The following is a 230,686-nucleotide window of genomic DNA, read 5'->3' as shown; positions in this document are numbered from 1 at the left end:
GGGTAAAAAGCAATTGTATTACAAAAAATAGAGAATTTTATTGGCTATGCACCTACTAACTTTAGTAGGTGCATAGTGCTTTTTTATGGGTTAGCTTTGTATCAATCAAATAACAGGTCAGACCATGAAAAAAATACTTTTACTTCTCATAACCATAGTTTCTTTTCAGGCTAAAGCACAATTTATTGAAGCAAGTACGGATAGTTTTAAAACTAAAGTACCTGTCAGAATGATGAATATAGGTGAGGGGGCAGGCAAGGTACTAACATCTGATGCTTTGGGCAGAGCAAGCTGGCAAACACCTGCCAGTTTGTGGACAACTGCCGGGATCGGAGGTACAGAAATACGAAATACCAATCCCGGGGGGTTCTGGTCAAGTTATAGTACACTTGTGCCGATCACCGCCGACAATACTTCTAATCCGCCTACTGCACCTGTGGCTGGTGGTGGAACACGGATGATGTGGATACCATCTCGAAGTGCGTTCAGATGTGGTTCTGTGAACGGAAGTGCCTGGGATGCCAATAATATCGGACTGCATTCATTTGCCACAGGCTATAATTCGTGGGCTTCCGGCATTGGAAACGTGGCTATCGGAACCGGGGCAATTTCAGATGGTACATCAAATACGATTGCGATCGGAGAGAACTCTCATGCTTCTGGCAATGGAAATATGGCTTTTGGTATCGGGGCAATTTCAGATGGCACGTCAAACACAATTGCGATCGGAGAAAACGCTCATGCTTCCGGAAACGGCGGTATGGCTTTTGGTGTCGGGGCTTTTGCTGATGGGTCTGTCCGTACTATTGCCATTGGGGAAAACACCCATGCTTATGGCAATAATAGTACAGCTATAGGTACGGGTACAGTTGCTAACTCATATTATTCTGTTGCATTAGGCTATTATAATTCGCCGATTGGCGCGGCCAATGCTACAAGCTGGGTAAGTACTGATCCTTTACTTTATATTGGTAACGGACAGAATGCAGGAAGCCCAAGCAATGCAATGGTGATTCAGAAAAATGGTGTGGTGAATATCAATACAACACCTAATAACTCTACTACCTACAGACTGAGATTAGGTGGGAGTATGTCTGCTACGGGAACGGTGCAGGCTTCTGTATTAAGATCTACTGCTCTTTCAGGGTCTGGAGAACGCCATGTATGTACAGATGAAAGCGGTAATCTGATAGAATGTTCTACTTCACAACTATCGTATTATAATGTATCTGCTTTGGGTTTTCACCCTATCCTTTCTGCAAACACGCCAAGTACGGCATTTCTCCGTATTGTTGAAAAAGCCTTGATTGCATTTGCTAATGATACCAAAAGCGCAGATGCATATGCATTTGCTCCGGTAGAATTACCTGATGGGGCTTATATGGGAAAAATGATTATGCATTATATACAAAATACCGGAGGGAACATGACACTGACTTTTTATAGTGTTGAAAAGCAAACCAATGCGGTAGGGACGGTAGAGGCAAGTATAAGTAGCGCCATGGGAAGTGGGATTCAGGAAAAACAAACCGGATTTGACAAAAATCTCGTAATTGATAATAGTAAATTTTATTATTACCTGAAACTGGAAGCCAGTTCAAACTGGCAGGGAACGAACTTGGCATTAAGAGGTGTGATTTTTTCCTATTCAAAATAATATAACGCCATGAAAACAATCAGAATCAGTAAAAGGGATATCAGCCCGCAAGATATTCTCTACCTTGAATCGCAGGGAAATTACACTATGCTTTACCTGAATGATAATAAAAAAGAATTAAGCTCAAGAACCTTGCAGATTTTTGAAGAAAAACTGAAAGGCTATAATTTTTATCGGGTCAACAGGAGCCATATAGTTAATTTTTCGGCTATAGAATGGTTTGACTCAGGGAGCAAAGAAATCAATATTTTATTAAAAAGCGGTGAACAGTTTTCTATATCAAGAAGACGCAGAAAACTATTCAGTATGATGATTCTGTGAAATGGAATTTGAGTTTATGGAATATTCATAATTGTGCTTTTAATTAAAAACGATCGTGTATTCCTGTTATTCTCTCTATAGGGCCACCTATTTACTATCCTTTTATGCGCTAAACCACATGAAGAAAATGTTTAGAAAATATTTTCAGGTTATATTTTTGTTTATGGTGTATGGCACGGGGTTTTCACAAACTACTTTTTCAGAAGATAGCCTGCACTATTTTTTAGATAACCAGATAATAAAGATTGGCTTTGATAAACGCATGGGAGGGGCTATCAGTTATTTTGCCCGGTTACCTGATGGAGCTAATATGATAAATAACCATGATGCCGGCAGACAGGCAGGTTTTGAAACAAGGATTTATCCAGACCAGCCACCGACATGGCGGCCTTATAGCAATGCCAAGTACCTGACAGAGGTATTCCCTTTTGCGGGTGGGGCTACCCGTGAGTGGAATGGCCTGGTGCAAGGGAGTTTCTATAACAATTATATATCTGATACTGATAATCTGGGAGGATTGCCGGAAGAAGTCAATTTTGATGCAAATACAGGTGTTTTATACATGAAAGCCAAATTATGGGAGTGGGGATTTGTAAAAGATAGCTCGGGGATTTATAAAAAAATAGAAGCGGGTGCCTACAACGAATACTGGATAGCTTTAGAGGGGATTTCTGCACATTTTTCAGTAAAACAGACACGAAACATACCTTATTTTGTGAGTAGCTCTAATATCGGAGTATCATTGAATATATTTATTAATCTCAATTATGCTTATGCCGAAAGATGGCAGACATACAATGAATCTCAACCGTTCACCAATCAATCTGTTGATTATAGAACAAACTTGCCTCCGGGAGCACCAAACTACGAAAATTTCTGGAATATGGCTACTGAAAACTGGGCAGCAATGACTAACCAATATGATTTTGGCATGGGTATCTACACCGACGATAAACGTTTTAGATTTTTGTATGGAGAAAAGCAGTTTAAGAATGAGTGCCCGTTTGGACGGGCAGATTGCCTGGAAGAAGACAGATATTCATTTGGCACATTCTCGTTCAGTACCTATAGTTTTCCTTGTGGAGAACCTTGTACTACCCCTGATAACTCGACTACTTTAAATTTTAGTTTTTTAGCTGGTACAATTACTGAAATACGGCAGTTTGCTTATGAAAAACAAGCTAACCCTTGTGCGCACGCGGTTGTGCTGAGTAGTGTTAATGATGACTTGGCTATTAATACTATAAAAAAATCAAAGTTACTGATAGAGGCAAATAATACTATTTCAGAATCTACGATTATTTATGAAACTGGTAAGTTTATTTTATTGAAACCCGGATTTAAAGTAGAATCAGGTGCATCATTTAGTGCTAAGGTATCGGCAGACCCCTGTAATTGATAATCTTTACATAATTTGCAAAAGGGCTTTTTTCTTCTAACTTTGCTTCAAAAAAAGCCTTTTTTAATCTATGAGTCGCATAAACATTTCTACAGGAGCAAAATGGGAGGATATTGTCGGGTATTCGAGAGCCGTAAAAGTCGGAAATCTGATTGAAGTAACAGGGACTGTTGCTACTGATAATAGCGGAGAACTGGTGGGCAAAAATGATATTTATATTCAAACCAAGTTTATTATCCTGAAAGTAGAGAAGGTACTTGAGCAATTAGGTGCAAGCCTGAAAGACGTGATTCGGACGCGCATTTTTACGACAGATATTTCGAAATGGGAAACCATAGGTAAAGCGCATGGTGAGTTTTTTGGGTCGATCAAACCATGTACTACAATGGTTGAAGTGAGTTCACTTATTGAAAAAGATTACTTGGTTGAAATAGAATTTACGGCAGTTTTGGAAGGTAAATAATCAGACTAAATTATTTTTTATAGCAAAGGCAACAAGACCTGCTGTATTTTTTACGCCTAATTTCTCTATCATTCTTAATCGATGTCCCTCAACTGTGCGGGGGCTTAGAGAGAGAATATCTCCTATTTCTATAGTTGTCAGACCTTCGCATATATGTACGAGGACTTCTTTCTCGCGGTCTGATAAGTCTGTTTTATAATTAAATATCTTGCTTTCCTGTTGTGTTTTTCGGGTCATTTTGCGAACCATCACTTTACTTACAAAATCGCTGAAGTAAATGTCTGTTTCAATTACTTTCCTGATAGCTTTTTCTACTTCTTCCGGGTCATTGTCTTTCAATAAATAACCATTGGCACCAATTTCCATCAGATGCAGAATATATTTATCTTCATCGTGCATAGATAGAATGATTACTTTTACATGAGGGAATTTCTCTCGTATAATTTCAGTAGCTTTTGTGCCGTCTAATTGCGGCATCTGTAAATCCATCAGTACTACATCTACAGGTGTATTTTGTAATTTATGGAGAAATTCTAAACCATTAGTGGCTTCCATCACTACTTCAAAGTCGGAAACTTGTTGAAGAATTGAAATCATGCCCTTTCTGAACAAACTGTGGTCATCAACTACGGCAATTCTTATATTTGACATATCACGAATGATTTTTAAGTAATGGGATTTCTATTTTTGTATTTGTTCCTTGTCCAATACCGGCTTTAATACTAAGAGTACCATTCACCACACTTAACCGGCTTTCAATATTTCTTAAACCCAAACCAGATTTAGGATCTTTCTTTACTGTTTCTAAATCAAACCCCTTACCATTATCAGTAAAAATAAAGCCAATCTTATTGGTTTTTGCCAAGAGTTTCAGGGTGATTTCCTGTGCTTCGGCGTGTTTTAAGGCATTATTTACTAACTCTTGCGCTATTCTATAGATTGTGAGTTCAATTTTTTTGTCAAATCGCTGACTTTCTTCAATACCTTCATGATTAAAAATAAATAAGACTCCCGAAGCTATATGAATCTTCTGAATAAATTCATCAAGGGCAGAAATAAGACCGAAATCCTCTAAGGTAGAGGGAACCAGTTCTTTTGAAATTCTTCTTACCTGACTGATAGATTCGTCTAAAAATTCTTTGGTGGTTTTCCCTTGTTCGGTCAGTTCGGCCGAGGTTTTTATTTTTTTTAAAAGCTGATTAAAGCTCATTTTTGTCATTGAAAGCATCGCACCTACTTCATCATGCAAGTCTTTGGCTATTCTTCGCCGTTCTACCTCCTGCACCTCTAAAGAAGACTCTAATAATTGTCTTTGCATTTCGGCTTTTAACTCTTGCATAGCAACTTTTTGCTCGGCTTGTTTTTGTTTATAATATACTACAAAAAGAATACTAAAAACAATTAGTACCAGAAGACCGGAAGATCCTAAAAATATTAATTGCAAATCACTCATCTTGCTGCGTATTATTCAAAGAGTTACTATACCAGAATGCCAGAGAGATAGTAAAATGAAATAAAATACTAAGCGCAGAGTTAATAATACCCCAGGTCATTTGATTAGTAGTTTTGGCAGCTTTTATTAAAAATAGGTTTACGAATAAATTCCCGCCAAAATAAAATAACAAACCTACGCTCACCCAAAAATAGGGAAATTTCGTAATATTTTCAACTTTTAGATCCTGTAGAAGCTGGTAGAAGTAGGCTAAGACAATGATTAGAACAATAAGGCTTGAAGCAGTATAGGTGTAATTATTGAAAATGCTTGTTCCGATATCAGTAATTGAGCCTGATGGTATTTCTAATAAAGAAATGAAAGTGAAGATACAGCAAACAACAACAATGAATATTTTCCAGTTTCGATGGTGCAGGAGTCGAAAATAGAGAAAAGCAATGATATAAAATCCTAATATAGAATGCCAGTTGTAATAAAATAACGTATGGTAATTGTTCAACCCTGTAAAATACAGGATATCTGAGGTTACGCCAAAAATGTTTCTGATGAGTGTAATCACCACATAAGCAGCAAGTATTCTTAATTCTGTACCCAAATATTTTCTTTTGAGAAGAATTATCGCTACAGGAATAAGAATACTTACTTCTGAAACTGTGGAAAAAAGCATTAATCCATTCATTCGTTTTCCAAGTCCTTATTTATATTTATCCATTTCCAAAAGGTGGTTGTGGCGATCCATTGCCCAACCCATTGCCATCTGGTACATCTTTTAGACCTGTCAGGTCAATTTCAATATCTTTACCGGTTTCGTCTACAGCAACCAAAAACAACCGGGGTCTTAATGATGAGTCGTTTGCGCCTTCAATCGGGCTGCTTGCAATTGTTGATTCGCCTGATTTGCTATCAAAGTTTTCGTGTGCAAGGCCAAAATAGACTCTTATACCAGATAAACCTTTATTCTTTTCTTTTGCTAAAGTGATTAACTGATTGATTTTGTCAATACCAAAAAACTCTCCGGTTCTTACTTCTCCATTTACAAGGAACTTCGAAGCCAGAGAATCCTGCCCTTTGGCTAAGTTTACTTCTGTTTTAAATTTACCAGTAAAATCCTTTACATCTTTCAAAGAAAAAAGGTCTCCGAGTTTGGTTACTCTTTCGCGCAGGAAAGGCCATTGTAGTGCCATAATAGTAAGGTGTTTTAGATTAAGTAATAATAGAAGTTTATGAACCTGTTTTTAACATATTGCCTTTAACTGCAAATGATTATTTTTACCGGAGCAAAAGTCACATATTTTCATCTGTGCGGCTGCTGCTTTAAATAAAAACTTTAAACCGGTTCTGTATTTTGGCAAAACTTCAAAATACAATCGAAATATATAATTAAGTATTTATATATTCATATACCGAATAACTAAAATGCGTAAAAACCCCTGTGGAATTGAGGGAAACTACGCTGACAAAAAAAAGAAAACCTCACTATTGGGTAGAATAGTGAGGTTGTGGAACTGAAACAATCGTACTCAGAAAAAAATTATATTTTTTTCACGTTGACTGCATTCAAACCCTTGCGCCCTTCGACAACTTCGTATTCAACATGATCGTTTTCACGAATCTTTCTGCCGCCGAGACCTGTCACGTGAACGAAGATTTCTTGCCCTGAAGCATCATCAACGATGAAACCAAAGCCTTTAGTCTCGTTGAAGAATTTAACTACACCTGTTTGCATTGAAATTAAAAAAATTATGAGAAAATGAAGAATTGAAATGCAATGTACATAATTTTAATGATAAAACAAGTTTTGAAGAAAATATATTTGGACAAAACTTATATTTAGTTGTACAAAAAAGTACAGGTATAGATTATTTTTTTGTTGTTTTATTGTTAATTAAGAGATTATTATTAGATTCGTTATATTTTTGTAAAAAAAAGAAAATGAATCGCCTAAGATACCTCGTAGAAAACCAGCTTTTTGGCGTTTGCTCTCGTCTGGGAGAAAAACTTAACTTTTCGGCAAGTAGCGTAAGGCTCTATTTTATTTATGCTTCCTTTTTTACTTTTGGCTCTCCTATTATCCTTTATTTAATTCTGGCTTTCTGGATGGAAGTACGGAAGCATTTACGCAGACACAAAAATCCTACTGTGTGGGAGTTTTAATAATTCTCTCTTTCTATATTTTATTCTTCAGATAATATCTGTTTTGTCAGAAGTATTCGGTTGGATATTTTGCTCAAAAAATGTACTTTTGAAAAAATGAAATATCTGAACACTTCTAAACAATCACTATGAAGAAAATCCTCTTTTTCCTGCTTTTTTGTGCATTTTCAGGCTTTGCACAAAATGCCGATTCCTTACAAATCCGAAAAATTTATGATGAGATTCTGACCAATGGAGAATCTTATAAAACGCTGACGTATCTATGCAAAACTATAGGCCCACGTTTAAGTGGCTCGGCAGGGGCTGCTAAAGCAGTGGAGTACACTAAAAAAGTGATGGAAGATTATGGTTTTCAGAAAGTGTTTCTGCAAGATGTGATGGTACCTCATTGGGTAAGAGGAGCAAAGGAAGAAGCTTATATTGAAAATGGAAAAGTGAAAACCAAAGTGCCGGTTGTGGCTTTGGGTGGCTCTGTGGCAACACCGGTTGCCGGGGTTAAGGCAGAAGTAATACAAGTAAAAAACTTTGAAGAGTTAAAAGCGCTGGGAGAGGCCAATATTAAGGGTAAAATAGTTTTGTTTAACCGCCCGATGGATCCAACCAGGATTAATACTTTTGAGGCGTATGCGGGTGCGGTTAACCAAAGAGGTGCAGGTGCATCAGAAGCAGCCAAGTATGGAGCAGTAGGAGCTATTGTGCGCTCAATGACTACTTTACAGGATGATAATCCGCACACGGGGGGGATGCGTTATGCACCGGGAATCCCGATGATTCCGACAGCGGCAATAAGTACCAATGGAGCTAATTTGTTGAGCAGATTGTTGAAGGAAAACCCAAAGCTGAAATTCTATTTCAAGCAGAATTGCCAGACTCTGGCTGATGCGCCTTCACACAATGTAGTAGGAGAGATAAGAGGTACAGAAAAACCTGACGAAATTATTGTGGTAGGTGGTCACCTTGATTCATGGGATTTAGCTGAAGGCGCACAAGATGATGGTTCGGGCTGTGTGCAGGCCATTGAGGTATTACGTGCCATGAATGCTTTGGGTATTAAACCCAAGCGAACAATCAGAGCTGTGATGTTTATGAATGAGGAAAATGGTTTAAGAGGAGGTACGAAATATGCTGATTTAGCTAAGCAAAACGGTGAAAACCATATTGCTGCTATAGAATCTGACAATGGTGGTTTTACGCCAAGAGGTTTCGGTATGGTAGGTACTACTGCTCAAATTGCTAAAGTTGAAGTCTATAAAAATCTATTAGCTCCTTACGGATTAGCAGAAATTGGAAGAGGTAGTGGCGGTGCTGATATTGGCCCGTTAGGAAATCTGGGTACTTTATTAATTGGCTTCAAACCAGATTCTCAACGCTATTTTGATTTTCATCATGCGCAAAATGATAAATTAGATGCTGTTAACGAAAGAGAACTGAAATTAGGCGCTGCATCTATGGCCGCTTTGGTGTACCTGATTGATAAGTATGGTCTGTAAACAGTATTGTATTATACATTTTGCCATAATGGGCACTATAAAAACACTATGTTACACTATATTAAAAGACAAATTGTGTAACATGGTGTACTTAGTAAACATTATAGCTATTAAGTTTAACAACTTGAAATTTGTATAATTTCATAACCTAACAACCACTCTTCCCATCTGTCCGCCTTTCAGTATCTTTCTTATTTCTTTGTCTAAGCCTTTTAAGCCGACAGTCCTGGTAATAGACTGAATGCCCTCTGGTTTCCATTTTTTAGCCAGATTCTTCCACATTTTCTTTCGCCACTCAATATCGCATTCAGAAGAGTCAATCCCAAACATAGATACGCCCCGTAAGATAAACGGGAAAACAGTTGTTGGTAATTCTGGTGATTGCACTAAACCACACAAACTGACAACTCCATTGTATTGCATTGATTTCAGGATAGTAGCGAGTATATTGCCGCCTACTGTATCAACACAGCCAGCATAAATACCCTTTAGCATCGGTTTGCCAGATTGGTCGTTTACAGCTTCACGAGAAACAACTTCTTTGGCACCTAAGTTTAAGAGAAAGGCTTCTCCCTCCGGCTTACCAGTTACACCTACAACGGCAAATCCCAATTTAGCCAGAATCATGACTGCCATTGTTCCGACCCCACCTGTTGCACCTGTCACAATTACTTTTCCTTTGTCAGGTGTCAAGCCAGTTTGTAAGAGTTTATCGATACATAGAGCCGCTGTCAACCCGGCTGTACCAAAAATCATGCTTTCTTTTAGTCGTAATCCTCTTGGTAGTTTCACTACCCATTTAGCCGGAACACGAATATATTGGCCAAATCCACCTGCTGTATTCATGCCCAAATCAAAACCTGTCACAATGACTTGCTCACCTACAGATAACTCATCAGAATTGGATTCTTCAACAATACCTGCTGCATCAATCCCGGGTGTATGCGGATAATTACGTGTAACTCCACGATTGCCACTGGAAGAAAGCGCATCTTTATAATTAAGAGATGAATATTTAACACGTATGAGTACCTCTCCGGCAGGTAAATCATCAGTAGAACGTTCTATAATCTGTCGTGAAAATGTTTTATCTTCATTTTCACTCACATAAAAAGCTTGAAAAGTTGGCATAGTATTCAGTATTGTTTCAGCAAATATGAAAAAAAGTTTATTGTGAAGAGAAAGAAATGATTAATTAAAGTATTTAATAAGAGAATTTGGTGAAATAATGATATTTAATAAGAAAGATAATAACGACTAAAAATCATAGCCTTATGACGTCATTCCTGTTTGAGCGCGATTAAAAATCCGATTATAGTCTATAAAATATTCAAGGGTTTATCAGATTTTTAATTGCGTGAGTTTGAATGATAGGCTGCTTTTTTGGTTACTTTTTTGCAGCCCAAAAAAGTAACAACCCGGGACTAACCAAAATTGGAATTAAATGTGTAATCCATAAGTCTATTCTCACATTAACTTTCGTAGACATTTAATGGAACTTTTACAAAAAACTTTAAATTATAAAGAGAAATCAATTTCACGACATGCCATATACCTCCAATCCAGACTTACCAACTATAAAATTACCATTTGAATGGAACGGAACTCCCATTGATGAAAGAGAAAGGTTTGTGAATTATGAATTTCCTTTCGTTGATTCGTTCAGAGATGTATTAAGATGGCAATTCACCAAAAATCCGCAGAAAACAGAGAAGAAAACAGATAAATGGCGAGCAGAAGTCTTACAAAATCAAGGCTTTCTTGAATCAAAAAAAGATTGTATTGTGTGGTTAGGGCATGCTTCCTTCTTTATTCGACTGGCAGGTATTACTTTGTTGATAGACCCGGTCTTATTCAATGTATCACTCATAAAACGACAATCAGCATTACCTGTTCCGGCAGAGGAATTGCGTAATCTTGATTATATTATGGTTTCGCATGATCATCGAGATCACTGCGATGAAAAGAGCCTACGATTATTAGCCAAAAATAATCCTGATACTACTTATCTGACAAGCTTAGGCGTTGATAAGCTTATAAATACATTTACTCATAGCAACAAAATTCAGGCAGCAGGTTGGTATCAGCAGTATAAAACTAATGATGCCATAAAGGTCTATTATGTGCCTTCAAGGCATTGGGGGAGAAGGTTTTTGAGAGACACCAATCTTCGCTTATGGGGAGGATATGTCATTCAGGGCTCAGGAAAAACGATTTACTTTAGTGGTGATTCAGGCTATGGTGGTCATTTTGAAGATATTGGTGAAATCTTCCCGAATATAGATTATTGTCTCATTGGCGTAGGTGCCTATAAACCGGAGTTCTTTATGGGACAAAGTCATGTTTCGCCGACAAATGCCGTAAAAGCCTTTCATGATATGCATGCCAAAGTAATGATACCGATGCACTATGGCACTTTTGATTTATCTGATGAGCCTATGGGAGACCCTTTGAGAGTTTTAAGAAACTTAGAAGAACAGGGTGAAATTAAAGGCGATTTAAAAGCCCTCAAGGTGGGAGAGGTACTTAAGTGCTAAGCTATTAAGATTCACTTACCTTGTATTGAACCTTATTAGCCTCTAAAAATTTCAGAATTGTTTCTATATGTACACCCATGCCAACATTAATAAACTGATGCTCAGTGATCTCTTTATTATCAATCACTACTTTTGGCGAAAACCCTAAAGCCAAATGAGCTGTTCGGCTTTGAATGGCCCAGATATTCCCGGCAGTATCAAATATAGGCCCACCACTTTGTCCACGAAATCCGGGCGTAGAAGTTTCAACAAATTTCACATCATATTGATTATTTCCGGAATTGGGCTGTAAAACCTCTCTGGTAAAAATCCCATCAATCGGAAAACGTGGGATTGGCAAGGCATTTGGCGCAATCTGAAATGAATTGTTGTTTTCGTTGAACGTAGCCTTTACTTCATGAAAAGGATACCCTAATTTACAAAGGCTTGTTCCTATAGCTAAATTACCCGGTTTTTTGAATACAGGATATTGCGGACAGAATTGATGATTAAAATTAGTTAGTCTACCAATAGCTATATCATTTTCGGTTAGTAGATGTATATTATCAATTCCATGTATATCAGCGCCCCACCAGTAAGAGTACGTTCGTATCCATTTCGGGTTATATTTTACTTTGTCTAATCTTTTCTTTTTATCCTGAGCTGATAGGTATTTGTTATTTTCTATCTCACTTACCTCCAGATTATACTGATTTATCTCTGCCGTATCTCGTTGATGCGCCAGCATTGTATCAAATATATGGGCAGCGGTTATAATCCATCCCTCATTATTTACTATCACAAATGAACCTACACTACATTCTACTGTTCCATCGAAACGTAAAGTTGAAATCAATACAGGTTGAGTATAATTGCTCGCGATTTGATAGGCTTTAGCAAACATCAGATTGGTGTTTAATCTGTAAAATTCAGGTATAAATAAAGCCCTCGAATTTCTCCGAGGGCTTCTTTGTATGTTCTAAGCATCTGATTACATCATGCCGCCCATTCCACCACCGTGGCCATGAGCACCCATGTCTGGAGCTTTTTCTTCAGGAATATCAGAAACTACAGCTTCTGTAGTTAATAATAAACCTGCGATAGAAGCAGCATTTTCTAATGCTAAACGAGTTACTTTAGTAGGGTCGATAATACCCGCAGCCAACATATCTTCATATTTGTCTTCACGAGCATTGTAACCGAATGAACCTTCACCACCTTTAACCGCTTGTACAATTACTGAACCTTCGCCACCAGCATTAGCAACGATTGTACGTAATGGTGCTTCAATAGCAGATCTGATGATAGCGATACCTGTTGTTTCGTCACCATTAGCGCCTTTTAAGCCTTCTAAAGCTGCTTGCGCACGGATTAACGCTACACCACCACCTGATACGATACCTTCTTCAACCGCAGCGCGTGTGGCATGAAGTGCATCATCAACGCGGTCTTTTTTCTCTTTCATTTCTACTTCTGTAGCAGCACCGATATAGATGATCGCTACACCACCTGACAATTTAGCCAGACGTTCTTGTAGTTTCTCACGATCGTAATCAGAAGTTGTTGATTCGATTTGTGCTTTGATCTGATTTACACGACCTGTGATTTGTTCCTGATCACCAGCACCATTTACGATAGTTGTGTTATCTTTATCAATAATGATTTTATCGCAATGTCCTAAGTAAGATAGGTCAGCGTTTTCTAATTTGAATCCACGCTCTTCAGCAATAACAGTACCACCAGTCAAGATAGCGATGTCTTCCAACATAGCTTTACGACGATCACCGAAACCTGGAGCTTTTACTGCACAGATTTTCAATGCACCACGGATTTTGTTTACTACTAATGTAGCAAGTGCCTCTCCGTCAACATCTTCAGAGATGATTAACAACGGACGACCCGTTTGTGCTACACCTTCCAATACTGGAAGTAACTCTTTCATTGAAGAGATTTTTTTCTCCGAGATCAGGATGAAAGGTTTTTCTAATTCAACTTCCATTTTCTCAGGGTTAGTTACGAAGTAAGCCGATAAATAACCACGGTCAAACTGCATACCTTCTACTGTTTTAACTTCAGTTTCAGTACCACGAGCTTCTTCTACTGTGATTACACCTTCTTTACCAACTTTCTCCATTGCATGAGCAATCATCTGACCGATTTCGAAGTCGTTGTTCGCAGAGATAGTTGCAACTTGTTCGATTTCTTTTGAAGTAGAGATAGCTTTTGATTGACCTTTCAATGCTTCAACAACCGCTGAAACAGCTTTGTCGATACCACGTTTCAAATCCATTGGATTTGCACCAGCGGCTACGTTTTTAGCACCGATTGTGTAGATTGACTGCGCCAATACAGTAGCGGTAGTTGTACCGTCACCGGCCTGGTCAGCAGTTTTAGAAGCTACTTCTTTTACCAATTGTGCTCCCATGTTTTCAATCGAATCTTTTAATTCGATTTCTTTTGCTACAGTTACACCATCTTTAGTGATAGCTGGTGAACCGAATTTTTTATCAAGAATTACGTTACGACCTTTTGGTCCTAAAGTTACTTTAACAGCGTTAGCAAGTGTATCTACGCCACGCTTCAATTTTTCTCTTGCTTCTGTATCAAAAATGATTTGCTTTGCCATGTTGTTTTACTAATGATGAATTAGTGAATAAAAATGAGTGAATGATTGAATAGAAATTATATGTAGATAGAGACAGTTCTACAATCCACACTATAACGGCGAACCTTTAGTCTGATAAAATTAAACGATTGCGTAGATGTCTGATTCACGCATGATAAGGTATTCTTTGCCTTCAACGGTAATTTCAGTTCCAGCGTATTTTCCGTAAAGTACGCTATCACCTACTTTTACTAATAGCGGCTCGTCTTTTTTGCCAGGACCTACTGCTACTACGATACCTTTTTGTGGTTTTTCTTTAGCAGTGTCGGGAATGATAATACCGAATGCCGTTTTTTCTTCCGCCGGAGCAGCTTCAATTAATACTCTGTCTGCTAATGGCTTAACGTTTACTGACATAGTTATTTTGATTTTTTATGGTTTTAATAATTGTACAAGTTAAAACCAGACAAAGATGTCTGATATTGAGGTTGCTGACAAGTCAACAAGATTTTTGCCAACGAGCCGCAAAGGTACGGTTTTCTGACAAATTTTCAGTATTAACTGACAAAATTGTTAAAAGTATGACAGGTCATTGAAAAATACTTTTGTAGAGTTGGAATATAGCGACGAAGATTATTTATTAAACATTTTTTGCAAAGCTGCCCAAAGATCTTTTTTTAATTTGGTGTCTGCTGCGATAACACCTAAATCATGAGCTAATAAAAAATCAATACCTGACACTGTTCTGATTTCGTAAGGCACCAACATCAAATCCCAGTTAAGTTTACTAAGCCCAACCCCGAAGCTGATAAATTTGGCCGTAATTTTTTGTTCAATAAAAGATGGGTAATCTATTTGTTGAGTTTTTTGTATTTCTATCAAATCAATTTGCGCTAATGATAAACCAACAGCCCTTAAAATTTTACTTAATAAACCTTTTTCATCCTCAGAAATTACCTCGGAAATTACTAAAACTTTATGGTTAAGTTTCAGAGGAATAGTGACAGGTACTACAGGTTTAGGTGCTTCAGCTACCAGAACAGGGGGTGGGGTGGGTGCAACTTTTGGTGTTGAAAAAACTTCAGGGGTTTCTTCCGCCGAAGAGGTCTCTTTTTTTTCGGCTACAATCTCTTTTTCAGAATCTATTCCAGTCTGTGGATTTTTGTAAAGGGTTTCTTTATTGAAAAGATATTGGGCCAGTATATGATTCATACTCGTTGATCAAATGGAAATATATTATCCCTACGGGATATCGACAGTGGGGAAATTTATTATTCGTACCGGTATATCGTCCCTACAGGACTTAAAAATATCCCGTAGGGATGCTATATAGGTAGAAAAAAATAGCTAAAGTCGCTTTTAAGTCCCGTAGGGATGGTATATTAAAATCTTAGAGTTTATTTACCCATCAAGTACAATGTGTCTGAAAAATTAAGTCTCTTAGATTTCGGTCTAAGAGACTTATAATATTTGGGTATCAAGACACTACAGCCTCTCTTAAAATAACGGCTTCGCGGTCTGGCCCGGTAGAGATGAAACTAATCGGAACGGCTAATTCGGCTTCTAAATAATTGATATAATCTGACAATTCTGCAGGAATTTCATTATAAGTATGGAAGTTCTCCAAAGAGCATTTCCAACCTTTAAACGATTTGTAGATAGGCTCCACTGTAATATCAGTTAAATCAAATGGCATTTGCTCTGTAATTGTGCCATCTGGCAGACGATAGTGGGTACAAACCTTAATTTCGTCAAGGAAATTTAATACATCCACTTTCATCATTATTAATTGTGTAACACCATTGAGCATGATGCTGTATTTCAAAGCAGGTAAATCTAACCAGCCTGTACGGCGCGGGCGGCCAGTGGTTGCACCAAACTCTCTTCCTTCCTGACGAATAGCCTCTCCTAATTCATCGTTCAATTCAGTAGGGAATGGCCCGCTTCCTACTCTTGTACAATAAGCTTTGAAGATACCATATACTTCGCCAATGCTACGGGGCGCAACGCCTAAACCAGAACAAACCCCTGCCGCAGTAGTATTAGAACTCGTTACGAACGGATACGAACCGAAATCTATATCTAATAATGAGCCTTGTGCACCTTCGGCTAATATTTTCTGTCCTTTTTTAAGGGAATCGTTCACAATGTATTCGCTGTCAAGAATGGTAAATTCTTTCAGGAATTCAATGGCTGCAAAAAATTCTCTTTCAGATTCTGAAAGGTCATAAGCGAATTCGTGGAAATCTAAAGTTTGTTTATGTATTGAAACCAGATTACGGTATTTGGTTTCAAAATTAGCAGAAAGAATATCACCTAATCTTAATCCCTGACGAGATACCTTGTCGGAATATGCAGGGCCGATGCCACGTAGTGTAGAACCAATTTTTGAATCACCTTTGGCTTTTTCTAAAGCAGCATCTAATAATCTATGTGTTGGAATAATGATAGCAGTCTTTTTTGAAATAATCAGGTTCTTCTTCAATTCGAGGTTATACTTAGCTAAACCCTCAATTTCTCTACGAAAAACGATAGGATCAAGCACTACACCATTACCTATAATATTTAAACAATCGGCACGGAAAATACCTGAGGGTATCTGATGCAGAACATGTTTGATGCCATCAAATTCAAGTGTGTGGCCGGCATTGGGGCCACCCTGAAAACGAGCAACAACCTGATAATCAGGGGCAAGCACATCAACAATTTTCCCTTTGCCTTCATCGCCCCATTGTAAACCTAAAAGTATATCAATCATTATTGGTTAAAAAGACTATGTCTGTAATTATATATTAGAAAAAATTAAACTTTGTTTTCACATCTTTCTCGTTGACAATTGCCGTAGAATATCAACGAATGGTGCATAACTTTAAACTGGAGCATATCGCCTACCATACTTTGTATATTTTGCACGCGGGGGTCACAGAATTCCATGACTTTATGGCAGTCGACACAAATCAGGTGGTCATGTTGTTTGTAACCATAGGCTTTTTCGTATTGTGCCAGGTTTTTACCGAACTGGTGTTTGGTTACGAGGTCACATTCTACTAATAAATCAAGGGTATTATATACTGTTGCTCTACTGACTTGATATTTTTTGTTTTTCATAGAAATATACAGGTCTTCTACCTCAAAGTGGTCATCACGTGAGTATATTTCTTCCAGGATTGCGTATCTTTCCGGGGTTTTTCGAAGCTGTTTAGCTTCGAGGTAGGCAGTAAAAATACGCTTGGCTGAGTCAAAATTTGATGGATTCGGAACCATATTGTTCGCTATGTTTGACTGTTATTTTGGTGTGAAGTTACAAAGAAAATAGATAAGAACGGAAAAATGTATCAACGAATGATTATTTTTCTCAAAATAGATAAACAAGCACTGGGTATAGTTCAATGCTTGTATAAGTCGGAGGAATATTCGTAAATGATATATTACCAGGTATTTTCCAGGTCTTTTTTTACATAAGTATGATTTCGCTCATCGTATGCACTGGCAGCAGGCTTTTTCAGTTTCAGGACATCTTCTTTTTTGAAAATTTTCATTAAAAGAGCAATAGGAGTAAGAAAAATGAAAAAAATCAGACTCAATAATACGGTAGAGTTAATTCTTCCTAAAACTTCAGCAAATTTTAGCCAGATCCAGGCGATTTTTTCAGCAATAAAATTAGAAAGTACCCCCAATAGGCCCACAACAAGAGCTGCGATTAAAAGCCCTTGTATTTTAAAAATAAAAAATAACACTAATAGCCCTACCACAATTGTCAGGACAATCTCTTTTGTGTTTTGTTGTTTCATTCTTTAAAATAACTTAGAATAAAGTATAAATAAATGGAGCAATAGCTGATCCGCCACCAATCACAATCAAAACTCCAATTAATAATAATACCACAATCATTGGCATAAGCCACCATTTTTTTCTTTCTTTTAAGAAGTTCCAGAGGTCTTGTAAAAAATCCATATCTGTACATATCCCTCCCTTCGGGGGATTGGTTTAAGGTTATAATAGTTTTTAGGGGTGCAAAACTAATCTAATTTATATTCATCTTTCCATGATTCTGATTCAGTCCATTTTGGTTGGAATTTTTTATCAAATATAAAATTTCCAACTACTAAATAGTCCATTTCGGTACGCATAAGGCACTTGTAGGCATCTTCAGGGGTACAAACGATGGGTTCGCCACGAACGTTAAAGCTAGTATTGACGATAACGCCATAGCCTGTTTGCTTTTTGAATTCGTTGATGAGTGTCCAATACCGTGGATTGGTTTCCTGATGGACAGTCTGAATACGGGCAGAGTAATCGATATGTGTAATTGAAGGTAAATCTGAACGTAAAAAGTAGAGTTTTTCCATCATAGGCAATTGCTCGTAATTGTCGGGAAAAACGGTTCTTCTTTTTTTGTTTACTCCGTGTACCAATAGCATATAAGGCGAGGGTGTTTCGCATTCAAAATATTCTTCGACATCTTCTGCCAAAACAGACGGCGCAAAAGGACGGAAGCCCTCTCTGTATTTAATTTTTAAATTCAGTTTTTTTTGCATTTCGGGGTTTCGGGCATCACCTAAAATGCTTCTGCCACCCAAGGCTCTCGGGCCAAATTCCATTCGCCCCTGAAACCAGCCTATTACATTGCCTTCTGACAGAAGTTGGGCAGTTTCTGCCGCTAACTCTTCAAAATTTCCAAAATACTGATAGTTGGCATCGTACTTTTTAGCCATTTGTTTCACTTCAAGATCAGAATACTCTGGCCCTAAATAAGAACCGTGCATTTCGTCTAAAGTATTCGGAGTGGGATTACGCTCCTGGTTAAAATAGATATAGTAAGCAGCCAATGCAGCACCTAATGCACCCCCTGCATCTCCAGCAGCGGGTTGAATATAAATATTTTCAAAAATACTGGTTTTTTGCAGTTTACCGTTTGCTACGCAGTTGAGAGCGACTCCACCTGCCATGCAAAGGTTTTTAGAGCCTGTCAGTCGTTTGGCTTCTTCAGCCATCTTAATCACAACCTCTTCTGTAATTTCCTGAATGGCCAGGGCGAAATCGCAGTGAATTTGTTCTAACAGACTTTCAGATTCACGGCGTTTAAAGCCCAGAAGTTGCTCCCATTTGTCATCAAATACCATTCTTAGCCCGGTTGCATAGTTGAAATATTCCTGATTGAGCCATATTGAACCATCAGGCTTTATTTCGATGAGTTCATTTCTGATGAGGTCAACAAACCGGGCTACCTGCGCAGAGCCATGATTGCCATAAGGAGCCAAGCCCATCAGTTTGTATTCGCCTGAGTTTACTTTAAATCCGCAATAATAGGTAACGGCCGAATATAGCAACCCTAACGAGTGCGGAAAGCGCAACTCTTTCAGGATTGTCATCTGGTTTCCTTTGCCATAACAGATTGAGGCTGTTGCCCATTCGCCAACGCCATCAATAGTCAGTATAGCGGCATCCTGGTAAGGAGAGGGGTAATAGGCACTGGCGGCATGTGAAAGATGGTGCTCTGGAAAAAGTAATTTTGCTTTTCTTTTATTATAATTTCCGATTTTTTCCAATTCTTCATGAAGCATTCTTTTAAGAAACATCTTCTCTTTAAGCCATACCGGAATAGATGTAAGAAACGATTTAAGACCCCTTGGAGAGAAGCCATAGTAGGTCTCTAAGAGACGTTCAAATTTTAATAAGGGCTTATCGTAGAAAACAATGGCATCTACCTTATCTAAGGTCATTCCACTATAATCCAAACAAAATCTTACGGCATTCGCCGGGAATGCCGGGTCATGTTTTATTCTTGTAAATCGTTCTTCCTGGGCTGCTGCGAGAATTTCGCCATTCCTGATAAGAGCTGCTGCAGAATCATGGTAAAATGCAGAAATTCCTAAAATTGTCATGTATAAGTAATTCGGGGATTTTTTTAGTCCTTTTTGTAAATTCGATTACAAATATATAGAATTTATAACCTTTCTGATATTAAATATTAATTAAGAGCGAAAAAATTTATTTAAGGGCAATTTTTTTTCTCTGATTAAAATATGAAGATTAAATTCTGAAAAATGAAGCAACATCTAAAGCGGCTTCTGGAAGACAATTTTACTGACAATAATGAAACCAAAACATCAAAATCTGAGCGTGAGACCAACGCCATTACTTTCTGTAAAGCCAAAATTTATCTGTTGTATAAAAGAAATTGCCGGTTTCTGATTTTTCAATTTGGCATTATAAATATCGACAGAGTGTTGAACCAGTTCGTTAGAAGACTCTATCATACACAAACCTGCTCCTGCAAGGCCAATGCCAATCAGTAATTTAGGAAGACTACGAATCTTATACTGCACTTCATTTCCTTTAACAATTGCCGTGGCATCTTTACCTTTTAAAGCCACTACGGCTAATCCTATTCCGGCAACAGTTACAACAGGGGCTACGGGGTTCATGTAATAGCCCCATTTATATTTTACTTTGGGTTGCCAGGTATCTTTATACAGGCTCAGGATTTTGCCATGCGAAAGTTTAAAGCCATTTCTGTATATTTTTGTAGTAATGAATACTCTTTTTGCAGTAAGGGTATCTAAGGTCTGAGCAGAAGCCGACAAACTAATCAATACAAACATTAACAGGATAGCTAAGGGTTTCATTGAGGAGTGGGTTATTATAGTGTGTTTAGGTTCAGTTTTCTACATCGACACGTGTTACCTGGTGAACGCCCTCTATCTCGCCTAATTGCTTCATCAGTTTTTCTAAATGTCGTGTATCCTGAACATATAGTTTTATATCACCCGTAAATATACCATCATTTGTATCAACTGCCAAAGAACGCATATTAATATGTAATTCGCTTGATATAACTTTGGAGATGTCTTGAATCATTCCCATCCGGTCTATGCCATCTAAGTGTATAGTAGCAACGAAGGCTTTGGCTACTTGTGACGACCACCGCGCTTTAATGACCCTATTCCCATACTGAGATAGTAATTGCTGTGCGTTTGGGCAGGAATTGCGGTGAATTTTAATCCCCTCGTTGACGGTCAGAAAACCAAATACGTCGTCACCTGGTATAGGATTACAGCAACGGGCTAAAGTAAAATCAATTTCCTGTAAATCATCTCCGATAAAGAGAGTGTCGTTACCTTTTACTTTTTTAATTTCTTTTTCAAAACTCTTGGCATCAATAAACGCCTTATTGTCTATTTCGATTCTGGCTTGTTTATTTAAACGTGCTTCTCTGTCAGCCTTAAATTTCTTGATTTCATCGGCATGAATATAGGCTTTACCAAAGGCATAATAGAGGTCGTTATAATCTTTTTTATTGAAATAGGCTCTTAACTGATTAAGTGTTTCGAGGTTATTTTCTAAGCCCAGAACTTTAAACTTTTTAGTTATTATTTCTTTACCATCACTATAATAAACCTTGTTTTCTTCTTTCAGCAGGTCTTTTATACGGGCTTTTGCTTTAGTAGTAGTAACAAACCTGAGCCAGTCTTCTGAAGGTTTCTGGTTTTTGGTAGTTAGAATCTCGACCTGATCGCCGTTTTGTAAGGTATAGCTAATCGGTACTAACTGATTATTCACTTTTCCGGCAGTACATTTCCTGCCTATGTCAGTATGAATCTCAAAGGCGAAATCTAATACAGTAGCTCCTTTTCTTAATACCTTTAAATCGCCTTTAGGCGTAAAAACAAAAACTTCTTCGTTATAGAAATTGCCTCTGAAGTCTTCCAGAAACTCAATAGCCGATTTGTCGCCAGATTGCAGTGTTTCACGTACCTGATTAATCCAGCGGTCGAGCGGCGCATTCATTGAGGTATCATTGCCTTTATACTTAAAGTGTGCTGCATAACCTCTTTCCGAAATTTCGTCCATCCGCTCGGTACGAATCTGAACTTCTACCCATTGACCCGTCTGGCTCATAACAGTTGTATGCAAGGATTCGTATCCGTTGGCTTTAGGAATTGAAATCCAGTCTTTCAATCGGTCAGGATTAGGCTTATACTGATCGGTTACAATAGAATAAACCTGCCAGCAAGCTGATTTTTCTTTTTCTGGCGGAACATTCTGCAGAATTACTCTTATAGCGAATAAATCGAAGATTTCTTCAAAAGGGGTATTCTGTTTTTTTATTTTGTTCCAGATGGAGTATATATGTTTTGGACGACCTTTAATTACAAACTCAATGCCGGTATCCTGTAGTTTTTTTTTGATAGGTTTAATGAAGTTGTCAATGAACCTGTCGCGGGTTGACTTTGTACTTTTGAGTTTTTGAGCAATGTCTTTAAATGTCTCTGGTTCGGTGTACTTAAGATAGAGGTCTTCGAGCTCGGATTTAATTTTATATAGACCTAAACGATGAGCAAGGGGGGCATAGATAAAAATGGTTTCATGGGCAATTTTCAGCTGCGAGTTCCGAGCCATGCTGCCAAGCGTACGCATATTATGGAGTCGGTCGGCCAGTTTTATCAGAATGACACGTACATCTTCTGAAAGCGTAATCAGCATTTTTCGGAAATTTTCGGCTTGTGCAGATGTACCTTGCTCGAAATTGCCTGATATTTTAGTAAGACCATCTATAATCCGGGCTACTTTGGATCCGAATTCCTTTTCTATCTCTTTCAGGGTCATGTCTGTGTCTTCAACTACATCGTGTAAAAGCGCACAGATAATTGAAGTTGCACCCAATCCGATTTCTTCTACGCAAATCTGAGCCACTTCTAATGGGTGATATATATAGGGTTCTCCCGATTTCCGCCGCATATCCTTATGCGCTTCCATCGAAATCGTAAATGCTTTTTTTATTTGTTTGGCATCATCTTCTTTCAGGGTGGGTTTGGCCGCCCGCAGTAATCGACGATACTTTGCTAATATCTCCGCTCTTTCTTTCTCAAGATTTATCATTGGCTCAGGCTGGCGACTGGTTTCCACTTTTTCTGCTATTTCTCCTAACATCCTTTTGTTTTATTGTATTCCTGAAGACTAATATAATTAATTAGCGGGGTAAGCGCAAATAATTCTTAAAGCAATAAATAAATTTCTGTTTTTTCATAGGCTGAGAAAAAGTTTTGAAAAAAAATAAATATTTTTTTAAAAGGAGTTGACATGAACAAAAAAACTAATTACCTTTGCAGCCCGATTCAGTTACAACTGACCGGAAATGAGCGATGCGGGCGTGGCGAAATTGGTAGACGTGCCAGACTTAGGATCTGGTGTCGCAAGGCATGGGGGTTCGAGTCCCTCCGCCCGTACAGACAACCCTCTGAACCTTGCCTGGTCAGGGGGTTTTTTAATAATACCAGTTTTAGCTCTATAAAACTTTTTGGTCGTTCAGCTTTTTACTGCTGAACGTGGCGATTTTATCAAAATAAACCTCATATTCCTACATAATGGAAACAATATTCGACAAGACTTCTGCAACAACCGGCAGACTTAAAGTAAGTGTTACAGAGGCAGACTACAAGCCTGAAGTAGATAAGAAAATTAAGCAATATACAAAAACTGCACAGGTGAAAGGCTTTCGCCCGGGCATGGTTCCTAAAGAATATATCCAAAGATTATACGGTAAAAGCATTTTAGTCGATGAAGTAATTAACCTGGTTTCAAAAAGTACTAACGAATATATTACCAATAATAAATTGCGTGTAGTAGGAGACCCAATGCCAGATAACGAACTTTCGGCAAAAGTAGATTGGGACAACAGCAAAGAGTTTTCTTTTGAATATGATTTAGGATTGGCTTCTGACTTTACAGTAGATTTAAGTTCGATTCCGGCCATTACGAATTACGAGATAGAGCCAACAGAGGAGAGAGTAAACGAAGCCATTGAGGATATCCGTCGTCGTTTTGGAAAAGATACAGAAGCAGAAGAGGTAGAGAAAGAAGACCTGGTTTTTGGAACATTGAAACAAGAGTCATCTGAAACTGAAATCAAAGATGCAACCATCTCGACGGGCCGCGTGCGTGAAGACTCTTTCCATATTTTTAAAGGATTAGAAAAAGGAAGCAGTGTGAATTTTGACATTCAGTCAATTTTTGAAAATGCCAAAGATTTAGGTTTCGCTACAGGTAAAAGTGAGGAAGAAGCGGCTGCTTTAGCAGGGGAGTTTGAATTTACAGTAGAGAAAATCACAAGAGTAGCACCAGCTGATATTGATCAGGAATTTTTTGACAAAGCGATTGGTGCAGGTAAAGTTACTAATGAAGAAGAATTCAGAGAAGAAATCAAGAAGATTGTTAAAGAAAACTACGAGCGTGAAAGTGATTATTTATTAGATTTTGAGGTAGAAAAAACACTTTTAGATAATATTCATATTGAATTACCAGATGCATTTTTAAAAAAATGGTTGTTGAATATCAACGAAGGTAAATTTACAGAAGAAGACATCGAAAAAGATTATGATGCTTTTGCGCGTGGTTTACGCATGGATCTGATCCGTAATGAGGTTGCATCTAACAACGAAATTAAGTTAGAGTATAATGATATTGTTGAAGAAGTAAAAGCAGAAATGCGTAATTATTTCGGTGCGTATTCTTACGAAGGTCTCGAAGACATTATCGATAATATGGCTCGCAAGCAATTGAAAGAAAACAAAGATAATGCTGTTCGTCGTTATACAGACCGTGCATTTGGCAAAAAAGTACGCGAGTTTTTGAAAGGAAATATGACAGTAGAAAAGAAAACTGTTAAGGTTGACGAATTCAATAAAATTGCAGAAGAGGTTTACGCCTAATCTTTTGTAATAAGGCAATTAAAAAGAAATCCTCGTAGCTCAGCTATGAGGATTTCTTTTTAATGAAAGATTTTGAAGGAATCTTAAGAAATTAATACGTTGCCTGTCATTTCTTTTGGTATTTCAACACCCATCAGAGTCAGAATAGTAGGGGCAATGTCGCCTAACTTTCCATCTTTTACCTGATAACGGTCTGTTTTATCTACCACAATACAAGGCACTAAGTTAAGCGAGTGCTGGGTATTAGGGGTTTTGTCGTCATTAATCATATAGTCAGCATTACCGTGGTCGGCAATCACGATTGCCGTATAGCCATTTTCGAGTGCCGTATCTACTACTTGCTCCAGGCATTTATCAACTGCCTCTACGGCCTGCACTACGGCACTGAATACACCTGTATGCCCAACCATGTCAGGATTCGCAAAATTCAGACATACGAAATCAACCTCATGCTTTTGCAATTCAGGAAGGATCGAGTTGTCAATATCGAAAGCCGCCATTTGTGGTTTTAAATCATAAGTAGGCACATCTTTAGGAGATGGGCATAGCAAACGACTTTCGCCGGCAAACGGTTCTTCGCGGCCACCTGAAAAGAAGAAAGTTACGTGAGGGTATTTTTCAGTTTCTGCAATACGAATCTGTTTTTTACCTGCCCGCTCCAAAACTTCGCCTAATGTGTTAGTCAGATTATCTTTCTCATAAATAACGTGTACATCATGGAAAGATTCATCGTAATTGGTCATGGTAAGATAATATAGCTTAAGTGCTTTCATTTCATATTCAGGAAAATCCTGTTGTGTCAATACTTCAGTGATTTCTCTACCACGGTCAGTACGGAAATTGAAACACATGACTACATCACCTTCTTCTATTAAGCCAATAGGGGCGTTGTTCTCAACAATAACAATCGGTTTTAAGAATTCATCAGTTACATTATGGTCATAAGATTGCTGAATGGTATCAGATAGCTGTTCTATTGTGATAGTAGACTCGCCTACACCTTTTACCATAGAATCGTAAGCCATTTTTACACGTTCCCAGCGTTTGTCTCTGTCCATGGCATAATAACGACCCACCACAGTAGCTATTTTTCCGGTTGAATTCCCTAAATGCGCTTGTAAATCAGCTAAAAAACCTTTGCCACTTTTAGGGTCGCAATCACGCCCGTCAGTAAACGCATGAACGAATACATCTGACAGACCGTAACCTGCCGCAGCACTGCAAAGCCCTTTTAAATGCTCGATATGAGAATGCACACCACCATCTGAAGCTAAACCGATGAAGTGCACTTTTTTGTTATTTGCCTTTGCATAGGCAAAAGCATCAACCAAGGCTGGTTCTTTGGCTAATTTGCCTTCTTCTACGGCTATACTTATCTTCTCTAATTCCTGATACACCACGCGTCCGGCTCCTAAGTTCATGTGACCCACTTCTGAATTACCCATTTGTCCGTTTGGTAATCCCACCGCTCGACCACATGCCTCCAGAGTACTATGAGGATATTCTTTTAAGAGCTTTCTGAAATAAGGTACATTAGCGGCATCAATGGCCGAACGCCATTCTTCGCCCGGTTTGGGAATCCCCCAACCATCAAGGATTATTAAAATTACTTTCTTGTTCATAGTGTAGTACCCCCGAAACCTGAATTAAGGTAGTTTATTTGGAAACATTTCATGCGTTGGGGTATAATTACCGCCTGAAAGTCTCATAAATTTCTTTGTTTTTCTTACCCCACAAATTTACTCATTTTTTCTTCAAGTCGGTTAAAATCTTCTTCCCCCTGCTAATAATAGCAGCCGAACCGTCCTGATTTTTCATAAGCATATCTTCTACTATTAATCGTAATTCGTGTTTCAGTTCCGGTATTTTTCTCGCAATATTATAACAGACTGTCATCGAAAAAACTCTGATGGCAATAGCTTCATTGCTATTGATAAACCCAAAACAAATGTCATAAATATCGTCAATGTATTCGTCGGGTACATCTACATACTGCCATACCCTTATAATATTTCTTTTGACAGAATCAGAAGCAAAAGGCTCCTGCAATTTCTGAATAAAATTTCTGAAATATGGAATAATCAGAAACGGATATTCATCGGCACATTCACTTAAAACCCAGCCTGCCTTTTGTGTATTAATATACTGACCCCTCAGAAAGATGTTCATCAGAACAGCAAAGCGATCTGTATCCGCACCAATGTATCCGGCAATTCTGGTTACTTGTGCCTTTGAGAAATCTCTGTTTATTTCGCTTTCAATATCTAAATCCTGAAAATCGGGCATTTTATTATTAATTCAATGAACGATTTAGTGAATGATTAATAAATTGTCTGAACTATGATTTAATGATTATACAGATTTTTAGAGCGGTGACATAATCAGCGATTTATAATAACTAAGAATATATTCTTCTCTTAATCAAGTCAATCAGTTAAATCGCAGTTCAGGATAAAATCACTAAATAGTTTCTTCAACTAATTTATATTTCTCGATCAGACTATTCATAAGGGCCTTACAACTTCTTTGAATGATATGAAAAACCTCTTCGAAATCTAATTCTGAGCCATAATAGGGGTCAGGTACTTCTTTTACACCGGTTACTTTAGGGTCGTAATCACGGAGTAAAAAGAGTTTTTCGGTAGAAGGAGTTGAATGTTTTAATCGATAATACATTTCATACACATCTTTAAAGTTGCTTTCGTCCATTACTACTATATGATTGAAAGCATCTAAATCTGCTGCCTGAATCTCTCTGCCCTTATGAGTTAATGCAATACCGTTATCCAGGGCATTTTTAATAGCCCGATGGTCGGGCAATTGTCCGGCGTGCCAACCCTTGGTTCCAGCCGAATCGCAAGAGATTTTATCTGCTAAATTATGTTTTTGTATGAGGTCGTTAAATACCCCTTCTGCAACCGGAGAGCGGCAAATATTGCCCAGACAAACGAATAATACTTTTACCATGATTATGATTGTGTAAATTTAACTTGCGTAAAGTTAGCTGTTTGTTGTACTCTTTATATCAAAAAAAAGCTATTTTAATTGACATTTAATAAACTTTCTCACCTCCGACAAAAGTATTGGTGACCTTAACGTTACGGAGTTTTTCTTTAGGTTCTTTCATAATATCAGCCTCTAATATCACAAAATCTGCCATTTTGCCGTTTTCAATACTACCGCGTTCTTTTTCTTCAAAATTGGCATAGGCACTCCAGATAGTCATAGCTTTTAAAGCCTGCTCACGTGTTAAGGCATTTTCCATCTGAAAGCCACCATCCGGGAAATTCTGTGCATCTTGACGTGCCACTGCAGAATGAAAACCAAATAATGGATTCACGTATTCAACAGGGAAGTCACTTCCATTGGCAATTACGCCGTTTTGCTTTAGTAAATCCTGAAACGCGTAGGCGGTTTTTACCCGTTCATTGCCCAGACGTTCATCAGCCCAGTACATATCTGAGGTGGCATGGGTTGCCTGAATTGATGGAATAACCGAATATCGGCCGAATTTAGGCACATCTTCTTTTGAAACTACCTGGCAATGCTCTATTCGCCAGCGGCGGGCATTTTTGCCTTTTAATAATTTACCATACAGATTCAGAATCAGGCGATTGGCTGAATCGCCTATACAATGAGTATTTGCCTGAAAATCTGAGTTATAGATGGCTGTCAGGCTTCTTTCCAATTCGGCGGCACTTAGCAATAAAAATCCGGTTTTGGTAGGTTCATCGTTATAAGGTTTCAGAAGACAAGCTCCACGAGACCCCAAAGCACCATCTGCGTAGAGTTTAAATGAACGTACATTGAGGCGATCGGTTTTATAAATTCCTTTCTTGATATAATAGTCCAAATTGCGGATACCTAAAGATACCATCACATAATTGCGTATTTTTAGAGAGCCTGCTTTGTTCAGTTTATCAATCAACTCAATGTCATCCTGATTCAAACCTGCATCAGAAACCGTGGTCAAACCATATTTAAAACATTCTTTCTGTGCAGCTAAAAGCATATTTTGCTTTTCTTTTTCAGTTGAAACAGGTATTACTCTGCGTACCAATCCCATGGCATTATCAACTAAAATACCTGTCAGTTGTCCGTCTATTACTTCTACATCACCACCATTTACTTTACTGGCTGGTGATATTCTGGCTAATTGAATAGCCTTTGAATTAATGATAGCTGCGTGCCCATCAATGCGTGTCAGAAGCACAGGTTTGTCAGGAAATGCTTTATCCAATAATTCTTTGGTTGGAAAAACTTTTACCTCCCAATCATTCTGGTCCCAGCCGCGACCAATAATCCACTGATGATCGGGATGTTCGGCAGCGAATTTTTTTAAACGTTCAATGATTTCCTCATAAGATTTGGTATCAACTAAGTCGCATTGATTCAACATTTGTCCTAAGCCTAAAAAATGGCTATGCGGGTCATAAAACCCCGGATAAACCGGTTTTTTGTTGGCATCAATTTTTTGCTTTGTGTTAAACCTTGCCAGTATATCTTTGGAACTACCCACGCCAATAAATTTACCATCTTTTATGGCAAAGGCTTCGGCGGTATTAAACTGATTATTGACCGTATAAACAACAGCATTATGCACGATGAGGTCGGCTTGTTGTTTCTGTGCTAATAGGGGAGAACACAGACTCAAAGCGACAAATGCACTCAGTAAGAATGTTTTTGAAGTGAATATCATACAATGGTTTCGTTTGTAATACAAAGTATAGAAATGCCAGTCTATTTATCAAATAATAGGCTTAATTTGTTGTTTTTACCAAACTTATTATGCCTTCCTCATTCCTAATCACCCCCAGGTTAAGTAGTTGCAGATACCGATTCAATAAATCGAATAGAGATTCATTCCCCTTAATGCAAGCGTCAAAGTACCAATCCAGTTTTTCGTTTGCAACTTCTTCACAAATTGCCTGGTAGTCTTCTATGGTATAGCCTTTAAAGGGTTTCCCGAATTGTTGCCACATCAATTGCATTACATTATCTAATGAGCGGGTATGAATGGATACTTTTCGGATATGTAAATCTAATATCTGCGCAGCTATGGCTCCTTTATGATAGACCGAGACCTTACGGTCGGGAATGCTGGCGGTATAACCATCTAACCATAAATCCCATGAAGACTCAACAAGTGACTGAGATGCTTTATCTGCATGGTCGAAATGGCGTTTGAAACAAACCTCTAATTCTTTCAGGTATTGGGTTTCGTCAAATACTTCTGAACGACTCAGCATTAAATCTCCGTAGTAGGTGGTTACTCCCTCGGCTACAAAACAGGTCGAAAAGTAATTTTCTCTGGTATAATCGTAAGGGAGTAATTCAATGGGTCTGATCTTACAGATATTCCAGGTATGAAATAATTCATGCGAGGCGAGACCCAACAAATCGATGTATAATTCTTCAAAGTTCTGGCTATCAGGTCCTAATACCTGCATGGTTGAACTCCGATGCTCTACTCCATGATAATAAGCTACTGGTAATATCCATGTCAGGAAATGGTATTCCTTTTCTGGAAATTCACCGAAAATATTGATTTGCTCCTGAGTAAATTTCTTAAAGTCTGATTTAATGCGCTTAAAATCAGGGGTAAAATTACCTTCAAACCATAAGTTGAATTTTACCTTGCCTATCTTGTAAAAATCGTGTTTAAGGGTTGAACTGACAATAAAAGGGCTATCTGCCAAATGATAGAAATCAATAAAATGGAGCAGAGATTCATTTTTTTCTGTCGAAGACCTGATATCATTAATTCCGGCAATTTTTTCGTTCTCTCTTACTTGTAATTCTATCGTGCAGGATTCTTTTATTTTCCCTTCGGCATAGATACATAAGTTGACAGGATTTACATAGAAAGTATGCTCATCTACATAACTGCTTCCGGCATTAATAATTTGCGCATAGTAGTTATAGAGAACTATAATGTTATTTGCTCCGTTGGTTTGAACTTTCCATCGGTCTTTGGTGATTTTTTTTGCTGATAGCTGTTCTCCGGTATTATCAAAAACTTCAAATTGCTGAATATTTCTGGCAAAGTTTTGTAGTTCATAACGCCCCGGACGCCAGGCTGGTAATTGTAATTCAACAGAATCGCCGTTGAGATTATCAATAATACACTCTACATCAATAAAATGAGAGGCTCGGTCTTTGGAATAAATTTTATAGTGCATGAAACAATTTTTTGCCGCTGTGTTGGCTTTCTAAAAATTAATACGTATTTTTGCAGTCCGTTATGAAAAGCACGGATGAGTCAGCATTAAAGGAACAAAAATAAATAAATATAATGAAACGTACATTCCAACCATCAAACAGAAAGCGTCGTAACAAACACGGATTCCGTGAGCGTATGGAAACTGCTAATGGCAGACGCGTATTGGCTGCACGTCGTGCACGTGGCAGATGGAAATTGACTGTTTCTGACGAGAAAAAACATAAATAATCTCGTTTTTAGCAGTTTGATAGTTCAAAGTTTACGATTTGTAAATGCGACATAATCAAGATATTTTAGCCACCTTCCGGTGGCTTTTTTGTTTAGCTTTGTAATAAAAAATGGCTCTGTATTAATAAGAGTAACTCTAAGTGCACATCAATAGTTTTGCAGATTTGTGAAGAAAACTTTCAAGAAAAACGAAAGACTGTGTAGCCTGAAGATAATCGGCAGTTTATTTGACAGAAACAATTCTGCCAATGAGGGCGTTTTTGCCTATCCTGTCCGGGTTGTATGTAAATCATCAGAAGAGACGCACACGCAAGTACTTTTTTCAGTACCTAAACGCCAGTTTAAACATGCGGCCGATAGAAACCTGATTCGCAGGCGTATGAAAGAAGCTTATCGTTTGAATAAAGAATTGCTTAAAAATTCCTACTATATCTCTTTTATTTATGTAGGTAAAGTAATAGAAAACTATGTTGTGATTGAAAAAGGAATCAAAAACTGCCTTAAAAAATTATAAAGAGATATTATTTTTTTCTATTATCTATACTCCATTTCCCCGGCCCGGCAAAGAAGTAAATCATAGCTAATAAGGCAAATAGAAATGGGTACTGGTCTTCGTACCAGAATTTGCCATTGCCTATTTTGAAGCAGATAAAAAGCATTGTTAAAGTAATAACTATTGCCGCAGGGCGTGTCAGAAAACCTATGGCCAACAAAATTCCACCGATTAATTCGCATCCTTTGCCCAGATAGGCAAAGAAAACCGGAAAAGGCATACTTTTAACAGAATCCCATGAGGCGTAATCCTGCATTTTAGCACTTTCGAATATTTCTAAACCATGATACACAAGGAATAACCCGGTAATGATACGAATAATGGCAAATCCGGCGGTATTGGCTTCTTTCATTTTAGAGACGGTTTAAGTTTTGTTTTGTCGTAAAGACAAAAGTAGGATAATTTTTTACTTAAATAATCTCTCACCAATATTTTATAAAGCTTTGAATATGATCTATTTCTTTAGCTTCTCCCGAATCTCCATTAGCTTATCTTCATAAGATGCCCCCACAGAAATTTCATTACCAGCTATCCAGACGGCCTGACGAGTAATTTTCTGAATCTTATTGATGGCAACAACATATGAGCGGTGAATCCGGACAAATTGATTTGCGGGTAAAGAACTCAGTGTTTCGCTGATATTCTGGCGGCTCAATAGCTTTTTGTTTTTCAGTATAAAAGACATGTAGTTACCTTCAGCTTCTATGTACAGAATATCATCAAATAAAACTTTTTCTTCTTCATACCCAGTTTTCAGGAAGATAAAATCAGAAGTATTTTCCTTACCTAATTGGCTGAGCTCCAGAGCCTTGTTGCATGCTTTTGTAAAACGTGCCAGCGAAAAGGGTTTAAGCAAATAATCAATAGCATCAAGCTCAAAACCCTTTACGGCATATTCAGAATAAGCGGTGGTGAATACTACCATTGGTGCTTTCTGGAGGATATTAATAAACTCAATACCCGAAATATCAGGCATTTTTATGTCGAGAAATAATAAATCAACCTTATTTTGCTGCAAATAGGGAATAGCCTCAAAAGCATCAGTAAACGTTGCTTTCAGGTCAAGAAAGGGCACGCGTGAAGCGTGCACTTCTACTACTTCCAGAGCACGGGGTTCATCATCTATGGCAATGGCGGTCAGCATTAGCGTTTTTTTGAAACAAAAATAAGTTTTTTATTAAATTGATTTATATCTTCTTGTCAATAACAAACTATCCAACTGCTTATATAATCCGTTCAAATTGATTGGTCTTACTGCATGGGTGTTAATAATTTCTCCATTTTCATCAACAATAAATTGCCAGGGGTAATAAGGTACCTCGCCTTTATCTTCTTTGACTGTCTGGTTAAAAAGTTTCCAGCTAAATTCTTTGCTTACTAAGTAGTGTTGCCCTTTGGCATGAGCAGACGCCAATTTACGACGCCATAATACATTATTACTTATGTCTCTTAAAGGATAACTGCTTTCGGAGCAGATATAAACAAAGATAATCGGTTTGTCTTTATAACGTGCCTGCAAATGCGGTACATAGTCCCTCAACTCTACAAAGCAAGCACCACAATTAACAGAAGAATGATCGACATATAATAATGAGCCTTTATATTTATCTAATATCTGACTCAATTCATTTACCTCTAATGCCTCTTCAATATGAATCTCTTTATTGAGTTTCGATTCATAATATTTATTGGCAGAAAAAGAACCGATAATGATTACTACAAATATAGTAGAGCAAGTAATCAGAAGAATTTTAGTGATTTTTTTCATAGTTTCACTGTTTATTGGCTAAAATACGTTTTAACATTTCTTTACCACCTTCATTATCAGGATTCATTGCTATTGATTTCTGATACATCATAATTGCTTCTTCACGTTTGCCATTGGCATTTAAGGCTTCGGCGTAACTATCATATACATTAAAACTATTTGGGAATAAGAACGTATTAATCTTAAAGGTTTCTAAGGAATAATGCTTCTTGCTGGCCTGAAACAGCAGATCATACCCAAGCCAGTTCATTTCATTTTCAGATAGATAATAGTTGGTACTATCAGTTTTTAGTTCATTAAATACAGTTACAGCGCGGTCAATTCCTTGTTTCATTAAAGTAGCTCCGTATTGACGGGCGACCGATTTTTTATAGAATATTTTCTGCGGTGTTTTGCCATTCAGAATTTCCAGAGAAGCACGTATTTTGCCATAAAATGCCAATCCTTCCCGTTCTACGTTCTGATACATAATCACCGTTTGATTTTTACTTAGGTTTCTGTAGAAATTAGTTGCCAGACCAAAAAGATGCCCTCCATGACTAACTGCTTTGCCCAGTTCTGGATCTTCATAGATTTCCCAACCTAATCCATATGAGCTTTTACCTAATAGAGACATTTCACCACCAAATGGGTCATAATGAATAGTACCATTATTCAATCGGGTAGGAGTAAAGGCTTCATCCAGACTACTTTGCGAAAGTAGTTTGCCATTATAAAGCGCCTGGTCATAATTAAGCATATCAGTAGTAGTAGTCATAATATTACTATCTCCATAAGTCCCACCGCAGTTATAGGTACAGTATTTAATACCTCCGAATCTGATAGAATCTACACTTTTGTAAGTATCGTCATACCACGTAACCAATCGATGATTCACTACCAAATTGGTTGGAGGTTCAGTAGCACCTATTCGCAAGTAGGTATCAGACATATTAGCAGGCTCGAATATATTTTTCTTCAAATAAGATGCGAATGGCATTTTACTTAATTTTTCAACCAATAGAGCCAAGAGGGCATAATTAGTATTGCAATACTTCCATTTGTCTCCCGGTTCGAAGTAGAGTTTTTGATTCCAGTTTTTCAGAATAGGAATAATCGCCTGATTTCTGATAATACTATCTGCTTTGGCATTAACCACCGATTCATACAATTCTAAATCAGGCAAACCAGAGGTATGAGAAAGCAGATGTTTGATAGTAATGGTTGGAAATGGAAACTCAGGAAAGTATTTAACAAACGTATCTTCTAGTTTAAGTTTCTTCTTTTCTTTTAATTGCAGAATCGCAACCGAAGTAAAGGTTTTGGAGATAGAAGCCAGATTGAAACGGGAATCAACTGTGTTAAGTCTTTTGTTGGCAAAATCAGCATAGCCGAAGCCTTTCTGGTAAGTAATTTTGCCTTTCTCTGCCACTAAGATACCGCCGTTGAAATCTCCGTTTTTAGCTATTTGCGTAAATAGCGAGTCTAGCTTTTGTGTAGCTGTGCTTTGTGCTTGCGTGTTGGCTAAAGCAGTGAAATAGATAATAGTAATAATAAATAGCTTTTTCATAATTGTATATTGTAAAGAGTATCACCAATAAGTAATGGTAAGAGAAACAAAGAAATCCTGTTCGCTTTTCTGAATATCCAGACTGTAACGGTTTCTGTAAATCAAGTCCAGACGCTTTTTTACGTTTTCCAGACCTATACCATTATTGTCTTTTTCGGGGTCTAATTCAGATTTGGCATGTAGCGAATTGTGGACTTTAAAGTATAGCTTGGTATCATCAAATGTGAGTGTGATGTAAATCCATGATGGATTACGGAAACTAATGCCATGTTTAAAAGCATTTTCGATAAATGGATTGAGTAGCATGGGAGCAATAAAAATATCTCTGTCAGACGGCTGAATATTTACTTTGATTTCGATATTATCAGATTCTGCAATGCGCATACGTTGTATCTCAATATAGTTTTGCAGGTATTCTATCTCCTTATTGAGTGGAATCCTATCCTGATTATTTTCATTGAGCATAAAACGCATCATATCACCAAGTTTCTGTATGCCATCGGCTGTCATATCTGCATTTTCTTTCAATGAAACTGAATAGAGTGTATTGAGAGCATTGAACAGAAAATGTGGATTTATCTGCGACCTGAGTGAAGAAAGCTCAGCCGTTTTTTGGGTAAAGAGTGTACGTAATTGCAGTTTTTCTTTGAAAAAAACATTTTTCAAGAAAGCTATAATGGCTGACGCAAAAACAATAATAAAGAATACAATGAAAAATTCTTCGAAATGAAAACCTATTCTTAAAAAGCCATTAGCTGTCCAGTAAACTAATCGAACGGCGTAAAAAATAAGACTACCCATGCCACAAATGGCCAGAAATATGGTAAGGCCTATCGAAAACTCTTTTGAACGCGGATTAGCAATAAAAGGCATTACCCGATTAGTAAAAATCTCCTGCCCCAAGTAGGTAGTTCCTAGAACAATGGCTATAAATACTATATCCCGAAGCTCTCCATTCCAATAACTCACAGGTAGTTGTGCAACCAATGCGAATAGCAGAACAAACAAAGCAACGAAAGTAACTAAGAGATAGTCAAGATATTGGTAATTCTTCTCTGGTTCCTCGTGTAATTTGGTTTTTATGAAATAATAAAATTGCATAATCAATTCATACAAGCCTATAATAGATAGTAAAGCAATGGTATTACTCATTAAACGAGCTTTACGAAACAAAGAATAAACTTTAAAATCAATGATTTGACCTGAATTATCTAACCTGAACCTCCAGTAGAGTTTGAAGAAGTCATAAAAAAAGATACTTGCCAGACTTAAAACAGCCGTCAGAAGCAAATAGGCAAAGAATAAACTTTGTTCTTGTCCTTTTGATTTCCAACGTGGAAAAACCAGATAATGAAAAGTAGCCCAGGCGCAAAAGAAAAAAAATCCTCCTGCTATGGTTGGGAATATAGTATTGAGTATGTGATTGTAAGAACTCAGGCTTTCCCAGATAGTATGAATTGACCTTGGAATTGTATCAGCAGAGGCATTCTGAGTGCTGCGTTCGGCCAGTTCAACATCTCTGTCGAACCGGGCGGCCAATTGAAACAGGCGACGAGTAATATAGACGGTAAATGCCAGAAGGATAAACCAAAACTCGTAGCGCCTGAATTGTTTAAATGATTGCATAGCTTTTTCGTAATTTTTCAACAAAGCTATGGCTCAATCAACTGTGTGAGTAGATAATGTTATGAAAACCCTTAAAAATGTGATGAATTTTTAGAAGCCAATCTTTTTTCGTTTTTCCTGTGGTTCTGCTTGTTGCGTTCCTAATCGAAGTAAATCGCCCAATAAGCGTTGTTGCTCAAATTTTTCACGCCAGTAGTGAGCAGCCAATTGCCATTTTTCTACATCCGCTTTCAGTTTTTCGTTTTCCAGTTGCAATTTCTCTAAAGCAAAATCAACGGGTTGTAGTTCTACACCTAGCCATTCTAATAGATTAGATTTTAGTAAATTGGCTATTTCTGTAGCTCTGGTAATGGTCAATTCGGTTTTATTGCGTTCAATATCGCCATAAGCAGTGGTTGAAACGCCTAACATATCGGCCATATTTTCCTGCGAAAAGCCTTTTTGCAGACGTGCCTGACGAATTTTTTCTCCAATATTTATCGCTTTCATTTCCATAAGTAGTCGTCAAAAATTAATAGGTGTTTCTTGAAAAAGTATAAAAAGCCTTTTAAAATATACTAACGCTTTTCGAATTGTAATCTGTTCAATGAGAAGCGTTTATCTCGTCATAAATATATGATATAGAAAGATCTTATTAAACTGCTTAGATTGTAAAATCAGTTTATCCGATAAAATATCTGAAATTCTGACTACAATTTACTGAAAGAAATGACATCTTTGTATCGAACAAAACGGAAATATAGAAAGTTCTACTGTAGAACTTCACAAGGTTTTTTCGTGTTGAATAATAAATAAACACATATTAAATAGAAGATTGAAAATGCATTTTGGAGAAGAATTCCGTAAGTATGCTGTAAATCATCTCGGTATGAGTGGTTTGGCACTTGATGATTACATGAAACACAATGTCACTAACATGACGCCTAACATCATTGAAGAACGCCCGATGCGTTTCGCTGCGATTGATGTATTCTCACGTCTGATTATGGACAGAATTATTTTCCTGGGTACAGCTGTAGATGATTATGTCGCCAATGTGGTAGTAGCACAGTTGTTATTCCTGGAATCGGTTGATGCGAAAAAAGACGTGTTAATGTATATTAATAGCCCTGGTGGCTCGGTTTATGCCGGTTTAGGTATGTATGATACCATGCAGTATGTGCGCCCGGATGTAGCTACTATCTGTACATCTTTGGCGGCTTCGATGGGAGCGGTATTGTTGGCAGGTGGTGCAGCAGGTAAACGTTCGGCTTTGCCTCATGCACGTGTCATGATTCACCAACCAAGTGGTGGTGCACAAGGACAATCACGCGATATGGAAATCACAGTAAAAGAAATCATCAAACTTCGTAAAGAGTTATATGAAATCCTTGCAAGTCATACCGGAAAAACAGTAGAACAAGTAGAAGCAGATTCAGATCGTGACTATTGGATGAAAGCTGATGAAGCCAAAGAATATGGCTTGATTGATGAAGTTTTAGTACGCGATAAATAAGCTTTAAAACAGGTTTATATCATCATAAAAAAGGGATTTTTCTATGCCGTAAAAAGCATAGAGAAATCCCTTTTTTTGTGGGTGATGTTTATGTTTTTTCAAATGCTCAATATTAGAAAAGTGCAATTTTATTTGTTTGTTTTTTGACTTTCTTGTTATTAAGTCCGGTAAGTGTTTTTTGAATAAAATATTTTAGGAGAACAGGTGAAATCTGATAACTTAATGTAGCAAATGGTTAAGCCTTTTTAAATTTTAAAATTATTTAGTAATAGGGATATAGGTTTTTTTAAGGTTATTTTAAGAAATTTTTATTTTTAAATTGTTGATAATCAGTTGTTTAAATTTTTTTTCAAAAAAAGTTAAAAAAAAATTTGGAAAGTAGAAAATAAAATACGCTATCTTTGCAGCATCAAAAACAAGAAAACAATGTACCGATCAGAAAAACACATAGCACCGATTAATAGCACAGATATGCTATTGTTTGTGAGAGGGAATTGTTGGGCTTTATGTAAATGGAGGTAGAAGTTTTACACCAAAATATACAAAGCCCGACCTTCAAAGAAAGTCGGGCTTTTTTAATGCAAAAGGCCACAAGTTTAATAAATTTCAGAACCAGAATTTTTAAAGCAATATTTTTTTAATGTTCATCAGAAATACATATCAACATCAAAGTATTTCCCTAAGTCCGAAACGATTTGAGATGACCATACTATGCCCGATCGGGGATTTGGGTAGTGCGTCGTTTGTGAATTGGACAGCGGATTTTAGAAATGGGAAATGGCTGAGGTTTAAGTATTTATGCACATAGATTGTTCTGTTTAGAACGCTCCGCATAAAGCCCGACCTCAGCCACAAACGAGGTCGGGCTTTTTGTTTTAGCCCGAATAATTTCAAACAATTCAAATTGAAACGATTATGGGCAAGCATATATCAAAGCTTGAACGTCAGAAAAATTTACAAGAGAAACAGGCGTTTGAGAAACAAATCAAAATAGCGCTCGAAAAAGCAGCTAAAATGAATGAGAGTTTCTTGGCAATTATCAATGAAGCTCTTGACCCGAGTAGAACAGGCAATTATTGGAGTAATGCAAGATTTCGTTTTTTTATGGAATTTCTGGGTTATAACCAGAAGAGAAACAAAAAAGAAGTTTTTAAAAAATGGATTGAAAATTTAGTTTTTCTGACAGAAAAACTGGAGAGCAAAAATCCAAGGTGGTTTAAAGATATTTATTTTTTAGGTGCATTAATTCAGATTGCCAAATACAGAAGCTTATGGATTCGTCCACTTGAAGATTGGAAACCAAAAACTAAAAGTGAGCACGAAAGATTTAAGGAACTCATAGCTTTCTTATTTGCAAAGTACGCTTTTCCTCCTTTTTTGAATTATATATTTTTTTATCAGGAAGATTTTTTCTTTATACGGGATTTTATCTTTCTGGCACAAGGCGGGAGCATCAAACATATCAATTCAACTATTCCACTGAGCCAGAAGATGAAGGTTGAGTTTATGCGAAGCCCGGAGGGATTCAGAGTATTTGAGGCATTCAGACATGCACAAGTATTGGGTTTAGGAGGAGATGAGTTATTAGCTCATCGAATTGCCTACTCCTGGCTAGGCCGAAAAGAAAAGAGAGATGAAACCTTTTGGGAAAAGTTCATACCTATTCTGATTGCAGGGGGAATGTTTAATTATGATAAAATTGGGGAACTCATAGATTATGTTCGTCACGAACTCAATGAAAACAAAACCTACACGCTAAAAGGAAGAACATTGACTTCACTTATGCGCCAGAGTGATTTGTGGCACGAAGGGCTGACTTTCACAAAGGAGCAGAAAATGGAAAAGTTTGCCGTATGGAAACCATTATTTTCAGAGTTGTTCGAGGTGATAGAGGGAGTTGGGGAAAAAGCCAATCAGTACAAAATGGTTGAGCTATTATCTAACAAAGAGTTGATGGACGAAGGTAATAAAATGAATCATTGCGTAGCTACCTATAGCTCTTATTGCTCAAAAGGAAGAACCAGAATAGTTTCGTTGAGAAAATACCAATGCGGATTCGAGATGGAAAGGCTGGCAACCATAGAAGTGAATCTGGCAAGTGGAAGAGTAGTACAAGCCAAGTATCGATTCAATAAACCAATTAGTGAAAAAGCAAAGAGTTTATTAACCCAGTGGGTTGATGCTCAAGGATTTCGGATAGACAAATATTTGTAGATAATATCTAAAGAGTCGAGGACGTATAAATATGATAGTATAGACGATTATAGAGTATAATAACGTAGAATAAACTCACTAAATCAACACAATACGCATGGAGAATTGCAGGAGTGGCTTGATGCTCCTGCTCCATGCAAATAACAAAACGGAGGTAGCCCGAATGGACGAGGAGCTTGTCTTGAAAACAAGTAATACTGAAAAGTAGTATGGGCGGTCGCCGCGCGATTCGATTCCTATTGCCTCTGCAAAATTAAATGAGCGTGTACTCCAATCGGAAGAGAGAGCTGTCTCAGAAACAGTTAGATGTTGGTTCGAATCCAATCATGCTTACTAAATTCAGTATAATATAAGCTGATTTTAATAAATAATTAAGGGAAAATAGTCCGTAAGTGGAAGCGGGGCGGTTTGTAACACCGTTGCTCTGAGCCTTGTGTGTTCGATTCGCACTTTTCCCACCATAAAAGAGATGAAACCAAAAGATGAATCAGGGTAATTGTAATATTGCCGCAATTACCCTGGCTGTGATAGAATGTGCAGCTTGATTCATACATTTTTAGAGAGTAATTCCTGCTGGGCAGGACACTGCCTGCTAAGTAGTTGGTTCATGCGTGAATGAAGTTCGATTCTTCTGCTCTCTGCCAAATGATGATTGAAATATGGGAATAGCCAAGTTGATCAAGGCACTTGTTTGAAACACCAGCCATATAGGCGGCCGCCGCGCGGTTCGATTCCTGTTTTTTCCATCAGTAAATTACCGGATCGTCCAGAAGAAGGATATAACGATACGAACGTTAAGACCAAGGTTCGACTCCTTGTCCGGTAACAGAGTATGAAAAGTTATTAAGTTGAATTGCAATGCTCTTTAGAATATTTCAAATTGTAAATATTTGATTATTAGGTATTTGTATTTGCTTTGAAAAAATATTTTTTACTACGCAAAAAGGCTGCGTAGTGCGTGTGAAACTTTGTAGCATCAAATTGATAATTAAGTTCTTTGATAAGGATAAAAACAAAAAGAAGTGCCGTAGATGAGAGTTACTTCGCCTTCAACGCCGTGTGTCGCCGGTTCAAATCCGGTCTGCCTGACAAGTACGTCATTCAGGCAGTAGCTCAGTCCGGTAGACCAACGTAATAGACTCTTTTCGCTATTTGCCTTCTTTAAAAACTAGGTGTTATGCAGATGGTTATACAACGGTGTTTTGGAAACATCGGTTCGCAAGTTCGAATCTTGCCACCTAGACTATCAAGTGTCGTAGAGGAGTCATACTTCGTTTCGGGGTTGAGATATAGGTAGTTGCCGTGAGGTACAAACCCTATTTGTAAGGTTTTGCAGTAGTCGAAATTTAAGACGCAACCAAGTTCATGAAAGATGAGCCCATAGCAGACTGCTCGCTTGTTACCTTGATTAATCCGCTCGGTTAGGCAAATTGGCTAAGCCGCCACTCTTTCACGGTGGAAATTACGGGTTCGACCCCCGTACCAAGTACATGAAGTCTTAAAATTTAATAGTTAATACAATGAAAAATGATGTTATCAGATATTTCTTGGTAAACTCTGAAGAGACCGGAAGACATATTGTCACTTCTTTCCGAACTGGCAGAAAATATTATATAGAGCCTATCGGCAATGGAAGAATGGCAGATTGGGGAAGCTATAATCCAGGTACTGGTAATATAGAAAACAAGAAAGGAGCAGGAAAGCATACAGGTTCTGTTATGGCCGAAGATTCTGTAATTAAACCGGAAAACGGATTCGTGAATATTCATTTGATTGAAAGCGGAAGTCCGTATTCAATCATTGATGAGATGGATGCAAAATATCCGAGTATAAATTAAAAATAAGCAAGTGTCGTAGATAAGAGTTACTTCGCATTGATAACGCAGAGGTCAAAGGTTCGAGTCCTTTATAGACTTCGGTCTATTAGCTCAGGTGGTTAGAGCACTTAAAAGCCTTTTGTCGCCATTTACCTTGCTTATTTTTAAAATGTTGCGATTAGTGTAGTGGTTTACACAGCGTAATTGTTTACGCGATGGTTTGTGGAGCCGTTAAGATGAGGTCGAATCTCATATCGCAACCAATCAAATGCCAGAAATGGCTTTGATTAATACTTGATTAGGCAAAAATGCTGTGATTATTTGTGACTAACGCCTAAATCAGGTGCAATGAGGTGCCGTAAAAAAGTGTTACTTCGCTTGGTGACCAGAAGAAATTCTGAAAGGTTCGAATCCTTAAAACGCACTTTTTGCTTTTTGCCCTCATTTTTAAGATTACCTCATAGCTCAGTCGGTAGAGCAGCACCCTGTTAAGGTGATGGTCGTTGGTTCGACACCAACTGAGGTAGCATTATATTTTTTCGTTAATGCTGTGATTATACAATCGGATCGTCTAATTGGTCAAGACATCGGGATTTGGCCCCGAAGATTGAGGTTCAAGTCCTTATCTGATTGCTGGATAGTTTATACTATTACTTTGTAACTCAGTTGGTAGAGTACCAGCCTTTTAAGCTGGGAGTCGTCAACGGTCGGCCGCTGCCGTTCGAACCTGACCAGAGTAACATCAGGTGCCGTGGATAAGAGTTACTTCGACTTTAAAACTTTGTTTACTCTTTTCGATAATAGCCCTGAAATTAGTTTGATAGCTCAATGGTAGAGCGGTTTTCTTATACAAAACTGGTCGATAGTTCGATTCTATCTCAGACTACAAGTTTGGTGCATCAAATACTTCCTCTCAGAATGGTTCTGAGATGGCGTTATTCAAACAAAATTTTTTCAACCATGAAATTCAATATTTTGAATCGTGAGAAAAATGTTACTGTCAACCATCAGGGAGCAAAAGCCTATACGCTTACTCCTGCTATGGAACTATATACCAGCATAGTAACCAGTATTCTGTCAGATACTTTTTATGAAAAAGCTGATGACCGACTGGCTCGTATTCAGGCACTCATCCGTAAAAACGATGCCCAATTTGTGGCAAAGCTGGCTGTTTACGCCCGTGAAAAAATGTACCTACGCTCAATGCCATTGGTATTGCTGACAGAGTTGGCGCAGACTCATAAAGGTGATAATCTGGTAAGTCGTACGGTTGGCCGTGTAATTCAGCGTGCTGATGAAATTACCGAATTGCTGGCTTATTACCAGATGGCTAATCAACGGAAAGAAACCAAAAAACTGAACCGTTTGTCAAAACAGATTCAGAAAGGTCTGGCTGAGGCTTTCAATAAATTTGATGAATACCAGTTCAGCAAATACAATCGTACAGGTACAGATGTAAAGCTGCGTGATGCTTTGTTTCTGGTTCACCCAAAGGCAAAAAATGAAGCTCAGCAAGTCATTTTTAACAAAATTGCTAAAGATGAGCTGGCTACTGCTCAAACCTGGGAAGCTACTTTGTCAGCCGTTGGTCAGAATGATTTTGACTCAGAAACTGATAAACTGGAAGCAAAATCACAGGCTTGGGAGCAATTGATTCTTAGTGGAAAACTAGGATATATGGCAATGATGCGTAACCTGCGTAATATTATTGAAGCCAATGTGAGCCAGGAGGCTATCGAGAAAGTATGTGCTACATTGAGCAATGCTCGTGCAGTAGCTAATAGTAAACAATTTCCTTTCCGTTTCTTGTCAGCTTACCGTGAGGTAAAGCATCTGCAAAACGGACGGGTAAGCAATATTCTGACTGCTTTGGAAACTGCTGTGCAGCATTCAGCGAATAATATCCGTGGTTTCGATGCTCGAACGAGAGTAGTAATTGCAGCTGATGTATCAGGTTCAATGCAACGCGTGATTTCACCAAAAAGCACTGTTCAGAACTTTGATATCGGTTTGATGTTGGCCATATTGCTGCAAAACCGTTGTCAGGATGTAGTAACCGGTATGTTTGGAGATACCTGGAAAATCATTAGTGTGCCTAAAAACAATATTCTGGCAAACGTAATGGAATTCCATCGTCGTGAAGGAGAAGTAGGTTACTCAACTAACGGACATCTGGTAATTCAGGATTTGATTAACCGTAAAAAAGTTGTCGACAAAATCATGATTTTTACTGACTGTCAACTATGGAATAGTAATGGCGGAAGCCCGATTGCTCAGGCTTGGGCTGAATACAAAAGAATAGCGCCAAATGCTTGTTTGTATCTGTTTGATCTGGCTGGATACGGAAATACCCCGGTTAACACAGTTAACGAAGGTTCAGTATTTCTGATGGCCGGATGGTCAGATAAAATCTTCGATATTCTGGCAGCTATTGAAGAAGGAAGTAACGCAATTGCTGAAATCAATAAAATTGAAATTTAGTTTAGGGTTAGAATCACTTTCCGGGTCTGGTTTCTGGACCCGGAATTTTCAAAGGAACATTGGTGAAATGGTTATCATGCAATCCTGTCACGGTAGCGGCACGAGTTCGACCGGGGTGGCGTCCCACTCTCGTATGTTTCGAGATAGAAATTTTTAATGGAACATTGGTGAAATGGTTATCATCCTACCCTGTCACGGTAGAGGCACGAGTTCGATTCTCGTATGTTCCGCAATAGAAATCAACATTGAACCTGATGAGGGCTTCGGTATAGCCCCATAGTGTTGGAGCAATAGCTACCAATATGCTGTCAATAAAGTTTCTATTAATTAATCTGTGTGTCATTGGTTCAAGTCCAATCCGCCCGACTAATAGGGCAGTAGCTCAGTTGGTAGAGCAACAGACAAAAATGCAGGTTCGAATCCTGCCAGGCTCGTGAGGGCTTGTCGTGTAATGGTTAACACAATGGACTTCCACTCCATAATTTAGAAAACAATTAAATCAGTCTGAAACTATTCGGGTGTTTTCTCCTTCGCGAAAACACAGTTCAGTCCAGACTTGCAAAGAAGAGGATACCGATAGATAGAGGTGATTGCTTCAATGCTGCACAGCTATATATATTATAAGGTAGCTGTCTCATGGTTACGAGAGACAGACACTTTAGAATTATAGACCAGCCTAAGGCTATAGAACCGATTATCGAAGTCTATCTTAATCTGATTTCCGTTTCAAAGAATCGGGTAATGTAAGACTGATTTTTTAACAAAGTAATTATTAAAATTATCATTATTATGAAAGTAAATGCCAACCAAATAGCGTTAGTTCTGAAAAATAAAGCTTTCAAGCAATTGCTTGAGGAAGGTTCTTATGGGTTTTGGGGAAATGAAGAAATTTATGTTTATGAAAAAGGAACTGCATTTGAAGCCCCAATTGAACTAAATGCACTATTGCAATATACAGAAATAGTGGAAGCTTTAGATGTTATTGAAGTAAACGACAATGAGCTAATGGTTCAGTTTGAAGATAATCGTTTCAAAACCGTATTTACTCCTGGTAAGTACGCTTTTTGGAAAGGTTTTATAAACTATACTTATATGGCTATTGATTTGAGTAAAATCGAGATTACCGAGGCTTTTAGTCTTCAGTTAATCAGCACTAAATTATTGCCATATGTAAGGAGCTATACTGTTGAGGCTTACGAAAAAGGCGTCTTGATTGTAGATGGTAAATTTGCGCGTATTTTAGAAGGGGGTACTTATTACTGGTGGAAAAATTCGATTACTATTCAGGTAGCCAAAGCTGATATGCGTCAATTGCAACTGGAGATTTCAGGACAGGAAATTCTGACTAAAGACAAAGCAAATTTGCGTTTGAATGCCTTTGTGCAATATCGTATCATCGATATTGTGAAAGCTATGTATGAGAACAAAGACTACGAAAAACAAGTATATGTTGTATTACAATTAGCTTTGCGGGAATATATTGGGGGTTTAACTTTAGACGAATTGCTGGATAAAAAAGATAGCATTACTGATTTCGTATTGAAAAATACTGCCGACAAATTGGTAGGTTTGGGTATCGAAATCAAAGGTTGTGGTATTCGTGATATTATCCTGCCCGGAGATATGAAAGATATTATAAATCAGGTATTAATGGCTGAGAAAAAAGCCCAGGCCAATATCATTATGCGTAGAGAAGAAACGGCCTCTATGCGTAGCTTGTTGAACACTGCCAAATTGATGGAAGAAAACGAAACCTTATGGAAACTGAAAGAGATGGAATATGTAGAGAAAATTGCAGATAAAATCGGAGATATTTCAGTTTCAGGCAATGGACAGATTCTCGACCAATTGAAGCAGATATTCTTGAAAAATTAAAAATAGGGTAGGGGTCGAAAATTTTTACCCACTACATAAAATCATTAAATGGAAACAACAATTTTATTAGAAGAAATACTGGCGTTAGGGAATATACCCGAAAATCTGCAAGGCAGTTTTCTGAGAATAGCTAACGGATTGCATCAAAAGGCTGAATATCCTAAAGAAAAGGTATTGTGCCTATTTGCGCAGATGTTGGCTAGTCCCAAGAAATTTGCCTATTCAAAAAATAAGGTAACCAACCTGGCAAAAGAGATTTTTGACTTAGAAAAGCAAGGAACGAAAGTTGAACTTTCAGAAGAGGGGAGAAGCTATCTGCCTGCTGAATCTCTTGTATTTGAAATGGAGGAAAAAGAAAGGCAAAAAACTATTGCTTTTGATTTGCGGACTTCGGCTTTGCCCTATCAGATTTACGGTGCTGAACATATTGAGGAGGGGGCTTTGAAACAAATGGAAACGGCTCTTAGCCTGCCCGTTGCTGTGGCGGGCGCTTTAATGCCAGATGCCCACCAAGGCTATGGATTGCCTATTGGAGGCGTGTTGGCTACCACCAATAATACGGTTATCCCGTATGCTGTAGGAGTAGATATTGCCTGCCGAATGTGTTTGTCAGTTTTTGATATTCCGAGTGATTTCTTCAATCGCCAGCCTCATTTACTGAAACGTGCGCTCGTAGATAATACCAGGTTTGGTGTAGGTGGAGAAACGGCTCACAAGTTTGATGAAGCCGTAATGGATAAGACAGAATGGACAGCTACAAAAATCATCCGTGATTTGAAGGATAAGGCCTACCGTCAGTTGGGTACATCAGGTACTGGCAACCATTTTGTAGAGTGGGGGATAGTAGAAGTATTTGAAGATGATGACTTATTGGCTGTGCCTAAAGGAGAATATCTGGCACTTTTATCGCATTCAGGTTCAAGAGGTTTTGGTGGGGCTATCGCCAACTATTACTCTAAGGTAGCTATGAAGAAAACTAAACTGCCAAAAGATGCAGCTCATCTGGCATGGTTAGATATGAATACCCAGGAAGGGCAGGAGTATTGGATTGCCATGAATCTGGCAGGAGACTATGCGTCAGCCAATCACCATGAAATTCATAAAAAGATAGCCAGAATGTTGGGTGAACAACCAATCAAAATAGTTGAAAATCACCACAATTTTGCCTGGAAAGAGGCACTGGCTGATGGTACAGAGATAATAGTACATAGAAAGGGAGCTACTCCGGCAAGTCGAAATGACTTAGGAATTATTCCAGGCTCAATGACAGACCCTGGCTTTGTTGTACGCGGTAAAGGTGTAATTGAGGCATTAAACTCGGCGTCTCATGGTGCTGGACGCTTAATGTCAAGAACCAAAGCATTGAGTTCTATTACCCATAATGCTATGAAGAAGGTATTAGAGGATAAAGGAGTACAATTAATAGGCGGAGATTTAGATGAAGCACCTATGGTTTATAAAAATATCGAAACCGTCATTGCTTCACAAACCGATCTGGTAGATGTATTAGCTAAGTTTACTCCAAAAATTGTAAGAATGGCAGATGCCAATCGCAGAGAAAGACGGGAAGATTAATTTCTTCTCGTTTTTTATTTAATATCTTTCATTATCTCAATCAATTCTGCAATCATCATGGCTGTGGCACCCCAAACAATTTGTTCCTGAATAATAAAACCAGGCGTTTCAAATTTGTATCCTCTGGCCTCTACAAATCGGTTTTGTACGGTATCTGGATTTATAAAGTCAGATAGCGGCACTTCCAGAATATCTTCCACTTCACGCTCATCAGGATAAAAATCAGGTTTATAATTGATATATCCCATTACCGGCTGACAAAGTAGATTTGAGGGGTTGATATATAATTCGGTTAGATTACCAATAATTTTCACATCGGATGCCTTGATTCCTATTTCTTCCTGTGCTTCTCTTAAGGCAGTTGCCTGAATATTTTTATCTTTGAGTTCTGCCCTGCCACCCGGGAAGGCCATTTGTCCACCGTGTACACCATCATATTGCGGTCGTAGAATAAGCGGTAAATAGATGACTTCGCCTTTCGGATAAAACAAAAGCAATACACCACTTCGGCGGGTACTTTCATTAGGTTCACCCTTCAACCTCATTCGGTTGGGCGACATCTTTTTTACGATTTCTTCATGTCCTGGAAGTGGATAATTGGCCAATCGGTGGGAAAGCTTACTAATGAAGTCAGCGAAATTCACGATGTTAAAAAGACGTTAGGTTAATATTTAGTTTTTGCAATTTAAGCAAAAAACTTTATTTAAGCACCGTAAAGTTTAGCCAATTGCTCAGCACATCTCTCGCCATCCATCGCAGCCGACACTATCCCACCTGCAAAACCAGCCCCTTCTCCACAAGGAAAAAGCCCTTTTATCTGTAAATGTTCAAGGGTTTCTTTGTCACGTGGAATTCTGACAGGTGATGATGTCCGGCTCTCGATGCCAATCAATTGTGCTTCATTAGTTACATAGCCTTTTATCATTTTACCAAATTGCTTAAATCCATCTTGTAGTGGACGCGCAATAATGTCGGGTAAAACTTCTGCCATATCTAAAGAAGACAGCCCCGGTTGATAAGAGGTAGAATTTAGAGAAGAGGATATTTTTCCGTTCAAAAAATCAACCAGTCTTTGGGCAGGTGCTAATTGGCAATGCTGAATCGGGGTATCTTCCAGAAGGTTTTTCTCCTGATTAATCTTGGCAAACTGACGGCTTTTTACTGCAAATTGAAATGCTTTTTGCTCCACTTCTTTTTGTAGTTCTAATCCTGCCAAAGCCCCCAGTTTTTTATTTTTCTGCCAGTCTGCCTCATTGATAGCCACTACAATTCCAGAATTGGCATATTTAGAATCCCGACGGTTAGGTGACATACCATTAACCACCAGTTCACCCTCATCGGTCGCCGCCGGAACAATGAATCCACCCGGACACATACAAAAACTGAATACCCCACGCTGTACATTTTTATAGTTGGTTTGTGCTACCAGACTATAAGCAGCCGCTGGCAATATGCCTCTTTCAGGGCGATGATATTGATGTTGGTCTATTAATGATTGTGGATGCTCTATTCGCACTCCCATGGCAAATGGCTTGGCTTCAATCAGGATATTTTTCTTGAACAATAATTCAAAAATGTCTCTGGCCGAATGCCCTGTGGCTAATATCACAGCTATTCCCTCGAAATGCTGTCCGTCATGCGTATCTACGCCTTTAATCTGATTATTGACGATAGTTAAATCAGTAACCTTGGTGTTAAAAAGAATTTCCCCACCTGCATTTAGAATACTTTCTCTTAAGTCGGCTACTACCTTAGGCAACTTATTGGTACCGATATGTGGGTGGACATCTACCAAAATTTGAGAAGTTGCGCCATGTGCTACCAGAATTTCTAAAATCCTTCGGACATCACCTCGTTTTTTTGACCGGGTATAGAGTTTGCCATCCGAATAAGTGCCAGCTCCGCCCTCTCCAAAGCAATAGTTAGAGTCAGGATTAACTAAATGGTCTTTATTGATAGCAGATAAATCTCTCCTTCGTGCCTGTACATCTTTGCCACGTTCAAGTATAATAGGCTTTATGCCTAACTCTATTAGCCGCAAAGCTGCAAACAATCCAGCAGGGCCTGCACCAACAACAATAGCCTGTTTATTTTTGCTGACATTGGGGTAGTTTTTCTGAAACTCCATTACAGGTAGAGGCTTTTCTCCAATGTAAAGTTCTACTTCGAGATTGACTTTTACCTGTCGGTTTCGGGCATCAATAGACTGGCGGAGTTTTTGGATATAAACTTTTTCGGTAGTATCAGGTAAAGAAGATTGTTTGAGAAGGAACTGGCGTAAAGCTGTATCATCAAGAGCCACCTCAGGCTCTAATACAAGCGTAAATAATTGTCGCATTGGTGAAAGGTGTTTATCCTTTAATATAGAGAGTATGTAAATCTTTTTGCCAAAATTAGGGTTTTACAAATGAAATGGCAAATTTGGGTTTATATTTGCAGAAGGATTAACCTATAGAGCTTATAGAATTAAGCTCTGATGACCGGATATTTTAATGGGATATTTTAGAGATATAAGACATGGGATAAAAACAACGGTGAAAGGCATGAGCCTGACGTTGCGACATTTCTGGAATGCACGTGAAAGCAGAAGTCCCATTTCCATACAGAACCCTGATTATTTTGATCAGGATACAGGAATTGTTACCCTTCAGTTTCCGCACGAATCTATGTTGGTGCCAGATAATGGTCGTTACCAGTTAGATTGTGAGATAGACGATTGTATTGTATGTGATAAATGTGCCAAGATTTGCCCTGTTGATTGCATTGATATTGAACCGATTAAGTCTTCTGAAATCATCAGTTATGCTTCTGATGGCTCACCTATCCGGTTATATGCCGCCAGGTTTGATATTGATATGGCCAAGTGTTGTTTCTGTGGATTATGTACTACGGTTTGTCCGACAGAATGCCTGACTATGACTAACGAATATGATTTCAGCGTAGTAGATATTACACAAATGAATTTTGAGTTTTCTAACCTGTCTCCACAACAGGCAGATGAGAAACGGAAATTGTATGAGCAGTTTGTGGCAGAAAAAGAAGCCTTGAAAGCAGCACCAAAAGAGAAAACTCCGACAGAATCTACAACAGAAACGGATAGACCTAAACCTGCATTTAAACCAAACTTCAGACCGATAGCAAAGCCCTCAGTCGTAGGATCAGAAGGCGTAAAAGAAGCAGAAGAAGCACCAAAGCCTAAGCCTGTTTTCAGACCCGTAATGAAAACAGTAAAGAAAGAGGATGATGAAACACCTAAAACAGAGGAGAAAGCAGCAGATGAAATACCAAAGGCAAAACCTGTATTTAAGCCTGTCATGAAAGTAACCCCAAAACCTGTTGAGGATGCTGCACCTGAAAAGGTAAAAGAAGAAAAAATAGAGGAGGCAGTCCCCAAACAAAGAATCTCATTCAAACCTGTGTTTAAAACAACAAAACCGGTTGAGAGTGTTTCGCCGGAAGAGACAAAAGAGGGCAAGGCAGAAGAAGAAACTCCAAAGCCAAGAGCCTCATTCAAACCTGTGTTTAAACCGACACAGAAACCTATAGAAAATGTTGCACCGGAAGAAGTGAAGCAAGAAAAAGTGGAAGAAGAAAATCCAAAACCAAAGGCTGTTTTTAAACCAACAATGAAAATTCAACCTAAAAAACCAGAATAGTGAATATCGAAGATTTATTGAAAAATATCGACCAACAATTAGTATTGCAAATTGCATTTTTCACATTTGCCTCTATTACTATTGGTGGGGCAGGTTTTCTGCTATTCACGAGAAATGTGCTGTATGCAGCCTTTAGCTTATTGATTACGCTTTTGGGTGTAGCAGGATTATATGTTTTTGCCGGAGCAGATTTTCTGGCAGTAAGCCAGATTATGATTTATGTGGGAGGGATTCTGATTCTGATGATTTTCGGGATTATGTTGACTAATAAGAAAAAAGAGCAACAGAAGTCAGATCAGTTGAATAAAATTCTGGTTAGTCATCATAATCGTTTTTGGGTAACTATTGTGGCAGGGCTACTATTTTTAGGGTTTCTGAAAATTATTTTTACGGCTAATTTCCAGTTAGTCGGTAAAGAAATGCATCAAGGAACCACTGTGCAGAAAATAGGGGTTGAGTTAATGACTAATTATGTTTTTGCTTTTGAAATTATTGGCTTATTATTGTTGGCTGCTTTAATAGGAGCTGCTTATGTAGCAAAGAAGGAGAAGATTTAGGAGATGTCTTGAACTTTGATTTATCTGATTTGTGTGATTTACCTGATTCTAATTATAAAATCGCAATAAAAGTATATAATTAATCAATTTGAATTCATCCGAGAAATCACAAAAATCAGGTAAATCATAGTTCAGACAATATTTACCAATTCAAAATTCATTATTCACCATCGTAAATGATATACATTCAAAATTATCTCATTATTGGGGCTTTGTTGTTTTCTATTGGTCTGGCGGTGGCTGTTACAAAGCGCAATGCCATTTTAGTGTTAATGGGGGTTGAATTGATGCTTAATGCTGTAAATCTGAACCTGATTGCGTTCAGCCAGTACGACCCTAATCGTTTGCAAGGACAAATGTTTGCTTTGTTTGTGATGGTAATTGCAGCGGCTGAAATAACGGTAGCATTGGCAATAATCATGAAAATATATGACTATTTTAAGAATGTTGACCTCGAGTCGGCTAATGAATTAAAAAAGTAAAAAAGTATTTGACAAATAGCAGTAGACTTGCTACCTTTGCAGTCCCAAATCGGGAATATGGCTGCGTAGCTCAACTGAATAGAGCGTCTCACTACGGATGAGAAGGTTTGGGGTTTGAATCCCTACGCGGTCACCAAAAGTATAAAAACCCTTCAAATAGTGCTATTTGAAGGGTTTTTTGTTTGAAATAGTCAGCAAACTATTAGCAACTATAAGAATCATCATGCTCACAGTTTTGCTAATTGTAATTTAATTTAACTGGTTCTGTTTTTAAATTGGAATAAAGTAGCTACGCTCTACAATATTTATTTCTGCTTATCTGCCATTCGATTGTTTTCTCCAGACCTTTGTCGAGAGTCCATTGTGGTCTGTAACCAAACTTCATGATTTTGTTGATACAAGGCACTCTTTTTTTTACGTCTTCATAATTTCCGAATGAAGTATAAGGTATGAAAGCGATTTGAGGAAAGCTGTTGAGCCCTTTCATCTGGTACCAGATTTTCTTCGCCAGACTAATAATAGAAATTTCTTCTTCCGGATTGCCGGCAATATTAAAGATTTCGTTTTGCGCACGTGGATCTTTCAGACAGTGAAATATCCCTTCAATGGTATCGTCTATATAGGTAAATGTTCTGGTTTGTAATCCATCACCATGAATTTCAAGAGGTTTACCTTCGAGGATATTCTGAATAAAAACAGCTTGTGGCCCTCCCCACCATGTTGTATTCTGATTTGGGCCATAAGAACCGAAGAGGCGAAAGATGGTAAACTGCAAATTAAAATCTTGATGGTTTGCCATAATCAATTGCTCTCCATAAATTTTTGAAAGGGCATATGCCCATCGTTTTATGGTTGGCGGACCAAGTACAATATTCGATTCTTCATGATAAGGGGTATCAGGGTTTTTTCCATAGATATCAGAGGTAGAAGCGTATAGCAATCGCTGGTTGTCTTTTTTGCATTTGTCGATAATGAATGAAAGAATTCTTGAATTATCCTGTAGCGTTTTACTAGCACTACTATAACGCGGGATTTTCTGAGAGGCCAGATGAATGATAACATCACCCTTGAGCTGCTCGTAGACTGATTCATGTAAAAGATCGCCTTCTATAAAGCTGAAGTTTTTGTGTTTCAGGAGAAACCTTAAATTCTCATGTTTTCCATAACTGAAATTATCTATGCCAACAACACTATATCCTTCATTGAGTAAACGTGCGGCAAGATTGGAGCCTATAAATCCAGCGGCTCCGGTGATGATTATTTGCATTTCGAATAACGTGGTTAAAGCGTGGTTAGTGCCTTTTTTAGTTTCACCTTACAATATACGTATTAGTGCTGATATGACCTTATCCGGATAAAGGATTTTCTACCAGATCTTCAAAATATAAATTTAGACAGATGAAGAGGTTTGTATATTAGTTGGTCATGATAAATAATGAAATGAAAGCAATGAATTACTCAAAACGACGGTTCAGAGTTTGAGTGGAGCGGGTTTTTAGTAGCTGGTCTGTTGGAAAAACCATAAAGAATCAGAGTGTATAATGAAGTTCTTAGATATATCATCAATAATTTATGGCAAGTGGCAGGAATAATCAAAGATAATTTGAGGAAGAAGAAAGTAATGTTCAAAACAAGGTATCTCAGTATAAATTGTTTCTAAGTATTCATTATATCTCTTGCAAACCCCTTATTTCCTCCTTAAATTGCTATCCAGGATGTTTTTTCGTTATAAGCAGGCACGTTATTTTGGGTAAATTGGTAGAGTTCCGGTTCACAACTAAATGATCGTGTGTTATGAAAGAATTTATCGTAAAAAGAAAAACTGTATTAAACGCAACTCCTGCCCAAGTCTGGGATGCCTTGACTAATCCTGAAAAAACCAGAAAATATTTTTTTCACTGTAAAGTTTTTTCTGATTGGGAGGTAGGGAGCAATATTACCTTTGTAGGGCGCATATTTCTGATAAAAAAGATAGAAATGAAAGGAATAATATTAGAAATTATTCCTGGAAAACTATTAAAATATAGCCTGGATAATACCCATTCAAAAGAAAGTACTTCAAGTTTTTCGGTTGTAACAGATACACTGAGCTTTGAAGACAGTAAAACCACTCTTACTATTACCGACGACGTAGGACAGGGAGAAGGAGCCGAAGAAAGATATAAAAAATCACAAAAAGGCTGGACAAGAATCATTAAAGGCTTGCGGGATTTATTCAATAGCAAGCACTAAGTAAGCGAGCATAAGAGTACATAAAGGAGAGACCAAAACAAAATTCTATATTCAGCCAAATACATAATCTGACAAATGGTGCCTGTGTTATTCTATCATGGATATTATCGACTCCGGTTATGACCTCTCAACACAAAACTCTATTCAAACCTGTCTATGAAATATTTTATTTTTCTTTTTTGTCTGGTACATTGGGCTTATGCCCAAAAAGGACCGTTAAAATTCCGTCGTCAGCAAATAGCCGCAGAGTCTTTTGAGACCGCAGGTGTGTTTGATGTGGATAAAGACGGGAATCCTGATATTGTTTCAGGGGCTTACTGGTATAAAGGTCCGAACTTCGTTGACCGATTTTATATTGGTGAGGTAAAACGTCATGGTGAGTATTGGGATGATTTTGCAACTTTGCCGATGGACGTAAACGATGACGGAAAAATTGATTTTATAAGCGGAGGTTGGTGGGGTAATAACGTAAGATGGTATGAAAATCCGGGAAATACCAATCCATGGAAAGAGCATATTGTTGGGGATGGGATTAAAAATGTAGAAGGAGTAAGGCTATTTGACATAGATAGCGATGGAGAAGACGAAATAGTACCTAATAATCTGGGGCACCCATTAGTTTATTATAAGGCTAAAAAAGATCCCTCAGGCAAAAAAACGGGAGAATTTGATAAAATTCAGGTATTTGAAAAGCATGGTCATGGTTTAGGCTTCGGAGATATAAATGGAGATGGGCGCGGTGATTTTGTTATCTCTAATGGTTGGCTGGAAGCTCCTGTGGACAGAAAAAACGGTAAATGGACATTACACGAAGAATTTAAATTGGGCGATATGGGCCTACCAGCTATTGTAGCCGATGTAAATAAAGATGGTAAAAATGATTTGATAGTAGGGCAGGGGCATGGCTATGGGCTTGACTGGTATGAACAACAGGCGAATGGCATCTGGAAAAAACACCCGATTGACCCTTTTAATTCTCAATTTCATGAGCTAAAATGGGTGGATTTAGATGGTGACGGACAGCCTGAATTAGTAACTGGCAAAAGATACCGCGCACATGATAGCAAAGACCCGGGGGCACATGATGCCATAGGTTTATATTATTATCAATGGAATGGAGAGTCGTTTACAAAGCAGGTAATTGCTTTCGGGCCGTTAGGTATAGGTAAAGGCACAGGTAATTATTTCTCAATAGCTGATGTAGATAAATCAGGTACTCCAGACATTATTGTAGGAGGTAAAGATGGCCTGGCTGTATTTTTTAATGAAGGAAGGGTTGAGCACTAATGCTTAACCCTTTTTACTGATAGAAGTGATAAATTATGGTTCGAAAATTAACCTTTCGTCTTTTTCAACTACCGGAATTTCTCTCACAAATTCATCATAACCTTCTTCATTTTCATGGTTGCTATAAGCACCATAGGCATCTATAGTATAACCTATGTGCCCGTCTTTAGATTCAATAATATAAAGAATTGATGATTCTGATGGGCTCGATTCTCCCTCAAAACGATAAGTTTTAATAATTTTCAGGTCTTCCGGTTCGTAGAAACTCTCAGAGTCAGCAATACAAAAACCCTTGTCTGTCCATCGGAATTCTTTATCAACTCCTTTTTTTCTTAGTTTCTCAAGGATGCTAACCATTGTGGTCATCTCAGTACTTTTGTCGGAATATTCTTTTTTCGGTGTTTCCATAGCTGTCATATTTTATGTTTATAACTATACAATTACTATTCCCTCTACGGTTAGAACTAAAATAGCTTCAGGAGGTCAGAAAATGTGATATAAAATACACAGCAGATGAAGAAGTGTAGAAAATTTTACCAAACCGAACCAAATAGTTTAAGGAAGTGTATTTTATTCAGATGTTGTTTGTCAATCTGACATTTCGATTTATTAGATTCATGCGTGTTACATATCTGAAACTAATCGCTACGGTATTTTTCTGGGGATCTAACTTTGCAGCCGGAAAAATAGCCGTGCAGTCATTCGGGCCTTATTCAACTGCCTTTTTAAGATTTACGGTTGGGGCATCTTTGTTGATGCTCATGCTTTATAAGCAGGAACAGAAACTCCCGAAAATCAGTGTAAATCAATTGAAGTGGGCAGCTATATCGGGTCTATTAGGGGTTGTGTTATATAATATAAGCTTTTTTATTGGCATTCAGTACATGCCTACGGTCAGGGCTTCGCTGATCGTGGCTTTTTCGCCAATTACGATTACTTTAGGAAGTGCCATTTTCTTTGGCGAGAAGGTAACCGTACTTAAATGGTTAGGAATAATTATCTCAATCACCGGAGCGATGCTGGTCATTGTAAGAGGTGATTTCAGTAACCTGTTGGCACAAAGTACATGGGGTATAGGAGAGTGGTTCATTCTAGGAGCAGTCTTATCCTGGACTGCCTATACTCTGACCGCCAAATTGGCATTAAAAGCCATGCCTGCTCTTACTTTAAGTGCTTTTTCTGCTTTGATAGGTTGCGTAATACTTTTTGTTCCGGCATTACAGCATCAACTGTTTGAGCGTATGTCTGCTGCTCCCTGGCAGGCTTATGTAGCTATCATCTATATGGGCGCTGCCGCAACTGCCTTAGGATTCATCTGGTATTATGAGGCCGTCCGGCTGATAGGTGTCACAAAATCAGCTATTATTGGTAATCTTACCCCTGTTTTTGCTGTGTTGATTGCCGTAAGTTTTTTGGGAGAAAAACTCACAATACCAACAATTACTGGAGGGGTTTTAGTTCTTTTAGGTATATTGCTTACAAGTCGGAAATAAATTGTTCTATTTTGTCGGAAGTACCAATATCACCCATAATGGGTGAGGTATTGGTAAAAATTTAAGCAATAAATTAGCACTTTAATTACTCTAAACTAAATTGTTGAGTGCTTTCAGCTTTTGTCGCTGTAAAATCTTTGATGGTCTAATCTCTCAGGGGATACTGCCAGAATCGGCTTTTTTCCTTATTTTAGTGACAAACACGCAATCAACCTTCATTTATCAGACTATGCTCAGAAAACTCTTATGCCTTTGCACAGCAATAGTGACTTTTGGTGCTACTGCTCAACCCGGCCGATCTTCTAAATGGACGAAAGATGGCAATGGCTATTATTCAGCCGAACAACAACAAATCGTGAAGTTTGACCTTACTACCCAACTGGCCAATGTAATAGTAAGTAAGGATTTATTAACCCCTAAAGGAAGTACCAGACCATTAGAAGTTAAAGACTTTAATTTTAGTGATGATCAGAAAAAACTTTTGATTTTTACTAATACCAGGCGTGTATGGCGCTATGAAACCAGAGGTGATTACTGGGTATTGGATTTGACTACCAAAGAGTTGAAGAAATTGGGTGCTTCTTTGCCTGAATCATCACTGATGTTTGCCAAGATTTCGCCCGACGGCAAGAAAGCGGCTTATGTAAGCAAAAATAATATATATGTTGAAGATTTAGCAGTAGGAAAACCGAAGATTCTGACCTCAACCAATGGCACAAAGAAACTTATTAATGGTACTTTTGATTGGGTATATGAAGAAGAATTTGGCTGTAGAGACGGTTTCCGCTGGAGTCCTGATAGTAAAACGATTGCTTACTGGCAGATAGATGCCAATACCATCAGAGATTTTTATATGATTAACAATACCGACTCTACCTACTCGTTTATAGTGCCTGTTGAATATCCCAAAGTAGGAGAAGCACCATCAGCTTGTAAAGTAGGTGTGGTAGATGTGGCTACTGCTAAAACTATCTGGATGAAAGTGCCGGGTGATAGCCGTCAGAACTATATTCCTCGAATGGAGTGGGCTGGTAATTCTAATGAACTGATTCTGCAACAACTAAACCGTAAACAGAATCATAGTAAACTAATGTATGCTAATACCAGAACAGGTGCAGTTAATACAATTTATGAAGAGACTGATGAAGCATGGGTAGATATACGGTCTCGATGGACGGATGATAACCCAGCCGGATGGGAATGGTTGAGTGGGGGTAAAGAATTTGTCTGGGTTAGTGAAAAAGACGGCTGGAGACATTTATTCCGAGTATCGAGAGACGGGAAAAGTGAAACATTGATTACTAAAGGAAACTATGATGTGATAGCACCGGAGCAGATAGACGAAGCAACAGGTTATGTCTATTTTACGGCTTCGCCAACAAATGCAACGCAGAAGTACCTTTACCGTACCAGATTAGATGGCACAGGCGAAGCCGAAAGAGTATCACCAGCGATTGAAGAAGGAACACACGAATATCAGATTTCGCCTAATGGTAAGTATGCGTATCATAATTTTTCTAATTACTATACGATTCCGGCTACAGAATGGGTATCCTTACCCGGACATCAGTCTTTAAATCCAAAAGATGATATAAGCAAAAAAATAGACCCGGAAAAAAAGAAAAACTCCAATATTGAGTTTTTTAAAGTAACAACTGAAGATGGCGTGGAAATGGACGGTTGGATGGCTAAACCTAAGAATTTTGACCCTGCTAAGAAATATCCGATAGTATTTACGGTGTATAGTGAACCAGCCGGACAAACAGTAGTAGATCGGTTTGGAGTCGGAAGAAATAGTTTGTATAGAGGTAATATGGCTGAAGACGGTTACATTTATCTTTCGTTAGATAACCGGGGAACGCCTGCGCCAAAAGGAAGAGCATGGAGGAAATCGATCTACCGTAAAATCGGGTTAATTAATACGAGAGATCAGGCAATGGCAGCTAAGAAAATTCTGCAATGGCCTTATGTGGATTCCGAGCGTGTGGCCGTACATGGCTGGAGTGGCGGGGGGTCTTGTACCTTAAATCTGATGTTCCAGTATCCGGAAATTTATAAAACAGGCATTGCTGTAGCAGCGGTAGGTAACCAGTTGGAGTATGATAATATATATCAGGAACGCTACATGGGCTTGCCACAAGAAAACAAAGAAGATTTTCTGAAAGGCTCACCAATTACTTACGCCAAGAATCTGAAAGGAAATTTGCTATATATTCATGGTACTGGCGATGATAACGTGCATTATCAGAATGCAGAACTATTATTAAATGAACTGATTAAACATAATCGTCAGTTCCAGTTTATGCCTTATCCGAACCGCTCGCATGGGATTTATGAAGGCGAAGGAACAAGAATGCACCTCAATACTTTATTTACCAATTATCTGAAACAATACTGCCCTCCCGGAGCGAAATAAAATCATCAACAAACTATCTTCATTATAAAATTCAATTAACGTATAAACCCAGACGCACCGCGCCTGGGTTTATACGTTTTATAGTAATTTATCTAAAATCAATCAGAAATGGCTATAATAATTGATATTTATTCGTAAATTTAGCTCTATCCGCAATCTCTCTGCACAAAAACTATACTGAAACTACTTTTTTTAAAATTAACCTAAAACACTATGCCAACAAATACATCAAAAATCCGCTTTGATAATTCGGGTTACTACTTTTTTGTCCTGGTAATTTTAGTAATACTGGGTTTCTGGCCTTCGTATTTTTCAGGATTTTTTAACGGTAATAACTCCTATTCATTTTATTTCCATTTTCATGCCTTTATGATGTCTGTCTGGATTATGATGTTAATCATTCAGCCTCTATTAATAAGAAAGAAAAAACTTGGGATTCATAGAATGATAGGCAAACTTTCTTATGCAGTTATGCCTCTATTATTTATATCTGTTTTATTGTTAGTGCATAGTCGTATCAAAGGCTCGGAAAGAGACGATATGGGGCTTTCTTTATTTGTGCCGTTTAAGGACCTGTTAATTTTAGCAATAACCTATAGTATTGCGATAAAAAACAAACGTGATTATCAGATACATGCAAGAGCTATGGTTGCTACGGGCATTGTTTTTATTGAGCCGGCATTAGCAAGATTTATGGGCCATTCAGTTTTTAAAAATAATGGTGCTTTGGCATATTTTGCCACAATCGGAATCATTTATGCGATACTTATCGCCTTAATGATTATTGAAAGGAAACAAAAAAAAGCAAGATGGATATTCCCGCTTGTACTTGTGATGTATATTATTGTTCATTCTATATTGATTTTCAGTATAAACATTCCGTTTTTAAATGAATTTGCCAAATGGTTTGCAAGCCTGCCATTGACTTAATATTATCACTTTACACCGAGTAGGCGCAGGGTTTTTAACGACGGATTGAATAATTCAGACATTTATTTAACGAATGAGTATGACAACCGCTAAGAAGAATCGTATTGAATCAGTTGATTTGTTAAAAGGTTTAGTAATGGTAATTATGGCCATTGACCATACAAGAGATTATTTCCATCAATCACCAGATTTGCTTGATTTAACAGACCCCGCCCGCACGACAATCCCCATTTATATTACCAGATGGATTACCCATTTCTGTGCACCAACTTTTAGTTTTTTAGCCGGTATCTCAGCCTTTATGGTTAGCAGAAAGAAATCTGAAAATGAATTGTCAATATTTCTTATCACAAGGGGTTTGTGGTTGGTTTTTATTGAACTGACAATTATCAGTTTTGCCTGGTATCTTGATATTCAGTTCAGAAACTTTGACCTTGCTGTTATCTGGTGTTTGGGAATTAGTATGATTTTTCTTGCGGCGATTATTCATCTACCCCGAAATCTCATCTTAATTTTATCCTGCGTATTAATTTTTGGGCATAATACGCTTGATACTGTTCATTTTAAGGATAATTTATTATGGAGTATCTTACATGAATTTGGTAATTTTAAATTATCAGATACCCGGCAACTAAATGTCTTTTATCCGATTATACCCTGGATAGGCGTAATGGCACTCGGTTATTATTTTGGTAGCTTCTATACCCAGTCGTTTAGTGCCGCCAAAAGAAGAAAACTATTTAACAGGATTGGCATAGCATCAATTCTATTATTTGTGATAATGAGATGGATAAATATTTATGGAGATACTTTGGTGTGGAAGAAATACGATACTATTCCACAAACAATTATGTCGTTTATGAACATTACCAAATACCCTCCATCACTTTTATATTTATTAGTTACTTTAAGTGTGGCATTAATAGTTTTAGCCAATACAGAAAAGCTGTCAGGAAAGGTAGTTGATTTCTTCACAACATTCGGTCGAGTTCCATTTTTTTATTACATCCTGCATTTGTATGCGATACGTGTTTTCGGAATGATTTTCGCGGAACTAAGTGGCTATGACTGGCAAATAATGATACAAACCACACCGGAGTTTGATTTAAAGGGTTTTGGATACAATCTTGGAACCGTCTATTTAATCTGGGCAGGAATTATCTTATTACTTTATCCGCTTTGTAAAAAATTTGATTCCTATAAGCAAAGTCATAAAGAGAAATGGTGGCTGAGTTATCTGTAAAATCCTGAATCCCGCTAAGAGCGTTAGATAATTTTAATATCTATATTTTGTACCTTGTAAGTCAAAAATAAGAATTTCTTTTCCGTCTGGCTTTTTGAGAATAATTTTATCACGCTCGGCCGGATTTACCCTTTGAATAATTTGCGACTCTTTCGGTAAATAGAAATTTGTTAATTGTGCATCAACTACTGAATATATTGGCGCACCTTGCGCACCCGGCATGGAGTCTTTGTAAGAGCAATAAATAACGGTATCTCCTTTTGTGTATAAGTTCTGGATTTTCTCAGCAGCCAAAGTATAGGGGTTTTTCTGACGAGGCTCAGGAAAATTCATAAAATAGCGTGGTGGGTTATCCTGCCAGATACTACTGATGATTCCGACAATTAAATAGAGTTGTAAAGACAGAAGCAAGAAAAGTACATACTTGACCTTTGATTGCATCTGCCAGATATGTCTGATTAACAGGGTCATCAGAATAATTCCGAATGCATAAGAATAACCAATGTATCGGGGGATAATTCTGAATGTGTTGCCATCCTGTAAGGAGAAAATAATCAGAAATACGAAAGGCATAATGACTAATAAAAGCAGAAAAATGACGAGTGGATTATCAGGTTTTTTAAAGTTCTTCACAACATAATTCAACAAAATGCCAATCAGGACAACGTTTAGTGAAAGTACGAGAAATTGAAATTTTGCTGTGGAATAAAGTAGAAGAGAGAGCGCTATTAAAACAGTTATAGCAGCTATTTTCCATCTATCTGACGAAATCCGTTTAAAGCAAATCAATCCTATAATTGGGCTTGCAATAGCAATGAGTGTATTCTTAAAACCTGATAAATGCAGATAAAGCCCTTCGCTGCTGATAAAAGCTGATGAAATTACGTGTCTTAATTGTTTGAATATATTAGGCAGAGTTGCCACCGATAGATACTCATCAGGAGAAGTTTGAGCCAGATAATTATAAACTTTTACACTATTCTGCACATAATCAAACAGCCATTGCCCACCAGCTGATTTTAACCAGGTTATTATACCTGCTACCGGAATCATCATTGCTAAACTCAGGCCTATCCATACCCTTAATTGTCTTACATACAGCAATACATATAAACCATGAATCACGAAAAGCGGGAACGTGGATATATGACAAAGCTCACAGGCAAGAGCTGATAGTCCATAACACAAATAGTATAGTGTAGTTTTTTGCTTGTTTTTCTCTCTTTGAATAATCAATAAAAGTAAGTGAGTAGCCAGCAATGCAAAGAAAAAAAGCATTGCATAATTACGCGCTACTTGCGAGTAATTGATATAAAAAGGAGAAATCGCAGACAGAAAAGTTGCCAGAAGTGCCAGCTTCTCTGATTGAAAATGTGTTTTGACAAAGACAAAAATCAGAAAAATAGTCAACAAATTAAATAGTAAAGAGAGTATTCTGAGGTTGGCATCATCAAGGCCAAAAATCTTTGACCAGTAATGAAGTGTGTAAGTATATAGTGAACCGTTTCCGGTATCTAAACGGGCAATAGAATCAAAGAAATCATGAATGTTTTTCTCTGACCAGAATTCCTGAGGTGTGAAATATGGGCTATCTGGTTTTCGGACAGAATTTCTTTGATTATTGCCCTCATAACTCACAAACTGGCTTACAAACAAAGAATACTTTTCGTCTCCGGCAAGTCCGTGTGCACCTATATTATAGAAACGTAAAAAAAAAGCAAGCACTAAAATACTTGCTAATAAAATATAAGTAGATAATTTGCCAAGACTTGCCATAAGAAATTAGTAAGATCAGAGATTTGCCTTGCAAATGGTTTTTAAATCAAGAATTGTTTGCGTCGGATTCTCTGAATTGAATACAAAGCTGCCAGCCACTAAGGCATCAGCACCGGCTGCTACTAATGCTCTTGCATTGCTGGTAGTTACACCGCCATCTATCTCAATCATAGTAGAAAGACCTCTGTCATCTATCATTTTTTTTAGCTTTTCTACTTTTTTGTAAGTATGCTCAATAAATTTCTGACCTCCAAAACCCGGATTAACTGACATAATCAGAACTAAATCAATATCATGCAGAATATCTTCAAGTACATTTACTGGTGTATGCGGATTAAGCGCTACTCCGGCTTTGCATCCTAAATCTCTTATTTGCTGTAAATTACGATGCAAGTGTGGGCAGGCCTCATAATGTATCGTAATGATTTCGGCACCTAATTTTTTGAATGTCTCTACATATCTTTCGGGTTGAACAATCATCAGATGTACATCTAATGGCTTGGTTGCATGGCGCTGAATAGCTTGTAGCACAGGCATTCCAAAAGAAATGTTGGGTACAAATACACCATCCATAATATCAATATGAAACCAGTCCGCTGCTGAATTATTCAGCATTTCCGAATCTCTTTGTAAATTGGCAAAATCGGCCGCCAAAACAGAAGGAGCAATAATCGTATTTTTCATGCCGCAAAGGTAGGAGATTTTCATTAAAAAAATGCCTTAATCGGAGAAGACAATTTGCCTGGGGAATATAACATTTGTGAAACCATCGTTGTTTTTTATGAGAAAGGTCATTAATTTTTTTAATTTAGAAGCCGAAAAATCCTTAATTTTGCCAAAAAAACTTCATCTCATGGAACAAGCACTGCTTGACGAAATACCGTCATTAGATTTAGCAGATTTTACGTCAGGCGACCCTGAGCGTAAAGCTAAATTTGTACAAGAAATAGGTAAGGCCTTTAATAATATTGGTTTTGTGGCTATTAAAAATCATGGCCTTTCTGAAGAGTTGAGAGGAAAGCTTTATGAAACCGTACAAAAGTTTTTCTATCAGCCTGATGAATTGAAAAAAAAATATGAGTTTCCTGAACTCGCAGGGCAAAGAGGATATGTAGGGAAAGGCAAGGAAACAGCTAAAGGCCATAGCCGCCCTGACCTGAAAGAGTTTTACCATATAGGGCAACCTGAAGCCGAAGGAGATATGTACACAAATGTATTTCCGGCAGAAGTGCCTCAGTTTGAGAAATATACCACCGAAGTTTACCGAACCTTTGAAAATACCGGCAAAACATTGTTAAGAGCTATTGCTCTTTATTTAGGTTTGTCTGAAGATTATTTTGAAGCAAAGGTAAAAGGGGGAGATAGTATCTTGCGCGCTTTGCATTATTTCCCGATAGAGAATCCTGATGCTTTACCTGAAGGAGCAGTACGTGCGGCAGCTCACGGAGATATTAATCTGATTACTTTGCTAATGGGGGCATCGGCAGAAGGCCTGGAAGTATTACGTTTAGATGGCAAGTGGATTCCGGTAACGGCCTTACCTGACCAGATTATTATTAACGTTGGTGATATGCTCGACCGACTGACTAATCATAAGTTGAAATCTACAATACATAGAGTGGTGAATCCCCCCCGAGAGAAAATGAAAACTTCCCGCTTCTCTATCCCTTTCTTTATGCATGCCCGCCCTGAGACTGATTTGACTTGTCTCAATAGTTGTATTGATGCAAACAACCCTCGACGCTACGAAAATATGACAGCAGGTGAATTTCTGGATGAACGGTTAAGAGAGTTAGGGTTGAAAAAATAACAGTTCATAATCAAAAAAATGGGTGTAGCACAGAAAATCTGGTTTTTCTGTGCTATATTTAGTTTCTTTACTCACACAAAAACTATCGTGTAGATTTGATGCGAAAAACCCGCCAGATTCGATACATCATTTTTTTAAAAGATGTCATGATTCTTGCGCTGACCTGCTTCGGCGGGCCGCAAGTGCACCTGACAATGTTTCTGGACAGGTTTGTAAAGAAAAGAAATTATTTGACTGAGGCTGAATTATTAGAATTGCAAGCGCTTTGTCAGATTCTGCCCGGGCCTACCTCTACTCAAACCATTACTGCATTGGGATTTCGTCTGGGAGGTGCAAATCTTGCTTATATCACCCTTCTTATCTGGATATTACCAGGAGCACTACTAATGACCCTCGCAGCTTTAGGCATTACCTATATTGAAAAAGGTCAGTTGGCAAATCTTACCCGATTTATCAAACCTATGGGGGTGGCATTTATTATGTTTGCGGCATTTTCGATAGGAATGAAAGTTATAAAAACCTATGTGAGTGTCTTTTTGATGATACTGGCAGCCATTGCAGGATACTTTTTTCCGTCGCCTTATATCACACCTATCTGGATTCTGTTAGGAGGGCTGGCTACCGCATTGAAGTTTGGTGAACAGGAAAAAATGCAGAAAGAACCGATCCGGATAGAGTGGGGGAATTTCTTTTTGTGGTTAAGTGTATTACTATTTTCGGCGGGGTTGGGTGCTCTTACGCATTCTTTGCCTATTCGTTTGTTTGAGAATTTTTATCGGAACGGAAGCCTGACCTTTGGTGGGGGGCATATCCTGAAGCCATTGCTCTATAACGAGTTTGTAAAGTTTAAACATTATTTATCTGCCGACGAATTTCTGTCAGGCCTGGCAATTGTAGAACTGGCTCCAGGGCCTGTTTTTTCTATATCGTCGTTTGTAGGTACACTTTCTATGCGTGATTGGGGTATCAGTGGTGAACTATTGGGAAGCCTCGTAGCTACGATAGGTATTTTTCTGCCCGGTACTTTTCTGATATTCTTTGTTATCCGTTTCTGGGACCAGCTGAAAAAATACCGAGGTATAAGGGCTTCTCTTGAAGGCATAAATGCCGCCAGTACTGGCCTTACGGCTGCGGCGGCATTCTCTCTCTTTCAACCTATGTATGTGGATTTAGTATCGGTTATGACTATTGTCCTGACGTTTATTTTACTTCAAACACGTTTAGTGCCTGTTTACTTAATTATACTTGGTGGATTATTAATGGGCTGGGCAAGTGCCTGATCGTGGTTGTGAAAGCCCGAATATCTTTTATATAAGTTTATTTATTTAATTGCAAAGCGTGCTGTTACAGCTACATCATCCAGCCAAAGCCCCTGATAGCCTATGAGATTGATGGCCGGTTTCCAGTCGACACTCAAATTGAGCGGTATCTCTCTGAAGGTATATTCTAAACCTAAAATGCCATCTGCACCCAGAACGGTATAAGAGCCAGGACCATCAAACCAGGGGTTACCATACCTCGGTCCGTCTCTCCATACACCTATATGCCCTCCTATTCCATAATACCAGCGCCAGCCGGCGGTTTTGAATGCCGGAGCGTGAATTTCATATAAGCCTGTAATATTAATGCCTCTCCAACGAGTATAGACAATTCCTTCTACTGATTTTTTCTGAGTCATATTATATTTTAAACTCAAACCATAACCATAGTTCAATCTTACTCCAACGCCTACTTTATAAGGGTGTTGAGCAGAGGCAGTTAACACCCGAAAGACTATAAAACCTGTCAATAAAATTATTCTGCGCATTTATTCTGTAAAATTCAAAAAATAGTGATTTAGAAAAGTTCTCGTATATAAACGTTAAAATCCTGTTCCAAGCAATAATCAGGTAAAAATCCTCCTTTTTAACGTTCTGGTTTGTAGAAATTCTGTTTAATCATGAGGAATAAAATCTACACTTGTTTTAAACAAATTATCACAATGCTATTGGTATAAAGTTTTTATGGTAGGGTTGGGCTAACCCTGTCAGAAACTTAAAAAAGTTATATATACGTGAACAGTGAATTATGAACATACTTGTACCTTTCAAATTAATTTTTTCAATTATTTTTTCACTAATTCCTGATTTTTATGAAAGTTTCAAGAATGTTTTTTAGTGCAATGTTTATTGGTGCATTAGGATTTTTTCAATTGTCTTGTGATGATTCTACAAACGACCCTGATCCTGATTCAGTCAATGGCACATTAAAAGTTAGTATTACTGATGCTCCTATTGATGCGCCTGATGTTAAAGGTGCTTTCGTGACAGTAACAGAAATCAAGGTAGATGGCAAAACATTTGAAGGCTTTAAGGGTCCTAAAACGATTAATCTTTTGGAACTGCAAAATGGTAACTCGTTGAGTCTGGGAGAAGGTAATTTCAATACCGGGACTTTTAATAAATTAACGTTGGTATTAGATTATGAAAAAGACCAGTCTGGTGCAGCGCCCGGGTGTTATATACAGAAGACAGATAACACCAAACAAAAGTTACAATTAACAGGTAGTACACAAAATTCAATTGATCTTACTACCAAAGAATTTATGGTTACGGAAGGCTCAGCTACCGATATAATTCTTGACTTTGATTTGCGGAAAGCAATTAAGAGTGAGACTTCTGGTAACCAAACTACTTATTCGTTTGTCAGTTATAATGAACTACAATCATCGATTCGGATGGTTGAACGTACTTCTGCAGGCAATATAGCAGGTAAAATAGATAACTATAATGCGACAACAATGGGCAATGTAGTAGTATATGTCTATAAGAAAGGTACTTTTAGCCAGACAACCGAAACACAAGGGCAAGGAGAAAGCAAGATTCAATTTAAAAATGCGATTACGAGTACTAAAGTAGACGCAAATGGTAATTTTAAAGCGGCATTCTTGGATCAGGGCGATTATGAAGTACATTGTGCTTCTTATAATAAACCATCTGGTGGGTTATTCGGACTGGTTGCTTTATTGAATCTGACAAGTAAAAACAATATTGATTTATCAAATATTGCAGTCAAATCAAGCACAGATGTTAATCTGTCTATCACAGCCAGTACTGTATTAGGTTTGTAACCCAGTTTATTCTTATATATATAAAATAGCCATGAAAAAGAAAATGTGTTGTATCTGTTCGGAATAGAAAACACATTTAATTATGAAGTTGAATTGTTTAACTCACACAATGGGCCGCTTATAGCGGCCTTTCGTGATTAACATTCTGTCAACCCAACAATTAATTGAATCTTTGCGAGCTGATGATTGACTAATTGATTGGTCAGATTGCAGGTACTAATAAGATACAATTCTGGTTGAATCAACACCTTACAACGTAGATTCTTGGTATTTCCCCTGATCGCTGACGTTGATTATACAGATAGCAGTTTTTGTATCTGGTTGTTATTAACGAGATTAGGCGTTTTTGGGAAGAAAAGATGGAATCTGGCTCCTTTACCCAATTCACCTTCGGCAAAAATAAAGCCATTATGATTGCCCATTACCCGCTTGCAAATAGCTAACCCTATGCCTGTACCTTCGTAATCCTGCCGCCCATGCAAGCGCTGGAAAATAACAAAAATCTTTTCGGCATATGTGCGTTCAAAGCCGATGCCATTATCCTGAAAGCAGAGATGATAAAAAGTACTTTCTTCACGTATGCCTTCAATAAAAAAAATGTCTTTACCCGCCATTTCTTCTGAAGTAATTTCAATAACCGGAGCAACTCCCTTTTTTGAAAATTTGATAGAGTTACTTAAAAGGTTATGGAAGAGTTGTTTCAATTGAAAAGAAAAACCCATGATAAAGGGCAGGTTTTCTGTAATAATCCTGGCTTGTTTCTCTTCAATAGCAACCGAAATATCACTTTGAACTTCTTCTAATATCTCATTCAGATCAATCACCTCAAACTCCTGATTCCTGTGGTTAACTGTACGGGAAAAAGTCAGTAAATCATCAATTAATAACTGCATACGCTCGGCTGATTTCTCAATTTTATCAAGAGATTCCTGTCCATCCTGATTAAGTACCTGATAGTGCTTTTTCAGTAGAATTCCGCTAAAAGCTCTGATTTTTCTTAACGGTTCTTTCAGATCGTGTGAGGCAACATAAGCAAATTGTTCTAATTCTGAATTGGATCTTTGAAGTTTATCAAGGTTATTTTCCAGCGCTTTTTGAAACTTGATACGTTTGCGGAGCTCGTAGATAAGAAAGCCAAATGAAGCCAGCAAGAGCAAAGCTGAAGAGGCAGAGAGAGCTATGATGTACGCGGGGAGGTTCTTATCGTTGGTTATTTTCAATGCATACTTATTATTCAGAATCTGTTTTTCGGTTAGCTGAAAAAGATTCATTGTATTTCGTATCTCATCCATTTTATTCTTATCCTCTCTCAGATTATCAGGACTGATAGGTTCTTTGGCTCTTGCCAGTTTTATATTGGCATCGGTAATTTTTATTTTATCGGCAATCAGTTTTTTAAGGTGCGTAAGTCTTGAGGTCTGTGTATGATTATGTTCTACCAGATCTTCGAGGTCATTAATGATTTTACCAACAACCCTGTAAGCATCGTAATACGGATTCAGAAAAACGTTACGTTGTGTAAGCAGGTAGCCTCGTTGCCCCGCTTCCATATCTTTCATTTTGGAGATTAACTCTTCCCCTTTCATCATCACCTGATAATTACGTTCTATATCCTCCATATATGCCAGGGTCTGATGCACTTTCACATACGAGATAATAGTAAGTATCAGCAAGAGGATAATACATGAGATAAACGAAAGCGTTACATATCTAAACGGTTTACGCATAAATTACAATAAGTTTATGTAGCAATGTAACGTTAGTCTTAGCTTTAAAAACGAAAACAGGAGAACTTTATTCAATCAAAGGTAAAAATTCTCAGCCTGATTTTCAGATAAATTTCCACAAAGTTAAGTCGTTTATAATCAGATTACTGTCAAAAAGTGAAAGCTTTGAGGAATAATTTCCCCAGTGTATTTGACAAATATAGTTAAAAACTAATAAAAGGCCTGTGGTATGCTTATTTTCCTTTAAACATCAAAAAATGCTTAGAATAGCTTTACACACAAACACATAAATATTATGTCAGAATTAACAGATTCAAGAAAAAGAGCTTTTACTGGGATATTGGTAGGAGCTTTGGCAGTAGCCACCGCCTTTGGCATATATCAGGCATATCGTTCGAGCGAAATATCAGACGAGAGAGATAGATTTACTGTACAGTCAGATTCGTTGATGACGGTAAAGAATAATCTCGAAGAAGAAATAAATGGGTTGACAAAAGATCTGAATGATGAACGCGATGAAAATGCAGAATTGGTAAACAAGACCGAATATATTAATGGTTTACTTGCAGAAAAGGAAAAAGTAGTATCAAAATTGAACAGAGAAACAGCCAATCTGAGAAAACAAGGTAAATCGAAAGATGAGCAATTGACGATTCTGAATAATCAGATTATTGCTTTAAATGATGTTAAAGTATTGATGGAAAGAAATTTATCAGATTTACAGGCTAATAATGCCAATTTAATTTCTGAAAATACGGAATGGAAAGCAAAGTATGATGAGTTGAGAACACAAAGCGACGAACTGAATACACGAATTGCTTCACTAAACAAAAAAGTAGATGACATTATATACGATTCACCAGCAGATAATTTCAGAGTAGAAGCACTTAAGCCAAATTCTAAGGTAACAGCTAAGGCAAAGAAAGCTCATACACTAAAAGTTTCTTTTGTAGTACCAGAAATGGTAAAAACAAGTACTGAAAGTATGCAGACATTGTATCTGACAATTCTGGACGATAAGAATGTACCTGTTAAAGGTGCTGAGAAAGAAGTTAGTATTATGAAAGGAGAAAAGTTAATGCCTATTGCTGTACATGCCACACAAACAGTTGATTTTTCAAAAAATCCACAAAACACAACTTTTATGTTTGATGTGAAAGAGAAGTTGGCACCGGGTACTTATAAAGCATCGGTTTACTCAAATAACGATTATTTAGGAACCGTAGAGTTTAAAGTGAGAAATAGCTTCTTGTTTTTCTAAAATTATTGCATTGTATGAAGGGGGTAGCTCGTAAGAACTACCCCCTTTTGTTTTTAACGCTGTGTTAGAGTAGATCTGCGATAATTATCATTTTTTACAACTACTATCTCTGTGCCTTGATTGACAACCGATGTGATTTTTAAGTCCGCTTTTATTTCTTCACTTCGTATTTTCATATTTAATAGGCCAAAAGTTTCATAAAAGGGGTTGGCAGATGTATCAAAACCGATTCCATTATCGGCGATTAACAATTTTAGAGAATTGGCCGATGATTCAAATGTCAAATGGATTTTATCTGCCTGCGCATGCTTAAGTATATTCTGGATTGATTCCTGAAAGATTCTGAACAGGTTAAGAGCCTCGATTGCATTTAAGTCTTTATCATCACCAAGAAATGTTGCCTGATAAATTATATGTTCTTGTTCAGAAAATATTTTTAGCAAGTATTGTTGCATACGTGCATAAAGCATTGATGCCCTGATAATAGTCGTGTTAGTAGCCCAAATAGTATCTCTCAGGCTTTGAACTGCCTCTCTCACATTTGCATTTATTGCTTCCAGTTTTTCAGAGGTCAAACAATTTTTCTCTACCAGAAAACAGGCATTATCAAGATTGGTAGAGACAATTGTTAATTGTGAGCCTAAACTATCGTGCAAATCTTTGGCAATTCGCTGCCTTTCCTGTTCACGCGTTTTGAGTTCAATCTGTGCGTGTTGAAGTGAAAGACCTTTTACATCTGCCTCGTGTTTTATTTTCTGAATATACCATATAGCAACCGATGCTGACATAACGATGATCAGAGCAATAGAGATCCCGAAAATCAGGTTTTGCTTGCGGGCTATCTCTAATTGTGTGTGAGCCAGAAGCTTTTCCTTTTCAGCAGTTTTATATCTTATATCAAACTTTGCCAGTTGTGCAGAGCTTTCGGCATTATAAAGAGAATCTCGCATGCTGATAATCAGCTTCTGGTAGCGGTCTCCATTGGCGAGGTCTTTTTGGAGGTAATATAATCTTTCAAAAGCATAGTAAGCTTTTATTATTTCAGGGTTACTATTCAGTTTTTTTGCAACCTGATTGCTTTCTATCAGATAACTTTCGGCAACATAATATTCTTCCAGATCTGTATAGAGCATTCCCAGATACCGGGCAATGGTGCAGATATTCCACGAGTAGTTATTTTGTTTAGCGATTTTATAAGCTTCAAGTAGTGGTTCCTTGGCTTTTTTGAGTTGATTAAGTCTGCGATACAGATTAGCAGCTGAAGCTAAATAAAGAGAATAGCTATTTAAGTCGCCTTGTTTTTTGAAGTATTTGGCCGATTCAAAGTATTTCCTTTGTGCTAATGCGTAATTTCTTATGGCAATATAATTGTTAGCAAAAGCGGCATTCAGATGTGCTAAAGCTTTAGTATCTTTTAATTTCAGTGCTAAAGTATAAGCTTTTTCAAATTGTTTGTTTGATACATCGTAGTTGCCAATGTGATGATAAAGCCAGCCCATATCTTCGAGTACTCCCAACTCACCATTGAAGTCTGACAATTCCCTGTTTGTTTCAAGTGCCTGTGTGAAGTAATTTTTGGCTTCAGCGTATTTCTGAACACTCAAAAGTTTTTTACCAAGTAAAACCAACATTATTGCTTTAGCCTTAAGTTTCTGTAATTGTTGATAGGCAGAAGCGGCACTATTGGCAAAATAAATAGAGGAGTCAGTTTTTTTAAGTTCAAAATAACTAAAAGCCAGTGCTTCATGGGCCATTGCCTTACCTTCCGACCAATTTGATTCTTGTGCTAATCCTGCGGCTTTATGCCCATAGCTGACAGAAGCAGGCAGGTTGTAAGCTCTGACTATTTCTGAAAATTTTATATATAGTTTTATTTTTTCTGAATCAGATTTTGCCTCTTTCAGAAGTGTATTAAGGCTGTCTGATTGTTGCTTCTGAGCAAAAGTACCTGAATTTAAGTGTATATAGAAAAATAATATGATAAGTAGTCTTGATTTCATATCCATTTATTTTTTTGCGCCAGTTGTACAACCTCTAATTTGGAGTGTACCTGTAATTTCAGATAAATGTTTTCGATATGTTTACGCGTTGTCTTTGTAGATATAAACAATTTTAGGGCAATCTGACTATAAGTAAGCCCGCTTGCAATGTTTTCTATTACCTCAATTTCTCTTTTGGTTAAATTAAAAGTTGCAGGCGATTCTGTATTTTGAATATATGTATCATTTACCTGCTGTTTTCTTAGAATTTCAAGGGTTTTAGCAGCTATAGCAGGCGACATAGGTGCTCCTCCTTCCATTAATTCTTCAATTGAGGCTAATATTTTAGAAGGCCGTTCTTCTTTGAGCAAGTATCCGGTGGCTCCGGCCTTGATAGCCTCAAATATTTTGTCTTCACGGTCTGATACGGTAAGCATCATAATTTTCTGGTCTGGAAACCGGGTTTTTATCTCACGGGTTGTTTCGATGCCGTCCATCAGAGGCATTTCTATGTCCATCAAAAGTACATCAGGTGTATGCTCATTAAGTTTTCTGAGTGCATCCCTTCCGCTGATAGCCGTGAAGTCAATGTGCAGTTCTTCGTAGATGGATAGATTTCTGCTGATATTTTTCAGAAGTGTAGGGTTATCATCAACAATACCTATTTTAATTATTTTCATACTAATCTGCTTTATAATATAGATCGGTAAAATAAGCATTACAAGCACATCAGTTCAATAGGGCAAATGCCCTATAATTCAGCACACGAAAATAGGGCATTTGCCCTATTGACCATTAGGATTGTTGCTGACAATTTTGCAATAAAAATAACAGGATTCTTTAAATAACTAAGCTGATGCTACCAGAAAGTTTGCAATTGCTCAAAACTGTGTCGATTAGTGCTCGTGAAATAATATTCATTGAATCAGATATTAACTATTCGGTTTTTCATTTGAATAACGGAAAATGCTTTACCATAGCCAAGACACTGAAAAAGATTCAGGATATAACACAAAACCACGATTTCGTAAGGATAAATCGCAGGTATCTTGTGAATCTTGCCTATGTTGAAAGAGAGGCATGGAACAGCAATGCTAATTATGTAAGTCTCATCAATGGTATGTCGTTATATTATTCGCGTCGAAGACTGACTCATTCCAGAGAAAAAATAATGTCTTATCTTTTATTTTAATACTTATGAAAACAAAATTTTTACTCGGCACTTTATTTTTTATCCAGTTAAATGTCATAGCTGCCATTGTTCCGGTAGTGAACGGAGATAACCTTCAGACTAAAATAAATAATGCTGTTGCCGGAGATGTGCTTATGGTTGGTGCTGGGAATTATGGCAACATATCTGTCAATAAAGCCCTCAGCTTTATCGGAACAGGGTATTTTCTGCCTGGCGGTGGCCCTGGGGTTGGTCCGGCTGTAATTAACGGGACTGTTGAGTTCACAGACGGGTCTTCAAACAGTATCATGACAGGTTTTCAGATTCAGCAGAATGTGTACATCGGGGCTTCTAATGTTACTTTTTCACGTAATTTTTTTAATGCGTCCGGGTCTGTTTTATATCTGGGCCAGAATATCGGGAATTATAAAGCTGTTCAGAATGTGTCTGTTAAGCAATGTTATATTTTAGCAAGTAGCATCCAGATTAATGGGTCAAACAGTTATCAGAACAGCAATTATTTGTTTAAAAATAATATTATTGAAGCAGACTTTTATTTGAATCATGGAGCAGAATCATCGGGAGCATTTATTAACAATACCTTCGCGGCCAGCCTGACAACTTCTAACGGAGATGATTTTAATATGGGAGGGGGTGCTTATCTTAATCTGTCTTTTTATAACAATATTTTTGGGATAAGTCTTCTTACGAGCGGCTCATATTTACTAAATGGAGTTAATGTGCCTCAAAACTTCAAGTATAATGTTTTAAAAGGGAATGGTACACCCGAACAAAACGCTCCTGTCACGAATCTGATTAATCAGGATAATACTACTTTTTTTGCCGGATACCCGGGTAATAGCGCAGGACTGACGACAGATGCCCGAAATATACTTGGTACTTCTTCTCCGGCACGGGATTTTGGCAGATTAGCTCCTTTTAGTAATGATTCGCCAGTAACTGATGCCGGGGCTTTTGGCGGAGATGAACCATACGTGTTGTCTGGAATACCCACAGGGCCTTATGTGTACGAGGTAAGTGTACCACCCGTTGCTGCCAACAATAGCACTATACAGATAAAATTAAAAGCCAAAACCAACAATTAATGTGAACACCATGCACAAATTATTATTTTCAGTATTTGCCTGTTTTTTAAGTATATCTGTTTTTTCGCAAAGCAGGCTTATCAGAGGCGAATTTTACTGGGATACTGACCCCGGATTTGGGCAGGGGCTTGCATTAGCTGATTTGGATTCTCTTCAGAGCATTGATTCAACTCTATTAATTAACGTAGTTGATTTAAGCCCGGGTAACCATGTGCTATATGTAAGATTTAAGGATGATGAAAACAACTGGTCTCAGTCGTATGCGCAAAATGTAATGATTGCTCCTGAAAATTATAACCCCGGAGAAGAACCGAAGGATGTACGTAAACTGGAATATTATTGGGATAACGGTACTCCGGCCCAGTTATCTGTTAATGGCGTAACTGACTACGAATTTACAAATGAGATTCCTACTAATGAATTAGGTTCTGGGAATCATCTACTGAATTACCGTGTAAAAGATGCCTATGGCTTCTGGTCAGTCTGGCAAAGCAAAAGCGTGTTCATTGATGCAGAAGCACCAGGGATAAACATTGCTAAAATAGAATATTTTATTGGATCTGACCCAGGATTGGATATGGCTACTTCAGTATCATTTACTCCGGTTAGTTCGGCTGACGTAAGCGCCGGGTTTGAAGCTCTGACAGCAGGGTTGCCACAGGGGCAAAATATTATTACAATAAGAGCAAAAGATGCTGAGGGTAATTGGTCTGCATTTTATAGAGCGTCTTTCGATAATGACGACTCTTATACACTTAATGCAGGGACTATTTCTCCAGCTTCTTTTTGTGCTGGTGCAGGTATTTCAGTTCCATTTACAAAAACAGGTGAGTTTGATCCCGATAAAAATAAATTTAAACTTCAATTGAGTGATGCAAGCGGCAATAACTTTACGGATCTCAGCACCACAGTAAATGGTAATAACCTACAAGCTAATCTACCTGAAATCATCAATGAAGGTAATGGGTACAAAGTACGAGTTGTAAGCACACTACCTTATATGAAATCGGTGTCGTCTACTACACTTACTATCAAGACAGAACCCACGGGCTTTATGAGTGGCTCACAGACCATTACTTTTGGGAGTAGTACTACTATATACGTTAATATTTCGGGTTCGCTCCCCGCTACGGCTGTGGTAGCAGGCCAAACCTATACTATTAATAGCACGCCTCACCCAATAAATGTAAGTCCTACTGTAACAACACATTACCCCATAACATCAATTAATAATGGCTGTGGGACAGGAAGCATAGTAGGTGGCCCGGTAGTGATAACTGTACCTTGCCCAATTAATATTACTCATGGTACAGGGACACTCCCATCAAATATCTATCAGGCATCTAATACTATCGTAAGTCAGAAAAAAGCAATCAATACTGACCTAAGCTATACCGCCGGTAAAAGTATTATACTTTCCGCAGGGTTTGAGGCAAGTGGAAGTAAGGTATTCAGGGCACAGATTGGAAGTTGTTTTTAGCTTTACATAAAATCAACAGAATTTCTTTCAAAAATTTTATCTGCTGATTGAGAGAGAAGAGTTTATATAAGGACAAGTTTTATGAAACAGGTAATGAAATGGTTCCTATTTCTTTAGGGTATTTCAAAGATAAATTGCTTGATAAAGATTGAAAATTGCATCGTTTCAAGTTAAAATCCTATGAGGGATGCTAATTTAAGTTGAGCATAGGTAAGGGGGTAGCTCAATAGAACTATCCCCCTTTTGCTTTTATTTAGTTTATTGAGGTTTGTGTAAGAATACGTTTAAATATTTATTCCCAGACAACGGTTTCTTTTTTATTGTACCACGGTTCTAATCGGGAGGCAAATTCTTTTTCAATATTTCCCCTTTTTATCTTCATGGTGGGGGTTAGTTTATTATTATCTACTGTCCAGGGGTCTTTCATTATCACTATTCTTTGTACCTTTTCGTAAGGCTTCAGGGTTGGATTCAGCCCTTTTAGCGTAGCTTCCAGACTTTCGCTGACCTTTTGTTTTTCAGTAGCTTTAGCAAAATCAGATAATACTACCAGGGCAATGGGCTGAGGTAAATTATTACCTGCCACGCATATCTGTTCAATGAAATTATTATTGGCAAAGCCTACCTCTATCTGTACCGGAGCCACGTATTCACCTTTTGAAGTTTTATACATTTCTTTTACTCTTCCTGTTATTTTCAGGTAGCCATCTTCATCTAATTCGCCCACATCGCCTGTGTGTATCCAGCCGTCCGAATCAATCGTTTCGGCTGTCATTTGCGGTTCTTTATAATAGCCCGTCATATTCCAATCGGAGCGGGTACATATTTCATGCGTATCGGGCATCAGTTTTATTTCCATGCCAGGATATACCTTTCCTACTGTGCCATCTTTGATTTTTTCGCGCGGCATCATACTTACGGCTCCAAGGTTTTCAGTCATTCCATAAGCTTCCTGAATGACGATACCTAAGTTTCTGAACCATTCTATTAATGGGGGAGGCATAGGAGCAGCGGCTGTCAGAATAATAGCTGTATCATTTAGCCCTAATCCTTTGCGGATTTTCGCTTTAATGAGTTTATTGATAACAGGTATTTTCAGCAGAAAATCTAATTTGTTTTGCGGTATTTTGGACAGGATACCTAACTGGAATTTTGTCCAGATACGAGGAACAGCTAAAAAGTGGGTAGGGCGTGCCACTGCAAGGTTTTTGGCAAAACTTTCTAATGTTTCAGCGAAATAGACAGTTGCTCCGGCTACGGTAGCGGCAGCTTCTATCACATTTCTTTCTGCAATATGGCATAAGGGCAGATACGAAAAGAAACGAGCATCAGGATAATCTAATCTGGTGTGTTCACGGGTGCTATATACACCAGAGGCTACTGCCTTAAAGGTCAGCATCACGCCTTTAGGATTTCCGGTAGTGCCGGAAGTATAAATAATACTGAATAAATCATCCATCTTCGGAAGATAATCTTCCTCCTGAGGATTGTAGTTATTCATTATCTCTTCCCATTGCACATGATTCGATTGCGGATTATAAGTAGGGAAGGAGATACGCGTAACACCCGAAGGAATCCCTTTTTCAATACCCTGAACATCATCTAATTTACCCACAAAAATCACCTGAGAGCCGCTATGTACCATTACCTGATTAAGTTGCACGGCGGTGAGTGTGGCATAGAAAGGAACAGATACATGGCCGGACATCAGGATACCAAAATCAGCAATGAGCCATTCGGCACAGTTTTTTGAAACCAAAGCAATATTACTTTTGGGAGGTAGATTCAGTGATTTGAGATAGGTTGCTATTTTTCGGGCCTGCTGTCCTACTTCTTGCCATGAAAAATCTTTGTAAGTATCTCCGAATGGTTGGCGGAGATAGATTTTATCAGGTTGATTTTTTTCTCGATAGTAAAAATACTCCAATAAAGTTTTATCGGGAGAAAGTTTCATAAGAGTGCTGGCATTAACAGGTATGGTTGATAGCTTAGGCACTATAAAAATAGTATAAAAAGATGAAGAAATTAAATAATACTAAGAATTTACGAAAATTTTTATTTTTTGGATTAGATATGAAGATTTTGAGAACTCCTGAAAATAAAAACAGCATGAAATAATTGACTATTTCATGCTGTTTTAAGCAATTATGGTAATAAATCCCTATATATTTTCCAGGATACGTTCCATAGAAACCTGATAGCCTATTTTTTCTTTCAATTCGCTGATGGCTACTCTTTCCTGCTCCATTGTATCACGATGACGGATAGTAACCGTATCATCTTCCATTGTCTGGTAATCAACCGCAATACAATAAGGAGTACCAATCAAATCCTGACGAGTATAACGTTTACCAATGGCACCACCATCATCATAAACTGTTCTGAATGAAGATTTTAACGATTGTGCAATAGCTTCACCTTTTTCTGCCAAACCATCTTTTTTAACTAATGGCAATACGGCAGCTTTGATAGGAGCTAATGCAGGGTGTAATTTCAGGTAAGTACGTTCTTTTTCGTTTTCTCCTTCGCCAACCGTTTCTCTTGTAAAGGCATTGCAAAAGGTGGCTAAGAAAAGTCGGTCGGCACCTACTGAGGTTTCAACTACATAAGGAATATAATTACCAAAAGGCTTACCGTTTTCATCCAGGTCGGCATCAAAGTATTGTTGTTTTTTCTTCGATAACTCCTGATGATTACGCAAGTCAAAATCTGTTCTTGAGTGAATACCCTCAATTTCACGGAATCCAAACGGGAACTCAAATTCAATATCAACCGCAGCATTGGCATAGTGTGCTAATTTTTCGTGGTCGTGGAATTTCAATTTCGCTATTGGTAAACCTACTGCCTGATGGAACTTCAAACGGGTTTCTTTCCATTGTTTATACCATTCCATTTCTGTTCCGGGGCGTACAAAAAACTGCATTTCCATTTGCTCAAACTCGCGCATACGGAAAGTGAACTGGCGTGCTACAATCTCATTTCTGAATGCCTTTCCAATCTGTGCAATACCGAAAGGTACTTTCATCCGTCCGCTTTTCTGTACATTCAGGAAGTTGACAAAGATTCCTTGCGCTGTTTCAGGGCGAAGATAGATTAAACTTGAATCTTCTGCTACCGAACCTACCTGAGTTGAGAACATGAGGTTAAACTGACGCACTTCAGTCCAGTTAGCAGTTTTAGAAATAGGACAAACAATATTTTCGGCAATAATCAATTCACGTACGCCCGCTAAATCCTCTGCACCCAATAACCTGCCCGTTTCAGCCAATAAAGCCTTTGCTTTTTCGGTTTGTCCGGCAGCTTCATATTCCTCTGCTTTACCTTCTAACAACTGGTCGGCACGATAGCGTTTTTTGCTGTCTTTATTATCAATCATAGGGTCGTTGAAACCATCAACGTGGCCTGACGCCTTCCAGGTTAGCGGGTGCATAAAAATAGCAGCGTCAATCCCTACAATATTATCGTGCAATTGTGTCATGGCTTTCCACCAGGCTGTTTTCAGATTATTTTTAAGTTCTACACCGTTTTGTCCGTAGTCATAAACTGCCTGAAGCCCGTCATAGATTTCAGAGGATGGAAACACAAATCCATATTCTTTGGCATGAGAAATAATATCTTGCAGTGAATTTGTTAATGCTGGTTTGCTCATTTAATTATTTTAAATAGATTTATAGCCTGATATTGATAATCTCACAAAATTAACTAAAACCTCGCAATTTCATGAGCTATCTTGTTATTTTTGAGTAATTTGTATGTGACAGCTATTTTATGAAACGAATTCAGAAATTTATACGTGATTCTCTAAGCATGACTTCTCACGAAGCCAAGGGAGTCGTATCTGCTTTTGGTATCATCATTGGAGTACTCTTGTTCATGTGGGGATCAGACTATTTTTTTAGCCGGAAACCACAGAATCTGGTAATTTCTTCACCGAAAATGTTGGATAGCCTCACAGTTGCAGTAGATAATCAGACAAAGGAGTATAGCAAGAATCGTCAGTTTAAATCAGATTATGCGGGTAATAAAACAAAATCTTATAAGCTATTTAATTTTGACCCAAATACTGCCACTGTTGCACAATTAGAAGAATTAGGATTACCCAGATTTATTGCCGAGCGAATTGAAAAGTACAGAAGCAAAGGAGGAAAGTTCAGAAAGAAAGAGGATTTAGCCAAAATCTATGGGCTTTACCCCGAAACCTATGAGCGATTAGAGCCCTATATTAGCTTACCATCTTTGGAAGATGAATCTACCAATACTCCACAGGCTGAAATTATAGCCCAACCCATTGTCGCTGAAAAACCTACTGTGATTGCTCCTAAGAAAACAGAAACTCTTACCAGATTTGACCTGAATACAGCCGATACTACGCAACTGAAACTGATAAGAGGTATAGGCTCTGGTTATGCCAAGCGAATTGTGAAGTTCAGAGATATTTTAGGTGGATTTGCGAATGCAGACCAGGTGAGAGAAACCTATGGTTTACCTACTGAAACAGCAGACGAATTGTTGAAGTATGGTTTTGTGGATGGAAACATCAGAAAACTGAAAGTGAACCAGTTATCTCTTGCAGATTTAAGACACCCTTACCTGAAATTTGCTCAGGCAAGGGCAATTATTGCCTATCGTGAACAACACGGTAGATTTAAGACAATAGATGATTTGAGACAGATTAAAATATTAGATGAGGCTACTATTCAGAGGATAGAACCTTATCTGGAATTTTAAAAGAGAAGAGGGGCATTTGCCCCTCCGATTATCTGCTGTTTTTACACATTCTTACAGTATCTTCAAATTTGTTTACAATTGCCTTTACTATGCTTTCGTCGTCGGTATGGAGCGTAAAATTAGTTTTGCTGTCGCTGTCATTATCCTTTAGATTGAACGAGCCACTCAGTGCATTATCATTGCCAAAACCTAATTTCATTTTTAGCCTGTCAGCAGGCACAATCATTTTCAATTCATAATTGTTGTCTTTTCTGGCATAAGAAACTCTTTGCACATCTTTCAAAAGCCACGAGATACTCATGCCAAAATCCACATCTGAATCTCTTGAATCAATGTTCATGTTCATCTGGCATCCTTTGAATCTGAAAGTAGGAACACTTTCCTTGCCATTTACATTCAGATTTTTGCCTTTCTCTTCTTTCACTAATTTGTCTAAATGAACACTCAACCATTGTGTGTTTGATTCCAGACTTTGTGCAATAACTAAATTTGAGCAGAGTAACAAAAGAGCGAGTGATAATAATTGAAGCTTTTTCATAATTTCAGAGAAGATTAATATTGTTAGTTTTTCAGTAGATGCAGATATAGATAAGAGGGTTGCGTAAAAACAAAAAAAGTCCTCAAGAAGCGAGGACTTTTTTTCAGATAAGCGATATTCTTTTTTTACATAAATCTGAAATTATAAGATAATGAGACAATTGGGGCCCCAAAAACCACCAATTTATAAGCTGATACTGCGGTTCCCTGAGTGCGGATAAATACAGAATAAGCGTTTTTCTTACCATATAGATTAAATACCGTAAATGTCCAGTTGCCTTTAAAACGTTTATCTTTCATGCTTGGCTGATAGATATTCCAGGCAAAATCAAGGCGGTGATAGTCTGGTAGACGAGCATTATTACGTACACCATAATATGGATAGCTTGTACCCTGATAGATGATGAATCCTTCAGGCATCGTAAAAGGACGACCAGTGCTATAAGAGAAGTTAAACGAAAAGTCGTGGTGTTTGCCCTGATTAATAATGACAGAAGCATTGAAAGAATGTGGTCGGTCATAGTTGGCCGGATACCATTTGCCGAAATTTATCTGCTCGCCAAAGCTATTTCCTTCCGATACTAAGTTCAGTGAGCGTGAATAGGTATAGTTTACCCAGCCGGTCATTTCTCCCTTCTTCTTCGAGAACATCACTTCTAAACCATACGAACGGTTCTTGCCTTGCAATAACTGCATTTCTGGATGAGAGTCTAATAAGAAATCTGCGCCGGGTTTATAATCAATGATATTATTGGTTGTTCGATAATACCCTTCAACTGAAAGCTCATATACATTACCCGGTAAATTATGGAATATTCCTGCTGCCATCAATGAACTTACTTGCGGACGAATGTGGCTATCAGATGTTTTCCAGCGAGAGGTAGGCAAGGGGGTTGTGGTATTAGTTACAACCTGCATATACTGCCGCATAATATTATATCCTACCTTGATAGAGGTTTTATCGCTGATCGAATATTTCAAACCTACTCTTGGCTCAAAACCGCCATATGACTGAATAATTTTGTTTTTGGCGTAAAATACAGTATCACGTACCGACAAAGCGTCTTTAGGCTCTCCCGGAGCATATATCTGTACATCGGCAGGCCCTAAAGCATAAAATTGTGAGTAACGCACGCCAATCGAAAAGGTTGTTTTAGGCGAAAGCGTAATTTCATCTTCTGCATGGATACCCGTTTCTAAAGAGTATTCATCCGGGGTTTTCAATGCCAATACACTTCGACTGGTGCCTGGTTGTAATTCTCCGGGTGCAACTTTGTATTTAGTAGCACTAATACCGACCTCTATATTATGTTTATTTAAAGAGTAATTGAGGTTAGTCTTTGCCTGTTTATAGTCTATGTCAGATAATAACACAACCTTATTGTCTGTATTAAGTTCTGGCAATAAAGTTTTTGGGATATAATAAGCCGAAACAACTGTGGTTTGGAGGTTTAGTTTTGGCGATATAGCATAAAACCAACGGGCTGAAAAACTTCTGCTACGGTAATCGTATTGGGTTGAAGTAGCATTGATATTACCGATTCCGCCTAATAATTCTGTCTGGAAAAAATCTTTACTATAATAGCCCGAAGCTGTGATGGTATTTTTGCTGTTTAAACGCCAGAACACTTTCCCGACCAGATCGGCAAAATTTGCCTTGATACCATCTAATTTATTAGAAGCGAGTGGCAACAGGAAGTCATTATAAGAAGCTCTGCCTGAAATCATAATACCTAATTTATCTTTGATAACAGGCACATCCAATGTTAGACGGTTGGAAACCAGGCTAATCCCACCATTCATTTTGAATTTATCCAAAGAAGGTTGTGATAATGTTACATCCATTACCGCGGCTGCCCTACCGCCAAAGCGAGCAGGGGTATTGCCTTTGTAAACCTCAACTCCAGATGCAGCTTCAGAGGGAAAAGCCGTGAACAAACCAAACATATGGGTAGGGTTGAAGATTGGAATATCATCTAATAAAAGCAGATTCTGGTCGGTTGTACCTCCTCTGATATTTACGCCGTTCGAGGCTTCTCCTACACTGGTTACGCCCGGAAGCATCTGTAAACCTCTCAGAATATCAACTTCACCGACTGCTGCGGGAAGCTTGCGGAGCGTTTTGATATTTAACTGATTTACCCCTAATAGCGGGCGTTGAACATTGGCCTCTACTCCCTTGCTTGAGACAATCACCTCTTCCAATTCATTTTCTAATCGCCCTAAAGCGTATTTACGTGTCATATCAGACAAGATTCTGAAACCATCTCTTACAGGGCGGTATCCCACAAATTTTATGGTAACGGCGTGCTCGCCAGAAGGGATGTTTATATCAAAAAAACCATTTTCATCGGTAACAGCCCCGAATTTGCCAAAATCGACATTAATTGAGGCTTTTACTAAAGGCTTGCCATCAACAGTATCTCTTACATAGCCGCTGAACCGATAATATACCTGTGCCTGAGCAACTATGCTGAATAGCAGAAGTAAACTTATTACGTAAAATTTCTTCATCGTTCTGATTATATCAATTGATGGTAAATGTTTATTAATTAATATTTTTTATTTAACTCTTCTGATTCTGTCAATCCAGCCGTCTGGTTTAATTTTTGTCCGGGTTGGGCCTTCAATGCATGGTACAAGCGGAGGTCTTTCCGGTTGTGCCTCATCTGTTGGCTCCGGTATAATAAAATGGTCTAATAAGCCAACAGGAAAAGCTTTGTCTTTGGCATTTTCGCGGCTTATCCAGTACCTCATTTTTTTTATACTCGTAACCATAAACAAACCAGCCACAGGTTCATTTGCGTTATTGATATTCTTTACATTACCAAGAATACCAGATGGAGGTGTATCTACCAGATTTCCGTTGTTCTGTACCTGATCAGCTATCAGTTTAAAATAGCGATAGGCATCAGGTGAAACAGATTGCTGTTGTATCTCTATCAGGCTTCCTCCTTCCTGATAATAGGGTATTTTAGCTACCAATTTCCCTGTAATGACATTGCCATTGGTATAGATGTCACTAAATACATTTAATTCTGTACTGAAAAACAGATCCCAGCAATCGCCATTACAGAAATAATCAAACCATATATTTTCAAACCCGGCTTCTTTTCTACAGCCCCGGGGGTCTCTTGATGTCCCTGTATCAAAATACCGGCCATTTAAGCAGGTTATACATACCTCTTGTAGTTCCCAGAGTTTCCAGGTCCACATATAATTGTTTTTCTGATTGGCCGGGTCAGGAGTATCAATATATATATAATGAGCCGGGTCATAATAAGCACCTCGTGGTATTCCTTTAATTAAAAATTCGTCATAAATTTTAACTATATCAGAAACACCAATCATAGTTTCGACCCCTGACTGATATTGAGAACCATCTACTCTCTGAATAAACAGTTGATAGGTACTACCTATTTTGGTACGAAAAGAACCGGGAAGCGCATATATACCGTTTTCCTGCTCACTAAGAACAATTTTCTCTTTTTTATCTACCAGTATCTCAACTTTGGCGTTTAAAACAGGCAATACATAATTATTCCCTTCAGACGAATTAGATTCTGATAATTTAATTTTCTGAGGCTCGTCAATGTCTGTAAGCGTGGCCTCAACTGTGAAAATAACCTTGTTGCCATTAAAAGACAGAGGGAATGGCTCTATACAGGAGCAAACCCACAGGATAATTGAGAGAGAAATAACACTTTTAATTCTGGTCATTTCTGAAGTTTTTTCTTGTTTATTTTCACTAATTTACCCAACCATCAGGTTTGAAGCGTGTACGAACTCTGCTTTCTTCACAAGGAGCTAAAGGAGGGCGTCTTGGGTCTCCGGCCGAAGGCTCAAAATTAATAGCATGGTCTAACAATCCTAAAGGTGTAGCCAATCCACTTGCATTTTCTCTGCCTAACCAATATTTATTCGTGCGTACGCTTGTTACCATAAAGAAGCCTGCTACGGGTTCATCCGGCTTATTAACATTTTTTACATTTCCTATAATCGCTGCCGGTGGTGTATCTACCAGGCTACCATTATTTTGTACCTGGTTAGCTAATAGTTTCATATATTGATAAGCTGAAGGCGAAATAGATTGTTGTTTAATTTCAAGCAAAGCACCACTGGCCGAATAATACGGTATTTTTCCTATAAGTCTGCCTAAGATAGATTGTCCGTTTGAAAATACGTCACTATAAACATTCAGATCAGTATTATAAAAAATCTGCCAGCAGGTTTCACTACAACCATAATCATAGGTTACTTCTGAGTAAGCAGCCTCCATTCTGCATCTGGCAGGAACAGGAGTAGTAAAATATCGGCCACCTACACAACTTATACAAACTCCTTGTCTTTCCCAGAGCTTCCAGGTCCACATATAGTTATTTTTTTCACTGGCGGGATCATTTGTATCTAAATATACATAATTAGCAGGTCTATTTCCTAAACTGGTTTCAATTCCGTCAATTCTGAACTCATCATATACCCGGGTAATATCAGAAACTACACTCTGGCGTTCTTCCGTAGATTCATATTGGGTTCCGTCTTCTTTCTTAAAAACCAATTTATATTTTTCTCCTACTCTTGTATGAAAAGAAATAGGTAGTATATAAACCCCTCCGGTTGTTTCAGTCAGCGGTACCCGTTCAGTATTATTGATTACAATCTCCACTTTAGCTTTTGTAACAGGTAGTGCATAGACTACATTACTACTACTAAAAGACTCCGAAATTTTAACTGTCTGCTCATCTGCTAAATCGGTAATGGTGGCATCAATGGTTAGTATTTTCTGTTCTTGCTGCACTCCTAATTCGTAAGGTTCAACACAAGCATAAAATAATATACAGATACACAACAGGAGTAAGAAACTTTTGCTTTTAAGCATTTTATTAATTTTAATTGGTTTAATCAATTAATCAATCCAGGCTTCCGGCCTTACATTTGTCCGGTACTTACCGGGTATGCATGGAGCCATAGGCGGTCTTGGTGGTTCGGGTGGTTCGGAGTTAGGTTCATAATAAATCTGGTGTCCGATGATACCTGTCGGAACAGCCTTAGTTGCTCTGGCATTCTCACGGCTTAACCAGTATCTGATTGTCCGTACACCAGAGACCATGAAAAATCCGGCAATTTCTTCTTCAGGTTTTACTACATTTTTAATATTACCAATTACTGCCGCCGGAGGGGTATCCACTAAACTTCCTGTATTCTGCGCCTGGTCTACTAAAAGTCTTAAGTACCTGTAGGCTTCTGCACTAACAGACTGCTGTTTGATTTCAAGTAAAGCACCTTCTTTTGAATAATAAGGTATTTTAGCTATTAATCTGCCTATAATGGGTTTTCCGTTACTAAATACGTCACTGAATACATTAATAGTTGTATTATAAAATATTTCCCAGCATTTGCTATCGCAGGCGTAATCAAAGTAGGGAACATCTTTATATTTTTCTTCAATGAGGCACTTTCCTGCGGGAAGTGGGTCGGTATAAAATCTGCTACCGAAGCAAGATTTACAGATAATCTGTTTTTCCCATAGCCGCCATGTCCATACATAATTGTTTTTTTCATTGGCAGGGTCTGTTGTATCTAAATAAATATATGATGCAGGATCATAACCTATTTGTGTTTCCTGCCCTTGCATACGGAATTCGTCATAAACCCTGTCAATTTCAGGTACGCTGGTCATTACTTCTTCTCCTGATTGGTACTTTGTTCCGTCTGCTTTTTCAAAAACAAGCTGATAACTATTGCCTACTTTTACTCTGAACGAACCCGGAAGTGCATAAATACCAGGTGTTTTTTCTATCAATAATACCCTTTCTGTTTTATTAACTAATACTTCAACTTTGGCTTGCCTTACAGGAAAAGAGTAAACAACGCTATTCCGGTTTTCAGACTCCGTAATACTGAAGGTTTGCTCCTCTGCCGTATCAGTAATAGTAGCATCCACAGTCAGTATTTTTTTACCTTGTGGAAAAGTTATCTCAAAAGGTTCAATGCAAGAGCATATCCACAAACCTATTATTATAATGAACCACTTTGTTTTTGTACTCATTAGTCAGATGGAAATTTTATCTATAGTTGTATGATTCAATTTACCCAACCTTCCGGTTTGCTTGGTGTACGGCCAGACCCTTTAATACATGGATATGTCTGGGAATTTGGTGCTGTTAGAGGCATACGACCGTAAAGCCCTATCGGAGAAGCTTTGCCATAACCATTTTGACGATCTAACCAATATTTCTGTTTTACAGTGCTTGCTACCGAAAATACCCCTGATACTGGCTCGGTAGGGTCATTAATGTTTCTTATATTCCCTACAATGGCCGCAGGAGGGGTGTCAACCAGTGTACCACTATTTTGCGATTGCTCACTTACAAGTTTAAAATAACGATATACCCGTTCGGATACCGCCTGTTGGCTGATTTCAAGAAGTGCACCATTAGTTGAGTAAAAAGGTACTTTGCCAATCAATTTGCCATAAGTAGTTTTACCATTAGAATAGACATCGCTGAAAACATTGAAGTCTTTACTATAAAATATTTCCCAACACTCGCTATTACAGGGGAAGTCATAATACAACGTATAGCAATAGTACTGCCTTTCCCACAGTTTCCAGGTCCACATATAATAATCCTTTTCATCAGGATTATCCCTGAAATCTAAATAAATATAGTTGGCGGGTATATCTCTCGAGGGGATTTTTCCCAATTCATCTTTTATGCCTCTTACTTCAAATTCATCAAAAATCCGGTCAATTACAGGAACCTGTGTAGTTTTTTCTTCACTCGACTCATAAGTAGTGCCATCAGGTTTCTTAATTCTCAGTTTATAAGTAGTACCGGGGTGTATCCGGAAACCAAAAGGAAAAACATAATCACCACCGCCTTTTTCAGTAGAACTGATTATTTCAGAACCATTTACTACAAGCTCAACTTTCAGATTTAATGTCGGAACATTATAGGTGTCTTTTTTAAAATTGTAAGTTTCATGAATATTTATTACTTGTTCAGTATCTATGTCTGTCAAATTGCCTTCAACTACCAGATGTTTCGTTGTGCTGGACAGATTCAGCTCAAACGGTGTTACACAAGCACCTGTTAAAAGCACAAGGGTAATAACCGATATTTTTGAGAATAGAGACATAATAGAATAGACACAGACTAAATAAATTGTAATACTGACAAATATAAATATTCAAAGACAGATTAGAAATTAATAATGTGCCAAGGGGGTATTTAATAGATGAAACGCCTGATTATGGCGTTGAAAAACGGATTTTGTATATTTTGGTTTAAAAATCTATCTGGAAACTCAGGACAGGCACAAAGCCATTTCCTATCTGGCGAGGTTCTAAACGATTTTCGATACTGTTATACTGTACACTTGTTACGTTAATTTTATTTGTAGCGTTCTGAACGTCTAACGATACTACAGTAGCGTATTTGCGTCGATTGGTGCGGTATGAAATTCTGCCATCAATCCGGAAATAGGCCGGAGCCTGCAATGAGTAATCAGCTCCCTTTAACATAATATACGTTTTTTCCTGGGCAGATGCTGTCTGATCAAGTGGTGTATATCTGAATCCACCATTGTAGATAGATCTTGCTCCGACCTGAAAAACAGAACCGTTTTTAAATATAAATTCACGGCCAAAGGTGAGTGCTGTGCTGAATTTATCGTTGAATGCTGAATTATACCACTTGCCATCTACAGTCTGATACCTCGCATCGAAAAGAGATCCCGTAATCACTAAATAGTATTTCTTTGAGAAGAATCGCTCGACGGATAAATCAATACCGTAGTTTCTGCCCCTACCTTTGCTTATGACGGTAAATTCAGGAAAATTATCGGCGTAATTGAGCATCCAGTAAGCAGAGCCCGAGGCAGGCTCTACCGGAATTTTGTTTAATAGCTGATAGTAAGCCTCTGCCGAGAATTTCCAGAGACCCGGTGTTACATAATTATAGCTAAGAATAAAATGATTTGACTTCGGAAATGATAAATTCTTATTAGGTTTCGATTCGCTGACTACACCTGCTACCGTATCCTTTCGGGTGTAAAAATAGGCACTCATAGGAAGTAACTGGCTGTACAGACCATAAGCAAAACTAAAAGTATGGGCATTGGGTGAACGATACTGGATTGACAGGCGGGGTTCAAAAGAAGAGGTATTGTTCAGAAAGAGGTGCATCAGATGAAACCCGGCATTCAGGGTCAGACCTTTGCCTAAATTCTGTACTAACTGCGCATAAGCCTGTGCGGTTTGAGTACTGCCGCTACCGTTTACAGAAACCTGCCTGCCTGCATTTAACTGGTTGATATCGCTCACAGATTTACGGGCAACAGTCTCTTTAAAAAAATCGAAATCAATATAATTCAGAATAGCCCCCGTTTTCAGACGGGTTTTATTGCTGAATTTGTAATTATAAGCTATAGAACCCGCCAGACGAAACTCTTTATAGGCTTGTGTATCATACCTGAATCGCTCATCTTTTAAGCTAAGTGTATCAGAGAAACGTTTAATAGAACTGCCAATTACGGATACAACATATTTGAGGGAAGATTTTTCGTTGATATTGCTGGTATGAGTCAGCCCCATAGCACCCATATTGGCAGGCCTGACTCTGTCTTCCCAATTGTCAGCTTTACCTGATATACGTTCTTCGGGATTTTCGACCGGGAAATAATGCTCTGTGCTTAGCCCCCCTAAACCAAAAAGGGTGGTGGTTTTCTTGCCATCTTTGCTATGGAAAGCGATATTAAAAGATAAATCCTGAAACAAGTTAGACACTCGTTCGCCCACCAGATAAAAGCCCATCTGGCTCAATAAACCTAAAGTAGAGTAGCGATAATTGACCAAATAAGACGAACGCCCTTTGGCAATGGGGCCTTCGGTTGAGAAATCAAGGCCCAGTAAGCCAATTTTGGTTCTGTATTCTCTTTTTTGCTGGTTGCCTTCTCTGAACCGGATATCAAATGCACCGGCAATGGCATTGCCGTATTCGGCAGGCATACCGCCTGTGAAAAAATCAGAGCGGCTTAATAATTGCGCACTGAAAACTGTAATACCACCACCACCTGACCCCGGTTGTGCAAAGTGATTGGGATTCGGTATATCAATGCCTTCTAATCGCCATAGAATACCAAAAGGAGAATTACCTCGCACTACAATCTTATTTTCGTTTTCATCTCTGCCTGCTTTTACTCCAGGATAAGCCAGTGCCATACGACCGGGGTCATTGACCGATGCCGGAATACGTTCGGTTTCTTCGACAGTAAAAGACCTGGCACTTACAAAAGCCAGATCGTTGACAGGGCGGCTTGTATTCTGTGAAGCCGTTATTTTCACTTCCTGCAAATCGCCTGTTGCTTCGCTCAACTCAACGGTCAGCACTACTTCTTTGGCAGAGTTGAGGATAAATTCTTCACTGGAATAAGTTTCATACCCGACCGAACTGCATTTGACAGAACGCCGCCCAATAGAAACATTTGCAATAGAAAAAAGACCTGAGGCATCAGTAATAGCTCCTTGAGTTGTACCTGTAACCTGAACAGATGCGCCGATAATGGGTTGACGGGTAATGCGGTCAATCACGCTGCCTCTTACAACCTGAGTTTTGTTTTGTGCAAAGAGTATGGATAAACAGAATAGTGTTAAAATTGCAGTAAAACTAAATTTCATCGGGTAATAGATAGGTTTTAAACAAATATATTCAAATAAAATGAATTAGTAGAAATGTGCATAGAATTGTATAAAAATGTTCAGGCAACTCATGTTTTTTTGTTGAGGAGGCTTATCTTTAGGTTTCTAAACCAAGCTGTCTTCATCATGAAAAGAATTTTATTCATTGTCTTTTATTTCTTTGCCATTTCACCTGTTTTTTCTCAAGTGCCTATTCCCCGTATTTTGTCTGAGCGGGAGCGTGCGACCGTGATTGATGAAATACTGGAAGATAGAATGACAAATCTTTTACCCCAACTGATGCGGAAAGAGGGGGTGGATATGTGGGTGCTGATTTCGAGAGAATACAACGAAGACCCTGTGATGAAAACTATGCTGCCTGCAGTCTGGCTCTCGGCAAGGAGGCGGACAATGATGGTATTTTTTGATAAAGGAGCAAAAGAGGGTGTCGAGAGACTGGCTATTGCACGCTATGATGTAGGTAATTTACTGAAAGGAGAATGGGATTTAAACACGAATCCTGATCAGTGGGACGCGCTGGTAAAAGTAATCAGAGAAAAGAATCCTAAAAAAATTGGCCTGAACTTCTCGAAGTATTATGCACATGCCGATGGCCTGACTTATACAGAGCAGAAAGAATTGATGGAGAAATTGCCTGCTGAATTTCAAGGCAGAATAGTTTCAGCATCTAATCTGGCAGTCAACTGGCTTGAGACTCGTACCGAACGGGAAATGATTATTTATCAGCAGATATGTCGTATTTCGCATGATATTATTCAGGAAGCTTTTTCTGATAAAGTGATTCAGCCGGGTATTACTACTACTGACGATGTAGTATGGTGGATGCGTCAGAGAGTAACAGACTTAGGGTTAGATACATGGTTTCATCCGACGGTGGATATTCAACGCTTTGACCCTGAGAATTTTGACCATCTGCGTACTTTTTCGAAACGACCACAAAAACAGGTGATTATGCCGGGCGATTTACTTCACTGTGATTTTGGTATTACCTATCTGCGCCTGAATACAGACCAGCAGCAACACGCTTATATTCTGAAACCGGCTGAAACAGACATACCTGAGTATCTGAAAAAAGCATTTAAACAGGGTAACCAGTTACAAAACAATCTGACTGATAATTTCAAGGCTGGGTTGACGGGTAATGAAATTCTGGCAAAAGCTCTGGAGCAATCGAAAAAAGATGGTTTGCGAGGTACTATTTATACACACCCTATCGGGAATCATGGTCATGCTGCCGGGCCAACTATTGGTATGTGGGATAACCAGGGGAAGACCATCGGCAGTGGTGATTATCCACTGAACTTTAATACGGCGTATTCGATAGAGTTAAATGTATCTGTTGATTTGGCAGAGTGGAAAAAGCCCATCAGAATTATGTTGGAAGAAGACGGTTTTTTTGATGAAAAAGGCTTTCGGTATATAGATGGCCGTCAGACAGAAATTATTCCGATTCCGAGAATTTTAACCCATGCAAAGTAGAAACCTGAAAAAAATTGGTAAAGATAATTACAATCTTTACCAATTGAATCAATATAAATCCCAAAGCTAAAAGATGCCTGATAAATACTATTGACAGAGCGTTATCTTAACCGGAACTCAACTTTACCAATAAACAATTTGTCTGTGTAAAGTTCTGCCACATAGACGCCCGTTTTCAATTTCTCATCTAATTTGTATTTTAAAGTAACCCTTTGCGGATTTCTTGTAAAATCTACGGCTTTTGTCAGATGAGCCGTAACCGGATTCATCACTCCTTTTATTTCAACATTCACCTGTCTGGCTTTTGAATCTTTTAAGGGTTTTTGTGTAATATCTTTTATACTTAAATATACTATTTCATCGGCTCCGCCTTTTGCTCCTTCCGGCAAATCAAACATAATAGCTACTTCTCTTGCCCTGCGGCCTTTTACTATCAGCTTTTCTTTCCGGTTCATGACATCTACACGAAATGCATTAGCTCCTAAAAGCGAAGCAGAGGATTCTTCCTCTTTCGGCAGGAAAGTATTAACATTTTTAGTATTATTTAATCTTCTTAAATCTTCGTTTTCTTGCGTAAGCCGAGTATTATCAGCCCTTAAACGAGCGTTTTCCTGTCTGATGCCGGCCAGTTCATTGCTCAGAGACTCTTTCAGGCTTTTCAACTCATTTACCTGTTTTCGTAAGACACTCAACGACTGATTGTCTTTTTGCAGGCGATTCAGCACCTTGTCTTTTTCGGCTAATTTCTCATTGATGCTCGTAAGCGAAGCAGAAAGGCTTTGATTCTGAGCTGTAGCTGCTTCTAATTGTGAGGATATACCTTCTAAATCTTTTTGAAGATTGTCTCTTACTACTTTCAGAGAATCGGTACGTTTGGTCAATACTTCATTCTCTTTTTTGAGTGTTCCTCCAATTCTCCATTGGTAGCCGCCCCATAACAAAGATAACAAAAGTAAAATACTGATAGCAGCCGCATAGGTGCGGGTCTGGTGTTCTGTGGGTTGTTGGTTCATTAAAATAGATAGTTTAGGAAAGCTGTAAAACTTATAGTAAGCAAAGTTAGTTTCGATTTGGTATTTTAAAAAGAAATATACGTAGTAAGGTAAAAAATTAAGAATATTTTAATGAATCAGTGATTTATTCGGCTAATATGAATTTTTGTGTAATAAAATACTGCTTCTGTTGATTTGTTTGGTTATTTTCTGGAGATTAATTATTACTATTAGCGATATATGTCAGGACTCTCTAAAGGTGTTGGACCATAATACAATTTTAAACCATAAATCTTTTCTGACCTTGAAATGTACCTTAATTCTTGCTTAGAAATAAATTAAAAAAAGATAAATGGTTAAAATCAGTGGTTTTAGATTTGTATCTTTGAGTAAACGTATATCCTGAATTGATGATTGATTATAGCATAAAACTCTTTTAATCAATAGAGTCTCGGGGCTATATAGGCTAAAAACTGGATAATTTTTAAAGATTGTGAATGGAAATGTCGGCAAAAAAAATTTTAGTAATTGAAGACGATCAAAGAATTGCTCAGTTACTGACACGCGGATTAACAAATAAAGGGTTTGAAATAGAAGTAGCTTATAATGGCACTTTAGGGCTAAGAAGAGCAGAGTCTATCGACTTTGATCTGATTATCTTAGATATTAACCTGCCTGAAATGAATGGCTTTGAAGTATGCAAAAGTATCAGGTCTTTTAAACCAAATTTGCCGATACTGATGCTCACAGCTATGAGCGAAATAGAGGATAAGATAGAGGGGTTTGAATCAGGTGCAGACGACTATATAGTAAAACCGTTTGATTTCAGGGAATTATATCATAGAGTATTAGTAGCATTAAGACACAATAACCCTGAGCCAGAGAGCCTGGGAAATATTGTCAGAATTGCCGATTTAGAGATTTTTCTTGATAGCAAATTAGTAAAAAGGGCAGGGCAGGAGATACGCCTGACAGCTCGTGAGTATGACTTTCTGCTATTTCTGGTAAGAAATCAGGGCAGGATTATTTCTAAACCTGAAATTGCCACCAACGTATGGGATATTCATTTTGATACAGGTACTAATGTAATAGAAGTATATATCAATATTCTACGCCGGAAAATAGATAAAGGCTTTGAACCTAAGCTGATTCATACCCGCCCGGGTTTAGGTTATATGATCAGAGAAAGTGCATGAAAATCCAGACCAAAATAGCGATTCAGTTTTCGATAATTGTTGCGAGTTTATTGTCGTTGTTTTCATGGATTATCTATCAGCAATCGGCTATGTATAGAGAGGAGGAGTTTATGGAACGCCTTAAAAACAAGGCACTCACTACGGCTTCTTTTTTTATTAAGGTAGATGAAATAGATAATGCTTTATTAAAAATTATTGATAAGAACACGCTTACAGCTCTGCATGATGAGAAAGTCCTGATCTTTTCTGACAAAAATGAGCTATTATATAGCAGTATCGATGAAATAGTAATTAACTACGATGCAGCGCTATTAGACAGGGTCCGGGAAGCTAAATATTTAGAGTTTCCAAGCGGCGAAAATGAATCTTTAGGCCTGGTTTATAATTTAGATCACCAAAACTTTGTAGTATTAGCCTCTGCATTTGATAAATTCGGAAAAAGTAAGCTAAAGAACCTGAGAAAGACTCTTATTTTAGGCCTAATAGTAGGCATTCTGATTACTATCTTATTAGGCGTCTTCTTTGCCGGAGGGGCATTAAAGCCAGTTAATCTTTTTATCAGTAAAATAAGTACTATTACAGCTAATAACCTCAGACAACGGATTGAAGGCCACGAAAGTAAAAATGAGATAGGCTTACTGGCAGCGGCTTTTAACAAAATGTTAGCTCGTTTAGAGCAGTCGTTTGAGCTGCAAAAGAGTTTTGTTTCTCATGCCTCACACGAACTGCGTACACCTCTGGCCGCTTTAAAGTCAGAAGTAGAGATTAGCCTTGAGGAAAATCTTTCCATTGAACAACATAAAGGCATTTTACAGAATATCCGTCAGGATATTAATCGTCTGATAAATCTTTCAAACGATTTATTACAGATTGTGCGCCCGTTTAAATCTCCGCTAATCAATTTTGGAGAGGTCCGAATTGATGATATTATTTTTCAGGCACAAGATGAACTGGGGTTAAGTAAACCAGAGTATAGAGTTACTGTAAAATACGCGCAGGAACCGGAAGATGAAAGTTCTATTATCGTTTTCGGGAATGAAGCTTTACTGAAAACGACTTTCATTAATTTAATAGACAATGCCTGTAAGTATTCACCTATGCAACAGGCAGAAGTGATTATTGACTTTAATAAAACATATACTATTGTTACTATTAAAGACGAAGGAATAGGAATCCCCAAAGATGATTTAGCGACAATTTTCGAGCCTTTCTTTCGCTCAAAAAATGCCCTTAATATATCGGGCTTTGGTATTGGGTTGTCGGTTTGTAATAAAATTATAGAGTTACATAAAGGTAAAATAAGTATTCAGAGCGAACTGAGCAAAGGCACAAAAGTAACTGTGCAATTACCCAATGCAGATAATGATCAGACAAATTTTTAATCTACTCTTGCATATTTAACCCGTATTTAATGCAGGCTTATAATGGTTTTAATCAGGATAGCTGAGATTTGTATCAGAAAGTTCGCCAGAGTCAGGTGAATAATCCTTACAATTTTAAATTATTAAAAACATGAAAAAGTCAGTTTTATTAGCAGCCTTAGCTGTTGCTATGCTTTTCGCCCCTGTTACCTTTGCCAAAGGAGGCAAAAAACAACAAAATTCCAAAGAGAAAACCGCTAAAGTAGAAAAAAAAGAAGCTAAAAACGAGCAAAAAGTAGCAGACAACTCAAAGAAGCATCATCATAAGAAACTAAAAAAAGCTGCCTGACCGCTTCCTGAAACGCAACCCCCGGGCTACTGAGAAAGTAGCCCTTATTTTTATATTTTAATTCCCTCGCTTTCAAATCGTTTTTTTATCTCTAATAATAAGTCAGATTTCATGGAAAAGGCTTTGGCTGAAGATCTACACCACACACTTAGCCTTAAGGTAATCCAGGAGTCGGCTAAATCAATAACCTGTACCAGAACCGGAGTTATCTTTGGCAGTATTTCGTCTTTTTCCTCTATTACTGAAGCATCGTAGAAATCCGGATGAGCAATGGCAATTTCTTTGAGTAAGTTCATTGCTCGGTCAATGTCTGTTGTAACAATTTTTATATCAATCTGATTACAGACCTTATCATCGATTATGGTTGAGTTAATTATATAGTCTCTTGTGATTACTGAATTGGGTACAATGATGTGTCGGTTTTCTGCATTATTGATGACAGTAAACTGTAAGGTTATATCTTCTACAATACCATGTCGCCCATTAGGTAATTGAATAGAATCGCCGATACGAAAGGGTTTATAAATAACAATAAAGATACCACTTACAATATTGCCGAAAGTCTGTTGCGTAGCCAGACCTATTACGACTGATAAAATACCTGCACTTGCCCAAAGGGTAGTAGCCAGCTTTTCTAAGCCCGGAATAAGATGAATAACCAAGATAATTGCTACTGCAAAAATAACAAAGCTTATGGCATTTTTGAGGAAACTGAAGGTTGTTGGGTTGATCCGGATATTACGAGAGGTGGTTCGTGCATATCGATTCAATGCTTTACGGGCCAACTGCGAAAGTACTAAAGCTGCGATAAGAATAAGAATGATACTTACCGAATGAAAAAAATCAAGAAAGACGCCTTTTATCATATTTGTGGATATTGCTACTAATGCAAAATTAAATTAATAGACACTGAAAAACTAATGGAGATATGATAAGCTAACTATTCTTTGTTGTAAAATGTTTAATTGCGTTATATTTGTTAAAATATAACGCTCTATTCAACGCTCATGGAATCTTCTCTCTATATTTTACTCTTTCTATTGGCTATTGTTGCATTTCTTTATTCATCAGTAGGGCATGGTGGCGCAAGCGGATATCTCGCAGTAATGGCATTAATGGGTGTAGCCCCCGCTATGATGAAATCGTCAGCCTTGGTCATGAATCTGGCAGTATCTTTATTTTCATTTATAGGGTTTTACAGGGCAGGACATTTCAAAATGAATCTCTTTATGCCTTTCGCCCTGGCAAGTATTCCTATGGCTTATTTAGGAGGCACTATGACACTCCCCGATAGCATCTATAAAAAAATATTAGCTGTTTGTATCTTGATTTCTATTGCCCGCTTACTCTATCAGTTCCGCACAGAAGAAACACCCAACCGCCCTGTACCATTATGGGCAGCCCTGGTGGCAGGGGCTTCTATTGGTTTACTGTCAGGCATGATAGGCATTGGCGGAGGGATTATCTTGAGCCCCTTAATGTTGCTGATGCGCTGGGCAAAACTCAAAGAAACGGCGGCCGTATCAGCACTATTTATCTTCGTAAACTCACTTTCAGGCTTATACGGGCAATTATCAAAAGGAGGGATACACCTTACACCCGATTTACAATGGGCAGTTGGGGCAACCATTATCGGAGGTTTATTAGGCTCTTATTTCGGTAGCCAACGTTTTAATATTCCAACACTTCGTTATTTATTAGCCTTCGGGCTAACTGTTGCCTGTTTCAAGTTGTTTCTTACCTGAAAATGCAATGATAAATTGCCAATTAGTAATTTGGCAGATGATTTGCGAATAAAAGTGCAGCTAAAAATTAGCCAGAAAACTACTGGAGATATTATTATCTTTTCTAAGGAATACTATCTTTGCTTCTGAATATATCTCATCTTGAGATTATTTACTGTTCCTCAACCCTTTCAACTCGCTTTATGAAAAGAATAATCATACTTCTTTTGATATGCTCTAAGGCTATACATGCCCAGCAAAACAATCTTAAACTCTGGTATAAACAACCTGCCAATACTACCTGGACAAACGCTTTGCCTTTGGGTAATGGTCGGGTAGGAGCAATGGTCTATGGCAATGTAACACACGAAACCCTGCAACTCAACGAGGCTTCTTTCTGGTCGGGTGGACCGAGCAGAAATGATAATCCCGAGGCTTTAGCTAATTTGCCTGCCATACGTCAGTTGATTTTTGAAGGTAAAAGCCAGGAGGCACAGGATATGGCGCAAAAACATATTATTGCCAAAAAGAATAATGGACAGATGTTTTTACCTGTCGGCAATATCCGGTTAGATTTCCCGGATCATGAAGATTATACGAATTACCGGAGAGAATTGGATATTGAACAGGCTATTCAGACTACTACTTATCAGGCTAATGATGTAAAATATACCCGAACAACCTTTATTTCTATTCCTGACCAGGTAATGGTGATTCGCCTGAATGCTAATAAGCCAAAGAGCTTGTCTTTTACTTTATCAATGAACAGTTCTTTTAAAACGGCAGCTATGACCTTAAGAAATCAATTATCGCTTTCGGGGCTTGGCAAAGATCATGAGAGTGTAAAAGGTAAAGTACGTTTTAGAACTATCGCAAAGATATTACCGAATGATGGGCGAACTACCAGAAATGATACAAGTATTACAATCACCAATGCATCGGCAGTAACGTTATTAGTGTCTATTGCGACTAATTTTGTGAATTATCATGATATTAGTGCCGATGAAAACAAAAAAGCAGAAGCTTATATAGCCAAAGCAGAAAAAATGCCTTACGGCACTCTATTTAATAATCATATAAAAGAATATCAGCGATTTTTTAATAGGGTAAAATTAGATTTAGGTACAAGCGAAGCCGCAAAACTGCCTACTGATGAACGCCTGAAAGCCTTTGCACAAGGCAATGACCCGAGTTTTGTATCTCTATACTTCCAGTTTGGTCGCTATTTACTTATTTCTTCTTCTCGTCCGGGTGGACAACCTGCCAATTTACAGGGAATCTGGAATAATCGGGTAAACCCACCCTGGGATAGTAAATATACTATTAACATTAATACAGAGATGAATTACTGGCCTGCTGAACTTACTCATCTGCCCGAAATGCACGAGCCATTGTTTGATATGGTCAGGGAGTTGTCAGAAACAGGTGGTCAGACTGCCCGAACAATGTATAATGCCAATGGCTGGGTGGCGCATCATAATACAGACTTATGGCGTATCAATGGTGCAGTAGATGGAGCATTCTGGGGTATGTGGCCGATGGGTGGGGCATGGTTAAGCCAGCATTTATGGCAACATTATCTATATAGTGGTGATAAAACCTTTTTACAAAAATATTACCCGGTTCTGAAAGGCATTGCTACGTTTTATCATGATTTCCTGATTCCTGAACCCTCACATCAATGGTTGGTAGTAGTGCCGAGTACTTCGCCTGAAAATTCACCTGCTGGTAGACCAAAATCTTCTATTACAGCAGGAGCTACAATGGATAATCAGTTGGTATTTGATGTGTTTTCTAATGCTATCAATGCTGCTAAGGTGCTGAAAACAGATGTTGACTTTATGAATCAGATAAAAGCCAGATTGCAACAATTACCACCTATGCAGATAGGGCAACACAATCAGCTACAGGAATGGCTCGAAGACCTGGACGATCCGAAAGACCAGCACCGCCATATATCCCATTTATATGGTCTTTTTCCTTCCAATCAGGTTTCACCTTATCAGCATCCCGATTTATTTGCAGCGGCCCGTACTTCTTTAATTTATAGAGGTGATGTTTCAACGGGCTGGTCGATGGGGTGGAAAGTGAACTGGTGGGCAAGGCTTTTAGACGGTAATCGTGCCTATAAACTCATTACCGACCAGTTATCACCTGCCGAAGTACCGGGCAGACAAGGAGGTGGTACTTACGATAATTTATTCGATGCACACCCACCATTCCAGATTGATGGGAACTTTGGTTGCACCGCCGGAATTGCTGAAATGTTGATGCAAAGCCATGATGGCGCCATTCAACTATTACCTGCTTTACCAGATAGATGGAGCGAAGGCAGCGTAAGTGGTTTAAAAGCCAGAGGCGGTTTTGAAATTGTAAAAATGACCTGGAGAAATAGCAAAATAACAGAACTAATCATTAAGTCTACCATAGGAGGGAACTGCCGCTTGCGTGTAAGCCATGCTTTAAAAACGAATCAGCCTATGAAAAAAGCTAATGGCAAAAATACAAATCCATTTTTCCAGATAGCAGCTATTAAAGAGCCGTTGGTATCTCCTAAAGCCAACGTTGATGCGAGTTTTATTAAAGAAACGATTGTGTATGATTTGCCTACACAGGCCGGGAAAACGTATGTTTTGCAGGCGGGGAAGTGATGAACTTTTTACTGAATTTGGAAACTTAATGCCATCCGCAATATTTGTGGAGAGCAATTTTTTCTATAATTCTGGATTACATGAATTATATCACGAAGATGTTTAAACTCACAATTAAATAGGTGAATTCTTATTATGATTGAACCCTCGAAATTTATGAAAGCCAAATATAGGAGGTATGCACTAATCATTACATTGATTTGCTGCTTCGGACTGGCTCATTCACAATCTGAAGGAACGGCAGCTAAAAATATTGACTTCCAGCTATTGAAGTTTAAACCTTCTATTGGAGACAGCATAACTTACGAGTACGGTTTTCTGAAAGTTCCTGAAAACCGGAAAGTCACCGGCACTCATGACATCAAGCTCGCTGTATTGAGGTTGAAAGCCAAAAAACCGACCACGAACTTCCCAATCCTGTTTTTGTCAGGCGGACCCGGCCAGTCTGGAATCAGTTACATTCAGGAAGAATATTTTCAGGTGCTTATTTTTAACCTTCAGGAAGATCATGACATTATTCTGCTGGATCAGCGCGGTTCAGGCAGATCCACACCGGGTCTGGGATTTCTGTTACCGGATGCGGATAACAAAAATATTTTTCTGGATGAAAAAAGGTCTATAAAACTTCATAACGAGGCAGCTGCTATTGGGCTCGCTGATTTCAAAAAAAAAGGAATCGATATTAAAGGATATAATACTATTCAAAGTGCCGAAGACCTGAATGACCTTCGGATTGCATTGAAGACCGAGAAATTCAACTTACTTGCTTATAGTTATGGTACTCATCTTGCACTCGCTATAGCGCGTGAACATTCTTCCTCCATCGACCAGATGATTTTGGTAGGAACATCAGGGCCAAATCACATGCACCACCTGCCATTTACCTATGACAAACAGTTAAATCGCATCTCTGCTTTGGCGGCACAGGATTCTGTAATCAATGGCAACGTACCTGACATGATGGAACTTTTGAAAAGTCAGCTAAAAAAACTTGCAGCACATCCTGTTGTCATTCCGGTAAAAGACCAGAAGTTAAAAAAGGTCATACACATACCTGTCGGGAAATTTGGCCTTCAACTGATTCTGAGACTGGATGCTGGCGACAGTAATGACTTTATTTACTTTCCGGCCATGTTATATGGGATGGAGCATGGTGACTACCGAATACTCCAGCGATATGTTGAAAGGCGTTTCAATCAGTTTAACGGAAGATACGGTTCAGGAATATCTGCTATGCGTCAGGCATCAGGAGCAACACCCAAGAGATATGCCCAAATCAGGAATCAGGGAAAAACTGCGATTCTGGGAAACAGCATGAATACCCCGGACATTTATGGCGGCTGGCAAGACATTGATCTTGGAGAAACGTTCCGTTCCCCTTTCAAGTGTGACCTGTCGACATTATTCATAAGTGGTACACTCGATAGCAACACGCCGGTTTCTAATGTGGAAGAATTGCTTCCGTGGTTTTCAAAAGCCAGGCAACTAAACGTAGAAAATGCGGCTCATGAAGACATGCTAACCAGCGCCGAGCTTCAACAGGAAATCATCCGGTTTTTCAGAAAAACAGAACCTGGCAGAACATCTATCTCCCTTCCCAGGCCTCGTTTCGTTCCGTTCTTCTAACGTCAGGAAGTTTCTGGCTTATGTTTCTATAGCTAAATACGGATAGGACTTTTAAATATTCATTAAGATTCATATAGGGTTAAAAAGGGAATAAATAATGTATCAGCAGTGATATGGATAGCAAACCTGTTTAAACTTGTTTCTTTTGACTACGAATGGCTATTTTACTGGGTAGCAACCGCTCATATTTCGCATGAAACAAAAAGTTTAAACAGGTCCATATTTATGGGATATATGAAGCTACTAAACCAAAAAGTGTAATTTGTCGCAACCATAGGTTTGATTTCCTCAGAAACCTCCCCAGACACTTTGAAAACACAATCCAAAATCGGAAATTTACCTGATTACAATTCACAAATAGCCGTCGCATAACAACTATTGCCATGACCGAAGAAAAACAGAAAGTGAATACAGGGTTAGAGGAACAAGAAAAGGTTACCAATATGGTGGGAACCTTTTTGAACGAGGACATCGAAGGTTTTCAGAAAATCAGCGTAGCAACCACGCAACCGAACCCATAAAAGGTTACCAATATGGTGGGAACCTTTTTAACGGCAATGATAGTTTGCGGACAACCAGTTAATAGATATTATTCGGAAAATCCTCCTATATATTCTCAAAAAAATACTTTTTAATGTCTATATGACACTTATTCTTTGGTTTTTGATTACCTTTGTTACTCATACAAAATATTAGTTATTCTAATGAAAAGACAGTTTAATCCTATCCTTTTAATGCTACTCTTATTTGTTAGTGTAAGTTCGTTTGCACAGCAAAGAAGAATATTGGTTTTTTCTTTAACAAAGGGTTTTCACCATAATTCTATTAAAGAAGGTAATCAGTTTTTTATAGAATTGGGCAGAAAACAAGCCATTGGTGTTGATACCACCACTGATGCTTCAAAATTTAATGAAGCCAATCTGAAAAATTATGCCGCTGTTGTATTTTTAAGCACTACCGGAGATGTGCTGAATCCGGCACAACAGGCTGATTTTGAGCGGTATATTCAGGCAGGGGGTGGTTATGTGGGTATCCATGCAGCCTCTGATACAGAATATAACTGGCCCTGGTACAACGATCTGATGGGCGGATATTTTGCCAGCCACCCGGGTGGAAGAGTATCAAATGTGCAAAAAGGTAAAATGATTACACTTGATAAAACATTCCCTGCTTCGGCGCATTTTCCTGATACTTTTGAAAAAACCGATGAGTTTTATGATTTCAAGTCTTTGAAAAAAGACATCTTGAAATTTATAGTAAGAGTTGATGAAAGCAGCTATGAAATGGGTAAAATGGGAGATTTTCACCCAATGGCATGGTATCATGAATTTGATGGGGGTAAGGCTTTTTATACAAACTATGGCCATACGCCTGAGACTTTCAGTGAGCCATTAATAATGGAGCATTACTGGCAGGGGTTGAAATGGGCAATGGCTACTAAACTGGATTATTCTAAAGCCCGTTCGGTACGTGCACCAGAAGAAAATCGTTTTGAGCGTATTACCCTGGCAAGTAATTTAAATGAACCAACAGAATTAACAGTCTTACCAAATGGTAAGGTACTTTTTGTGGAGCGTAAAGGAGCTTTAAAAGTCTGGAATCCGACTACTAAAAAAGTGAAAGTAGCCGGACAAATGCCTGTTTATACTAAATTTGAATATGGTTTGATGGGTATCGGGGCTGACCCGAATTATGAGAAAAATCACTGGATTTACCTGTACTATACACCAGACGAAACCCGTGAAGTAACGAAAGATAATTTTCTGGCAAGATTTGAGTATGACGATAAGAAAGATACGATTGTAATGTCGTCAGAAAAGGTATTGTTGCGTGTATATGTAAAACGTGACGAATGTTGTCATACAGGCGGTTCAATCGACTGGGATGGTAAAGGCAATCTTTTCCTTTCAACAGGCGATGATACCAACCCGTTTGCTTCTGATGGCTATGCACCAATCGACTTTCAACCGGGTCGTGAAGGCTGGGATGCGCTTCGCTCATCTGGTAATACCAACGATTTACGTGGAAAAGTATTAAGAATCAAACCACAGGATAACGGCACTTATACCATCCCAGAAGGTAACCTATATCCGGCAGGAACAGAGAAAACCCGTCCGGAAATCTATACGATGGGTCATAGAAACCCCTACAGAATTTCAGTTGATAAACGCAATGGCTACTTATACTGGGGTGATGTAGGCCCTGATGCTGGTAAAGGCAACCCTAATCGTGGCCCGGAGGGTATAGTAGAGTTTAATCAGGCACGCAAACCGGGCTTTTTCGGCTGGCCCATCTTCACAGGTGATAACTTTGCCTATAACCATTACGATTTTGCCAGGAAAGAATCAGGTGAGAAATATGACCCGGCAAAACCTATCAATGACTCTCCTAATAATACAGGTCTAAGAGAATTGATGCCTGCTACCAAAGCATGGATTTACTACGGCTATGGCCCATCAAAACTATATCCTGAATTTGGTAAAGGAGGTTGCAATCCAATGGCAGGTCCGGTCTATTATTCAGAAGATTATACTAATAATCCTAAGCGTTTCCCAAGTTATTTTGATGGTAAATTCTTTGCCTATGAGTGGATGCGTGACTGGATTTATCTGATAAGTATGGATAAAGAAGGCAATTATCAGGGAATGGAGCGCTTTATGCCAAGCACCAAATTTGCTCACCCTATGGATATGGCTTTTTCTAAAGACGGTCGCTTGTTTGTGTTAGATTATGGAATGAACTGGTTTGCGCAAAACGAAGATGCTACTTTATCAGTAATTGAATATAATGCAGGCAATAGAAAACCTGTGATTACGATGGCAGCTGATAAAAAAGCAGGGGCGGCTCCATTGGCAGTAGCTTTCTCGTCTGCCGGAACTTTAGATTATGATAAAGATGCATTGAAATACTCTTGGAATTTTGGTAAAGGTTTACCTGTAAGCACACAGGCGAATCCGAAGTTTACTTTTACCAAACCGGGTGAATATAATGTAGTACTGACGGTAACAGATGCAGCCGGAAATAAATCGTCACAGACGAGTATTATTAAAGTAGGAAATGCAGAGCCTACTGTAAATATATCCGTGAAAGGTAATAAAACCTTCTTCTTTGATAACGATAAAATTAATTACGACGTAAAAGTAACTGATAAAGAAGATGGTACATTAAGCAAAGGTATTGACCCTGAAGATGTAGTAGTAAATATCAACTATTTAGAAGGGTATGATAAAACCATGCTGGAGCAGGGGCATAAAGAAAATATGAACTTTGCCGCAGGTAAACGTCTGATTGATTTAAGTGACTGTAAGGCTTGCCATGCAATTGATAAAAAATCTATTGGGCCTGCTTATATGGATGTAGCGAAGAAATACCGACGTGGTCAAACGGCCATCAACCAGTTAGCTGAGAAGGTAATCAAAGGTGGGGGTGGTGTATGGGGCGAACAAGCGATGGCTGCTCACCCGCAGATACCTATGTCAGAAGCAAGAGACATGGTTGATTACATTCTTTCTTTGAACGATACCCGCAAGGCTTCGCAGCCTGTTACAGGTGCTTATGATGCTGCAGCGCATAAAGGTAAAAAAGAAGGAGCTTACATTATTCAGGCTACTTATACTGACAAAGGTGGAAAAGTAATCGGCCCACTGACTACTACCCAATCTTTGGCTTTGCGTAGCCCTAAATTAAAAGCAGCTACCTATGACGAATCGAAAGGCGCTGCGAAGTTTAATGTGGAGCAATTGGGTGGCGAAGTAGTAGTAGCTTCTGAAAATGACAGTTATATCGCTTTCAAAAACATTGACCTGACAGGCATTAAAACCATTATTATTGGTGCATTCTCGCAAAAAGGGCAGACAGTAGGAGGTAGCCTGGAAGTAAGATTAGGCTCACCAACCGGAACAGTAGTAGGCACAGGCGACATACAGGAATCAAGTATGGCTCCATTGAAAATCAAGGTTGATATTGCAGGAGAACAAAATATCTATTTTGTGTTTAAAAACCCTAAACCGGAAGGTAAACCGCTATTTGCAGTAAATACTATTGAGTTTGTGGATTAATTGATGTTGGAGAAATAATAAAAAGGTACTTATGGCTAAGCTATAAGTACCTTTTTATTATTTAAGTAAAAGTATGTCTGAAACAAACTTTTAAAATCTAAGTCTGAGTACCAATCTTCTGTTTAATATCCTCAATCCCTTTGGTAATACCATGCATCTGCTGAAAAAGGTTTTCTAAAGAATATTCATCAGCCGCATACTCTTTCGTACTGATAAAGCACCTGAACTCCCATAATTCGAGAATATTTTCAAAGGGCATTTCATAAGGACTATAAATCTTATTGTCAGAAACTAATAGTAAGGTATTTTCTTCTGTTTTTGTGTAAACCCGCTTATAAACAATGCCTGTGGTTGAAACCACAATGTATGTCCGGCCGCTTTTTATATCAGCTATTTCTTCTATAAACTTCCCTATAATAATAGCTCCGTCGGGAATCGGTAGCATGGAGTCTCCGGTAAGTGGAAAACCTCTGTGTGTACCAATGCCAATAAACGGCAAAGACGCCTTCGGAAGCGTCTCTATAAATTCAGGGTCTGCGTAGCCACTTAAATATCCGGCCGAAGCTTTTACGGGTACTACCTCAATGCTTTCAACCTTCCCATCATCTTTAATCAGAACAGGGAATAGCAAGCGGTTTTCGCCTATTTTCATTAAACCTTTCAAATCAACCTTACTTAAATCTGATTTCACTAAGGCATCTAAAGCAATATGAAAATAAGAGGAGATGGCTGACAACGTATCGATAGGAATCGCTCTTGTACCTTGCTCATAATTGGCATAGCGGGTACTCGGAATAGCAAGTGCCTCGGCCAATTGCTCCTGCGTTAATCCCCTTCCAAGTCTTAATGACTTAATGTTCCGAGCTATTTTTACCTGATTTAATAATTGATTTTCCATTAACTACACAATTTGTTGAGACAATACTACACAAAATGTACATACATTTATTGCAGAATCCCAAAAAATATTTATCCACATCTTTGCACTTATGGAAAAAGCCATAGTTCACTATGACCTCGATTCCTTTTTCGTTTCTGTCGAACGATTGAAAAACTCATCACTTATTGGTAAGCCTGTTGTTGTAGGTGGCTCAAGCGAGCGAGGTGTAGTTGCTTCGGCCAGTTATGAAGCCCGCAAGTTTGGCATACACTCTGCCATGTCGTCGCAACTGGCCAAACGCTTATGTCCTGATGCCATTTTTGTGAAAGGAGATCATGAATCATACACAAAATACTCTAATGCAGTTACCGAAATTATAAGCGAATCAGTGCCTGTACTGGAAAAAGCCAGTATTGATGAGTTCTATTGCGATTTTACAGGTATGGAGAAGTTCTTCGGTTGTTATAAATGGGCCAAAGAAATTAAAACAAGGATTTCTAAGGAAACTCACCTTGACATCACCTTTGGTCTTAGTACCAGCAAGACAGTCAGCAAAGTAGCTACCAATGAAGCCAAGCCTAACGGGAAGTTACAAGTACTGACAGGCTGTGAAAGGTCGTTTTTAAACCCGTTATCCATTAATAAATTACCTATGATTGGCGATACTACTGCCAAGACACTGCGTACAATGGGAATACAAAATATTGGCACTTTAGCTGCCATGCCAATGAAATTATTAGAGGCGGTATTTGGTAAGCACGGCAAGTTATTTTGGGAGCGGGCTAATGGTATTGATGATACACCTATTGTACCTTACCATGATCAGAAATCTTTCTCAAAGGAAATGACTTTCGATAAAGATACTACTGATACAGTTAAGCTCAAATCAATATTAGTCTTTATGGTAGAAAGCCTGACTTTTGATTTACGACAACAGGTAAAATGTGCAGGGACTATTACTGTCAAAATCCGGTACTCGAATTTTGATACTTATACCAGACAAACTCATGTCTTTTATACCTCCGATGATCAGATAATTATAGAAAAAGTAATGGATTTGTTTGATAATCTGTATGATAAACGATTACTAATCAGGTTGATAGGGGTGCGTCTGAGCAAACTGGTGCAGGGATATTCTCAAATAAACCTGTTTGATAATTCGTCCCGACTTGCCTCTCTACATCAGGCTATGGATAAAGTAAAGCTTAAACATGGTGAGAAGATAGTAGGAAGAGCTAATGGTATGCAAGTAAGTAAGCCGCCTCTCAATAAAACGAAAAGTTTAGCATTGACTCAATAATTATCAATATCCAAATCTATACTATAATGTATCTAAACTGCCATAGTTACTTTAGTCTCAATTATGGAGCACTTAGTGTAAAAGACCTGGTTGCCAAAGCCAAGGCTGCCGGATCCAAGAGGCTTGCCCTTACCGATATTAATAATGTTTCGGGCATATTTGACTTTATAAAGGAATGTGAAAAGGTTGATATAATACCCATTGTTGGTGTGGAATTCAGGAATGGCGATGATTTGAAGTACATTGCATTGGCAAAAAACCAGAAGGGATTATGTGAAATCAATAAGTTTTTATCTGAATATCTGGAATCAGAAAAGCCATTCCCGCAAAAAGCGCCGCCTTTTAAGAATAGTTTTACTATCTATCCGATTACCTGTTTTGAATCAAACCCAACTCTTGATGAACACGAATATATAGGGGTACATTTCTGGGAATTAACTAAACTTTTTAAATATCAGAAGCATGCCGCTTTTCAAAAGATTCTTGCTATGCACTCCGTTACTTTTCATGATAAACTTACTTATAACCTACACCGTTTGCTGAGGGCCATCGGTAAAAATGTATTATTAAGTAAATTACCGAAGAGTGTAGAGGCTTATCCTGATGAGTTATTTATAGATATGCTCACTCTTGGTGAGAAATTTAGTAATTATCCCCTTTTCTTAAGAAATACAGCCTCGCTTATGATTGCCTGTAATTTTAAGTTTGATTTTAAGGCAGATAAAAATAAGAGAGTATATACTCATAGCAAGGAGGGGGATGCTGAGTTTCTTCGTAAGCTTACACTTGATGGCGCAGTTAAAAGATACGACATATCTAATACGAAAGTTCTTGAACGGATAGACAAAGAACTGAAAATCATAAAAGAATTTAATTTTGAAGCGTACTTCCTTATGACCTGGGATGTGATCAATTATGCGAAAAACAAAGGATACTTTCATGTAGGCAGGGGGTCTGGGGCAAATTCAATAGTGGCTTATTGTATGGGTATTACAGATGTTGATCCGATTGAGTTAAACCTCTTTTTCGAAAGATTTATAAACCCACAAAGAACTTCACCCCCTGATTTTGACATAGATTTCAGTTGGGATGAGCGTAATGAAATTATTGAATATTTTTTTGCCAGATATGGAAAAGAATATGTTTGCCTACTGGCTACCTACAATACTTTTCAGCGTAATTCGGCCATACGAGAGCTTGCGAAAGTTTTTGGCTTACCTAAAGCAGAAGTAGATACTTATCTGAGATACCCCGACAAGGCACAGGAGAATGAATATATGAGGTATATTCTGAAATATGCTCCCTTGATGGACGATTTTCCTCAGAACTTGTCAATACACGCGGGTGGGATTCTTGTTTCAGATGAACTTTTATACAATTATACGGCTTTGCAACCTATGCCTAAAGGATTCCCTATATGCCAGTGGGATATGTATATAGCTGAAGAAATAGGCTTTTCGAAGTTTGACATATTGTCTCAGCGAGGTTTAGGTCATATAAAAATGGCAGTTGATATAGTACGCGAAAACCATAATATTAATATTGATATTCATCAGGTAGAAAAGTTTAAAGAAGATGAAAGTGTAAGAAAAAAGCTACAAAGCAATGAAACTATGGGGTGTTTTTATATAGAATCTCCGGCTATGCGGCAATTGATGTGGAAACTCAGGTGCGACAACTACCTGACGCTGGTGGCGGCAAGTTCTATCATACGACCCGGAGTAGCAAGTAGCGGTATGATGAAAGCCTATATAGAACGTCATCATAATCCATATAATATTGACTACCTGCATCCAAAAATGAAAGAATTACTAGAGGATACTTATGGGGTAATGATTTATCAGGAAGATGTGATAAAGGTGGCTCATGAATTTGCCGGTATGACTCTGGGAGAGTCTGATATGCTCAGACGTGCTATGTCAGGCAAATATAGGGCAAGGATAGAGTTTGAAAAAATAGTAGATAAATGGTTTATCAATTGTAAAGCAAAAGGGTATAGCGATGAGCTGGCAAAAGAAGTCTGGCGACAGGTAGAAAGTTTTGCAGGATATAGTTTTTCGAAGGCACATTCAGCATCCTATGCCGTTGAAAGTTACCAGAGTCTTTTTTTGAAAACCTACTTCCCTTTGGAGTTCATTACAGCAGTTATCAATAATTTTGGGGGATTCTACCGGACTGAATTTTATATTCATGAAGCCAAGCGTTCAGGAGGAATGATTGAAGCACCGGATATAAATGAGAGTCAGTTCCTTACCAGCATTAAGGGAAAAACTATCTGGCTTGGTTGGGTGCATGTAAAGAGCCTTGAAGTGAAAATTGTGGAAAGAATAATGAATGAAAGGCAGCGAAATGGTCGATTTTTGTCATTTTCTGATTTTGCTCATCGTATTGAGATAGGACTTGATCAACTCATTATTCTGATCAGACTGGGGACATTCAGAAACTTTGGAGTGTCGAAAAAGGAATTGTTATGGGAGGCGCATTTATTATTGCATAATAATTTTAAACCTTCAGTTTACAAGGAAGCTTTGTTTGAATACCTTGAACCTGAAACAAACCTGCCAGCTTTATCATTCGACCCACTGGAAGATATCTATGATGAAATAGAATTTCTGGAGTTTACCATCGGGTCTCCATTTGATTTATGTGGAGAACCATTAGAAAGTACACTTACTTCAGATAACCTGCATGAGATGTTTGACAAGAATATAAATTTGTATGGCTATCTGGTAACCTGGAAATCTATCAGAACAAAGAATGGACAATTGATGGGTTTTGGCTATTTCTATGATTTATCAGGCCAGTTTTTCGATACTGTCCATTTTCCTTACTCTTTAGAAAAGTATCCATTGAGGGGGGCGGGGATATACTATCTGAGTGGCAAAGTGGTTGAAGACTTCGGGTTTTACTCAATAAACATTGAATCTATGAGAAAGGTTGAATATAAACCTGATCCTCGTAGTGTATCGGAGCCTATTTCTGATGCTTCATTAGCATTTGTGATAAATGATTAAATACACTATTTGCTGACTCCCGGCTTGGAAACAGAACTATTAGTATTGTTTTTTGATATTTGTTGAAATAAGCTGGTTTTTTGTATAGTTGTGTGGCTAAAAGCAATGACTTAATTATATATGATCAGCAAAAGTTTTATTCAGCCTGTAAAAAATCTTTTGCTCTTTGTTTATTATAGAGTGAAAGAGAAGCCTTATTTAGCTACAAAACGTCGCCAGCCTATATAAATGAGAGCAAAAAGTATCATAAAAATACCTAATAAATATTGAAAAGGCAGATACGAGAAAATAACAATATGGATTTTCTCTAAGAGCCACATGAGAAACATAGTGGCAAAGAGCATGAACCATAGGCCAGAAATCTTATCAAAACCCGGAATGAGTGCGAGATCGACGTTTCTGCGTATGAGGAATATAGTAATGAGCATTACAACTATAGGCAAAATCTGCATATACACATCTGTCTGCATGATGTCGCCTTTTTGAAACAGAAAGAAATAAATATTGAGTGCTACGGCAAAAATACCTGGTACGCTAACAAGATAAATCAGAGTGGCATAGAGATATTTCCAGGGCGGAAGGTGTCCTTCACCTTTACCTAAAAAGCCAGCTACAATGGCTGCTACAGGAATAATCAGGAAATAGAAGAGTAAGAAACCCGGGTTATCGCCAATTCGCTGAAAAAGTTGTTGTAAAGTCATTGCTGTTTCTATTTTGGGCAAATGTAAAAGATTTTTCAAGAAAAAGAATAATCCTATCTGAGAACCAGACAAAATTCCTGATTATTATACAATATCGTTAATGAATAATAATATCAGTCAAATATGAAAGTGCCAAACTTCTCATAATCATGGAAATTGGTTCTTGTCAGTTGCCATGACCACGCCGAACTCTTCTTGTCATAATCTATCCGGTACATATTAGCTCTCCATTGCGTGTTCTTTTTAGGAGGAACATTGTTCAGGGGTTTCAGTAAGGTATAAGGAATAAAAAATTCGGCATTCCATCCTACTATCATCTTATTTTTAGTTTCAATATAAGCAGCGTGGCGGGTTTTTCTGTCACCTTCGTAATGCCAGGGGCGCCAACCTAAAAATGTTCCTTTCGTATTAGGCACCAGAATAGGTAATTCATAATTATAAGGTGATAACTCATATTCAAAATAGATAGGCATACTTTCGTCTGTCCATAGAAATACTTCTACTACGTCTTCTAAATACAAGTTTGAAAAATCTTCTTTCAGAGTTGAAGTAATTAATGAGTCCTGACAATGAAACAGGAAGTAAATGCCTGTGTCCGAATACAGTACTTTTGTATCGGTTGTATAAGCCTTTCCTGCATTTCTTGTTTGTGGCAAGGAAACCCAGTCTGTTTTAGCCCAATTAGGATTAGTACCCTTGCCATCAATATCAAAATCAGGTGTTTTCAGAACCGTCAATTTGCCATTATCAGAACCCTGTTGTGCTTTGCAACAGATACTTATGCTTAATAGAAGTAATAGCGAAAGAAGAGAATAGAATTTATTCATGCGTATATATGTTTTTTGTATGTTGAATAGATTGTAAACCATGCGAAAATATTATATTTTTAGCAGTAATTTAAACAAATTCAACCCTTTAAACAAACAACTATGTTAAGACGTATATTTTTACTGGCCTTTCTGCTGGTAAGTGCCATGGCTTATAGCCAAACACAGAAACCCCTGAGAATTATTATGATTGGTGCCCACCCTGACGACTGCGATTTGGATGCAGGCGGAATTGGAATATTATTTTCAAAAATGGGACATGCCGTTAAATTTGTGGCAGTAACCAATGGAGATGCCGGACACCAAAGTGAAGGTGGGGGTATGTTAGCCAAAAGAAGATTTGCCGAAGCCAAAGAAGCAGGCAAAAGATTTGGTGTTGAATATGATGTATTAGATAATCATGATGGAGAGTTACTACCTAACCTGAATGTGAGATTACAGCTTATCCGTAAAATCAGAGAATGGGGTGCAGATATAGTCATTGCCCCAAGACCAAACGATTATCACCCTGACCATAGATATACAGGTATATTAGTGCAAGACGCGGCCTATATGGTAGGCGTACCTAATGTAGCAGCAGATACACCACCATTAAAAAAGAACCCTGTTTTTTTGTATTTTCATGACAATTTCCAAAGACCAAATCCTTTCAGGCCTGATGTGGTAGTAGATATTTCGGCTGTGTATGAACAAAAAATATATGCACTTGATGCCCATGTTTCGCAAGTATATGAATGGTTACCTTGGATTGGCGGCTATCTTGACCAGGTGCCTAAGACTGATGCAGAAAAAAAGGTGTGGTTGGCTAAAACCAGAGCAGTCCCTATCTCAGCAGAAGCAAGAATTTCACTGGAAAAATGGTATGGTAAAAATTATGCAGCTAATGTAAAACATGCCGAGTTTTTCGAAATATGTGAGTATGGCTCAAGACCTACCGATGAGGATATAAGAAGATTGTTTCCGATGCTAAAATTTACTAACTAGGTTATTATAAAAATGCCCCTTTCCGAAGGGCATTTTTATTTGTAATATTAATTCTCCGGCGTACCTGCGGGTTGTTGCGCACGGCTTGCGGTTGTCCGGTAGCTGCTGTTCATGATTTGTTCTACATATTCTTTACGTTTAATATCACGTTTAATATACTTCTCTATTAATAAAGCTGCAATAGGAGCTGCAGCTCTTGCACCCCAGATACCATTCTCTACTACTACAGCAATGGCAATCTTAGGATTGACACGTGGAGCAAAGGCTATGAAAAGAGAGTGGTCACCACCTTTTTTGTTTTGTGAAGTACCTGTTTTACCACATACTTCAATACCTTCCAGACGAGCTACACGGCCTGTACCGTGTTCAACCACATCATACATACCATCAACTACAGGCTCAAAATAGCTGGCTTCAATATCGGTTTTATGTACTTTAACTAAATCTGGTTTTACACCGCCTTTTGTTTTGCCTACACCTTTCACCAGGTGGGGAGTAATCCAATAACCACGATTAGCCAAAGCAGCGCAAAGATTAGCTAATTTCAATACATTGACCCCTAATTCTCCTTCACCAATACTTAGTGAGTAAATATTAGAAAATTTCCACTGGTTTTTTCCATATACTTTATCATAACGCTCTACACTTGGTAAAAGTCCAGCTTTTTCACCTGGTAAATCAATACCCAGTTTTATTCCAAAACCAAACTTTTCCATCATGGTATGCCATACTGCGAGCCCATCTCGTGCTGACATGAAAGGGTTAGAAATATCATTGTTTCCAATTATCTTCTTAAATACATTGAAGAAATAAGGGTTGCAGGAGTTCTGAATGGCATTATGCAAGTTGGCTGTATGAAAAGCTGAGTGCCCGTGGCAAGCCATAGGAGAAGGGAAGCCTGTAAATGAGGTAGTAGGCGTAATGACACCCAACTCCAAAGCAACGGCAGATTGTACTAATTTGAAAGTAGAGCCGGGACGATAAAAAGAGTTAGTTACCCGATTAAGCAGGGGCTTGTCAGGGTTTAAAGATAATTCTCTGAACTTAGCAGAAAAAAGCCTGCCTGAAAGCTCATTAGGGTCATAGGTTGGATACGAGCCCAAGGTCAGAATTTCACCTGTATTAGGTTCTATAGCTACTACTCCACCTACTTTATTCTGAAAAAGACTATCGGCCAATTGTTGTACCTCTACATCGATGGTTGAATAAAGGTTTTTGCCAATTACAGCCAAAGTATCAAACTGTCCATTCCCATATGAACCCTTGTCTTCACCTTTTACATTTACCATAGTAAACCTGATGCCTCTTTGTCCGCGCAAGTCCATTTCATACTCTTTTTCAAGACCTGTCAAACCGACATAATCACCTTTTCTATAATATTTTACCTCTCCCTGCTCATCATACTGTTTTTTGGATAACTCACCAATATAGCCGAGTGCATTGGCCATTGTATGGGCAGGATAAGTACGGAAAAAAGATTGCTCAAAATGAAAACCCGAAAAATTAACCATTGCATCTGCAACTTTGGCATAATCTTCTTTCGATAATTGTCTCAAAAATAAAGATGCCCGATTGACAGAATATTCTTTAGCTATGCGCATGGTACTATCAAAATATTGACGAGTAATACCAAATAATCGGCAGAAAGTAAGCGTATCAAGGGGTTTTACTTTTCGAGGAGTTACATACATATCATAAACCTCTACGTTTGCTACCAATAATTTGCTGTTCCGATCATATATTTGTCCACGAAGTGGAATCTGTACATCTCTCCTGATAGCATTGGTAGAACCTAAAGAGCGATATTTTTCATCAATTACTTGCAGATATAGCAACCTCACGGCATAAATCATGAGTATTGTAAAGAAGAAAAAAAGAATAGTTTGTTTACGATTTTCCAACATCCTGTATTAGCATTAGTTAAAGCACAACACGAATTTAACTAAGTTTTAGCTAAATTTCTTGTATTAACTATAAGAATATTTTTAAACCACTGGTAAATCGTTTATATACAGCATTGTAGGGTTATTTGGGTATAAACCAACAATGAACCATCAAAAGATGCAAAACTACGGTAAATAGATATAGGTAAAAGATTAACCTGTAAAGGCAAAAAACAGAAGAGCAGAGAGAAATAGTGGGCAGCAGCGAGAGACAAAATTATTCTGAAATTAAAAAGTGTTGTGTGGATTTGCTATTTCTCTACGGCAACTCTTCTAAGGATATCTGGGGATTCAATCATAAGTTATTGTTTATTTTACTGGGATTAAATTTAAAGAGGTAGGTTTCTGATAGCCCATCTTGGCAATCGTCGACTTTACCTTTTTCATGGCTTGTTTTTTATTAGAGGCTGGGAGGAAATCGTGCATCTTAAAGTCGATTCCTTCAGCCATATATTCGTAAATTCTCATACTTAAAAATTTAGCGGTTTGCATTTTAGGTTTGTTTTAAATGTTAATTATCAGGAAAAGTTTTGGGAAGTAGTTTGAACCAGATTAACCCAGTTCAAACTACTTTTTTAATAATCAAACAGCAGCTTTCGAGTCCCTTACTATCGATATAGCTTACAACTTCATGTTTGACTTAATCGTCTGTACATCGTGTTGAATACTCTGAACACTTTGTAAGACAGAAAAAAGTAAATCAGTCGGTTGTTTGTCGGTAGGATTGATGCTACAGACAAACTCCCATATTTCAAAAATTTCTTCAAAGGGTAGTTTATATGGCATATAATAAGTATTGTCAGAATGGAGCATTAAATGCCTGTCTTTCATATTAAACTTGAGTATTCTTTTATAAACAAGCCCATCGTTCTGGGTGAGTATAACATAGGTTTTACCGTCTTTTATCTCAGAGAGATTTTCCAGGTATTTCCCTATTACAAATGCTCCTTTTTCCAATGGAGGCATTGAGTCTCCGATAATCGGAAAGCCCCTATATTTTCCGTTGGCTATATACGGCAAAGAAATACGAGGTAAAGCTTGAATAAACTCAGTATTATTGTAACCTGTCAGATACCCCGCTGATGCTTTTACAGGCACTAACTCAATCATATCATTGCCTTGTTTATCTACCATTATCGGAAACAATACTCGTTTACCGCCTATTTCAAGCAGACTTTTCAGGTCTGTTACCTGTGTGAGGTCTACGGTTACCAAAGTATCAATCGACACTTCAAAAAACTTTGCTATGGCGGTTAATCCCTCAATGGTAGGAGATGATTTCCCTTCTTCCCATGAACCTAATGTGGTTCTTGGGACACTTAATGCCTCTGCTAAAGCTCCCTGGCTCAATTCTTTTAATTTTCTCAAATGAGCAATATTAAAAGCAAGTAAGGTTTTAGTTGTACTATTTTTCATTGTGCCGATGTTTTCGGATTGTTATGCCGAAATATTCGGCAATTATAAAAATAAACTTGTAGTATACCAAATTTTTTGGAAATTATTTTTGTTTTTTTATAGTAACTTAATATTGAGGAGATTATCAGCCTGTTTAAGGCTTTAAAAGAGCATCATAAATAAAGAGAGTGGAAGCTTTGTCATCATCGGGTACAAAATAAGCTCTGATTTTTTCGGCAATGGATTCTATCCAGAATGGATTGCTCGTCATGGGTAATCCTGTAGGAGACCATAAACGGATAGGAACCTGATGAATAGGGCGATAGTCTTTTAAACTGATGAGGTCGAAACCGCCCAGACGGATAGTCTGATTATTATTGCTATATCGTTGCAGACCAGAGCATAGCACCAGGTCTTTCCCTAAATAATGGCAATCCTGATAATCAATATAAAATGATGGATTGATAATAAGTAATTCTTCAGGAGAGGCAGAGTTATTACTGACCTGACCTTTATTATTGAGTTTCCACTGGTAAAAATTTCTTGAACCCCAGCTAATACCAAAAAGCGTGTTGGCTTCAGTATTATGTACAATGCCGCCTATGTGGTCTTTAAAATGCAAGACCTCCGTCGATTGTAAAGTTTTGGGGTCAACTTTTTAAATAATAGCCTCACTGTTGGGACGGTACTCTGCTACCGGAATCCATATATGTTTGCCATCATAATCAATGCCACTAGGATGATACATGGTCCCTTCACCTAAGGTAGTTTGTGCTAAGAGATTGCCAGTAGAATCTATCTTAAAGAGATGTCCGATACCTTCACCTGTTTCTCCATTTCTTGGTGGCCTGATTACTTCGACAGAACTCATATAGAAAAACTCGCCGACTTTGACCATGCCTTGTGGGTGATAAGTAGGAAACTGAAGTGGAATAGCTGCCACCTGTTGCCATTGAGTATCATACCTAAGTTTCTTTATTTTATCGATAAGTGTTTGGGCTTGGGTAAGCGAATGAGAAAGCAGGAGGATAAGAAATAATAGGTAGCGTATAGTCATAAGAATAGATAAATGATATTAACAGAAATATAAAAGGGGAAATAGAATTTCCCCTAATGTGTATCATTAAATTATTGTGTATTATTTGTTAAAATAATGCTAATTGTCCATCGGTATCATCTGCAACTTCATGTTGGATTTCAGCCTGTGCTTCTGCTGTTACCGTTATTAGTTCTTGTTTTAATTCTACCTCTTCAGGTTTGGGATCAAGCATTTTTACTTCAACTATATCATAAACATTGAGTTTTTGGCCTATGGCTTTCCAACCTCTTACTTCCACAAACTCGTCGACATTAATGGCCTGCGTTTCGACAGGGGCTTTTTTTTCTGCTTTAGTTTTAAGAGATATACGTGGATACTTGTCAGTACTGACAGCTAATAAACGAGAGTTTTTAGTATCGGTAATAAACAAGAATTTCTTGTCTATAGTAGTTGTTTCGATTTTGAAACGCTTAATATAATAGATTTTATGTTCTCCTTCATAATACAAGCAGGAGATAATCCTGTCAGGGGATAATTTCACCACTTTTGAGATTTCTCTTGGCTCATAACGGTTTGTCAATTCAAAATTAGTCAGTTCATATTGACCATCTTTATAGAGCACCAATATTCTATCCTCTGAATCGAAATTGCCCAAATATAACCCATGCTCATCTCTGTTCAATTTACCAATAACGGCGTCGAACCAGATATCTACTCCACCTAAAGTGGATTTTCCGGCTGATTTGAGAACTACTTTCCTAATCGGGAACTTAGTGATGAGATTGCCCATCGAACTTCTGTTCTTGATAGCCAATGTAGCGAAATCCCAATCCAGTTGTTTTTTCTTAGCAGTTGAATTGGCCGTCAGGTTAACAAAAACCGTTTCTGCCTCACCATTGTCATTCGCTGTAAAATATAATACCTTAGATTTTGAATTTCCCATTGTTAAGTCATACTCCTTATCACGGGTGATACCTGTTACAAAGAAACGTTTGGCATAAGAAGAACCTGATTTACCGTCTGAATAAACAACATTATAAATTTTACGCTCGTCATTTTTGCGGAACACTGAGCAATAGATGATGTCTTTACCGACGAAGACCTTTTCCTGAATTTTGGTGATAACATACTTTCCATCTCGTTTAAAGGCAATAATATCATCAATATCAGAGCAGTCCATTACGTATTCGTCTTTTTTCAGTCCATAACCTATGAAACCTCCTTCTTTGTCAACATACAATTTTTGGTTATTAGCTGCTACTACAGTTGCCTGTACTGCGCCAAATTGTCTGATTTCGGTTTTACGCTCACGGCCTTTGCTGTATTTTTTCAGCAGGTCTTTAAAAAAGCTAATTGTGTAGCGTACAAGGTTTAGCAGATTATCTTCTACTTCAGCTAATTCCTGCTCTAAACGGCGCATCAATTCATCAGCCTTGAAAGAGTCATATTTAGAAATACGTTTAATTTTAATTTCGCACAAGCGTAATATATCTTCTTCAATAATCTCTCTGTAAAAATCTTTTTTGAAAGGCTCTAAGCCTTTGTCGATGGTCTGAATTACTGCTTCAAAAGTTTCGCACTCTTCGATATCACGGTAGATACGGTTTTCGATGAAGATTTTTTCCAATGAACTATACAACAATTTCTCTTTTAACTCATGCTTTTTGATTTCTAGCTCTCGTTTCAGCAAGTGCATGGTTTGATTTGTAGATTGACGGAGGATTTCGCTGATAGAAACGAAATGCGGCTTTTCGTCTATAATCACACAGGCATTCGGAGAGACAGATACTTCACACTCTGTGAAAGCATAAAGGGCATCAATCGTAATGTCAGGAGAAGTGTTAGGGGCTAAATGCACAATAATAGATACCTCTTTAGCTGTATTATCTTCTACCTTCTTAATTTTTATCTTACCACCATCATTGGCTTTAATGATTGACTCAATCAAACTGGTAGTAGTAGTACCAAACGGAATTTCTTTAATAATAAGCGTCTTTTTATCGGCTTCTACTATTCGGGCTCTCACTTTTACTTTGCCACCTCTCGCACCATCATTATAGGTAGTGACATCAATCATCCCACCAGTCAGGAAATCAGGGAATAACTGAAAGTTTTCTTTTTTCAGAAAAGCGATAGAGGCCTCACATACTTCAATAAAATTGTGCGGTAATATTTTAGTTGAAAGACCAACTGCAATACCTTCAACACCTTGTACCAATAGTAAAGGGAATTTTGCGGGAAGATTAATCGGCTCACGTTTACGTCCGTCATAGGACATCTGCCATTCGGTAGTATCCTCGTTAAACAGGACATCATTGGCAAATTTCGATAATCGTACCTCAATATAGCGAGGGGCAGCAGCACCGTCTCCGGTTCTAATATCCCCCCAATTTCCTTGAGTATCTAATAAAAGATTTTTTTGACCCATAGAAACAATGGCGTCTCCAATAGAAGCATCACCGTGCGGGTGAAACTGCATGGTAGATCCGATAACGTTGGCTACTTTGTTGAAGCGGCCATCGTCCATTTCTTTGAGGGCGTGCATGACACGTCGCTGTACAGGTTTCAAACCATCTTCGATGGCTGGTACAGCGCGCTCTAAAATTACATAAGATGCGTAGTCGAGAAACCAGTTCTCAAACATATCATCAATAACTTCTTTTTGTTGAAGCGGATCGTACTTAGGGTTTTGGTCACTCATGGGAGTCAATACAAGAAAGCATTAATTTATAGCAAATATAACAAAAAAACAGTAAATATCAGCCTATAACACGCAAAAAAGGACTTACAATTCGTAAATCCTTTTCTGTTTTTTAAAAAATAATGGCTTGTTTTCAGGCAGCATCAAAATTTGCGCTCACCTTATCCCAGTTTACTACATTCCAGAATGCTTTAATATAATCTGCACGTTTGTTCTGGTATTTGAGGTAATACGCATGTTCCCAAACGTCGATAGCCAGAATAGGAGTTCCTTTCTCAGGAGTTACGTCCATTAAAGGATTATCTTGATTTGGTGTTGAGGTAATCTTCAGTTTTTTATCAGGCCCGACAATTAACCATGCCCAGCCTGAACCAAAACGAGTGGTAGCTGCTTTGGTAAATTCTTCTTTCATTTTTTCTAAACTTCCGAAAGTGCTGTTGATAGCTGTAGCTAATTTCCCACTTGGCATACCACCGCCTTTAGGACTCATAATTTGCCAGAAAAATGTATGATTCCAGTGACCACCACCATTATTTCTTATTGCAACAGGGTGTTTGCTTATATTTTTTATTAATTCTTCTAAAGGTACTTTTTCCATATTTGTGCCGGCAATAGCTTTATTCAGGTTGTCTACATATCCTTTGTGATGACGGTCATGGTGAATTTCCATCGTCATTTTGTCGATATGTGGTTCGAGCGCATCATTCGCATAAGGAAGAGGTGCTAATGTGTACATGCCTTCGAAGCTTACAGGTTTTGCAAAAACATCACCCATTTTTAATAAAAAAGAGCTTCCGACAAAAGCTTTGATGAAATCTTTTCTGTTCATGGTTTATGCAGGGGATTTATGATAAAAAGCTATCAGTTAGATTGAAATTTAACAAGGGCAAATATAAAAACTTATATTTTATAAACTTCATTAAAAAACGTTTCTAATTTAAACAAATCTAAATGGCCGTTTGTTCGAACACCACTGCATAAATCCAAACCATATGGTTGTACGTTTTCGATAGCTGCTCTTACATTTTCTGCTTTTAAGCCACCAGCCAAAAACACCGGAATCCTTGATTGCTCAACGATTTTCCGGCTTAAGGCCCAGTTGTGTACACGTCCGGTTCCGCCTAATTCTTTTACTGCAAGCATAGGGTTACCGGAGTCTAATAAGAGCGCATCTACCAGTTCAGCGCAAGCTAAGGCTTCATCAATGCTTCTTTCATCAACTACATGGATTACCTGTACAATTTTAATAGATGGTATTATGCTCCTGAAATCAGAATAATTACCGGAAGCAATAGCATCAACAATCTGAATCACGTTACTACCAACTGCTTTCTGATGCTCAATAATTGCCTTGGTATCAGTACGGCTGGTCAATAGAAAGGAAGCAATAGGGGGTGGGATAGTAGCCACAATCTCACGAATTAATTCATCAGCAATAGGGCCTGGACCACTTGGCATTTGAGCAACTAATCCTAATGCTGATGCTCCAAAACTAATGGCATCTTGTGCTTCCTGAATGCTACTGATACAACATATTTTAATACGTGGAATATTTTTCAATTTGGGAAAAATATAAGATTTATCTTGGTATGTCATGGATTTCTTAAAATAGAATGCTAAACAAAAGCACTACTCATAGGCTATACGGCTTAGAATACTTCTGCCGAGGGTTACTTCATCTGTATATTCCAAGTCTCCGCCAATCGGGATGCCTCTCGCAATGGTGCTGATTTTAACGGGAAACATTTTTAGTTTCTTTTGCAGATAAAAAGCTGTAGTATCTCCTTCCATTGTTGGGCTTAAAGCAAGGATTATTTCCTGTATTTTTTCGTTTTCATCAACTTGTTCAATTCGCTTGAGCAGGGAATCAATGTTCAGGTCATTTGGCCCAATACCCATTAATGGAGAAATGATTCCACCTAAAACGTGATATAAGCCCTTGTATTGAGATGTGTTTTCAATAGCTAAAACATCTCGTGTATCTTCTACTACACAGATAATGTTCTGATCCCTGCGAGGCGAACTGCATATCTGGCAAAGCTCTTCATCGGAGATATTATGGCATTTCCTGCAATAGGTTGTATGGGTTCGCATGGCTATCAGCGCATCAGCTAATAGCTGTGTCTGGGTTTCTTCTCTTTTCAGTAAATATAAAACCAGTCTCAAGGCAGATTTTTTTCCGATACCAGGGAGCTTTGAGATTTCAACGACAGCGTCTTCTATTAATTTAGAGGGGAAGTTCAACGTTATTCAGGCCTTTTAGTGTAATTGATTTATATTGTAATGGATTTAATACATTTTATAACTTAATAAAATGCTTTATTTCAGCATAATTTCTGCTGATATTTTTCTTCTGCAAATTTCGGTTCTCATAGGAGCCAGTTCTTCAAAATCTCCTGATTTTACACCACATTGCCCTTTGTAATGGATAATAAGTGTACATTGTTCTGCTTGCTCTGGAGAATGCTGACAAACCTCAATTAAAGTCTCAATCACGTGTTCGAAAGTATTAATATCGTCATTATAAACAACCAGTTCCCACAATTTAATACTTGCAATATCTTCGATTACTTCCTCTATGACTTCAATTTCAGGATTCGGTAATGTTGTCATTTTTATACTTTTACTAATTTAATAATAAACAATTTTTGGTGATTAATGATACATATTATAACGAAAACAATAGGCTTTAATGATACGTATTTCGTCTATTTTTATGCTAAGATAATTCATTTTTCGCAAAGAGTCATTTTGTTATGGAGAAAAAAGTTTTGATATTTGACCCAAATTGAAACAAACTATAAACCCAAGAATCAATGAGTTCTTCGCTTGCCTTGACCATACTTGTTGTTTACTTTTTAGTACTAATTGCCATTTCTGTTTATACTGCCAGAGGAGCTGATACTAATACTTTTTTTACTGCCAACCGCCAGTCTCCATGGTATTTAGTGGCGTTTGGTATGATAGGAACATCGATTTCGGGTGTAACGTTCGTTTCGGTACCCGGTGCTGTCGGGAAAATCCAGTTTTCTTATTTTCAGGTTGTGTTGGGTTATGCAGTAGGTTATTGGGTAATTGCTACGATTCTAATGCCTATGTATTACAAACTGAACCTGATTTCTATTTATGGGTATCTTGAGAAACGCTTTGGTTTCTGGGCGTATAAAACTGGCTCGGCCTTCTTCTTACTATCGCGTACTATTGGGTCTGCAGTAAGAATGTACGTAGCTGTGCAGGTATTGCAATTAGCTATCTTTGAAGATTTAGGTGTACCTTTTGAGCTAACTGTGCTGATTGCCATGGCACTTATTTTTGTCTATACTTTTAAAGGTGGTGTGAAAACCATTATTATTACCGATACCTTACAGACTTTCTTTTTATTAACCGCACTTTTGATGACTATTTATCTGATTGCCAAGCAGCTAAACCTAACCGCAGGAGAGGTGCTAACAACGGTTACCGAAAGCCCTTATTCAAAGATTTTTGTTTGGGAATGGGCCGACAAACATCATTTTCTGAAGGATTTTTTATCAGGTGCGTTTATTGCCATGACTATGACAGGACTTGACCAAGATTTAATGCAGAAGAACCTCACCTGCAAAAGTATCGGGGAGGCTCAAAAGAATATGTTCTGGTTTTATGCTGTGCTTGTTTTTGTTAATCTGCTTTTTCTGAGTTTAGGGGTATTGTTGTATGTGTATTCGGAGCAAGTGGGATTCCCGATTCCTATCAAAACTGATGATTTGTACCCGTCTTTAGCATTGGGTAATCATTTTGGTACTCTGGCTGCGGTTACTTTCTTATTAGGTATTACGGCGGCTACTTATGCAAGTTCAGATTCGGCTCTTACAGCTCTTACAACTTCTTTCTGCGTAGATTTTCTCAAGTTTGAAAACCGCTCTGAAAAGGAGAGACAAAAGCTAAAACATTGGACACATATTGGTTTTACAGGGGTGTTTTTTATTGTCATTATCATTTTCAAAGCAATGAATAGCCAGGAAGTAATTTCGGCAGTATTTAATATTGCTGGCTATACCTATGGACCTTTACTGGGTTTATTTGCTTTTGGTTTGTATCTGAAACGTCCTGTTACTGATAAATATATTCCGATTGTTTGTATTGTTTCTCCAATCTTAACCTACCTTATTGAAGAAATAAGTCTAAGTTTCTTTTCATTTGAATTTGGTTTCTCAAAACTGATGCTCAATGGTTTTATTACTTTTGCTGGCTTATGGATATTTTCAGGAAATCAACGGCAAGGAATAAAGGAGAATGCTTTAGTTTAAATTTAGGCTAAGAAAAAAGAGCGAGATAATTTAATCATCTCTCGCTCTTTTGCATATTGATTGTAATTCAATGTGAGAATCAATGCTTAGAGACTGAAATGGTCTTTTCGTGTTTATGTTTGAACAATATGGCAAACAACAAAGCTACGATCAACGAATAAGCTGCAAATGTCAGCCAGATACCTTCCCACTGTTTAGTTCCATCGGCAATAGTGAAATATTTCTGAATAATGAATCCACTGATTAAGCTTCCTGAAACTGCACCAAAACCATTCACCATCATCATAAATAAGCCTTGTGCGCTTGCCCGTATTTTAGGGCTTGTATATGTTTCGATGAATAAAGAGCCTGAAATATTAAAGAAATCGAATGCCATTCCGTACACGATACAAGACAGGATAATCATCCACAACCCACTTCCCGGGTTACCATATGCAAAAAGGCCAAAACGTAATACCCAGGCAATCATACTAAAGAGCATTACCTGCTTAATACCAAATCTCTTTAAAAAGAAAGGAATTGCTAAAATGAATAATGTTTCTGAAATCTGAGAGATAGACATGATGATAGCAGGGAACTTTACAGCGATTGAATCTTTGTATGCGTTTACTGTAGCAAAGTCGTGCAGGAAAGTATCACCATAAGCATTGGTTAATTGCAGAGAAGCACCTAAGAACATGGAAAAAATGAAAAATAAAGCAATTTTACTATCTTTAAAAAGAAGAAAAGCGTTTAAACCTAATAGTTCGGCAAAGGTCTTTTTATCTGTTTGCGCTGCTAACGGAGGGCAATTGGGCAAGGTAAATGAATAAATAGCCAATACTACAGCAGCTCCAGCAGATATATAAAACTGATTAGCAGAAGTTTCATTGCCTGTCAGGCTAATTACCCAAAGGGCTATGACAAAACCAACGGTACCCCAAACCCTGATAGGTGGGAAGTCATTGACGATATCGGTTTGTGAATTATTCAATATTGTATAAGCAATAGAATTGGCAAGCGCAATGGTTGGCATATAAAAGATAACTACTAATAGAATCACCCAGAAGAAATCGCTTGGGTTGTTGACTTGCGGGATATAGCATAAGGCTGCCGCGCCTAATAAATGCAAAATTGCATATAATTTTTCGGCGCTCACCCATTTATCAGCGATGATTCCTGTCAGTGTAGGCATAAATAATGAAGCGATACCCATGGTAGAAAAAATTGCCCCAAATTCTGCTCCTGACCAGCCTTTATTCTGAAACCAATAGGCACCTATTGTAAGTAACCAACAAGCCCAGATAAAGAACTGGAGAAAATTCATAATGATAAGCCTGAACCTGATACTCATTGTAAAATTGTTTTTAGTTTTCTGTTAATTTTTTTATTAGAAATAAGATTGGTCTAAAGCGGCAATTGTAAAATGATTACAATTATTTTTGAATGAGCAATGCAAATCTTATTTGTTCGGGATAATTGCTGAAAATGTAGTTTGCAATAAAAACCGATACCAACCGTTTTGTAAAGAGTAATATTGATAGCCGAAAGATCCGATTTAAAATGACCAAAGTTCTGATAATTTCTGTAGAGCGTTCCATATAGAGTTTAGGTATATTATTAAATTTTAATTCAGTTTATTGACGATTTGTACCTAAGGTTTCTTATTTTGTGTTTATTTTTAAAAGTTCAGCCGTGAATTAAACAAATTTTCTTGAATTGAACACATTTTGGTATGTTTTTATCTTACTTTAAATGAAAGTTATTCCTAATTAATCAGTGAAATATTTCCTACCCATTATATTTGTTTTGCTATTTTTCAATAATAGCCAGGGGCAACTTATGTATCGTACGAGATACAAGTCAGCAATCATGGTTGAGAGTTTTGCAACGAGTCCTATTCTATCTATCAATTATGAATATTTACCTGTTAGGTGGAGAACAAGCTTTATGAGCCTCAGGGGAGGTGTTGGCTTCCTTCCGGGTGGTGGTGCAGGTAATTTTGATATAGACAATGGAGCAGGAGCCTCGTTTCCTGTAACAGCTACCTACAATTTTCTTTTTAATAATCTGCGTAAACGTATTTTTAACAGAGTGTATGTGAAATGCAAGTCTGCACCGTCAAAAATTGCTTCTGAATTTTTTGGTGAAACAGGCCTTGGTTATACTTTTGGAGCTTATCCGAATGGGGAAGTCAGGCATTATAGCTACTTTATTCTGGGTGTAAGGCAACAAGTGATTTTTGATATTCCACCTCATCCAAGAGTAATCTTTCTTAAAGCGAATGTTACACCTGCTTACGCTGCGGGTAAATTTGAATTGCGTGGCGGTATAGGCTTAGGTATTTCTATTAAATAAAAGAGAGGATTAATATATATTAATCCTCGTGTTGTTTTACACACCTTCCGTTTCTTCTGCAGTTTTGGTGTTATCTTCTGCGTGTCGGTCAATCAATTTGTTAATTGGGTCAATGCCTGCTTTTTTAGGCTGTTCTTTTACTATGATCGTAAATGTATTATTCTTTTTTCTGACCTGATGTTTTTTCAGATATAAGAGTTTATCATTGCCATTTTTATCTGTACCATATATACCTACATCAATCCAGTCGTTAATGGGAATCGGAACTTCGTTTCCTGTGCTATCGGCTCTGAATTTTTCGTTTGTGGTGGTTATTTTAACTTCAAAGGTTTTATTCTTTAAAGGTGTATATTGTACTTTCTCAACTTTATTCTCAAATAAGGTAATGGTTTCAAACATATCAGTAATGATATTTTTGAGTGAATCTGGCGTTTGTGCTTTAAAATATTTCAACAAGTCGTTGCTGGTTGGGTACCGTTTGTTTTTTGAGTCTGGTCCTGGGTATTGCCAGTCTGCCAGAAAATTCCTTAAAGCGAGATTAACCTTTTCTTCGCCGATATAGTCTTGTAAAGCAAACATAATAACCGAACCTTTACGGTAGTGAATATACCCTTGTGATTCAACCATATTCAATGGTTGTTCTTTTTTGAGCTCGGTAGCACGGCCCTGAAGATACCTGTTTAACTCATATTTCAGGAATTTCTGCATCAGCTCCGGTGCAACAGCATGTTTCATTACCATTAAGGCAGAATACTGCGCTTGTGTTTCTGAGAGCATAGCATTGCCTTTTACATTCGCTTCTGCTACCTGATGCCCCCACCATTGATGGCCTAACTCATGGGCTGTTACGTAGAAAGGCATATCTATATCTTTTTTGGGGTCGGATACTTTCTGGATAAAACCTATTCCCTCTGAAAACGGGACTGTATTGGCAAAGGATTGTGCAAAATCTGAATATCGGGGAAACTCCATGATTCGCATCTGGCGATACTGATAGGGACTGAAATTCTTAGAAAAATACTCAAAGGAGGCTTTCATAGAAGCCATCATTTTATCTAAATTATATTCATGGCCTTTATTATAGTATATTTCTAAATTAACGTCTTTCCACTTGTCTTTTTTAACTTCATATTTAGCCGAAACTATTGAATAAAAATTACACATAGGCACATCCATTTTATAGTGGAAATATTTGCGGTCTTTTTCATTCCATGTTTTTTGCAGATAGCCGGGGGCAATGGCAGTCTGGTCTTTATCGGTGCCAATTATCATTTCAAAACGGATATAGTCTGCATCATCGCCAAATAAACTCTGCGATAAACCAACCGGATTATTCTGTTCCATCATGCGTTCTTTCTCAGGTAGTTTTTTCTTACGACGGGTATCATCATTATTAATTTCGTAGTTTTCATTATAACCAATGGTAGGAAAATAAAGATTATTAAAGAAAGTACCATTGTAGACTACATCTGTATTGCCTCCACCTGCTACAAATCCTCTTGTTTCAAATCGGGTTTTGAACGACATCTTAACCGAATCGCCAGGCAATAAAGGTTTGTTGAGTGTGTAAATTGTATAGCCGTATTTGCTGTAGGTTTTATTTTCTTTAGCACCAGTATCAAATTTGAGATAATCAAGTTTCATACGATGTTCCATATCATTCTGAATATGCACATCAGCCATAGGTTTATCTGTCTTGTTTTTTAGCCAGAAATAGCCTTCGGCTGTAAAATCACGATTTTGCGGATAAATCTCAACCTTTAAATTAACATCAATGATTTTTGGTTGCGGAAAATGATCGAATTTCTTGAGTGCTTTTTCGTATGCTACCTGTTTGTCTTCCCCTTCTTCACGGGTTTCATACACGTTAATGCGATTTGTATTATAAAATACGTAACATCCTGTTGCTACAAACGTAATAAAAGAGAAAATGCCGATTGTAAGAACCGGACGTGTAAGGCGGAGCTTTCCTACTTTTAACCGCATTTTCATAACGGACTCTGAGCCTCGAACTGAGAAAACTACAGCAAGGATAAACAGAAAACCTACAAAAGCAAACCAATAGAGTTTAAGCCATGAGAATCTTGTAATGAAATGCCCATATTTATTCATGTCTGAATAATCACGAAGACTACCGCTACCAAAAGAGAATAGCGGGTGCTGAATACCAGACGCTCCTAAGAAAAAGGTTACCAGAAAGAACACAAACATCATGGCAAAGCCTACAAATTTATTATTACCTATTACCTGTACAAAGAAAGATAATAAGGTGTATAGAACAAGGAAGGTAAGTGTATTGGTGAAAAGAGCCTTGAAATATAAGGAGATTTCAAAATTGAAATAACCGTGACTTGCCTGAATAATAATGCCAGATAGTATAAGGATAAGTAATAAACCTATATAAATAATTAGCAAACCGAGGAACTTTGCAAGAAGATTGACCCAATCGGGGACAGGTGTTGCATCTATTATGAGGTGCATATGGGTTACACGCTCTTTCCAGATAATTTCGCCTGAATAAAATACAACAATAATGAGAAAATACAGGTCGAAGTTATTCAGCAAGCCAATTACATTGGCGGTAATAGGGTAGGAGCTTGTCCCATACATTTCATCAAAATAAAACGAACTGATAGTTAAGTCGGCCAGCCCCACAAAGATAATTGCCAGGAAAGGAATTTCTCTTATAATCATTTTTGTATAGAAGATAGCTTCTTTCCAAAGTTGTTTCAGATTGGTGGTGAATCCGCTGAATTGATGGACAAATGGAATATGAACTGTTTCAGGAAGAATGGCTGTATTGTCTTCCTTGAGTGCTTTTTTCTTAAATAAACTATTGCGTACTACATTATAGCTAAACGAAAAATAAGTGATAATAAGAATAAGCAAGGCTACGCTACACCAAATGACCCGATTCCATAGCATAAGACCTTCTAACGGCACTAATAAGGTGTTTTTTTGTGCAGGTGTCCAATATTCAGTATAAATCTGAAAAGTGCGATAGCAGAATGGGTCAAGCAAAGCAGCTACAGTTTTGTTTTCAATATCACTTAAAATAGTGTTGGTGATCTGATACAAAACAAATAAGATTATTCCCTGCGTATAAATTACAATAGTTGAACGACTCAATGCTCCGGCCGAAAAGAAAATTACCCCCTGTATGAATATGTTAGTAATGCCCCAGAAAATGAATGGTTGCAAATAGGACCAGGTATTAAAGGGAAGCATCTTTTTCCCTTCCCATGAAGGATCCCAAGGTAAATATTCACCAATAGCAAAGCCTAACATAAGGGCAAGCCAGATGGCCGAGTAAATCATAACCATCACGATAAATGAACCCAGAAAACGGCCAATCAGGTAATCGAATTTAGATACTGTGGTACTAAACATCAGCGACTCCATTTTATGCTCGAAATCTCTCAATACTGCCACACCCATAATAGCCGAGCAGATGAAAGTCATAAAAAAGGTCATGATGATGATAATAGTTGTTAAAAAGAATGGTGAGTTCTCTTTAATCTGGCCTCCGGCTACTCCTTCAAAGCTCACATATTTAGAAGTAGCGGCAGTAAAACAAAGGATAAATAAGATTCCGAAGTAAATATAGGTTGCAGGTCGGTTTTTTCTGTATGAAAACTCAAACCTTAGTATTTCTCTTAGCATAGTAGTAGAAAGGATAAGGTTTAAGCAAATATTTTTGAAAAGTACACATCTTCTAAATCGCCTTCAACAGCCTCAAAAGTGCCATCAGGATTACTCTCGGCTAATACATGAATAACCGGGTTTCCGGCGATCAGTTTTTCAGAAATTACTTTGAAACTCTTTTTATAGTCACTTAATTCGGCTTTACTGATACGTTTCTCCCATATTTTTTCTGATATGGCTGCCAGGGCTTCGTCTGGACTTCCCTTAAAAAGTACTTCGCCTTTATTAAAAATGGCCATATCAGAGCAGAGTTCTTTTACATCGTCTACAATGTGGGTTGAAAGAATTACAACTGTATTTTCGCCTAATTCTGATAATAGATTCAGGAAACGGTTGCGTTCGGCAGGGTCGAGTCCGGCTGTTGGTTCATCTACAATAATCAGCTTAGGATTAGCTAATAGTGCCTGGGCAATACCAAAGCGTTGTTTCATGCCGCCTGAGTAACCACCCAAGTTCTTTTTGCGGGCTCCCCAAAGGTTAGTTTTGTGCAATAATGCTTCTACTACCGACTTGCGTTCGGCAGCATTGGTAATGCCTTTTAATACGGCCAGATGATTCAATAAAGTAATAGCATCGACTTTAGGATATACACCGAATTCCTGTGGTAAGTATCCTAAAGTTTTACGCACCTCTTCTTTCTGAGTCAGAACATTGATACTCCCCAGGCTAATTGAACCACTATCAGGCTCCTGCAAGGTAGCGATGGTTCGCATGAGTGAAGATTTTCCGGCACCATTAGGGCCTAATAATCCGAACATTCCCTGATTGATGGTAAGATTGACATCCTTCAAGGCGTGCACGCCATTGGAATATGTTTTGTTTAGATTTGAAATAGTGAGTTGCATACTGGAGCTAAGTGTTTAGATAGAGGATATTATAAACCTTAATAATACGCATAAATTGATAAATTCGGTAAATAATTATGATAAAAGGGTATTAGCAGGGTGAACTTGTCTGGCGTTTTAAATGTAAACATACTCTAACTATCCCTGTCCTCATTCAAAAAGGTTCCCACCATATTGGTAACCTTTTCTGAACTGGTAACCTTTTCCGATTCTGCTTGCAACTCTTTCTTTTATCTTCCGCCATTTTAATGGTTGTTGTGCGGACGGATAGTTGTGAATTGTAACGCAAGCCCGGGTGTCTCTGACCAGATGTTTCCGACTGGAAGTCCTGCCTGTGTGTCCCCAACTGAGTGTTCCCTAAATTTCAGGTTTTAGATATTGCTTTCAAAGTGTTCAGATAGATTTTTGGTGAAATCGAACTGTTTAGGGGAGAGATTGAAAAAATCGTCTCTGTAAAATATCTTGCTTTAAAATAGAATTACATCAATCTATTTCATGACTGGCCATTTTTAAAATGTAATCGATTTGCTACTCAGGAGTTTACTTATTAACTACCTCTTTAGCAAATTTCAGGTATTGTTCCCAGTCGTAGGCATTCATATCATGCTTACCTGTGCGATAGTGATAGCGGATATAGCTTCCGGCAGGTTGATTAAGTGCCGGGTGAGTGTCAGTACCTAAGCCTTTTTTACCATATAGTGCAAATACAGGCTCAGCATTTTTTAAAGAAAGGAATTGGCCGTTAGGGTCAGCCCACTGGTCGCCTTCGGCACTTGTTACGTAGACCGGCCTGGGAGCAATAAGCCCAAATAACTGATGCTGGTCGAATGGTAATGAAGCTATATTATTACTGTAAGTTTTGTATTTGCCTGAAAACCAATGTGGGAATTTATCATTAATAATTTCATGTGTTTCACCATACCAGCGTCTTTTCAAAGCCGCGCCACCTTCGCCTGATTCATTAGAGATAAATGCGGCAAATCTTTGGTCTTGTGCCGCTGCCCAGAAAGCTGCTTTGCCTAATCTTGAATGACCGATAACGATGGCTTTTTTGCTGTTTAGATCGGCATCGGTTTCTAAATAATCCAGCATCCGGCTCAATTGCCATGCCCATGCACCCATCGCACTCCATTTTTGGTCGTCGGTCATACCAATAGCACTTCTTAACCCTGATTTCCAGCCTTCTGGGTGGTCGGGTTCTATATCGCCATAATAGGCCGTAGCCATTGCAAAGCCTTTGTCAATAATCATTTCAGCAGGCCAGCTTTCTACTATCGCTTTTCCTCTTGAGGCTTCCAATGCACGATTATTATTTACTCTTTCAGGATTTTTCTGAAAATCAACCATCCAGTTTTGGGTAAGTAATACATAGGGGTCAATGCCAATCGAATGATTTCCTTCAAAATTCAAACCAACGAAAACGGGTGGTCTGGTTACATTTTTTGGGATATAAAGCAGGATATTGATTCCGCTTAATTGAGGATATTCATCAAAAGTAATTAATACCTGTTTGCGGATGGCTTTTCCATTTAAAGCATCATTTTTGGTTTCGAGTATCTTATAATGGTGTTTGGCAGAAATATTTGGAGTTACACCATAGACATTCTCTGCAAATAACTGAAGCAATGCCGGACGATTGGCCTCCCATTGTTTGATGGTAGTAATTTTTTTACCATCAACTCCTGTTAAAATATCAGGCAGGGTGTAGGGAGGTATTTTAGCCTCATCGTAATTAACGTTCTGAGCAAACATACTTTGTGAGATAAGGGATAGAATAATGATGAGTTTTTTCATAGGGATATAAAAAATAAGGCATATTTCAAGTGGAAATATGCCTTTAAGTACTAATTTTTCAAATCTTCTACTTCTTCAATAGTTTTAGGGATTGGTTTTCCTAATGTGTGTTGTCCATTGGCAGTTATCAGGCAATTATCTTCAATTCGCACTCCTCCGAAATCTTTATAAGACTCTAATTTGTCATAATTGATAAAATCAGCGAATTTTTTTTCAGATTTCCATTTGTCAATTAATTCAGGTATAAAATAGAGCCCTGGTTCAACTGTAATTACATATCCTTCTTCTAATTCTTTGGCCATTCTGAGCGATTTTAAACCTAATTGCGTACTTCTTTCTAATCCTTCGCGATAACCAACGTAGTTTTCTCCTAAATCTTCCATATCATGTACATCTAAACCAATGGCATGTCCAAGGCCGTGAGGCATAAATAGCCCTTGCAAACCCTCGTTCAGCATTTCTTCGATATCCCCTTTTATGAAGCCTAAATCGGTTAAACCTTCTAATAATATTCTATTGGCAATTAGATGCACTTCTTTGTACTGAATGTTAGGTTTGAGGGCATCTATAGCGGCAAGTTGCATTTTAAGTACTAAGTTGTAAATCTCTTTTTGCCTTTCGGTAAACTTCTTACTGACCGGAATAGTACGGGTAATATCACCAGCATAGAACATACTGTTTTCTGCACCTGAATCATTCAAAGCTAATTTTCCTTCTACCATGATATTGCCATGATAGTGATTATGCAAAGTTTGTCCGTTTATGCTAAATATGATAGGGTAAGCTAATTCGCCACCAAATTCAAGGGCTTTCCCATGAATGATTGCGGCTATTTCATACTCTTTTCGTCCTGCTTTGGTTTCCCGCATGGCAGCGATGTGCATTTCACGACATATATTGACTGCCTCTTCCATTTGCACAATTTCCTCAGCAGATTTATAGGCGCGTTGTGCGATAATGGATTTAATGAGGTCAACAGAAGCTCTTTCTTTGAGTTTATTAACAGGTATATTCAGCCATTCACATAATTTGAATTTGTTTTCGTAGCGGTATGGTGGGGTGAAATGTACTTTTTTTGATTTAGTTAATTTATCAGCTAATTTTGAATAGGGTTCGGTACGATAAACTCCCACTTTACGGGCCTGGTCGGCCAATGTAGGTTGTGGCCCTACCCAAATTATATCATCCATTGAGAACTCATCTCCAAATATAATCTCCTCGCCTGAATCTACATCTATTATGGCTGCCAGGTTGGAAAGGCTTATTCCGAAGTAGTATAAAAAGTTACTATCCTGACGGTAGCGGTAGGTATTATCATGGTAATTCATAGGGGCTTCTTCGTTGCCCATGATTAAAATCAATCCATTGCCAACGCTACGTTTCAGGGCGTTACGTCTTTCGATATAGGTTTGAGTAGAGAACATTTTTTATTGATTTTTAAAACACGAAATAAACGAAATTACAGGAATTATTATAAAATTTGAAGCCAATATTTTGGGGTTTTCAGGTTTTAGTTCTCCTATTTTAGTGCTTTCTGCTTCTTTGTGTTTTCGGATCGGGTAAAATTTTACCCGATTTGCTTAGTTGTTTAATATTGTAAATTATTGCTAATCAGTTAGTTATGTATTTTTTGAGTTTGGTTTGATTTTTGTGTTATTTTTTTCAAAATATTTTGAAAATTCAAAAATGTTATTTTACTTTGAGCCAATTACGCTTACGTGCATATCTATAAAATTTAAAAAAAATGTCTACTATGGAGTTAAAAGAAGCAAAAGATAAGTTTATCCATACGTGGGGTACGCTTGCCACCCAGTGGGGTATTAACCGCACGATGGCACAGATACACTCGCTACTTTTGCTTTCAGCTAAGTCTATGAATGCAGACGAAATTATGTCTGAATTACAAATTTCACGAGGGAATGTAAATATGAACTTACGGGATTTGATGGATTGGGGGCTAATTTATAAGCAGCTTCTTCCTGGTGAACGGAAGGAGTATTTCATAGCTGAAAAGGATGTCTGGAAAGTTGCCAAGCAGATTGCTAAAGAGCGACGACGCCGAGAAATCGGACCTTTGATTGATGCAATGGCAGATTTAAAAGAGGGAATAAAACCGGATACTGCTGAGAAAGAAGAGTTTCTAAAGATTGTGAATGATATTAGTACAGTAACGGTATTTGCGGATTCTACTCTTACCTCATTATTGAAAGCAGATGAAAACTGGCTGATAAGCAGTTTCGTCAAGGTGTTTAATAGATAATTTTAATGCTCTCCGGAGCCATGTTTTTTTGGAGTTTTGATGTTAAGCAGTAATCATCTCAGAGATAGATAATTACTGCTTTTTATGTTTTACTGATTATTCTACTGTTACTGATTTGGCAAGGTTGCGTGGCTGGTCAACATTTCGGCCTCTCAAGACCGCTATGTAGTATGAGATTAACTGCAATGGGATAGAAGTGATGAGCGGGAGCAACAGATCGTTGGTTCTTGGTACTTCTATTACGAAGTCAACCATTTTAGGAATAAGTGTATCACCTTCTGTTATAATGGCTATTACACGGCCCTTACGCGCTTTTACCTCCTGTATATTGGAAACAATCTTTTCGTATGAATTGTCTTTTGTAGCAATAAATACGACAGGCATATCCTCGTCGATCAAGGCAATAGGTCCGTGTTTCATCTCTGCTGCCGGATATCCTTCGGCATGGATATAAGAAATTTCTTTCAGTTTCAAGGCTCCTTCTAAGGCAACAGGGAAGTTTAGGCCACGACCTAAGAAAATAAAGTTAGAGGCAAAGGTAAATAGTTTGGAAATGTCTTTGATTTTCTCGGCACTTTTCAGAATTTTTTCTACTTTAGCAGGAATAGCATCCAGGCCAAAAAGGAGTTCACGGTATAAATCCTGGCTGATAGTACCTTTTTTATGGGCAGTTGCTATGGCAATCAGACTTAGTACAGTAACCTGTGCAGTAAATGCTTTAGTACTGGCTACTCCTATTTCAGGACCAGCATGCGTATAAACGCCGGCATGAGTAATGCGGGCAATAGAAGAGCCTACAACATTACAAACTCCCAGGATAATAGCTCCTTTTGATTTGGCTAATTCTAAGGCTGCCATTGTGTCGGCAGTCTCTCCTGACTGAGAAATGGCAATGACGATATCGCCTTCTTTGATAATCGGGTTTCTGTAACGGAACTCAGAAGCGTATTCAACTTCTACATTGACACGGGCTAATTCTTCCAAGAGGTATTCTCCAACCAAACCTGCGTGCCAGGATGTTCCACAGGCTACTATTACGATTCTATCTGTTTTAGCTATTTTATCAAGATAATCTCTCAAACCACCTAAGAGCAGACTGGCATTTTCGAGATTGATACGCCCTCTCATTGAATCTGCAATTGAACGGGGTTGCTCAAAGATTTCCTTAAGCATGAAGTGGTCGTACCCGCCTTTCTCAATCGCTTCCAGTTCGAGTTCAACTGTTTCTACATAAGGGGCAATATCTTCATTGGCTAAGTTTTTAATTATCAATTCGTTGTCTTTTACAATGGCAATTTCATAATCATCAAGGTACACTACTTCTTTAGTATATTCAATGATTGGGGTGGCGTCAGAAGCAAAGAAAAATTCATTTTCTCCGACTCCAATTACTAATGGACTACCTTTGCGGGCTGCTATCAGCTGTGCCGGATTTTCTTCATCAATGATAACAATTGCATAAGCACCTACAATTTCATGAAGAGCAATTCTTACTGCTTCTTCAAGATTGCAGTACATGTTAGTCTGTATATCTTCAATAAACTTAATGAGTACTTCAGTGTCTGTGGCACTATCGAAAGTATAGCCTTTATTGATTAAGCTCTGCTTGATTGACGCATAGTTTTCAATAATGCCATTATGAATAATTGCTAATTTTCTGCTGGTTGAGTAATGTGGGTGAGCATTAATATCGTTTGGCTCGCCATGAGTAGCCCAGCGCGTGTGGCCGATACCTACCTGTGCTAATAGTTCTTTGCCTTTCAATTCATTTTCTAAATCAGAGACTTTGCCTTTTTTCTTGTAGACTTTTAGTCCATGACCGTTTAACAGGGCAATACCTGCGCTGTCATAACCACGGTATTCTAATCTTTTGAGTCCTTTGATAATGAGAGGGGCAGCTTCGCGATGCCCTACGTAAGCGACGATTCCGCACATAGTTTTGAAATGTTTTAAGTAGAATGTTAGTTTTCTATGAATAAAGAAGTTTTTAATTAAAAAAGTCCAATTTTTGAACTCATAATTATTCAAATTTATGAAAAAAATACAACAAACAAACAAAAAAGAGGAGATTTAGGTCTCCTCTTTTGATGAAAAATGTATATAATATTATCTTACGATTGTATTATTTTATCTCTTACCGGAGTAATATACATTTAGTTTGATATTTTTGAAAACGGCTCTTGATAAATTGTTATTGTAAACGAGAATGGTAGTTGCACCAGTAGAGGTGGTACTCAGGATACTTGGAATAATGGCGAAACCATCGGTGGTTTTTCGTTTGTTCAGAATATCCTGAATATATGAAGTAAAGTTGAATTTATAATTATTGTTAGTGGAGTTGTAGTCGGCTACGTATTGTATGCCGGAGGCTACATCAAGCGCAACAAAGTCTTCAATTCCATTTGTTTTTTTCAATCGATTATCGGTGCCTATTTCAACTAATGCTACCTGAATAGGTGGGGTGAAATTACCGGTAATCTGATCTAAATCTGGTTCCAAAATTAATTCAGCTTTATTGATTGCCACATTGCTGCTACCGGTTTTCAGTAAGTTTTCCAGTGTCGGGAATGTCATTTTAGTAGTAATGCCGACCCCTGTCTGCATATAAGTTTTATTGCCGGTAGCTGATGAAGGGATTGAGGTTAACTGTTTAAGGTCCTGAAGAGTTGTTCCTTGTCTATTACCCTTGATCTGGCTGAAACGACCACCAAGAAATGACAACGGAAGTCCTTTTGCAACTGTGTCGCCTGGTGCATGGTAGAAAACTACCGGATAGCTGGTTCCGACGGTAAGGGAAATGCCATAAGCCGTTTCTGCATTTTGGTTAACTGTAAAAGCAAATCCTTTTACAGCGGCAGTGAATTTATCTATATCCCTTGACTCGTCTTTATTAGCAATAGCAAAAAGTTCCTGCCCAAGGGCGTCGGGCATTTTGAATTTAATCAAACTATCGGTTGTGCTTACGGTGGCGCGCTTAAAATCTTTATATGTAAGCACCTGGCTTGCCAAAGGTGTAGGATTATACGCTAATACTTCGTCGTTGAGATATTTTTTGTTCTTCACAAAGTTTTCTGTCAAACGATGGATATTCAATGTAACAGGTTTGGTAGAATCTCCGTAAGAGAAGCCATTATGCACTACATAGACATACATAGAGTCATATACGGCAGTAAGAGAATCTGTAGAAGAGACTGCAAAAGGATAGTAAGTTCCTGAAGAACCATCGTAGGGCAGGGTTATCTCTGTAAATATTGTGGCTGATACATCACCAAAAACAGGGTCTTTATAATGCCCTACAACTGCGCCTGTTTGTTCGGAAGTTACGATAGAATCAAGCATAACAGTTGCACGGGTTACAGTAAGGGTGTCTGTAAAGGTGGTGGAAAACTGACCGCCGTTTGAGGGAGCGTCAACGGCAATGTTAATAGGGTCTTCACACGAGAAAAAGAATGCGGAAAGTAGCATGATGGCTACATTCCGCATTTTATGTGTGAAATTCCGGCTATTTTTATGGAACGAGTTCTGTGTAAAGATTAAAGTACGTTTCTGTAACGTCGTCGTCTTCAATACCTGCTTCAATTTTGTTAGCTTTAATTTCATTCAATAATGTACTTAATTTTTCGTTCATGTCCTCGTTAGCTTTTACTACCGAGTCGGCATATTGGCAACCTATTTTAATGAATCCTTCAAAATCTGCAGAGCGTAAGTGTGACAGAGCTTCGTCTGAAACGTCCATCGCTTTTGCTTTTTCTAAAATATCCTCGTCGAACTTATGCTCAAAAGCGTTGTTATAAATAGTAAATACTGATTTTGTATCTTTGAAAACGGGGTCGTTTTTATAAGTTGTTTTGAGATACAGTGGAATTAGAGCCGTCATCCAATCAGTGCAATGTACGATGTCAGGAGCCCAACCAAGTTTCTTCACAGTTTCCAGAACTCCCTTACAGAAAAAGATTGTTCTCTCATCATTGTCGTCGTAGAAACTTCCCTCTTTATCTAAGAAAACGTATTTCCGGTTGAAATAGTCTTCATTATCTAAAAAATAAACTTGCAATTTTGCACTCGGAATTGATGCCACTTTGATGATCAAAGGTTTTTCATCTTCTCCGACTGAAATATTGATTCCTGAAAGTCTTACCACTTCGTGGAGGCGGTTTTTACGCTCATTAATTGAGCCAAAACGGGGAATCAGGATTCGGATTTCCATGCCTTTTTCTTGCATGGCTTGCGGAAGTTTACGAAGAAATTCTGCTACTTCTGAAACTTGTAGGAAGGGATTTATTTCACTTGCAACGTACAGAATACGAAGTTTACGCATATCGATAAAAATAATTTATTGGGAGTGTCTTCCAAAAAAGTATGCAAAGATACGAAAAAAACTAATAATTTGTACTAAAATCTTTAGAAAACAAATCATTAAGCCCAATAAATTTTCAAAAGGTTCCGATTGCTAAAGGTAAAATAGCTTTTTCTACAAGTTTTGAGTCTATTCAGAAAATCTCAAAACTACTTCAAATTTTTTAGTGGCTAAAATCTATTTGATAGACTTTTGGCCACATTTTTCCGGTAACATAAACTTTATTATTTGTTGAGTCGAAAGCAATACCATTCATTTCCAAAGATTTCGGATATTGTGTCAGGGCATCAGTTGCTAAAGCTCTGAGGTCTATTTTTGCCATTACATTTCCGGTTACCGGGTCAATCTTTATAATCTCGTTTGTCTGCCAGATATTTGCATAAATAAAGCCTTTGATATACTCTAATTCATTTATCTGTTCTTTTGCATAACCATTTTCTCTTACGGGGAGTGTTTTTATGACAGCTAATGTATTGGGGTCTAAATAAGTAAGGTTATAGGTGCCATCGCTCATTATTAAATATTTGCCATCTGAAGTAAGCCCCCAGCCTTCATTATTACTGAAAGTGAAATCCTTTAATTTTTTGAAACTTTTTAAATCATATACAAAGCCTGTTTTTGATTTCCAGGTTAACTGATATATTTTATCATTCAGAATGGTGATACCTTCGCCAAAATATTTTGACTTATCAATTGTGACCTTTGTATTTAATTTCCCTGTATTTAAATCAAGAATACCGATAGCCGATGATGTTTCTGATAATTCATCTGGAGAACCAGTACTTTCATATAGCTGATTGTTATGAACTAAAAAGCCCTCGGTAAAGGCGGTTGTATCATGCGGGAAAGTATTAACCAGTTTAAACGGAATTAAGGGAACGCTTGCAACTTCTTTTGTGGTGTCACTGGATTTTTCAGTGTTATTACAAGAAAAAAGGATAATAGCCAGTATATAGGTTCCGAATAGTCTCTTATTCATGATCGGGATTAAGGAATCTTTCCGCAAATCTAAAAAAACTATTTTAACCCTATACTATACTCTGGCTATTATCCCTTTGCTTTTTAACGATTATTAACAAAATGCTGTTTATACCAGTCAACCGATAGCTGCAAATCTTCTCTGGTAAGATGATGCCCTGTTGACAGATTATAATTAGCTACATCAAACCCTATATCTTTCAGAATACTCACATATTTTACTGTATCTGCCTGCTTTACGGTCGGGTCAACCATGCCATTACTCATAAACACAGGCGTATGATTTGTGTTTTTTACTTCGGTTTCAATATTCTTAAAAGGCTGCATGGGTCTGTAAAGAATAGCCCCTGCCAGAAAATCAGGATACAAAACCAATGTACTACCTGCAATATTAGCTCCATTTGAGTAGCCTAATGCAATGATCTTCGTGCTATCAAACCCCTCGGTTTCAGTTAATCCTTTGATGAAATCAACCATTTCGTGGGTACGAAAAGTTAAATCCTTTTCATCAAAGATGCCCATACCCGAACGCCTGAAGAAACGAGGCATGCCATTCTCTGATACATTCCCTCTCAGACTCAGAATATTGAGGTCTTCGCCAAATTCTTTGGCAATAGGGAGTAGGTCTCTTTCATCACCGCCGGTTCCATGCAGGAGCAAAAGGGTATTTGCTCCTGCATTTTTGGCTGGCTGATAAATATATTTTAATTCTTGAAAATCCATTTTACATTCCTCCTTTATAAATCAATCCAATTTTACTAAGTGTTCTTCTATCTGTTTTCTACGAGGCTCATACTGTGCAGGTAGTTTCAGATTTGTACCTAATTCTTCTAAAGGTTCATCGACAGTGAAGCCCGGATTGTCAGTAGCAATTTCAAATAAAACCCCACCTGGTTCTCTGAAGTAGAGTGAGTGGAAATAATTGCGGTCTATCTGTGGTGTAATATGAAAACCTAATTTTTCGATTTTATCATGAAACTCCATCTGTGTAGCATCATCTTTTACTCTGAATGCAATATGATGCACCGTACCACCAGCCCCTACACCTCTGGCCTCATTTGGCAATTCAACCAGATCAATAATATTGGCAGTAGCTACGGCATCTGTTGCATAGCGGTAACGATTAGCTTCTTGGCCTATCAGTCTATAACCAAACACTTCTGTTAACACCAATGCCGTAGGCTTAATGTCATTAAGTGTGAGAGTAGTATTATAAAAACCTCTGGTGGCAACCTCAGCTTTTACCTCTTCGGTTTCATAAGGCTTTCTGGTATCAGGTGTTTTAGGTACAATCAATTCCAGTTTCAAACCGTCAGGGTCGAGGAAAGTCAGATATTTTTCGCCGAACCTTTCAGATGGCTTGTTATAGATTACATTGTATTTTTTGAAACGCTCCACCCAGAAATCCAGACTTCCTTCGGGCACTGCATAACCAATTTCGGTGGCCATACCTGCGCCACGTTTACCTTGTCTTACGGCATTTCCCCATGGAAAGAATGTAAGAATAGTACCCGGATTACCTTCTTCATCACCAAAATAGAAGTGGTAAGTCTGTGGGTCATCAAAGTTTACGGTTCTTTTGATGAAACGTAAGCCTAATACTTTTGTATAAAAATTGAAATTGCGTTTGGCATCACCTGCGATGGCTGTAATGTGGTGAATACCTAAGATTTTATTTTCCATTGTCATAGTTATTTTAAGTGCAAAAATGCTTTGTTTCAAATCTAAACACCTTTGTTGTTGATTTGATGATACAAAGTTGCACCCTTGAAAATTCAAAAACATTGAACTATGACAAGAAATGAAGAATTTAAGAATATAAGTTGAGAAAAATTTCGAATTTATTATTTCTTCGCCAGTTTGGTTCTGACCTTACTCAAAAACTCAGGCGAAAAACCCAGATAAGAGGCGATATAGTGTTGTGCTACTCTTTGCGGAATAGTGGGGTAGCGCTCTATGAAATCAAGGTATTTTTCTACTGCCGTAGTAGCAATAGTCTGAAAGAGGCGCTCCTGCAAACGGGTAAGATTGCGTTGTACCATCAATCTGAACATTCGTTCAAATTTAGGAACTTGCCTCAAGAGTTTTTCTTTTGTTTCAGGTGATAGGAGGAAGAGCTCACAATCTTCTAATGTTTCAATAAACATCCGGCTTGGCTTTTGTTCATGAAAACTGGCAATATCACTTACCCACCAGTTTTCAATGGCAAACTGCAAAGTTACTTCCGCGCCTTTGTGGTCTATATAATAGGTACGGATACACCCTTTTCTAATAAATGCTTCAAACTTGCATATTTCACCCTCTTGCAATAGAAATGTTTTCTTCGCAACCGTTTTATGTTGAAGGATGGAGTTAAAGAACTTTACTTCCTCAACATCACAAAGCGTGTATCGGTTTATATAGGCATTAATCTCTTCAAACATGTATTTGAGATGCTATAGAAGATAGAAGTTTTATTCAATAATCTTATATAATTCTTTGGCTTTGGCACGAGAGAGTGCATTGAAATGCCACCACTCACTGTCTATACGCATATAACCTGCTTGCTGCATAGCATTGCGCAATACTAATCTGTTAGCAATCTGTTCTTTGGTTAGTTTTCCTTCTTTTAGCATCTGGTCTTCGTAAATAGGGTAGGCCAGATCACCGAAATAATCATATTTTGTACCCATATCCAAAGGCTTCTGAGTAGCTGTATCATAAACAGTCAAATCAACCGCTGAACCAAAATTATGAATTGAACCCTCTTCTGGATTAGCCACAAAATCAGCCCTTTTAACTGGTGGAACTGTATCAAGTAATGCCCAGAATTTCCGTTGAATAGCCAACGGGCGGGAGCTATCATAAACCAGCAATCGATAATCAGGGTATTTGCTTTGCAAGATTTTGCTGGCTTTGGCAAGCATTTCAGCAGGCTTCTGCTGCATATAAGCACGTGTCAAATCTCCATATACATCTGTATGAACAAAATTATCAGTTGTTGAATATTTCAATTCCACCATGATAGTTGAGTCAATAGTCTGTAAATTCACCAGACCCTGGTCTATCATTCTTTGTTCTAATTCAGGAATTTTATAATCGTCTATCTTTACTACAGTATCCTTTATTATCTGGCTTGAATCGACCTTAATGCTGTCTGCGGTTTCGGTTTTGTTTTGAGTAGTACAACTTGCAATGAAAAGTACAATAGTAAAGATTCCTAAAATTAGCTTTAGTTTTGCCATAGAAATAGTTTGTTATGTGTAAATTGGCGTTTTAAACAGAAAACCTATTATATAAATAAGGTTTGTTAATATCTTACTGGCAAATCTAACCCTAAAATCTCAAATTTATGGCATTAAACTACATTTGGGTAGCATTTTTTCTTATTGCATTTGTTATTGCGCTAATCAAACTCATTTTTACAGGCGACACCGAGATATTTAAACTGATAGTGGACGGGATGTTTAAATCTGCTGAATCTGCTGTAATGGATATAGCCTTGCCATTAGCCGGGGTAATGACTTTTTTTCTGGGTATTCTGAAAGTAGGAGAGGAGGCAGGGGTTATCAGAAGATTGGCTAAAATCATTGCACCGTTTTTTAGTAAACTGTTTCCTGAAGTTCCAAAAGATCACCCAGCCAACGGGCAAATGATTATGAATTTTTCGGCCAATATGTTGGGTTTAGATAATGCCGCTACCCCATTTGGTTTGAAGGCTATGCAAAGTTTGCAGGAACTGAACCCCAATAAAGATACTGCCACCAATGCCCAGATAATGTTTATGGTACTGCACAGTGCAGGCCCCGTGCTGATACCTTTAAGTATAATGGCACAAAGAGCCATCTACAATGCCGCCGACCCATCGGATATTTTTATCCCCGCGCTCATATCTGTTTATGTAGCTACTCTTACCGGAATGTTGTTTGTTGGTATAAAGCAACGTATTAATTTCTTTGATAGAACCTTGTTATCCTGGTTATTAGGTGTTACAGCATTCATCGGGTTTGTAATCTGGTATTTTGCCCGATTGTCAAAAGAAGAAATTGAGACTACTTCTAAAGTTGTGAGTAATATGATTTTATTCATTTTCATTGTAGGTTTTGTTGGAGGGGCAATGTATAAGAAAGTAGATATATTTTCGGCTTTTATAGATGGAGCGAAGAGTGGATTTGAAACATCTGTAAAAGTTATGCCCTATCTGGTAGGTATGTTAGTGGCTATCAGCGTTTTTAGGAATTGCGGTGCTTTAACTTATATTGTAGATGGCATGAAATGGGTAATTGGGCTTACAGGTATCAATACCGATTTTACTGATGCTTTGCCAACAGCGTTGATGCACCCTTTGAGTGGTAGCGGCTCAAGAGCCATGATGATTGATGCCATGAAAACCTATGGTGCCGATTCTTTCGTTGGTCGTTTGTCATGTGTATTTCAGGCTTGTTCGGATACCATTCTTTATATACTGGCCTTGTATTTTGGTTCTGTCAGTATCAAGCATACTCGTTATACTTTGGTTGCAGGGTTATTGGCTGATCTGGCAGGAGTAGTTGCAGCGATTGTTGTTTCTTATATATTCTTCCATTAATGATATGAAGTCGCCAGCCATGATAAGGTTAACCCAATCCTATTGTCTGGTACGCAAACTCTTATGTGTTTTTGTCTTGAGCCTGGTTAGTTCTACAATTACGGCTCAGGATACAACTGGGGTTCTCAGAATAATCTATAATGGGAACTGGCAAAAACAGTATATGCCTTTGGGGCTGATGTATCTTCAGGATAAAAGCCATGCACTTACTTTAGAGAAAATATTAGAGTTTCCCAGGAACTTTGCCTTTAAAAAGGCTAATGGTAATGCCCCCACTTTCTGGGCCAAAGGCAATCCTTACTGGTTTAAATTCAGGCTGAAGAATGCTACCAATATTAATCAGACCTTTGTTGTGGAATTACCCACACCGCTTTATGATGAGGGACGATTTTATGCCGTTGAAGACAATAAAATATTAAATGTGCAGTACCTCTCATGGGATACTCCTCAATTAGACAGGCCTGTCAAACACAGAAATTTTATTTTCCCTATTGCACTAAAGGCGAACCAGGAGATTACCTGCTATCTCAAGCTCCGCAAAGAAGTAGGGTCTATCTGGGTACCAATAACAGTTTGGGAGCGGAATGCCTTTGATTATTACTATTATTCGGCTGACTATCATACATGGGGATTCGTGATTGGTATATTATTATTTGTTGTTTTCTTTTCCTTTCTTCTGCTATTTGCGTTTAAAGATATGCTCTATTTTTTTTATGGGGTTTATGTATTAATGGCGATAGGATTTATTTGCACTACACAAGGATATTTTATCCGGTTTTATGTTGATGGGTCGTTTGGAGTAACAGGAAACCGATTGCGGTATGTCTGCTCGCTTTTGTTTCTGATCTCAGGTCTACTATTTATAAGAAAATACCTTCGCTGGGACTTACTGAAAACTTCGTTTTTCAATTATATGACATGGATATTAATTGGGGTGCTGATTTTTATGCTTCTGTTTTTATATCTTGATCACCTTTCTTTAAAAGATACCCTCTTTCAGAACAATAGCTCACTTATTAGTGGTATTTTGAGTGTGGTGTTCTGGTTTCCGACACTATATGTGATTTTTGGGGCTATTTATTGTATTGTGATTCAGCACTTTGCCAAAGAAGCATTTTATTTTCTTTTAGCAAACCTTCCTATTGCCACTATTGTCTTTCATTCAGCATTGGGCAATTACGAAGTTATTAATGGTACACGCCTTGTAGAGATAGAATATTTTGCGGGTGCGTTTATTATAGAAATAGTAGTATTAATGGTATTATTAGCGTATCGGTTAAAGGCCATGCAAGATACAGCAGAAAGACTTTTCTTAGAAAAAACGCAGGCTCAACAACAACGAACTGAAGCGATACTTGAAGCTGAAGACAGAGAAAGAGTCAGAATAGCACGTGATTTACACGATGGAATCGGGCAAATGCTTGCGGCAGCCCGAATGGCCTTAGGAAATTTTTTAGCCAAGAAGAAAGATGAAAACGAGCATATACAAAACTCTTTGGATTTATTGGAAGAGAGCATCAAAGAAATAAGGGAAATATCTCATAATATGATGCCCGGAGCATTAACTAAATTAGGTTTATCGACAGCTCTAAAACAATTTGTTAACAAAATCAATGCTTTGGGTGTTTTACAAATAGAATTACAAATTATTGGTATTAAAGAAAGACTGAATGAAAAAACTGAGACAATGCTCTATCGGGTTGTGCAGGAAATTCTGAGTAATATTATACGGCATTCTGAAGCATCAAAGGTAAGTATTGAATTAGTAAAGCACGAGAGCGAACTGGTTTTGGTGGTGGAAGACAATGGGAAAGGGTTTGATACGAAAGATGCGAAGAACCATGGGATTGGAATTAAAAATGTAGCTACAAGAGTGGAATATTTGAACGGAAGTGTTAATTTTGATTCTGCAATCGGGAGAGGAACAAGTGTAATTGTTGAAATCCCCTTGATTAACGCTAAATGACTGCCGCCAAACTCAAAATCCTTATTGTTGACGATCATCAGATATTGATAGATGGTATTGAAGCCATGCTTCAGGACGTCGATAATTTTGAGGTAGTCGGTAAATTATTAGACGGCAAACTGGCCTTGTCATATTTAACGCATAATCCGGTTGATATTTTGTTGACAGATTTGTATATGCCTAAAATGACAGGTATAGAGCTTACACAAAAGGTTAAGAAGGATTTTCCGGATGTGAAAGTATTAGCGCTGTCGGTTTCTTATGATGTATCGATCGTGCATGATCTGATGGATGCCGGTATATCAGGGTTTATACTGAAAACAATAGGTAGAGGAGAATTAATTGAGGCGATTAATGAAGTTTCTAAAGGAAATGTTTATTTCAGCAGAGAAGTATCAAATGAGATTTTGAGAAGTCTTGCTAACCGAAACGATCTGGAGGAGGAAACCTATCGGCTGACAGACAGAGAGATTGAGATACTGAAACTGATAGCCCAGGAATTTTCTAATGCCGATATTGCCAAGCAATTGTATATTTCGGAAAGAACGGTAGAAACACACAGGAAAAATATCTATCGCAAAACCAATACAAAAACCATAGTTGGTTTAATTAAATACGCTGTAGAAAGAAAACTTATTTAACCTACTCCGTACTAGTACGGATAACATTTATAAAAAATACCCTGAAATGGGTATTGGCTGGAAACGTTGGCTTAGCGATATTTGCATTGTAAACACGCACTTGTTATAGCCATGAATATACACTTCTGAAGACTACCTTAACTTAACAAATAAATAATACTTGCGTTCCAACCTTTTTGAGGAAATTAGTGTCATTTTATGAAAAGTAAAGGAGTATGAAGAAGATTTTTTACGAATATTTTGATGAAATTGTTGTCGTGATGATTTTTATTGCTATTATTGCAGTAAATGCGTGTAAAGCGTAAGGCAATGTGCCATAAAATCACCGGCCCGTTCGCTGAAGCCAACGGCTCGATGATTTTAATAATCAACAGCAGTTTGACGAGAGCAAAAGCAAGAGTCATCTGATTCTTGCTTTTCTTATTTCATCAGGATTCGTATGGGTAGTGCTTCTTGTTTTAATTGCTTTTCCCGCTTATCCACCATAAACCATCTATTTTTTTACAGCCTGGTAGACTCTCACGTAGTCTACCTCCATTCGTTGAGGGAAAATGCTGTCATCAATTCCTTTTTGTCCTCCCCAGCCTCCACCAATGGCGATGTTTAATATCATGTGGAATTTCTTATCAAAAGGCCATTCTTCCCAACCATAATTACTTTGTTTAGGAAAAGTAAAATATTTGTTGCCGTCTATCTCAATACTGATTGCATCGGGTGTCCACTCACAGGCATAAATATGAAAGCTATCAGATACGCCTTGTACAACTACATTGTTTCCTTTATTGGTTTTAATTGTATGGTTAAATGCCTTCGTATGAATATTCCCATGCACACGATCCTGATCAAAGCCTACGTGTTCAATAATGTCAATCTCACCGTTATCAGGCCAGTAATTCGCTCCATACGATTTCTCTGTAGCCAACATCCACGCTGCAGGCCATGTACCTCTTCCTTTCGGAAGTTTGGCTTTAAATTCAAACCTACCATATAAAAAGTCTCCTTTGTTTTTTGTAACCAATCTTGCCGAAGTATAATCGTTGTTTTCCATTTTTTCTTTTCTGGCTTCAATAATCAACAGACCGTTTTCAACACGGGCATTTTTGGCATCATTGGTATAAAATTGTTTTTCCTGATTTCCCCAGCCGTGGCCACCAATATCATAGCCCCATTTGGTCGGGTCAGGTAAGCCTGTGTAGTTAAATTCATCGGCCCAAACAGGTTTTGATTCGTCAATTACATACTTTGGAGGGTTTAAGTTTATAGCGTCATTGTGAATTTTCTGACAAGAGATGTACAATGCCAGAACGGACAGGCAGAAACTGAATGCAAATAATTTTTTCATAAGGAAGAATAGATTAAAAAGGTGATTTTATACATTTGTATAATTTCAACCCCTAATATTTTAAATACTTTCCAAAAGTATGGAAAATTCAAACTCTCGCCGTAATGCTATGAAAAAAATTGTTGGAGGAGCCGCTACTGTAGCCGTAGCCGGAGTAGTTGCTTCCCGGATTGATGCCGCTGATCTTGGAATGGGTGCTGACTTAAAAGGGAAAATCAATCATTCTGTCTGTAAATGGTGTTACGATTCTATCCCTCTTGATGATCTATGCAAGTCAGCCAAAACTATAGGTCTGGAATCTATCGAATTGCTGAAACCTGAAGAATTTGCAACTGTTAAAAAGTATGGATTAACCTGTGCCATGGTTTCGAGTACATCCGAAGATTGGGGAATTGTGAAAGGCTGGAACAAAAAAGAACACCATGATGGCCTTGAAAAATGGCATCAATATTTGATAGATGAAACAGCCAAAGCAGGGTTTACCAATCTAATTTGTTTTTCGGGCAATCGGGATAAGGATATAGATGATGAACAGGGCATGAAAAACTGCGCTGAGGGTTTGAAAAGAATTTTATCCTATGCTGAAAGTAAGAAAGTAGTGCTGGTAATGGAGCTATTAAATAGCAAAGTTGATCATAAAGATTATATGTGCGACCACACTAACTGGGGAGTAGAATTATGCAAAATGATTGATGCAGACAATTTCAAATTACTCTACGATATTTACCACATGCAGATTATGGAAGGCGATGTAATCAGAACCATTAAAGAAAATCAGAAATACATTGCGCATTATCACACAGGTGGAGTGCCAGGTAGACATGAGATAGACAAAACGCAAGAATTATATTATCCGGCCATTATGGAGGCAATTGTCGACACTGGTTTTAAGGGTTTTGTTGCACAAGAATTTATTCCTGCACGTACAGATAAAATAGCTTCATTGAAGCAGGGGGTGGAGATTTGTGATGTGTAAAGTTTTACTAAATCATTATGCTTATAACTTTAAAAGCTATTTGCAGTTTTTTTCTGCTGATTCTAATGTTTTTGCTGATTCATTTAAGTATAAGACTTTATTATAAGCCTGATTTTGTCATAAGTAATAATCATGCTTATAATCAGGATATTATTCAGCAATTGAACTTTCTGAAAAAAGAAATTCATAGCGGGAAAGCCGAAGAGTTGCAACAAATTTTTCCAGAGGGTTTTGTATTTTTTAATGTAATTTACGGCCTGACCTGGTGTGAGTTTATTAATAAAACTGAAATAAATTCACCTTTAATAGAAGAAGGTTTTACTGAAATTGATTGGGCAATAAAACAGGTAAATTCGCAGAAAGGGAAAGAAGCTTTCAATAAAAATTTAACTTTAGAATATGGTGCATTTTATCAAGGCTGGACAACACTGCTTTTAGGGAAAAAGCTATCATTAGTTAATCAAAATCAGAGAAGAACAATAGACATAGAAAGTTTTCAGTTAAAATGTGAAAAAATTGCTAATGCTTATAGTACAAATGAATTTTCTTATCTAAGCTCATATAGCTCAGGTACTTGGCAGGCTGACAATATAATATGTTTAGCCACATTGGCCTTATATGATAAATTGTTCGCTCCAAAATATCAGAAGGTAATAAGAAAATGTATGAACTATGTGGAGTCTGATTTAGATGCAAATACAGGGTTAATTCCTCATTCAGTAGATGAAAAATCACCAAGAGGCTCGTCACAAAGCTTGATAAATGTTTTTTTACCTGAAATTGATTCAATCTTAGCTAGGCAAGTATATATAAAATATAAAAAACATTTTCTTGACCGTCGTTTAGGATTGGTCGCTATTAGAGAATTTCCTAAAGGACACGCAGGCGTTAGTGATATTGATTCTGGCCCTGTTATTTGGAATGTTGGCGGTGTAGCTTCTATTGTTGGTATTAAAGCAATGGCCGTTCATAAAGATTTCCGCATTGCGAGAAGCCTGCGTAATAATATTGAAGGCTTAGGGTTTCCAATAATCATAAACCAACAAAAGAAATATTTCTTTGGCACTTTCCCGATGGCCGATGCCTTTATTGCATGGGCAAATGTAATGCAAATAGACGAGCAACAGACTTTGTCAGAAACTAATAACAGAGCCACATTTATATTAATTACTTTTAGCATTAACGCTATAGTAGTTTCACTATTATACTTATTCTGGATTAGAAAAATGAACTGATTAAACCTTATACACCCTATGAAACTCTGGTTAAAAATTACCTTAGGAGTACTGCTGCTGATAATCATATTCGTTCTTAGAACGCTTTGGAATTCTGGTCTTTTTACGAAAATAGAACCGCATTTTGAAGGCAAAGTAACCGAAATCAAGGGTTTTAATGGAGCAGAAGATATAACAATAGATAAATCAACAGGTTTGGCACTGGTTTCTTCCAGTAAGTTTACTGAAAACGCACCTGATGGCGCTATTTTCCTATTAAATCTTAAAGAAGAAACCCCAACCCCTGTTAAACTAACCGATAATCTGCCTTTTACAGATTTCCACCCACACGGCATTAGTTTATATCAATCACCTGAGGGACAAAAACTGCTTTTTGTAGTTAATCATCATCTGAATTTAGATACTTCAATCGAGATATTTCAATTTACCGATAGTTCACTTGTTCATAAAGAAACCATTAAAAATGATTTGTTCATCAGTCCGAATGATATAGTCGGGGTAGGGGAAAGACAGTTTTATCTGACCAACGACCACGATGAAAAGAAATCGTCTTGGCGCTCTAAGAAAGATTTATTACAGATACCAATGGGGAATGTTTGCTATTTTGACGGGAATAAAGCAAATATAGTTGCAGATGGCTTTTTATATGCAAATGGGATTAATGTAAGTCAGGACGGGAAGAAATTATTTGTGGCAGCTACTACCGGAAAAAGAATCAAAATTTTTGACAGAGACATTACCTCAGGTAAATTAACAGAAAATAGTGAAATAGTTGTTAATGGGGCAGATAATATAGAATTAGATGAATCAGGTGATTTATGGGTAGGGTGCCATCCAAAATTACTGGCTTTTTTAGCGCATTCCAAAGACCATTCAAAATTATCACCATCAGAGGTAGTTAAAATCTCTTTTGAAAATGAAAAACCAACCGTTGAAAGCATTTATCTGAACGATGGAAGCCCACTTTCAGGTTCAAGTGTGAGTGCAGTGTGGCGAAATAAAATGCTTATTGGGAGTGTTTTCGGTGACAAGGTTTTGCTGTGTTCGTGGAGAAAATAACAAAGAAAATATGAAACTAAATCGTCAGCTTTTTAGAATACATAGTTGGTTCGGGCTGATTAATGGCTTTTTTTTGATTTTATTAGGATTAAGCGGTTCTGCCCTCGTATTCAAAAAAGAAATTGATGATTGGGCAAACAAAGAACTACTCACCGTTCAGCAGCAGCAAAAAAGACTTCCGCTTGATTATTTTTATGAAGATATTGCCAAACGCTATCCCGCAATTGATGGCATAGCCTGGATAAATCCTGACGATGCACCAGATAAAGCCTTTAATTTCAGGCTATATCTCAACGATGCCCGTATTACCAGTTACGATTTAGGGCTCATTACCTATGACCCGTTTACAGGTAGAATTTTAAGAGAAGGCGAATTGCAAAACCTCACACCAAGTGCCATTGAATGGATTTATCAGTATCATTTCAGTATTCAGGTGGGTGTGCCCGGTGCTGCTTTTGTGGGACTTTTGGGGCTATGTATTATTATTTCCATTATTACCGGATTTATTATCTATAAGAAACATATTATTCAGGTATTAACCTTCCGAATAAAAATTAATCGTAAAAGCTGGCGAACTATTACTTCTGATTTGCACCGGATTGTAGGTGTATGGGCATTATTCTTCAATATAATCATTGCTTTTACCGGATTCTGGCTGAATCTGTTTGCCTTTGAACCGAAAGTATGGGCCAATGAAATGATTCCGACTAAACCTAATACATTGGCAAAACATTCATTAGATTCCTTGTTTAAACAGGCATTAATAGAAATGCCCGATTTAACACCGCAATACGTGTATTTGCCAACGCAACCTAATAAAAAGTTTTTTGTAAGAGGGGCGGTAAAAGGAGAAGCGGCTATATGGGCTGGCAATAACTCTATTCAATTTAACCCACAGACAGGAGAGTTGATCAGTGTAAACCTTATTGCTGACGAAAATCTGTGGAATAAAATTGAAGCTACTTTTTATTCTCTACATATTGGTAGTTATGGGGGGGGACTCATCAGAGTAATCTATGTTTTTGTTGGGCTTACACCAGGATTTCTGTCTATTACAGGATTTTTGCTTTGGCGACGACGTAGAAAAAGACACAAAATGGCAATTCATATAAAAAAATAAGTGTTCGTAAAATATCTTTTACGAACACTAAGATTAACAAAAGATTTAATACAAGACGCTTCTTAATAAATCAACGCTTTTCTTAACTCCGGTGAATGGGTCTTCATTACCTTCAAATTCTATTGAGACGTAACCCTGATAGTTTACTTTTTTCAGAATATCGGCTATTCGTTTGTAGTCCAGATCAAGAGAGTACCATACACCACCACCATAGTAGGTTTTAGCCTGAACGAAACTGGTTTGTGGGGCAATTTTTTCTAATTTATCGTAAGGATTTTCAAGAAAATTACCAGTATCCATTAAAAGGCTTAACCAAGGCGAGTCAATAGCATTTTTAATACGAAGCATCCCTTCGGGTGTTGAACCCAATCCCCAATGGTTTTCAAGGGCTAATAGTACACCACATTCTTCGGCTTTCTTCAAACATTGTTGAATGCTGTCGATACACCATTTGAAGGCTTCATCTTCGGTATAACCTTCAATGGCAGGCTCAATCCCTCTTTTTGCCATAAAATCATCAAAAGATTTTATTGTTCCCCAACGGCCTGTGTTTAAGCGCATACAGGGTATTCCCATTTTATAAGCTAATTCAATGCAGTGGTTAGTATGGTCGATATGTTTTTTCAGTTCTGCTTTATCAGGGTTAACAAAGCCCTGATGAATTGAAAGGCAGGTCATGGCAATGCCATTCACAAATGCGTGTTTCTTTAGTTTTTGCAAATAAGCGTTATCTTCGCCTGCCATCTGTCGATGCAATACATCAATACCTTCCAAACCTAATTTGGCCGCTTCATCAATTACTTTCTCTATCGGAAATTTCTCTCCCTTAAAGTGCCAGTAAGAATAGCTGGATACACTCAATTTTATTTTACCAGCTACTGTAGCTGAGGGAGTTGGTTGTGCCTGAGTTAAAACAGGTGCACATACGGCGGCACTGCCTAAAGCTGCATTCTTAAGAAACGAACGTCGGGTTGAATCCATGGTTGTTATAAACGAAATCAGGTTATGTTTAATAGACTAAAAATACTGCATTACCAAAAAGGAGTTTGCCACTATACCAGAATCCTCTGAAAATAGGATCATCAGCCATATATACAATTTTCCCTCTACCGATGTTATGTACACCAAAAATCAAAGTGTTCTTCATTTTATCTTTGGCTTTTTCACCTACAAATCCTGTTACATAATTATTGTCTTTGAGATAACCAACATTCCAGCCTTCTTTCATGTATTCAAAATTGTAAGGGTCGCGCGCCAACAAATAATAACTTCCGTCTGTCCCATAGCCTAACGGATGAGTTTTGTCTACTTCAACTTTGTAAATAGCCCCGACTACCTGCTCTGAAATGCTTTCACGTTCTCTTGAACCGTAGGTTTTTAGCTCCGGTTTATCAGTAGCCGAATTATCTTTTTTACGTTTTAATCCAAAACCATCTTTATCAGCAAAGTAGCCGGTTGCTCCTTCCATTGCTATTACTTTTCCGCCCCCCTGAATCCATTTTTTCAGTGCATCGCCATTGCCAAAAATTCTGTCATATGTTCCATCAGCTAAAATCAACACATCTATTTGGTCGAGCGGGACACGTCCGAAAGTAGAACCTTCAATCACAGTAACAGGATAATTTATCTGTTGTTCAAAGAAGTGCCACACTTCTCCAAAAGCGGTAGGAGAGATACCATCGCCTGAAATGACTGCTACACGAGGGTTTTTCAGCACATTAACAGAATTTGAACCAAAGTCGTTACCCGAAGTAACCATGCCAGAATTAGATGCTAACAGATTAATGTTAAAAGTTTTAGCTGCCGATTGGACAATTCTGTCAAACTCATCACCCAATCTTAAATTGTTGGTTCGTGTAATAATGATAGAACCTACTTCAAATTTTCTTCCGCCTGTTTCAAACGGGTTTTCGTTGAAACGCACTTTAATACCTTTTGCTAAAATCTGTGATAAGAATTTTACATCCTCAAATGAGCTATAAGTGGCTATATAAGCATAAGGTTTGCCCTCAACTGTTAACGCAGGAGTTGTGTTGGTTGACTGAGGATTACCTACTGATAGTTTTTCTTTGGTTGCAAAAGCTTTTAAGCCATAAGCGTAAGGCAAGCCCCAAGCTGTTATATCATAAGTGAGTGAGTCTTCTAAAACTGTTTTAGGTTCAAATAGAATTTTAACAAAAGTGCCTTTGGGCTGATAAGTACTAATCACGAGGTCGTTCGCTTCAACTTTAAAATTCTCGTCTTTCAGACTCTGATAGCCAAAACCCGATGCCGAAGATTCTTTAGTTGCATAGCCATATTTGATTTGCAATTTGTCTAAAAGCCCGGTTAGAGCTTTCACTTTTGCTTCATTTCCATTGCTTTTCAAGACAAATGATTTATAGGTACCGACCGGACTGGTTTTGTTTCGGTCAAAGAATTTAACAAATTCTTCTACAGTTTTATCAGCTCTTGAAGAAATTGCTTCTAATGTTGCCATACTGGCTGAAAAATGGTGGGAGATACGATAGGAAAGTGTCAGAGTATCACCGTCTTCTTTGGCTATAGCAATACCGGCACGTCCGCCACCACCTTGCTCGTAGGTCATGCCAATAGCTCCATTATATGAGGGGTAAGTATCGCCATAACTCGGATAAAGCAGATCATAGTTTTCTTTTGAGAAATATAGCCAATAGTTTTTATCAAAATATTTTTTGTTGTATTCGCCGATGGTTTGTTGAAATTCTCTTTGCCATACGGTTAAATCTTCATGATAAGGACGGGCAGAAGGCGGAAAATAGTAAGGAGTGTTAACACCCATTTCGTGAAAATCGGCATGTAGATGTGGCATCCATTGGTTATAGATTTTCAGGCGCTGCATCGAAATCTCTTGTGTTTGCCACGCCCAGTCACGATTGGGGTCAAATAGATAATGATTAAAACGTCCGCCTGGCCAAGGTTCGTTATGCTCGGCAGCAAAAGGCGTGGCGTTAAATCCCTGATTCGCTACTCTGTTATACCATTGTGCATATCTGTCGCGCCCGTCAGGGTTAATGCAAGGGTCAATTAATACGACAGTATTTTTTAAGATACTCTGTGTTGTAGTATTATTTTTATTGACTAATTCATACAATACCTGCATTACAGCTTCTGAACTAACTGCTTCGTTTCCGTGCACATTATAACTCAACCATGCAATGGCAGGTACTTTTGTAGTTGGTTTACCATCTAATAACCCAATACTTTTCAGGTTTGAAGTGCGTATTTCATCTAATTTTGATAAATTTTCAGGTGTTGCTATAGCCACTAAAACCAGAGGGCGGCCTTCAAAAGTAGTACCATAATCAAAAACCCTTACCTGAGCCGGATTCTGAGTAGCCACATACCGGGCGTAGTCGACAATACGGTGGTGAAAGCTGAATTTTGTTCCTAATTTATAGCCAAGAAATTCGTCGGGAGTTTTGGTGGTTTGAGCATTTGCCCAGAGTATATTGATGAAGAATAAAGTAAATAAGCGGATTTTTTTCATACGTACTTTTGGATAGGTTTTAATAATTCTCAAATATAATGTTTTTCGGTTTGAAAATGATTGTGAAAAAAGATTTTGAAAATTTTTGACTTTTTTTTTGAGCAGGTATTGCATTGTAAAATAAAAGCTGTACTTTTGCACCACAATTCGGAAACGCAGACGATAAATGGAACCAGCCGGCCCTATCGTCTAGCGGTTAGGACAAGTCCCTTTCACGGATTAAACAGGGGTTCGATTCCCCTTAGGGTCACAGAATCGCTGCGGAGCAGAATTGGAAAAGCCTGATAATCAGCCGATTGTCAGGCTTTTGTTTTGTTGATTCAATAATTTACCAAGAAGTTCAAAAATTTGAAACTGTAGATTTCTAAAAAACTTTTCTTAGGTGAAAAATTGCTCAACAGTTTTTAAAAATGAGATTTCAATAAAAATTTTTAAAAAAATAATATGGCCAATTTTAAATGCCTTTTAGGTTTTTTTGCTTATTCAAGTGGGTTATAAATTGTGGCCTAAAAATGAAAGCAAAAATAAAATTATCTTGAAATGCGTTTGTTTTTTGGATTTAACGTGAAAAATCCGGATTAAAAAATCATGAATTTTCGGCCAATTTTAATGATTTCTTATGAAGAAATAGTACTTTTCTGCCTTATATTAGTACTGAATATTAAAAAACATGGTTACGTATAATATTTAATTTTTTATTAATTCATAATTTTCGAAATTTGCATTTGCGAAAATTTTAAACCCTAAACACAAAGTAGATTAGTGTATGAGAACCCCATCTAAATTTCTATTTTTTATTGCAGCAGCTATTTTTATGTCGTCGTGTGTGGCGAAAAAAAAATATGCGGGTCTTCAACAACAATTTGAAAAGTCACAAGCTGATTTAGTAAAATGTGGAGATCAGGTACAGGATTTCAAAGATCGTTTGGCTAAAGCTGAGCAAGAAAGAGAGAGCCTACGTACAGCTACTACCAGTGATATTCAGCAACGTGATGCACAAATCAAAGATTTAAGAGATCAGATTAGTGATTTGAAAAGCCTTCGTGACAAACAAATGGAGCAAGTAGGTAACCTGACAGTTCTGTCGAAAGCTGCTAACGATAACATTGACAAAACTCTGGCACAATTAGAAAAGAAAGATAAATATATACATCTTATACAAGCTGCCAGAACAAAAACCGACTCTATCAATTTAGCTTTGGCTGTGAACTTAACACGAGTATTAAGTGCAGGTATTGAAGAAAAAGATGTAGAGATTAAGGTTGATAAAACTGTTGTAATGGTTAATATCTCTGATAAAATGTTGTTTTCAAGTGGAAGTTTCAAACTTTCGAGCAGGGCTAATGAGGTATTGGGTAAAATTGCACAAATTATTCAATCTCGTCCTGATTTGGAGGTAATGATTGAAGGTTACACTGATAATGTTTCTATCAATACTGAGTGTTTGTCAGACAACTGGGATTTGAGCGTAAAAAGAGCAACCTCAGTTGTAAGAGCATTGCAAGGGACTTTCAAAGTTGATCCAAACAGATTGATTGCAGCAGGTAGAGGAGAATATAACGTTCTGACAAGCAATGATACACCGGAGGGACGTGCTACAAACCGTCGTACTCGTATCATCTTAATGCCTAAGCTTGATCAATTCTACGATTTGTTGAATCCTGACAAATGAGAATGAAATAAATTTCTTGGATAAATAAAATCGCCACTCCGGATTACCGGAGTGGCGATTTTATTTATAAAATTTATGAATATTAACGCATATTCTTCAGATGTGTATAGGTTACTCCAATTACGATTGCTGGAATCAGAATTGAAAATAATGACCACATCCCCATGCTGACAAGGACAATCTGATTTATTACATTGAAGCCAATATATAAGTAAACACCCCATTTTTTCATTGCCCAAATGCCATATGCACCTGCATAACTTGCAATTATACTGAAAACTAAGTATGGAGGGTACCATGCCCCTATAGATTTGCTACTACTAAAAAATATAAGTGGGATTGATAAAGAAGCCCATACAAATGCTGCAGTACAAGCAAATGTAATGGCAGGAGGTCTGTTTGTTTCTGCTGGTTGATTCATTGTTCTTTAATTATTTTTTCTCAATGCCTTAAATTCCGAACCCTCTTTCCATTGCGGCCAGGTAGTTTCAAAGGCTAATTTTTTCCCTATCTGAAATAATAAAATAGTGTCTTCCAGGCCTCCTTCCAATTTCCATGTAGAAGCATCATATTGGTCGGTAGTTTGATGGTAGAAATTATCATTATATAATTCTTGTTGTTTTTGCCCATATTCTTTGCCTTGTGGAATGGCATCTATTCCTCCTCCAATTGTCAAGGCCGGAATACCTACTTTAGCAAAACTAAAATGATCTGAGCGAAAATAGTGACCTGCCTCAGGATGTGCTTCCGGTGCTATATATCTTCCTTTTTTATCCAATTCTTTTTTCAGATAATCTTCTAATTCAGATTGGCCTTCTCCACCAGGAATAGAAACATCTTTTGTGGGGCTAAAATTATTAATAACATCTATATTCAGATTAGCTACCGTTTTATTAGCAGGATAAACCGGATTTTGTGCATAATAAGCAGAACCTAAGAGCCCTTGTTCTTCTCCGGTTACAAACAAGAAGACAATACTGCGTTCGGGTTTATTTTTCATGGTTTTAAATGCCCGTGCTACTTCGAGGATTGCAGCAGTGCCACTGGCATTGTCTAAAGCCCCATTATAAATGGAATCTCCTTTGGCGTCTGGTTTTCCGATACCGAAGTGATCCCAGTGTGCAGTATAGATAATATATTCATCCGGGCGTTTGGTGCCTGTTATTTTGCCAATTACATTTTTTGATTCATTGAATACTGCTTTTACTTTCATTGAAGTAGAAACCTTCAGATTCAATAAAACTGGTTTGAAACCTTTTTGATTTGCCTTGGCTAAAAGTGTTTCCCCATCTGGAATTGTATTTAATAACCGTTTAGCTGCTGGCTCTGTCAGCCAACCTTCAACCGCGCAGCGGTATTCTTTACCTCTTGTGTCTAAATGTTGTTGAGATTTGCCCCAGGAATTTTGCACGACATTAAATCCATAAGAAGCAGCTGCTTCGTTGTGCACTATTAAACAGGCTTTTGCTCCTTGCCGGGCTGCTTCTTCAAATTTATAAGTCCACCGACCATAATAGGTCATTTCTTTTCCCTTGAAGAGAGTACTGTCAATTAAACTGAATCCGGGATCGTTAACCAATACTACTACTACTTTGCCTTTTACATCAAGCCCCGCATAATCGTTCCAGTTGTATTCAGGTGCGACTATTCCGAAACCTGCAAAGATTACTTCTTCACTATTTAATGAAACAATCGAATCTGTATTTTCTGTCCAGATCACATAGTCATCCATATTTTTTAAAGTGAAATTACCTCTGGCTGATTCTACTTTCATAGAAGGGTCACAGGTCGGGGTAATTTCTACCATAGGTACTTTCTGAAAATACTCATTTCCATTGCCTGGTTCAACACCCAAACTTCTGAGTGTATTGGTAAGGTATTCAACTGTTTTAGTTTCACCAACCGTGAAAGGACGGCGACCCTGGAATTGGTCTGATGCTAAAGTGATGATATGTTGTGCAAGGCTATCTTTATTAAATGAACTAAGGCCATCTTGTTCGTCAAATGAACTGTCAGAATGGGTACAAGCGGTAAGGATTGTGGCTGTTAAGATAATTAAAGCCGAAGGTATGATCTTTTGCATTGATTGAATGAGGTTGAAATAGTAAGCAGTTATAATGAGTAAGATATTTTGGCGGTCTGAATGATATTAAGTAAGCATGCTCAAATATACTATAAAATATTATACAATAACTAAGAAGGAATTAATCTAAACCATCATATAAGTGCATCAGTGTTTTGAGATTTTCAACAATTACTTCTATGGGAATATCTTCATTTGGATTAATGATTATACTCTGGTATTGATCTTTTAATCTTACGCCTTCGATTGGTTTCTGTAAACATTTGTCTTCAATAAACCCAATCTGTACTTTCTTTTTGGTAACCCATAAATATGCTAACTTCTTTTCTTTGTAGTAAAAGAAGGGAATCTGGTATTTTCGTTGGTGAGTGATTAATGGATATAAATCCATGATAATAACTCTCAGTGCTAATAAGCAGCTTTGAATAGGCTCGTTTTGTTTCAGATAATAGTTTTCAAGGTCTGAAGGCATAGGGTTAAAATGCTTTTATAAAGAGTTAACAACTATTCTATTACATTCAGTTGCCTGAGTATATTTTTTGTGATGTCTTTCCGGCATTGTCCGAATTCAGGATTGATAGTGCTACGTTTTTTGGTAATCCGGGTAGCAAAAAAATATGTATTATCGTTTCGTTCTATATAACCAACCCACCAACCAATATCCTGACTCGATACTCTTGTCCAACCTGTTTTTGATCTAATACTATAAGCGTAAGTTTTTTCAGTAATCATGACTTTTTTCAGAATCTCCATATTTTTTTTTGAGAAAGGTAATTTTTCTTCATATACTTTTATCAGAAATTCAATCTGATTTATAGGAGATATAGCAAAGTTGCCGAAATTCCAGAAGTCGGCGTCATTTTGTGAGAGGTTTCCGTTGCCATACTGGCATATTTTCAGATAATGCTTATATTTCTCTTTTCCAATCTTTTTGGCCAACTCAATAAACACCCAACCGGCAGATACCTCGAAGGCTTCCTTTACAGACATATCTTTGTAAATGTCGGGGCGATAGCCATATAAAGTCGTATCGGTTTTACCAACCCATTTCACTATCTCGTTTTCATCTTTGATCACCTGAGTTTCTAAGGCAATCAACAAGTTAATAATTTTGAACGTGGATGCAGGTAAGGTCTCGATGCGGGCATCGTTGCTGTTACTGAATACCCATTTTTTATTTTTATAATCATAGACAGAAGTACTACCCTCTATATTACAATCTTTAAATGGTGTTGTAAAATCAATTTGTGCGAAAGTTTGAAACGAATTGAGCAATGTGATTAATAGAAAAGTGGCTTTCATCGGATATATTTAATTATTAAATGGAAGTAGAGATAATTTATTTTAGCAGTTATAAGGCAAAGATAAGCAATCGTTGGAGTAAAATGCCTTTGCTTAGATTAATGCTTTTAATTAAGTTTGTACACCAGTTAGGGGGATTATCCAACCAACACTCGTATGAAAAAATTACTTTCACTTGCACTTATCAGCCTTTTATTTGCCTGTAAGGAAGATAGACCTGCCCCTGAAAATTTAATAGTTGGAAAATGGAAACTTATCTCGTATTGTAAACGCAATGGAACTAATGCCTGCACCAATATAACTATGCCGGACAATAAATGTGTTTATGTAGAGTTTTCAAAGAAAGGCAGCTTTGAAGAAACCTACAAGGGCACAATTCCTGTCGAGTATGCTTTCCTTGGTTGTGGTGGGGGTGGTTATATCATGGAAAATGATGATATACGAATTCAGGCCTCGTGCATGTCTTCTTCAAATGGCGCATTAATAACAGTCAAATTATTAACTGAAAGGCAATTAGTGCTAATACCATTTGAAACTGGGGACTATGTATTTGAAAGGGAGTTGATTCTTAATACATAATTCACATACACTTGCTTAAGTAGCAGCTTGGTTTGGCTATATTTGCGGTCAAAAATCACAATAATTGGTTATTGTCTTATGAAAAAAATCTTAGTTTTGGTTTTTATATTATTTTATGGTATTGGTATTCAAGCACAAACTACCAGAAAAGCAGTATTTATTATTGTAGACGGTATTCCCAATGATGTCATTGAGAAAGTAAGTAAGCCATACCTTGATTCAATTGCTAAAATAGGGGGGTATGCCCGCGCGTATGTTGGGGGAGAGAAAAGTGGGTACTCTCAAACACCTACCATTTCGGCAGTCGGGTATAATAGCTTGCTGACTGGTACATGGGTAAATAAGCATAATGTTTGGGGCAATGATATTAAAGCGCCTAATTATCATTACTGGACGATTTTTCGTTTTTTAAAAGAGCAGTATCCTAAAAAGAAAACCGCGGTATTTTCTACGTGGTTAGATAATCGTACAAAACTGGTTGGTGATGATTTGCCTCAGACCGGCAATATCATGACCAACTACCATTTAGATGGACTGGAATTAGATACTGTCAATTATCCACACACCAAGGGAAGCAGGCATATAAATATGATTGACGAAAAAATAGCTACCGAAGCCGCTAATTCAATAAAGGTTGATGCGCCTGATCTGACGTGGGTATATCTGGAATTTACTGACGATATGGGGCATACCCACGGCGATAGTCCGGAGTTTTATTCGGCCATTGAACAGATGGACAAGCAGGTAGGGCGTGTATGGCAGGCTATTCGGTATCGGGAGAGGAACTTTAAGGAGGAGTGGGTGATTTATATTACAACAGATCATGGGCGAGATGCCAAGACAGGTAAAAATCATGGTGGGCAATCGGATAGAGAGCGAGCTACCTGGATGGTTACCAATGCTAAAAATCTGAATCCCTATTTCAGGAATTACCAACCGGGAATTGTAGATATTATGCCTTCAATTGCCTCGTTTATAGGCATAACTTTTCCTCGTGAAAGACAATTCGAAATAGACGGAGCACCATTGACAGGAAAAGTTTCGGCAGTTCAACCAGCAGCTCAATTCAAAGATGGGAAAATAGATTTAACGTGGAAAGCAATAGATAAAAAGGGACAGGCTAAAATCTGGCTGAGTACGACGAATTATTTTCAGACTGGAAAAACAGACAATTATATTTTAGTTAAGAAAGTACCTGTTGATGCCGAAAAGGCTACTATTGATGTAAGCCCTTATACTTCGTCTTTTTACAAAATCGTTTTAGAAATGCCTCATAATACTCTTAATCGTTGGGTGGTATTAGATAAAAAATAATGGATTAATCCTAAAAATGCAGTTTCATACCCTCATGAGTAGCCTTGAAGCCTAACTTTTCATAAAAATGTAAGGCTTCAGGTCGGCTTTTATCTGTGGTGAGTTGTAAGATATGTGCTTTTCTTGCCTTAGCGCGCGCAATAGCCCACTCAAACATCTGTTGGCCAAGTCCGCCGCCCCTCAAATCTTCTCGTATTCTTACTGCTTCTATCTGTGCTCTGATGCCTCCCTGATAGGTGAGGTACTGTATAAAACTTAGTTGCAAAGTGCCGATAACTTCACCATCGTATTCAACTACAATCAATTCCTGATTGGGGTCGGTATTTATATTTTCAAAGGCCGAATAATATTGCGCAGGCAATGGGTTTCTATAATCTTCTCTTAATTTACCTAATTTATCATTAGCCAGCATCTTTACAATGAAAGGAATATCGGCCTTTGTTGCTTTTCGGAATATCATTTGTAGCTTATTTCCTGGTTATTTTGGCTTCTGCCAGTTCAATTTTTTTATCTATTAATAAATAAGATTGAACCTTATTCTTATTAAAATCAATTATCTGGCTCACACCAATCCCATCAGCCTCTGCCCATGTCACAAATACACTATTCCCCTCGAGTTCTTTTTGATAATAGCGGTCAGTTTCCTGCTTGCCTTTTTCTTCTCCGAAGACACATTCCCAGCGCAAGGTAGTATCAGTCAGGCATTTTACTTCATACCGGGCGTCACCGTAATCATATACATAGGTTTCTCCAATCTGTAATTTCCCGGCTTTTATCAGTGGAATTTCTTCACCTTTACCTATACAAGAAGATATAAAAGTAGTAGAAAGAATTAATAGCAGTAGTTTATTCATATTTATAAGATTTATTTCTAAGGTGGTTCAACAGTATTAATTTTATTACTTCTTTGATAATAATTAAGACTATCAGAGTATGCTATATATTTGTTTGCACTTTAAGAAACTGTTTGAGTTAATCTTATTGAACTAAAAAAGTTGCTTTTTGACCAATCCTGCGGTGAAAAAATCCTCATGTAGCTCTGCTAAACTCCGGTTTTTACACCTTGTCCTGTCACAAAAGTCATCCTTTTTTATTTTCAAAATTTAACTCAAACAGTTTCTAAGTATGAAGTGTAGTGTTTATTAAATAAGACAAGTATTCTATCTTTTGGGAATTACAGCAGTTGCTTCGATTTCTATCATCACATCTTCCCGATACAATTTACTCACTTCAACAAGGGTACTTGCAGGAGGAGCTTTGCTATTTACAAATTGATCTCTTACCTCCCTTACAACTTGTATTTTGCTTATGTCTTTTATAAAAATGGTAATCTTAGCAAGATGATTAATATTGCCACCTGCCTCTTCAATAATGTTTTTAATATTGGTGAAAACCTGTTCGGTTTGTTTAGTGAAATTATCTCTACCCACAAGATTTCCTTGTACATCGAGTGGAACTTGTCCTGAAATGAGCAACATAATAGAATTACCCATATCTATCTGAGCTGTTTGAGAATAGCCTTTTGGAATAATAACGGAACCCGGGTTAACAAACTTCAGAGAATTTTGAGAGAACGTACTGAACGTGGAGAAAAGTAAAAAAAACAGTAGAGTGAATTTCATTTGTTGTTAATTTGGAATAACCCAAAATTAACAACAAATTTTTTGATTTGAATATTTATAGTGTACAATCTGCGTAAATTACAAATAAGTATAAACTCCTTGTGAGTATTGATGTTTAAAGCGTTCAAAAGCCTCTTTTTCAAGGCGTTCCTGATGGTCTGGATGAGCTATTTTTATAAGTTCTTTTGCTCTTTCAACCAGGTTTTTTCCAAAGAGATAGGCTATGCCATATTCGGTAACTACATAATGGACATTGGCACGGGTAGTAACTACGCCAGCACCTTCTTTCAGATGAGTTACAATCTTTGACTCTCCGTTTTTTGTACTTGAAGGTAGAGCTATAATAGGCTTGCCACCTTCTGACAGGGCTGCTCCCCGGATAAAATCCATTTGCCCGCCTACACCTGAATACATACGATAGCCAATGCTATCTGCACAAATCTGACCAGTAATATCAATTTCAATAGCGCTATTGATGGCTGTTACCTTAGGGTTTTGGCGGATAATTGAAGTATCGTTTACGTAATCGACAGGTAGCATGGTAATGAGCGGATTATCGTCTACAAAATCGTATAATTTCTTGCTGCCATATAAAAAGGTGGAAACAATTTTACCCCGATGTTTTTTCTTGAATCTTCCAGTAATTACGCCTTTTTCTACTAAAGGAATTACTCCATCGGAGAACATTTCTGTATGGATTCCTAAATCTTTATGGTTTCCAAGAACAGATAAAACCGCATTCGGGATATTCCCGATACCCATCTGTAAGGTAGCGCCGTCCTCTACCAGTGAGGCGACATGATTGCCTATTTTCTGCTCTATTCCAGTGGGATTTCCCCATAAGACCTCGTGCAAAGGTGCGTCAAAAGGTACAAGATAATTAATTTTGCTGCTATGAAGCTGACTATCTCCTAAAGTACGTGGCACGAATTTATTAACCTGTGCAATCACAATATCGGCTGAATCAAGTGCAGATAGGGTTGCATCAACGGAGGTTCCTAAAGAACAGAAACCATTTTTATCTGGTGGTGAGACGGAGATTAAAGCTACATTGAGTTGAATAATTTTTTGTTTGAAAAGACGTGGGATTTCTGACAGAAATACAGGAATGTAACTTCCGCGGCCTTCTTCGATTGCTTTTCTTACATTTGCTCCTATAAAAAAAGCATTTGTATGAAAAATGCCTTCATAATCCGGGTGAGTGTAAGGCGCATCTCCCTCTGTATGCAAATGATATAATTCGACATTTTGCAGTTCGCCAGAACGTTTTACTAAATTATCCAATAAATGCTGTGGAGCAGCGGCTACACTATGCACATAAATTTTATCGCCTGACTTAATTACTTTCAGTGCTTCTTCTGCTGAAACAATTGGCATCTTAGGTATAGAATGATTCGTGATACAAAATTCTCTAATAAAAGTACACCAGAATATGATATTTATCAGTCAAATTTCTGCTTCTCATCGTATCTATAACAACCCAAAAATCACTCTAACAGTTTATTCAATGAATAACATATAAGATTATTAAACAGATATTTTTCGTCATTGGTCTTTAAATCTCCTGTTCTTAGTTCATATACATAACCTGCTTTCATCTCAGCTAATTCAATAGAAACTTTTTTTCGATCAGGTGAAAGTTTAACAGATTTTACAGGTATATCCTGTACATCAAATTGTTTAGAGCCATAAGCCTGATGGTATTCATAGTAAAAACGTTTGAATTTATAATTGGCCATATCTTTGGCGGCGTCTTCATTAAGTGGGAGTGTGAAAGTTAAATCAAACCCTGTTCTGGTCAGATTCATCGCCATTATATCCAGATGTGTTTTACCTTTCCAGGCTATTTTCTGGATACCTCTTGACCCTGCCCAACCGTGATCGTTTTGTCCTACCCATAGACTACCGTCTGGAGCGAAAACCAAACGGTTGTTACCAATCCGCATTTTTGAACCAAAATTCATTGGAATGCAAGCTCCCTGCAACGCTCCTCCCACCTCTTCCATTAGTATTCTCATTACATATTTATGATCCATATCTCCTACAAGCATCTGTCCGGCAAAAGGACCAAATTTTCCGTTGGTGTTATCCCAGATTGGTTGGGTTGGAGAATTAGCAAAGTATCCATGCGGAAACTGGATTGATTCTTTAGTGCGCATACTATCCAATTTTGATACTGGTAATTTGATAGGCACCACCCTTGGGAAATCTTCTTTCCAGATTAAACCTGCGGGATGTCCGTAGAATTTCCCTTCTTCTACATGGAATAATTTACTTGTACCTAACCAATCGCCCTGATTATCTGAAACAAATAAGCGACCTTGGGCATCAAAGCCTAAACTATTCGGAGAACGGAAGCCCACAGCGTAGGGGTGGAGTTTACCATCTTTGGTTAACTTCATAATCCAACCTCTGTAGGGTACACAGGAATACATACGCCCCGGGCGAGAAAGTGAATCGTATTTTCCTCTGATTTCTTTTCTAATACCGGCACCATTAGAAGCTAAATTAAGTGCTATGAATAAATTCCCCTGTTTATCAGCCACAGGGCCAAAAGCAAATTCATGGTAATTGCCGGATAAACCAAAATCATCTGTTACAGTCTCATAGTCGTCTGCTATGCCATCTCCGTCTGTATCTCTGATACGAGTTAATTCGGGGCGTTGCATTATCAGAATTTCTCTATTATTAACTACCAAGATACCTAATGGGTCGTGCATACCTTCAGCAAATAGTTTCCATTTTTTGGTTTTCAGATTATAGGTCATAATTTCCCCTCTATGAAAACAGGCAATGAACCGACCATCAGGCATGAAGCCTATTGCGCCTGTTTCAGCAATTAATCCTTCAGGTAGAGGGATGTTTTCGACCGTATAATAATCTGCCGCAGAATCTTTAGGAAAATAATTCTTTGCATAACTAATCTGTATGAAAAGAAGGCCAATGAGTAGAGTTGCAATATATCGAATGGTTTTCATTTTATTTCTTCATGGTTAGGGTTAGCTTCTGTGTACCAGCAGGAATGGTCAATACACCATCATTAAATTTGCCCACCGAACTTTTATAGGTAATTCCATCATCGGTTTTGATTATAAATAAAAGTGGTTGGGTATTATTCCTGAAAGTAAAAGTCCGGCTTAAACCTGTATCGCCGGGGAGGAGAGTGAGCGTTTCTTTTACTTCAATATTATTTAGCAAATATCGGAATGTAGGAATACGATTAGTGAGATGATACCCCTTAAAATGCACCTCTGGCGTGATATCAATTTTTCCTATTCTGAATGGGAACCCGGTATTATCATGCCAGTAAATATCACCAACTATCTTAGTAAGTTTACTGCCATTACCTTTCCATTGCTCGCTATTATCTACAAAACCGCCTGACCAGGCATATCTTAAATAACATTTGCCTGCATCAAAGCAATAAGACTCAGTTTCGTTTAAGGCAACTGCAATAGCTGCCGGACTACAATCGGGCATGAAAGTACGATAATGCAGAGGATATTTGAGTGGATAAGGATGAGGTGACTGGGAGGCCATGTGATGCCCTGAATGATTGGCGGTTGCTCCGGTTTTTTGTCTTTGGGTTTCTGGCACATTCAGGTCTTTTTCGAGTGGTGGTAATGGTTTTGTGGTTACATACATTGCACCATACATAATATATCCATGCCCCGGATACGTACAAACATAAGGGTATGTACCTTCTTTATCAACTAAAAATGTGATGCTTTCCATTCGTCCGGGTTCAAGAATTCTGGTATGAGCAATGACTAATGGAGAGTTAGGGATATAATCCATTTTAGCTCCCTTTTCAGCTAATTTAAGGGCCTCGTCAACTACCTTTATACGTGAATTTGGTTGAGTGACTACTAAATTATGTGCCATGTCGTCATGATTATCTAAAGTAATTGTTACCCGTGTATTAGGCCTGACGGCAAAACGAGGTAGATCAAACTGTAAACCTCCTAAAACCTTGATAACAATTGTGGTATCTTGCTGGGCGGACAAGGGGAAGTAGACAGAACATAGTAATAAAATTAAGCATGCCAGTCGATGCCTAAGAAAAAGAAAGGGTTTCAACATGTTAAATCAATAGGGTGAATGAGTATCCAAAAATAGGGAGTAATCATTAAATTTTCTTATATTTACCTGTCTTAAATTTGTACTATTCTTACCAAAATTCTATGAAAATACGCTACCAGGTTCTTTTTGGCTTATTTCTGCTTTCCATCATTACCTATCTTGACAGAGTCTGCATGAATGTTGTGAGTAAGTATGTAAAGGCCGATTTAAACTTAAATAATGAATCTTTTGGCTACATTTTAGGTGCGTTTTCGCTTGCTTATGCACTTTTTGAACTACCAACCGGGATTTTAGGTGATAGAATAGGCCCCCGGAAAGTACTAACGAGGGTGGTTTTATGGTGGTCAGGTTTTACAGCACTGACCGGAACTGCTTTTAGTTATTTATATTTATTGATTGTCCGTTTTTTGTTTGGAGCAGGTGAAGCAGGTGCTTATCCTAATGCGTCTATTGTTATTTCTCGGTGGTTTCCGTCAGTTGAAGTAGGTAGAGCACAATCGGTTATCTGGGCTGCAGGACGGTTAGGTGGCGCATTAACGCCGCTTTTAGTTATTCCTTTGGTACATGCTGCTGGTTGGCGTACGGCCTTTTTTATATTGGGGGTTGTAGGAGCTATCTGGGCAATAACATGGTATTTCTGGTTTCGCGATAAACCAGCCGATATGGCAGGAATAAGTCAGAAAGAGGTGGAAGAAATAGAAATGAACCGAAAAAAGGTAGTATCTGACCACCATGTTGACTGGCGGATTGTGATTAAGAATCCTAATGTCTGGGTTTTGATGCTTATGTGCCACCTTTTTTTTTATGCTTCTTATTTCTTTACAAACTGGTCGTCAACCTATTTTCAGGAAGGCAGGCACATGACCGAAGAACAATCAAAGAACTTTATTTCTTTATCTTATTTCTTGGGAGCAATCGGATGCCTTGTTGGTGGATTTGCCAGTGATTTATTAACCAAGCGTTATGGCTTAAAATTAGGCAGGCGTATTGTTGGCGTTTTAGGCTTGGGGAGTTCGAGTATTTGTTTTTTAGCATCAGGGCTAACGGTAGATAATGAGACAGCAGGTTATTTACTATCTCTTTGTGTTTTATTAAAAGACTTTACCTTACCAGTGGCTTTTGCTGTATGTGTAGACATAGGCAAACAGTATTCGGGGACAGTAGCTGGAGCTATGAATTTTGCTGGTCAATTAGGTGGTTTTTTCATAACTATCATTTTTGGTATCATCGTAAATCAGACAGGTAATTTTAACTACCCTTTGTTTGTAATAGCGGGTTGTCTGATAGTGGCTTCTATGTTATGGTTTCTGATTGACCCTACCAAAAATTTAGTAGTAGAAAAGGAAGTTTAAAAATCACCATATTCTTTTTCGAGAATAGACTGGATTTCAGAAATATCGTTTTTACTGGTTAGGTCCAGCAAAACTTCGGCAATCGGAATAGTAAATATACTCTTTTGTACTTCCTTTGCCCAAAGTTTTACAGTAACAGGTATTTCCTTTTCATTTCTAATCGGATGCAATGGTGTTTTTTCTAAGAAGGGCAAAAGTTCTTTTGCAGTAAAGGCAAAGATATTCCAGCTGATTCCGATTTGAGACATAGAGCTAACAATCTCTTCCCATTCTGTATCACTGGGTTTTTCTAATAAATCTACCAAGAAACCCTCTTTATCTTTTTTTATGATGGCACAGTTGCGTACACGCTCTACTGTATATAGCCCAGTGTCCCAATCAAGCATAGCGTTTGGATGAGAGTCTTCTGATAGTAATCTGAATGCCTTAGAAGGGTATAAATTATCACCATTGCAGACAATAAAACGACTTTCTTTCCAGGCAGGAAACTGAGCCAATGCCTGTTGGATGGCATCACTTGTGCCTAAGGGTTTTTCACGGTTTTCTGGAATATATTGTTTTGCAAATCTTATATCCAGTCCCCAGGTATTCTGGTTTGCCATTAGATTTTGATAATAAGTCTGCGTAATATTATCTTTTGGATTTAAGATTAATATTACCTCTTTTATGCCAGCTTTTGAAGCATTATATAGAACGTAGTCCATGAAAGGGCGGCCATTTTTACCTAATCCTATCATACATTTAGGTAAGGTATTGGCCTGTTCGATAAGCCGTGAATCAAGAGAAGTATCGGTATCTAAAGCCTTTTTCATGCGGGACGACATACCCCCGGCTAAAATAAGAAGTTTCATGAAGGATTATATTGCTATTCAATTGTTGGCAATATAATAATAATAATGGAACCATGTCCAACTTCTGATTCAATTGAAATTTTTCCACGATGAATTTCAATAATTCTTTTGGTAAGCGGTAATCCGATTCCATGCCCTGATATTTCGTGTGTATTTACAGAACGATAAAAAGGTTTAAATATATGCTCGAGGTCTTCTTCGGGAATTCCGGTACCGTGGTCAATAAAGCGTACTTCCACTTCTTTTTTTCTGGTATGGATTAGTACCTGGCAAAGAGGGGCTGCGCTATATTTACAGGCGTTTTCCATGATATTCATAAAAGCCATTTTCAATAGAGCACCATTACCCAATACGGTAATATCTTCTGATTCGGGTACTTCTTCAAAAGCGACGCTTATTTCATAATGAGGTTTTTTCTGGATAAGTTGCCCTCTTGCCTGCCATAGCAGGTCATCAACCCTCACCTGTCTCAAATCTACCAAATGTGCATCTGCATTTGCTCTGACTAATTCTAACAGTTCGTTGACCAGTTTAATCATGTCCTGTACTTCTGCCTTTACAGATTCTAAGGCTTGCCGATACTCGTCATTTGTTCTTTCTTTCATAAGAGCCACTTCGGCTTGTCCCTGCATAATAGTCAGGGGAGTTCGAAGTTCATGCGTTACATAAGAAACAAAATTTCTCTGCTGTGTGTAGGCAAATTCCAGTCTATCGAGCAAATCGTTAAATGTACGGGCCATTTGTCCTACTTCATCATGTAAATTAGCCTCTGGTAACCGCTGATTAGAGTCATGAGCCGTAATCTGTTCCATACGGTCGGCAATCTGGCCTATGGGTTTTACGTCACGTTTTACAAAAAAGCGCATCATCAGGATAATTACAATAATTGCAATGAATGTACCGACGATTAATAAATCTCTTAATCTCTCTTGCTTGGCATAGCCAAAATCGTCTATCGCTTCAGTTGACAGAATTACTTTCTGGTGGGTTTCGGGAATCTCATAAAGAAACAGAATACGGTCAATGTCAAGACTGTCGATGGCTACTTCTTTTTTTTTGAGTACCCGTTTGAGCAGATTAGGAGGTAGTTGATTTTCGGCAGAAGAGACATAAATAGCCTTACCAGTCGTATCATAAATGCCAGTAGCTTCGCCTGTCATGGTAAGCTCGGAGTTAGATTTTCCGATTCGCTCAAGAAGCTCTGGTGTCAAGAAGGTACTGTCTGCCAACAAGCGTTCGCGCGAAATGGCATTCTGTTTCAGAATTTTGAGAAACTCTTTCTGCCGGAAATCTGCATAAAAATTATAGATTACAAGTGAAAATGCCCCAAATAGAATGGAAACTATCAATGAAGCACGAAGCGGTTGTCTATCTACAATTTTCATTATAAGCCCTTAGTCTTCTTTCAGTATATAACCCATTCCTACTACCGTATGAATCAGTTTAGTTGTGAAATCTTTATCAATTTTTTTGCGCAAGAAATTAATATATACATCTATTGTGTTGGTTCCGGTATCAAAATGTATATCCCATACTTTTTCGGCAATATCAACACGCGATACTACACGTCCTCTATTGCGCATGAGGTATTCAAGTAAAGCAAACTCACGGGCAGTTAAATCAATAGTATGTTGTCCTCTTCTGGCTACTTTTTCGTTCAGGTCAAGCTCAAGATCGGCTACCTTCAGTATATTTTGTTGAGGCAACATATCATTTGAGCGACGTTGCAAAGCTCGTAAGCGAACTAACAATTCTCTGAATTCAAAAGGTTTTACCAGATAATCATCTGCCCCAGCACCGAATCCAACTAATTTATCGTTGATACTTCCCATAGCTGTCAGCATAAGAATAGGGGTGCCTAACTGCTCCTGTCGAAGTTGTTGAGCTAAATCGAAACCATTTATTTTAGGTAAGTTTACATCAAGGACTAAAACATCGTATGGATTACTCAATGCCATATTTTTGCCGATTTGTCCATCATAAGCAATATCTACATTACACGCATTTTCTTCTAATCCTTTTTTAACAAACTCGGCTAATTTTGGCTCATCTTCGACTACTAATACTCTCATATCATTTGGCATAGTTATATTGAATTTTAAGTTAATTAATTAATCTGATAAAATAAAATTTTGATAATACCCTTGCCAGACATTTGCTTAGTATTACACTATCAAAATTGAGAATGCCACATGAAGATAACTTTAATATGAAATTAAAAAAGAGTTAAAAGCTGTTTTGCAGATAGAAATTCGTTTCAATACAGATTTTTAAAAGGTAATAATCAACTTGATCATTAAAAGAAAAAAAAGCTGGGTCAAACTGCCCAGCCTTTGTCCTATTGAATCCACACAACTTTTATGAAAAAACTATATTACGTTCTTAATAATATCGAATCTGAAAATATTATCTAATGGCAAGATGATTAATCCGGACGACTTATCTGATACAAAATTAGAAGAAGGTATTAAAATTGTTATTAATAGAAGGTTAAAAAGGGATTAAAATAAAAAGGTATAAAAAAAAAGGACTGGAGTAAATGACTCCAGCCTTTCCCGCTACTAAATCCACACAACTTTTATCTTTAATATTTTTATTCTTATTTAGGAGTGCTTAAAAAAATAAGCATTTATCTGAAATTCTGCTGATCTTTCACATTTCTTTCGCAATGATTTCAGTTTCAAATATAAAAACGAAATTAATAACTAAACAAGTATTTTTTTAATTATTTATTTTTGATACGACAAATGTAAAAAAAACTCTGGTAAAAAAACAAGAAATTTTATAATTTTCTTGAAATATATTCGTTACGCCGATTCAAACCATCTATTCATAAGTCAAATTTAATACAAATTTTATATTGTGCAAAATTTATGCTTCAAAGAATTTATAGACGAACGGTGAAAATATAGCTACCAAATTTTTTCAGTCTTTTTTGTTAGTCAGCATAAATCAAATGAGTGATATAGATTTAGCTGAAAAAAAAATATAAGCATAATGAAATAAAATCATGTAATTGTTAAATTTCAATATAATCCTTTTGCCTGGATATATTAAACTTAGATTTATTGAGTTTATTGTCTTATTCTAAAAAAATATTACATCTCTGTTATGGTTGAGCCGGAGGAATGACTTGAGTTCGTTTTTTCCTGAAAACCCATCGGTAAATATCCTTGAATAATTCAGGCTGAAGTTCTGCCCCGAAGCTATAATAAAAACCATCATAGTTTTCCTGAATATTTTTAGATATGAGTGCATATCTATAACCACCTTGCACCGATAGACCAACCCATCGGGTAGCTTTCCATTTGGCGTACAGGCCTGACTGAACGGGAAGAAAAAAATCTTGTCTTTTCCAGATTTTTATTTCAGTTAATAAATCTGTTCCTTGGTTTTTTGTTGCACCTACCCCCACTTCAACTGGCATGCTCACACGCCAACGTCTTGTTTCTATAAAATTCTTCCAATACATCAGGCTAAAAAAATACAAGTCTGTTTTGGTGTAATAATCAATATTAACCAATTTGGAGTTATTTCTGCGGAAGTCCAGTAACTTTAAATAAGAATTGAAGTTCAGCCAATAATAACCCACTGTAATCTGGTTTCGTTTTTTACCGAACACGATGCCTGTATTGATTCCCCAGATATTGACCCTTTGATTTTTTACGAAAGACCTTCGTGCGTCCCAGTTAAGAACAAATCCAAGCCCTCTTTTAGGAGCATCAGGTGGTTTTAACAAAATGGAGTCTGACAATAAATGGGTACTTTGTGCTTGTGAGAAGGAGTATAAGAAGAAATTCAGAAATATCGAAACTCCTAAGCAACAACAGACAGCATTTAATCTTTTGAAAAGAGGCTTGACAAGCATTGGCTAATCATGAATGATAAGATAATGGATTTCTACTTTATAACGAGAAAATTATCTTATTGTTTAGCTTTTTTCTTGGCATCTTCTTTCTTATCTGAATAAATCTTGAATTGTTCAGGAGTAAATATCTTTTCTAATTCTTTATTTTGTTTTTCTTCTAATGCTGCCATTTTAGCTTTGGCGTCATTAATTTGTTGCGGAGTAGGGCGTTCGGCACCAAAATCTTTTTTGATACGATCGTATAAATCTTTACGTTGGTAGGCGTAGTCTTCATTTAAAGATGAAACTAAAATTTCTTGTTCATCAGTCAGTTTAAGTTTTTTTACCATCCAGCGTGTTTCTTCTTTGGCGAGCTCATCAGGGTCTAAAGGGCCTTTTGGTTTTGGATTATCAAACTCGCTTCCGTATCTGTTTAAACCACCGCCCAAACCGCCACCGTAACCACGACCATATCCTGGATAATATTGTGCTTGTGCATATAAAACAGATAAGCACAAAAAGCATATAAGACTGAGGGTAAACTTCAGAGTTTTTTGAGCATTAAGCATAGGTAATTTTTTTTTGTTGATACAAAATTAAACTTTTTTGATGAATCTCAATGGTTAAGCATTCATTTTGTGCTGAATAACTCCTTTATAACTTTCTACAAAATATGTTTCTTGTGCAACCAAATTATTATTCGGCTCGTCATTGTTACATACTACACCTATTATGATTGTTACATGAAATGCTCTCATTTTAACAGCATAATCGATTGCATGAATACTAAACTAATCTTTTCAATAATTTGCCCGTTCTGTTTTTTTTATAAAGCAGCTTTTACGCAACAGTTACTAAAACCTTTAGCGCTCAATTCAATTTATGTAGAAGCTTTAGGTATGGGAGGTTATGGTTCTATTAACTACGAACGCTTCATTTACCAGCAGAAGAAATTACACATTGGTGTCAGATTGGGGGTTGGTACTTACCGATTAAGAGATTTTGAAACAAACCTGAACCCTGATATAACCATTCCGTTTGCATTGAATGCTTATTACGGCAAAACCCATCATGCTGAAGTAGGTATTGGCCAAACTTTTACGAGTATTGTTGGGGCAAGTACAGTGGATTTTAGGGTTAATCGACAAAATAGTCTTAGCTCTAATTTTACTGTTGGGTATCGTTATCAGAAAAGTAATGGGGGTATGATGGTTCGTGTTAATTATAGTCCGATTGTTTCTATAAACCAATCATTCAAACATTGGTATGGGTTGTCTGTGGGATACAGCTTTTAGGTCTGAATTAAGATATATGAATTTATATGAACAGAATCCTCCGGCTTTTCTTAATACTTGTTATGACTTCTTGTGAAAAAGAGGAAATTATTTTTGAGATTGATAATCTTAACCGTGATATGATTACGGTCTTAGGGCATGGGGGAATGGGTATTGCATCAACGTATCCGATGAATTCTTTTGAGTCTATAGCCAATTGTATTAATCTTGGTACAGACGGAAGTGAGATAGATATCCAGATGACAAATGATGGGGTATTAGTTGCCTTTCATGACAATGATTTATCGACCAAGACAGATTTAACAGGTATTGTGAACTCGCTGACCTGGCAGCAGATCAGGAACGGACAGTATAATGAATCTCCATATATGACTTATGCTATTGTTTCATTGGAGCAGTTATTTTCAAATATCCCTGATGTATCAAGTTATCGTTTTACTTTTGATTGCAAGCTTTATAGAGAAACAACTGATAATGCTGCTTATTATGATCAGTTTGCTGAGGCCATTATTGCAATAGTTGAAAAATACGACTTACAAAGAAAGATTTGTATTGAGTCAGCTGATGAAGAATTTCTTAAAGTTTTACAGACCAAACGAAGCCGGTATAAGTTGTTTATTTATCCCAAGAATTTTGAGGAGGGTCTGATTACCGCAAAAAAATTAGGACTTTATGGTATTACCATTTCTACCAATCAGATTTCTGCAGAAGAGGTAGAAATTGCACACAATGCAGGTTTAAGGATAACGGTATGGGACGCGCATAGTGAGCAGGAGAACTATGAGGCAGTACAAAAGAATCCTGACTTTATTCAGACAGACGATGTAAAATATCTGGTCGATTTACTGAGTGCCACACTGGAGGAAACCCGTGCCAGAAATGCAGCAAGGTTGGATTCTATAAAAAACAAAAGAAATTTACCTTTTGATTCTACATCACAAGCAAAAAACAGATACCTGTTAATTAGTTTTACGTTCAATAAATTCTTTGAATGCCTTCCGGTAAGTGTCGCTGATGGGAAGGAAGGTTTTAGCAGGGGCACCGGTTTGATAGGTAATTGGTATAATCTGTACTTTTTCTTTATCAATAGCCTCAATAGCATCGAAGGAGACAATATAAGAGTTATGGATACGAATAAACTGGCTCGATGGTAGTTGGTTTTCAAAGGATTTAAGTGTTTGTAGCGGAACAATTCGCCTGTCTTTTGTATAAATGATAATATAATCTTTTAACCCTTCTACATAGATGATGTCTTCTAATTTAATTTTTACTTGTTTGGTACGGTCTTTTACAAATATAAATGATCTGGCAAGAATGTGTTCCTGATTCCCGGCAAGTTTAATAGTCATCAATCTGCTTTGAGCTTTTTCTATTGCTTGTAAGAACCTCTCAAAAGTAACAGGTTTCAGAAGATAATCCATTACATCTAATTCATAACCTTCAAGAGCATATTCAGGGTAAGCTGTGGTAAGAATAATGAGGGGTTTTACAGGTAAAATTTTTAAAAGACTGATACCCGTCAGTTCCGGCATCTGAATATCAGAAATGAGTAAGTCAATAGAGTTCTGGTGTAAAAAGTCTAATGCCTCTAATGGATTAGAGAATGACTCTGCTAATTCAATATAAGGAACTTTTTGTATATACTGTTCTAATAAAGTACGTGCCAAGGGTTCATCCTCAACAATAATACACTTTATGTTCATCACAAATCTATCTTTAACTGAATACTATGTTTACTATCTTTATTTTCTACTTTTAATGCGTATCCATCAGGATAACTTAATTCGAGACGCCGTTTCAAGTTTTGTAATCCTATGCCTGAACTTTCTTTCATTGGCCCGTTCATTGAATTACGCATACTATTTTCGACGGTGTAGATACAATTGTTGCCATCGATATGCAATAAAACTTTTACCCATGAGTTAGGATCATTACCGTTTACTCCATGTTTAAAGGCATTTTCGAGAAAAGTAATTAAAATCAAAGGTACTATCATAACCTGACTTGTTTTACCTTTTACCTCAAAATCTATAGGTATCTGATGATTTAACCGGAGCTTTTCAAGACTTATATAATTTTCTATGTATTCAATTTCTTTGTCTAAAGGTACTTTTGAGTGATTTGAGTCGTAGAGCATATAGCGCATCATTTTGGATAGCTTGGCAATTACTTCGGTAGTATTTGGCGAATTGGTAAAGGCTAACGAATATAAATTATTGAGCGTGTTGAATAAAAAATGTGGATTGATCTGAGCTTTCAGAAAGCGTAATTCAGCCATTAGTTTTTCGTTTTCTACCTCCTTTTTCTTACCCTCTAATTCAAACCAGTCTTCAACAAATTTGAGCATTCCGACAAAAATAACGATGAATATGGCACTTATGAAGCTTTTGATAAAGAATTTGGTACTATAAACTACTTCGATCCTGCGAAGGTCACCACTATCAACATATATCTGTCTTTTTATATAAATCAAAAAAATATGAAGTAAAAAAAAGGGAATGATAAATTCCAAGAGGTACCGCCAGATATTTTTGTGTCTGAGGAAACGAGGTAGAAAGTAAAAGTAATTCATATAACTGGCAGCCGCTATTACCATTACATGTGCAAAAGCATCTGCCAACAGACGGCTGTAACTACTTTCATCACCATTCTGAAAGCTGATCTGATAAAAGAAAAACGAAAAATAGGCACACCAAAAGGCAAGATGAACAACTAATATCCGATGCCGTTGTACGAAAGCTTGAATTACCATATGAGGAAAAAATGATAACGAAATAAGCATTTATTGTTTAATAATCAAATGTTATGATTTATCAGAGTTGGTAGTTTTATACTGTTTATGGTGTTTTACCGACTTATTGTCGAAAAAAATCGACTGTTTTATAATAATTGTGCTTACTTGTCGAGAAAATATGCCAAATGGTATAATAGCTGTTTGAACATACATTATTTGTTATTTGTTTTGAATAAAGTTCGGGCTTGAAAGTTGCATTTAATGAAGATTAAATACTTATTAAATGTAATAAATGGTGAAACCCAAACCTGTTGATATGCGTCTGTAATAAAAAAACTGAATAGAAACCATCGGTATTTACGGACTTCAGCTACAAGACATTAAATGTCTTTTTCTTATAATATTGAGACTATAAAGATTTTAAATATAAAATTAGGTTAATAAAAAGGCTTGTTGCTTTGCGACAAGCTTCTTTTTTGTAAATTTGACAAGCAAGAACTGCGGCTAAAAATAAAATTTCTTATAAAGACTGCTTACTGAAAAGCCTCAACATATTCGCTAATTACAAGTATAATAAGTTCAAAATTTAAAGCATACGTTTATGAATCAAGAAATTATTAATTTGTTTGACGAGTACACTCACAAACCTTTGAGTCGTGACGAATTTATGAAACGTCTGGCAAGACTTACGGGAAGCACTGCTGCTGCTCTGGCAGTATTACCTCTTTTAGAAGTTAACTATGCTTATGCGGCAACGGTAAATGAAGATGATGATGATTTAATGATTGAAAGTATTACTTATGCAGGTGATGATACTACTATGAGAGGGTATCTTGTCAAACCTAAAAAAACAGCAGGAAAACTCGGATCGGTAATAGTAATTCATGAAAACAGAGGTTTAAATCCGCATATAAAAGATGTGGCGCGGCGTGTTGCTAAAGCAGGTTATTTAGCTTTAGCTATTGATGCACTATCACCTTTTGGCGGTACGCCCACCAATGAAGATGAGGCAAGAGGTTTGTTTGCTAAATTAGATGCACAAAAGAACGTTAATAATTTTCTGAAAGGTTTGGATTATGTACGAGCAAGACCTGAAAGCAATGGAAAAACAGGTTGTGTTGGTTTTTGCTGGGGCGGGGGATTAGCTAATCAACTGGCGGTTAATTCGCCTGAATTAAATGCAGCGGTAGCTTACTATGGCCGTCAGGCTGATGTGGCTGATGTACCTAAAATAAAGGCAAAGCTGCAATTGCATTATGGTGGATTAGATGAAAGAGTAAATGCGGGAATACCTGCGTATGAGACAGCATTAAAAGCTGCCGGAACGAGATATGAGTTATACGTATATGAAGGGGCAAATCATGCTTTTAATAATGATACTGCACCTACACGCTATAGCCCGGAAGCGGCGAAATTAGCCTGGGAGCGTACACTGAGATTGTTTAAGGAGACGTTATCATAATAGCTAAAATCAGCTAAAATATCATAGAATCTTTAATGAAGATTCACGAATCAGCAGTTCGGGGGGAAGTATAATTTTTTCAAATTTTATTTCCCCTTCTTTTTCTATATTCTGGGTGTTCAGAAAAAGCTGGGCTGCTTCTCTACCAATTTCAAAGCTTGGCTGAGAAATAGTGGTAAGTGAGGGTGTTATATAAGCTGATGAGGGATCGTTATCAAAACCAACGACTGCAATATCTCCGGGCACACTTAATCCTTCAGATCGGATAACAGAAATAGCTCCGATTGCCACCCGGTCGTTTACAGCGAAAATACCATCAGGCCGATTGGGATTATCTAATAAAGTTTTTGTCGGGAAAATAGCTCTGTCTGAAAGAAAACCTGCGGTTTGAATCAGGTCTTCATCTATTGGAATATTGTAGTTTTTAAGGGCGTCAATATATCCTTCCAGTCGTTTTTCTGCTACTGAGGTCCCATTAGGGCCTTTAAGGTGGGCAATTCTTTTGCAACCCATCTTAATCAAATGTTCTACAGCAATATATGCTCCTTTATAATCATCAACAACTACCCGACTTGATTTAAAACCCTCGTAGTCACGATCAATAAAAATAAGGCTTTTGTTTGCATTAATAATCTGATCAAAATGCCCATAAAAACCTAAATTGTATGTTTCCTGACTTACTGAAAGAAAAATGGCATCAACACGGCTGGCCAATAATTGTTCTACATTCTGGGCTTCAATTTCATGACTCTCCTGAGAAATAAATATACTGATAGAATAGCCCAAGGGTTGTAGAACAGATTGGAGACCTTCAATGACTGATGCTTCAAGATTGCTGTATTTGAGTGAAGGAACTACGACTCCTAATGAATAGGTTTTTTTATTTAGCAGGCTCAACGAAACCTGATTTCGTTGATAATTCATTTTTTTTGCGTATTCCTGAATAGTTTTACGGGTCTCAATATTGATAGCATCGTGATCATTCAATGCCCTCGAGACTGTCGAGGGCGAGCATTTGAATTTTCTTGCAATGTCTTTAATGGTAATTTGAGACTGTCCACTCATATACCGAGGTTCTTTTTTATATAATTTCTTGCTATTATGGCATATTCTAAAGGATTGGCCTTAGCAGGGTCTTGCTCAGCTTCTACTATTGCCCAGCCTTTATAGTTATTCTCCTGCAATATAGAGAATAAAGCCGGAAAATTAATACAACCCTCCACATCTCCCGGCACAGTGAATACGCCATTCTTAACAGCGGTCAGGAAACTCCATTTCTCTTCATGTACTTTTTTTAATACTTTGGGTCGAATATCTTTTAAATGCACATGCCCTACACGACTGATATACTTTTTCAGGGCTGTAATAGGGTCTTCACCTGCAAAGTAAAAATGGCCGCAATCGTAATTCAAAAATACATAATCAGGGTGGGTATTATCTAAAAATTTATCGGTTTCTTCAATAGTCTGGATAATTGTCCCCATGTGATGATGGAAAGATAATTTAAAACCTCTGTCAGATGCGATCCTGCCTAATTCATTCATATTTTCACCGTATTTCTTCCAGTCGGCAGCCGAATGCAACATTCCTTTACCCTCAAAAACCGGGATTGGTTTACCCTGACAGCTATTACCTGTTTCTCCACCACCTACAATGGTGCAACCCATTGCCCCTAAAAAATCGAGCAACTTATTAAATTCTATGACATTTTCCTGTAAGGATTTAGTAGTCAATTCGTAGCTGAACCATTGGTTAGCAATCTGGAGGTTTCTCAGATTTAGTGCTTTCTTAAGTACCTCAGTATCGCGAGGATATTTATTACCTACCTCACAGCCCTCAAAGCCTGCAAGTGCCATTTCGCTGATACATTGCTCAAAAGTATTTTCTGCACCTAATTCCGGTAAATCATCGTTTGTCCAGTTGATAGGGGCTACACCTAATCTGATATTTTGAGTGCTCATATTTATAATATGTTAGTACGTTGTATGTCTTTATAGAATTATAGATAAATCTTCTGAGTCTTTTTATTCTCTTTATAAGTTTCATAAGCTTTTTGTACGCCATCAGATTCTGAAACTTCTGCTATCGGTACTTCCCACCACGCATTATAGCCCTTCACTGTGCGATACAGACTGGTTTCTATATAAATTACCGTCGTTCTGTTTTGCTTTTTCGATTCAGCTAAAGCGTTTTCCAAAGAGGTTCTGTCAGTTGCTTTGATAACCACCGCACCTAAGCTCTCTGCGTTTTTAGCTAAATCTACTGGCAGGAAATCGCCGGAAAGTTGTCCTGAGTTTTCATCACGATACACATATCTTGTTCCGAAACGCTCACTACCAATGCTTTGCGACAAGCCTCCGATGCTGGCAAATCCATTATTGTTTAAGAGTAGGATAGTAAACCGATAACCTTCCTGAATAGCAGTGATGATTTCGTGGTTATTCATCAGATAACCGCCATCGCCGCAAATGATATATACTTCACGAGAGGTATCTGCCATTTTTGCACCTAAACCTGCGGCAATTTCATAACCCATGGTAGAGTATCCATATTCCAAATGGAAGTTCTTAGGATCGGTTGCACGCCAGAGTTTATGTAAATCTCCCGGGGCTGAACCAGACGCATTGATCATAATGTCTCGGTCGTCCATGAAACTATTCAAAGTACCGATGACGATGGCCTGGTCGATAGGAGGGACCGTCCCATTACCTTCAGCATAAATCTGGGTTACTTCATCATCCCAGGCCTTATTCATTTGTTTGATTCTTGCTCTGTAATCAGCAGAAACTTCAAAATCTCCCAATAGTTCAGCCAATTCTTCTAAAGTTGCTTTAGCATCCCCTACCAATGGCAAGGCCGCATGCTTGAAAGCATCAAAATCAGAAATATTAATGTTGATGAATTTGACCTCAGGATTCTGGAAAATAGACTTGGATGCAGTAGTAAAGTCGCTGTAACGGGTACCAATCCCAATCACCACATCTGCTTCATTGGCAATTTCAATAGCATATTTAGTTCCTGTTGCTCCTAAGCCTCCTAAAGAGTAAGGGGCATCATACCTTATAGCTCCTTTTCCGGCAAAGGTTTCGCCTACGGGAATACCGGTTTTATTAGCAAACTGATGCAATACTTCATTGGCATCACTATAAGTAGCCCCACCACCTGCGACAATTACAGGAGATTTTGCATTACTGATGAGTTCAGCCGCTTTTTTCAAAGCATTCGCGTCCGGGCGTGGGCGAGCTACATTCCATACTCTTTTCCTGAATAATTCTTCTGGATAATCATAAGCAAAGGTCTGTACATCCTGGGGCATTGAAAGCGTAACTGTACCCATTTCAGCTTGTGAGGTAAGCACTCGCATTACTTCGGGTAAAGAGTAAATCAACTGTTCTGGACGGCTGATTCTATCCCAGTATTTGGATACAGGTTTAAAACAGTCGTTTACGGATATATCTTGTGTAACACTACTTTCTAATTGTTGTAAAACAGGATTTGGCTCTCGGGTAGCAAAAATATCACCAGGCAAGAGTAGAACAGGTAAACGATTAATGGTGGCCAATGCTGCTCCGGTAATCATATTAGTTGCGCCGGGTCCTATTGATGAAGTACAGACCATTGCGCCTAAACGGTTTTTTACTTTGGCATAGGCAACAGCTGTATGTACCATTGATTGTTCATTACGGCATTGGTAATACCGGAAATCAGGATTTTGTTGTAATGCCTGACCCAGACCAGCCACATTGCCATGACCAAAAATACCAAAGCAACCTCCGAAATAAGGCTGTTCAATCCCATCTCTTTCGATGAACTGATTTTTTAAGAATTTTATAGTTGCCTGTGCAACAGTAAGTTTTATTGTCTTAGCCATGAGAATCACGAATTAATGAATAAGTGAATTAGGGATTAGTTTTAAGCATTTTATTTCATCAACTAATTCCAAAATCGATTCCTTTGCCAGTTGTGCCGAAGTCGTCAAATTTATTAAGCATGAATTTTACGTACTCTTCCATCAGCACTTTGCCCGGTGTTGTAGGAGCAAATTGCTCAGGGGTATCTCTGAAAAATTCCCGTACTACTCTTGTCCAGAGTAAACGGGTATCAGTAGCTATATTAATTTTGCATACACCTAAACTGATTGCTTTCTGGATTTCAGCCATTGCCACCCCTTGCGCATCGTCTTTTAATGCCCCTCCGGCATTATTAATCCTACGAATTTCCTCAGGATTGACTGAAGAACCTCCATGGAGTACTAATGGAAATTCGGGTAAACGCTGCTGAATTTCCTCTAATATATGAAACTGAATCCCTTGCTTTCCTTTGAATTTATATGCTCCATGACTGGTTCCGACGGCAATTGCCAGGCAGTCGCAATCGGTGGCCTTGACAAATCTTTCTACATCTTTTGGATTAGTATAAGATGATTTTCCGGCTTCGATTACTATATCATCTTCAATACCTGCCAACACACCCAATTCAGCTTCTACACTTATTCCCTTCGCATGGGCTCTGTCTACTACTGCTTTAGTGCGAGCTACATTTGTATCAAAATCATCATGCGAAGCATCAATCATTACTGAGGTATAGCTTCCGCTATCAATCGCATCATAGATATGTTCTTCTACGCCATGATCTACGTGTACGGCATATACCACTTTTGGATAAATCTTAGCTGCGGCTTCAATCATGGCAATGAGCATTTTGGGGTGCGCATAATCACGGGCAAAAGGGGTGGTCTGTACAATAAATGGAGCATTGGCTTTTTGCGCAGCTTCAAAGAGGCCATGGACTTCTTCCATATAAAATACATTTACGGCAGGAATTCCATATTTGCCATAGCACTTTTTAAATATTTCTTTGGTTGTTAAAAGCATTTTGAAAATTTTGTGGTGCGAACCGAGCAACGGTTGGGTCTCGGTCGCAGTAAATGGATATTACTAATTTAAGGTTAATTTAAATACTCTTACCAGAAAGCCGTGTATAAAGCTACTAAAATACCACAGATAAGGGTGCTATAAATAATAAATCCGGTAGTGAAATTGGGTTTTGGTATGCCTATATCCATACCTTTGGTATTGTCTGTGTTTTTAGAAGTCAGACTTATTGCTACCATAATAGCCACAAGAATCAAGAATATAATACCCATACGGTCAAGGAAAGGAACATCTTCATACCAGATTTTTCCGCCCAAAGATAATGGAATAGTCAACAATGCAGCGATTAAGGCAGCTGTACCTGTAGTACGTTTCCAGAATAAGCCTAAAAAGAAAATAGCAAATACACCCGGCGTAATAAAACTTGAGTATTCCTGTACGAACTGATAGGCCTGGTCAAGCACACGTAGTTGTGGGGCAATCAAGGCGGCAATACCCATAGCCACCCAAACAGCGATGCGACCTACTCTTACCAGATGTTTGTCTGAGGCATCGGGCCTGATATAAATTTTGTAAATATCTAATGAGAATATCGTAGATATACTATTCGCTTTACCTGCTAATGAAGCCACAATAGCGGCAGTTAAAGCGGCAAAAGCTATTCCTTTTAAACCTGATGGGAGTAAATTTAGCAGAACCGGGTAAGCATGGTCTGGTTTCACCACTCCAGTGGCATCTAACATTTCTTTCTGAAAAACGCCGTTCTGGTATAGTACAAATGCTGCGATACCGGGAATAACTACAATTAGTGGAATTAATAATTTTAAGAACGCTGCAAAGACAATCCCTTGACGGGCTGTTTTTAAATCAGCTCCTAATGTGCGTTGTACAATGTATTGATTACAACCCCAATAGTTCAGGTTATTGATCCACATAGCACCTATAATTACTGTCAAGCCTGGAAGGTCTTTGTAATAAGGGCTTGTTTTAGGGAGAATCATATGGAAGTGAGAATCAGTTTGCTGTTTTAGTGTACCAAAAGCACTTAAAATATTGGGTTTATCAAAGTGTTTTGCCACTAAATCCATCGCTAAATAAGTAGTTATAAGCCCACCGAGAACCAAAACTATTACCTGAATCACATCTGTATAGCCTATTACCTTCATGCCACCAATTGTAATAATAATGGCAAAAACTGCCAAGGCTATAATTGAAAGATTAAAGTCTACTCCCGCAGTTACCTCCAAAGCTAAAGCCCCCAAATACAGAATAGAAGTCAGATTTACAAAAACATAAAGCAAAAGCCAGAAAACCGCCATCGTTGTTGCAACCACAGGATTATAACGCTGACGAAGAAATTGAGGCATAGTATAAATCTTGTTTCTGAGATATACTGGCAGAAAAAAAACTGCAACTACTAAAAGTGTAGCAGCCGACATCCATTCATATGAAGAGATAGCTAAACCAATGGCAAAGCCTGAGCCAGACATACCGATAAAGTGCTCTGCCGATATGTTAGAGGCAATCAATGAGGCACCAATTGCCCAGAAGGTAAGAGAACCCTCTGCCAGGAAATAGCCATTGGCAGTATTGTTGTCTGCATTCTTTTTCTTAAATACCCAGTATCCATAGCCAAGTATGAGCACAAAGTACAGAAAAAATACTATATAGTCGAGCGTGTGTAAACCTGGTGTTTCCATTCGAATAATACTCTGGTTATAGGGTTGAATAGCTGTATTTCAGGCACTCTGTGACATTTATGCCATTAGAGCATTGAGTATTTCTTCTACTCTGATGGGTTTTTCTTCCTGACAAGATTGTTTAGCGGCAATGGCGATTGCTGTAGCCATCAGTCCATCATGTGCACCTACAGGTACGTTTTCGCCCGATAATATACATGAAACAAAGACGTTGATTTCGTTTACATAAGACTCGGCGTATCTTTCTAAAAAGAAATTGAGTGGCAATGATAAATGCCCACCTTTTTCATTATAATATTCGTGTGTATCAGGGGTATTGTTCTTTGTTTGGGTCATACCTCCTGAACCGAAAACTTCAATGCGCTGGTCATAACCATATACGGCTTTACGGCTATTGTCAATTACTCCGATTGCCCCATTGGCAAAAGTAAGTGTAGTGATAGCTGTATCAATGTCACCTTCGTCTCCAATACGGGAATCGACTAATACTTTACCTTTGGCATAAACCTCTACTACGTCACTATTCATTACATAGCGTGCCATATCAAAATCATGAATAGCCATATCCATAAAAAGGCCGCCAGATGATTTTACATATTCTATTTGCGGAGGATTCGGGTCACGGCTGGTAATTTTAAGGATGTGAGGGTCACCTACTAATCCACCATGAACCATCTCTTTTACTTTCAGAAAGTTGGCATCAAAACGACGGTTAAAACCTAACATTAACTGCACATTGGCTAACTCGACAGCTTCTTTAGCAGCTAATATCTGCTCAATATTTAAATCAAGGGGCTTTTCACAGAAAATATGTTTGCCATGTTGGGCAGCCAAAATCGTATATGGTACGTGCGATGGAGTAGGGGTACAGATAATCACGGCATCAACGTCAGGGTTTGTCAATACCGATTCGGGACTTGTAGAAACGTTTTCTACGCCGTGTCTTCTGGCAAAATCCAGTAGATTTTCAGATATGTCAGCCGCAGCAACAACTTCTGCATTTTTTATTCGGGTAGCTATATTAGCAAGGTGTATCTGCCCGATCCGGCCAAGCCCGACAATACCGATTTTTAAAGTATTTTTCATTCAATTTTATATAGGTAAGTGTACGAATAGTTCTGTTTTATTAGTAGATTCATCAGAATTTGCGTGTCCATTCTTTCAGCCAGCGTTCAATTACCACTTTGGTTTGTGTAAAGAACTCAACAGAGTGCATACCCTGCCCATGTAAGTCGCCAAAGAAGCTGTCTTTCCAACCAGAGAAAGGGAATTGAGCCATAGGGGCAGCTACCCCGATATTAATACCGATATTTCCGGCATCGGCATCATGTCTGAATTTCCTGGCATTGGCACCGCTACTGGTAAAGATACAGGCGGCGTTGCCATATTTGCCACTATTGATAAACTCAATGGCTTCATCTACATCGTTCAGGTGCATTAAAGACATGACAGGTCCGAAAATTTCTGTTTGCGCCACATGACTGCTCAATGGAACATCTTCTAAAATGGTTGGTAAGATAAAGTTACCGTTTTCATAGCCTGATACTTTCGCATTGCTACCATCAACCAGCAATTTTCCTCCTTCTTTCACTCCTTGTTGAATCAATTGTTCAACTCTATTTTTGCTTTCAGCAGTTATTACCGGACCCATCAGGCTTTTTTCATCTAATCCAAAGCCTGTTGTGCGGCCTTTGGCTGCTTCAACCAGGCTTTCGGTAATTTGTTTATGGTCTCCAACAGTGATAATTGTTGAGGCTGCCAGACAACGTTGGCCTGCACAACCATATACACTATCCGTTATAATCTGGGTAGTCATTTCTATGTCAGCATCCGGTAACACCAATACCGGATTTTTCGCACCACCTTGCGCCTGTACTCTTTTGCCATATAAAGCACCTTGCGAATACACATAGCGAGCTACATTACTCGACCCTACAAAACTGATGGCACGGATAACCGGGTGTTGTAAAATACCATCAACTACTTCCTTTGTACCATGTACCAGGTTGATTACACCATTTGGCAAATCCAGTTTTTCCATCAGTTCCACTACCTTGGTCATGGTAAGTGGCACTTTTTCTGATGGTTTAATGATATAAGTATTTCCACAAGCAATGGCGTAAGGCAAAAACCAAAACGGAATCATTCCCGGAAAGTTAAATGGAGCAATACAGGCACACACGCCTACAGGCTGGCGAATCATAAATTCATCTACTCCTCTGGCAATATCTTCCGAGAAGGTTCCCTGCATCATAGTTGGGATACCACAGGCGTTTTCAACATTTTCAATGGCACGTTGCATTTCTGCTTTTGCTTCACCAAAAGTTTTACCACTTTCTAAAACGATGGTTCTCGAAATGTCGTCAATATTATCTTCTAAGAGTATTTTTAGTTTAAAAAGGTATTGTACCCTGCGGTGGGCCGGAATGTTTCTCCATTCAGGAAATGCTCTGGCAGCAGCTTCGGCTGCTTTTTGTACATCCTGTACTGAACCCTGTGGTACTTGCGCTATCACCTCCTGATTGGCAGGGTTTTTCACATCTAACATTCCTTCTGAGTAGCTACTTACCCAATGTCCGTCTATATAGTTATTTAATTTTACCATTTATTTTAAAAGAATTTTTCTGAATAATTATAGTCCTCCTTTGCTATTGGCAAAAGCTATCGCTTCTTCAAGTGTTGCCATAAAATTGGCACAACCATGTTTGGTTACCATAATTGCCCCCGTAGCATTGGCCATTCTTACAGCCTTGTACAGATCCCAGCCTTGCAGATAACCGTACATAAATCCGGCGGCAAATGAGTCCCCGGCACCTAATACATTAATTACTTCTACCGGAAAACCGGGTACTTTTATCTCGTCTTCACCTTGCCGGAAAATTGAAGCACCATCAGCCCCACGCTTCACAATCAGGTTTTTTACGCCTTTATTTAAAATCTCCTGAATTGCATTGTCAATATTGCCTCTGATTTCAGGCGCGGATATTTGCTGATGCTTGATTTCTAATTGTTTGGGATCAGTCATAAAAGCAGCAAGAATTTCCTCTTCTGTACCCAGGACAAAATCCATGTAAGGAAGCGCGGCTCTGATGGTTACCCCAAAAGCTAAGGGATCAAACCATTGGTCAGCACGGAAGTCGATGTCGAGTGCCGTTACGGCTCTATGCTTTTTAGCTTCTTCAATGGCATAAAACATAGCTGTACGGCTGGGATCTTTACTAAATGCCGTACCTGAAAACATAACCGCGCGATATTGTGAAATATCAGCCTGACGTATATGTTCGAGATTGATCTGAATATCGGCGCAATTATCACGGTAATAGACTAAAGGAAACCTGTCAGGTGGTTCAATTCCTAAAATAACTGCTGAACTACGAGCAGTATTGATGGTTGGGATTGATGAAGTATTGATTCCTTCTTTATCTAAAAAATTAAGAATGAATTTCCCTACCTGATCGTTGCCAACGGCTGTTAAAAAGGCTGTATTCAAGCCTAAACGTTTACAACCAACGGCAATATTCAGAGGAGAGCCACCCACAAAAGCACCAAAGGAGGTAATATCAACAAAAGGTGAACCTATATCATTAGAATATAAATCAATAGATGAACGTCCTATTGTCAGAATATCGTATTTTTTAGTTTTTTCTTGCATGTAAATCAGTTATACGTTCATGTCGGCTGTTACCAATGGTAATCTGGGGTCTTGTGTTTTCCAGGTACCATAAATCCATTCATGGTCGGGGTCATTAGTAGCTGTGAGAACCTGGTCGCTTCCGGCTAAAAAATTAAGATAGTATGCGTGATACCCATGACAGGCAGCAACCGGATGATAACCTTCAGGAACCAAAACTGCCTCATTATTGCGTGCTCGAATGATTTCATCTAAACTTCTATCATAGGTATATACCTGTTGAATGGCATAAGCCTGCGGAGACTGGAACTTGTAAAAATAGATTTCTTCTAATTCGGCTTCAATGAGTTTCCCGTCCTGATCCACAATCCTTTCATCATGTTTATGCGCCGGAAAAGAACTCCAGTTACCGGATGGAGTATAGACCTCTACACAAACAATTTTATGACAAGGCGAACCGGGTTGTATAAGACTGTTTATCTGGCGGTTAGCATTATCGCCCCCTCTAAATTCTATTGCACACTCATCGGGCTGTTTCAGATATGGCTGAAAATCCTGATCGGTAACTACCCAGGAATAGGCAATATCGAGCGTATCGCTGGTTGCAATAAGTGTGAATTTAGTATTACGGGGTAAATAAAGGGTATGAGCAATGCCGCTGAAAACATCTTTGCGTCCGTTGGTTACCTCCCAGGAACCTTTGTCTGAATCTACTTTGAAATTCCCCCCTAAAATCACTATCGCCATCTCATGATCCGTTGTGTCATACTCCCATATTTCACCGTTTTGCATGAGCCTTGCACCAAAATTCAGGTATTTCCAGCCAACTTCATCGGCTGTGAAGTTTTGATAAATTGGGTTTTGTTGTGGCTTAACTAATAGATTCTGGTCTTTCATACAAAGGTGGTACAGCTAAAAAGCAGAATTTAGGTTATTCTTTATTTATAACTTGTATAGACAAGTTAGGGCAAAATTAGGTTTTCTGTCTGGTATAGACAAGTTTTAAAATGGCAATAATTGTATATTAGACAAATAATAGTTACAATAGTATTATATAAAGACTAAATATAAAAATATTTATTTTTGCAAACGTTTCAAATCGTCGTGCAAACGTTTTAAATTGTTTCAGTAAAAATAAGATATTCTGACAGGGGTTTTCGGGATCAAGATTTTGACAGATTCGGTAATTATGGAGGAATTTTTAAAATCTGCTTAATATTAAAGAATGCCGAGTAATTTTAGGAGTATGTCGACTTGCCTGAAAGTATTTTGCCATGTATGCCCATCTTTGTTGAACTTAATTAAGTTAATATTTTGTTAAACCCTGAAAAATACTTGTAGGTAAATAATATGTACCTACATTTGTTTCTTAATCAATTCACTATTATTAATTAAAATTACAAAGACTAATGAAAAAAGCAGTTGTTTTGGTATTTAGCCTATTGGCGTCAGTTAGTTCGTTTGCTCAGACTTGGTCAGTTGACAAAGCACACGCTAAAGTAAACTTTACAGTAACACACTTGATGTTATCAGAAGTAGATGGTACTTTCAGAAGTTTTGATGCGAAACTTACTTCGTCTAAAGAAGATTTCTCTGATGCAGTTTTTGAATTCACAATTGATGCAAAAAGTGTAAACACCAATCAAGAAAACAGAGATGCTCACTTAAACAGAGCTGATATGTTTGATACAGAAAAATATCCGACTATCACTTACAAAAGTACTGCCATCAAACCTGTAGGTCCTAAAAAATTCCAATTAACTGGCGATCTGACAATTAAAGGCGTAACAAAACCTGTTACAGTAGACCTTACGTTAGTTGGTACCGGACAAAACCGTCAGGGCAAAAAATTAGCTGGTTTCAAAGCATCGGGTACTATCAAACGTACTGACTTTGGTGTTGGTGCTATGCCTGCAGCAGTAGTAAGCGAAGAGGTAGAGTTAAGAGCTAGTGGTGAATTTGTAGCCAACTGATTTTAAATAAATTGTTAAAAAGAGACTTCCTGTTAGCAGCAAGTCTCTTTTTTGTTACATTTACTTTCAGAAATTGTCTAAGTTAAATTTTAAACATCTATTACTTATGAAAAAAACATCTTTACTACTAAGCTTACTGACCCTGTTTGTCTTCAGCTTTTTGAATGCCAGCGCGCTTGACAAAGAGCAAATGGTAAAGGAGTGGGAGAGAGCCAAAGCCTACACTAAATTATATCTGGAGACAATGCCAGACGACGGCTATGATTTTAAACCATCTCCTGATATACGTTCTTTTGCGCAACAGTTGCTACATCTGGCAGATGCGAATTATAACTTTGCTGCTTTGGCAAGTGGTATAAAAAGCCCGGTTGAAAGAGGAGCTTCTGAAAAATCGGAAGACAAATCAAAAGCGGCAACAACCAAAATGGTATTAGATAGCTACGATTTTGTCATTAATGCCTTAAAAGGTATGACCGACGAGCAAATGAAAGAAATGGTGAAATTTGGGAATAGAGGGGATATGAGCAAAGAAATGGTTTTTGCCAAAGCCTTTGAACACCAAACTCACCACCGAGGGCAAACCACGATTTATATTCGAATGAAAGGTATAAAACCACCGAATGAAATGTTATTCTGAGCAAAATACAGCCCGTCTGAAGATTTCTTCGAACGGGTTTTTTATTTTAGCAAATACCTTGAATAAATATAAAAAAGACCGAACAAAAGTATTTCTTTTGACGTTTTATTATTAGAAAAATCCAAAATTGCTTCGGCTACAAATACTATGGAACCTAATATTCCTGATACTTCCCAAAAGCGCATCGTGATTGTTGGTGCGGGTTTTGGAGGTCTGGCACTTGCACAGAAACTTGCTAATCGAGATGTTCAGATTGTACTGATTGATAAGAATAATTACCACCAGTTTCAGCCGCTTTTTTATCAGGTAGCTATGGCTGGACTTGAACCCAGTTCAATCTCTTTTCCTCTTCGTAAAATATTTCAGCGAAAGAAAAACGTGCATATCCGTATTACTAATGTTACAAAGGTATTGCCTGAAAAAAATGTAATACAAACTGATCTGGGAGAGATAAAATACGATTATCTGGTATTAGCTATGGGAGCAGGTACAAATTTCTTTGGCATGAAAAATATGATTGATAATGCTATACCGATGAAATCGGTTTCTGAAGCTATTTACTTGAGGAATAGAGTATTACAGAATTTTGAAGATGCTTTGACGGCTGAAGATACTGAAACCCGTGAAGGCCTGATGAATATTGTTGTGGTAGGTGGAGGACCAACTGGAGTTGAGGTTTCGGGGACATTGGCGGAAATGAAGAAAATCATTTTGCCAAAAGATTACCCGGAGCTTGACTTTAATATGATGAAGATTTATTTGTTTGAGTCTTCACCAGAAGTATTAGAGGTAATGTCAGATGAAGCCTCGGCTAAAGGAAAAGAATACCTCGAGCGTTTAGGTGTGATTGTAAAAAATGGCGTAAGAATTACTGATTTTGATGGTAAATATGCCTTTACGAGCACCAATGAAAAGATACGAACCAATAATGTTGTATGGGCAGCGGGGATTAAAGGCAATACAATTGAAGGGTTTGCACCTGAAATTTTTGGAAGAGGTGCCCGTATGAAAGTAAACGAGTTTAATCAGGTGGAGGGTTTCAGGAATATTTTTGCAGTGGGGGATATTGCTATCATGAGCGGAGATGAGAAGTTTCCGAACGGACACCCACAAATGGCACAACCGGCTATTCAGCAAGGGAAGCTATTAGCAAAGAATATTATTAAAATAATGAGGGGTGAATCGCCAGAGGGATTTAAGTATAATGATTTAGGCTCAATGGCAACCGTCGGAAGGAACCTGGCAGTAGTAGATTTACCTTTCTGGAAGTTCCAGGGGGCTTTTGCCTGGTATGTCTGGATGTTTGTTCACTTAATGTCGATTTTAGGTATTAAAAATAAACTAATGGTATTTATTAACTGGCTATGGAGCTATGTAACTTACGATCAATCTCTGAGGCTGATTATCAGACCTAAGACGAAGGTTAGTAATTCTTAAATGAATATTCAGAAAGAGAGAGAAGGGTACTTTTCTCTCTTTTGCTTTTTTGCATAATCATGAGGCATATTTATATTTTTAGTGGCTTAGGTGTGGATGAAAGGGTATTCAGATACTTGGATTTTACTGGATTTGATATAACTTTCATTAAATGGATAAAACCTGAGGCAAATGAGAATATTGCAGATTATGCAAAAAGATTGACTACACAGATAAAAACTGAAAATCCTATTTTAATTGGTCTGTCATTAGGAGGAATGATGGCAATGGAAATAGCCAAGTATATGAATATTGAAAAAATTATCCTGCTTGCGTCTGCCAAAACCTGTAAAGAGATCCCTTTCTATTATCGCTGGGCTGGTTATTTAAAATTACACAAGATTTTACCTGCTAAATTGCTGAAGCGCTATACTTTTATGAGCGATTGGTTTTTTGGAACAGAAGAGAATGAACACAAAGCAATGCTTTCTGAAATCCTAAAAGACCTTGATGAAGTTTTTTTGAGATGGGCAATTGATAAAATTGTCTATTGGAAAAATCAAACTATATACCCAAATATTATTCATATTCACGGTGATAATGACCATATTCTACCCTTGAGTTTCGTTAACGCTGATATTGTCATAAAAGGAGGAGGTCATTTTATGACTGTAACTCAAGCAAAAGAACTTACTGCAATACTTAAGGAAAATCTTTCTTAAGGTATTAGTGACAAAACTACTGTCTTTTTATAAGAAATTATGAAAATTATCAGATATTCTATAAATTCAGAAGTTTTTCAACCTTATATAAAATAATTAACCTATTCAACCGATACTCATGAAGAAAATACTACTTCTCCTTTGTTTCAGTATTTACGCGTTTGCCCAGAAAAACTCTTCTCTTCCACGAAGTACACCCGAAGCGGAAGGGGTTTCAAGCGAGGGTATCAATCAGTTTTTAGAAGCTGCTTCCAAAAGCAAGCATGAGTTTCATAGTTTCATGATTGTGCGTCATGGCAAAGTAGTAGCAGAGTGCTGGTGGAACCCTTATCGGGCAGATTTAAAACATACGATGTACTCTTGCAGCAAAAGCTTTACTGCTACGGCCGTAGGATTTGCAGTTTCTGAGAAAAAGCTTACCGTGAATGATAAAGTTATTTCTTTCTTTCCTGATGATTTACCAGCAAAGGTTAGCCCAAATCTTGCAGAACTTAAAGTAAAAGATTTGTTAAGTATGAGTGCCGGACAAGTACCAGACCCCACAGGGCCTGTGGCAATGAGCGATAACTGGGTAAAAACCTTTTTAAGTACGCCAATTGTTAATGAACCTGGGACTAAATTTTTATATAATTCAGTAGCAACGTATATGCTGTCGGCAATTGTTACTAAAGTAACCGGTGAAAAGATTGTAGATTATCTGAAACCAAGATTATTTGACCCACTTGGCATTGAAGGTATTGATTGGGAGGTTAGTCCACAGGGAATAAATACAGGTGGATGGGGTTTAAGGGTAAAAACCGAAGATATGGCAAAATTTGGTCAGTTATTCTTACAAAAAGGGATGTGGAAAGGCAAACAGATTTTACCTGCTTCATGGGTAGAAGAAGCTTCAACCATGAAAATCATGCAAGACCCAAGTGCACCGCAGGCTAAGAAAGATTCGAGTGATTGGCTACAAGGGTATTGCTACCAGATGTGGCGTTGCCGGAACAATGCTTACAGAGGTGATGGTGCTAACGGACAGTTTATTATTGTAATGCCCGACCAAGACGCTGTCGTATTATTAACTGCCGAAGCGCCGGATATGCAATCTGAAATTAATCTGGTCTGGAAATATATTTTACCAGCGTTTAAACCAAAGAAATTACCTTCTAACCCGAAAGCATTAGCGAATCTCAGAGAAAAAACCAGTCAGTTAGCCTTATCAATTCCACAAAAAAATGCAAGTTCTTCTTTAGAAGCAAAGATTTCGGGGAGAACTTTTGGAGTAATTGCTAAAGACAGATCACTCGAAAGTATCAGTCTTGATTTTAAAAATAATGTTTGTTATTTAAGTTTAAAAACAGATTCAATTACCCATCGTATCCCATTCGGCAAGGGTAAGTGGGAATATAGCGAAACAACTAAATTCGGGCCTTATTTAGTTGCAAGAGCTAAGGCTAACCGGAATAACCTGCCTCCTTTTAAAGTAGCAGGTAGCTACACATGGAACGACGATAATAATTTAGAATTAACTCTCCGATATATTGAAAGCCCGCATACTGAGACTATCAAATGTACCTTTGATGGGGACAAAGTGGCTATTGAGTTTGCCAATATTTTCAGTAAATCAAGCAAAAAAGGAGTTTTGAGAAAAAATCTGGCTAATCCTCCTAAGCTGATTGTCAGGGGCGATGATATGGGCTTTTCTCACTCGGGTAATGATGCTTTAATAAAATGTTACAACGAAGGAATTGAAACTTCTATAGAAGTAATTGTTCCTTCGCCCTGGTTCCCTGAGGCGGTTAAATTATTAGAACAAAACAAAACAGTTGATGTTGGGTTACATTTTGCTATAACAGCTGAATGGGATAATATTAAATGGCGTCCGCTGACTGATGCTCCAAGTTTAAGAAACAAAGACGGTTATTTTTATCCGATGCTCTTTCACAACAATAATTATCTGCAACAGGCCGTAATGGATAATGCCTGGAAGGTAGCAGATGTCGAAAAAGAATTGAGAGCTCAGATAGAAATGGCTTTAAAATATATTCCAAGACTAAGCCATATCTCCGGGCATATGGGAAGTACGGGGTTTACGCCAGAAGTAAAAGAAATGACAAAAAGAGTAGCTAAAGAATACAATCTGGCTATGATTGACACTGATTCTGGAATTAATTACACCGGGTTTGATTTCAGAAATAAAACTACTGAAGAGCGTATTGAAGCATTTATTACTCTGTTGGATAAACTGGAAGAAGGGAAAACATATGTGTATGTTGAGCACCCGGGGCTTGATAATGACGAACTAAGGGCTATTTACCATATCGGTTATGAAGATGTAGCCAAAGGCCGTCAAGATGTAACTAATATCTTTACAAGTGAAAAAGTGAAAGAAGCCATTGAACGGAAAGGTATTCAACTGGTGAGTTATAAAGATGCGATTAAAGCTATGAAGAAATAGCTTTTTAAGTTATTAAATATTTTTGGTGCTTAGAGACAGGGCAATGCTCTGTCTCTACCTTTTTTGAAGAGATTAAATTACTTTTAAATTAAAAGTCTTACTTAGTTTTCTCAAATATTAAGTATATTGTTCACTTAAAACCTTATCAACAATACTACTTTTGAAGCATGAAAAAACTCGTATTACCTGTTGCTTGTATTGTCTCGTTAGGTCTGGGTGCTTTTATCACTAAAGTTATTGAAAATCCTCCTATAACTATCGAAGTGATTAATCAGGCTGAAAAGATTTTAGGATTAGATTTTACTGATGCAGAAGCGGACTCGATGATTAACGATTTGAATGATAATCGGAAAGATTATGAGAGTATCAGAAAAATTCGGTTGGACAATAGTGTTGCTCCGGCTTTATACTTTAACCCATTACCAGTAGGTTTTGAATTTGAAAAAGTGTACCTGCCATTCAAGGCCTCGCAGATTGGGGCAATCAGTGTGCCTGCTAATCGTGATGATTTAGCTTATTATTCGGTGCGAGAGTTAGCCGAGTTAATCCGTGCAAAAAAGATTTCTTCTGTCGAACTCACCAGGTTTTTTATTGAAAGATTGAAAAAGTATGACGGAAAGTTGCATTATGCAATTACCATTACTGAAGACCTTGCTATGAAACAGGCTGCCAGAGCTGATAGCGAAATAAAGGCAGGGAAATACAAAGGCTTGCTTCATGGTATTCCTTATGGCGCGAAGGATTTATTGGCTGTAAAAGGTTATAAGACTACCTGGGGTTCGGTACCCTATAAAGATCAGGTGATTGATAAGGATGCAATAGTGATACAAAGATTAGAAAAAGCAGGGGCTGTGCTTTGTGCTAAACTGACTTTAGGAGAATTAGCTATGGGAGATGTATGGTTTGGCGGCAAGACGTTGAATCCCTGGGATTTGAATAGGGGTTCAAGTGGTTCATCAGCAGGTTCAGCTTCATCAGTTGCAGCAGGGTTATTGCCTTTTGCTATTGGAAGCGAAACCCTTGGTTCGATTGTCTCTCCCTCAACAGAATGTGGTACTACAGGCTTACGTCCTACTTACGGTAGAGTTCCTCGTACCGGGGCTATGACTTTAAGTTGGAGTATGGATAAATTAGGGCCAATTTGCAGAACGGTAGAAGACTGTGCCATTGTATTTAATGCTATTCAAGGGGTAGACGGCGAGGATTTTACCTGTATTCAGGCACCATTCAATTATGATGGTACCAAAGGCTTAAAAGGCATCAAAATTGCTTATCTGAAAGGCGATTTTGAACGTAAATACCCAACCAAAAGTATGGATTCAATGAGTTTGGTTATTCTTCAGAAATTAGGAGCAGAATTAATTCCTATGGAATTACCTGATTTACCTTCAAATGATATAAGCTTTTTGCTTGGAGTAGAAGCTGCCGCTGCCTTTGACGAATTGACAAGGTCTGGTAAAGATGATTTAATGGTGCGTCAGAATAAAAATGCCTGGCCTAATGCTTTTCGTTCAGCAAGATTTATTCCTGCCGTAGAATATATTCAGGCGAATCGTCATCGTACTTTGCTAATTCAGGAAATGGAGCGTCGTTTAAAGGGTATAGACGTGTATCTGTCACCATCTTTTGGGAGAAACCTGACTTTGACTAATCTTACTGGCCATCCTTGTGTGGTTTTACCTAATGGGTTCAGAACCGAAGGAAGGCCAACCAGCATTACATTTATGGGGAAACTATTTGGAGAGGCTAAACTACTACAAGTAGCCAAAGCCTATCAGGATGCGACAGATTTTCACAAAAAGCATCCAAAACTTTAAATTATTTTATCCGTCGTCTCCAACTAAATAAGTATATACATCCCATTACCATACAGATTATCAGGAGGTTTGAGATATTTTTAACTACTTCCTGATAATTTGTCTGAATAGTTGAAGTATCTAACTTATCAATGCCAGCAAATATATCTTCTGAAGTACCAGACTCTTTATCGGCTATGGCTTTGCCCAGGATTTTTATCTTTATTTTTGATTTGAGCGTATCGTAAGATTCAGTTTTAGTATTAAAATATATCCAATAAAAATATTTGCTCAAGGCTTGCTGACCCGAATCTTTAGGAACTACCCGATAACGAAATTCCTTTTCCTGAATAGTGAAATCGTTATTATGTATTTCCTTTACTTCTGGGGGGTAAAAATCGAAGAAGCTATCGTTGGAAGGAGATGAAACACTAACAGTAGAAAAATTACCCTGACCTACTATCCTGAAGCTGTAGTTGAAGCTTTTGCCAGTATTAATTTTTCTGGTTTCAATCTGCTCAACCAAATTAAAATTACCTGCTACTACTTTATCTTTTAGCGGATGTTCGGGTAAGTTCAGTACTTTGACCGTGAAAGGCTTATTTGTGAAACTAATTGATTCCTTTTCAGCATTATTTTTTTTACTTTGATCCATTCTCAGCTCCACAGCAGGAATTTTCACCGGTTGATTATTCAGCGGGAAATAAATGGCTTCGAAAAACTTATAGGTTAAATACTTTTTGCCATTTATTGTACGGTGACCTTCTACAATTTTTGTAATATTGATTCGTTCTTCTAAGCAATCCGGTGATTTTATTTTTTTTGCAATTAGATCAACCTGAGCATTGAGATCATCAGGGAATCCCATTTGCATGGTATTGGTTTCTGCAATATAAAATGCGAGTGATACTCTGAATCCTTCTCCTACGTAAACTGTACTTTTATCAACATTCAAAGCCAGAAAGGCATTATCTTTTATATTCTCTAAACTAATTACCTCATTATTTTCTTCTTCCGCTTCATCTTTGGGGGGGGTTACCACTATAGTTGTTGATTCAGATTCGTATATCTTTCCATTGACAGTTAATTCAAAAGGGGGGATCCGAAAAGAGCCTTCCTTAATAGGGGTATAGTTTTGCGTAATAGTGTGAGACTGACCTTTAGCGTGTATTATTTTTCTATCTGCTTTGGTAAAGCCCTGTATTTCGGGAAAAATACTTACATTTGATTTATCGTTGCCCGTAATTATTACGCTAATCACTAAATTCTCGTCAATCAGGAGATTCTTTTTCCCGAATCCTATTATTACTTCTTCCTGTGCCTGAGCAAAAAAGCAACTTGAAAAAAAGAAAATGATTGAAAGAAATATGTATATTCGTTGGTTCATCGTACAAAAATAGATACTATTCTGAATGATTAATATGATTCTCTTTATTTTTAAGAAAAAACGTTTTCCTCTTATTTTAATTTTATCGATAACTACTGTAAAAGCCCAATGGATTAAACAAGAAGCCGGAACTGATGCTTCTTTTCGTTCTATTAGTGCAGTAAGTAGTAAAGTAGTATGGGCTGGTGGAACCAAAGGAACTATACTTAAAACAACTGATGGCGGGCAAAAATGGCAGGTGTTGAAAATAGAGGGGGCAGAAACTTTAGATTTTAGAGACATATATGGTGCAAGTGCAAAAATAGCCTATGCCATGAGCGCAGGTGATGCAGATAAAGGGGCTGCCAGAATATATAAAACTAAGGATGGAGGGAAATCTTGGAAGATCATTTTTCAGACTACTGAAAAAGGAGCATTTTTTGACTCTTTTGATTTCTGGAATGAAAAAGAAGGGATTTTAATTGGAGACCCGATTGATGATAAACCTTATATTTTGCGAACTTCAGACGGTGAAACATGGATTAGAATAGCTAAAGAAAAGCTCCCCACAATTAAACAAGGAGAGGCTTCTTTTGCCGCGAGTGGTACTTGCGTAAATGCACGAAATGAAAATCTGGCCTGGATTAATACACAAAGCAGGGTATTTTATACAACTGATAAAGGTGAAAGCTGGCAAGTAGTAGAAACGCCTTTCAAGCAAGGAGAGACCTCTGGTATTTTTGGTCTGCACTTTTATACGGATAAAGATGGTATTGCTACCGGAGGTGATTATAAAGAAGATAAAAAAGTAGTGGATAATGTAGCTATCACCCATGATGGCGGAAAAACCTGGACTTTAACGGAGCGAGCAAACCCGGATGGATTGAAAGAATCGGGTTGGGTATTGACAGATAAGAGCCTATTGGTAGTGGGTACCTCTGGAACAGGTATATCGGCAGATATGGGTAAAACATGGAACGCCGTCGATACTGAGGCTTTCCATGCTATATCCTGTTATAAAAATGACTGCTGGGCTATTGGTGCAAAAGGTAATCTGGCCAAATGGAAAAAATGAAACCATTCTGAAATTAAAAACTATTTATGTCTTTCATCTAATTTCAGTTGTATATAGTAAGACACCAGCAAACCCAGACCGCCAAAGAATAAAATCAATGCAGGATACAAGGCCTCTGAATCTTTGTTTGTTACATTCTGGAATATATTAGCTATAAATATTCCTAAACCAACACCCATAAATAAGCAACCCCAACGCAAAGCAGAGGCTGGGTTTACTCGCATACTACCTTTTTGTGGTGGGGTAAGACCTTTTTCAATCATGGCCATTCGTTCTTCATTTTCAAATTTTCTTAAAATAGCCAGCAGACCTGAAATACAAACAATTGCGGTTACTGGAACAACTAAAGCTACTGCAGGAGACATAATGTATTTATTTTTAAATGTGAAACAATATTTTGGCATAGGATGCAGATATTTTATTTGAGGTTACAAGCCATTTAAAAAAATATTTTCTCTAATAGAGTGTAACGTTTTTTAGAAAGCTGCATCAAATGGGATAGTGAACGACGAACAAAAAGATATTACCCTACTTAAGCGTATTCAGGCAGGTGATAGGTTAGCTTACAAAGAGTTAATTAATCGCTACAAAGACTATGCGTTTACTGTTGCATTTCGTATCTTAAATAGCCGGGAAGATGCAGAAGAAATAGCACAAGACGCTTTTCTACAAGTATATAGGAATGTTAATACTTTTAACTTTGAAGCTAAATTTACCACATGGTTTTATAGGATAGTTTTTAATGCGGCTTTGATGCAGAAACGAAAAAATCGTATCTTTACAGAAGATATTGATACGTCGACACAGGCATCGATAGTAAGTAATATGAGTGATTCGAGCGAAGAAATCAGAAGAAATGAACGCCAGAATGCTATCAGACTGGCAATGCAACGGCTTCAGGGAGATGATGTTTTACTAATAACTTTGTTTTATCTGAAGGAGCAGTCTTTAGAAGAGATTGCGGCCATTACTCAAATCAGCGCAGAAACTGCCAAGGTAAAGATTCATAGGGCGAGAAAACGGCTGGCAGAAGAAATGAAAAAACACTGGAAAGAAGAAGTAAGAAGTTTAATATAAAAAAGCGGGCAGGTGCAGAGCGTAAAATTAAACAAAAGAATTATGCTGACAGACGAACAAATATTTGATATTCTTGATGGAGTTGCTGATGCAGAAGTTTTGCAACAGCATATTCATCTTTTGGCTGATTCAGTAAGCTATCAGCAATATTTTAATGAATTAGCAACTATTCACTTTGAGTTGGCAGAAATGCCATTGGAAAAGCCATCACTCAATTTTACGGCTAATGTATTAGAGATGCTATCGAATGAAGAGCCAGCATTTGTATTGGCTAAGAAAAAAGCATGGAGTGCAAAATGGACGTATGGGTTCATTGGAACAATGCTTGTAGTATTATTAACTACCATCCTTGTTGCAATATTCTATCAACCAACAGTTGTAATAACTGTAGAGCAGCCTAATGAAGTTTTAGAGTTTATTAACGGTTTTATGACAAGTTATTTTACTCAAATTGCGATTTTATTAAATCTGATAATATTATTGGTACTTTTTGATAGAAAGGTATTGCAACCCTATTTCAAACATCGCAGAATTACTTTAGGTTAATTCCATCAGAAAGCTAAAACCGTGTTTTTTAAAACCTAAGGACTCATAAAATCTGTGTGCCTGTTCCCGTCGGAGGTTGCTTGAAAGACTCATTTTATAGCAACCTTTTTCTTTGGCATATTCAAGGGCATATTTCATCATTTCTTTTCCGATTCCTTTTCCTTGCAGGCCCGGCAATACGCCTACATCTTCAACTACTGCCGATGGGGTGCCCATATGTGCCATGTTTTCCATTACTAATAGGGCAAAAGTGCCAACAGCCACATTGTCAATTTCAGCAAGAAAAACATGATAATCTGGATAAAGGCTTTGCTGAATAAAAATCTTTTGTGCTTTTTCTACTGAAAGCACTCCATTATTGTCTAAAGCTGCTGCATAGATGCCAAGAATGGTAGGCACGTCGGCTATTGTGGCCAGACGGATGGTCAAATTCATGCGATTAAGGAAACGTTTAATTGAAAACAAAAGTTAATAGAACAAAAGAATAATTCAAAATTGGAGACGAGAAAAAATAAAAAGGGAGATTCGCATTTGCCACCGTTGAAAACAGAAGATTATTATATGGAGGGTGATTTAATGGTTTTTACCGATATATATCACAAAAAAAGGGGATATTGTTGCAAGAGTGGGTGCCGGCATTGTCCTTATGGATTCAAAAAAAAATGACTGATACTTTTTTATTTCCAAAAAAATTACGAATTTTGCACTCCCGTTTAGGAATTATCTTTTTTTCATAGAAAATATTAAATAAGACAATGGCAAAGGTTTGTCAAATCACTGGTAAAAGAACGCAAGTCGGTAACAACGTATCGCACGCTAATAATAAAACAAAGCGTAAGTTTTTCCCAAATCTTAAAACCAAGAAATTTTTCCTTGAGTCAGAAGGTGTATGGGTTTCATTGAAAGTTTCTACTTCTGCTCTTCGTACAATCAACAAAAAAGGCTTAGAGGCTACTTTAGTTGATGCTGCTCGCAAAGGTACATTGGCGTTGTAAGATATAATCTGGTTCACAGATTGAAAAGCATGGCTCGGAGAGTCATGCTTTTTTTAGTTTTATTTTGTACCTTGTCTTTGTAAATCATTTTTTATTATCTACATGCTTAAATTATTTGAGGAATCTACGGCTTATATACAATCGCAGACAGGAGATTTCAGACCACAGTTCGGAATTATTTTAGGAACAGGTTTAGGAAAGCTTACAGATGAAATGGAGGTGGATTTCACGCTTAATTATAGTGATATACCTCATTTTCCGATAGCAACGGTTGAATTTCATAAGGGGAAATTGTTTTTCGGCACACTCAATGGTAAAAAAGTGGTGTGTATGCAAGGCAGGTTTCATTACTATGAAGGTTATTCCATGCAACAGGTTACTTTTCCGGTGCGGGTAATGAAAATGTTGGGCATTGAAAGATTATTTGTTTCTAACGCTGCCGGAGGACTAAACCCTACCTACAAGGAGAGTGATTTAATGATTATTGAAGACCATATTTCATTGTTCTTACCTGAAAACCCATTGGTAGGAGAGAATATGATGGGCGACCGTTTTCCTGATATGAGTGAGCCCTACGAAATGGAAATGGTAGAAAGAGCCTTGTTAATAGCTACACAAAACGGCTTAGAAGGACTTCATAAAGGTGTGTACGTGAGCGTGGCAGGACCGAACCTTGAAACTAAAGCTGAATATAGATTGCTACGAATGTTGGGTGCTGATGCAGTTGGAATGAGTACTGTCCCGGAGGTTATTGTAGCAAGACAAATGGATATTCCTGTTTTTGGTATTTCTGTGATTACTGATATGGGGATTCCTGAGTTATTGCAAAAAGCAGAGCTTAGCAGAATTCTTGAAGCTGCTTATCGGGCTGAACCTACAATGACTTTTATCATAAAAGAATTAATAGGGAGTTTATAAGATATAAATAAGAAAGAGTATAAACACAATTTATACTCTTTCTTATTTATATCTTAAATTATATTTCAAGCAAAAATCAGATTCTTCATATAAGCTGCATCTGTTTCTGCTGCTTTTAATGGAGTTGTTCCGTCAAAACGTTCCTGCTCAACAATAAAATAGTCTACTCCATTCTGTTTAGCTACATTTAATAATCTTGGAAAATCAATTTTGCCTGTGCCTAAAGTAGTTGAGAATGAGAAAAGAGGATCTTTTACTTTTTCTTTTTCTGTTATTTCAGCAACTTTCACATCGGAATATATATCTTTTACGTGTACGAGGCGGAAACGGTTTTTGTATTTAGTAAGCCATTCTTCCGGATTTTCACCTGCAGCTACTACCCAATATAGGTCTGCTTCAAAATCAACTAATTTAGGGTCAGTACCTTCTAAAAGGATAGTTTCAGGCATTGAACCATCTGCGAATTTCTTGAACTCAAAATTATGATTGTGGTAAGCAACTCTTATTCCTGCTTTATTAGCAATCTCTCCCTGGCGATTCAATCCTTCTGCGGCTCTTTTCCATTCATCAGCTTTAGTCAAACTACCTAAAAAAGGATTGATTAAGTATTTCATACCTATACTTGCTGCATCATCAACTAATTTTTTGAATTCGCTTTCAGTTTCTTTTTTCATGGTATAATCAGGGTTGCAGTGGGTACTTATCAGATTACTACCAATATCGTCCATTAGTGTTTTAAATTCTTTGGCTGTCATTCCCCAGAAAACGCCTTTATCGCCCTGAAAACTCTCTATTTGTTTATAGCCGTAGCTTGCCAGTGCTTTCAACACGCCTTTCGGGTCTTTAATAAGGTCTTCTTTTACGGTCCAGAGTTGAATTCCAAATTCTTTTACTGAGGGTTCGGCTACCATTGATGAAGTAGCAGTTGAATCGGCACTTTTTTCTTCTGTTTTTGACGAGGGAGTACATGACCATAATTGATTGGCTAATAAAGGAGTAGCTGCCAACAGGCCTGTGTTACGTAAAAAATTTCGACGGTTCAGTTTCATAGTACTTATAATCATGTTAAGGGGTTAGAAACAAAGGCTACTTGGATTTTAAGGAAGGTAAATGTAAATATAAAATCGTAAAAACGTTTTCTTTAAATGCTATATTTTCTTCTTTTGTCAAAGAATAAGAATTTAACAATAGAATATGTACGCAAAAGTATTTTTACAGGCAGGTAAAGAACAGGTAGTTAAACGGCTACATCCATGGGTATTTTCAGGGGCAATTGCTAAAACAGAAGGACAACCTGATGATGGAGATATAGTAGAAGTATGTGATAAAAAAGGTAATTATTTAGCTACCGGGCATTTTTATAAAGGGAGTATTACCATAAAAATTTTCTCGTATGAGCAGGTTACTGTTGATGAAGATTTCTGGTATAAAAAGCTAAATAATGCTTATGAGCTAAGAAAAAATATACATCTCGATGCTCATACGACCTGTTATCGGTTAGTACATGGTGAGGGTGATGGTTTTCCGGGGTTGATTTTAGATTATTACCAGCAGGTGATTGTTTTTCAGGCACATACGATTGGTATGTGGCGTGAAAAGGAAAAAATAGTCAATGCACTAAAAAGGGTGTATGAAAATGGTTTGGTAGCGATCTATGATAAAAGTGCAGAAACGTTGCCCGATGAGTTTTCAAAAACCGTAAGCAATACATATCTATTTTCTGAGGGAGACACTGACTATATTTTACCTCATTCGGTACTGGAAAACGGTCATAAATTTTTGATTGATTGGGTAACCGGACAAAAAACAGGTTTCTTTCTTGATCAAAGAGATAATCGGACATTATTAGCAAAATATGCCAGAAATAAGAGGGTACTTAATGCTTTTTGTTATTCAGGCGGCTTTTCTATTTATGCTTTGCAAGCCGGAGCTGAATGGGTACATTCTGTAGATGTTTCGAAAAAAGCGATTGAATTAGTGAATCAGAATGTAGTAGCCAATTTTGGTGAAGTTGATAATCATAAAGCCTATGTCGAAGATGTAATGGGCTTTTTGAAACAAAATGACCAGATTTATGATTTAATCGTGCTCGACCCTCCAGCTTATGCTAAAAGCATCGCCAAACGTCATCAGGCCGTACAAGGGTACAAAAGATTAAATATAGAAGGTATCAAACGCTTAGCTAAAGGAGGGATTCTTTTTACGTTCTCATGCTCGCAGGTGGTTGATAGAGAGCTTTTTTATAATACTATTGTTTCTGCTGCTTTGGAAGTGGGAAGACAAGTAAGAGTATTACATCAGCTCACACAAGGGGCAGATCACCCCGTGAATCTTTTTCATCCTGAAGGAAGTTATCTGAAGGGATTGGTGTTATTTGTAGAATAGGGATTGGGATAATGTTTGCTTACGGTAAATCCTGTAAGCAAACATTATATGTATGTTGATCTGAAAAATTCTGAAAGATCATTAACGGCCGAAATCGTCTTGAACTCTAACAATATCCTCTTCATTAGATGGATTTTCGGGGTCGGTATGCTGCCAGATTTCTGCAATGATACCCCACTGGTCAAGACCGATTAAACGGTGTCTTTCGCCTTGTTTCAGGTTAATAATCGTTCCTAAAGGTAAGGTTTGTATATCGTTTTCCTGATCTGTATCGCTTGTAACTACGCCTGCAATGCCACCAACCACTTTCCAGATTTCAGCCCTGCGAAAATGATATTGCCATGAAAGACGTTTATCAGGAGCAACTATCAGGATTTTTGGACTTAGTTTTTGCCCAACGCCAAAATCGTTGATAGTTAAATGTGGGAAGTATGTTTGGATAAATTTAGGTGCCTGCGACTCATCTAATACAAAGAAACCACCCCATGGACGGCTCTGATCCTGATTGGCAATAGTGAAGCCTAAATCGGTAATTACTTTTTCTACCTCTTTAAAAACAATGTTTTTTTCTGTATCTGCCGAAAAATTCATGAGATGAAAAGATTAATGGATATATTTAAGAATTAGTTTTGCAGGCAAAATTAAGTATTGTTAGAAAACTATTAGCTACATGATTGAAAAAATCATGAGAAGCCATGATGCAAGTTGAAAAAATAGATACATTTACAGGGCACAGAGACTGTGTATATGCTTTAGAGAAATCAGGAGAAAACCACCGTTTTTTTTCGGCTGCGGGAGACGGCTACGTAGTAAGGTGGAATCTGCAAAAACCTGATGTAGGGGAATTAATTGCGAAGGTGAAAAACTCAGTTTATGCGTTAGCTTATGTACCAAAGCACAATCATTTATGGATAGTTCAAAATCAGGAAGGTATTCATATCATCGACCTTAATACCAAGCTGGAAATCGGTTCACTAAAGTTAGCTCCAACGTTATATTTCGATATTCAATTATACGATAACCATGCTTTCGTTGCAGGTGGTAATGGCGTTATATCGGTAATTGATATTGAATCACTTAGTTTTCGTAAACATATTAAAGCATCGGATTCAAGTGTGAGATGCCTGGCAATCAACCCCATTGAAAGAGAATTAGCCGCAGGATATAGTGATAATACGATTAAAATATTTGATTTAAAGACATTTGAGTTAAAGAAAGTAATTGCGGCACATAGTAACTCTGTATTTACCATCAGATATTCACCTGAGTTTACTTTATTGCTATCGGGGAGCAGAGATGCCCGACTAAAAATATGGAATGTGGATCAAAGTTATACTTTGGAGGAAGAGATAGTTGCGCATACTTTTGCTATTAATCATTTATCGTTTAGTCCTGACGGTCAGCGATTTGTTACCTGCAGTATGGACAAGTCAATAAAGGTGTGGGATGCTGAAACAATGAAGTTGTTAAAGGTAATTGACCGTGCCAGACACGCCGGGCATGGTACCTCTGTAAACAGGGTTTTATGGTCAGATTATGAAAAACAAATTGTTTCATGTAGTGATGACCGTACGATTTCAGTTTGGAAATTACTTGAATAATACCCTTAAGTAAAAAATATATAATCAAAATCTTAACAAAATAGTTATAGTAATAGCGTTATAATATATTAGCAAATTAAACCTGTTTTAATTACTGACTTTCCTTGCAAAATCGAAGAAAATAATCTGAATCAAGAGTACCGATAGTTTTTTTATTAATTTTGCCTTAATATTTCCATAAAACATTGACAAAATGAAAATTACACCGCTCGAAATACGCCAACATGAATTTGAAAAAACTTTCAGAGGCTACAACATCGAAGAAGTTGATAATTTTTTAGCAAATCTCTCGCAGGAGTGGGAACGCATACTTAACGAAAGCAAGATGCTCAGAATGCAACTTGAAATGGCTGAAAAAGAAGCAAGTAAGCTTAGAGAGATTGAAATGACCTTATTTAAGACACTTAAAACAGCAGAAGATACCAGTACCATGATTACTGAACAGGCTAATCAACAAGCCGATAAGCATATTCAGGAGTCTAAGCTAAAAAGTGATGAAATACTTCAGGAAGCTCGTGCTAAAGCCGAAGAAATATTGCGTGATGCCCATACCAAAGCGAAATATATAAAAGATGAAGTTTTGGGAGAGGTAAAGGCACTGGAGAGAGATTTTAAGGCAATGGATCACTACAAGACTAATCTGCTGGTACAGATGCGCAGCCTTTCTAATGCTACTTTAGAACATGTGCAACGATTTGAAGACAAATTCGACAAAGAAGGTATTAATAAAAAAATTCTGGAAGCCTCTAATATACTATCAGGTGGTATAGAGATACCAGATTTAAGGGAAGATGAGCCAGAGGTGCCTGAAACGGAAGCAATTGTTGAGGAACTGATTGAAAGTGAAGAAATGTCTGTGGAGGAGTTACCTGAAACAATATCAGAAGACGGCATGGAAGAATCTTCAGAGGAGATTACTGGTGACGAGACTGAAGAGAGAGTTGAAGAAACTTTGCCTGAAATTGAACAGGAAGACCAAAAAAAGGAAGATGTTGCTTTTCAATCATCTGCGAATGATATTATAGAAGACGGCCCAACTGAAGAGTTTGCGGAAACAGAGGAGCCAAATCATAATTTGATACAGGACATTCAAACTCCTATTGTTCAAAAAACTTCAGCTACAGAATCTTCTAAAGTTGATGAATTAGACCTTATTGAAGGAATAGGTCCAAAAATTGCAATGTTATTGTATGATGCAGGCATATTTACTTTCAAAGATCTGGCTACTACTCCCGTTTTCAAAATTCGTGAAATACTGGAAAATGCCGGCCCTCATTATGCTATGCACGACCCAAGTACATGGGTAGAGCAAGCTTTACTTGCAGCAGAGGGACGTTTTGAGGAATTAGAAGAAATGAAAGGCCGTTTGGTTGGGGGTAGAATAGTAGAAGATGTAGAAGAGAAAGGTATTGATAGCAATGTAGCTTTTTTTGATACTATCGGTGCAACGAAAGAAGAAGAGAGCGATGTCAAGACTGAGGAGCATGAAATTCCTGTTAGTAAAGCTGAAGATTTAAAGGAAGAGCCTAAACCCATAGTTGACAATAATATTGAGTCTATTACAGAAGAAATGCTTGAGAAAGTTAATAAAGTAAAAGCAGCTATTCGCAAGGCTATGGTTGAGAAATCAGATAGTCAGGCAAAAGACAGTACTCCATTGCCAACGGTGAATGACGTAATTGGCAAAAGTAATGACAATGGCAGCGGAGGCTCATTCTTTGATAATATCTGATTTGTATAATTCAAGTTTACCATCATCAGAATTAGTAACTGACTAAATATAATTTATGGGAATAATCTCTCTTGAAGGCTTAGAATTTTTTGCTTATCATGGCTATTATGATGAAGAGCAAAAAATGGGTAATAAATATTCGATTGATATTGCTATCACGGCCGATTTGAATCGTGCCGCACAGGAAGACAGATTAAGTTTGACAGTAAATTATGAAGCGGTTTATACTATAATAGCCGATGTAATGAAAATCAAACACAGGCTATTAGAACATATTGCCTATAAAATTATTGAAGCTGTTAAGGAGCAATTCCCGGAAATTCAGCAAATTACTGTAAATGTTTCCAAGTTTAATCCACCAATAGGGGGTGTTTGCGAACGCTCAAAAATATCTATTACTACACCTTTCAGCCTTCCTCCGGTAGAAGAAGGCTGAAAGATTAGCTGATTAATTAACTTGTGGTGAACTATATCTTGTGGGTTTCCACTGATTATTCTTAGCATTAACATCAGGTAATTTTCCATCAGGATCTATTACGACGGATTCGATTGTAGAGGTAGATGGGTATTTAAAACTCCAGGAATTGCCTCGTTGCCATATTTCGACAGGTAAATCTACTCTTTTAGTTGTGCCATTGGCTTCTTTTATTTCAACAACTGCCGGCATTGGCATTTTCTCTAAATTTTCAATCGTAATTACAGCTCCTTTAGTGGCATCCTGCTGAATATAGCTGACGTCTTTCACACCCTGGTCAATTTTCCAGTCATTTACGTACCAACCTTTCCAGAACCAGCCTAAATCTTCACCAGCAGCATCTTCCATGGTTCTGAAAAAATCTAAAGGTGTAGGGTGCTTAAACGCCCACCGGTTTACATATTCTTTAAAAGCATAATCGAATCGCTTCTCACCTAATATCAATTCTCTTAACATTGTAAGTCCAAAACCGGGTTTTACATAAGCCGCCAATCCTAAGTTATTGCTTTGTACTACATCAGGGATATTCATGATAGGATCCCGGTCGTAGAAATATGGAGCATACTGACGAGCATTTTCAGGCTGATAATACTCCCCATTATTGAAGTTTTTAGTGGAAAGTGTATTTATAAAGGTATTAAAACCTTCGTCCATCCAGCCATACTTTCTTTCATTTGTACCTACGATCATCGGAAACCAGTTATGGCCAAATTCGTGATCGGTTACTCCCCAAAGACTTTCATTCTTGTCTCTGTAGCTACAAAAAACTATACCCGGGTATTCCATACCTGCCACAACACCGGCTACATTGGTGGCAGATGGATATGAATATTCATAAATATATTTAGAATAAAACTCAATACAACCTTTTACGTATTCGGTAGAACGGTTCCAGCTATCATCAGTTGCACTTTCGATTGGATATACCGATTGGGCAATAGAAGTTTTACCACTTGGCAAATTGATTTTGGCTGCATCCCAAACAAAAGACTTTGATGATGCCCATGCTACATCTCTTGCTTGCTTACATTTAAACTTCCAGGTTAAAGTGCCACTGTTTCTTGGTCTTGACTTTGGGTCTGTTACCTCTTCTTTACTTCTGATAACAACCGTCTTGTCGCTTTTTTTAGCCTCGTTAAATCTCCTGATTTGCTCCGTTGTTAAGACTTCGTTTGGATTAATCAATTCACCTGACCCTGCCACAATATGATCCCAGGGTACAGTTATATTATATTCAAAATCACCATATTCTAAATAAAACTCTCCAGCACCCAGATATGGCAGGGTATTCCAGCCCTCAACATCATCATAAACGGCCATTCTTGGATACCATTGAGCCATTTCGTAGATAGTTCCGTTTTCGGTGTCCTGCTTTCCCATTCTATCTGATCCGTAACGAGGAACTTTAAACGAATAACTTATTTTAATTTTCAATTCTTCACCATTTGCTAATGGTTCTGATAAACGTATCTGCATACGGGTATCATCAATCAAGTGTTCTGCATATACAGAGCGTGTCGAAGACTTTTTACCTACAATAACTTTTTTTTCAGCACTTACAAACTGTACTGTATAGCCACCTTCAAAACCTGTATTTCCAAAGCGACCACCCACTATTGCAGTTGTTTTTCCTCCACGGGAATTATCATTAAACTGATTCTGGTCTAATTGGAGCCAAACAAAGGGAATTTTGTCAGGGCTATTATTTTTATAGGTAATTTCTACATCTCCGGTGAGTGTATTGGTGGTTTCGTTAAGTGCGGCATTTATTTTATAATCTGCTTTATTCTGCCAGTACATTGGCCCGGGTGCACCTGTGCCACTTCTGTAGGCAGTACCAGGCATAAAATTAAACAGAGGATTAAATGCATCTCTGTGGTCGTATTTAGACGCAGCAGGTGTTTGTGCCTGTATAAGGTGTGTTGCAGCTAAAAGGCCAACAATAAGTATCTTGCGAATTTGCATGTTTGAAATGAAGATAATATTTGTTTAAAAATTATTAAATAATGCTCAATTAACGGTAAAATTAATGTTTTCGTTTAATGAGAAAGGTTAAAATTCATAAATGTTTGTTGAACAAAGTCTCAATATGACAGTTTTTGTGTAATATTGGCAATCAAAATCAACCCCCTTTAATACTTATGAATAATATAAAAACGCAATCCAAATTATTTTTGGCAGGAATTCTGTTAATGTATGCAAGTATTGCCTGCCAGTCTAAAAAGAGTGAAGATACAATGGAAACAACAAAAGCATCTATTACGAAACAAGCATGGGGTAAATTGCCTGACGGACAAGAAGTAAGCCTTTATACTTTAACAAATGCAAAGGGCATGGAAGTGAAAATAAGTGATTATGGTGGATTGATTACGCACTGGACAGCACCTGATAAAGAGGGTAAATATGAAGACATAGTATTAGGATATGATTCACTTTCGGGATATTTAAAGGCAAGCCCCTTTTTTGGTGCGTTGGTAGGGAGATATGGTAATAGAATTGCCGATGCAAAATTTACTTTAGACGGTAAAACGTATAATCTTTTAAAAAATAATGGACCTAATCACTTACATGGTGGTAAAATAGGGTTTGATAAAGTAATATGGAAGACTGAAGAACTAACTGATGGGAGAATCGGATTGAAGTTGAATCATGTGAGTAAAGATGGTGACGAGGGTTATCCTGGGAATCTGAACGTTGAAATAACGTATGTTTTGACTGATGATAATGCTCTTGAAATAAATTATAATGCTACTACAGATAAAGCTACTGTTATAAACCTGACGCAACATTCTTATTTCAATTTGACAGGTGGTAAAACTGACCATTTGGAACATGAGGTGATGATAAATGCGGATCATTTTTTGCCAGTTGACAAAACATTAATACCAACAGGCGAGTTAAAAGCAGTAAAAGGTACAGTTTTTGATTTTACAACACCTAAAGCAATTGGCATGGGAATTAATGATACTACTGATATTCAGATAAAACTTGGAGGTGGATATGACCACTGCTGGGTGCTGAATCAGCCTAAGAAAGATTCGTTGATTCTGGCGGCAACGGCCTATGAACCAGCTTCTGGCCGCTTAATGGAGGTATCAACTACTGAACCTGGAGTACAGTTTTACACCGGTAACTTTTTAGACGGATCCATTACAGGGAAAAATGGAGTAGTATATAAGAAGCGTTCGGGATTCTGTTTTGAAACAGAGCATTTTCCGGATTCACCGAATCAGACCAAATTTCCAACTGTAGTATTACGCCCCGGGGAAACGTATAAGACTACTACGATATATAAGTTTTCGAGCAAATAAAAATTTAATAAAAGCCTGTTTAAAACGTTCGATGCAAAAAAAAATATAGAAAACCATCAGGAGCTAATAACATTATCTGTTAGTTTTTGTTTTTAAATTAAATAATTACCATTTTTGCGGGAAAGAGTCTCGTAATCATTCTCTAAAGCACCTAATAGAGACCTAAAACTCACAAAACCTAATAGATAGAAATAGTTTTTTCCTAAAGAATGTGTTTCTGTCACTTTAATTTAAATAAATTATTTTTGTATCCGATTGGATTAGAAATTTATTCAGACACTTTAAAAATCTAAAAAAATGAAAGCTTCTTCATTTAGAATTCTCACACTTGTGGTATTATTACCGTTGTTGGGGTATGCCCAGCAGAATCCAGCGCCCAGTCAACCACAGAACCCTTGTAACACATTACCCTATAAAGTATTCCAGGGTAATTCTGATGCAAAACGTGTTGTGTTGAACAGACTTGGCACCAGCCCACAATTCGGAGAAATTCCTAAACATACGGCACAATCTGCTTATAGCCACCTGAAGAGGGTTTATCAGAGGAATCAGAGGGGTATTAAAAAAGAGATGGATGATTTATTGATTGCTTTAGGCTATACAGGATTTAACGACCCTTCGTTTACTGTCAGCAGCATCACTCCAGAAATTCTTCCTAAAGGAGCAACTGGCTGGATGGGGGCTTATGCCAGAGGTCACAAGTATGTTTGGTCTGAGTTAGGAAGAGATTTTGAAACTTTCAAAATAAAAGCAAAATCAGGTGATTGTTATATTTATATTATGAAAAAATGCGGTAACGCTTTTCATATTCCTTCTTATTTTCCTTATTTGCCACCAACTCCTCCAGTACCTCCTACTGTTTGTGTTGAGCAGCAAGTTACGATTAGCGCAAAGGGTGAAATTTCAAGTGGCGATGTAATGAATGCCAGCAAAACAATGGAAATTGTGGCTGTAAACGGAACTAAAGGTCTTTGCTTAGGATCTTATCCTGTGGCTTCTCGTGCTACCTATGATTTTAATGTAAAAGGTGAAATGTCTTATTCAAAAACAATCCCTGTTTGCGTTGATCAAGGTGCGGCACTTCCTGCAGCCATGAATCTTACTTTACCGTTGAATCTGGATTATAAAATCACCAAATCGGAAGTAATGGTGGGTGAAGGAGATAAAATTTATCTGAATGTAGATGAAAAACAATTCAAAGCCTTAGGAAAAGCATATAAAGATTGTCCTGTTACTGCAAGTGCGGCAACTACAACTACCCAAGCGATTGAGAAAAAGGTTTTATCTGAAAGCCCGTCTGATGTTACAATCGGAACAGCAGGTGCAACCAAGTGTGCTGATCAAAAAATCAATTTCATGGGTAGAACCGAAATACAGGATGGTAGCATTAAAAGTGCAAGCCCAAGCGTAACAGTAATAGGCGTATATAAAAAAGCTGGCAAGTTGGCCAAAGGCGAAATGCCAGAAAAATACCTATGTTTAGGTTCGTTCTCGGTACCGGTTAAATCAAGCTACGAAGTGGTTACTTCTGGTTTAAGTAATGTTTCTAAAATATTTAAGGTATGTGATGCAAATGGCAACCCACTTCCAGAGCAAAACGTAAATATTCCGGTAACATTGAATTATAACTTTACAAAACAAGATGTAATGGTTGGTGATTACAATAAATTATATGTAAGTATAGATGAAAGCCAATACAAAAAACTTGCTAAATCTTATAACCGTTGTTGCAAAGATGGAAAAGAAGGTTCTTGCGTAGAAAAATAAGAAATCGTAGTTTTCTCACATAAAAAATACCCTGCAGGTTTTGTTGCAGGGTATTTTTGTTTAAAGTCGAATAGGACAATAAAGCAATATAAAAATTACCAACCAATATACCCGATTGGGGTAACTCCATTCAACCTTAAATAACAGATGGCCTGTCCACGATGATGTATAATGTGGTTTTCTAAGGCATATAATAGTCTCCATACAGGGATTTTGTCTCCTGCATAGCCCTCAATCTGTGCAAATTTATCCGGTTTAGTTTCCATTACAGTCTTTTCAACCCAAGCATAAAAACCTTTCAGTTCAGCCTCTAATTCCGTTTTTGAAAGTTTCGCCCAATAACCATTCTGCTTTTCTTTTTCATCGTATGGATTAGGGAGGTTTAATCTACCACAAATTTGAGCCGTTGTAAAAGTAATGCAATGCACAAACTGGGTTCTGAACGAAAAAGACTCTGGTGTATATTTATATTCAAATTTCTCTTCCGGCATCTGATTAAAGATTTTCAGCGTGTAATCTAATGAACTTTTCCAGGCAGTGCTAAACTCATTTTTAAACCCTAACAGGTCTTTTTTATCATCAGTTTTTGCTAAAACTGGTAAGCCTATCAATGTTCCGAACAAAGATTTTAAGGCATTTTTGCGTGATATTTTCATAATATTTATACGTTAAAGCCAGGGGCTAACAAGTGTTTATATTCTTCATAATGTTTTCGCACGTATGTGGCCATAAAAGGGCATAAAGGCATTAATTTCAAACCATTTTCTTCGGCATATTGTAAAGCATTTTTAGCCAGTAAACTACCCAACCCTTTGCCTTCCAATTCTTTTGGTACTTCGGTATGTGTAATAATTATTTCATTCTGTCTTTTAATGTATTCCTGATAAGCCATATTTTCTCCGATATTAATGAGAAAGAGATGATCATCGGGTTGATGTTTTACGGTAGGAGAATTTGTCATAGTATGAATTTTAAAGCCATTGGTGAATAGAAACCGTATAAATTTACTTATTTTCCTGAAAATAAAACGGTTTTTCCTGTTGGTATCGAAATAATTTAAGCAACAGTGGGTTTTCAAAGAATTATTTACTGAAATTTAACGATTTTCAAATGAAAACGATTCATTTGGATTTTACAACGGCTTAATAGCGATTTTGGGGCATTCAATCTTAAATAATTTTTATTGTTAACATTAAAAACCTTATTTACCATTACTTTAAAGGGGATATAAAAGAAATTTAAATGAACGCCATTATTATAGAAGATGAAAAACTTGTAGCACGTGAACTCGTTGCCAGTATAGCTGAGATTGATTCCGGATTAAATCTGATTGAGATTCTGAGCAGTGTAAAAACATCAATGCGTTGGTTTGCAGAGAACCCCGAACCAGACCTCGTTTTTGCTGATATTCAGTTATCTGATGGTGTAAGTTTCGATATTTTTGATAAATTTAAACTTACCTGCCCAATTATTTTTACAACAGCCTATAACGAATATGCGATCAGAGCCTTTAAGGTTAACGGAATTGATTACTTGTTAAAGCCCGTAGAATTAGATGAATTGCAAAGAGCTATAGACAAAGCAAAAAATATTGTAAAGAGCAAATCGAAAGTAGCGCTTGACCTGACAAAGTTAGTTGAGGCATTTGGGAGCTCAAGTAGTAATCGAAATGCTTATAAAGAACATTTTTTAGGAAATCTACGCAATAGTTTAGTACCAGTTAAGACTAAAGAGATAGCCTTTTTTAACCGGGAAACAATTAATTTTTTTGTGACTAAAGCAGGAGAAAAGTATATACTTGATATAGATACTTTAGACGATGTTGAAGTGTTGCTTGACCCCAATATATTCTACCGTGCTAACAGGCAAATAATTATTAACATTGATGCTATTCAAAGTGTGAAAAGCCTTACCAATGGTAAACTTGTACTTAAACTAAAATCCCCTAACCATGCCTTTGAAATTGATATAAGCCGCGATAAGGCTCCGGTATTCAGACGTTGGTTAGAAAAATAATTATTCATGTTTCAACAGGTATTCCATACATTATTATTGTCGTTATTTCTTTGTGCAGTGTCTTATGCTCAAAAGAAAGTCTCGTTTGTTTTTTCGCACTTAAATGAATCTACAGGACTGCCAAATAACTCAATCTTCTGCTCTTTACAAGACAAAGATGGTTTTATATGGCTTGGTACTGCTGATGGACTTCTCAGATTTGACGGAAGCCACTTTAATGTCTTTAAAAGTAATTATAAAACGAATAATTCGCTGTCACATAATTCGGTTACTGATTTATTTGAAGATAAAGATGGTAAAATCTGGATATCAACAACTTATGGTGTTTGTTATTTTGATAAAAAGAAGTTAGCGTTTGTAAGTTTTTTAGAGGATAGTGTATCAAAATTTGGTCGATGTACTTCTATTATGTGCGATGACTGGGGCAATGTGTGGTTTGCTGGAGAAAACTTTATTTGCTCGTATTCAAAAAAAACAAAGAAATTTATCCGATATAATCATGATCCAAGTATTGTTGGTTCTGTTTCTTCTCCTGAGGCTTTTCTCTCATCAATCGCCAATGATCCTGTTAATGGTGGAATTTGGATATCTACTTTTAAAGGATTGAATTATTTTGATATCAGAAAGAAGCGATTTTTTAATTATCTCAATAACCCTGATAAAATTCCGATATTTGATGATGAATTAAAAGGAATAATAAAAGTTATAGAGGGTAAATTATACTATTATGACCAAGGTCTTAAATCGTTTATAATATATAACCTTAAAGCAAAGCAGATAGAAAGGACCATCTCTTGTGTAGCATGGAAAGAAACAAGTACATTGTTATCATTTTTAATTGATAAGAATAGGAATATTTGGTTGAGTTTTTTTGAGAGTTCGTATTATATTGATTCAACAGGCATACCAAAAGAAATAGAATATGATGACAATAAAAATACCTCAATAGGAGGGAAGTATGCTTCTACTATCTGGCAGACTGAAGATGGTACTATTTGGATGGGAACAGCAACAAATGGAATTTCATATACGAACCCGGATAAAATTTTTTATCAGGTTCATAGCATTCCTGATATTGATAAGTTAACTCATGATAGAAAGACCTATGAAAGTATTAATTCATTTGCAGAAGCAGAAGATAAAACTTGGTGGATGGGTACATGGACAAGCAGGTTAATTCATTTTAATCCTCAAAAAAAAACAACTGAAATATTCTCTGTACCTATTCCTAAAGTTGCTAACCGCCTAAAATACATACATAGTGTGCTCGACTCTAAAGATATTGTGTATGTTGCGGCTCAAGAGGGAGTTTTCATGTTTAATAAGATAGCCAGAAAGTTTTCTACTTTAACTTTACCACCAAAAATAGATCTGAAGAGGGTGGGTACAATGGCTATCCTGCTAAAAGATGATTTTCTTTGGATACGGACGGATACTTCTGCTGTTTTTTCTTACCAGATAAGTCAAAAAAAATGGCGGGAATATTATTTGCCCCATAGTGTTAAGAAAGGGTTTTTTACAACAAGATTTTTTTTAGAAACAGACCTCAAAGGAGATTTATGGACAAATATATATCCAGAAGGATTAGCCAGATTTTCAGAAAAAAAAGAAGCATTTATCTTAGAAGATATATCTAATCATCAGCCATTTGAAGAATGGTTTTATCAGTTTAAAACAGATTCTTCAAATAACTTCTGGATTCCAAGTTTAGGGTTTGGCTTAATAAAATATGACAAGCGTAAGAAACAATATGAGAATTGGCGAGAAGCCGACGGTTTGGTTTCTGATTACTGTGCAGCTGTTTGCCCGGATGAATTTGGTAAAATCTGGATAGGAAGCCTGAATAAGTTCTCAATATTTGACCCTCATACTAACCAATTTCAGAATTTCCGACTTCCATATAATGATACAGAAGCTGACTATCGAAATTATATGTTCCGGTTAAAAAATAAACATATTCTTACGGTTCTGAAAAACTATCTTGTAGAGTTTATGCCTGAAAAAGTAGCCAGCGCAATACCTAAAAGTCCGGCCTTAATCAGCAGTTTGCAAACACCAGATAGCACATTCCTGATTAATTCTGAAATTAGAGAAATTACCCTTAATGCAACACAAAACAATTTTAGCATTTGTTACTCGGTATTAACTCCTTATCATGAGCAATATAAATACTACTATAAGTTAGAAGGATATGATGAGAACTGGGTAGCAGCAGATAGTAAAACAACAGCTAACTACACTAAAATACCTGGAGGTAAATATGAGTTTAAGGTAAAAACTGTGATGAATAATAAATTTATAGAGAGTAAAATGCTTATTATTGAGGTAGATACTTTTTTTTATAAAACACAATGGTTTTTATATCTGGTATTATCACTGATAGGAGGTTTAAGTTTTGCCTTTTATCGGTATAATGTACAAAAAACTGCTGAAGTGCATCATTTGCAAATACAAACAGCACGGCTACAGAAAGATAAAACAGAAATACAATATCAAAATCTGATTAATCATCTGAATCCTCATTTCTTGTTTAATAGTCTTACATCATTAAATAGTCTGATAACTATAAATCCGAAACAGGCCTCGAAGTTTTTAAAGCGGCTTTCGTTGATTTATAGGTATATATTGCAGAATAAAGAAAAAGAATTAGTAAGTCTTGATGAAGAAATAGCCTTTGTACAAAATTATATCGATTTACAGAAGTCAAGATTTGAAGAAGGATTGCAGGTGTCTATTCAGATTCCAGAGGAATATTCTATGCTTCGGATAGTTCCGGTAACGCTTCAAAATCTATTAGAAAATGCTATCAAACATAATATCATTGAGGATGAAATCCCATTAGTGATTTTTATTTATGGAAAAGATGACTATCTGATTGTTGAGAATAACCTTCAGAAAAAGCATTATGTTGAGACCTCCAACAAGCAAGGATTAACGAGTCTTCAGACACTTTATTATTATTTATCAAACCGTAAACTGGAAATTATTGAAACAAATGAAAAATTTATTGTGAGAATACCACTTCTTTAGTCTTTATCAGAAGGTGGGTGGCATAGATATTTTATACTAAATATGAGAATTGTATGAATATTTTCTTAATTTGGTAGAGATTTTGCTTTTAAATGAGTAGAGTCTATTGTAATCGCCATGAAAACTCACTTTCCAATGAATCCATCGTTTACCCTGCGTTTTTTGAGTGGAGGCAAATCGAAGTACATTCGCCCCGAAGAGATAATATTTCTCGAAAGTAAAATAAACTATACGATTCTGTATCTAACTAATGGAAGAACCCTGCTAAGTGCAAGGAATTTACAGGTTTACGAAAATAAACTTGTGGGATTTTCGAACTTTTTCAGAATTCACCGAGGTGTTATTATTAATATGTTGCATATCGAAAAAATAAAGCTGGAAAAATTTACAGGCTCAGTTTATCTAAATTCTGGTGAAGAGTTATGTATTTCAAGAAGAAGAATTAAAGATTTTGAAGCTAAATATAAGCAGATTTAATCAGAGAGATCAAATTACATCATGAAACGGTGAGATGAAAACTTTTTATCTCACCGTTTTTTTTAAGTTGTTCATAATAAGTGTATTAGTGTGATGATGAATGAGGTTCTTCTCTATGTATTACTGGGGTATTTGCTCCACTTTTTTTTAGTTTCTGTAAATCTTATAGAAATTTTCAAAATTTTCTTAAATCCCTTAATTGGAAAAAAGATACTCAATTTGAGGAATAAGTTTCCCATATATAAGCCAAAAATTGATAAGATTTGATGATGGCATAAATAAACATTTTTTAATTAAAAAAAATGTAAGTAGAAATTAAACCCCAAAATAAACAATTTAAGGATTGGCATAGCTTTTTTTTGATCATGGTGTGTAAACTAAATCCTTTTTTTTATCATGAAAACAAAAAGCATTTTATTGAGTTCTGCCATTTTTATAGGGTTAGGAATGGTATCTTGTAATTCAAATTCATCTGAGGATTCGAAAGATTCTACAGAACAAGTAAACAACGAGGCAATTGAAGCCACTGCACCTACAGACTCTGTAGCAAAAGCTCAAAAAGATGATGCAGAGATGGTGGTAGATTTGGCAAGTGGGGGGATGTTTGAAGTTGAATTGGCAAAAGTAGCGGTGCAAAAGGCTACATCAAAAGATGTTAAATCGTTTGCTCAGATGATGATTGATGATCACACCAAAGCAAATACTGAACTTAAAAATATTGCAGAGGGCAAAAATATTGTTTTGCCAACTACGTTGAGTAATGATCATCAGAAAACTTTAAATGATGTCTCGGAGAAGAATGGAAAAGACTTTGATAGAAAATATATGGATCTTATGGTAGAAGACCATAAAAAAGATATTAGTAAGTTTGAGAAACTGGCTGATAAAGGCAATGATGGTGATTTAAGAACATTTGCCTCGAAGACGCTTCCTACCTTAAATCATCATAGAGAAGAAGCTGAAAGAATTGAGAAAATGACAGACAAAATGTAAAATGAGAATTTGCACATTCTCTTAAATAGTTATGATTATGCCTTGGACAAAATCAGATTATCCGCCCTCCATGAAGAATCTTTCTGCTCCTGTCAGAAATAAAGCGGTAGAAATTGCCAATGCTTTATTGGAAGATGGTCGAGAAGAGGGTTCAGCTATAGCAATTGCCACTTCAAAAGCAGAAGAATGGGCAAAAAACAGAGGTAAGAAAGTTAAGAAAGGAGATTCTTGACTAAAATAAGAAGGAGCTCATAAGTCTGGCTTATGAGCTCCTTCTTATTTAATATGAAAGAAGATCAGGTCTTCAGTTTTTTCTTCTTAGCCGCAGGGAATAATACATTATTCAGAATGAGGCGATAACCAGCTGAATTAGGATGAAGGTTTAAATCAGTTGGCTCTTCACCCACATAGTGCTGATAATCTTCGGGGTCGTGCCCTCCATAGAAGGTCCAGAAACCTTTGCCTGCTGTTCCATGAATATATCTGGCTTCGCCTAAAGAACGATTCTCGGCCATTGTAATTACCTCGGGTTTAATATACTGTTTTTTGAAGGCGGTTGTTTGCCCCATAAATCCTTTAATAAGGTTTGCGTGATTCTGGGTAAGCATGGTTGGGATTGGATCCCACTTGGCTGAAAACTGGAATAATGAGAAATAATCGTTGTTTTCATTAACACCCCGTTCTTCCTGCTGATTGTCAATTGTTGAAAACTCCATTTCATACGGATTCAGATAGAGTCTGAAATTCTGAAAAGCGAAGCAGTTTTCAAAATTCAGTTTTTTATCCGCATTTGGGTCTGCACCGTCTCCGTCATAAGGAGATTCAACAATATCTACTCCATCTGCTGCCAAGGCAATATCAAATGTATCAGTTGCATTACACATGGCAAACATATAGCCTCCACCAAAAACAAAATCACGTATTTTTTTTGATACTGCCAGTTTTAAATCTGAAGTTTTTGAGAAATTGAATTTTCTGGCAATCGTCTCGGCCTCCTGTTTTTGTTCCTGATACCATGCCTGACCCCGCATACGTAGAAATTTGCCGAATTGCCCGGTAAAATCTTCATGGTGCAGATGTAGCCAATCATATTCTGGTAATTTATTTTCTAATACCTCTTCGTCAAATATTTTGTCATAAGGAATTTCGGCATAGGTTAAAACCAGCGTTACAGCATCATCCCACGGCTGGGTTGTTTTTGGAGAATAAACTGCTATTTTTGGAGCTTTATTTAACTTAACAGCATCCATGTTGGCATCAGGAGAAGCAATTTGCGCTAAAATAGATTGAGACTCTGCATCTGAAATAGTTTCGTAGCTCACACCTCGGATCACACATTCATTGATATAACTTTGAGAAGCATCAAATAAAAAGCTTCCTCCTCTGTAGTTTAGCAGCCATTCAACTTCTGTTCCGTGCTCTTTCAGCAGCCAGAATGCAATGCCGTAAGCCTTCAAGTGGTTTTTTTGGCTTTCGTCCATAGGTATCAGGATTTTATTCGCAAAGACCTGTGACACAAACGAAAGTGAAAGGGTTAATAAAATTAGTATTTTCTTCATACTCAAAACCAAATTAATTTAAGATATTACAGCAATCTTTATACCAACTAACGAAAAAAAGGTGGTCTTATTGGATATCTGCTGTTCTTTGTAGATTAGCTACCAGGCAATTTAATTTTTTTTTTTGAATGATTGTCCGAAACTGAAAATTTGATTCGTCTTCAGTAAAAAAATTAATTTAATCATTTTTTAAAATTAAAGAATCATGGAAAAATTTATGCTTATCTTCCGTAATGAAATGCAAGTTGAATCAATGTATGAGAATTTTTCACCAGAAGACATGCAAGCCGAATTGCAGAAATGGAATACCTGGATAGGCGGAATAGCAGCACAAGGCAAACTTATTGCTACAGATGCGCTTTATCCGACCGGAAAAACTGTGAAGGGGTTAAATCATGTAGTAACTGATGGCCCATACACAGAGGCAAAAGAAATTGTTAGTGGATTTATGCTTTTAAAAGCAGATTCGATTGAGGAGGCGATAGAACTTTCAAAAGGATGCCCTATGTATGATTATGACAGCATTGTAGAGGTAAGGCCTATTCAGAATTTTGAATAATATTGACAGAGAAAAACAAATACGAGCAAGTCAATCAGTTAGTTAGTCATCTTTTTCGCCATGAGGCAGGAAAGATGACTTCTGTTTTGGCACGTATGTTCGGCTTTGACCGTATTGAAATTGCTGAAGATATTGTGCAGGATACGCTTCTTAAGGCTTTGAGTGAGTGGAGGAATCAGGTTCCGGATAATCCGGCTGCCTGGCTTTACAGAGTGGCAAAGAATCAGGCTCTTGACATTTTAAGAAGACAAAAGTTATATGGCGAAATAAGTCAGGAGTTAGGTTATTTGGGTGAACAGGCAGAGAATAGCATAGGTAAAGTTTTTCTGAGCGATGAGATCGAAGACAGTCAGCTAAGAATGCTGTTTGCCTGCTGTCATCCAGCTATAGCTTCGGAGTCACAGATTACTCTGAGCCTAAAAATTTTAGGTGGTTTAAGTGCTGCTGAAATTGCAAGGGCTTTTCTGACAACCGAAGAAACAATCAATAAACGGCTTTATCGAGCGAAAGAAAAGATTAGAAATGAGCATATAGTGCTGGAGGTTCCTCAGGCAAAAGAACTGACAGGTCGTCTTGAAGCAGTATTAAAGATCATTTATCTAATTTTTAATGAGGGGTATAGCTCTTCACACCCCGACCAGCTTATCAGGCATGAGCTATGCGAAGATGCCATTCGTATCTGTTTGCTGTTAACTCGAAATTCCCTGACCAATTTACCCAAAACAAATGCGCTTTTAGCTTTAATGTGTTTTCAGATAGCGCGTTTTCCTGCAAGGCTTGATGATAAAGGAGCCATTGTTTTACTCAAAAATCAGAATCGTAGGTTATGGGATAGTTTCATGATTTCACGAGCATATCAGTTTTTCAGAAATTCATCGACAGGGAATGAAATCAGTGAATATCATATTGAAGCTGCTATTGCTTCATATCATGCCTCGGCAGAAAGTTTTGAGAAAACCAATTGGGAAGTAATTTTAAGGTTGTATAACATATTGGCAGGTATAAAACCAACACCTTTTGTATATCTTAACAGAGCCATTGTAAAAGGTTATGTACATGGTGCAAAATCGGCATTAGAAGACCTGTTAAAATTAGAAAGCCTGAGTAAGAATTATGTATATCAGACAGCTAAAGGAGATTTATATGTTGAATTGAAGGAGTATAACTTAGCTAAACAATGCTATGAGGAGGCTTTGAATTTAGTTACTTCAGAGCCTGAGAGGAGGTTAATTGAAAAGAAACTTGTCTGGTCCTAAAAATACGATACAAGATTTATTAATATTAAAGGTACACTTTAAGCAGTAGTAATCAATTGGTTACTACTGCTTTTGCTTTATAAGATTTTATGTTTAATTGATTTTGATTG

General features: G+C 37.6%; 198 protein-coding genes, 13 tRNA genes and 2 pseudogenes (1 of these 213 cut by a window edge). 101 read left to right on the top strand and 112 right to left on the bottom strand.

Features of this window, described 5'->3' with window-relative positions; genetic code table 11:
• The 5 genes from H1R81_RS19565 to H1R81_RS19545 all read left to right on the top strand — a co-directional run.
• Window positions 1–31: the 3' end of a hypothetical protein gene (locus tag H1R81_RS19565; protein WP_181842428.1), read on the top strand. Its footprint begins 725 nt before the window's first position; the window shows 31 of its 756 coding nt (coding positions 726–756); the start codon falls outside the window, past its left edge; it ends in the stop codon at window positions 29–31.
• A 93-nt stretch (window positions 32–124) separates the two neighbouring features.
• Window positions 125–1,657 carry a hypothetical protein gene (locus H1R81_RS19560; RefSeq protein ID WP_181842427.1) on the top strand — a complete coding sequence of 511 codons (1,533 nt, stop codon included), beginning with the start codon at window positions 125–127 and terminating at the stop codon, window positions 1,655–1,657.
• A gap of 9 nt (window positions 1,658–1,666) precedes the next feature.
• Window positions 1,667–1,978 (top strand): LytTR family DNA-binding domain-containing protein, encoded by a 312-nt coding sequence (locus H1R81_RS19555; protein ID WP_181842426.1) that lies wholly within the window; start codon window positions 1,667–1,669, stop codon window positions 1,976–1,978.
• A gap of 118 nt (window positions 1,979–2,096) precedes the next feature.
• Window positions 2,097–3,377, top strand: a complete 1,281-nt coding sequence (locus H1R81_RS19550; RefSeq protein WP_181842425.1) for a 3-coathanger stack domain-containing protein — start codon at window positions 2,097–2,099, stop codon at window positions 3,375–3,377.
• Window positions 3,378–3,447: 70 nt separating this feature from the next.
• Entirely contained in the window at window positions 3,448–3,840 is a 393-nt protein-coding gene (locus H1R81_RS19545) for a RidA family protein (protein ID WP_181842424.1), read from the top strand.
• On the opposite strand, the gene H1R81_RS19540 is transcribed toward H1R81_RS19545, so the two are convergent.
• From H1R81_RS19540 to H1R81_RS19520, 5 genes are all read right to left on the bottom strand, one after another.
• A complete protein-coding gene (locus tag H1R81_RS19540) occupies window positions 3,841–4,491 on the bottom strand; it encodes a response regulator transcription factor (RefSeq protein WP_181842423.1) in 651 nt (216 codons plus the stop codon). It lies immediately after the preceding gene.
• 1 nt (window position 4,492) lies between these two features.
• Entirely contained in the window at window positions 4,493–5,293 is an 801-nt protein-coding gene (locus H1R81_RS19535; protein WP_181842422.1) for a sensor histidine kinase, read from the bottom strand.
• Window positions 5,286–5,960 (bottom strand): hypothetical protein, encoded by a 675-nt coding sequence (locus tag H1R81_RS19530; RefSeq protein ID WP_181842421.1) that lies wholly within the window; start codon window positions 5,958–5,960, stop codon window positions 5,286–5,288. Before H1R81_RS19530 ends, H1R81_RS19535 begins: the two co-directional genes overlap by 8 nt.
• A gap of 37 nt (window positions 5,961–5,997) precedes the next feature.
• Window positions 5,998–6,477: a hypothetical protein gene (locus tag H1R81_RS19525; protein WP_181842420.1), complete on the bottom strand. Its 480-nt coding sequence runs from the start codon at window positions 6,475–6,477 to the stop codon at window positions 5,998–6,000.
• 347 nt (window positions 6,478–6,824) lie between these two features.
• Entirely contained in the window at window positions 6,825–7,019 is a 195-nt protein-coding gene (locus tag H1R81_RS19520; RefSeq protein ID WP_130019762.1) for a cold-shock protein, read from the bottom strand.
• 206 nt (window positions 7,020–7,225) lie between these two features.
• Between H1R81_RS19520 and H1R81_RS19515 the strand changes: the two genes are divergently transcribed.
• Both H1R81_RS19515 and H1R81_RS19510 read left to right on the top strand, forming a co-directional pair.
• Window positions 7,226–7,447, top strand: coding sequence for a PspC domain-containing protein (locus H1R81_RS19515; RefSeq protein WP_181842419.1), 222 nt, complete (start codon window positions 7,226–7,228; stop codon window positions 7,445–7,447).
• A gap of 128 nt (window positions 7,448–7,575) precedes the next feature.
• Window positions 7,576–8,937, top strand: a complete 1,362-nt coding sequence (locus H1R81_RS19510) for a M20/M25/M40 family metallo-hydrolase (protein ID WP_181842418.1) — start codon at window positions 7,576–7,578, stop codon at window positions 8,935–8,937.
• Between the two features lie 141 nt (window positions 8,938–9,078).
• On the opposite strand, the gene H1R81_RS19505 is transcribed toward H1R81_RS19510, so the two are convergent.
• On the bottom strand, window positions 9,079–10,068 hold the full coding sequence (locus H1R81_RS19505; RefSeq protein ID WP_181842417.1) for a YhdH/YhfP family quinone oxidoreductase: 990 nt from the start codon (window positions 10,066–10,068) through the stop codon (window positions 9,079–9,081).
• Window positions 10,069–10,481: 413 nt separating this feature from the next.
• On the opposite strand from H1R81_RS19505, the gene H1R81_RS19500 reads away from it, so the two are divergent.
• On the top strand, window positions 10,482–11,474 hold the full coding sequence (locus tag H1R81_RS19500; protein ID WP_181842416.1) for an MBL fold metallo-hydrolase: 993 nt from the start codon (window positions 10,482–10,484) through the stop codon (window positions 11,472–11,474).
• Window positions 11,475–11,478: 4 nt separating this feature from the next.
• Here H1R81_RS19500 and H1R81_RS19495 read toward each other — a convergent pair whose 3' ends face one another.
• The 11 genes from H1R81_RS19495 to H1R81_RS19445 all read right to left on the bottom strand — a co-directional run bounded on the left by H1R81_RS19495 (window position 11,479) and on the right by H1R81_RS19445 (window position 22,992).
• Complete coding sequence (locus tag H1R81_RS19495; RefSeq protein ID WP_181842415.1) at window positions 11,479–12,357, bottom strand: serine protease; 879 nt, start codon at window positions 12,355–12,357, stop codon at window positions 11,479–11,481.
• An 87-nt stretch (window positions 12,358–12,444) separates the two neighbouring features.
• Window positions 12,445–14,079 carry a chaperonin GroEL gene (gene groL / locus H1R81_RS19490; protein WP_181842414.1) on the bottom strand — a complete coding sequence of 545 codons (1,635 nt, stop codon included), beginning with the start codon at window positions 14,077–14,079 and terminating at the stop codon, window positions 12,445–12,447.
• A 120-nt stretch (window positions 14,080–14,199) separates the two neighbouring features.
• A complete protein-coding gene (gene groES, locus H1R81_RS19485; RefSeq protein WP_101725194.1) occupies window positions 14,200–14,475 on the bottom strand; it encodes a co-chaperone GroES in 276 nt (91 codons plus the stop codon).
• Window positions 14,476–14,691: 216 nt separating this feature from the next.
• Window positions 14,692–15,270, bottom strand: coding sequence for a DNA polymerase III subunit psi (locus H1R81_RS19480; RefSeq protein ID WP_181842413.1), 579 nt, complete (start codon window positions 15,268–15,270; stop codon window positions 14,692–14,694).
• A gap of 265 nt (window positions 15,271–15,535) precedes the next feature.
• On the bottom strand, window positions 15,536–16,816 hold the full coding sequence (locus H1R81_RS19475) for an adenylosuccinate synthase (protein WP_181842412.1): 1,281 nt from the start codon (window positions 16,814–16,816) through the stop codon (window positions 15,536–15,538).
• A 44-nt stretch (window positions 16,817–16,860) separates the two neighbouring features.
• Window positions 16,861–17,322, bottom strand: coding sequence for a Fur family transcriptional regulator (locus H1R81_RS19470; protein WP_181842411.1), 462 nt, complete (start codon window positions 17,320–17,322; stop codon window positions 16,861–16,863).
• Window positions 17,323–17,486: 164 nt separating this feature from the next.
• Window positions 17,487–17,849: a hypothetical protein gene (locus H1R81_RS19465; protein ID WP_181842410.1), complete on the bottom strand. Its 363-nt coding sequence runs from the start codon at window positions 17,847–17,849 to the stop codon at window positions 17,487–17,489.
• Window positions 17,850–17,862: 13 nt separating this feature from the next.
• Window positions 17,863–18,012, bottom strand: a complete 150-nt coding sequence (locus H1R81_RS19460; protein WP_165372095.1) for a DUF5989 family protein — start codon at window positions 18,010–18,012, stop codon at window positions 17,863–17,865.
• Window positions 18,013–18,077: 65 nt separating this feature from the next.
• Window positions 18,078–19,943: a carbamoyltransferase gene (locus H1R81_RS19455; RefSeq protein WP_181842409.1), complete on the bottom strand. Its 1,866-nt coding sequence runs from the start codon at window positions 19,941–19,943 to the stop codon at window positions 18,078–18,080.
• A gap of 225 nt (window positions 19,944–20,168) precedes the next feature.
• Entirely contained in the window at window positions 20,169–20,687 is a 519-nt protein-coding gene (locus H1R81_RS19450) for a hypothetical protein (RefSeq protein WP_181842408.1), read from the bottom strand.
• 31 nt (window positions 20,688–20,718) lie between these two features.
• The gene (locus H1R81_RS19445; RefSeq protein ID WP_181842407.1) at window positions 20,719–22,992 is read right to left on the bottom strand and encodes a bifunctional (p)ppGpp synthetase/guanosine-3',5'-bis(diphosphate) 3'-pyrophosphohydrolase; all 2,274 of its coding nucleotides are present in this window, start codon (window positions 22,990–22,992) and stop codon (window positions 20,719–20,721) included.
• A 214-nt stretch (window positions 22,993–23,206) separates the two neighbouring features.
• On the opposite strand from H1R81_RS19445, the gene H1R81_RS19440 reads away from it, so the two are divergent.
• Window positions 23,207–23,288: transfer RNA gene (locus H1R81_RS19440), tRNA-Leu, on the top strand.
• Window positions 23,289–23,426: 138 nt separating this feature from the next.
• Window positions 23,427–24,770: a trigger factor gene (locus H1R81_RS19435; protein WP_181842406.1), complete on the top strand. Its 1,344-nt coding sequence runs from the start codon at window positions 23,427–23,429 to the stop codon at window positions 24,768–24,770.
• Window positions 24,771–24,853: 83 nt separating this feature from the next.
• Here H1R81_RS19435 and gpmI read toward each other — a convergent pair whose 3' ends face one another.
• The 5 genes from gpmI to H1R81_RS19410 all read right to left on the bottom strand — a co-directional run bounded on the left by gpmI (window position 24,854) and on the right by H1R81_RS19410 (window position 30,952).
• Window positions 24,854–26,392, bottom strand: coding sequence for a 2,3-bisphosphoglycerate-independent phosphoglycerate mutase (gene gpmI, locus H1R81_RS19430; RefSeq protein WP_181842405.1), 1,539 nt, complete (start codon window positions 26,390–26,392; stop codon window positions 24,854–24,856).
• 121 nt (window positions 26,393–26,513) lie between these two features.
• Window positions 26,514–27,056: a hypothetical protein gene (locus H1R81_RS19425; RefSeq protein WP_181842404.1), complete on the bottom strand. Its 543-nt coding sequence runs from the start codon at window positions 27,054–27,056 to the stop codon at window positions 26,514–26,516.
• Between the two features lie 174 nt (window positions 27,057–27,230).
• Entirely contained in the window at window positions 27,231–27,737 is a 507-nt protein-coding gene (locus H1R81_RS19420) for a low molecular weight protein-tyrosine-phosphatase (RefSeq protein ID WP_181842403.1), read from the bottom strand.
• A gap of 85 nt (window positions 27,738–27,822) precedes the next feature.
• On the bottom strand, window positions 27,823–29,469 hold the full coding sequence (locus tag H1R81_RS19415) for an amidohydrolase (RefSeq protein ID WP_181842402.1): 1,647 nt from the start codon (window positions 29,467–29,469) through the stop codon (window positions 27,823–27,825).
• A 61-nt stretch (window positions 29,470–29,530) separates the two neighbouring features.
• On the bottom strand, window positions 29,531–30,952 hold the full coding sequence (locus H1R81_RS19410; RefSeq protein ID WP_181842401.1) for a M61 family metallopeptidase: 1,422 nt from the start codon (window positions 30,950–30,952) through the stop codon (window positions 29,531–29,533).
• A gap of 113 nt (window positions 30,953–31,065) precedes the next feature.
• Between H1R81_RS19410 and rpmH the strand changes: the two genes are divergently transcribed.
• Together rpmH and H1R81_RS19400 are read left to right on the top strand one after the other, a co-directional pair.
• The gene (rpmH, locus tag H1R81_RS19405) at window positions 31,066–31,221 is read left to right on the top strand and encodes a 50S ribosomal protein L34 (RefSeq protein WP_116985206.1); all 156 of its coding nucleotides are present in this window, start codon (window positions 31,066–31,068) and stop codon (window positions 31,219–31,221) included.
• Between the two features lie 166 nt (window positions 31,222–31,387).
• The gene (locus H1R81_RS19400) at window positions 31,388–31,735 is read left to right on the top strand and encodes a ribonuclease P protein component (RefSeq protein ID WP_181842400.1); all 348 of its coding nucleotides are present in this window, start codon (window positions 31,388–31,390) and stop codon (window positions 31,733–31,735) included.
• Window positions 31,736–31,742: 7 nt separating this feature from the next.
• On the opposite strand, the gene H1R81_RS19395 is transcribed toward H1R81_RS19400, so the two are convergent.
• The 6 genes from H1R81_RS19395 to H1R81_RS19370 form a co-directional block, all read right to left on the bottom strand.
• Window positions 31,743–32,126: a DoxX family protein gene (locus tag H1R81_RS19395; RefSeq protein WP_181842399.1), complete on the bottom strand. Its 384-nt coding sequence runs from the start codon at window positions 32,124–32,126 to the stop codon at window positions 31,743–31,745.
• A 102-nt stretch (window positions 32,127–32,228) separates the two neighbouring features.
• Window positions 32,229–32,918 (bottom strand): LytTR family DNA-binding domain-containing protein, encoded by a 690-nt coding sequence (locus H1R81_RS19390; protein WP_181842398.1) that lies wholly within the window; start codon window positions 32,916–32,918, stop codon window positions 32,229–32,231.
• A 33-nt stretch (window positions 32,919–32,951) separates the two neighbouring features.
• On the bottom strand, window positions 32,952–33,542 hold the full coding sequence (locus tag H1R81_RS19385) for a hypothetical protein (RefSeq protein WP_181842397.1): 591 nt from the start codon (window positions 33,540–33,542) through the stop codon (window positions 32,952–32,954).
• Window positions 33,543–33,546: 4 nt separating this feature from the next.
• On the bottom strand, window positions 33,547–35,091 hold the full coding sequence (locus H1R81_RS19380) for a serine hydrolase (protein WP_181842396.1): 1,545 nt from the start codon (window positions 35,089–35,091) through the stop codon (window positions 33,547–33,549).
• Window positions 35,092–35,112: 21 nt separating this feature from the next.
• Complete coding sequence (locus H1R81_RS19375) at window positions 35,113–36,717, bottom strand: sensor histidine kinase (RefSeq protein ID WP_181842395.1); 1,605 nt, start codon at window positions 36,715–36,717, stop codon at window positions 35,113–35,115.
• Window positions 36,718–36,807: 90 nt separating this feature from the next.
• Window positions 36,808–37,206 carry a helix-turn-helix transcriptional regulator gene (locus H1R81_RS19370; protein ID WP_229251175.1) on the bottom strand — a complete coding sequence of 133 codons (399 nt, stop codon included), beginning with the start codon at window positions 37,204–37,206 and terminating at the stop codon, window positions 36,808–36,810.
• Between the two features lie 331 nt (window positions 37,207–37,537).
• On the opposite strand from H1R81_RS19370, the gene H1R81_RS19365 reads away from it, so the two are divergent.
• The 16 genes from H1R81_RS19365 (at window position 37,538) to H1R81_RS19290 (ending at window position 48,174) form a co-directional block, all read left to right on the top strand.
• Window positions 37,538–38,212 carry a ClpP family protease gene (locus H1R81_RS19365; protein ID WP_181842393.1) on the top strand — a complete coding sequence of 225 codons (675 nt, stop codon included), beginning with the start codon at window positions 37,538–37,540 and terminating at the stop codon, window positions 38,210–38,212.
• Between the two features lie 915 nt (window positions 38,213–39,127).
• Complete coding sequence (locus H1R81_RS19360; RefSeq protein WP_181842392.1) at window positions 39,128–40,426, top strand: PcfJ domain-containing protein; 1,299 nt, start codon at window positions 39,128–39,130, stop codon at window positions 40,424–40,426.
• Window positions 40,427–40,576: 150 nt separating this feature from the next.
• Window positions 40,577–40,674, top strand: a tRNA-Ser gene (locus H1R81_RS19355).
• An 11-nt stretch (window positions 40,675–40,685) separates the two neighbouring features.
• A tRNA-Leu gene (locus H1R81_RS19350) sits at window positions 40,686–40,759 on the top strand.
• A 42-nt stretch (window positions 40,760–40,801) separates the two neighbouring features.
• Window positions 40,802–40,887 (top strand) — tRNA-Tyr (locus tag H1R81_RS19345).
• Between the two features lie 97 nt (window positions 40,888–40,984).
• Window positions 40,985–41,070, top strand: a tRNA-Ser gene (locus H1R81_RS19340).
• A 524-nt stretch (window positions 41,071–41,594) separates the two neighbouring features.
• A tRNA-Pro gene (locus H1R81_RS19335) sits at window positions 41,595–41,669 on the top strand.
• A gap of 172 nt (window positions 41,670–41,841) precedes the next feature.
• A tRNA-Glu gene (locus H1R81_RS19330) sits at window positions 41,842–41,915 on the top strand.
• A 31-nt stretch (window positions 41,916–41,946) separates the two neighbouring features.
• Window positions 41,947–42,264, top strand: coding sequence for a hypothetical protein (locus H1R81_RS19325; RefSeq protein WP_181842391.1), 318 nt, complete (start codon window positions 41,947–41,949; stop codon window positions 42,262–42,264).
• 433 nt (window positions 42,265–42,697) lie between these two features.
• Window positions 42,698–42,770 (top strand) — tRNA-Asn (locus tag H1R81_RS19320).
• A 124-nt stretch (window positions 42,771–42,894) separates the two neighbouring features.
• Window positions 42,895–42,983, top strand: a tRNA-Lys gene (locus tag H1R81_RS19315).
• Between the two features lie 74 nt (window positions 42,984–43,057).
• Window positions 43,058–43,129: transfer RNA gene (locus H1R81_RS19310), tRNA-Ile, on the top strand.
• Between the two features lie 74 nt (window positions 43,130–43,203).
• The gene (locus tag H1R81_RS19305; RefSeq protein ID WP_181842390.1) at window positions 43,204–44,724 is read left to right on the top strand and encodes a TROVE domain-containing protein; all 1,521 of its coding nucleotides are present in this window, start codon (window positions 43,204–43,206) and stop codon (window positions 44,722–44,724) included.
• Between the two features lie 158 nt (window positions 44,725–44,882).
• A tRNA-Asp gene (locus H1R81_RS19300) sits at window positions 44,883–44,954 on the top strand.
• Window positions 44,955–45,513: 559 nt separating this feature from the next.
• Window positions 45,514–46,599 carry a slipin family protein gene (locus H1R81_RS19295; RefSeq protein WP_220275265.1) on the top strand — a complete coding sequence of 362 codons (1,086 nt, stop codon included), beginning with the start codon at window positions 45,514–45,516 and terminating at the stop codon, window positions 46,597–46,599.
• 48 nt (window positions 46,600–46,647) lie between these two features.
• Window positions 46,648–48,174, top strand: a complete 1,527-nt coding sequence (locus H1R81_RS19290; protein ID WP_181842389.1) for an RtcB family protein — start codon at window positions 46,648–46,650, stop codon at window positions 48,172–48,174.
• Window positions 48,175–48,188: 14 nt separating this feature from the next.
• Here the strand turns inward: H1R81_RS19290 and H1R81_RS19285 are convergent, their stop codons facing one another.
• A complete protein-coding gene (locus H1R81_RS19285) occupies window positions 48,189–48,818 on the bottom strand; it encodes a CoA pyrophosphatase (RefSeq protein WP_181842388.1) in 630 nt (209 codons plus the stop codon).
• A 59-nt stretch (window positions 48,819–48,877) separates the two neighbouring features.
• Window positions 48,878–50,512: an NAD(P)/FAD-dependent oxidoreductase gene (locus H1R81_RS19280; RefSeq protein ID WP_181842387.1), complete on the bottom strand. Its 1,635-nt coding sequence runs from the start codon at window positions 50,510–50,512 to the stop codon at window positions 48,878–48,880.
• A 154-nt stretch (window positions 50,513–50,666) separates the two neighbouring features.
• On the opposite strand from H1R81_RS19280, the gene H1R81_RS19275 reads away from it, so the two are divergent.
• The 4 genes from H1R81_RS19275 (at window position 50,667) to H1R81_RS19260 (ending at window position 53,005) form a co-directional block, all read left to right on the top strand.
• Window positions 50,667–51,830 carry a 4Fe-4S dicluster domain-containing protein gene (locus H1R81_RS19275; protein WP_181842386.1) on the top strand — a complete coding sequence of 388 codons (1,164 nt, stop codon included), beginning with the start codon at window positions 50,667–50,669 and terminating at the stop codon, window positions 51,828–51,830.
• Window positions 51,830–52,387, top strand: a complete 558-nt coding sequence (locus H1R81_RS19270; RefSeq protein ID WP_310588097.1) for an NADH-quinone oxidoreductase subunit J — start codon at window positions 51,830–51,832, stop codon at window positions 52,385–52,387. Before H1R81_RS19275 ends, H1R81_RS19270 begins: the two co-directional genes overlap by 1 nt.
• Window positions 52,388–52,563: 176 nt before the next feature.
• The gene (nuoK, locus tag H1R81_RS19265; RefSeq protein WP_181842385.1) at window positions 52,564–52,869 is read left to right on the top strand and encodes an NADH-quinone oxidoreductase subunit NuoK; all 306 of its coding nucleotides are present in this window, start codon (window positions 52,564–52,566) and stop codon (window positions 52,867–52,869) included.
• Between the two features lie 59 nt (window positions 52,870–52,928).
• Window positions 52,929–53,005 (top strand) — tRNA-Arg (locus tag H1R81_RS19260).
• Between the two features lie 153 nt (window positions 53,006–53,158).
• Here the strand turns inward: H1R81_RS19260 and H1R81_RS19255 are convergent.
• Window positions 53,159–54,136, bottom strand: coding sequence for an NAD(P)-dependent oxidoreductase (locus tag H1R81_RS19255; protein ID WP_181842384.1), 978 nt, complete (start codon window positions 54,134–54,136; stop codon window positions 53,159–53,161).
• 527 nt (window positions 54,137–54,663) lie between these two features.
• On the opposite strand from H1R81_RS19255, the gene H1R81_RS19250 reads away from it, so the two are divergent.
• Both H1R81_RS19250 and H1R81_RS19245 read left to right on the top strand, forming a co-directional pair.
• Window positions 54,664–55,101 (top strand): SRPBCC domain-containing protein, encoded by a 438-nt coding sequence (locus tag H1R81_RS19250; protein ID WP_181842383.1) that lies wholly within the window; start codon window positions 54,664–54,666, stop codon window positions 55,099–55,101.
• 156 nt (window positions 55,102–55,257) lie between these two features.
• Window positions 55,258–56,388, top strand: coding sequence for a VCBS repeat-containing protein (locus H1R81_RS19245; RefSeq protein ID WP_181842382.1), 1,131 nt, complete (start codon window positions 55,258–55,260; stop codon window positions 56,386–56,388).
• A 33-nt stretch (window positions 56,389–56,421) separates the two neighbouring features.
• On the opposite strand, the gene H1R81_RS19240 is transcribed toward H1R81_RS19245, so the two are convergent.
• Window positions 56,422–56,796, bottom strand: a complete 375-nt coding sequence (locus H1R81_RS19240; protein ID WP_181842381.1) for a hypothetical protein — start codon at window positions 56,794–56,796, stop codon at window positions 56,422–56,424.
• Window positions 56,797–57,005: 209 nt separating this feature from the next.
• Between H1R81_RS19240 and H1R81_RS19235 the strand changes: the two genes are divergently transcribed.
• The 4 genes from H1R81_RS19235 to H1R81_RS19220 all read left to right on the top strand — a co-directional run bounded on the left by H1R81_RS19235 (window position 57,006) and on the right by H1R81_RS19220 (window position 62,470).
• Window positions 57,006–57,881, top strand: coding sequence for a DMT family transporter (locus H1R81_RS19235; protein WP_181842380.1), 876 nt, complete (start codon window positions 57,006–57,008; stop codon window positions 57,879–57,881).
• 229 nt (window positions 57,882–58,110) lie between these two features.
• Complete coding sequence (locus H1R81_RS19230; protein ID WP_181842379.1) at window positions 58,111–60,297, top strand: S9 family peptidase; 2,187 nt, start codon at window positions 58,111–58,113, stop codon at window positions 60,295–60,297.
• Window positions 60,298–60,510: 213 nt separating this feature from the next.
• On the top strand, window positions 60,511–61,227 hold the full coding sequence (locus H1R81_RS19225) for a hypothetical protein (RefSeq protein ID WP_181842378.1): 717 nt from the start codon (window positions 60,511–60,513) through the stop codon (window positions 61,225–61,227).
• A 73-nt stretch (window positions 61,228–61,300) separates the two neighbouring features.
• The gene (locus H1R81_RS19220) at window positions 61,301–62,470 is read left to right on the top strand and encodes a DUF1624 domain-containing protein (protein ID WP_181842377.1); all 1,170 of its coding nucleotides are present in this window, start codon (window positions 61,301–61,303) and stop codon (window positions 62,468–62,470) included.
• A 33-nt stretch (window positions 62,471–62,503) separates the two neighbouring features.
• Here the strand turns inward: H1R81_RS19220 and H1R81_RS19215 are convergent, their stop codons facing one another.
• Both H1R81_RS19215 and rpe read right to left on the bottom strand, forming a co-directional pair.
• Window positions 62,504–64,246, bottom strand: a complete 1,743-nt coding sequence (locus H1R81_RS19215) for a glycosyltransferase family 39 protein (RefSeq protein ID WP_181842376.1) — start codon at window positions 64,244–64,246, stop codon at window positions 62,504–62,506.
• 15 nt (window positions 64,247–64,261) lie between these two features.
• Window positions 64,262–64,930, bottom strand: a complete 669-nt coding sequence (gene rpe / locus H1R81_RS19210) for a ribulose-phosphate 3-epimerase (protein ID WP_181842595.1) — start codon at window positions 64,928–64,930, stop codon at window positions 64,262–64,264.
• 169 nt (window positions 64,931–65,099) lie between these two features.
• Here rpe and H1R81_RS19205 point away from each other — a divergent pair, with 169 nt between their 5' ends.
• Window positions 65,100–66,056, top strand: a complete 957-nt coding sequence (locus tag H1R81_RS19205) for an isopenicillin N synthase family oxygenase (RefSeq protein WP_181842375.1) — start codon at window positions 65,100–65,102, stop codon at window positions 66,054–66,056.
• 98 nt (window positions 66,057–66,154) lie between these two features.
• Window positions 66,155–67,336: a chromate efflux transporter gene (gene chrA, locus H1R81_RS19200; protein WP_181842374.1), complete on the top strand. Its 1,182-nt coding sequence runs from the start codon at window positions 66,155–66,157 to the stop codon at window positions 67,334–67,336.
• A gap of 41 nt (window positions 67,337–67,377) precedes the next feature.
• On the opposite strand, the gene H1R81_RS19195 is transcribed toward chrA, so the two are convergent.
• Window positions 67,378–67,863, bottom strand: coding sequence for a hypothetical protein (locus tag H1R81_RS19195; RefSeq protein WP_181842373.1), 486 nt, complete (start codon window positions 67,861–67,863; stop codon window positions 67,378–67,380).
• A gap of 324 nt (window positions 67,864–68,187) precedes the next feature.
• On the opposite strand from H1R81_RS19195, the gene H1R81_RS19190 reads away from it, so the two are divergent.
• A complete protein-coding gene (locus H1R81_RS19190) occupies window positions 68,188–69,165 on the top strand; it encodes a DUF4382 domain-containing protein (RefSeq protein ID WP_181842372.1) in 978 nt (325 codons plus the stop codon).
• 293 nt (window positions 69,166–69,458) lie between these two features.
• Here H1R81_RS19190 and H1R81_RS19185 read toward each other — a convergent pair whose 3' ends face one another.
• Window positions 69,459–70,892: a sensor histidine kinase gene (locus H1R81_RS19185; protein ID WP_181842371.1), complete on the bottom strand. Its 1,434-nt coding sequence runs from the start codon at window positions 70,890–70,892 to the stop codon at window positions 69,459–69,461.
• Window positions 70,893–71,187: 295 nt separating this feature from the next.
• Between H1R81_RS19185 and H1R81_RS19180 the strand changes: the two genes are divergently transcribed.
• On the top strand, window positions 71,188–72,153 hold the full coding sequence (locus tag H1R81_RS19180) for a hypothetical protein (protein ID WP_181842370.1): 966 nt from the start codon (window positions 71,188–71,190) through the stop codon (window positions 72,151–72,153).
• A gap of 53 nt (window positions 72,154–72,206) precedes the next feature.
• Here H1R81_RS19180 and H1R81_RS19175 read toward each other — a convergent pair whose 3' ends face one another.
• Both H1R81_RS19175 and H1R81_RS19170 read right to left on the bottom strand, forming a co-directional pair.
• The gene (locus tag H1R81_RS19175; protein ID WP_181842369.1) at window positions 72,207–74,153 is read right to left on the bottom strand and encodes a tetratricopeptide repeat-containing sensor histidine kinase; all 1,947 of its coding nucleotides are present in this window, start codon (window positions 74,151–74,153) and stop codon (window positions 72,207–72,209) included.
• Entirely contained in the window at window positions 74,150–74,812 is a 663-nt protein-coding gene (locus H1R81_RS19170; protein WP_181842368.1) for a response regulator transcription factor, read from the bottom strand. Before H1R81_RS19170 ends, H1R81_RS19175 begins: the two co-directional genes overlap by 4 nt.
• 176 nt (window positions 74,813–74,988) lie before the next feature.
• On the opposite strand from H1R81_RS19170, the gene H1R81_RS19165 reads away from it, so the two are divergent.
• The 3 genes from H1R81_RS19165 to H1R81_RS19155 are packed head-to-tail and all read left to right on the top strand — an operon-like array spanning window position 74,989 to window position 77,889.
• Window positions 74,989–75,324, top strand: a complete 336-nt coding sequence (locus H1R81_RS19165) for a LytTR family DNA-binding domain-containing protein (protein ID WP_181842367.1) — start codon at window positions 74,989–74,991, stop codon at window positions 75,322–75,324.
• Between the two features lie 5 nt (window positions 75,325–75,329).
• On the top strand, window positions 75,330–76,409 hold the full coding sequence (locus H1R81_RS19160; RefSeq protein ID WP_181842366.1) for a hypothetical protein: 1,080 nt from the start codon (window positions 75,330–75,332) through the stop codon (window positions 76,407–76,409).
• A 10-nt stretch (window positions 76,410–76,419) separates the two neighbouring features.
• Window positions 76,420–77,889 carry a 3-coathanger stack domain-containing protein gene (locus H1R81_RS19155; RefSeq protein ID WP_181842365.1) on the top strand — a complete coding sequence of 490 codons (1,470 nt, stop codon included), beginning with the start codon at window positions 76,420–76,422 and terminating at the stop codon, window positions 77,887–77,889.
• 292 nt (window positions 77,890–78,181) lie between these two features.
• Here the strand turns inward: H1R81_RS19155 and H1R81_RS19150 are convergent, their stop codons facing one another.
• Together H1R81_RS19150 and H1R81_RS19145 are read right to left on the bottom strand one after the other, a co-directional pair.
• Window positions 78,182–79,843 (bottom strand): AMP-binding protein, encoded by a 1,662-nt coding sequence (locus H1R81_RS19150; RefSeq protein ID WP_181842364.1) that lies wholly within the window; start codon window positions 79,841–79,843, stop codon window positions 78,182–78,184.
• Window positions 79,844–80,050: 207 nt separating this feature from the next.
• Window positions 80,051–81,538, bottom strand: a complete 1,488-nt coding sequence (locus tag H1R81_RS19145; protein ID WP_181842363.1) for a glycine--tRNA ligase — start codon at window positions 81,536–81,538, stop codon at window positions 80,051–80,053.
• 158 nt (window positions 81,539–81,696) lie between these two features.
• On the opposite strand from H1R81_RS19145, the gene H1R81_RS19140 reads away from it, so the two are divergent.
• On the top strand, window positions 81,697–82,617 hold the full coding sequence (locus tag H1R81_RS19140) for a ComEA family DNA-binding protein (protein ID WP_181842362.1): 921 nt from the start codon (window positions 81,697–81,699) through the stop codon (window positions 82,615–82,617).
• A 28-nt stretch (window positions 82,618–82,645) separates the two neighbouring features.
• Here the strand turns inward: H1R81_RS19140 and H1R81_RS19135 are convergent, their stop codons facing one another.
• The 7 genes from H1R81_RS19135 to H1R81_RS19105 all read right to left on the bottom strand — a co-directional run bounded on the left by H1R81_RS19135 (window position 82,646) and on the right by H1R81_RS19105 (window position 92,833).
• Window positions 82,646–83,155 carry a hypothetical protein gene (locus H1R81_RS19135; protein ID WP_181842361.1) on the bottom strand — a complete coding sequence of 170 codons (510 nt, stop codon included), beginning with the start codon at window positions 83,153–83,155 and terminating at the stop codon, window positions 82,646–82,648.
• A gap of 125 nt (window positions 83,156–83,280) precedes the next feature.
• Entirely contained in the window at window positions 83,281–85,668 is a 2,388-nt protein-coding gene (locus H1R81_RS19130; RefSeq protein ID WP_181842360.1) for a TonB-dependent receptor domain-containing protein, read from the bottom strand.
• A 48-nt stretch (window positions 85,669–85,716) separates the two neighbouring features.
• Window positions 85,717–86,874, bottom strand: a complete 1,158-nt coding sequence (locus tag H1R81_RS19125) for a DUF4249 domain-containing protein (protein WP_181842359.1) — start codon at window positions 86,872–86,874, stop codon at window positions 85,717–85,719.
• A gap of 28 nt (window positions 86,875–86,902) precedes the next feature.
• Window positions 86,903–88,033 (bottom strand): DUF4249 domain-containing protein, encoded by a 1,131-nt coding sequence (locus H1R81_RS19120; RefSeq protein WP_181842358.1) that lies wholly within the window; start codon window positions 88,031–88,033, stop codon window positions 86,903–86,905.
• A 27-nt stretch (window positions 88,034–88,060) separates the two neighbouring features.
• Window positions 88,061–89,203 carry a DUF4249 domain-containing protein gene (locus tag H1R81_RS19115; protein WP_181842357.1) on the bottom strand — a complete coding sequence of 381 codons (1,143 nt, stop codon included), beginning with the start codon at window positions 89,201–89,203 and terminating at the stop codon, window positions 88,061–88,063.
• A gap of 35 nt (window positions 89,204–89,238) precedes the next feature.
• Entirely contained in the window at window positions 89,239–90,294 is a 1,056-nt protein-coding gene (locus tag H1R81_RS19110) for a DUF4249 domain-containing protein (protein WP_181842356.1), read from the bottom strand.
• A 148-nt stretch (window positions 90,295–90,442) separates the two neighbouring features.
• A complete protein-coding gene (locus H1R81_RS19105; RefSeq protein WP_181842355.1) occupies window positions 90,443–92,833 on the bottom strand; it encodes a TonB-dependent receptor in 2,391 nt (796 codons plus the stop codon).
• A gap of 147 nt (window positions 92,834–92,980) precedes the next feature.
• On the opposite strand from H1R81_RS19105, the gene H1R81_RS19100 reads away from it, so the two are divergent.
• Window positions 92,981–94,333, top strand: a complete 1,353-nt coding sequence (locus H1R81_RS19100; RefSeq protein ID WP_181842354.1) for a M24 family metallopeptidase — start codon at window positions 92,981–92,983, stop codon at window positions 94,331–94,333.
• A 101-nt stretch (window positions 94,334–94,434) separates the two neighbouring features.
• Here the strand turns inward: H1R81_RS19100 and H1R81_RS19095 are convergent, their stop codons facing one another.
• Entirely contained in the window at window positions 94,435–95,346 is a 912-nt protein-coding gene (locus H1R81_RS19095) for a hypothetical protein (protein ID WP_181842353.1), read from the bottom strand.
• Between the two features lie 482 nt (window positions 95,347–95,828).
• On the opposite strand from H1R81_RS19095, the gene H1R81_RS19090 reads away from it, so the two are divergent.
• The 3 genes from H1R81_RS19090 to H1R81_RS19080 all read left to right on the top strand — a co-directional run bounded on the left by H1R81_RS19090 (window position 95,829) and on the right by H1R81_RS19080 (window position 98,231).
• Window positions 95,829–96,521, top strand: a complete 693-nt coding sequence (locus H1R81_RS19090; protein ID WP_181842352.1) for a response regulator transcription factor — start codon at window positions 95,829–95,831, stop codon at window positions 96,519–96,521.
• A complete protein-coding gene (locus H1R81_RS19085) occupies window positions 96,518–97,903 on the top strand; it encodes a cell wall metabolism sensor histidine kinase WalK (RefSeq protein WP_181842351.1) in 1,386 nt (461 codons plus the stop codon). Before H1R81_RS19090 ends, H1R81_RS19085 begins: the two co-directional genes overlap by 4 nt.
• Window positions 97,904–98,033: 130 nt before the next feature.
• A complete protein-coding gene (locus tag H1R81_RS19080) occupies window positions 98,034–98,231 on the top strand; it encodes a hypothetical protein (protein WP_181842350.1) in 198 nt (65 codons plus the stop codon).
• A 50-nt stretch (window positions 98,232–98,281) separates the two neighbouring features.
• Here the strand turns inward: H1R81_RS19080 and H1R81_RS19075 are convergent, their stop codons facing one another.
• Complete coding sequence (locus tag H1R81_RS19075) at window positions 98,282–99,097, bottom strand: mechanosensitive ion channel family protein (protein WP_181842349.1); 816 nt, start codon at window positions 99,095–99,097, stop codon at window positions 98,282–98,284.
• A gap of 141 nt (window positions 99,098–99,238) precedes the next feature.
• Here H1R81_RS19075 and H1R81_RS19070 point away from each other — a divergent pair, with 141 nt between their 5' ends.
• The 5 genes from H1R81_RS19070 (at window position 99,239) to H1R81_RS19050 (ending at window position 108,290) form a co-directional block, all read left to right on the top strand.
• Window positions 99,239–99,976, top strand: coding sequence for a sulfite exporter TauE/SafE family protein (locus H1R81_RS19070; protein ID WP_181842348.1), 738 nt, complete (start codon window positions 99,239–99,241; stop codon window positions 99,974–99,976).
• Between the two features lie 182 nt (window positions 99,977–100,158).
• The gene (locus tag H1R81_RS19065; RefSeq protein WP_181842347.1) at window positions 100,159–102,606 is read left to right on the top strand and encodes a glycosyl hydrolase family 95 catalytic domain-containing protein; all 2,448 of its coding nucleotides are present in this window, start codon (window positions 100,159–100,161) and stop codon (window positions 102,604–102,606) included.
• A 135-nt stretch (window positions 102,607–102,741) separates the two neighbouring features.
• Window positions 102,742–104,232 carry an alpha/beta fold hydrolase gene (locus H1R81_RS19060; RefSeq protein ID WP_181842346.1) on the top strand — a complete coding sequence of 497 codons (1,491 nt, stop codon included), beginning with the start codon at window positions 102,742–102,744 and terminating at the stop codon, window positions 104,230–104,232.
• A 383-nt stretch (window positions 104,233–104,615) separates the two neighbouring features.
• Window positions 104,616–104,753 (top strand): hypothetical protein, encoded by a 138-nt coding sequence (locus tag H1R81_RS19055; protein ID WP_181842345.1) that lies wholly within the window; start codon window positions 104,616–104,618, stop codon window positions 104,751–104,753.
• 213 nt (window positions 104,754–104,966) lie between these two features.
• The gene (locus H1R81_RS19050) at window positions 104,967–108,290 is read left to right on the top strand and encodes a ThuA domain-containing protein (RefSeq protein ID WP_181842594.1); all 3,324 of its coding nucleotides are present in this window, start codon (window positions 104,967–104,969) and stop codon (window positions 108,288–108,290) included.
• 97 nt (window positions 108,291–108,387) lie between these two features.
• Here the strand turns inward: H1R81_RS19050 and H1R81_RS19045 are convergent, their stop codons facing one another.
• On the bottom strand, window positions 108,388–109,188 hold the full coding sequence (locus H1R81_RS19045) for a LexA family transcriptional regulator (RefSeq protein ID WP_181842344.1): 801 nt from the start codon (window positions 109,186–109,188) through the stop codon (window positions 108,388–108,390).
• Between the two features lie 91 nt (window positions 109,189–109,279).
• On the opposite strand from H1R81_RS19045, the gene dinB reads away from it, so the two are divergent.
• Window positions 109,280–110,470 carry a DNA polymerase IV gene (gene dinB / locus H1R81_RS19040; RefSeq protein WP_181842343.1) on the top strand — a complete coding sequence of 397 codons (1,191 nt, stop codon included), beginning with the start codon at window positions 109,280–109,282 and terminating at the stop codon, window positions 110,468–110,470.
• 26 nt (window positions 110,471–110,496) lie between these two features.
• Window positions 110,497–113,484, top strand: a complete 2,988-nt coding sequence (locus H1R81_RS19035; protein ID WP_181842342.1) for a DNA polymerase III subunit alpha — start codon at window positions 110,497–110,499, stop codon at window positions 113,482–113,484.
• 194 nt (window positions 113,485–113,678) lie between these two features.
• Here H1R81_RS19035 and H1R81_RS19030 read toward each other — a convergent pair whose 3' ends face one another.
• The gene (locus H1R81_RS19030; RefSeq protein WP_181842341.1) at window positions 113,679–114,185 is read right to left on the bottom strand and encodes a hypothetical protein; all 507 of its coding nucleotides are present in this window, start codon (window positions 114,183–114,185) and stop codon (window positions 113,679–113,681) included.
• Window positions 114,186–114,298: 113 nt separating this feature from the next.
• Window positions 114,299–115,012, bottom strand: coding sequence for a carbohydrate-binding family 9-like protein (locus H1R81_RS19025; protein ID WP_181842340.1), 714 nt, complete (start codon window positions 115,010–115,012; stop codon window positions 114,299–114,301).
• 102 nt (window positions 115,013–115,114) lie between these two features.
• Here H1R81_RS19025 and H1R81_RS19020 point away from each other — a divergent pair, with 102 nt between their 5' ends.
• The gene (locus tag H1R81_RS19020; protein ID WP_181842339.1) at window positions 115,115–115,996 is read left to right on the top strand and encodes a PIG-L deacetylase family protein; all 882 of its coding nucleotides are present in this window, start codon (window positions 115,115–115,117) and stop codon (window positions 115,994–115,996) included.
• Window positions 115,997–116,043: 47 nt separating this feature from the next.
• On the opposite strand, the gene H1R81_RS19015 is transcribed toward H1R81_RS19020, so the two are convergent.
• From H1R81_RS19015 to H1R81_RS18975, 9 genes and pseudogenes are all read right to left on the bottom strand, one after another.
• Window positions 116,044–117,900: a penicillin-binding transpeptidase domain-containing protein gene (locus H1R81_RS19015; RefSeq protein WP_181842338.1), complete on the bottom strand. Its 1,857-nt coding sequence runs from the start codon at window positions 117,898–117,900 to the stop codon at window positions 116,044–116,046.
• Window positions 117,901–118,248: 348 nt separating this feature from the next.
• A complete protein-coding gene (locus H1R81_RS19010) occupies window positions 118,249–118,431 on the bottom strand; it encodes a hypothetical protein (RefSeq protein WP_181842337.1) in 183 nt (60 codons plus the stop codon).
• A 129-nt stretch (window positions 118,432–118,560) separates the two neighbouring features.
• Window positions 118,561–119,355, bottom strand: a complete 795-nt coding sequence (locus H1R81_RS19005) for a LexA family transcriptional regulator (RefSeq protein WP_181842336.1) — start codon at window positions 119,353–119,355, stop codon at window positions 118,561–118,563.
• Window positions 119,356–119,488: 133 nt separating this feature from the next.
• Window positions 119,489–120,391: pseudogene (locus H1R81_RS19000) on the bottom strand (DUF6454 family protein).
• 88 nt (window positions 120,392–120,479) lie between these two features.
• On the bottom strand, window positions 120,480–123,074 hold the full coding sequence (locus tag H1R81_RS18995; RefSeq protein ID WP_181842335.1) for a DNA gyrase/topoisomerase IV subunit A: 2,595 nt from the start codon (window positions 123,072–123,074) through the stop codon (window positions 120,480–120,482).
• 133 nt (window positions 123,075–123,207) lie between these two features.
• Window positions 123,208–123,903 (bottom strand): superoxide dismutase, encoded by a 696-nt coding sequence (locus H1R81_RS18990; protein WP_181842334.1) that lies wholly within the window; start codon window positions 123,901–123,903, stop codon window positions 123,208–123,210.
• A gap of 71 nt (window positions 123,904–123,974) precedes the next feature.
• The gene (locus H1R81_RS18985) at window positions 123,975–124,670 is read right to left on the bottom strand and encodes a phosphoribosylanthranilate isomerase (protein WP_181842333.1); all 696 of its coding nucleotides are present in this window, start codon (window positions 124,668–124,670) and stop codon (window positions 123,975–123,977) included.
• Between the two features lie 33 nt (window positions 124,671–124,703).
• On the bottom strand, window positions 124,704–125,318 hold the full coding sequence (gene recR, locus H1R81_RS18980) for a recombination mediator RecR (protein WP_181842332.1): 615 nt from the start codon (window positions 125,316–125,318) through the stop codon (window positions 124,704–124,706).
• A 75-nt stretch (window positions 125,319–125,393) separates the two neighbouring features.
• Window positions 125,394–125,687, bottom strand: coding sequence for an ATP-dependent Clp protease adaptor ClpS (locus tag H1R81_RS18975; protein ID WP_181842331.1), 294 nt, complete (start codon window positions 125,685–125,687; stop codon window positions 125,394–125,396).
• 203 nt (window positions 125,688–125,890) lie between these two features.
• Here H1R81_RS18975 and H1R81_RS18970 point away from each other — a divergent pair, with 203 nt between their 5' ends.
• Entirely contained in the window at window positions 125,891–127,360 is a 1,470-nt protein-coding gene (locus H1R81_RS18970; protein ID WP_181842330.1) for a sodium:solute symporter, read from the top strand.
• A gap of 79 nt (window positions 127,361–127,439) precedes the next feature.
• Here H1R81_RS18970 and H1R81_RS18965 read toward each other — a convergent pair whose 3' ends face one another.
• Window positions 127,440–128,693 carry a nucleoside permease gene (locus H1R81_RS18965; protein WP_181842329.1) on the bottom strand — a complete coding sequence of 418 codons (1,254 nt, stop codon included), beginning with the start codon at window positions 128,691–128,693 and terminating at the stop codon, window positions 127,440–127,442.
• Between the two features lie 488 nt (window positions 128,694–129,181).
• Here H1R81_RS18965 and H1R81_RS18960 point away from each other — a divergent pair, with 488 nt between their 5' ends.
• Window positions 129,182–129,697 (top strand): hypothetical protein, encoded by a 516-nt coding sequence (locus H1R81_RS18960; protein WP_181842328.1) that lies wholly within the window; start codon window positions 129,182–129,184, stop codon window positions 129,695–129,697.
• Between the two features lie 36 nt (window positions 129,698–129,733).
• On the opposite strand, the gene H1R81_RS18955 is transcribed toward H1R81_RS18960, so the two are convergent.
• The 4 genes from H1R81_RS18955 to H1R81_RS18940 all read right to left on the bottom strand — a co-directional run bounded on the left by H1R81_RS18955 (window position 129,734) and on the right by H1R81_RS18940 (window position 137,465).
• On the bottom strand, window positions 129,734–133,360 hold the full coding sequence (locus H1R81_RS18955) for a M1 family aminopeptidase (RefSeq protein WP_181842327.1): 3,627 nt from the start codon (window positions 133,358–133,360) through the stop codon (window positions 129,734–129,736).
• Between the two features lie 20 nt (window positions 133,361–133,380).
• Complete coding sequence (locus tag H1R81_RS18950) at window positions 133,381–134,247, bottom strand: ABC transporter ATP-binding protein (protein ID WP_181842326.1); 867 nt, start codon at window positions 134,245–134,247, stop codon at window positions 133,381–133,383.
• Between the two features lie 540 nt (window positions 134,248–134,787).
• On the bottom strand, window positions 134,788–136,041 hold the full coding sequence (locus tag H1R81_RS18945; RefSeq protein WP_181842325.1) for an acetylxylan esterase: 1,254 nt from the start codon (window positions 136,039–136,041) through the stop codon (window positions 134,788–134,790).
• A gap of 50 nt (window positions 136,042–136,091) precedes the next feature.
• Window positions 136,092–137,465, bottom strand: a complete 1,374-nt coding sequence (locus H1R81_RS18940; RefSeq protein WP_181842324.1) for an aminopeptidase P family protein — start codon at window positions 137,463–137,465, stop codon at window positions 136,092–136,094.
• Between the two features lie 320 nt (window positions 137,466–137,785).
• Between H1R81_RS18940 and H1R81_RS18935 the strand changes: the two genes are divergently transcribed.
• Window positions 137,786–138,301: a helix-turn-helix domain-containing protein gene (locus H1R81_RS18935; protein ID WP_310588096.1), complete on the top strand. Its 516-nt coding sequence runs from the start codon at window positions 137,786–137,788 to the stop codon at window positions 138,299–138,301.
• 96 nt (window positions 138,302–138,397) lie between these two features.
• Here the strand turns inward: H1R81_RS18935 and glmS are convergent, their stop codons facing one another.
• The 8 genes from glmS to H1R81_RS18895 all read right to left on the bottom strand — a co-directional run bounded on the left by glmS (window position 138,398) and on the right by H1R81_RS18895 (window position 146,860).
• Window positions 138,398–140,236, bottom strand: coding sequence for a glutamine--fructose-6-phosphate transaminase (isomerizing) (glmS, locus tag H1R81_RS18930; protein WP_181842323.1), 1,839 nt, complete (start codon window positions 140,234–140,236; stop codon window positions 138,398–138,400).
• Window positions 140,237–140,428: 192 nt separating this feature from the next.
• Window positions 140,429–141,868 (bottom strand): DUF4270 family protein, encoded by a 1,440-nt coding sequence (locus H1R81_RS18925; RefSeq protein ID WP_181842322.1) that lies wholly within the window; start codon window positions 141,866–141,868, stop codon window positions 140,429–140,431.
• A complete protein-coding gene (locus H1R81_RS18920; RefSeq protein ID WP_181842321.1) occupies window positions 141,810–142,619 on the bottom strand; it encodes a glycogen/starch synthase in 810 nt (269 codons plus the stop codon). Before H1R81_RS18920 ends, H1R81_RS18925 begins: the two co-directional genes overlap by 59 nt.
• Window positions 142,620–142,821: 202 nt before the next feature.
• Window positions 142,822–143,637 carry a glutaminyl-peptide cyclotransferase gene (locus H1R81_RS18915; protein WP_181842320.1) on the bottom strand — a complete coding sequence of 272 codons (816 nt, stop codon included), beginning with the start codon at window positions 143,635–143,637 and terminating at the stop codon, window positions 142,822–142,824.
• 83 nt (window positions 143,638–143,720) lie between these two features.
• Window positions 143,721–144,359: an alpha/beta hydrolase gene (locus tag H1R81_RS18910; RefSeq protein ID WP_181842319.1), complete on the bottom strand. Its 639-nt coding sequence runs from the start codon at window positions 144,357–144,359 to the stop codon at window positions 143,721–143,723.
• Window positions 144,360–144,380: 21 nt separating this feature from the next.
• The gene (locus tag H1R81_RS18905; RefSeq protein WP_181842318.1) at window positions 144,381–145,319 is read right to left on the bottom strand and encodes a ring-cleaving dioxygenase; all 939 of its coding nucleotides are present in this window, start codon (window positions 145,317–145,319) and stop codon (window positions 144,381–144,383) included.
• Window positions 145,320–145,480: 161 nt separating this feature from the next.
• Complete coding sequence (locus tag H1R81_RS18900) at window positions 145,481–146,059, bottom strand: Crp/Fnr family transcriptional regulator (protein ID WP_181842317.1); 579 nt, start codon at window positions 146,057–146,059, stop codon at window positions 145,481–145,483.
• A gap of 30 nt (window positions 146,060–146,089) precedes the next feature.
• Window positions 146,090–146,860 carry a M15 family metallopeptidase gene (locus H1R81_RS18895; protein ID WP_229251174.1) on the bottom strand — a complete coding sequence of 257 codons (771 nt, stop codon included), beginning with the start codon at window positions 146,858–146,860 and terminating at the stop codon, window positions 146,090–146,092.
• Between the two features lie 107 nt (window positions 146,861–146,967).
• Here H1R81_RS18895 and H1R81_RS18890 point away from each other — a divergent pair, with 107 nt between their 5' ends.
• Genes H1R81_RS18890 through H1R81_RS18880 form a run of 3 tightly spaced genes read left to right on the top strand, consistent with a single transcriptional unit; the run spans window position 146,968 to window position 150,810 of the window.
• Window positions 146,968–148,203, top strand: a complete 1,236-nt coding sequence (locus H1R81_RS18890; protein ID WP_181842316.1) for a nucleoside recognition domain-containing protein — start codon at window positions 146,968–146,970, stop codon at window positions 148,201–148,203.
• Between the two features lie 19 nt (window positions 148,204–148,222).
• Window positions 148,223–150,169 carry a 7TM-DISM domain-containing protein gene (locus H1R81_RS18885; RefSeq protein ID WP_181842315.1) on the top strand — a complete coding sequence of 649 codons (1,947 nt, stop codon included), beginning with the start codon at window positions 148,223–148,225 and terminating at the stop codon, window positions 150,167–150,169.
• The gene (locus H1R81_RS18880) at window positions 150,166–150,810 is read left to right on the top strand and encodes a response regulator transcription factor (RefSeq protein WP_181842314.1); all 645 of its coding nucleotides are present in this window, start codon (window positions 150,166–150,168) and stop codon (window positions 150,808–150,810) included. Before H1R81_RS18885 ends, H1R81_RS18880 begins: the two co-directional genes overlap by 4 nt.
• Window positions 150,811–151,303: 493 nt before the next feature.
• Here H1R81_RS18880 and H1R81_RS18875 read toward each other — a convergent pair whose 3' ends face one another.
• A complete protein-coding gene (locus tag H1R81_RS18875) occupies window positions 151,304–152,152 on the bottom strand; it encodes a family 16 glycosylhydrolase (protein ID WP_181842313.1) in 849 nt (282 codons plus the stop codon).
• A gap of 79 nt (window positions 152,153–152,231) precedes the next feature.
• On the opposite strand from H1R81_RS18875, the gene H1R81_RS18870 reads away from it, so the two are divergent.
• The 4 genes from H1R81_RS18870 (at window position 152,232) to H1R81_RS18855 (ending at window position 156,542) form a co-directional block, all read left to right on the top strand.
• Window positions 152,232–153,128 carry a hydroxypyruvate isomerase family protein gene (locus H1R81_RS18870; RefSeq protein WP_181842312.1) on the top strand — a complete coding sequence of 299 codons (897 nt, stop codon included), beginning with the start codon at window positions 152,232–152,234 and terminating at the stop codon, window positions 153,126–153,128.
• Window positions 153,129–153,289: 161 nt separating this feature from the next.
• Window positions 153,290–154,363, top strand: coding sequence for a hypothetical protein (locus H1R81_RS18865; RefSeq protein WP_220275264.1), 1,074 nt, complete (start codon window positions 153,290–153,292; stop codon window positions 154,361–154,363).
• A gap of 18 nt (window positions 154,364–154,381) precedes the next feature.
• Complete coding sequence (locus H1R81_RS18860) at window positions 154,382–155,422, top strand: SMP-30/gluconolactonase/LRE family protein (protein WP_181842310.1); 1,041 nt, start codon at window positions 154,382–154,384, stop codon at window positions 155,420–155,422.
• 10 nt (window positions 155,423–155,432) lie between these two features.
• Window positions 155,433–156,542 (top strand): PepSY domain-containing protein, encoded by a 1,110-nt coding sequence (locus H1R81_RS18855; RefSeq protein WP_181842309.1) that lies wholly within the window; start codon window positions 155,433–155,435, stop codon window positions 156,540–156,542.
• Between the two features lie 45 nt (window positions 156,543–156,587).
• Here the strand turns inward: H1R81_RS18855 and H1R81_RS18850 are convergent, their stop codons facing one another.
• The gene (locus H1R81_RS18850; RefSeq protein WP_181842308.1) at window positions 156,588–157,523 is read right to left on the bottom strand and encodes a sugar phosphate isomerase/epimerase; all 936 of its coding nucleotides are present in this window, start codon (window positions 157,521–157,523) and stop codon (window positions 156,588–156,590) included.
• Window positions 157,524–157,551: 28 nt separating this feature from the next.
• Window positions 157,552–160,050 carry a M14 family metallopeptidase gene (locus H1R81_RS18845; protein ID WP_181842307.1) on the bottom strand — a complete coding sequence of 833 codons (2,499 nt, stop codon included), beginning with the start codon at window positions 160,048–160,050 and terminating at the stop codon, window positions 157,552–157,554.
• Between the two features lie 178 nt (window positions 160,051–160,228).
• Here H1R81_RS18845 and H1R81_RS18840 point away from each other — a divergent pair.
• Together H1R81_RS18840 and H1R81_RS18835 are read left to right on the top strand one after the other, a co-directional pair.
• A tRNA-Glu gene (locus H1R81_RS18840) sits at window positions 160,229–160,300 on the top strand.
• Between the two features lie 516 nt (window positions 160,301–160,816).
• Window positions 160,817–161,722, top strand: coding sequence for an OmpA family protein (locus H1R81_RS18835; protein ID WP_181842306.1), 906 nt, complete (start codon window positions 160,817–160,819; stop codon window positions 161,720–161,722).
• Between the two features lie 82 nt (window positions 161,723–161,804).
• On the opposite strand, the gene H1R81_RS18830 is transcribed toward H1R81_RS18835, so the two are convergent.
• From H1R81_RS18830 to H1R81_RS18815, 4 genes are all read right to left on the bottom strand, one after another.
• Entirely contained in the window at window positions 161,805–162,143 is a 339-nt protein-coding gene (locus H1R81_RS18830; RefSeq protein ID WP_181842305.1) for a hypothetical protein, read from the bottom strand.
• 6 nt (window positions 162,144–162,149) lie between these two features.
• Complete coding sequence (locus tag H1R81_RS18825; protein WP_181842304.1) at window positions 162,150–163,805, bottom strand: M28 family metallopeptidase; 1,656 nt, start codon at window positions 163,803–163,805, stop codon at window positions 162,150–162,152.
• A gap of 121 nt (window positions 163,806–163,926) precedes the next feature.
• Complete coding sequence (locus H1R81_RS18820) at window positions 163,927–164,277, bottom strand: DUF1801 domain-containing protein (protein WP_181842303.1); 351 nt, start codon at window positions 164,275–164,277, stop codon at window positions 163,927–163,929.
• A 32-nt stretch (window positions 164,278–164,309) separates the two neighbouring features.
• Window positions 164,310–165,107: a class D beta-lactamase gene (locus tag H1R81_RS18815; protein WP_181842302.1), complete on the bottom strand. Its 798-nt coding sequence runs from the start codon at window positions 165,105–165,107 to the stop codon at window positions 164,310–164,312.
• Between the two features lie 156 nt (window positions 165,108–165,263).
• Here H1R81_RS18815 and H1R81_RS18810 point away from each other — a divergent pair, with 156 nt between their 5' ends.
• Window positions 165,264–165,686 carry a hypothetical protein gene (locus tag H1R81_RS18810; RefSeq protein ID WP_181842301.1) on the top strand — a complete coding sequence of 141 codons (423 nt, stop codon included), beginning with the start codon at window positions 165,264–165,266 and terminating at the stop codon, window positions 165,684–165,686.
• 78 nt (window positions 165,687–165,764) lie between these two features.
• Window positions 165,765–167,000 carry an alkaline phosphatase family protein gene (locus H1R81_RS18805; protein ID WP_181842300.1) on the top strand — a complete coding sequence of 412 codons (1,236 nt, stop codon included), beginning with the start codon at window positions 165,765–165,767 and terminating at the stop codon, window positions 166,998–167,000.
• Between the two features lie 10 nt (window positions 167,001–167,010).
• On the opposite strand, the gene H1R81_RS18800 is transcribed toward H1R81_RS18805, so the two are convergent.
• The 6 genes from H1R81_RS18800 to H1R81_RS18775 form a co-directional block, all read right to left on the bottom strand.
• On the bottom strand, window positions 167,011–167,460 hold the full coding sequence (locus tag H1R81_RS18800) for a GNAT family N-acetyltransferase (protein WP_181842299.1): 450 nt from the start codon (window positions 167,458–167,460) through the stop codon (window positions 167,011–167,013).
• A 7-nt stretch (window positions 167,461–167,467) separates the two neighbouring features.
• The gene (locus H1R81_RS18795) at window positions 167,468–167,854 is read right to left on the bottom strand and encodes a MoaF-related domain-containing protein (RefSeq protein WP_181842298.1); all 387 of its coding nucleotides are present in this window, start codon (window positions 167,852–167,854) and stop codon (window positions 167,468–167,470) included.
• 306 nt (window positions 167,855–168,160) lie between these two features.
• The gene (locus H1R81_RS18790) at window positions 168,161–168,622 is read right to left on the bottom strand and encodes a RidA family protein (protein ID WP_181842297.1); all 462 of its coding nucleotides are present in this window, start codon (window positions 168,620–168,622) and stop codon (window positions 168,161–168,163) included.
• Between the two features lie 78 nt (window positions 168,623–168,700).
• Window positions 168,701–169,999, bottom strand: coding sequence for an acetyl-CoA hydrolase/transferase family protein (locus H1R81_RS18785; protein WP_181842296.1), 1,299 nt, complete (start codon window positions 169,997–169,999; stop codon window positions 168,701–168,703).
• A gap of 110 nt (window positions 170,000–170,109) precedes the next feature.
• Window positions 170,110–171,600 carry a PQQ-dependent sugar dehydrogenase gene (locus H1R81_RS18780; protein ID WP_181842295.1) on the bottom strand — a complete coding sequence of 497 codons (1,491 nt, stop codon included), beginning with the start codon at window positions 171,598–171,600 and terminating at the stop codon, window positions 170,110–170,112.
• Window position 171,601: 1 nt separating this feature from the next.
• On the bottom strand, window positions 171,602–172,630 hold the full coding sequence (locus H1R81_RS18775) for a plastocyanin/azurin family copper-binding protein (protein ID WP_229251173.1): 1,029 nt from the start codon (window positions 172,628–172,630) through the stop codon (window positions 171,602–171,604).
• Window positions 172,631–172,806: 176 nt separating this feature from the next.
• On the opposite strand from H1R81_RS18775, the gene H1R81_RS18770 reads away from it, so the two are divergent.
• Window positions 172,807–174,057, top strand: coding sequence for an MFS transporter (locus H1R81_RS18770; protein ID WP_181842293.1), 1,251 nt, complete (start codon window positions 172,807–172,809; stop codon window positions 174,055–174,057).
• On the opposite strand, the gene H1R81_RS18765 is transcribed toward H1R81_RS18770, so the two are convergent.
• The 5 genes from H1R81_RS18765 to H1R81_RS18745 all read right to left on the bottom strand — a co-directional run bounded on the left by H1R81_RS18765 (window position 174,054) and on the right by H1R81_RS18745 (window position 179,324).
• On the bottom strand, window positions 174,054–174,908 hold the full coding sequence (locus H1R81_RS18765; protein ID WP_181842292.1) for a sugar phosphate nucleotidyltransferase: 855 nt from the start codon (window positions 174,906–174,908) through the stop codon (window positions 174,054–174,056). The genes H1R81_RS18770 and H1R81_RS18765 overlap by 4 nt on opposite strands.
• Before the next feature lie 14 nt (window positions 174,909–174,922).
• Window positions 174,923–176,293, bottom strand: a complete 1,371-nt coding sequence (locus tag H1R81_RS18760) for a cell wall metabolism sensor histidine kinase WalK (protein WP_181842291.1) — start codon at window positions 176,291–176,293, stop codon at window positions 174,923–174,925.
• A gap of 9 nt (window positions 176,294–176,302) precedes the next feature.
• Window positions 176,303–176,980, bottom strand: coding sequence for a response regulator transcription factor (locus H1R81_RS18755; protein WP_181842591.1), 678 nt, complete (start codon window positions 176,978–176,980; stop codon window positions 176,303–176,305).
• A 1,037-nt stretch (window positions 176,981–178,017) separates the two neighbouring features.
• Complete coding sequence (locus tag H1R81_RS18750; RefSeq protein ID WP_181842290.1) at window positions 178,018–178,776, bottom strand: hypothetical protein; 759 nt, start codon at window positions 178,774–178,776, stop codon at window positions 178,018–178,020.
• 56 nt (window positions 178,777–178,832) lie between these two features.
• Window positions 178,833–179,324, bottom strand: a complete 492-nt coding sequence (locus tag H1R81_RS18745) for a hypothetical protein (protein ID WP_181842289.1) — start codon at window positions 179,322–179,324, stop codon at window positions 178,833–178,835.
• 210 nt (window positions 179,325–179,534) lie between these two features.
• Here H1R81_RS18745 and H1R81_RS18740 point away from each other — a divergent pair, with 210 nt between their 5' ends.
• Window positions 179,535–180,050 (top strand): hypothetical protein, encoded by a 516-nt coding sequence (locus H1R81_RS18740; protein ID WP_181842288.1) that lies wholly within the window; start codon window positions 179,535–179,537, stop codon window positions 180,048–180,050.
• A gap of 26 nt (window positions 180,051–180,076) precedes the next feature.
• Window positions 180,077–180,865: pseudogene (locus H1R81_RS27485) on the top strand (glycerophosphodiester phosphodiesterase); the annotation flags it as partial.
• Between the two features lie 144 nt (window positions 180,866–181,009).
• Here H1R81_RS27485 and H1R81_RS18735 read toward each other — a convergent pair.
• Window positions 181,010–181,753, bottom strand: coding sequence for a LytTR family DNA-binding domain-containing protein (locus tag H1R81_RS18735; RefSeq protein WP_181842287.1), 744 nt, complete (start codon window positions 181,751–181,753; stop codon window positions 181,010–181,012).
• Window positions 181,753–182,832, bottom strand: a complete 1,080-nt coding sequence (locus H1R81_RS18730; protein ID WP_220275263.1) for a sensor histidine kinase — start codon at window positions 182,830–182,832, stop codon at window positions 181,753–181,755. Before H1R81_RS18730 ends, H1R81_RS18735 begins: the two co-directional genes overlap by 1 nt.
• 553 nt (window positions 182,833–183,385) lie before the next feature.
• Between H1R81_RS18730 and H1R81_RS18725 the strand changes: the two genes are divergently transcribed.
• Complete coding sequence (locus tag H1R81_RS18725; RefSeq protein ID WP_181842286.1) at window positions 183,386–184,246, top strand: dienelactone hydrolase family protein; 861 nt, start codon at window positions 183,386–183,388, stop codon at window positions 184,244–184,246.
• A gap of 21 nt (window positions 184,247–184,267) precedes the next feature.
• On the opposite strand, the gene H1R81_RS18720 is transcribed toward H1R81_RS18725, so the two are convergent.
• From H1R81_RS18720 to iolB, 9 genes are all read right to left on the bottom strand, one after another.
• A complete protein-coding gene (locus H1R81_RS18720) occupies window positions 184,268–185,311 on the bottom strand; it encodes a LacI family DNA-binding transcriptional regulator (RefSeq protein WP_181842285.1) in 1,044 nt (347 codons plus the stop codon).
• Complete coding sequence (gene iolE, locus H1R81_RS18715; RefSeq protein ID WP_181842284.1) at window positions 185,308–186,207, bottom strand: myo-inosose-2 dehydratase; 900 nt, start codon at window positions 186,205–186,207, stop codon at window positions 185,308–185,310. Before iolE ends, H1R81_RS18720 begins: the two co-directional genes overlap by 4 nt.
• Window positions 186,208–186,245: 38 nt before the next feature.
• A complete protein-coding gene (gene iolD / locus H1R81_RS18710; RefSeq protein WP_181842283.1) occupies window positions 186,246–188,117 on the bottom strand; it encodes a 3D-(3,5/4)-trihydroxycyclohexane-1,2-dione acylhydrolase (decyclizing) in 1,872 nt (623 codons plus the stop codon).
• 58 nt (window positions 188,118–188,175) lie between these two features.
• The gene (locus H1R81_RS18705) at window positions 188,176–189,120 is read right to left on the bottom strand and encodes a class II fructose-bisphosphate aldolase (RefSeq protein WP_181842282.1); all 945 of its coding nucleotides are present in this window, start codon (window positions 189,118–189,120) and stop codon (window positions 188,176–188,178) included.
• 89 nt (window positions 189,121–189,209) lie between these two features.
• Window positions 189,210–190,820: a sodium/sugar symporter gene (locus H1R81_RS18700; RefSeq protein WP_181842281.1), complete on the bottom strand. Its 1,611-nt coding sequence runs from the start codon at window positions 190,818–190,820 to the stop codon at window positions 189,210–189,212.
• Window positions 190,821–190,877: 57 nt separating this feature from the next.
• Entirely contained in the window at window positions 190,878–191,906 is a 1,029-nt protein-coding gene (iolG, locus tag H1R81_RS18695) for an inositol 2-dehydrogenase (RefSeq protein WP_181842280.1), read from the bottom strand.
• A gap of 52 nt (window positions 191,907–191,958) precedes the next feature.
• Window positions 191,959–193,425 carry a CoA-acylating methylmalonate-semialdehyde dehydrogenase gene (locus H1R81_RS18690; RefSeq protein ID WP_181842279.1) on the bottom strand — a complete coding sequence of 489 codons (1,467 nt, stop codon included), beginning with the start codon at window positions 193,423–193,425 and terminating at the stop codon, window positions 191,959–191,961.
• Between the two features lie 27 nt (window positions 193,426–193,452).
• Window positions 193,453–194,472 (bottom strand): 5-dehydro-2-deoxygluconokinase, encoded by a 1,020-nt coding sequence (gene iolC, locus H1R81_RS18685; RefSeq protein WP_181842278.1) that lies wholly within the window; start codon window positions 194,470–194,472, stop codon window positions 193,453–193,455.
• 9 nt (window positions 194,473–194,481) lie between these two features.
• Entirely contained in the window at window positions 194,482–195,348 is an 867-nt protein-coding gene (gene iolB, locus H1R81_RS18680; protein WP_181842277.1) for a 5-deoxy-glucuronate isomerase, read from the bottom strand.
• A 512-nt stretch (window positions 195,349–195,860) separates the two neighbouring features.
• Between iolB and H1R81_RS18675 the strand changes: the two genes are divergently transcribed.
• The 6 genes from H1R81_RS18675 (at window position 195,861) to H1R81_RS18650 (ending at window position 203,459) form a co-directional block, all read left to right on the top strand.
• A complete protein-coding gene (locus tag H1R81_RS18675) occupies window positions 195,861–196,424 on the top strand; it encodes a YceI family protein (protein WP_181842276.1) in 564 nt (187 codons plus the stop codon).
• Between the two features lie 106 nt (window positions 196,425–196,530).
• Window positions 196,531–197,061, top strand: coding sequence for a DinB family protein (locus tag H1R81_RS18670; protein WP_181842275.1), 531 nt, complete (start codon window positions 196,531–196,533; stop codon window positions 197,059–197,061).
• Between the two features lie 147 nt (window positions 197,062–197,208).
• Window positions 197,209–198,498 (top strand): NAD(P)/FAD-dependent oxidoreductase, encoded by a 1,290-nt coding sequence (locus H1R81_RS18665; RefSeq protein WP_181842274.1) that lies wholly within the window; start codon window positions 197,209–197,211, stop codon window positions 198,496–198,498.
• A 59-nt stretch (window positions 198,499–198,557) separates the two neighbouring features.
• A complete protein-coding gene (locus H1R81_RS18660) occupies window positions 198,558–199,199 on the top strand; it encodes an alpha/beta fold hydrolase (protein ID WP_181842273.1) in 642 nt (213 codons plus the stop codon).
• 118 nt (window positions 199,200–199,317) lie between these two features.
• Window positions 199,318–201,642 (top strand): ChbG/HpnK family deacetylase, encoded by a 2,325-nt coding sequence (locus tag H1R81_RS18655; RefSeq protein ID WP_181842272.1) that lies wholly within the window; start codon window positions 199,318–199,320, stop codon window positions 201,640–201,642.
• 167 nt (window positions 201,643–201,809) lie between these two features.
• Entirely contained in the window at window positions 201,810–203,459 is a 1,650-nt protein-coding gene (locus H1R81_RS18650) for an amidase (protein WP_181842271.1), read from the top strand.
• 1 nt (window position 203,460) lies between these two features.
• Here H1R81_RS18650 and H1R81_RS18645 read toward each other — a convergent pair whose 3' ends face one another.
• Window positions 203,461–204,825 (bottom strand): BatD family protein, encoded by a 1,365-nt coding sequence (locus H1R81_RS18645; protein ID WP_181842270.1) that lies wholly within the window; start codon window positions 204,823–204,825, stop codon window positions 203,461–203,463.
• Window positions 204,826–204,850: 25 nt separating this feature from the next.
• Here H1R81_RS18645 and H1R81_RS18640 point away from each other — a divergent pair, with 25 nt between their 5' ends.
• On the top strand, window positions 204,851–205,879 hold the full coding sequence (locus H1R81_RS18640; protein WP_220275262.1) for a VPS10 domain-containing protein: 1,029 nt from the start codon (window positions 204,851–204,853) through the stop codon (window positions 205,877–205,879).
• A 20-nt stretch (window positions 205,880–205,899) separates the two neighbouring features.
• On the opposite strand, the gene H1R81_RS18635 is transcribed toward H1R81_RS18640, so the two are convergent.
• The gene (locus H1R81_RS18635; protein WP_181842268.1) at window positions 205,900–206,244 is read right to left on the bottom strand and encodes a DUF6249 domain-containing protein; all 345 of its coding nucleotides are present in this window, start codon (window positions 206,242–206,244) and stop codon (window positions 205,900–205,902) included.
• A 136-nt stretch (window positions 206,245–206,380) separates the two neighbouring features.
• Between H1R81_RS18635 and H1R81_RS18630 the strand changes: the two genes are divergently transcribed.
• Window positions 206,381–206,956 (top strand): RNA polymerase sigma factor, encoded by a 576-nt coding sequence (locus H1R81_RS18630; protein ID WP_181842267.1) that lies wholly within the window; start codon window positions 206,381–206,383, stop codon window positions 206,954–206,956.
• Between the two features lie 42 nt (window positions 206,957–206,998).
• Window positions 206,999–207,502 (top strand): hypothetical protein, encoded by a 504-nt coding sequence (locus H1R81_RS18625; protein WP_181842266.1) that lies wholly within the window; start codon window positions 206,999–207,001, stop codon window positions 207,500–207,502.
• Here the strand turns inward: H1R81_RS18625 and H1R81_RS18620 are convergent.
• On the bottom strand, window positions 207,494–207,937 hold the full coding sequence (locus H1R81_RS18620; RefSeq protein WP_181842265.1) for a GNAT family N-acetyltransferase: 444 nt from the start codon (window positions 207,935–207,937) through the stop codon (window positions 207,494–207,496). The two genes, H1R81_RS18625 and H1R81_RS18620, sit on opposite strands and share 9 nt — an antisense overlap.
• 60 nt (window positions 207,938–207,997) lie before the next feature.
• Between H1R81_RS18620 and H1R81_RS27480 the strand changes: the two genes are divergently transcribed.
• The 3 genes from H1R81_RS27480 (at window position 207,998) to H1R81_RS18605 (ending at window position 209,415) form a co-directional block, all read left to right on the top strand.
• A complete protein-coding gene (locus H1R81_RS27480; RefSeq protein WP_181842264.1) occupies window positions 207,998–208,168 on the top strand; it encodes a DUF5522 domain-containing protein in 171 nt (56 codons plus the stop codon).
• An 89-nt stretch (window positions 208,169–208,257) separates the two neighbouring features.
• Window positions 208,258–208,497 carry a 50S ribosomal protein L28 gene (gene rpmB, locus H1R81_RS18610; protein WP_116985525.1) on the top strand — a complete coding sequence of 80 codons (240 nt, stop codon included), beginning with the start codon at window positions 208,258–208,260 and terminating at the stop codon, window positions 208,495–208,497.
• 102 nt (window positions 208,498–208,599) lie between these two features.
• Window positions 208,600–209,415, top strand: coding sequence for a purine-nucleoside phosphorylase (locus tag H1R81_RS18605; RefSeq protein WP_181842263.1), 816 nt, complete (start codon window positions 208,600–208,602; stop codon window positions 209,413–209,415).
• Window positions 209,416–209,480: 65 nt separating this feature from the next.
• On the opposite strand, the gene H1R81_RS18600 is transcribed toward H1R81_RS18605, so the two are convergent.
• On the bottom strand, window positions 209,481–210,479 hold the full coding sequence (locus H1R81_RS18600; protein WP_229251172.1) for a sugar phosphate isomerase/epimerase: 999 nt from the start codon (window positions 210,477–210,479) through the stop codon (window positions 209,481–209,483).
• A 130-nt stretch (window positions 210,480–210,609) separates the two neighbouring features.
• Here H1R81_RS18600 and H1R81_RS18595 point away from each other — a divergent pair, with 130 nt between their 5' ends.
• Complete coding sequence (locus H1R81_RS18595; RefSeq protein ID WP_181842262.1) at window positions 210,610–211,800, top strand: class I SAM-dependent rRNA methyltransferase; 1,191 nt, start codon at window positions 210,610–210,612, stop codon at window positions 211,798–211,800.
• Window positions 211,801–211,881: 81 nt separating this feature from the next.
• Here the strand turns inward: H1R81_RS18595 and H1R81_RS18590 are convergent, their stop codons facing one another.
• Complete coding sequence (locus H1R81_RS18590; RefSeq protein ID WP_181842261.1) at window positions 211,882–212,391, bottom strand: phosphoheptose isomerase; 510 nt, start codon at window positions 212,389–212,391, stop codon at window positions 211,882–211,884.
• 104 nt (window positions 212,392–212,495) lie between these two features.
• Here H1R81_RS18590 and H1R81_RS18585 point away from each other — a divergent pair, with 104 nt between their 5' ends.
• The 3 genes from H1R81_RS18585 to folB all read left to right on the top strand — a co-directional run bounded on the left by H1R81_RS18585 (window position 212,496) and on the right by folB (window position 215,569).
• Window positions 212,496–213,401, top strand: a complete 906-nt coding sequence (locus H1R81_RS18585) for a WD40 repeat domain-containing protein (protein WP_310588095.1) — start codon at window positions 212,496–212,498, stop codon at window positions 213,399–213,401.
• A gap of 193 nt (window positions 213,402–213,594) precedes the next feature.
• The gene (locus H1R81_RS18580) at window positions 213,595–215,133 is read left to right on the top strand and encodes a DivIVA domain-containing protein (protein WP_181842260.1); all 1,539 of its coding nucleotides are present in this window, start codon (window positions 213,595–213,597) and stop codon (window positions 215,131–215,133) included.
• 55 nt (window positions 215,134–215,188) lie between these two features.
• Complete coding sequence (gene folB / locus H1R81_RS18575) at window positions 215,189–215,569, top strand: dihydroneopterin aldolase (protein WP_181842259.1); 381 nt, start codon at window positions 215,189–215,191, stop codon at window positions 215,567–215,569.
• Between the two features lie 12 nt (window positions 215,570–215,581).
• Here folB and H1R81_RS18570 read toward each other — a convergent pair whose 3' ends face one another.
• Window positions 215,582–217,573 (bottom strand): M1 family metallopeptidase, encoded by a 1,992-nt coding sequence (locus H1R81_RS18570; protein ID WP_181842258.1) that lies wholly within the window; start codon window positions 217,571–217,573, stop codon window positions 215,582–215,584.
• 176 nt (window positions 217,574–217,749) lie between these two features.
• Here H1R81_RS18570 and H1R81_RS18565 point away from each other — a divergent pair, with 176 nt between their 5' ends.
• Entirely contained in the window at window positions 217,750–218,919 is a 1,170-nt protein-coding gene (locus tag H1R81_RS18565; protein ID WP_409013562.1) for an aldose epimerase family protein, read from the top strand.
• A 297-nt stretch (window positions 218,920–219,216) separates the two neighbouring features.
• Window positions 219,217–220,686 carry a hypothetical protein gene (locus H1R81_RS18560; protein ID WP_181842257.1) on the top strand — a complete coding sequence of 490 codons (1,470 nt, stop codon included), beginning with the start codon at window positions 219,217–219,219 and terminating at the stop codon, window positions 220,684–220,686.
• 95 nt (window positions 220,687–220,781) lie between these two features.
• Here H1R81_RS18560 and H1R81_RS18555 read toward each other — a convergent pair whose 3' ends face one another.
• Both H1R81_RS18555 and H1R81_RS18550 read right to left on the bottom strand, forming a co-directional pair.
• A complete protein-coding gene (locus H1R81_RS18555; protein WP_181842256.1) occupies window positions 220,782–221,342 on the bottom strand; it encodes a DinB family protein in 561 nt (186 codons plus the stop codon).
• Between the two features lie 5 nt (window positions 221,343–221,347).
• Entirely contained in the window at window positions 221,348–221,647 is a 300-nt protein-coding gene (locus H1R81_RS18550; protein ID WP_181842255.1) for a GNAT family N-acetyltransferase, read from the bottom strand.
• Window positions 221,648–221,928: 281 nt separating this feature from the next.
• Between H1R81_RS18550 and H1R81_RS18545 the strand changes: the two genes are divergently transcribed.
• The 5 genes from H1R81_RS18545 (at window position 221,929) to H1R81_RS18525 (ending at window position 227,434) form a co-directional block, all read left to right on the top strand.
• Window positions 221,929–222,702: a LytTR family DNA-binding domain-containing protein gene (locus H1R81_RS18545; RefSeq protein WP_181842254.1), complete on the top strand. Its 774-nt coding sequence runs from the start codon at window positions 221,929–221,931 to the stop codon at window positions 222,700–222,702.
• Window positions 222,703–222,708: 6 nt separating this feature from the next.
• Window positions 222,709–225,732, top strand: coding sequence for a histidine kinase (locus H1R81_RS18540; RefSeq protein ID WP_181842253.1), 3,024 nt, complete (start codon window positions 222,709–222,711; stop codon window positions 225,730–225,732).
• Window positions 225,733–225,867: 135 nt separating this feature from the next.
• A complete protein-coding gene (locus H1R81_RS18535) occupies window positions 225,868–226,209 on the top strand; it encodes a LytTR family DNA-binding domain-containing protein (RefSeq protein WP_220275261.1) in 342 nt (113 codons plus the stop codon).
• Between the two features lie 396 nt (window positions 226,210–226,605).
• Window positions 226,606–227,202: a DUF4142 domain-containing protein gene (locus H1R81_RS18530; protein ID WP_181842251.1), complete on the top strand. Its 597-nt coding sequence runs from the start codon at window positions 226,606–226,608 to the stop codon at window positions 227,200–227,202.
• 37 nt (window positions 227,203–227,239) lie between these two features.
• Window positions 227,240–227,434 (top strand): DUF2188 domain-containing protein, encoded by a 195-nt coding sequence (locus H1R81_RS18525; RefSeq protein WP_181842250.1) that lies wholly within the window; start codon window positions 227,240–227,242, stop codon window positions 227,432–227,434.
• 64 nt (window positions 227,435–227,498) lie between these two features.
• Here the strand turns inward: H1R81_RS18525 and H1R81_RS18520 are convergent, their stop codons facing one another.
• Complete coding sequence (locus tag H1R81_RS18520) at window positions 227,499–228,761, bottom strand: asparagine synthetase B (RefSeq protein ID WP_181842249.1); 1,263 nt, start codon at window positions 228,759–228,761, stop codon at window positions 227,499–227,501.
• A 205-nt stretch (window positions 228,762–228,966) separates the two neighbouring features.
• Between H1R81_RS18520 and H1R81_RS18515 the strand changes: the two genes are divergently transcribed.
• Together H1R81_RS18515 and H1R81_RS18510 are read left to right on the top strand one after the other, a co-directional pair.
• On the top strand, window positions 228,967–229,320 hold the full coding sequence (locus tag H1R81_RS18515; RefSeq protein WP_181842248.1) for a YciI family protein: 354 nt from the start codon (window positions 228,967–228,969) through the stop codon (window positions 229,318–229,320).
• 2 nt (window positions 229,321–229,322) lie between these two features.
• Entirely contained in the window at window positions 229,323–230,576 is a 1,254-nt protein-coding gene (locus H1R81_RS18510) for an RNA polymerase sigma factor (RefSeq protein WP_229251171.1), read from the top strand.
• Window positions 230,577–230,686 lie beyond the last annotated feature (110 nt).

Source organism: Emticicia sp. BO119 (assembly GCF_013912375.1).
Taxonomy (GTDB): Bacteria; Bacteroidota; Bacteroidia; order Cytophagales; family Spirosomataceae; genus Emticicia.
This window is presented reverse-complemented; position numbering and strand designations above follow the sequence as displayed.

Coding starts and splice junctions, on each gene's coding strand:
- H1R81_RS19560 (WP_181842427.1), top strand. CDS start 125: ATGAAAAAAATACTTTTACTTCTCATAACCATAGTTTCTTTTCAGGCT.
- H1R81_RS19555 (WP_181842426.1), top strand. CDS start 1,667: ATGAAAACAATCAGAATCAGTAAAAGGGATATCAGCCCGCAAGATATT.
- H1R81_RS19550 (WP_181842425.1), top strand. CDS start 2,097: ATGAAGAAAATGTTTAGAAAATATTTTCAGGTTATATTTTTGTTTATG.
- H1R81_RS19545 (WP_181842424.1), top strand. CDS start 3,448: ATGAGTCGCATAAACATTTCTACAGGAGCAAAATGGGAGGATATTGTC.
- H1R81_RS19540 (WP_181842423.1), bottom strand. CDS start 4,491: ATGTCAAATATAAGAATTGCCGTAGTTGATGACCACAGTTTGTTCAGA.
- H1R81_RS19535 (WP_181842422.1), bottom strand. CDS start 5,293: ATGAGTGATTTGCAATTAATATTTTTAGGATCTTCCGGTCTTCTGGTA.
- H1R81_RS19530 (WP_181842421.1), bottom strand. CDS start 5,960: ATGCTTTTTTCCACAGTTTCAGAAGTAAGTATTCTTATTCCTGTAGCG.
- H1R81_RS19525 (WP_181842420.1), bottom strand. CDS start 6,477: ATGGCACTACAATGGCCTTTCCTGCGCGAAAGAGTAACCAAACTCGGA.
- H1R81_RS19520 (WP_130019762.1), bottom strand. CDS start 7,019: ATGCAAACAGGTGTAGTTAAATTCTTCAACGAGACTAAAGGCTTTGGT.
- H1R81_RS19515 (WP_181842419.1), top strand. CDS start 7,226: ATGAATCGCCTAAGATACCTCGTAGAAAACCAGCTTTTTGGCGTTTGC.
- H1R81_RS19510 (WP_181842418.1), top strand. CDS start 7,576: ATGAAGAAAATCCTCTTTTTCCTGCTTTTTTGTGCATTTTCAGGCTTT.
- H1R81_RS19505 (WP_181842417.1), bottom strand. CDS start 10,068: ATGCCAACTTTTCAAGCTTTTTATGTGAGTGAAAATGAAGATAAAACA.
- H1R81_RS19500 (WP_181842416.1), top strand. CDS start 10,482: ATGCCATATACCTCCAATCCAGACTTACCAACTATAAAATTACCATTT.
- H1R81_RS19495 (WP_181842415.1), bottom strand. CDS start 12,357: ATGTTTGCTAAAGCCTATCAAATCGCGAGCAATTATACTCAACCTGTA.
- groL (WP_181842414.1), bottom strand. CDS start 14,079: ATGGCAAAGCAAATCATTTTTGATACAGAAGCAAGAGAAAAATTGAAG.
- groES (WP_101725194.1), bottom strand. CDS start 14,475: ATGTCAGTAAACGTTAAGCCATTAGCAGACAGAGTATTAATTGAAGCT.
- H1R81_RS19480 (WP_181842413.1), bottom strand. CDS start 15,270: ATGAATCATATACTGGCCCAATATCTTTTCAATAAAGAAACCCTTTAC.
- H1R81_RS19475 (WP_181842412.1), bottom strand. CDS start 16,816: ATGATTGATATACTTTTAGGTTTACAATGGGGCGATGAAGGCAAAGGG.
- H1R81_RS19470 (WP_181842411.1), bottom strand. CDS start 17,322: ATGGTTCCGAATCCATCAAATTTTGACTCAGCCAAGCGTATTTTTACT.
- H1R81_RS19465 (WP_181842410.1), bottom strand. CDS start 17,849: ATGAAACAACAAAACACAAAAGAGATTGTCCTGACAATTGTGGTAGGG.
- H1R81_RS19460 (WP_165372095.1), bottom strand. CDS start 18,012: ATGGATTTTTTACAAGACCTCTGGAACTTCTTAAAAGAAAGAAAAAAA.
- H1R81_RS19455 (WP_181842409.1), bottom strand. CDS start 19,943: ATGACAATTTTAGGAATTTCTGCATTTTACCATGATTCTGCAGCAGCT.
- H1R81_RS19450 (WP_181842408.1), bottom strand. CDS start 20,687: ATGAAACCCTTAGCTATCCTGTTAATGTTTGTATTGATTAGTTTGTCG.
- H1R81_RS19445 (WP_181842407.1), bottom strand. CDS start 22,992: ATGTTAGGAGAAATAGCAGAAAAAGTGGAAACCAGTCGCCAGCCTGAG.
- H1R81_RS19435 (WP_181842406.1), top strand. CDS start 23,427: ATGGAAACAATATTCGACAAGACTTCTGCAACAACCGGCAGACTTAAA.
- gpmI (WP_181842405.1), bottom strand. CDS start 26,392: ATGAACAAGAAAGTAATTTTAATAATCCTTGATGGTTGGGGGATTCCC.
- H1R81_RS19425 (WP_181842404.1), bottom strand. CDS start 27,056: ATGCCCGATTTTCAGGATTTAGATATTGAAAGCGAAATAAACAGAGAT.
- H1R81_RS19420 (WP_181842403.1), bottom strand. CDS start 27,737: ATGGTAAAAGTATTATTCGTTTGTCTGGGCAATATTTGCCGCTCTCCG.
- H1R81_RS19415 (WP_181842402.1), bottom strand. CDS start 29,469: ATGATATTCACTTCAAAAACATTCTTACTGAGTGCATTTGTCGCTTTG.
- H1R81_RS19410 (WP_181842401.1), bottom strand. CDS start 30,952: ATGCACTATAAAATTTATTCCAAAGACCGAGCCTCTCATTTTATTGAT.
- rpmH (WP_116985206.1), top strand. CDS start 31,066: ATGAAACGTACATTCCAACCATCAAACAGAAAGCGTCGTAACAAACAC.
- H1R81_RS19395 (WP_181842399.1), bottom strand. CDS start 32,126: ATGAAAGAAGCCAATACCGCCGGATTTGCCATTATTCGTATCATTACC.
- H1R81_RS19390 (WP_181842398.1), bottom strand. CDS start 32,918: ATGCTGACCGCCATTGCCATAGATGATGAACCCCGTGCTCTGGAAGTA.
- H1R81_RS19385 (WP_181842397.1), bottom strand. CDS start 33,542: ATGAAAAAAATCACTAAAATTCTTCTGATTACTTGCTCTACTATATTT.
- H1R81_RS19380 (WP_181842396.1), bottom strand. CDS start 35,091: ATGAAAAAGCTATTTATTATTACTATTATCTATTTCACTGCTTTAGCC.
- H1R81_RS19375 (WP_181842395.1), bottom strand. CDS start 36,717: ATGCAATCATTTAAACAATTCAGGCGCTACGAGTTTTGGTTTATCCTT.
- H1R81_RS19370 (WP_229251175.1), bottom strand. CDS start 37,206: ATGAAAGCGATAAATATTGGAGAAAAAATTCGTCAGGCACGTCTGCAA.
- H1R81_RS19365 (WP_181842393.1), top strand. CDS start 37,538: ATGCATTTTGGAGAAGAATTCCGTAAGTATGCTGTAAATCATCTCGGT.
- H1R81_RS19360 (WP_181842392.1), top strand. CDS start 39,128: ATGGGCAAGCATATATCAAAGCTTGAACGTCAGAAAAATTTACAAGAG.
- H1R81_RS19325 (WP_181842391.1), top strand. CDS start 41,947: ATGAAAAATGATGTTATCAGATATTTCTTGGTAAACTCTGAAGAGACC.
- H1R81_RS19305 (WP_181842390.1), top strand. CDS start 43,204: ATGAAATTCAATATTTTGAATCGTGAGAAAAATGTTACTGTCAACCAT.
- H1R81_RS19295 (WP_220275265.1), top strand. CDS start 45,514: ATGAAAGTAAATGCCAACCAAATAGCGTTAGTTCTGAAAAATAAAGCT.
- H1R81_RS19290 (WP_181842389.1), top strand. CDS start 46,648: ATGGAAACAACAATTTTATTAGAAGAAATACTGGCGTTAGGGAATATA.
- H1R81_RS19280 (WP_181842387.1), bottom strand. CDS start 50,512: ATGCGACAATTATTTACGCTTGTATTAGAGCCTGAGGTGGCTCTTGAT.
- H1R81_RS19275 (WP_181842386.1), top strand. CDS start 50,667: ATGGGATATTTTAGAGATATAAGACATGGGATAAAAACAACGGTGAAA.
- nuoK (WP_181842385.1), top strand. CDS start 52,564: ATGATATACATTCAAAATTATCTCATTATTGGGGCTTTGTTGTTTTCT.
- H1R81_RS19255 (WP_181842384.1), bottom strand. CDS start 54,136: ATGCAAATAATCATCACCGGAGCCGCTGGATTTATAGGCTCCAATCTT.
- H1R81_RS19250 (WP_181842383.1), top strand. CDS start 54,664: ATGAAAGAATTTATCGTAAAAAGAAAAACTGTATTAAACGCAACTCCT.
- H1R81_RS19245 (WP_181842382.1), top strand. CDS start 55,258: ATGAAATATTTTATTTTTCTTTTTTGTCTGGTACATTGGGCTTATGCC.
- H1R81_RS19240 (WP_181842381.1), bottom strand. CDS start 56,796: ATGGAAACACCGAAAAAAGAATATTCCGACAAAAGTACTGAGATGACC.
- H1R81_RS19235 (WP_181842380.1), top strand. CDS start 57,006: ATGCGTGTTACATATCTGAAACTAATCGCTACGGTATTTTTCTGGGGA.
- H1R81_RS19230 (WP_181842379.1), top strand. CDS start 58,111: ATGCTCAGAAAACTCTTATGCCTTTGCACAGCAATAGTGACTTTTGGT.
- H1R81_RS19225 (WP_181842378.1), top strand. CDS start 60,511: ATGCCAACAAATACATCAAAAATCCGCTTTGATAATTCGGGTTACTAC.
- H1R81_RS19220 (WP_181842377.1), top strand. CDS start 61,301: ATGAGTATGACAACCGCTAAGAAGAATCGTATTGAATCAGTTGATTTG.
- H1R81_RS19215 (WP_181842376.1), bottom strand. CDS start 64,246: ATGGCAAGTCTTGGCAAATTATCTACTTATATTTTATTAGCAAGTATT.
- rpe (WP_181842595.1), bottom strand. CDS start 64,930: ATGAAAAATACGATTATTGCTCCTTCTGTTTTGGCGGCCGATTTTGCC.
- H1R81_RS19205 (WP_181842375.1), top strand. CDS start 65,100: ATGGAACAAGCACTGCTTGACGAAATACCGTCATTAGATTTAGCAGAT.
- chrA (WP_181842374.1), top strand. CDS start 66,155: ATGCGAAAAACCCGCCAGATTCGATACATCATTTTTTTAAAAGATGTC.
- H1R81_RS19195 (WP_181842373.1), bottom strand. CDS start 67,863: ATGCGCAGAATAATTTTATTGACAGGTTTTATAGTCTTTCGGGTGTTA.
- H1R81_RS19190 (WP_181842372.1), top strand. CDS start 68,188: ATGAAAGTTTCAAGAATGTTTTTTAGTGCAATGTTTATTGGTGCATTA.
- H1R81_RS19185 (WP_181842371.1), bottom strand. CDS start 70,892: ATGCGTAAACCGTTTAGATATGTAACGCTTTCGTTTATCTCATGTATT.
- H1R81_RS19180 (WP_181842370.1), top strand. CDS start 71,188: ATGTCAGAATTAACAGATTCAAGAAAAAGAGCTTTTACTGGGATATTG.
- H1R81_RS19175 (WP_181842369.1), bottom strand. CDS start 74,153: ATGAAATCAAGACTACTTATCATATTATTTTTCTATATACACTTAAAT.
- H1R81_RS19170 (WP_181842368.1), bottom strand. CDS start 74,812: ATGAAAATAATTAAAATAGGTATTGTTGATGATAACCCTACACTTCTG.
- H1R81_RS19165 (WP_181842367.1), top strand. CDS start 74,989: ATGCTACCAGAAAGTTTGCAATTGCTCAAAACTGTGTCGATTAGTGCT.
- H1R81_RS19160 (WP_181842366.1), top strand. CDS start 75,330: ATGAAAACAAAATTTTTACTCGGCACTTTATTTTTTATCCAGTTAAAT.
- H1R81_RS19155 (WP_181842365.1), top strand. CDS start 76,420: ATGCACAAATTATTATTTTCAGTATTTGCCTGTTTTTTAAGTATATCT.
- H1R81_RS19150 (WP_181842364.1), bottom strand. CDS start 79,843: ATGAAACTTTCTCCCGATAAAACTTTATTGGAGTATTTTTACTATCGA.
- H1R81_RS19145 (WP_181842363.1), bottom strand. CDS start 81,538: ATGAGCAAACCAGCATTAACAAATTCACTGCAAGATATTATTTCTCAT.
- H1R81_RS19140 (WP_181842362.1), top strand. CDS start 81,697: ATGACTTCTCACGAAGCCAAGGGAGTCGTATCTGCTTTTGGTATCATC.
- H1R81_RS19135 (WP_181842361.1), bottom strand. CDS start 83,155: ATGAAAAAGCTTCAATTATTATCACTCGCTCTTTTGTTACTCTGCTCA.
- H1R81_RS19130 (WP_181842360.1), bottom strand. CDS start 85,668: ATGAAGAAATTTTACGTAATAAGTTTACTTCTGCTATTCAGCATAGTT.
- H1R81_RS19125 (WP_181842359.1), bottom strand. CDS start 86,874: ATGACCAGAATTAAAAGTGTTATTTCTCTCTCAATTATCCTGTGGGTT.
- H1R81_RS19120 (WP_181842358.1), bottom strand. CDS start 88,033: ATGCTTAAAAGCAAAAGTTTCTTACTCCTGTTGTGTATCTGTATATTA.
- H1R81_RS19115 (WP_181842357.1), bottom strand. CDS start 89,203: ATGAGTACAAAAACAAAGTGGTTCATTATAATAATAGGTTTGTGGATA.
- H1R81_RS19110 (WP_181842356.1), bottom strand. CDS start 90,294: ATGTCTCTATTCTCAAAAATATCGGTTATTACCCTTGTGCTTTTAACA.
- H1R81_RS19105 (WP_181842355.1), bottom strand. CDS start 92,833: ATGAAATTTAGTTTTACTGCAATTTTAACACTATTCTGTTTATCCATA.
- H1R81_RS19100 (WP_181842354.1), top strand. CDS start 92,981: ATGAAAAGAATTTTATTCATTGTCTTTTATTTCTTTGCCATTTCACCT.
- H1R81_RS19095 (WP_181842353.1), bottom strand. CDS start 95,346: ATGAACCAACAACCCACAGAACACCAGACCCGCACCTATGCGGCTGCT.
- H1R81_RS19090 (WP_181842352.1), top strand. CDS start 95,829: ATGTCGGCAAAAAAAATTTTAGTAATTGAAGACGATCAAAGAATTGCT.
- H1R81_RS19085 (WP_181842351.1), top strand. CDS start 96,518: ATGAAAATCCAGACCAAAATAGCGATTCAGTTTTCGATAATTGTTGCG.
- H1R81_RS19080 (WP_181842350.1), top strand. CDS start 98,034: ATGAAAAAGTCAGTTTTATTAGCAGCCTTAGCTGTTGCTATGCTTTTC.
- H1R81_RS19075 (WP_181842349.1), bottom strand. CDS start 99,097: ATGATAAAAGGCGTCTTTCTTGATTTTTTTCATTCGGTAAGTATCATT.
- H1R81_RS19070 (WP_181842348.1), top strand. CDS start 99,239: ATGGAATCTTCTCTCTATATTTTACTCTTTCTATTGGCTATTGTTGCA.
- H1R81_RS19065 (WP_181842347.1), top strand. CDS start 100,159: ATGAAAAGAATAATCATACTTCTTTTGATATGCTCTAAGGCTATACAT.
- H1R81_RS19060 (WP_181842346.1), top strand. CDS start 102,742: ATGATTGAACCCTCGAAATTTATGAAAGCCAAATATAGGAGGTATGCA.
- H1R81_RS19055 (WP_181842345.1), top strand. CDS start 104,616: ATGACCGAAGAAAAACAGAAAGTGAATACAGGGTTAGAGGAACAAGAA.
- H1R81_RS19050 (WP_181842594.1), top strand. CDS start 104,967: ATGCTACTCTTATTTGTTAGTGTAAGTTCGTTTGCACAGCAAAGAAGA.
- H1R81_RS19045 (WP_181842344.1), bottom strand. CDS start 109,188: ATGGAAAATCAATTATTAAATCAGGTAAAAATAGCTCGGAACATTAAG.
- dinB (WP_181842343.1), top strand. CDS start 109,280: ATGGAAAAAGCCATAGTTCACTATGACCTCGATTCCTTTTTCGTTTCT.
- H1R81_RS19035 (WP_181842342.1), top strand. CDS start 110,497: ATGTATCTAAACTGCCATAGTTACTTTAGTCTCAATTATGGAGCACTT.
- H1R81_RS19030 (WP_181842341.1), bottom strand. CDS start 114,185: ATGACTTTACAACAACTTTTTCAGCGAATTGGCGATAACCCGGGTTTC.
- H1R81_RS19025 (WP_181842340.1), bottom strand. CDS start 115,012: ATGAATAAATTCTATTCTCTTCTTTCGCTATTACTTCTATTAAGCATA.
- H1R81_RS19020 (WP_181842339.1), top strand. CDS start 115,115: ATGTTAAGACGTATATTTTTACTGGCCTTTCTGCTGGTAAGTGCCATG.
- H1R81_RS19015 (WP_181842338.1), bottom strand. CDS start 117,900: ATGTTGGAAAATCGTAAACAAACTATTCTTTTTTTCTTCTTTACAATA.
- H1R81_RS19010 (WP_181842337.1), bottom strand. CDS start 118,431: ATGCAAACCGCTAAATTTTTAAGTATGAGAATTTACGAATATATGGCT.
- H1R81_RS19005 (WP_181842336.1), bottom strand. CDS start 119,355: ATGAAAAATAGTACAACTAAAACCTTACTTGCTTTTAATATTGCTCAT.
- H1R81_RS18995 (WP_181842335.1), bottom strand. CDS start 123,074: ATGAGTGACCAAAACCCTAAGTACGATCCGCTTCAACAAAAAGAAGTT.
- H1R81_RS18990 (WP_181842334.1), bottom strand. CDS start 123,903: ATGAACAGAAAAGATTTCATCAAAGCTTTTGTCGGAAGCTCTTTTTTA.
- H1R81_RS18985 (WP_181842333.1), bottom strand. CDS start 124,670: ATGACATACCAAGATAAATCTTATATTTTTCCCAAATTGAAAAATATT.
- H1R81_RS18975 (WP_181842331.1), bottom strand. CDS start 125,687: ATGACAACATTACCGAATCCTGAAATTGAAGTCATAGAGGAAGTAATC.
- H1R81_RS18970 (WP_181842330.1), top strand. CDS start 125,891: ATGAGTTCTTCGCTTGCCTTGACCATACTTGTTGTTTACTTTTTAGTA.
- H1R81_RS18965 (WP_181842329.1), bottom strand. CDS start 128,693: ATGAGTATCAGGTTCAGGCTTATCATTATGAATTTTCTCCAGTTCTTT.
- H1R81_RS18960 (WP_181842328.1), top strand. CDS start 129,182: ATGTATCGTACGAGATACAAGTCAGCAATCATGGTTGAGAGTTTTGCA.
- H1R81_RS18955 (WP_181842327.1), bottom strand. CDS start 133,360: ATGCTAAGAGAAATACTAAGGTTTGAGTTTTCATACAGAAAAAACCGA.
- H1R81_RS18950 (WP_181842326.1), bottom strand. CDS start 134,247: ATGCAACTCACTATTTCAAATCTAAACAAAACATATTCCAATGGCGTG.
- H1R81_RS18945 (WP_181842325.1), bottom strand. CDS start 136,041: ATGAAAAAACTCATCATTATTCTATCCCTTATCTCACAAAGTATGTTT.
- H1R81_RS18940 (WP_181842324.1), bottom strand. CDS start 137,465: ATGTTCTCTACTCAAACCTATATCGAAAGACGTAACGCCCTGAAACGT.
- H1R81_RS18935 (WP_310588096.1), top strand. CDS start 137,786: ATGTCTACTATGGAGTTAAAAGAAGCAAAAGATAAGTTTATCCATACG.
- glmS (WP_181842323.1), bottom strand. CDS start 140,236: ATGTGCGGAATCGTCGCTTACGTAGGGCATCGCGAAGCTGCCCCTCTC.
- H1R81_RS18920 (WP_181842321.1), bottom strand. CDS start 142,619: ATGCGTAAACTTCGTATTCTGTACGTTGCAAGTGAAATAAATCCCTTC.
- H1R81_RS18915 (WP_181842320.1), bottom strand. CDS start 143,637: ATGAATAAGAGACTATTCGGAACCTATATACTGGCTATTATCCTTTTT.
- H1R81_RS18910 (WP_181842319.1), bottom strand. CDS start 144,359: ATGGATTTTCAAGAATTAAAATATATTTATCAGCCAGCCAAAAATGCA.
- H1R81_RS18905 (WP_181842318.1), bottom strand. CDS start 145,319: ATGGAAAATAAAATCTTAGGTATTCACCACATTACAGCCATCGCAGGT.
- H1R81_RS18900 (WP_181842317.1), bottom strand. CDS start 146,059: ATGTTTGAAGAGATTAATGCCTATATAAACCGATACACGCTTTGTGAT.
- H1R81_RS18895 (WP_229251174.1), bottom strand. CDS start 146,860: ATGGCAAAACTAAAGCTAATTTTAGGAATCTTTACTATTGTACTTTTC.
- H1R81_RS18890 (WP_181842316.1), top strand. CDS start 146,968: ATGGCATTAAACTACATTTGGGTAGCATTTTTTCTTATTGCATTTGTT.
- H1R81_RS18885 (WP_181842315.1), top strand. CDS start 148,223: ATGATAAGGTTAACCCAATCCTATTGTCTGGTACGCAAACTCTTATGT.
- H1R81_RS18880 (WP_181842314.1), top strand. CDS start 150,166: ATGACTGCCGCCAAACTCAAAATCCTTATTGTTGACGATCATCAGATA.
- H1R81_RS18875 (WP_181842313.1), bottom strand. CDS start 152,152: ATGAAAAAATTATTTGCATTCAGTTTCTGCCTGTCCGTTCTGGCATTG.
- H1R81_RS18870 (WP_181842312.1), top strand. CDS start 152,232: ATGGAAAATTCAAACTCTCGCCGTAATGCTATGAAAAAAATTGTTGGA.
- H1R81_RS18860 (WP_181842310.1), top strand. CDS start 154,382: ATGAAACTCTGGTTAAAAATTACCTTAGGAGTACTGCTGCTGATAATC.
- H1R81_RS18855 (WP_181842309.1), top strand. CDS start 155,433: ATGAAACTAAATCGTCAGCTTTTTAGAATACATAGTTGGTTCGGGCTG.
- H1R81_RS18850 (WP_181842308.1), bottom strand. CDS start 157,523: ATGGATTCAACCCGACGTTCGTTTCTTAAGAATGCAGCTTTAGGCAGT.
- H1R81_RS18845 (WP_181842307.1), bottom strand. CDS start 160,050: ATGAAAAAAATCCGCTTATTTACTTTATTCTTCATCAATATACTCTGG.
- H1R81_RS18835 (WP_181842306.1), top strand. CDS start 160,817: ATGAGAACCCCATCTAAATTTCTATTTTTTATTGCAGCAGCTATTTTT.
- H1R81_RS18830 (WP_181842305.1), bottom strand. CDS start 162,143: ATGAATCAACCAGCAGAAACAAACAGACCTCCTGCCATTACATTTGCT.
- H1R81_RS18825 (WP_181842304.1), bottom strand. CDS start 163,805: ATGCAAAAGATCATACCTTCGGCTTTAATTATCTTAACAGCCACAATC.
- H1R81_RS18820 (WP_181842303.1), bottom strand. CDS start 164,277: ATGCCTTCAGACCTTGAAAACTATTATCTGAAACAAAACGAGCCTATT.
- H1R81_RS18815 (WP_181842302.1), bottom strand. CDS start 165,107: ATGAAAGCCACTTTTCTATTAATCACATTGCTCAATTCGTTTCAAACT.
- H1R81_RS18810 (WP_181842301.1), top strand. CDS start 165,264: ATGAAAAAATTACTTTCACTTGCACTTATCAGCCTTTTATTTGCCTGT.
- H1R81_RS18805 (WP_181842300.1), top strand. CDS start 165,765: ATGAAAAAAATCTTAGTTTTGGTTTTTATATTATTTTATGGTATTGGT.
- H1R81_RS18800 (WP_181842299.1), bottom strand. CDS start 167,460: ATGATATTCCGAAAAGCAACAAAGGCCGATATTCCTTTCATTGTAAAG.
- H1R81_RS18795 (WP_181842298.1), bottom strand. CDS start 167,854: ATGAATAAACTACTGCTATTAATTCTTTCTACTACTTTTATATCTTCT.
- H1R81_RS18790 (WP_181842297.1), bottom strand. CDS start 168,622: ATGAAATTCACTCTACTGTTTTTTTTACTTTTCTCCACGTTCAGTACG.
- H1R81_RS18785 (WP_181842296.1), bottom strand. CDS start 169,999: ATGCCAATTGTTTCAGCAGAAGAAGCACTGAAAGTAATTAAGTCAGGC.
- H1R81_RS18780 (WP_181842295.1), bottom strand. CDS start 171,600: ATGAAAACCATTCGATATATTGCAACTCTACTCATTGGCCTTCTTTTC.
- H1R81_RS18770 (WP_181842293.1), top strand. CDS start 172,807: ATGAAAATACGCTACCAGGTTCTTTTTGGCTTATTTCTGCTTTCCATC.
- H1R81_RS18765 (WP_181842292.1), bottom strand. CDS start 174,908: ATGAAACTTCTTATTTTAGCCGGGGGTATGTCGTCCCGCATGAAAAAG.
- H1R81_RS18760 (WP_181842291.1), bottom strand. CDS start 176,293: ATGAAAATTGTAGATAGACAACCGCTTCGTGCTTCATTGATAGTTTCC.
- H1R81_RS18755 (WP_181842591.1), bottom strand. CDS start 176,980: ATGAGAGTATTAGTAGTCGAAGATGAGCCAAAATTAGCCGAGTTTGTT.
- H1R81_RS18750 (WP_181842290.1), bottom strand. CDS start 178,776: ATGCTTGTCAAGCCTCTTTTCAAAAGATTAAATGCTGTCTGTTGTTGC.
- H1R81_RS18745 (WP_181842289.1), bottom strand. CDS start 179,324: ATGCTTAATGCTCAAAAAACTCTGAAGTTTACCCTCAGTCTTATATGC.
- H1R81_RS18740 (WP_181842288.1), top strand. CDS start 179,535: ATGAATACTAAACTAATCTTTTCAATAATTTGCCCGTTCTGTTTTTTT.
- H1R81_RS18735 (WP_181842287.1), bottom strand. CDS start 181,753: ATGAACATAAAGTGTATTATTGTTGAGGATGAACCCTTGGCACGTACT.
- H1R81_RS18730 (WP_220275263.1), bottom strand. CDS start 182,832: ATGCTTATTTCGTTATCATTTTTTCCTCATATGGTAATTCAAGCTTTC.
- H1R81_RS18725 (WP_181842286.1), top strand. CDS start 183,386: ATGAATCAAGAAATTATTAATTTGTTTGACGAGTACACTCACAAACCT.
- H1R81_RS18720 (WP_181842285.1), bottom strand. CDS start 185,311: ATGAGTGGACAGTCTCAAATTACCATTAAAGACATTGCAAGAAAATTC.
- iolE (WP_181842284.1), bottom strand. CDS start 186,207: ATGAGCACTCAAAATATCAGATTAGGTGTAGCCCCTATCAACTGGACA.
- iolD (WP_181842283.1), bottom strand. CDS start 188,117: ATGGCTAAGACAATAAAACTTACTGTTGCACAGGCAACTATAAAATTC.
- H1R81_RS18705 (WP_181842282.1), bottom strand. CDS start 189,120: ATGCTTTTAACAACCAAAGAAATATTTAAAAAGTGCTATGGCAAATAT.
- H1R81_RS18700 (WP_181842281.1), bottom strand. CDS start 190,820: ATGGAAACACCAGGTTTACACACGCTCGACTATATAGTATTTTTTCTG.
- iolG (WP_181842280.1), bottom strand. CDS start 191,906: ATGAAAAATACTTTAAAAATCGGTATTGTCGGGCTTGGCCGGATCGGG.
- H1R81_RS18690 (WP_181842279.1), bottom strand. CDS start 193,425: ATGGTAAAATTAAATAACTATATAGACGGACATTGGGTAAGTAGCTAC.
- iolC (WP_181842278.1), bottom strand. CDS start 194,472: ATGCAAGAAAAAACTAAAAAATACGATATTCTGACAATAGGACGTTCA.
- iolB (WP_181842277.1), bottom strand. CDS start 195,348: ATGAAAGACCAGAATCTATTAGTTAAGCCACAACAAAACCCAATTTAT.
- H1R81_RS18675 (WP_181842276.1), top strand. CDS start 195,861: ATGAAAAAAGCAGTTGTTTTGGTATTTAGCCTATTGGCGTCAGTTAGT.
- H1R81_RS18670 (WP_181842275.1), top strand. CDS start 196,531: ATGAAAAAAACATCTTTACTACTAAGCTTACTGACCCTGTTTGTCTTC.
- H1R81_RS18665 (WP_181842274.1), top strand. CDS start 197,209: ATGGAACCTAATATTCCTGATACTTCCCAAAAGCGCATCGTGATTGTT.
- H1R81_RS18660 (WP_181842273.1), top strand. CDS start 198,558: ATGAGGCATATTTATATTTTTAGTGGCTTAGGTGTGGATGAAAGGGTA.
- H1R81_RS18655 (WP_181842272.1), top strand. CDS start 199,318: ATGAAGAAAATACTACTTCTCCTTTGTTTCAGTATTTACGCGTTTGCC.
- H1R81_RS18650 (WP_181842271.1), top strand. CDS start 201,810: ATGAAAAAACTCGTATTACCTGTTGCTTGTATTGTCTCGTTAGGTCTG.
- H1R81_RS18645 (WP_181842270.1), bottom strand. CDS start 204,825: ATGAACCAACGAATATACATATTTCTTTCAATCATTTTCTTTTTTTCA.
- H1R81_RS18640 (WP_220275262.1), top strand. CDS start 204,851: ATGATTAATATGATTCTCTTTATTTTTAAGAAAAAACGTTTTCCTCTT.
- H1R81_RS18635 (WP_181842268.1), bottom strand. CDS start 206,244: ATGTCTCCTGCAGTAGCTTTAGTTGTTCCAGTAACCGCAATTGTTTGT.
- H1R81_RS18625 (WP_181842266.1), top strand. CDS start 206,999: ATGCTGACAGACGAACAAATATTTGATATTCTTGATGGAGTTGCTGAT.
- H1R81_RS18620 (WP_181842265.1), bottom strand. CDS start 207,937: ATGAATTTGACCATCCGTCTGGCCACAATAGCCGACGTGCCTACCATT.
- rpmB (WP_116985525.1), top strand. CDS start 208,258: ATGGCAAAGGTTTGTCAAATCACTGGTAAAAGAACGCAAGTCGGTAAC.
- H1R81_RS18605 (WP_181842263.1), top strand. CDS start 208,600: ATGCTTAAATTATTTGAGGAATCTACGGCTTATATACAATCGCAGACA.
- H1R81_RS18600 (WP_229251172.1), bottom strand. CDS start 210,479: ATGATTATAAGTACTATGAAACTGAACCGTCGAAATTTTTTACGTAAC.
- H1R81_RS18595 (WP_181842262.1), top strand. CDS start 210,610: ATGTACGCAAAAGTATTTTTACAGGCAGGTAAAGAACAGGTAGTTAAA.
- H1R81_RS18590 (WP_181842261.1), bottom strand. CDS start 212,391: ATGAATTTTTCGGCAGATACAGAAAAAAACATTGTTTTTAAAGAGGTA.
- H1R81_RS18585 (WP_310588095.1), top strand. CDS start 212,496: ATGATGCAAGTTGAAAAAATAGATACATTTACAGGGCACAGAGACTGT.
- H1R81_RS18580 (WP_181842260.1), top strand. CDS start 213,595: ATGAAAATTACACCGCTCGAAATACGCCAACATGAATTTGAAAAAACT.
- folB (WP_181842259.1), top strand. CDS start 215,189: ATGGGAATAATCTCTCTTGAAGGCTTAGAATTTTTTGCTTATCATGGC.
- H1R81_RS18570 (WP_181842258.1), bottom strand. CDS start 217,573: ATGCAAATTCGCAAGATACTTATTGTTGGCCTTTTAGCTGCAACACAC.
- H1R81_RS18565 (WP_409013562.1), top strand. CDS start 217,750: ATGAATAATATAAAAACGCAATCCAAATTATTTTTGGCAGGAATTCTG.
- H1R81_RS18560 (WP_181842257.1), top strand. CDS start 219,217: ATGAAAGCTTCTTCATTTAGAATTCTCACACTTGTGGTATTATTACCG.
- H1R81_RS18555 (WP_181842256.1), bottom strand. CDS start 221,342: ATGAAAATATCACGCAAAAATGCCTTAAAATCTTTGTTCGGAACATTG.
- H1R81_RS18550 (WP_181842255.1), bottom strand. CDS start 221,647: ATGACAAATTCTCCTACCGTAAAACATCAACCCGATGATCATCTCTTT.
- H1R81_RS18545 (WP_181842254.1), top strand. CDS start 221,929: ATGAACGCCATTATTATAGAAGATGAAAAACTTGTAGCACGTGAACTC.
- H1R81_RS18540 (WP_181842253.1), top strand. CDS start 222,709: ATGTTTCAACAGGTATTCCATACATTATTATTGTCGTTATTTCTTTGT.
- H1R81_RS18535 (WP_220275261.1), top strand. CDS start 225,868: ATGAATCCATCGTTTACCCTGCGTTTTTTGAGTGGAGGCAAATCGAAG.
- H1R81_RS18530 (WP_181842251.1), top strand. CDS start 226,606: ATGAAAACAAAAAGCATTTTATTGAGTTCTGCCATTTTTATAGGGTTA.
- H1R81_RS18525 (WP_181842250.1), top strand. CDS start 227,240: ATGCCTTGGACAAAATCAGATTATCCGCCCTCCATGAAGAATCTTTCT.
- H1R81_RS18520 (WP_181842249.1), bottom strand. CDS start 228,761: ATGAAGAAAATACTAATTTTATTAACCCTTTCACTTTCGTTTGTGTCA.
- H1R81_RS18515 (WP_181842248.1), top strand. CDS start 228,967: ATGGAAAAATTTATGCTTATCTTCCGTAATGAAATGCAAGTTGAATCA.